The 230,686-nt window shown below is 27.5% G+C and carries 192 protein-coding genes and 2 tRNA genes (2 of these 194 running past the window's edge); 113 read left to right on the plus strand and 81 right to left on the minus strand.

Features of this window, described 5'->3' with window-relative positions; translation table 11 throughout:
- Window positions 1-366, minus strand: partial view of a leucine-rich repeat domain-containing protein gene (locus tag GQX97_RS06770; RefSeq protein WP_157151191.1) — the start only. It extends 789 nt beyond the left edge of the window; 366 of the gene's 1,155 nt are visible here — the first part of the coding sequence; the start codon lies at window positions 364-366; its stop codon lies off the left edge, out of view.
- A 297-nt stretch (window positions 367-663) separates the two neighbouring features.
- On the opposite strand from GQX97_RS06770, the gene GQX97_RS06775 reads away from it, so the two are divergent.
- Complete coding sequence (locus GQX97_RS06775) at window positions 664-1,761, plus strand: ankyrin repeat domain-containing protein (protein WP_157151192.1); 1,098 nt, start codon at window positions 664-666, stop codon at window positions 1,759-1,761.
- Between the two features lie 102 nt (window positions 1,762-1,863).
- On the opposite strand, the gene GQX97_RS06780 is transcribed toward GQX97_RS06775, so the two are convergent.
- Both GQX97_RS06780 and GQX97_RS06785 read right to left on the minus strand, forming a co-directional pair.
- Window positions 1,864-2,172: a hypothetical protein gene (locus GQX97_RS06780; protein ID WP_232473274.1), complete on the minus strand. Its 309-nt coding sequence runs from the start codon at window positions 2,170-2,172 to the stop codon at window positions 1,864-1,866.
- 79 nt (window positions 2,173-2,251) lie between these two features.
- Window positions 2,252-2,695: a hypothetical protein gene (locus GQX97_RS06785; protein WP_157151194.1), complete on the minus strand. Its 444-nt coding sequence runs from the start codon at window positions 2,693-2,695 to the stop codon at window positions 2,252-2,254.
- 119 nt (window positions 2,696-2,814) lie between these two features.
- On the opposite strand from GQX97_RS06785, the gene GQX97_RS06790 reads away from it, so the two are divergent.
- The 3 genes from GQX97_RS06790 to GQX97_RS06800 all read left to right on the plus strand — a co-directional run bounded on the left by GQX97_RS06790 (window position 2,815) and on the right by GQX97_RS06800 (window position 6,625).
- On the plus strand, window positions 2,815-3,285 hold the full coding sequence (locus GQX97_RS06790; RefSeq protein ID WP_157151195.1) for a hypothetical protein: 471 nt from the start codon (window positions 2,815-2,817) through the stop codon (window positions 3,283-3,285).
- A gap of 214 nt (window positions 3,286-3,499) precedes the next feature.
- A complete protein-coding gene (locus GQX97_RS06795; protein ID WP_157151196.1) occupies window positions 3,500-4,870 on the plus strand; it encodes a phage terminase large subunit in 1,371 nt (456 codons plus the stop codon).
- 645 nt (window positions 4,871-5,515) lie between these two features.
- On the plus strand, window positions 5,516-6,625 hold the full coding sequence (locus GQX97_RS06800; RefSeq protein ID WP_157151197.1) for a hypothetical protein: 1,110 nt from the start codon (window positions 5,516-5,518) through the stop codon (window positions 6,623-6,625).
- 50 nt (window positions 6,626-6,675) lie between these two features.
- Here GQX97_RS06800 and GQX97_RS06805 read toward each other — a convergent pair whose 3' ends face one another.
- The 6 genes from GQX97_RS06805 to aspS all read right to left on the minus strand — a co-directional run bounded on the left by GQX97_RS06805 (window position 6,676) and on the right by aspS (window position 13,891).
- Complete coding sequence (locus GQX97_RS06805; protein WP_157151198.1) at window positions 6,676-8,085, minus strand: sodium:alanine symporter family protein; 1,410 nt, start codon at window positions 8,083-8,085, stop codon at window positions 6,676-6,678.
- A gap of 389 nt (window positions 8,086-8,474) precedes the next feature.
- Window positions 8,475-9,551, minus strand: a complete 1,077-nt coding sequence (locus GQX97_RS14790; RefSeq protein WP_232473275.1) for a tetratricopeptide repeat protein — start codon at window positions 9,549-9,551, stop codon at window positions 8,475-8,477.
- A gap of 20 nt (window positions 9,552-9,571) precedes the next feature.
- Entirely contained in the window at window positions 9,572-10,033 is a 462-nt protein-coding gene (locus GQX97_RS14940; protein ID WP_157151199.1) for a hypothetical protein, read from the minus strand.
- Between the two features lie 352 nt (window positions 10,034-10,385).
- Window positions 10,386-11,066, minus strand: coding sequence for an HAD family phosphatase (locus GQX97_RS06820; protein ID WP_157151200.1), 681 nt, complete (start codon window positions 11,064-11,066; stop codon window positions 10,386-10,388).
- 605 nt (window positions 11,067-11,671) lie between these two features.
- Window positions 11,672-11,911 carry a hypothetical protein gene (locus GQX97_RS06825; protein ID WP_157151201.1) on the minus strand — a complete coding sequence of 80 codons (240 nt, stop codon included), beginning with the start codon at window positions 11,909-11,911 and terminating at the stop codon, window positions 11,672-11,674.
- A gap of 216 nt (window positions 11,912-12,127) precedes the next feature.
- A complete protein-coding gene (gene aspS / locus GQX97_RS06830) occupies window positions 12,128-13,891 on the minus strand; it encodes an aspartate--tRNA ligase (RefSeq protein WP_157151202.1) in 1,764 nt (587 codons plus the stop codon).
- Window positions 13,892-14,167: 276 nt separating this feature from the next.
- Here aspS and GQX97_RS06835 point away from each other — a divergent pair, with 276 nt between their 5' ends.
- From GQX97_RS06835 to GQX97_RS06855, 5 genes are all read left to right on the plus strand, one after another.
- Window positions 14,168-15,331: a DUF819 domain-containing protein gene (locus GQX97_RS06835; RefSeq protein ID WP_157151203.1), complete on the plus strand. Its 1,164-nt coding sequence runs from the start codon at window positions 14,168-14,170 to the stop codon at window positions 15,329-15,331.
- Window positions 15,332-15,398: 67 nt separating this feature from the next.
- Complete coding sequence (locus GQX97_RS06840) at window positions 15,399-15,947, plus strand: class IV adenylate cyclase (RefSeq protein ID WP_157151204.1); 549 nt, start codon at window positions 15,399-15,401, stop codon at window positions 15,945-15,947.
- Window positions 15,948-16,087: 140 nt separating this feature from the next.
- Window positions 16,088-16,160 (plus strand) — tRNA-Val (locus GQX97_RS06845).
- A gap of 36 nt (window positions 16,161-16,196) precedes the next feature.
- The gene (locus tag GQX97_RS06850; RefSeq protein WP_157151205.1) at window positions 16,197-17,291 is read left to right on the plus strand and encodes a M15 family metallopeptidase; all 1,095 of its coding nucleotides are present in this window, start codon (window positions 16,197-16,199) and stop codon (window positions 17,289-17,291) included.
- Window positions 17,292-18,254: 963 nt separating this feature from the next.
- A complete protein-coding gene (locus GQX97_RS06855; RefSeq protein WP_157151206.1) occupies window positions 18,255-19,403 on the plus strand; it encodes a VWA domain-containing protein in 1,149 nt (382 codons plus the stop codon).
- A 101-nt stretch (window positions 19,404-19,504) separates the two neighbouring features.
- On the opposite strand, the gene rseP is transcribed toward GQX97_RS06855, so the two are convergent.
- The 3 genes from rseP to GQX97_RS06870 form a co-directional block, all read right to left on the minus strand.
- Window positions 19,505-20,881, minus strand: a complete 1,377-nt coding sequence (gene rseP / locus GQX97_RS06860) for an RIP metalloprotease RseP (protein WP_157151207.1) — start codon at window positions 20,879-20,881, stop codon at window positions 19,505-19,507.
- Between the two features lie 207 nt (window positions 20,882-21,088).
- The gene (locus GQX97_RS06865) at window positions 21,089-21,679 is read right to left on the minus strand and encodes an L-threonylcarbamoyladenylate synthase (protein WP_157151208.1); all 591 of its coding nucleotides are present in this window, start codon (window positions 21,677-21,679) and stop codon (window positions 21,089-21,091) included.
- A 20-nt stretch (window positions 21,680-21,699) separates the two neighbouring features.
- Entirely contained in the window at window positions 21,700-22,722 is a 1,023-nt protein-coding gene (locus GQX97_RS06870) for a diguanylate cyclase domain-containing protein (RefSeq protein ID WP_157151209.1), read from the minus strand.
- Between the two features lie 191 nt (window positions 22,723-22,913).
- Between GQX97_RS06870 and GQX97_RS06875 the strand changes: the two genes are divergently transcribed.
- Window positions 22,914-23,555 carry a hypothetical protein gene (locus GQX97_RS06875; RefSeq protein ID WP_157151210.1) on the plus strand — a complete coding sequence of 214 codons (642 nt, stop codon included), beginning with the start codon at window positions 22,914-22,916 and terminating at the stop codon, window positions 23,553-23,555.
- Here the strand turns inward: GQX97_RS06875 and GQX97_RS06880 are convergent.
- The 8 genes from GQX97_RS06880 to GQX97_RS06915 all read right to left on the minus strand — a co-directional run bounded on the left by GQX97_RS06880 (window position 23,552) and on the right by GQX97_RS06915 (window position 37,654).
- On the minus strand, window positions 23,552-25,108 hold the full coding sequence (locus tag GQX97_RS06880; RefSeq protein WP_157151211.1) for an NAD(P)-dependent oxidoreductase: 1,557 nt from the start codon (window positions 25,106-25,108) through the stop codon (window positions 23,552-23,554). The genes GQX97_RS06875 and GQX97_RS06880 overlap by 4 nt on opposite strands.
- A gap of 499 nt (window positions 25,109-25,607) precedes the next feature.
- Window positions 25,608-28,145: a BspA family leucine-rich repeat surface protein gene (locus GQX97_RS06885; protein ID WP_157151212.1), complete on the minus strand. Its 2,538-nt coding sequence runs from the start codon at window positions 28,143-28,145 to the stop codon at window positions 25,608-25,610.
- 332 nt (window positions 28,146-28,477) lie between these two features.
- The gene (locus GQX97_RS15225; protein WP_157151213.1) at window positions 28,478-30,220 is read right to left on the minus strand and encodes a BspA family leucine-rich repeat surface protein; all 1,743 of its coding nucleotides are present in this window, start codon (window positions 30,218-30,220) and stop codon (window positions 28,478-28,480) included.
- Window positions 30,221-30,223: 3 nt separating this feature from the next.
- On the minus strand, window positions 30,224-31,702 hold the full coding sequence (locus GQX97_RS15230) for a BspA family leucine-rich repeat surface protein (RefSeq protein ID WP_157151214.1): 1,479 nt from the start codon (window positions 31,700-31,702) through the stop codon (window positions 30,224-30,226).
- A 531-nt stretch (window positions 31,703-32,233) separates the two neighbouring features.
- Window positions 32,234-33,622: an argininosuccinate lyase gene (argH, locus tag GQX97_RS06900; RefSeq protein WP_157151215.1), complete on the minus strand. Its 1,389-nt coding sequence runs from the start codon at window positions 33,620-33,622 to the stop codon at window positions 32,234-32,236.
- A gap of 6 nt (window positions 33,623-33,628) precedes the next feature.
- Window positions 33,629-34,849 carry an argininosuccinate synthase gene (locus tag GQX97_RS06905; RefSeq protein WP_157151216.1) on the minus strand — a complete coding sequence of 407 codons (1,221 nt, stop codon included), beginning with the start codon at window positions 34,847-34,849 and terminating at the stop codon, window positions 33,629-33,631.
- A 114-nt stretch (window positions 34,850-34,963) separates the two neighbouring features.
- Window positions 34,964-35,905: an ornithine carbamoyltransferase gene (gene argF / locus GQX97_RS06910; RefSeq protein WP_157151217.1), complete on the minus strand. Its 942-nt coding sequence runs from the start codon at window positions 35,903-35,905 to the stop codon at window positions 34,964-34,966.
- A gap of 168 nt (window positions 35,906-36,073) precedes the next feature.
- Window positions 36,074-37,654 carry a hypothetical protein gene (locus GQX97_RS06915; RefSeq protein ID WP_157151218.1) on the minus strand — a complete coding sequence of 527 codons (1,581 nt, stop codon included), beginning with the start codon at window positions 37,652-37,654 and terminating at the stop codon, window positions 36,074-36,076.
- Between the two features lie 230 nt (window positions 37,655-37,884).
- Here GQX97_RS06915 and clpX point away from each other — a divergent pair, with 230 nt between their 5' ends.
- Complete coding sequence (gene clpX, locus GQX97_RS06920; RefSeq protein ID WP_157151219.1) at window positions 37,885-39,093, plus strand: ATP-dependent Clp protease ATP-binding subunit ClpX; 1,209 nt, start codon at window positions 37,885-37,887, stop codon at window positions 39,091-39,093.
- 572 nt (window positions 39,094-39,665) lie between these two features.
- On the opposite strand, the gene GQX97_RS06925 is transcribed toward clpX, so the two are convergent.
- The 4 genes from GQX97_RS06925 to GQX97_RS06940 form a co-directional block, all read right to left on the minus strand.
- Window positions 39,666-41,972 (minus strand): DUF5682 family protein, encoded by a 2,307-nt coding sequence (locus tag GQX97_RS06925; RefSeq protein WP_157151220.1) that lies wholly within the window; start codon window positions 41,970-41,972, stop codon window positions 39,666-39,668.
- A gap of 657 nt (window positions 41,973-42,629) precedes the next feature.
- Window positions 42,630-43,484, minus strand: coding sequence for a carbohydrate ABC transporter permease (locus tag GQX97_RS06930; protein WP_232473276.1), 855 nt, complete (start codon window positions 43,482-43,484; stop codon window positions 42,630-42,632).
- Between the two features lies 1 nt (window position 43,485).
- Window positions 43,486-44,394: a carbohydrate ABC transporter permease gene (locus GQX97_RS06935; RefSeq protein WP_157151221.1), complete on the minus strand. Its 909-nt coding sequence runs from the start codon at window positions 44,392-44,394 to the stop codon at window positions 43,486-43,488.
- Between the two features lie 77 nt (window positions 44,395-44,471).
- On the minus strand, window positions 44,472-45,716 hold the full coding sequence (locus GQX97_RS06940; protein ID WP_157151222.1) for an ABC transporter substrate-binding protein: 1,245 nt from the start codon (window positions 45,714-45,716) through the stop codon (window positions 44,472-44,474).
- A 510-nt stretch (window positions 45,717-46,226) separates the two neighbouring features.
- Between GQX97_RS06940 and GQX97_RS06945 the strand changes: the two genes are divergently transcribed.
- Window positions 46,227-46,598: a DUF4234 domain-containing protein gene (locus GQX97_RS06945; RefSeq protein ID WP_157151223.1), complete on the plus strand. Its 372-nt coding sequence runs from the start codon at window positions 46,227-46,229 to the stop codon at window positions 46,596-46,598.
- 350 nt (window positions 46,599-46,948) lie between these two features.
- Here the strand turns inward: GQX97_RS06945 and GQX97_RS06950 are convergent, their stop codons facing one another.
- Entirely contained in the window at window positions 46,949-47,950 is a 1,002-nt protein-coding gene (locus GQX97_RS06950) for an NADP-dependent oxidoreductase (RefSeq protein ID WP_157151224.1), read from the minus strand.
- Window positions 47,951-48,362: 412 nt separating this feature from the next.
- On the opposite strand from GQX97_RS06950, the gene GQX97_RS06955 reads away from it, so the two are divergent.
- The 4 genes from GQX97_RS06955 (at window position 48,363) to GQX97_RS06970 (ending at window position 50,629) form a co-directional block, all read left to right on the plus strand.
- On the plus strand, window positions 48,363-48,938 hold the full coding sequence (locus tag GQX97_RS06955; protein ID WP_157151225.1) for a hypothetical protein: 576 nt from the start codon (window positions 48,363-48,365) through the stop codon (window positions 48,936-48,938).
- 280 nt (window positions 48,939-49,218) lie between these two features.
- A complete protein-coding gene (locus GQX97_RS06960; protein ID WP_157151226.1) occupies window positions 49,219-49,389 on the plus strand; it encodes a hypothetical protein in 171 nt (56 codons plus the stop codon).
- A gap of 47 nt (window positions 49,390-49,436) precedes the next feature.
- The gene (locus tag GQX97_RS06965; RefSeq protein WP_157151227.1) at window positions 49,437-49,970 is read left to right on the plus strand and encodes a hypothetical protein; all 534 of its coding nucleotides are present in this window, start codon (window positions 49,437-49,439) and stop codon (window positions 49,968-49,970) included.
- Between the two features lie 44 nt (window positions 49,971-50,014).
- Window positions 50,015-50,629, plus strand: coding sequence for a hypothetical protein (locus tag GQX97_RS06970; RefSeq protein WP_157151228.1), 615 nt, complete (start codon window positions 50,015-50,017; stop codon window positions 50,627-50,629).
- Window positions 50,630-50,766: 137 nt separating this feature from the next.
- On the opposite strand, the gene GQX97_RS06975 is transcribed toward GQX97_RS06970, so the two are convergent.
- Together GQX97_RS06975 and GQX97_RS06980 are read right to left on the minus strand one after the other, a co-directional pair.
- Entirely contained in the window at window positions 50,767-51,348 is a 582-nt protein-coding gene (locus tag GQX97_RS06975) for a hypothetical protein (protein WP_157151229.1), read from the minus strand.
- 350 nt (window positions 51,349-51,698) lie between these two features.
- On the minus strand, window positions 51,699-52,178 hold the full coding sequence (locus GQX97_RS06980) for a hypothetical protein (protein ID WP_157151230.1): 480 nt from the start codon (window positions 52,176-52,178) through the stop codon (window positions 51,699-51,701).
- Window positions 52,179-52,476: 298 nt separating this feature from the next.
- Between GQX97_RS06980 and GQX97_RS06985 the strand changes: the two genes are divergently transcribed.
- The 3 genes from GQX97_RS06985 to GQX97_RS06995 all read left to right on the plus strand — a co-directional run bounded on the left by GQX97_RS06985 (window position 52,477) and on the right by GQX97_RS06995 (window position 57,944).
- Window positions 52,477-56,214: a DUF2723 domain-containing protein gene (locus GQX97_RS06985; protein ID WP_157151231.1), complete on the plus strand. Its 3,738-nt coding sequence runs from the start codon at window positions 52,477-52,479 to the stop codon at window positions 56,212-56,214.
- Between the two features lie 331 nt (window positions 56,215-56,545).
- Window positions 56,546-57,196, plus strand: a complete 651-nt coding sequence (locus GQX97_RS06990) for an amino acid ABC transporter permease (RefSeq protein WP_157151232.1) — start codon at window positions 56,546-56,548, stop codon at window positions 57,194-57,196.
- The gene (locus tag GQX97_RS06995) at window positions 57,180-57,944 is read left to right on the plus strand and encodes an amino acid ABC transporter ATP-binding protein (protein WP_157151233.1); all 765 of its coding nucleotides are present in this window, start codon (window positions 57,180-57,182) and stop codon (window positions 57,942-57,944) included. Before GQX97_RS06990 ends, GQX97_RS06995 begins: the two co-directional genes overlap by 17 nt.
- 149 nt (window positions 57,945-58,093) lie before the next feature.
- Here GQX97_RS06995 and GQX97_RS07000 read toward each other — a convergent pair whose 3' ends face one another.
- Entirely contained in the window at window positions 58,094-60,547 is a 2,454-nt protein-coding gene (locus GQX97_RS07000; RefSeq protein ID WP_157151234.1) for a tetratricopeptide repeat protein, read from the minus strand.
- A 375-nt stretch (window positions 60,548-60,922) separates the two neighbouring features.
- Between GQX97_RS07000 and GQX97_RS07005 the strand changes: the two genes are divergently transcribed.
- Complete coding sequence (locus GQX97_RS07005; RefSeq protein WP_157151235.1) at window positions 60,923-62,662, plus strand: sulfatase; 1,740 nt, start codon at window positions 60,923-60,925, stop codon at window positions 62,660-62,662.
- A 422-nt stretch (window positions 62,663-63,084) separates the two neighbouring features.
- Here the strand turns inward: GQX97_RS07005 and GQX97_RS07010 are convergent, their stop codons facing one another.
- On the minus strand, window positions 63,085-65,394 hold the full coding sequence (locus GQX97_RS07010; RefSeq protein ID WP_157151236.1) for a tetratricopeptide repeat protein: 2,310 nt from the start codon (window positions 65,392-65,394) through the stop codon (window positions 63,085-63,087).
- 276 nt (window positions 65,395-65,670) lie between these two features.
- On the opposite strand from GQX97_RS07010, the gene GQX97_RS07015 reads away from it, so the two are divergent.
- The 5 genes from GQX97_RS07015 (at window position 65,671) to GQX97_RS07035 (ending at window position 69,095) form a co-directional block, all read left to right on the plus strand.
- The gene (locus GQX97_RS07015; RefSeq protein WP_013244455.1) at window positions 65,671-65,907 is read left to right on the plus strand and encodes a ferredoxin family protein; all 237 of its coding nucleotides are present in this window, start codon (window positions 65,671-65,673) and stop codon (window positions 65,905-65,907) included.
- Window positions 65,908-65,912: 5 nt separating this feature from the next.
- Complete coding sequence (gene vorB, locus GQX97_RS07020; RefSeq protein WP_157151237.1) at window positions 65,913-66,968, plus strand: 3-methyl-2-oxobutanoate dehydrogenase subunit VorB; 1,056 nt, start codon at window positions 65,913-65,915, stop codon at window positions 66,966-66,968.
- Entirely contained in the window at window positions 66,965-67,699 is a 735-nt protein-coding gene (locus GQX97_RS07025) for a thiamine pyrophosphate-dependent enzyme (protein ID WP_157151238.1), read from the plus strand. Before vorB ends, GQX97_RS07025 begins: the two co-directional genes overlap by 4 nt.
- 21 nt (window positions 67,700-67,720) lie before the next feature.
- Complete coding sequence (locus GQX97_RS07030; protein ID WP_157151239.1) at window positions 67,721-68,275, plus strand: 2-oxoacid:acceptor oxidoreductase family protein; 555 nt, start codon at window positions 67,721-67,723, stop codon at window positions 68,273-68,275.
- A 178-nt stretch (window positions 68,276-68,453) separates the two neighbouring features.
- Window positions 68,454-69,095, plus strand: a complete 642-nt coding sequence (locus GQX97_RS07035) for a hypothetical protein (protein WP_157151240.1) — start codon at window positions 68,454-68,456, stop codon at window positions 69,093-69,095.
- Window positions 69,096-69,175: 80 nt separating this feature from the next.
- Here the strand turns inward: GQX97_RS07035 and GQX97_RS07040 are convergent, their stop codons facing one another.
- Window positions 69,176-70,234 (minus strand): hypothetical protein, encoded by a 1,059-nt coding sequence (locus GQX97_RS07040; protein ID WP_157151241.1) that lies wholly within the window; start codon window positions 70,232-70,234, stop codon window positions 69,176-69,178.
- 225 nt (window positions 70,235-70,459) lie between these two features.
- Here GQX97_RS07040 and glyA point away from each other — a divergent pair, with 225 nt between their 5' ends.
- Window positions 70,460-71,884 carry a serine hydroxymethyltransferase gene (gene glyA, locus GQX97_RS07045; RefSeq protein ID WP_157151242.1) on the plus strand — a complete coding sequence of 475 codons (1,425 nt, stop codon included), beginning with the start codon at window positions 70,460-70,462 and terminating at the stop codon, window positions 71,882-71,884.
- A 58-nt stretch (window positions 71,885-71,942) separates the two neighbouring features.
- Here glyA and GQX97_RS07050 read toward each other — a convergent pair whose 3' ends face one another.
- A complete protein-coding gene (locus tag GQX97_RS07050) occupies window positions 71,943-72,599 on the minus strand; it encodes an HAD family phosphatase (protein ID WP_157151243.1) in 657 nt (218 codons plus the stop codon).
- 117 nt (window positions 72,600-72,716) lie between these two features.
- On the opposite strand from GQX97_RS07050, the gene GQX97_RS07055 reads away from it, so the two are divergent.
- The 3 genes from GQX97_RS07055 to GQX97_RS07065 all read left to right on the plus strand — a co-directional run bounded on the left by GQX97_RS07055 (window position 72,717) and on the right by GQX97_RS07065 (window position 76,176).
- On the plus strand, window positions 72,717-74,141 hold the full coding sequence (locus GQX97_RS07055) for a PTS mannitol transporter subunit IICB (protein ID WP_157151244.1): 1,425 nt from the start codon (window positions 72,717-72,719) through the stop codon (window positions 74,139-74,141).
- Window positions 74,142-74,157: 16 nt separating this feature from the next.
- Window positions 74,158-75,315 carry a mannitol-1-phosphate 5-dehydrogenase gene (locus GQX97_RS07060; RefSeq protein ID WP_157151245.1) on the plus strand — a complete coding sequence of 386 codons (1,158 nt, stop codon included), beginning with the start codon at window positions 74,158-74,160 and terminating at the stop codon, window positions 75,313-75,315.
- Between the two features lie 102 nt (window positions 75,316-75,417).
- Window positions 75,418-76,176 carry a glucosamine-6-phosphate deaminase gene (locus tag GQX97_RS07065; RefSeq protein WP_157151246.1) on the plus strand — a complete coding sequence of 253 codons (759 nt, stop codon included), beginning with the start codon at window positions 75,418-75,420 and terminating at the stop codon, window positions 76,174-76,176.
- Window positions 76,177-76,264: 88 nt separating this feature from the next.
- Here GQX97_RS07065 and GQX97_RS07070 read toward each other — a convergent pair whose 3' ends face one another.
- From GQX97_RS07070 to yajC, 4 genes are read right to left on the minus strand one after another with little or no spacing between them, the layout of a single operon-like run.
- On the minus strand, window positions 76,265-77,425 hold the full coding sequence (locus GQX97_RS07070; RefSeq protein ID WP_157151247.1) for a tetratricopeptide repeat protein: 1,161 nt from the start codon (window positions 77,423-77,425) through the stop codon (window positions 76,265-76,267).
- A 17-nt stretch (window positions 77,426-77,442) separates the two neighbouring features.
- Window positions 77,443-78,387 carry a protein translocase subunit SecF gene (gene secF, locus GQX97_RS07075; RefSeq protein ID WP_157151248.1) on the minus strand — a complete coding sequence of 315 codons (945 nt, stop codon included), beginning with the start codon at window positions 78,385-78,387 and terminating at the stop codon, window positions 77,443-77,445.
- Between the two features lie 20 nt (window positions 78,388-78,407).
- A complete protein-coding gene (gene secD, locus GQX97_RS07080) occupies window positions 78,408-79,919 on the minus strand; it encodes a protein translocase subunit SecD (RefSeq protein WP_157151249.1) in 1,512 nt (503 codons plus the stop codon).
- Window positions 79,920-79,955: 36 nt separating this feature from the next.
- Window positions 79,956-80,381, minus strand: coding sequence for a preprotein translocase subunit YajC (gene yajC, locus GQX97_RS07085; RefSeq protein ID WP_157151250.1), 426 nt, complete (start codon window positions 80,379-80,381; stop codon window positions 79,956-79,958).
- A 185-nt stretch (window positions 80,382-80,566) separates the two neighbouring features.
- Between yajC and GQX97_RS07090 the strand changes: the two genes are divergently transcribed.
- From GQX97_RS07090 to GQX97_RS07160, 15 genes are all read left to right on the plus strand, one after another.
- Window positions 80,567-80,836 (plus strand): hypothetical protein, encoded by a 270-nt coding sequence (locus tag GQX97_RS07090; protein ID WP_157151251.1) that lies wholly within the window; start codon window positions 80,567-80,569, stop codon window positions 80,834-80,836.
- Complete coding sequence (locus tag GQX97_RS07095) at window positions 80,826-84,917, plus strand: hypothetical protein (RefSeq protein ID WP_157151252.1); 4,092 nt, start codon at window positions 80,826-80,828, stop codon at window positions 84,915-84,917. Before GQX97_RS07090 ends, GQX97_RS07095 begins: the two co-directional genes overlap by 11 nt.
- Window positions 84,918-84,935: 18 nt before the next feature.
- Window positions 84,936-85,781 carry a radical SAM/SPASM domain-containing protein gene (locus tag GQX97_RS07100; protein ID WP_157151253.1) on the plus strand — a complete coding sequence of 282 codons (846 nt, stop codon included), beginning with the start codon at window positions 84,936-84,938 and terminating at the stop codon, window positions 85,779-85,781.
- 4 nt (window positions 85,782-85,785) lie between these two features.
- A complete protein-coding gene (locus GQX97_RS07105) occupies window positions 85,786-86,670 on the plus strand; it encodes a bifunctional 2-polyprenyl-6-hydroxyphenol methylase/3-demethylubiquinol 3-O-methyltransferase UbiG (RefSeq protein WP_157151254.1) in 885 nt (294 codons plus the stop codon).
- Entirely contained in the window at window positions 86,667-87,398 is a 732-nt protein-coding gene (locus GQX97_RS07110) for a sugar phosphate nucleotidyltransferase (RefSeq protein ID WP_157151255.1), read from the plus strand. The genes GQX97_RS07105 and GQX97_RS07110 overlap by 4 nt, the downstream gene beginning before the upstream one ends.
- Window positions 87,395-89,203, plus strand: a complete 1,809-nt coding sequence (locus GQX97_RS07115; protein ID WP_157151256.1) for a lysylphosphatidylglycerol synthase transmembrane domain-containing protein — start codon at window positions 87,395-87,397, stop codon at window positions 89,201-89,203. Before GQX97_RS07110 ends, GQX97_RS07115 begins: the two co-directional genes overlap by 4 nt.
- A 27-nt stretch (window positions 89,204-89,230) precedes the next feature.
- Window positions 89,231-90,016, plus strand: coding sequence for a glycosyltransferase family 2 protein (locus GQX97_RS07120; RefSeq protein WP_157151257.1), 786 nt, complete (start codon window positions 89,231-89,233; stop codon window positions 90,014-90,016).
- A gap of 2 nt (window positions 90,017-90,018) precedes the next feature.
- On the plus strand, window positions 90,019-91,155 hold the full coding sequence (locus GQX97_RS07125) for an NAD(P)-dependent oxidoreductase (RefSeq protein WP_157151258.1): 1,137 nt from the start codon (window positions 90,019-90,021) through the stop codon (window positions 91,153-91,155).
- 8 nt (window positions 91,156-91,163) lie between these two features.
- The gene (locus tag GQX97_RS07130; RefSeq protein ID WP_157151259.1) at window positions 91,164-91,943 is read left to right on the plus strand and encodes a glycosyltransferase family 2 protein; all 780 of its coding nucleotides are present in this window, start codon (window positions 91,164-91,166) and stop codon (window positions 91,941-91,943) included.
- Between the two features lie 281 nt (window positions 91,944-92,224).
- Window positions 92,225-92,443, plus strand: a complete 219-nt coding sequence (locus tag GQX97_RS07135; RefSeq protein WP_157151260.1) for a hypothetical protein — start codon at window positions 92,225-92,227, stop codon at window positions 92,441-92,443.
- 73 nt (window positions 92,444-92,516) lie between these two features.
- Window positions 92,517-93,449: a GDP-L-fucose synthase gene (locus GQX97_RS07140; protein WP_157151261.1), complete on the plus strand. Its 933-nt coding sequence runs from the start codon at window positions 92,517-92,519 to the stop codon at window positions 93,447-93,449.
- 10 nt (window positions 93,450-93,459) lie between these two features.
- Window positions 93,460-94,458 carry a GDP-mannose 4,6-dehydratase gene (gene gmd, locus GQX97_RS07145; protein ID WP_157151262.1) on the plus strand — a complete coding sequence of 333 codons (999 nt, stop codon included), beginning with the start codon at window positions 93,460-93,462 and terminating at the stop codon, window positions 94,456-94,458.
- Between the two features lie 170 nt (window positions 94,459-94,628).
- Window positions 94,629-95,930: an MATE family efflux transporter gene (locus GQX97_RS07150; RefSeq protein WP_157151263.1), complete on the plus strand. Its 1,302-nt coding sequence runs from the start codon at window positions 94,629-94,631 to the stop codon at window positions 95,928-95,930.
- Window positions 95,931-96,183: 253 nt separating this feature from the next.
- Window positions 96,184-96,879, plus strand: a complete 696-nt coding sequence (locus tag GQX97_RS07155; RefSeq protein WP_157151264.1) for a glycosyltransferase family 2 protein — start codon at window positions 96,184-96,186, stop codon at window positions 96,877-96,879.
- A 29-nt stretch (window positions 96,880-96,908) separates the two neighbouring features.
- Window positions 96,909-98,831, plus strand: a complete 1,923-nt coding sequence (locus tag GQX97_RS07160; RefSeq protein WP_157151265.1) for a hypothetical protein — start codon at window positions 96,909-96,911, stop codon at window positions 98,829-98,831.
- Window positions 98,832-98,892: 61 nt separating this feature from the next.
- On the opposite strand, the gene GQX97_RS07165 is transcribed toward GQX97_RS07160, so the two are convergent.
- Window positions 98,893-100,068, minus strand: a complete 1,176-nt coding sequence (locus GQX97_RS07165) for an acetyl-CoA C-acetyltransferase (protein WP_157151266.1) — start codon at window positions 100,066-100,068, stop codon at window positions 98,893-98,895.
- Window positions 100,069-100,177: 109 nt separating this feature from the next.
- On the opposite strand from GQX97_RS07165, the gene GQX97_RS07170 reads away from it, so the two are divergent.
- Window positions 100,178-100,918: a TRM11 family methyltransferase gene (locus GQX97_RS07170; protein ID WP_157151267.1), complete on the plus strand. Its 741-nt coding sequence runs from the start codon at window positions 100,178-100,180 to the stop codon at window positions 100,916-100,918.
- A gap of 111 nt (window positions 100,919-101,029) precedes the next feature.
- On the opposite strand, the gene grdF is transcribed toward GQX97_RS07170, so the two are convergent.
- The 7 genes from grdF to GQX97_RS07205 all read right to left on the minus strand — a co-directional run bounded on the left by grdF (window position 101,030) and on the right by GQX97_RS07205 (window position 107,666).
- Window positions 101,030-102,340: a sarcosine reductase complex component B subunit beta gene (gene grdF, locus GQX97_RS07175; RefSeq protein WP_157151268.1), complete on the minus strand. Its 1,311-nt coding sequence runs from the start codon at window positions 102,338-102,340 to the stop codon at window positions 101,030-101,032.
- A 35-nt stretch (window positions 102,341-102,375) separates the two neighbouring features.
- Complete coding sequence (gene grdG, locus GQX97_RS07180) at window positions 102,376-103,662, minus strand: sarcosine reductase complex component B subunit alpha (protein ID WP_157151269.1); 1,287 nt, start codon at window positions 103,660-103,662, stop codon at window positions 102,376-102,378.
- Between the two features lie 14 nt (window positions 103,663-103,676).
- Window positions 103,677-104,771 (minus strand): hypothetical protein, encoded by a 1,095-nt coding sequence (locus GQX97_RS07185; RefSeq protein WP_157151270.1) that lies wholly within the window; start codon window positions 104,769-104,771, stop codon window positions 103,677-103,679.
- Between the two features lie 33 nt (window positions 104,772-104,804).
- The gene (locus tag GQX97_RS07190) at window positions 104,805-105,203 is read right to left on the minus strand and encodes a GrdX family protein (protein ID WP_157151271.1); all 399 of its coding nucleotides are present in this window, start codon (window positions 105,201-105,203) and stop codon (window positions 104,805-104,807) included.
- Between the two features lie 102 nt (window positions 105,204-105,305).
- A complete protein-coding gene (locus GQX97_RS07195) occupies window positions 105,306-106,274 on the minus strand; it encodes a beta-ketoacyl-ACP synthase III (RefSeq protein WP_157151272.1) in 969 nt (322 codons plus the stop codon).
- Window positions 106,275-106,457: 183 nt separating this feature from the next.
- Window positions 106,458-107,267: a family 1 encapsulin nanocompartment shell protein gene (locus GQX97_RS07200; RefSeq protein WP_157151273.1), complete on the minus strand. Its 810-nt coding sequence runs from the start codon at window positions 107,265-107,267 to the stop codon at window positions 106,458-106,460.
- A 48-nt stretch (window positions 107,268-107,315) separates the two neighbouring features.
- Window positions 107,316-107,666 carry a demethoxyubiquinone hydroxylase family protein gene (locus GQX97_RS07205; protein ID WP_013244481.1) on the minus strand — a complete coding sequence of 117 codons (351 nt, stop codon included), beginning with the start codon at window positions 107,664-107,666 and terminating at the stop codon, window positions 107,316-107,318.
- 199 nt (window positions 107,667-107,865) lie between these two features.
- Here GQX97_RS07205 and GQX97_RS07210 point away from each other — a divergent pair, with 199 nt between their 5' ends.
- Window positions 107,866-108,495 carry a lactate utilization protein gene (locus GQX97_RS07210; protein ID WP_157151274.1) on the plus strand — a complete coding sequence of 210 codons (630 nt, stop codon included), beginning with the start codon at window positions 107,866-107,868 and terminating at the stop codon, window positions 108,493-108,495.
- A 45-nt stretch (window positions 108,496-108,540) separates the two neighbouring features.
- Here the strand turns inward: GQX97_RS07210 and GQX97_RS07215 are convergent, their stop codons facing one another.
- Together GQX97_RS07215 and GQX97_RS07220 are read right to left on the minus strand one after the other, a co-directional pair.
- Complete coding sequence (locus GQX97_RS07215; RefSeq protein ID WP_157151275.1) at window positions 108,541-109,056, minus strand: hypothetical protein; 516 nt, start codon at window positions 109,054-109,056, stop codon at window positions 108,541-108,543.
- 52 nt (window positions 109,057-109,108) lie between these two features.
- Window positions 109,109-110,083, minus strand: a complete 975-nt coding sequence (locus tag GQX97_RS07220) for a P1 family peptidase (protein WP_157151276.1) — start codon at window positions 110,081-110,083, stop codon at window positions 109,109-109,111.
- Window positions 110,084-110,226: 143 nt separating this feature from the next.
- On the opposite strand from GQX97_RS07220, the gene GQX97_RS07225 reads away from it, so the two are divergent.
- Window positions 110,227-110,937: a response regulator gene (locus tag GQX97_RS07225; protein WP_157151277.1), complete on the plus strand. Its 711-nt coding sequence runs from the start codon at window positions 110,227-110,229 to the stop codon at window positions 110,935-110,937.
- Window positions 110,938-110,955: 18 nt separating this feature from the next.
- A complete protein-coding gene (thiD, locus tag GQX97_RS07230; protein ID WP_157151278.1) occupies window positions 110,956-111,765 on the plus strand; it encodes a bifunctional hydroxymethylpyrimidine kinase/phosphomethylpyrimidine kinase in 810 nt (269 codons plus the stop codon).
- Here the strand turns inward: thiD and GQX97_RS07235 are convergent.
- Complete coding sequence (locus tag GQX97_RS07235; protein ID WP_157151279.1) at window positions 111,762-113,951, minus strand: hypothetical protein; 2,190 nt, start codon at window positions 113,949-113,951, stop codon at window positions 111,762-111,764. The genes thiD and GQX97_RS07235 overlap by 4 nt on opposite strands.
- Before the next feature lie 176 nt (window positions 113,952-114,127).
- Here GQX97_RS07235 and rpmG point away from each other — a divergent pair, with 176 nt between their 5' ends.
- From rpmG to rpoC, 10 genes are all read left to right on the plus strand, one after another.
- Entirely contained in the window at window positions 114,128-114,304 is a 177-nt protein-coding gene (gene rpmG / locus GQX97_RS07240) for a 50S ribosomal protein L33 (protein WP_013244490.1), read from the plus strand.
- 15 nt (window positions 114,305-114,319) lie between these two features.
- Window positions 114,320-114,392: transfer RNA gene (locus GQX97_RS07245), tRNA-Trp, on the plus strand.
- Between the two features lie 41 nt (window positions 114,393-114,433).
- A complete protein-coding gene (gene secE / locus GQX97_RS07250) occupies window positions 114,434-114,754 on the plus strand; it encodes a preprotein translocase subunit SecE (protein ID WP_157151280.1) in 321 nt (106 codons plus the stop codon).
- A 3-nt stretch (window positions 114,755-114,757) separates the two neighbouring features.
- Window positions 114,758-115,339, plus strand: coding sequence for a transcription termination/antitermination protein NusG (gene nusG, locus GQX97_RS07255; RefSeq protein WP_157151281.1), 582 nt, complete (start codon window positions 114,758-114,760; stop codon window positions 115,337-115,339).
- Window positions 115,340-115,357: 18 nt separating this feature from the next.
- On the plus strand, window positions 115,358-115,780 hold the full coding sequence (gene rplK / locus GQX97_RS07260; protein WP_013244493.1) for a 50S ribosomal protein L11: 423 nt from the start codon (window positions 115,358-115,360) through the stop codon (window positions 115,778-115,780).
- Between the two features lie 74 nt (window positions 115,781-115,854).
- Window positions 115,855-116,556 (plus strand): 50S ribosomal protein L1, encoded by a 702-nt coding sequence (rplA, locus tag GQX97_RS07265; RefSeq protein WP_157151282.1) that lies wholly within the window; start codon window positions 115,855-115,857, stop codon window positions 116,554-116,556.
- Window positions 116,557-116,657: 101 nt separating this feature from the next.
- Window positions 116,658-117,182, plus strand: a complete 525-nt coding sequence (gene rplJ / locus GQX97_RS07270; RefSeq protein ID WP_157151283.1) for a 50S ribosomal protein L10 — start codon at window positions 116,658-116,660, stop codon at window positions 117,180-117,182.
- A gap of 57 nt (window positions 117,183-117,239) precedes the next feature.
- Window positions 117,240-117,629, plus strand: coding sequence for a 50S ribosomal protein L7/L12 (gene rplL / locus GQX97_RS07275; protein ID WP_014932352.1), 390 nt, complete (start codon window positions 117,240-117,242; stop codon window positions 117,627-117,629).
- 132 nt (window positions 117,630-117,761) lie between these two features.
- Window positions 117,762-121,292 carry a DNA-directed RNA polymerase subunit beta gene (gene rpoB, locus GQX97_RS07280; protein ID WP_157151284.1) on the plus strand — a complete coding sequence of 1,177 codons (3,531 nt, stop codon included), beginning with the start codon at window positions 117,762-117,764 and terminating at the stop codon, window positions 121,290-121,292.
- A gap of 14 nt (window positions 121,293-121,306) precedes the next feature.
- Window positions 121,307-125,509, plus strand: coding sequence for a DNA-directed RNA polymerase subunit beta' (gene rpoC / locus GQX97_RS07285; RefSeq protein ID WP_157151285.1), 4,203 nt, complete (start codon window positions 121,307-121,309; stop codon window positions 125,507-125,509).
- A 641-nt stretch (window positions 125,510-126,150) separates the two neighbouring features.
- On the opposite strand, the gene aroF is transcribed toward rpoC, so the two are convergent.
- Window positions 126,151-127,194, minus strand: a complete 1,044-nt coding sequence (gene aroF, locus GQX97_RS07290; RefSeq protein ID WP_157151286.1) for a 3-deoxy-7-phosphoheptulonate synthase — start codon at window positions 127,192-127,194, stop codon at window positions 126,151-126,153.
- A 333-nt stretch (window positions 127,195-127,527) separates the two neighbouring features.
- Window positions 127,528-128,556 carry a low specificity L-threonine aldolase gene (locus tag GQX97_RS07295; protein ID WP_157151287.1) on the minus strand — a complete coding sequence of 343 codons (1,029 nt, stop codon included), beginning with the start codon at window positions 128,554-128,556 and terminating at the stop codon, window positions 127,528-127,530.
- 238 nt (window positions 128,557-128,794) lie between these two features.
- Here GQX97_RS07295 and GQX97_RS07300 point away from each other — a divergent pair, with 238 nt between their 5' ends.
- Together GQX97_RS07300 and GQX97_RS07305 are read left to right on the plus strand one after the other, a co-directional pair.
- Window positions 128,795-129,271 (plus strand): chemotaxis protein CheX, encoded by a 477-nt coding sequence (locus tag GQX97_RS07300; RefSeq protein ID WP_157151288.1) that lies wholly within the window; start codon window positions 128,795-128,797, stop codon window positions 129,269-129,271.
- Window positions 129,268-129,591, plus strand: coding sequence for a hypothetical protein (locus tag GQX97_RS07305; RefSeq protein WP_157151289.1), 324 nt, complete (start codon window positions 129,268-129,270; stop codon window positions 129,589-129,591). Before GQX97_RS07300 ends, GQX97_RS07305 begins: the two co-directional genes overlap by 4 nt.
- Before the next feature lie 646 nt (window positions 129,592-130,237).
- Here the strand turns inward: GQX97_RS07305 and GQX97_RS07310 are convergent.
- Entirely contained in the window at window positions 130,238-131,179 is a 942-nt protein-coding gene (locus tag GQX97_RS07310) for a TDT family transporter (protein ID WP_157151290.1), read from the minus strand.
- A gap of 142 nt (window positions 131,180-131,321) precedes the next feature.
- Between GQX97_RS07310 and GQX97_RS07315 the strand changes: the two genes are divergently transcribed.
- Both GQX97_RS07315 and GQX97_RS07320 read left to right on the plus strand, forming a co-directional pair.
- Window positions 131,322-131,660, plus strand: coding sequence for a hypothetical protein (locus GQX97_RS07315; protein WP_232473279.1), 339 nt, complete (start codon window positions 131,322-131,324; stop codon window positions 131,658-131,660).
- A gap of 46 nt (window positions 131,661-131,706) precedes the next feature.
- Window positions 131,707-132,453, plus strand: coding sequence for a class I SAM-dependent methyltransferase (locus tag GQX97_RS07320; protein ID WP_157151291.1), 747 nt, complete (start codon window positions 131,707-131,709; stop codon window positions 132,451-132,453).
- Between the two features lie 95 nt (window positions 132,454-132,548).
- Here the strand turns inward: GQX97_RS07320 and GQX97_RS07325 are convergent, their stop codons facing one another.
- The 4 genes from GQX97_RS07325 to GQX97_RS07340 all read right to left on the minus strand — a co-directional run bounded on the left by GQX97_RS07325 (window position 132,549) and on the right by GQX97_RS07340 (window position 136,787).
- Window positions 132,549-133,703: a cyclically-permuted mutarotase family protein gene (locus tag GQX97_RS07325; RefSeq protein WP_157151292.1), complete on the minus strand. Its 1,155-nt coding sequence runs from the start codon at window positions 133,701-133,703 to the stop codon at window positions 132,549-132,551.
- Between the two features lie 40 nt (window positions 133,704-133,743).
- Complete coding sequence (locus tag GQX97_RS07330; protein WP_157151293.1) at window positions 133,744-135,276, minus strand: sodium:solute symporter; 1,533 nt, start codon at window positions 135,274-135,276, stop codon at window positions 133,744-133,746.
- 70 nt (window positions 135,277-135,346) lie between these two features.
- The gene (locus GQX97_RS07335; protein WP_157151294.1) at window positions 135,347-135,811 is read right to left on the minus strand and encodes a YhcH/YjgK/YiaL family protein; all 465 of its coding nucleotides are present in this window, start codon (window positions 135,809-135,811) and stop codon (window positions 135,347-135,349) included.
- 79 nt (window positions 135,812-135,890) lie between these two features.
- Window positions 135,891-136,787 carry an N-acetylneuraminate lyase gene (locus GQX97_RS07340; protein ID WP_157151295.1) on the minus strand — a complete coding sequence of 299 codons (897 nt, stop codon included), beginning with the start codon at window positions 136,785-136,787 and terminating at the stop codon, window positions 135,891-135,893.
- A gap of 580 nt (window positions 136,788-137,367) precedes the next feature.
- Here GQX97_RS07340 and GQX97_RS07345 point away from each other — a divergent pair.
- Window positions 137,368-138,630 carry a sialidase family protein gene (locus GQX97_RS07345; RefSeq protein WP_157151296.1) on the plus strand — a complete coding sequence of 421 codons (1,263 nt, stop codon included), beginning with the start codon at window positions 137,368-137,370 and terminating at the stop codon, window positions 138,628-138,630.
- A gap of 75 nt (window positions 138,631-138,705) precedes the next feature.
- Here GQX97_RS07345 and GQX97_RS07350 read toward each other — a convergent pair whose 3' ends face one another.
- Complete coding sequence (locus GQX97_RS07350) at window positions 138,706-139,071, minus strand: DUF1232 domain-containing protein (protein WP_157151297.1); 366 nt, start codon at window positions 139,069-139,071, stop codon at window positions 138,706-138,708.
- Window positions 139,072-139,222: 151 nt separating this feature from the next.
- Here GQX97_RS07350 and GQX97_RS07355 point away from each other — a divergent pair, with 151 nt between their 5' ends.
- From GQX97_RS07355 to GQX97_RS07410, 12 genes are all read left to right on the plus strand, one after another.
- A complete protein-coding gene (locus GQX97_RS07355; RefSeq protein ID WP_157151298.1) occupies window positions 139,223-140,404 on the plus strand; it encodes an AGE family epimerase/isomerase in 1,182 nt (393 codons plus the stop codon).
- 516 nt (window positions 140,405-140,920) lie between these two features.
- Window positions 140,921-142,975 (plus strand): tetratricopeptide repeat protein, encoded by a 2,055-nt coding sequence (locus GQX97_RS07360; protein ID WP_157151299.1) that lies wholly within the window; start codon window positions 140,921-140,923, stop codon window positions 142,973-142,975.
- 136 nt (window positions 142,976-143,111) lie between these two features.
- Window positions 143,112-144,116: a SagB/ThcOx family dehydrogenase gene (locus GQX97_RS07365; RefSeq protein WP_157151300.1), complete on the plus strand. Its 1,005-nt coding sequence runs from the start codon at window positions 143,112-143,114 to the stop codon at window positions 144,114-144,116.
- A 31-nt stretch (window positions 144,117-144,147) separates the two neighbouring features.
- A complete protein-coding gene (locus GQX97_RS07370) occupies window positions 144,148-145,236 on the plus strand; it encodes a streptolysin associated protein SagC (RefSeq protein WP_157151301.1) in 1,089 nt (362 codons plus the stop codon).
- 348 nt (window positions 145,237-145,584) lie between these two features.
- Window positions 145,585-146,925, plus strand: a complete 1,341-nt coding sequence (locus tag GQX97_RS07375; RefSeq protein WP_157151302.1) for a YcaO-like family protein — start codon at window positions 145,585-145,587, stop codon at window positions 146,923-146,925.
- Window positions 146,900-147,562: a CPBP family intramembrane glutamic endopeptidase gene (locus tag GQX97_RS07380; RefSeq protein ID WP_157151303.1), complete on the plus strand. Its 663-nt coding sequence runs from the start codon at window positions 146,900-146,902 to the stop codon at window positions 147,560-147,562. The genes GQX97_RS07375 and GQX97_RS07380 overlap by 26 nt, the downstream gene beginning before the upstream one ends.
- Entirely contained in the window at window positions 147,559-148,299 is a 741-nt protein-coding gene (locus GQX97_RS07385) for a hypothetical protein (RefSeq protein ID WP_157151304.1), read from the plus strand. Before GQX97_RS07380 ends, GQX97_RS07385 begins: the two co-directional genes overlap by 4 nt.
- Window positions 148,300-148,636: 337 nt before the next feature.
- Window positions 148,637-149,332, plus strand: a complete 696-nt coding sequence (locus tag GQX97_RS07390) for an ABC transporter ATP-binding protein (RefSeq protein ID WP_157151305.1) — start codon at window positions 148,637-148,639, stop codon at window positions 149,330-149,332.
- Between the two features lie 45 nt (window positions 149,333-149,377).
- A complete protein-coding gene (locus GQX97_RS07395) occupies window positions 149,378-150,094 on the plus strand; it encodes an ABC transporter permease (protein WP_157151306.1) in 717 nt (238 codons plus the stop codon).
- 507 nt (window positions 150,095-150,601) lie between these two features.
- Window positions 150,602-151,606 (plus strand): hypothetical protein, encoded by a 1,005-nt coding sequence (locus GQX97_RS07400; protein ID WP_157151307.1) that lies wholly within the window; start codon window positions 150,602-150,604, stop codon window positions 151,604-151,606.
- A gap of 9 nt (window positions 151,607-151,615) precedes the next feature.
- A complete protein-coding gene (locus GQX97_RS07405; RefSeq protein ID WP_157151308.1) occupies window positions 151,616-152,332 on the plus strand; it encodes a hypothetical protein in 717 nt (238 codons plus the stop codon).
- Window positions 152,333-152,619: 287 nt separating this feature from the next.
- The gene (locus GQX97_RS07410) at window positions 152,620-153,396 is read left to right on the plus strand and encodes a hypothetical protein (RefSeq protein WP_157151309.1); all 777 of its coding nucleotides are present in this window, start codon (window positions 152,620-152,622) and stop codon (window positions 153,394-153,396) included.
- 146 nt (window positions 153,397-153,542) lie between these two features.
- On the opposite strand, the gene GQX97_RS15065 is transcribed toward GQX97_RS07410, so the two are convergent.
- The 3 genes from GQX97_RS15065 to mgtE all read right to left on the minus strand — a co-directional run bounded on the left by GQX97_RS15065 (window position 153,543) and on the right by mgtE (window position 155,740).
- Window positions 153,543-153,674 carry a hypothetical protein gene (locus GQX97_RS15065; protein ID WP_255447271.1) on the minus strand — a complete coding sequence of 44 codons (132 nt, stop codon included), beginning with the start codon at window positions 153,672-153,674 and terminating at the stop codon, window positions 153,543-153,545.
- A gap of 45 nt (window positions 153,675-153,719) precedes the next feature.
- Entirely contained in the window at window positions 153,720-154,286 is a 567-nt protein-coding gene (locus GQX97_RS07415; RefSeq protein WP_157151310.1) for a hypothetical protein, read from the minus strand.
- 92 nt (window positions 154,287-154,378) lie between these two features.
- Entirely contained in the window at window positions 154,379-155,740 is a 1,362-nt protein-coding gene (gene mgtE, locus GQX97_RS07420) for a magnesium transporter (protein ID WP_157151311.1), read from the minus strand.
- A gap of 121 nt (window positions 155,741-155,861) precedes the next feature.
- Between mgtE and pfkA the strand changes: the two genes are divergently transcribed.
- The 5 genes from pfkA to GQX97_RS07445 all read left to right on the plus strand — a co-directional run bounded on the left by pfkA (window position 155,862) and on the right by GQX97_RS07445 (window position 163,051).
- Window positions 155,862-156,842, plus strand: coding sequence for a 6-phosphofructokinase (pfkA, locus tag GQX97_RS07425; RefSeq protein ID WP_157151312.1), 981 nt, complete (start codon window positions 155,862-155,864; stop codon window positions 156,840-156,842).
- A 21-nt stretch (window positions 156,843-156,863) separates the two neighbouring features.
- Window positions 156,864-157,889: a WecB/TagA/CpsF family glycosyltransferase gene (locus GQX97_RS07430; RefSeq protein ID WP_157151313.1), complete on the plus strand. Its 1,026-nt coding sequence runs from the start codon at window positions 156,864-156,866 to the stop codon at window positions 157,887-157,889.
- A gap of 85 nt (window positions 157,890-157,974) precedes the next feature.
- Complete coding sequence (gene murJ, locus GQX97_RS07435; protein WP_157151314.1) at window positions 157,975-159,582, plus strand: murein biosynthesis integral membrane protein MurJ; 1,608 nt, start codon at window positions 157,975-157,977, stop codon at window positions 159,580-159,582.
- A gap of 128 nt (window positions 159,583-159,710) precedes the next feature.
- Window positions 159,711-162,605 carry a methyl-accepting chemotaxis protein gene (locus GQX97_RS07440; RefSeq protein ID WP_157151315.1) on the plus strand — a complete coding sequence of 965 codons (2,895 nt, stop codon included), beginning with the start codon at window positions 159,711-159,713 and terminating at the stop codon, window positions 162,603-162,605.
- A 77-nt stretch (window positions 162,606-162,682) separates the two neighbouring features.
- Entirely contained in the window at window positions 162,683-163,051 is a 369-nt protein-coding gene (locus GQX97_RS07445; protein ID WP_157151316.1) for a rod-binding protein, read from the plus strand.
- Here the strand turns inward: GQX97_RS07445 and GQX97_RS07450 are convergent, their stop codons facing one another.
- Both GQX97_RS07450 and ppdK read right to left on the minus strand, forming a co-directional pair.
- On the minus strand, window positions 163,052-163,861 hold the full coding sequence (locus GQX97_RS07450; RefSeq protein WP_157151317.1) for a histidinol-phosphatase: 810 nt from the start codon (window positions 163,859-163,861) through the stop codon (window positions 163,052-163,054).
- 591 nt (window positions 163,862-164,452) lie between these two features.
- Entirely contained in the window at window positions 164,453-167,518 is a 3,066-nt protein-coding gene (gene ppdK, locus GQX97_RS07455) for a pyruvate, phosphate dikinase (protein WP_157151318.1), read from the minus strand.
- A gap of 220 nt (window positions 167,519-167,738) precedes the next feature.
- On the opposite strand from ppdK, the gene GQX97_RS07460 reads away from it, so the two are divergent.
- The 5 genes from GQX97_RS07460 to GQX97_RS07480 all read left to right on the plus strand — a co-directional run bounded on the left by GQX97_RS07460 (window position 167,739) and on the right by GQX97_RS07480 (window position 172,433).
- Window positions 167,739-168,587, plus strand: coding sequence for an HAD-IIIA family hydrolase (locus GQX97_RS07460; RefSeq protein ID WP_157151319.1), 849 nt, complete (start codon window positions 167,739-167,741; stop codon window positions 168,585-168,587).
- Between the two features lie 157 nt (window positions 168,588-168,744).
- Window positions 168,745-169,197: a dual specificity protein phosphatase family protein gene (locus GQX97_RS07465; protein WP_157151320.1), complete on the plus strand. Its 453-nt coding sequence runs from the start codon at window positions 168,745-168,747 to the stop codon at window positions 169,195-169,197.
- A 55-nt stretch (window positions 169,198-169,252) separates the two neighbouring features.
- A complete protein-coding gene (locus tag GQX97_RS07470; protein ID WP_157151321.1) occupies window positions 169,253-169,909 on the plus strand; it encodes a hemolysin III family protein in 657 nt (218 codons plus the stop codon).
- Window positions 169,910-169,933: 24 nt separating this feature from the next.
- Window positions 169,934-171,562 carry an AMP-binding protein gene (locus GQX97_RS07475; protein WP_157151322.1) on the plus strand — a complete coding sequence of 543 codons (1,629 nt, stop codon included), beginning with the start codon at window positions 169,934-169,936 and terminating at the stop codon, window positions 171,560-171,562.
- Window positions 171,563-171,578: 16 nt separating this feature from the next.
- Window positions 171,579-172,433 carry an aldo/keto reductase gene (locus GQX97_RS07480; RefSeq protein ID WP_157151323.1) on the plus strand — a complete coding sequence of 285 codons (855 nt, stop codon included), beginning with the start codon at window positions 171,579-171,581 and terminating at the stop codon, window positions 172,431-172,433.
- A gap of 304 nt (window positions 172,434-172,737) precedes the next feature.
- Here the strand turns inward: GQX97_RS07480 and GQX97_RS07485 are convergent, their stop codons facing one another.
- Together GQX97_RS07485 and GQX97_RS07490 are read right to left on the minus strand one after the other, a co-directional pair.
- Window positions 172,738-174,378 carry a motility associated factor glycosyltransferase family protein gene (locus GQX97_RS07485; protein ID WP_157151324.1) on the minus strand — a complete coding sequence of 547 codons (1,641 nt, stop codon included), beginning with the start codon at window positions 174,376-174,378 and terminating at the stop codon, window positions 172,738-172,740.
- A complete protein-coding gene (locus GQX97_RS07490) occupies window positions 174,375-175,127 on the minus strand; it encodes a DUF3108 domain-containing protein (protein ID WP_157151325.1) in 753 nt (250 codons plus the stop codon). Before GQX97_RS07490 ends, GQX97_RS07485 begins: the two co-directional genes overlap by 4 nt.
- Window positions 175,128-175,261: 134 nt before the next feature.
- Between GQX97_RS07490 and fmt the strand changes: the two genes are divergently transcribed.
- From fmt to GQX97_RS07520, 6 genes are all read left to right on the plus strand, one after another.
- The gene (gene fmt / locus GQX97_RS07495) at window positions 175,262-176,200 is read left to right on the plus strand and encodes a methionyl-tRNA formyltransferase (protein WP_157151326.1); all 939 of its coding nucleotides are present in this window, start codon (window positions 175,262-175,264) and stop codon (window positions 176,198-176,200) included.
- 30 nt (window positions 176,201-176,230) lie between these two features.
- Window positions 176,231-176,878, plus strand: a complete 648-nt coding sequence (locus tag GQX97_RS07500) for a PASTA domain-containing protein (RefSeq protein WP_157151327.1) — start codon at window positions 176,231-176,233, stop codon at window positions 176,876-176,878.
- Between the two features lie 98 nt (window positions 176,879-176,976).
- On the plus strand, window positions 176,977-177,777 hold the full coding sequence (locus GQX97_RS07505) for a class I SAM-dependent methyltransferase (protein ID WP_157151328.1): 801 nt from the start codon (window positions 176,977-176,979) through the stop codon (window positions 177,775-177,777).
- A gap of 23 nt (window positions 177,778-177,800) precedes the next feature.
- Complete coding sequence (locus tag GQX97_RS07510; RefSeq protein WP_157151755.1) at window positions 177,801-179,516, plus strand: FapA family protein; 1,716 nt, start codon at window positions 177,801-177,803, stop codon at window positions 179,514-179,516.
- Between the two features lie 82 nt (window positions 179,517-179,598).
- Window positions 179,599-180,591, plus strand: coding sequence for a D-glycero-beta-D-manno-heptose-7-phosphate kinase (rfaE1, locus tag GQX97_RS07515; RefSeq protein ID WP_157151329.1), 993 nt, complete (start codon window positions 179,599-179,601; stop codon window positions 180,589-180,591).
- 15 nt (window positions 180,592-180,606) lie between these two features.
- Complete coding sequence (locus tag GQX97_RS07520) at window positions 180,607-181,737, plus strand: hypothetical protein (RefSeq protein ID WP_157151330.1); 1,131 nt, start codon at window positions 180,607-180,609, stop codon at window positions 181,735-181,737.
- Between the two features lie 3 nt (window positions 181,738-181,740).
- Here GQX97_RS07520 and GQX97_RS07525 read toward each other — a convergent pair whose 3' ends face one another.
- Entirely contained in the window at window positions 181,741-182,133 is a 393-nt protein-coding gene (locus GQX97_RS07525) for a hypothetical protein (protein ID WP_157151331.1), read from the minus strand.
- 127 nt (window positions 182,134-182,260) lie between these two features.
- Between GQX97_RS07525 and GQX97_RS07530 the strand changes: the two genes are divergently transcribed.
- The 3 genes from GQX97_RS07530 (at window position 182,261) to GQX97_RS07540 (ending at window position 185,532) form a co-directional block, all read left to right on the plus strand.
- Entirely contained in the window at window positions 182,261-183,445 is a 1,185-nt protein-coding gene (locus GQX97_RS07530; RefSeq protein ID WP_157151332.1) for an MFS transporter, read from the plus strand.
- 36 nt (window positions 183,446-183,481) lie between these two features.
- Window positions 183,482-183,856 (plus strand): hypothetical protein, encoded by a 375-nt coding sequence (locus GQX97_RS07535; RefSeq protein WP_157151333.1) that lies wholly within the window; start codon window positions 183,482-183,484, stop codon window positions 183,854-183,856.
- A gap of 86 nt (window positions 183,857-183,942) precedes the next feature.
- On the plus strand, window positions 183,943-185,532 hold the full coding sequence (locus tag GQX97_RS07540; protein WP_157151334.1) for a peptide ABC transporter substrate-binding protein: 1,590 nt from the start codon (window positions 183,943-183,945) through the stop codon (window positions 185,530-185,532).
- Between the two features lie 28 nt (window positions 185,533-185,560).
- Here GQX97_RS07540 and GQX97_RS07545 read toward each other — a convergent pair whose 3' ends face one another.
- Window positions 185,561-186,385 carry an SAVED domain-containing protein gene (locus GQX97_RS07545; protein WP_232473283.1) on the minus strand — a complete coding sequence of 275 codons (825 nt, stop codon included), beginning with the start codon at window positions 186,383-186,385 and terminating at the stop codon, window positions 185,561-185,563.
- Window positions 186,386-186,578: 193 nt separating this feature from the next.
- On the opposite strand from GQX97_RS07545, the gene GQX97_RS07550 reads away from it, so the two are divergent.
- The 3 genes from GQX97_RS07550 (at window position 186,579) to GQX97_RS07560 (ending at window position 190,904) form a co-directional block, all read left to right on the plus strand.
- Window positions 186,579-188,522 (plus strand): fructose-1,6-bisphosphatase, encoded by a 1,944-nt coding sequence (locus tag GQX97_RS07550; protein WP_157151336.1) that lies wholly within the window; start codon window positions 186,579-186,581, stop codon window positions 188,520-188,522.
- Window positions 188,523-188,716: 194 nt separating this feature from the next.
- Window positions 188,717-189,424: a 2,3,4,5-tetrahydropyridine-2,6-dicarboxylate N-acetyltransferase gene (dapD, locus tag GQX97_RS07555; RefSeq protein ID WP_157151337.1), complete on the plus strand. Its 708-nt coding sequence runs from the start codon at window positions 188,717-188,719 to the stop codon at window positions 189,422-189,424.
- A 307-nt stretch (window positions 189,425-189,731) separates the two neighbouring features.
- On the plus strand, window positions 189,732-190,904 hold the full coding sequence (locus tag GQX97_RS07560; protein ID WP_157151338.1) for an iron-containing alcohol dehydrogenase: 1,173 nt from the start codon (window positions 189,732-189,734) through the stop codon (window positions 190,902-190,904).
- 846 nt (window positions 190,905-191,750) lie between these two features.
- Here GQX97_RS07560 and mltG read toward each other — a convergent pair.
- Window positions 191,751-192,758, minus strand: a complete 1,008-nt coding sequence (gene mltG, locus GQX97_RS07565; RefSeq protein WP_157151339.1) for an endolytic transglycosylase MltG — start codon at window positions 192,756-192,758, stop codon at window positions 191,751-191,753.
- Window positions 192,759-192,940: 182 nt separating this feature from the next.
- Here mltG and GQX97_RS07570 point away from each other — a divergent pair, with 182 nt between their 5' ends.
- The 3 genes from GQX97_RS07570 to GQX97_RS07580 all read left to right on the plus strand — a co-directional run bounded on the left by GQX97_RS07570 (window position 192,941) and on the right by GQX97_RS07580 (window position 198,396).
- Window positions 192,941-195,328: a sodium-translocating pyrophosphatase gene (locus tag GQX97_RS07570; RefSeq protein WP_157151340.1), complete on the plus strand. Its 2,388-nt coding sequence runs from the start codon at window positions 192,941-192,943 to the stop codon at window positions 195,326-195,328.
- A gap of 245 nt (window positions 195,329-195,573) precedes the next feature.
- Entirely contained in the window at window positions 195,574-197,400 is a 1,827-nt protein-coding gene (locus tag GQX97_RS07575; protein ID WP_157151341.1) for a methyl-accepting chemotaxis protein, read from the plus strand.
- Between the two features lie 204 nt (window positions 197,401-197,604).
- Window positions 197,605-198,396 (plus strand): prohibitin family protein, encoded by a 792-nt coding sequence (locus GQX97_RS07580; protein ID WP_157151342.1) that lies wholly within the window; start codon window positions 197,605-197,607, stop codon window positions 198,394-198,396.
- 68 nt (window positions 198,397-198,464) lie between these two features.
- Here the strand turns inward: GQX97_RS07580 and GQX97_RS07585 are convergent, their stop codons facing one another.
- From GQX97_RS07585 to GQX97_RS07605, 5 genes are all read right to left on the minus strand, one after another.
- On the minus strand, window positions 198,465-199,493 hold the full coding sequence (locus GQX97_RS07585) for a M23 family metallopeptidase (RefSeq protein ID WP_407921881.1): 1,029 nt from the start codon (window positions 199,491-199,493) through the stop codon (window positions 198,465-198,467).
- 101 nt (window positions 199,494-199,594) lie between these two features.
- Complete coding sequence (gene ruvB, locus GQX97_RS07590; protein ID WP_157151343.1) at window positions 199,595-200,629, minus strand: Holliday junction branch migration DNA helicase RuvB; 1,035 nt, start codon at window positions 200,627-200,629, stop codon at window positions 199,595-199,597.
- Between the two features lie 157 nt (window positions 200,630-200,786).
- Window positions 200,787-203,234 carry an ankyrin repeat domain-containing protein gene (locus tag GQX97_RS07595; protein WP_157151344.1) on the minus strand — a complete coding sequence of 816 codons (2,448 nt, stop codon included), beginning with the start codon at window positions 203,232-203,234 and terminating at the stop codon, window positions 200,787-200,789.
- A gap of 82 nt (window positions 203,235-203,316) precedes the next feature.
- Window positions 203,317-205,296, minus strand: coding sequence for a ribonuclease R family protein (locus tag GQX97_RS07600; RefSeq protein ID WP_157151345.1), 1,980 nt, complete (start codon window positions 205,294-205,296; stop codon window positions 203,317-203,319).
- Between the two features lie 295 nt (window positions 205,297-205,591).
- Entirely contained in the window at window positions 205,592-206,446 is an 855-nt protein-coding gene (locus GQX97_RS07605; RefSeq protein ID WP_157151346.1) for a DUF4261 domain-containing protein, read from the minus strand.
- Between the two features lie 616 nt (window positions 206,447-207,062).
- Here GQX97_RS07605 and cls point away from each other — a divergent pair.
- Together cls and GQX97_RS07615 are read left to right on the plus strand one after the other, a co-directional pair.
- On the plus strand, window positions 207,063-208,532 hold the full coding sequence (cls, locus tag GQX97_RS07610) for a cardiolipin synthase (RefSeq protein ID WP_157151347.1): 1,470 nt from the start codon (window positions 207,063-207,065) through the stop codon (window positions 208,530-208,532).
- A gap of 20 nt (window positions 208,533-208,552) precedes the next feature.
- Entirely contained in the window at window positions 208,553-209,482 is a 930-nt protein-coding gene (locus GQX97_RS07615; RefSeq protein WP_157151348.1) for a hypothetical protein, read from the plus strand.
- On the opposite strand, the gene GQX97_RS07620 is transcribed toward GQX97_RS07615, so the two are convergent.
- The 8 genes from GQX97_RS07620 to GQX97_RS07650 are packed head-to-tail and all read right to left on the minus strand — an operon-like array spanning window position 209,479 to window position 216,319.
- A complete protein-coding gene (locus tag GQX97_RS07620; protein ID WP_157151349.1) occupies window positions 209,479-210,450 on the minus strand; it encodes an SIS domain-containing protein in 972 nt (323 codons plus the stop codon). The two genes, GQX97_RS07615 and GQX97_RS07620, sit on opposite strands and share 4 nt — an antisense overlap.
- 19 nt (window positions 210,451-210,469) lie before the next feature.
- Window positions 210,470-210,598, minus strand: coding sequence for a hypothetical protein (locus GQX97_RS15070; protein ID WP_013243798.1), 129 nt, complete (start codon window positions 210,596-210,598; stop codon window positions 210,470-210,472).
- Window positions 210,599-210,607: 9 nt separating this feature from the next.
- Window positions 210,608-210,973, minus strand: coding sequence for a YraN family protein (locus tag GQX97_RS07625; RefSeq protein WP_157151350.1), 366 nt, complete (start codon window positions 210,971-210,973; stop codon window positions 210,608-210,610).
- Complete coding sequence (locus GQX97_RS07630; RefSeq protein WP_157151351.1) at window positions 210,974-212,203, minus strand: HD-GYP domain-containing protein; 1,230 nt, start codon at window positions 212,201-212,203, stop codon at window positions 210,974-210,976.
- A gap of 10 nt (window positions 212,204-212,213) precedes the next feature.
- On the minus strand, window positions 212,214-212,474 hold the full coding sequence (locus GQX97_RS07635) for an EscU/YscU/HrcU family type III secretion system export apparatus switch protein (RefSeq protein WP_157151352.1): 261 nt from the start codon (window positions 212,472-212,474) through the stop codon (window positions 212,214-212,216).
- The gene (locus GQX97_RS07640; protein WP_157151353.1) at window positions 212,458-213,519 is read right to left on the minus strand and encodes a hypothetical protein; all 1,062 of its coding nucleotides are present in this window, start codon (window positions 213,517-213,519) and stop codon (window positions 212,458-212,460) included. Before GQX97_RS07640 ends, GQX97_RS07635 begins: the two co-directional genes overlap by 17 nt.
- Before the next feature lies 1 nt (window position 213,520).
- Window positions 213,521-214,177 carry a ribonuclease HII gene (locus tag GQX97_RS07645; protein WP_157151354.1) on the minus strand — a complete coding sequence of 219 codons (657 nt, stop codon included), beginning with the start codon at window positions 214,175-214,177 and terminating at the stop codon, window positions 213,521-213,523.
- Between the two features lie 3 nt (window positions 214,178-214,180).
- The gene (locus GQX97_RS07650) at window positions 214,181-216,319 is read right to left on the minus strand and encodes a viral A-type inclusion protein (protein WP_157151355.1); all 2,139 of its coding nucleotides are present in this window, start codon (window positions 216,317-216,319) and stop codon (window positions 214,181-214,183) included.
- A gap of 130 nt (window positions 216,320-216,449) precedes the next feature.
- On the opposite strand from GQX97_RS07650, the gene GQX97_RS07655 reads away from it, so the two are divergent.
- From GQX97_RS07655 to rarD, 5 genes are all read left to right on the plus strand, one after another.
- Window positions 216,450-217,832, plus strand: a complete 1,383-nt coding sequence (locus tag GQX97_RS07655) for a DNA polymerase III subunit delta' (protein WP_157151356.1) — start codon at window positions 216,450-216,452, stop codon at window positions 217,830-217,832.
- 19 nt (window positions 217,833-217,851) lie between these two features.
- The gene (locus tag GQX97_RS07660; protein ID WP_157151357.1) at window positions 217,852-218,880 is read left to right on the plus strand and encodes a hypothetical protein; all 1,029 of its coding nucleotides are present in this window, start codon (window positions 217,852-217,854) and stop codon (window positions 218,878-218,880) included.
- A gap of 158 nt (window positions 218,881-219,038) precedes the next feature.
- Window positions 219,039-219,635: a superoxide dismutase gene (locus GQX97_RS07665; RefSeq protein ID WP_157151358.1), complete on the plus strand. Its 597-nt coding sequence runs from the start codon at window positions 219,039-219,041 to the stop codon at window positions 219,633-219,635.
- Between the two features lie 36 nt (window positions 219,636-219,671).
- On the plus strand, window positions 219,672-220,208 hold the full coding sequence (gene rbr / locus GQX97_RS07670) for a rubrerythrin (protein WP_157151359.1): 537 nt from the start codon (window positions 219,672-219,674) through the stop codon (window positions 220,206-220,208).
- Window positions 220,209-220,359: 151 nt separating this feature from the next.
- Window positions 220,360-221,220, plus strand: a complete 861-nt coding sequence (rarD, locus tag GQX97_RS07675; RefSeq protein WP_157151360.1) for an EamA family transporter RarD — start codon at window positions 220,360-220,362, stop codon at window positions 221,218-221,220.
- 63 nt (window positions 221,221-221,283) lie between these two features.
- Here the strand turns inward: rarD and fabV (GQX97_RS07680) are convergent, their stop codons facing one another.
- Window positions 221,284-222,459 carry an enoyl-ACP reductase FabV gene (gene fabV / locus GQX97_RS07680; RefSeq protein ID WP_157151361.1) on the minus strand — a complete coding sequence of 392 codons (1,176 nt, stop codon included), beginning with the start codon at window positions 222,457-222,459 and terminating at the stop codon, window positions 221,284-221,286.
- Window positions 222,460-222,614: 155 nt separating this feature from the next.
- On the opposite strand from fabV (GQX97_RS07680), the gene GQX97_RS07685 reads away from it, so the two are divergent.
- Window positions 222,615-223,571 carry an FkbM family methyltransferase gene (locus GQX97_RS07685; protein WP_157151362.1) on the plus strand — a complete coding sequence of 319 codons (957 nt, stop codon included), beginning with the start codon at window positions 222,615-222,617 and terminating at the stop codon, window positions 223,569-223,571.
- Window positions 223,572-223,646: 75 nt separating this feature from the next.
- Here the strand turns inward: GQX97_RS07685 and fabV (GQX97_RS07690) are convergent, their stop codons facing one another.
- The 3 genes from fabV (GQX97_RS07690) to GQX97_RS07700 all read right to left on the minus strand — a co-directional run bounded on the left by fabV (GQX97_RS07690) (window position 223,647) and on the right by GQX97_RS07700 (window position 225,911).
- Entirely contained in the window at window positions 223,647-224,825 is a 1,179-nt protein-coding gene (gene fabV / locus GQX97_RS07690) for an enoyl-ACP reductase FabV (protein ID WP_157151363.1), read from the minus strand.
- A 130-nt stretch (window positions 224,826-224,955) separates the two neighbouring features.
- Window positions 224,956-225,165, minus strand: coding sequence for a DUF2905 domain-containing protein (locus GQX97_RS07695; protein ID WP_157151757.1), 210 nt, complete (start codon window positions 225,163-225,165; stop codon window positions 224,956-224,958).
- A gap of 59 nt (window positions 225,166-225,224) precedes the next feature.
- Window positions 225,225-225,911, minus strand: a complete 687-nt coding sequence (locus GQX97_RS07700) for a TrkA family potassium uptake protein (RefSeq protein ID WP_157151364.1) — start codon at window positions 225,909-225,911, stop codon at window positions 225,225-225,227.
- 217 nt (window positions 225,912-226,128) lie between these two features.
- On the opposite strand from GQX97_RS07700, the gene GQX97_RS07705 reads away from it, so the two are divergent.
- From GQX97_RS07705 to GQX97_RS07725, 5 genes are all read left to right on the plus strand, one after another.
- The gene (locus tag GQX97_RS07705) at window positions 226,129-226,632 is read left to right on the plus strand and encodes a hypothetical protein (protein ID WP_157151365.1); all 504 of its coding nucleotides are present in this window, start codon (window positions 226,129-226,131) and stop codon (window positions 226,630-226,632) included.
- Window positions 226,633-226,654: 22 nt separating this feature from the next.
- Entirely contained in the window at window positions 226,655-227,434 is a 780-nt protein-coding gene (locus tag GQX97_RS07710; protein WP_157151366.1) for an SDR family NAD(P)-dependent oxidoreductase, read from the plus strand.
- A gap of 29 nt (window positions 227,435-227,463) precedes the next feature.
- Entirely contained in the window at window positions 227,464-229,335 is a 1,872-nt protein-coding gene (locus tag GQX97_RS07715) for a hypothetical protein (protein WP_157151367.1), read from the plus strand.
- Window positions 229,336-229,338: 3 nt separating this feature from the next.
- A complete protein-coding gene (locus GQX97_RS07720; protein ID WP_157151368.1) occupies window positions 229,339-230,268 on the plus strand; it encodes a lysophospholipid acyltransferase family protein in 930 nt (309 codons plus the stop codon).
- 103 nt (window positions 230,269-230,371) lie between these two features.
- Window positions 230,372-230,686: the start of a Do family serine endopeptidase gene (locus GQX97_RS07725; protein ID WP_157151369.1), read on the plus strand. It continues 1,194 nt past the right edge of the window; the window shows 315 of its 1,509 coding nt (coding positions 1-315); the start codon lies at window positions 230,372-230,374; the stop codon falls past the right edge of the window.

A 230,686-nucleotide genomic window follows, 5' to 3' on the forward strand; every position in this document is an offset into this window, starting at 1 on the left:
CACATTTTCAAATGATACTGTTATATTATTAATGTCTTTAATCTCATTTATTATAGTACCAAGATTGGTATATTTATCATAACTCCTTGTAGAAGTATTTGTAAATATTATTTTATACTCTGTTTTATCATTATAATATTTATTTAATGCAGTTTTTATCGTTTCTGATGTGGCAGTATTTATATCTATACCATATTTTTTTGCCTCTTCACTTATTATAAAAGGAGGCGGCTCAGGAGTTTCAGTATTATTATCGCCTCCAGAAGATGCTCCTCCGTCTGATGTGTTATTGTCTGGAGATGTTGATTGACTTTTGCATGATAATAACAAAGATGCAATCAAAACTATAAATATTATTCTTTTCATTTTTTTATCCTTAATTATTATAATATATCTTACTTTAGTAATATAACAAAATATATTTTATTTCATTAAAAAATTTATTAAACCTCTTTATTATTTGAAACAAGTTCAACGCACGCAAAGTAAAATTTAAAATATAAAAATTATTAACAATTGAATTTAAATTATAAACAAAAATACGTCTACCGTGCGGTGAATAAATTGTTGGTTTAATCAAGTTTTTTACCGCAATCATTCAATATTATATATTCAAATTCCGAATTTATAATGAGGCTAAAACTATATTTGAGGAATGTTATTATGCGTTATCTTAGTTTGATTTTTATACTTATTTTTAATATATCTTTTTTATTTTCTCAAAATACTAACACTGGTAAACTAGACCAACTGTTAGATTATTCAAGTACAGGAAATATTAATGGAATAAGAAGATTAATTTCTGACGGTTCTATTTCTAGCTATATAGATTTTGGTGATATGCAGGGGCATAATGCTTTAATGACAGCCACTTTTAGAGGATATAAAGACATAGTTGTTTTGCTTTTATCTCAGAAAATAGATGTTAATGCCACTTGTATACATGGAAAAACTGCTTTAACTTATGCAGCAGAAAATGGATATGTTGATATAGCTTCTTATTTGCTTGCTAAGAATGCTAATCCAAATATAAAAGTTAATAACGGCACTACGGCTTTACTTCAGGCAGCTGGCAAGGGATATTATACTATAACAGAAATGATTATTAATGCTGGTGCTGATGTTAATATGGCTGGTCTTTATATTAATCCTGATGATGCAAATTATAATATGACTCCTCTTATGGTTGCTGCTTATAATAATCATGACGATATAATTAAACTATTGCTTGATAATGGAAGTGAGATAAATAAAGTTAATAATGTTGGAGCTAATGCTTTATTTTATGCTATAGCTAAGGGCAATGGAGAAGTAGCTAAAATGCTTCTTGAGAGAAATGCTGATGCTAATGTAGTATCTAGTTATGGGTATTATGGAAATATTACAACACTTGCTTTAGCTTCATCTTTGGGTTTGAATGATATAGTGTCATCACTTTTAATAGGTAAGGCTGACATTAATTATAGAATGGCAGATGGAAGAACTGCTTTAATATGGGCTAGCATATCTGGCAAGAAGGATATTGTTTTATCATTAATTAATGCTAATGCTGATATAAATATTAAAGATAATGACGGTAAAACTGCTTTGATGTTTGCCGCAGAAAATGGAGATTATGATTCTGTACAATATTTACTTGACGGCGGTGCAGATTTGACTATAGTAGATAACTTATCAAAAAATGCTTTAATGTATGCTATGGAAAATGGCAACACAGATATAGTTGATTTAATTACAAAAAGAAGCTTGGCAAAAAAATAAAGTTATTGAATAAATATAGAAAGTGTATGGGGTTTAGATATATAAAAAGGCTTTGAACTAAATGTTTAAAGCCTTTTCTATTTTTAAATCTTATATTTACTATTATTGTTTTTTCAATGTTCCACTACCGGCAGTAGATCCAGATAAAATGAAAATTCCAGCAGTATCGCTAGTAAATGTTAGAGTGAGAATAGATTCACCTTCATTTGCTGGAGTAAATTTTACTTCATAAGTTTCATTTCCTTTATCTGTTACATTTGTACTTTTATCGTTATTAAAAGTTACAGTTCCATCATTTGATATAGTTATAGTTGCATTTACTGTAGTAGGTGCAAGTTCCCAAGTTCCAGCATAATATCCTAAACCTTTGCTAGAGCCTGTTTTATCTGAATTGCTGCAGCTTATGGACAAAATACCAACTAAAAACAAAATCGAAGTTAAACTTAATAATTTTTTACTCATATTTTAATTTCCTATTTTTATTTATTCATTAATTATTTTTTGATATAGTCCCACTTCCAAAATCTTCATCCGTTATATTACCAGAATTATCAGATTCAAAAGTAATAGTAATATTAGAAGGATCGACAGTTGAACCATGTTGCACAGTCATAGTATATGTATTTTCAGAACCTTGTATATTTTCAGCTTTTGTTTCTCCAGCTTCATCTTTTATTTTTACACTGCTATCAGTACTTATAATAATATCATAAGTAGTTAGACCTCCGTCAAATGTGGCTGTCCAAGTGCCGGCATATTTTGCTATGCCTTGAGGAGTTGTTCCGCCATCACCAATACCGCCTGTTCCAGAACCGCTTCCATTATTACTACTATTATTATCACCGCTTCCTGTTTTATTTGTATTACTGCAGCTTAAAACAAGAATGCTGCTCAAAAATAATATACCAAACACACTTAAAAATTTTTTACTCATATTTTACTCTCCTTTTTACTTTTACTAAATATAACAAAAATACTGCTTTTTCAAATATATTTTTCATTATAATTACTTATATTTAACACTTATATTATATATTAAAAAAATGGAATATTATGAATAAATATACTAAAAAAATAGAAAATGAAATATATTATCTTATCAAAAAAAAGAATCCAACAATTGAAGAAATAAGTAAAGAACTAAATATAAGCTATGATAAATTAAAAAGCTATATTAACAAATCGAGCAAAAAATATAAAAAAAGTTTAATAAAAAAAATAAGAAAAGCAAAAGATGAATATTTTATTGATGCCAAAATAAAAATAGAAAATGCCTTAATAAAAAAGTCATTAGGGTATTATAGTAAAGATATTATAAAAGAGATAAAAACAGATAAAGAAGGCAATGAATCAAAAACTAAAAAAATAGTTTATAAATATAACCCACCAAATGAAAGAGCAATTATAGTATTTTTTGAATTATTAAAAAAGCGTTATGATAAAAGGCTAGAATATATAAGAAAAAAAAGAGAAGAGAGAGAAAACAATAATAAAATAAATATAAGAGTAGGGTTTGACAATTAATAAAAATGTATGCACATGTATTTTTTAAGTTACTAAAGAAAATAACATATATATTTTTATACTTAAAAAATTATCATTTATTAACGCATGATAAGTATACTCTATAAATAAAAATAATTTTGATTAGTAATTATTTTTATATTTTTATCTTCACACCGTGCGTGCGGAAAATTTTTTATAATTACTTATAATCTTTATACATTTGAGATAATTTATGAATATTAATATAAACATTTTAAAACCTTTTGAAAAATGGATTAATACTGAAAAACGACTAAAAATAGCATTCGGAGGACGAGGAGGCGGAAAAAGTGAATCTATTGCAAGGATACTAATAGCTAAAAGCTTTGAAATTAATGGAGTGATATTGTGTGCTAGAGAGATTCAAAAGTCTATTTCTTATTCAACTTATCCTCTTCTTATAAGCATTATAAAAGAACTTAATTTAAATGAGTTTTTTATGGTAAAAAGAAATGAGATAATAAACAAAATAACAAACTCTAAATTTATATTTTTAGGTATTAGAGAATGTTCTATAGAAGAAATTAAATCTATTTATAATGTAAGAATATGTTTTATAGAAGAAGCCCAAACTCTCACACAAAGAAGCTACGAAATATTAGAGCCTTCCATAAGGGCTGATAAAAGTGAGATATGGCTTGCATTTAATCCTCGCTTTGAAACTGATTTTATTTATAGGGTTGTAAGTCAATTTAGTTTATATAATAAAGTCTATAGAGATAAAACAAACAAAGAGTATTATTATAAAGAATATGAGGATGCTAATATATTAATTACTTTTATTAACTATGACGGCAATTATTATTTTAGCGACATACTAAATAAATCAAGATTATCCACATTAAAGCTTATGCCAAAAATGTATGAACATATATGGCTCGGCAAAATAAAAAATAAACAGGGAAAAGTTTTTTTGTATTCAAAATTAAAGTTCTATGATGAAAATAAAGAAAGAGAGAAAATATATTCTTATGAACATAAAGCGATAGTAGACCCTGCATTTGGGGAGTATAACTGTTTTACTGCTGTTATAGTGTATACACAAATCAATAATGATATTTATTTGATAGACAGCGGACTTATGCGTAATGATTCAAACTCAACAACTGATGAAAGCATAACAAATTTTTTAGCAAATAGAAACGTTAAAAAAATATTCTGCGAAAGTAATTTTGCTCAAAAAGAATTAGTTAAAAGACTTGAGAAACATTTTGAAGTAACGCCGTTTTTTGTGCATAAAAATAAAATAGAGAGAATAGTAAATGCAAGTTATGTGATATATGAAAGGGTGTATTTCCCTATGGGCTGGCAGGAAGTGCCTGAGGGCTCTGATACCGATAAATGGCTTCAAACTAATAATGGACGCGGATATATAGCTCTTCGTCAATTGCTTAATTTTGATGATTCTATAAGCAGTATTAAAGGAGATGTTTTTAGTTATTTGGATTTTCCAGATGCTTTATCAAGCTTAATAAACTTTGGAATGGAAGAGGCAGAAGATAATGGAAGAATTGAAGGAGAAGATAAAAATAATAGTTTGATGGATTTTATTTTTGGGAATTAATTTTTTTATTGTTCTTTTTCCCACGTACGAGCTGTACCACCTTGCCGCACGATAATGCTATGCTTCAATTATAGCTTCTTATACGTGCGGAGGAATACCTTTTAATATACAATTAAATTATAAAATTTATAATAAAATGCAGTTCTTTTGGTTCTTTTATACCAATACCGAGTAGGTGCCTATCGGCAAAAGAAGTGGGGCTCGGGGACTAGTCCCCGCAAATAAAAAACTAAAAAAATATCTTTGATAAAATTAAAGTTCTCAATATATATAATAAGTTTTTTATTCAACTTTTTTGTCGCTCTCGCTGTGAGGACTTCGTCAAAAAGTTGCAAAAAACGCAAATACTATAGCTTTATATGTTTTGAAATATGTATAAAGTGTAAGGTAATGCAAATATTTTAGCTAAAACAATGCAGTTCTTTTGCTTCTTTTATACCAATACCGAGTAGGTGCCTATCGGCAAAAGAAGTGGGGGTGCGGGGGCTAGTCCCCGCAAATAATAAAAAACTTAAAATTTTCTTGTTCTTTTTCCCGCAGCAAAAAGAACCAAAAAGTGCAAGTGTTATAGCTTTATATCTTTGAAATATATAAAGCTAAAATAATATCTATATCTTGTATAATATATATAAAAAAGGAGCATATATGGACAATAATTTAAACTATATAAAAGAAATGAATGAAGAACTTCTTAAAACTCAATCTTATATAGGGGGGATAAGTAATGTTATTGGCGTTGAACTAAAAGAAAGCTCTAATGTTGCTGCTGACTCCATTAACTTAATTAAAGAAAACATAAACCAAATAGATATTAAAACGCTTTCTTCTGATATTAATAGCGTTCTTTCAAGTACATCAACTTTGTATGGAAGCATATCATCAAGCTTCTTTTCGTTTTTTGATTATGACTTGAGTGTTTATGACAATGCTATTAATGAAGCTAAACAAAAGCTTGAAGACTTTAATAATTATCAAAATGAACTTAGAGAAAGCAATAAAGAAAAAGAAGATGGGTATTATAATGATTTTTTAGCTAGGTTAGATGAAGAGTTAGAACTTGCTATAGAAAATAATGATTTGATGAGTGCTGAGGCTATAAGAATAAAAAAAGAAGAAATAGCAAAAAAAAGAGAAGAAGAAAATAAATTATTGTTATTAGAAAAAGAGAGTAATGCTCAAAAAGAATTATTAGAGAGAAATTTAGCGGAAGCAGAATATAAGAAAGATTATGCAAAATGGGAAAATGAAGTTAAATTAGCAGAAATGGAAAAGAGTAAAGCTATTGCTGATGCTGTGTTAATACCTTCTCTTGCAATAGCAAAATCTGCATTAGGTGTTGCTACTTCTTTTGCTGAGGGGGGCTTAGTTGGATTTGCTGCAGGTTTAGCTGTTTCTGCTACAACTATTGCTTCTGCTGTTTCGGCGGCTTCTGGTATAGTATCTTCAACCAATGCTCTAGATACTTTGAAATCTAATCCTCCAACTCCTCCAAAGTTTGCTTTTGGTACTACAGGTTACACCATTCCAGAGGGAGGCTCTGCAATAGTTGGAGAAATGGGGGCTGAGATTGTTAGAAATAATGCGGGTAAAATAACAGTTCAAAGTAATGCTCAGTTAAATGATAATTATAATTCAAGAGATACTATGCATATAGAAAATGTAATTTTTAATGTTTCTCAAGTATTAACAGAAGAAGAAGTTTATAAGTATATGAATAATTATAAATATAGAAACTCACAAATGTATGTAAGATAAGTGATAAAAGTTATACCGCTTATCTTACATAATATTATTACAAAAATTAATTATTCGTTTCCATTCCATTGACTAATAGCATTATCATTAGATAAATCTGAAATAGAGCTTTTATTAAATTTAGGTTCTTTATGTTCTTTTAATTGTGATACATAATGTTTTGTAAGCAAGTATACTGGTTTATTAAGTATTATCATTATTATAATGTTTAATAAAGCCATAAAGCCCATAAACATATCACCTGCTCCCCAAATAGTTTTAAATTCTGCCAATGAACCAGCAAATACCATTACTATAGTCATAAGTCCTACTATGATATATGATGCAAAATTATCTTTTACAGCAGCAGCACCTGTTTTTATATAGAAAAAATTTCCAAGTATAGAACTATATGAGAAAAACAATATACATACAGTGATAAATATAGAACCAAAACTTCCTAAATGTGATTCCATAGCATATTGAAATAAATTAATACCTTCTATGTTTTTAACTTCTTTCATAGCTTCAGGAGATAATAAAAGTATAAAACCTGAAATAGAACATATTAACAAAGTATCTGTAAATACAGAGAACATTTGTATTAGTCCCTGTTTACAAGGGTGAGAAGTATGAGCAGCAGCAGCAGCGTGAGGAGCACCCCCCATACCAGCTTCGTTTGAGAATAATCCTCTTTTTAATCCGTTTGAAATTGTAACTCCTATAGCACCGCCAAAAATTGCACTAGGTTTGAATGCTTGCACAAATATATTTTGAAATACTGAAGGAACTGAAGGTAAATTAGTGAAGAATATAAAAAGCCCCATTAATATATAAGGTATTGCCATAATAGGAACTATAAATACGCATGCATGTGTTATAGTGTCTCTCTTTTTGCTGAATAATATTAATGCTGTGATGATTGTCAATATTGTAGCAGTAATTATTACAGATACATTATATTTTGATAAAGCATTTGATATAGTATTTGCTTGAACTCCGTTAAAAGTAGTGTAGGTAAATATCATACATAAAGCAAAGAGTATTGCAAGCACAGGTTTTTTTAATTTGCTTTTTATGTAGAAAGAAGCTCCACCTATAAACTTACCCATAGAATCTTTTTCTTTATATAATTGAGCAAGTGTACTTTCTGAAAAAGCTAAGCTTCCTCCCAAAAGAGCCATTATCCACATCCAAAATAAAGCACCCGGTCCGCCTGCAGAAACAGCTCCCATAACACCAGTAATGTTTCCTGTACCTACTCTTGAAGCAGTACTTATACAAAAACTTACAAATCCTGAAACTCCATCACCTTTTTCATGTTTTGAAAATAGAAGTTTTAGAGCATGTATAGAGTGGGAAATTTGTATTCCTTTGAGTCTAATAGTAAAAAATACAGCCACCACAAAAAATACTGCTAATAGCAAATATCCATACATAACATTATTTGTGTTTGTTATAATAGAATTAATAATATTCATAAGCATAACCTCTAAAAAAATAATAAATATTGTATTTTGAAAAATTACTAATCATAGAATTGAAAAATAATATATTATTTTTATGATTTTGTCAAAAAGTTTTTATATGAGTTTTGAATATATTTTATTGATGATTTTTCATTGTTCTTTTTCCCGCAGCAAAAAGAACCAAAAAGTGCAAATAAAATAATAGTAAAAAATAGTAGTACTTTTTAAAAAATAAAACAGCATATTTTATTTGAATTTATACCATATATATTTTAAAAATATCGACTACAGTATATGCGTTTTTTGCAACTTTTTTGAGCGACAAAAAAGTTGAATAAAAAAACTTATAAAAAATATAGTTATTTATGTATATCTAGTTTTATATTTAATTTATTATAAAATCAATATTCCCAACCCATTTCATCGCATATTTTTAAAATAGCTTTATTATTTGGATTAGCTAAATTTATAATTCTTTGTTTATATTCCTCTTTTAATTTATCATCTGCCAAATTATAACCTTTCATAAAATCATTATAAGCTTCTTCTATTAATTTATCTTTTTCTTTTTTGCTTTTTGTAGTATTTGCTAATAATTGTTTCGATAATGCTTTATTAAAATAATATTTTGAAACATTAGGATTTAATTCTATAACTTTATCAAAATCTTTAATAGCCTCTTTATATTGGTTTAAATTCTTTTTAGCAATTCCTCTGTTAAAATAAAAATTTGAATGGTTAGGATTTAATTCTATAGCTTTATTATAATCCTTAATAGCTTCTTCATATAATCCTAAATTTGCTTTAGCAGTGCCTCTATTATTATAAGCTTCTGAATCATTAGAATTTAATTCTATAGCTTTATCAAAATATTCTATACTCTCGATATAATTTTTTAATTTTATTTTTGTAGCTCCAATATTATTATAAGCCATAAAATCATTAGGGTTTAATTCTATAGCTTTATCATAATCTTTAATAGCTTCTTCATATAATCCTAAATTTGCTTTAGCAGTACCTCTATTATTATAAGCTTCTGAATCATTAGAATTTAATTCTATAGCTTTATCATAATCTTCAATAGCTTCTTCATATAATCTTAAATTTAGTTTAGCTATACCTCTATTATAATAAGCTATTATATAATTATTTTTATACTTAGAATATTCTTCAGAGTTTTCATTATATCCTTTCAATAAATCATCTGTCATTTCTATAATTTTATTATAATAATTTATAGATTTATTATATTCTTTATTATTAAATGTTTGATATGCTGAATTGAGTAAATTTGATATTTGTATGTTTATATTATTTTCTTCTATTAATTTTTTGGTTTCTTCTTTGGCTTGATTTTTTATATCTAATATCATTTGATTTGATTTTTCTTGAATTGAATTAATAGAGTTATTAAATTCTATTTTTAATTTATCTATTGAATTTAAAGCCTCACTATTTTTTTCATTTATTTCTTTCAAAAATTGGTTATAGTTTTTTTCTAATTCAGATATTTTTTTTGTGTTTCTGTATCAATTTTTAAATGTAAATTTTCAATATCGAGTTCATAATGTTGTATTTTTTCTTTATATGTTTCAATCTTTTCTTTTAGTTTTTCTATATCATTCAAATTATCCTTGCTCTCTGATAAAATATTATTATTGATAAAAATACCTGCAAATGTGAATACTATCATTATTACAGACAAAAATGCAAACCAGAAACTTAATAAATCATTTGAGTTTTTCATTATCTCTGCCATTGAAGACTCTAATATTTTTGTATCTAAATTAATTACTGTATTATTAGTTGTAATAGATTGTAAATGAGTAGTATAATTTTCTAATGCTTTATCAAATCTGTTTTCTATATTTTTGGTATGTATAAAATATATTAATGCAAATAAAAATATTGATAATAAAAATAAAACTATAATTGTAGATTTAATTTCTCTATCTTTCATAAATAATCCTCAAGCTATTTGCTATATTATACAGTATTATGAAAATTATTAAACAATATATAAAGGGGTTTTGGGTTATATATAGTTTTTTGATTATTTATGTTAGTAGTGTAGGGGAAAAACAATAAAAATTTATTTACACTCCCCACCCTTTATTCTTTATTGCCATATTTAAAATTGCAATTTCATTTATATTTAATATTTTATCTGTAAAATCACGCCCGCCCAAGTTTTAATTAAATTCAAAATCTATTTACCGCATGGTGAACGTATTTTTTAATGTAACAAAAATTGCATTGTTAATTTATTTATATTTTTTGTTTGGCTTAACGTGCGTTACAATGAATTATAATTAATTACATTGAAAATTATTCTCTATGTAATTCTTCACTTCTAGTAAATCATTGAATTTTTTATAAGCCAACTCTTTCTCATCTTCCTCTGATAATAAAAGTAAATCTGGAACATAAAACCTCTTTTCTATGTTAGCATTTTTAGCAGATAATAATCCATTTTTAGAATCTTCTAATATTATTACATTATTTTTATCAGCATTAAAATAATCACATGCATTGTTATATAAATCTGGATGAGGCTTTGGATGTTTTACTGCATCTCCACAAACTATATAATCAAATCTTTCTTTTAAATTTGTCTTTTCCAAATATAAATCAACTTTTCTTTTTATGCTTGATGTGGCTACTGCTTTTTTTATATTATGTTTATTTAAAAAGGTTATTAATTCTTCAGCACCTTTTTTTATATTAATGCCATTTTCTTTTACTATATTAAATGCTTCTTCTATTTGATTATTTATTATATCATAAAATATTTTTTCATTATTAGATATTTCCATTATGGTGTTTTTTATTGAACTTTCATTAGAGCCTAATATTTTACTAAAAAATAATTTTTCAACATCTATATTAATATTATAATTTTTAAAAGATTTTTTCCATGCGGCTAAACTTATTGTTTCAGTGTCAAGAAGTAAGCCGTCCATATCAAATATAACTAAACTTAATTTATTCATAATAATTTTACATACCTCAAATATTAAAATTTATTGGTTAATAATCATAATATAATAATATTTTTTTTCAATATTGTGTAGTATATAAAAAGTTTAAAATTTATTTAGAATACCCGCCCTTTATTGTTTATTGCTATGTTTAAAATTATAATTTCATTTATATTTAATATTTTATTTGTAAAAGCATGCCCACCCAAGTTTTAATTAGATTTTTAAATTTATTTACCGCACGGTGAAAGAATTTTTTAATATAACAAGAATTGCATTTTTTATTTGATTATATTTTTTGTTTGACTTAGCGTGCGTAGTGAGGAGTATAAATTTAAAATTAGGTATAATCAATGTTTTTTATTGGTACATGAAAGATAAAATAAAACATAGTAAGCGTTGACAAGTTTATATTATAGATATACAGTCAAATTATAGTATTGATATAAGTAAGAATGTAAAAAACTATAAAATTTGCTATAATATACTCAATAGCCATTTAAAAAAATAAAAACTAAATAAAGTATAAGTTTATATGTATTAGAAAATTATAAAAAGTTTTTATTGAATACTATGTATAGCAATGAAGATGAAAGAAAAAAATTAAATAATATATATTACCGTACAGTATTGATAATATCTTTTAATTCGTTAAAATCAATAATTACATTAGGATAATCACTATCTAAAACAAAATAAACCAATTCAATATTCTCTTTTTCAAAATTAAAATATAGCTCAACTTGATTTAAAATCATTTCTTTTTCTGTTTTTGACTTTATATTTAATAGAATTTTTTCTCTAAGTTTTAAAGAGCTATGTATATCGTCTTTAAATGCCTCAACAGTTTTATTCATTTTTCTATTTTCCTTTATTGATTATTATATACGAAAAGCGGTTCTTGCAAGCCTTTTCATCATTTTCTATTATTTATTCTTATATTTCTGCTTTATGTTTGTATTTACTTTAACATTTAATATAGAGGCGGGCTTCTTATTGAAACTTTATCCTTATAAAAAATAAAAGCCCCTTATAATTTTTAAGAGGCTTTTTATTTACAACTTTGTTTATAATTATTCTTCTATACTCAAATGAAGCTCTTCTAATTGGTCAGGATCAACAGTAGAAGGACAGCTGCTCATCAAACATTGACCCTTCTGAGTTTTAGGGAATGCTATAACTTCTCTTATGCTATCTTGTTTTTGGAGTAACATTATAACTCTGTCTATACCAAAAGCCATACCGCACATAGGAGGAGCACCATATTTTAAAGCATCAAGTAAGAAACCAAATCTTATTTTAGCTTTCTCTTCATCTATGCCTAAAAGTTTGAATATAGTAGCTTGTACTTTGCTGTCATATATACGCTGACCGCCTCCGCCTATCTCATTACCGTTTAATACCAAATCATAAGTATCACTTCTCACTTTTAAAGGTTCGCTTTCAAGTATAGCAACGTCTTCAGGTACAGGAGCAGTAAATGGGTGGTGAGTAGCTGATATTCTCTTTTCTTTGTGGTCATATTCAAATAATGGAAACTCTACTACCCATAAGAAGTTTAATTTGTCTTTATCTATTAAGTTTAATTTCTCAGCAACTCTTAATCTTAAATTGCCTAAAGCATCAAATGTAACTTTTGGAGTGTCAGCAACAAAGAATAGTAAATCACCTTTTTCTGCTTTTGTAACTTCTAATATTTTCTTTTGATTTTCTTCAGAGAAGAATTTAACAATGTTTGATTCAAGTCCGTTTTCAGTAACTCTCATCCAAGCAAGACCCTTAGCACCAAATATACCAACATATTTAGTAAAGTCGTCAATATCTTTTCTGCTTAATTTATCAACTCCGCCTTTAGCGTTTAAACATCTTACTATAAATTTATTATCTAAAGCATTTTTAAATACTGCAAAATCACAACCTCTAACAGCATCTTCAACATTTACAAGTTTTAATTCAAATCTAGTGTCAGGCTTATCGCTTCCATACATCTCCATAGCATCATAATAATTTAATCTAGGGAATGGAGTAGGTAAGTCAATGCCGTAAACATCTTTAACAATATTAGCAGTAACTTTTTCCATAATTGATAAAAACTCATCAGTATTAAGGAAAGAAGTTTCTATATCAACTTGAGTAAACTCAGGCTGCCTGTCTGCTCTTAAGTCCTCATCACGGAAACATTTAGCCACTTGATAATATCTGTCAAAACCGCCTATCATAAGTATTTGTTTAAATATTTGCGGAGATTGAGGCAATGCATAAAAATCTCCAGCATTTAATCTTGAAGGAACAAGAAAATCTCTAGCACCTTCAGGAGTACTTTTATTTAATATAGGAGTTTCAACATCTATAAAACCATTATCAGATAAATGTTTTCTAAAAGCATTAGTAATTTCAAATCTTTTATATAAATTGTTGAATACTTTTGGTCTTCTTAAATCTAAATATCTATATTTTAATCTTATATCTTCACCAGTATCAATATCATCTTCAAGTAAGAAAGGAGGAGTTTCAGAAGTATTAAGAAGTTCCATTTTCTCAACCATAACTTCTATTTCACCAGTAGGAATTTTAGGGTTAATCATTTCTTCGCTTCTAGCTCTTACTTTACCTTCTACACTTATAACATATTCGCTTCTTAAATCTTGAGCGTCATTATGTGCTTCTTTGCTTATTTCTGGATTAAATACTATTTGTACAAATCCAGTTCTGTCTCTTAAATCTACAAATATTACACCGCCATGGTCTCTTCTTCTTAAAACCCAACCAGCTAATTTTACTTCTTTACCAATATCATTTTTTGTTAATGTTCCATTATAGGCACTTTTAAAACGCATATTAATTCCTCTTAAAAAATTATTTATTTGATTATTAAAAATAAGTTATATTTCTTTTAGTTTGAATAAATATGATTATTATATTATATATAAGTATAAAAATCAATAATTAAAATAACTTAATTTAAAAGCATATTGATATTTAATAGTTCTAATATCAAAAATATATAATATTGTTATATTTTATTATGATAAAACTTGAATTCTGAAAAAATATGTTCTATATTAAAATTATAAATACATAATAAAAAAATATATTATAATAAGAGGATTTTTATGGAGTCATTTTTTAAGAGCGATGCTAGTATACTAGCTATTATTTTTATTATAACGTCATTGGCGTTATTAGGTCAGCAAGTAAAATTAGGTAAAATTTTAGGTCCTGCTTTAAGTGTTATATTATTGGGTATATTTTGTACCAATGTGGGTTTAACACCAGTTGATCATAATGTATATGGTGTATTTTTCACATATTGTGTACCTTTATCTATTTCTATAATACTTATGGGTGTAGACATTAAGGCTTTACTAAAATTATCAAGAGAGCCTTTTGTGGCTATGCTTGTTTCTGTTCTTAGTGTTTCTTTTTTAGCTTTTCTTTTTGGATTGATATTTGCTAAGGAAATAGATGATGGGTGGAAAATTGCTGGAATGTTTGTAGGAAGCTATACAGGAGGAAGTCCTAATTTAACTGCTATAGCTACTGCATTAGGAACGAGCAGAGAAGCAATAGCTGCTGCAAATGCTGCTGATTATGTAGTTGGTACACCTGCTGTTATTTTTTATATGTCACTTCCGCCTATATTAAAGGCATCAAAATTGTTTAATAAAGTTTGGCCTTATTCTTTTACAGAGGAAGAGCTTTCTAAAGATGATGGGCAGGGCGAGTTTTTGGGAAATAAGGAATGGAGCATTAAAGAGATTTCTTCATTAATAGCAATAGCAATGATAATAGTTGCTGTGGCTACTCTCATAAGTCAATATTTTCCTGATAGTTTTAGAGGTTCTGCAAGACTAATTTTAATAAGTACATTTTCTTTAATATTATCAAGAGTTCCTTTTATAAGAACACTTAGAGGCAATAATGATTTAGGTCTTTTCTTTTCACTGCTTTTTTTAACAGTTTTAGGTCTTACAATTAATTTAAAAGGTTTTTTAAGTTCAACATTATATATAACAATATATTGTGCTTTAATAATAATATTCTCTATGATTTTCCAATGGGTTGTTTCAAGAATATTAAAGATAAAATATCAGTATGTATTATTAGCTACAGTTGCGGCTGTTTGGGACGGACCAACTTCGGCTTTGGTTGCAGGAGGTGCAAAGTGGAAATCTTTGATGTCTATTGCAATTATAATGGGAATTATGGGTGGTGTTTGCGGTAACTATTTAGGAATAACCGTTGCTTTTTTAATTAAAAATGCATTAGGCTTATAAAAAATTAATAATATTTTTATTTTATTATTCTTTGACAATTTATTATACATTAAATATAATAGCAGTTATGGTAAATAATGAAATAGAAATAAAAGCATATGTTAGAGATTTTGAAAATACTTTAAGTTTTCTTTATAAGAATGCTAGATTTAAAAAGAAGTATTTTAAAAAAGATATTTATTATGCCAAGAGTGATGATATTTTAAATGATGATATAAAATTAAAAAACTGTATTAGGCTTAGGGTAGAACATGGAGGTTATACCTTTTGCTCTAAAGATAGAAAAATAGTAGACGGTGTTGAAGTTAATGATGAGATAGAAATAAAAGTAAGCAAGAAAAAGGCAAGATTCATAATTAATTTTTTATCATCACTTCAAGGCTATAGAGAGTATGTGAGAAAAGAGAAGAAGGGTTATGCTTTTGTATATAAAAACTCATTAGTGGAAGTGTCGAAGATAAAAGGTTTAGGTGATTTTATAGAGATAGAGTTTTTAAATAGTGCAGATAGCGTAGAAAATCAGGTTTATCAGTTAAAAGCTATATTAAAAGAAATAGGTATAGATGAAAAAGATATAGAAACAAAAGCATATATTGATATGCTTAAAAAAAGCTAAATAATTAGCTATTATTTACGATAATAAAACATAATTTTTTAAGTTTATAAGTTAGGCTTTGTTTTTATGTTTAAAAAGATTTAATATGTGCTTGACTTTTTTTAGAGTATATGTTAATATATTTAAGTCTTAAAACATAAGGGCGATTAGCTCAGCTGGGAGAGCGGGTGCCTTACAAGCACTAGGTCGGCGGTTCGAACCCGTCATCGCCCAAAGTCTTCTAAAATTGTTTACATTATTTTTTAGTATATGGCAGGTTTTGAATATCTTTTAATTATAGTAGCTATTCTTTTTCTATTAATTTTATTAACTTTTCTTATTAAAAAAATTACTAGACATATTTCTATATTATTTGCTGTTATTATTATAATGGTGCTTTCTGTTGCTTCACTTGTAGGAATATATTTTAATTATACAACTAATATATCTGCAAACATGGAAACTTTTTCTATGGAAAAGCAAAGGGCTGAAGAGAAAAAGAGACTCATTAGCAGCGTGAGCATGAAAGATGGTGTATTAGAGATTTTATCTTTACACTTGGCTTATTCAAATAGAATATCTAAACCTATAATAAGAAACGGTGAAATAGGTTTTTATTTGGATGAAATTTGGTTTAATTGGGCTGACGGTAAGCTTTTAACAGATGCAGATATATCTAATGCTGATAATTATATAAGTTTCGGTTTTTATCCATATCCTGTTGATGGGCTTCCTGTTATACAAGAGGCTACACCTGAGAGAACTTTGGAGCTTCAAGAATATTATAAAAGAAGAGTTAATAATAAAAAAATCATTAATAACACTTTTTTAAATACGCTTTATGATGCTTATTCCCCTAAGACTATGATGACACATATAAAAACTGTGAGTATATTAGGTTATAGAACTAGCATACACGATTATATAGTAGAGCCTCTTTCTAATGCCAGTGTAGAAATTAAATCTATGGCACAAACTAATGCTCAAGTAAAAAATTATTTAGCATCATTAAAAACAGTTAGTGGCTATGTATGGAAAATAATATCAAAAAGTGCAAGCAGAAGCTATCATAGTTATGGAGTTGCCATTGACACGCTTCCTAAAAGAAATAATGGCAAGCAAATATATTGGGCTTGGACTAGGGTTAATAATAAAGAGTGGTATGCTGTTCCTTTTAATGATAGATGGAATCCGCCTAAAGAGGTTATAAAAATTCTTGAGAAGTATGGATTTATTTGGGGCGGTAAGTGGCATAATTATGACACTGTGCATTTTGAATATAGACCAGAGCTTATAATATACAACAGAATAAAAGAAGATGAAGAAGAGCTTTATAGGCTTATAAAAGAATACGGTTTATATTAATTAATAGCATTAAAAAATATATTTCTCAAATTATCTTTATTATATTTTCAGAAAAACTAAATATTCTAAAATTTATAAAAAATTATTGTTTTAATACATTCTAAAATTTTTTAACTTTTTTATTTTAATTATTTGCAGGGCTTTGCCCCCACTCCCCCAGTTCTTTTATTGGTATAAAAGAACCAAAAGAACTGTATTTTTATTATAAATTTTATAATTTAATTGTACATTAAAAGGCACTCCCCCGCACGACTAAGAAGTTATAATTAAAGCATAGCATTACCGTGTGGCAAGGTGGTACAGCTCGTATGCGGGAAAAAGAACAATAAAAAAATTAATAAAATATAATTACTTTAATATATATAAAAAAATTTAAAGCCTATCAAAATATTTTTTAGTTTTTTTATTTGTGGTGGCTTTGCCCCCACGCCCCCACTTCTTTTGGCGACCAAAGGAAGTGCCTGTGGGTATGACCCAAAGAAGCAAAAGGACTGCATTTAATAAAATATAGCTTTTATGCATAGCCGAAAACATAGATATTATTTTATATATTCCAAAGCTATAAAGCTAAAACATTTGCACTTTTTGCAACTTTGACGAAGTCCACACCGCGACCGAAGGAAGTGCCTGCGACTGAAAGGAGTGCCTGTGGGTGCGACCGTAGGAAGTACCTTTAGGTATGGTATTGGTATAAAAGAACTGCATTTTTATTATAAATTTTATAATTTAATTGTACATTAAAAGGTATTCCCCCGCACGACTAAGAAGTTATAATTAAACCATAATATTACCGTGCGGCAAGGTGGTACAGCCCGTACGCGGGAAAAAGAACAATAAAAAAATTAATAAAATATAATTATTTTAATATATACTAAAAAAGTTTATAACATATTCATGAAAATTGACAAACTCAGTAATTTTTAGTATTATATAAAATAACTTCAATATAAAAAATAAATAAATATGACAAAATTAGATGATAATATAAATAACATTTTAAATAGATGGCGTCTTATACTCGGAGATTTCGCTGATAATAATATTGAATTGCAAGAAAGTTTATCAGACCTTAATGAGTCTTTAAATTTTTTGTATGACAGAGAATACTCAAAAGAAGATGGATATTATAATGATAATGACCATACAAAATTAAAAGGCGATAAGAGTAAAAGCAATTTAACTGTTCCAATGTGGGTTTCTAAGATAAGAAAACTCTTTCCAAAAGAAACTGTTCAGATAATGCAGACTCATGCTCTAAATAAATATAATCTAACTGAGATGATTACAGATGAGAATATTTTAAAGGAAATGGAGCCTAATATGGACCTTCTTAAAAATATTCTAACATTTAGAGATATGATGGGTTCTAATGTAAAAAAACTTGCTTACAGCATAGTAAGAGATATTGTAGAAAAGCTAAAAAGAAAAATGGAGCAAGATATTAAAAAAGTATTTTATGGAAAGAAGCTTCCTAATTCTTATACAATGCATAGAAAAATATTTAAAAATCTTGATATAAAAAAAACAATTAGGCATAATTTAAAAAACTATAATACTCAAAATAATACAATATTTGTAGATAAACTTTATTTTAATAATAATATAAAAAATTATAATCCTTGGCATATTATAATACTTATAGATGAAAGTGGTTCTATGCTTGATAGTGTTATATATTCATCTATAATGGCGTCAATATTTGCTAATTTGCCATATTTATCTGTAAAGCTTATTATATTTGACACTTCCATAGTTGATCTTACTGATTACATTAAAGACCCAGTGGATACTCTTTTAAAGGTTCAATTAGGAGGGGGTACTGATATTGTTAAAGCTTTGGAATATGCTAAAAAAATTACTGCATTTCCAGAAAAGACTATATATGTACTTATAAGCGATTTGGAAGATAGCAATGATTATAAATATATGCACAATAGTGTAAAAGGTATTATTGAGTCAAGAAGTAAGATTTTTATATTAACAGCATTAGATTATGACTGTAATGAATCTTATAATAAAAATGCTGCTCAAAAACTCTCTAAGCTTGGTGCTAAGGTAGCTGCAATCACACCAAATAAATTAGCAGAGTATATAAATGATATTATATCATAATGATGTTAGTATTTATTGATTGAATAAAGTTTAACAAATAAAAAAGAGACTCTATATATTAAATATAGAATCTCTTTTATTTATTATTTTAAAACCTTCATTTATTTAAATATTTGAGTGATGTCATTTATTGTTATAAATATAGCAAGCGTTATTAAGAATGCTGCCCCAAAGGCTTGTATTTTTGTAAGCACACTTCTATTAATTGGTCTTCTCATTATAAGCTCTATAAAAGAAAATACTATCATACCTCCGTCTACAACAGGAAGCGGCAAAAGATTCATTAAAAATAGTATTAAACTTATAGTAGCAGTAAAAGATAATATAGTTCTAATTCTATCAACACTAACAGATATTACCTGAGAAGAAAGCTGTATTATTCTCACAGGTCCTCCCAAATTCTCTCTTACTGAAAGCTTGCCAGTAAATAAAAGTTTTAATCCATTTACATAAGAAACAATGTATTTACCAGTTTCTTTAAAAGCTTCAGGTATAGATTTTGGAAAAGGTGTGCCTTCTATTTTTTCAACTTTTACAGGTGTACTCATAAACTCTATACCTAAACTTCCATAAGTACCGTTTTTTGATTCTACTTGTCTTGGTATAGCCTCTCTTGTTACTTCCTTACCATCTCTTAAAACAGTGATGGTAATTTTATTTAAAGCATTATCCATTATAAGAGGTCTGAAATCTGCTATGTTATCAGCACTTATATTGTTTACAGCTAATATCTTATCTCCAGCCTGAAGTCCAGCCTCTTCAGCAGCAGAATCTCTAACTACATTTTTTATAATCAAATCACCGCCAAAATAAAAACCTAATGCTCTCTCTCCGCTTAATGCTTTTAATATTTCTACTGAAGGTATAGATATATTTACTGTTTCAATGTTTCCATTTTCTGCAGATTTTCTATTTAATGTAAAGTTAATATTATCTGCATTTTTTTGTATTGCTTCTTCATTTATAAGCTTTAATACATCATTGTCATAATTAACTTTAGTGCCATTTACAGCTGTAATAGTATCTCCGCTTCTCATGCCGTATTCATATGCTAATGTGCTTCCAGATTTTGAATGCATATATCTAGCATCTTTAAATACGCTTATTGTTGGTGAATATAAATCTACTGTAGAAGGTATTGATACTAATATAACAAGAAGTAAAAAAGCAAATAAATAATTAAAAAATGGTCCTGCAAAATATACTATAATTCTTTTTAAAGGCGACATGCTTATAAAATCATCGTCTTCTACTTTTCCGTCTTCTGACATCTCTCCCTTAAACTTACAGTATCCTCCAAACGGTATGATTGACAATCTAAAATCTATTCCTTTTATAGTTCTTCTAAATATTATAGGTCCAAAGCCTATTGAAAAAGCTTCTGCCTTTATTCCAACAGCTAAACCAGCAAGTAAATGCCCCATTTCATGAACAAATACAAGTACACTTAATAATATAATAGCACCTATCCAACTCAATTTTGAGCCTCCTTTTAAATACTATCTTTATTGATAATTATTACTAATTAGTATATATTATATAATAAAATATTTCAATAGCAATGTATTAATATTTTTTAAATTTGAAAAATGATATATTATTTTTAATATATTTCAATAGGAATTATGTAAATTTATTTTTTATTTATATAAATTGATTTTTTTTATTAAATAATTTATAAATAATTATAGATAAACACTTCCCTGACGAAGCACTTTATTATTAATACAATCATATAAAGTAGAAGGAAGTTTTTTTTCAATAGTTCCGCAATTAACAATAAGATCAACTTTATCCTCATAAAGTTCTACAAGCTTATTGCCGTCATATATAACACCATAACCTGTAGGATTAGCAGAAGGAGCTACTAGAGGAGGGGTTAGTTGTAAAAGTTTTTCCATATAATTATCTTTAGGTATTCTAAGAGCTACAGTATCTTTTAGATATAGAAAATCTTTTTTGATAATTTCTTTTAGAGGCATAATAAAAGTAAGTTCACCCGGTATTTTTGCTTTTACTATATCAGGTATATTTTCTTGACAAAGTAGATTAATAAACTTAGAATCTTTTAAGAGTATAAGCAGAGGTTTTTCTCTTTCTCTCTCTTTTATTGAATATATTCTATTAATAGCATCAACATTAAAAGCATCAGCCAACATTCCATAAACGGTATCGGTTGGAGATATTACAACTCCTCCTTTATTTATAACTTTAGCAACCTCTTCTACAGCATATTCTATACTATCAGGATTATTTTTATCAAGTTTAATTACCATATAAGTATCCTCATTATTAATTACCTTCTAATAACTGTAGGGTGAATATATACTTTAGCAAAACCTCTTCTTTTAGCATTGTGTAAAGCAAGAAGTGAAGGGGCTATTTCTTTATCAAGATTATCATAATGATAGTTAGCCTTGTATGCAGTATATGCTATTCCAGCAGATACAGTATATTTTATAACTATTTCATTATACATTATTTCATTTTTATTTACCAATTCTTTTATTTGTTCTATTTTCTCTTCATAGAGTCTTATATCCATTCTCTTGAATGCAACCATAAATAAATTGGTGTCATATCTACATATAATGTCTTCTTCTCTAGTTGCATTGATTAATACTTTAGAAAATTGTAGTATTATCTCTTCTCCAGCCATTATACCAAATTCTTCTATAATGTCGTCTATGCCATCTATTGAAAAAGAAGCTAATATTATAGTCTCTTCATGTCTTACTGTTTCTGCTAATAATCTTTTAAATTGAACTAAGAATTCTTTTTTATTATAGAAACCTGTTTCCAAATCAATATTTAATATATCTTCATATTTCTTTTGCGATTCTTTATAAGACTGATAATTTTTGTTTGAAGTTTCAGTCATATTATTAAGAGCATTTTGTAAAGAATCTATTTGTTTTAGAGTTTTTTGATGTTCTATATACATTTTCTTTTCTTTCATTGCATTATGTACATTAACTATAAACTCCATTTCATCAAAAGGAGTAAATAAAAGCCCATCAATATCTAAAGCTATAGCTTCTTCTATAAACTCTATTTTTTTATATGGCGTACTTAATAATACTACAGGTATTCCTTTGGTATTTTCTTGGCTTTTAAAAGTATCCAAAAGCTGAAGCCCTTGAGAGTCACCTATATCTGCATCAATAATGATTAAGTCAAGTGATGTTTCGTTAGATATACTAATAGCTTGTGAACGTGATTTAGTTGATATTGGGTTATAATGTCTTTCTTTTAAAATATCAACTATTTTTTCTAATAGTTCTGCTCTATGTTCTATGACTAAAATATTTTCATTCATAAATAATACTTTATTAATTTTAGATATATATGTTTTAATATCGTAAATAAAACAAAATATATTAAATAAAAATATTGAAATTATATGTTTAAAATGTAATATATAATTCATAAAAAATTATATGAATATTGATTTTTTTAATAATTATCCGATAATAAAAATAAGTTTAAATAATAAGTAGATAAAAATTAATGAGAGTCTTGATATTATTATCGTTTTTATTTTTTATAGGCTGCCAAAGTGCCGTTATTATATCAAATGCTTCTGATGATAAAAATTTAATTAATATAAATAATACAAATGTTGTAAATAATGGACGATTTATATATGTTACAAATAATATAATATCCACTAATGATTTAAAAACTAATCTCTATTATCTACAATATACTAAAAGGGGAAAACTTTTAATATTAAAAAACCCTATATTATTTGATTCTAACAGCAGCATTGTAGATACAAATAAATATGCAGAAACTTTGAATTATGTATCTACAATATTAAATTTTACAAATGTTCTTGATGTATACATAGAAGGTCATATTGATTCTAGTGAAGTTAGATATATGGATAAGAACACAGTATATAATTTAAGCCCTACAAATAATATATTATATTTATATGATAGAAACAATGAGGCTGATTTGTCATATTTGCGTTCATTGGCAGTAAGTGATTTATTAACAGATAACGATAACAAATTAAAAGTAATAGGTCTTCAAAATTTAATAGACTATGGTACAAGAGAACAAAACAGAAGAGTTGAATTTGTTATAATAGAAAACTCTAATGATATGTATATGTATACCAACTATATATATAATTTATATTAAACTTTTTTATAATGAGCTTTAAAATTCTCATCAAAATAATAAATTATATCTTCGTCTTTTTCATGTGAATCATACCAAACCTGAGCAAAGTAAGGATTTTTCTTAGATAATATATCAAAGTTCCAAGTGTAGTCCGGCATGCATTCTTCGCACCAATGTCCAGCCTTTATTATAGTAAAGGGTGAAGCTTCAAATTCATGCCCTTCTGCACAAGACCATTTTAATTTTGTGTGTAAATCTCCTTTAGTCATGCTAGTGCTTAAAAGTTTACCGCCTCTAAACTCTGCAGCTTTTTTTAAATCCTCTAAATCTATTTCACTATCTTTTTTGCTCTCATCATAACCATGATTAAGAAGCTTAGCATTTTTTATATCAAGCAAAGACTTATAATCTATATAATTTCCTTCAGAGTCTTTATTTTCAAGAAGTAAATTAAAATCTTTCCATTTCTTAGGCAAATTATCAAAGTTTTCTAAACTTCCAAAATATGCAATTATTTTACAGTCTTCATTATTTCTACGCCAATATGTTGGAGAATTAGGGTGCGGCAAAAGTCTCTGTATAGCAAAGAATGATATTAAAGAAGGAGGTACTATTTTACCTAATGCATAATACCAATGAGTTCTCCCTATTTCATTCCAATAGTCAGCAACTGATTCTTTTTGATATGAGAATAATTCTTCAAGTTTATATCCATCGTAATACCAAAGACCGTGGAAATTTCTTGTTGCATTCCAATTAGGCTTCATATATTTTTTTGTAGAGCCTCCGATTAGCTTAAATCCGTCATTAAATGTATCATAACCAATGAGTCTGTTTTCTGCCTTGCTTCCCAAATTAAAACAGCCCTTCCAAAAATAATCATCTAAGCTGCCTTTAATATCTTCTTCAATTATTCTTTTCATTAAAAGTCCGCTGTCTCTTGCAGTTGCCCATTCAAGCGGTGCATTATAGCAAGTGTGGAACATTAGTCCGTCGCTCATGTTATCTGTAAGCATTCTATTATGAAGCATAGCTGTTTGTCTTATTATGGCTCTGTTTTCTAATGATGAATCAAGAACATATCTTTCGCCTTTTAGTTTAGAGAAAGAATAGGCATCATAAGGGCTTATAAGCAATGGGTCTCCAACTCTTCCCCAAGGGTGTTTTTCGTTTCTATTGCCATAAAGAGCTACTGTTGATATATGTACTAGTTTAGGTCGTTTATCTTTAGGCATTTCTTCTAGTATATCAACAATATTTTTAACCCCTACAAAATTAGTTAAATGTGCTAGTTTAGGGTATTTATCAGAATTGGGAGGAATAACTGCTGCAAGATTAAGCATATAATGGCTGTCTTTTATTAATTTCTCGCAGTCTTCTTTTTTGTGTAGATAACCTGTAACTATTTCTACTCTTTTGCCATACTCTTTTTTAAATTTTTCACCTGCTTTTTTACTTTCCTTTCTTACAAGCACTTTGACAAGTTCAATATCTTCTATTTCCATTAATTGTCTTAATGTTTCAAGTCCCATATTTCCTGTTGCACCTGTTAAAGCAATTATATATTTCATTTTATTATCCTTTTATTTCATTAAAAATTATATAAATATTTATAGACACTTTTTATTTTGTGTAGAATTATATACGAAAAAGTATTTTTTGTAAATAACTTGTAAAAATATGTAAAAATGAAATTATTTATAAATTATGATTATAAATATTGGAATTTTATTTAAAACCCCACCCTTTAAAATTTAAAGCCTATATTTCAATTAAAAAATTTATTTATATAAAATACTTAAATTATAAAAGCACACCCACCCAAGCTTTATTTAAATTTATAATGACTATACCGCACGGTGAATTCATTATAATATATTATTTAAATTAAATTGATAATTAAACTTATATTTTTAATATCATTTTGCGTGCGGTAATGAGATAAAAAATTTAAACAAGACTTGGGCGGGTACTAAAAATTCTAATAAAGTAATAAGTATCATAAAATTACAATTACAAATTTAAAACAAAAAAGCATAAAGGGCGGGACTTCAAAATAATTTTTTTTATTTAAGCAAATATATCAGTAAGCCTAAAATCACAAATCATCAAAATAAGTAATGTATAAATAAATCTTTCTGATACTTTTTCATTATTTTCGTTATAAAATTTAATGTTTATTTTTACTTTGTCTTTGTAATCAATTTTATTATTGGCATTTATTTTTATTTCAAAAGAATCTCCATTTTTTAAATTATAACTTTCAACTACACCAAAATCTAAATAATTAGGACTCATTAAATACCTAGCACCAAAAGCCTTAAAACTGCCATAAGATATTTCAATGTTTTGTAATTTGTTTATTTCATTTTCCAAATTATTTTTATCTAATTTTATTATAGTTAATTGATTTATTGGCTGACTAAGTTCATAATCTTCTAATTGATGCTTCCATTTATTTATAGTTTCATCGTCCATTTCTATAGGACTTGCTAAACTTATAAAGCTGTCATTATCAATTTTAACTTCTTCATCTTCGCAATTTGAATAGCTTCCGTCACCTGCATATCTGAATGTAGTTAAAAACAAATTATCTTTATCATATAAATTCCATATAAGTGAAGAAGAAAATTTATTCATTATAGGGTTGTTAATAAATACTTCTTTAAAAAAACTATAATTATATTTCTTTTCATACATTAATGATTTTGTTAACTTTAAATATAATTTCTTTATAATGTCAGGTATTTCTTTTTTTATATGCTTAATTTCTTCTTTTATACTTCCTTCTAAATTTTTAGGAGTAGTTTTTAATTCTTTATTATTTTTTATATCAAACAGCTTTACAGAATAATCATTATTTAAAATCAATTTATAATCATCATTAATAATTTTTTCACCTCTTGAATCGAGTCCAAAATTTGAACTAAACTTCAATTCTAAATCATCAATATCAAGTCCTATTTCTTTTGATATTTTATTATTTATTAAATAAAAAGCCTCTTCTTTCAATTCTGATTTTTTAGTTTTTGAATAAATATCATATAATAACTCAATACTATATTCTGTTGTTTTTACTGATGACAATATTATTAAGAAGAAATTAGAGTCTTTCTCTTTTTTGTATATTTCTCTTAAAGCTTCATCGCCTCCATACAAACTATAAACAATGGCAGAAGTTTCTTTATGTGTTCCTTTATAAATATTTTTAGCAAAAGTCAAAAAACTTTCTCTATCAAGTAAATTAATAATAGAGTCTATTTCAATAAAATTATAAATATCTCTTTTTAATTCTAAATATTTTAAGTATATATATTTTATAATTTTTTCATCAACTTCTCTTGATTTATCTTTTATTAATACATTACAATTTTTTATATAAGAAATTTTCTTCTCATCTTTTTTGCTTAACTTAATACTTTCTTCATATTTTTCAATAGTGTCAAATATTTCATAATTAACAGCTTCTTTCAAATCATCATAATAAATATTTTCTAATTTTCTTTTAGCTGATTGAACTTTTTTATTTTTTATTTCTGAAGCTATTTTATGAATCTCTTTTATATTTTCTTCTATTTTTTTTATTATAATTTTATTATCATTATCAAAAGCATATAAATATAAAATCCATTTCAAACTTAAATTATTAATAACCACATCATCAAAAATATTATCAATTATAACTTTATCATTAAGCTCCCAAGTATCAAGAGAAGCATATTCTTTGAAACTGCTATTATAAAACATAGCAACCATAGCATTAACGTTGCTTACATTCCATTTATCTAAAGGCCTATTAAAACTTTTAGCTTTCCAAAACATAGAATTCATACTTTTTACATTTGAAGTATCCCATTTATCTAAATCCTGATTGAAACTTTTGCAGCCTTCAAACATATTACTCATATTTTCAACCTTTGATATATCCCAATCATTTAAAGGCTGATTAAAGTTATGACAATCTTTAAACATAGCTGTTAAATGTCTTACCTTTGACATATTCCATTTATTTAAAGGCTGATTAAAATTGATACAATTTTCAAACATTTCTATTACTATTGCCAAACTAGATGTATTCCAATTATTTAAATTTTGATTAAAATTAGTACAACCCTTAAATATTCCATTCATATATTCAATATTAGAAGTATCCCATTTATCCAAAGGCTGATTAAATTCCTTACAGCCCTCAAACATATAAATTGCATTTTTTACTTTCGACATATTAAAATGATTTACATTCTGGTTAAATTTTTCAGCATATCTAAACATACATGATGAATTTTCTAAATTAGAAGTTTTCCATTTATCCAAAGGCTGATTAAAATTTATGCAGTTATAAAATAAAAGTTCCATATTCTTAACATTAGAAACATTCCATTTACTTATATCTTCATTAAAACTATAACAATTATAAAACATTCCTCTCATACTGGTAACGTTATTAACATTCCAATTTCCTATACCTGAAAAATCTTTCCTTAAACTTTCATGAAAAAGATTGCTCATATCTGTGATTAAACTTGTATCAATATCGCCTAAATAAATACTTTCATCTTCTACTAATTTTTGTAATTCTTCTTTAGTTTGAGGCTTGTATTTATGCATAATGTATTCCTAAATAAATATATAAGTGTTATTTTTTATAATATATAAACCTAAAATTTTCAATATAGACAATTTTTTATCTCAACTTTTCTCATAGCTATGTTCTGCGTATTTTATCAAAGAACCAAAAAGTGCAAATTAAAAAATTAGTATATACCTAAACAACTACATTTTGTCAATTTTTATATTTTGTAAATGTATTATCAACTTTTTTGTCGCTCAAAAAAGTTTTTACCCTACGGGTACGCTTCGCGAAAAACGCATATACTACGACTTAATATTTTAAGAATATATATTAAATGTAATATAATACCATAATTTTATATCAACTTTTAACTTTTATACCAAGAAGGAGGATTATTTTCCATAGGCGAATTTGAAAAAGCATATTCCATACTAACATTTTCTCCTAACTTCCAAGATTCTAAATCCTGATTAAAATTAATACAGTTATCAAATAAAAATGATATATCTTTAATATTAGACATATTCCATTTGTCTAAAGGCTGATTGAAACTTGAAGCCCCTTTAAACATTCCATGTATAGATTCAATATTACTCATATCCCAATCATTCAAAGGCTGATTAAAACTTTTAGCTTCCTCAAACATAGAATATAATTTTTTTACTTTGCTTATATTCCATTTGGAAATATCCTGATTAAATGAATATGCATTTTCAAACATCCTTTCCATATTTTCAACATTAGAAACATTCCAATTACTTAAATCACTATCAAAACTTGAACAATAAACAAACATAGAAGCCATATACTTTACATTAGAAACGTTCCAATTATTAAGAGGCTGATTGAATCTAGTACACCTGTAAAACATATATCTCATATTAATAACTTTAGATACATTCCAATTTTCTATATTATGATTAAAATATAAAGCATTATTAAACATATTATGCATATCTTCTACATTTGAAGTATCCCAAGTTTCTATGCCGTCAAATTTTTTAAGTTTTGAATTCTGAAATAATCCTGACATATCAGTTATTAAACTTGTATCTATTTTATTAAATTTTACTTTTTCTTTTATCAATTTTAATAATTCTACTTTGTTTCTAGGTTTATACTTTTCATTATATTTTAATTCTATTTTTTTAGATTTTTTATATTCTGTTATTATACTCTCTTTATTTTCAATTAGTTCTTTTAATTCTTTATAATAAATATTTTCTAATTTCTTTATAAAATCTTTAAGTTTATTATATTTAAGAACTTCTTCATACACTTCTTTTATATCACAGTTTTCAAGCATATTTAAAAGTTTTTTCCTATCATTTCCTTTAGAGATAAAATAAATATTTAATATAGATTTTATGTCTTTAAAAGAAGAAGCACCAGAAAAAAACTTCCAAGTAAAACAGCCTTCATTAATGATCCAATTTTCTATAGAATAATTAAAACTTTCAGCACCGCTAAACATAGATGCCATTCTTCTTACATTAGAAACATTCCAATTATTTATATCCTGATTGAAACTTTTAGCTCCCTCAAACATAGCAGTCATATCTTCTACTTTACTTACATTCCAATTATTAAGAGGCTGATTAAAATTATAGGCCTTTGAAAACATACTCCGCATATTTTCAACATTAGAAGTGTCCCAATTATTTAAAGGCTGATTGAAATTTATAGCTTTACAGAACATACATCCCATAGTAAATACTTTAGAAGTATTCCATTTATCAAGAGGCATATTAAAACTTTCAGCTTCAGAAAACATAAACTCCATATCTTTTACATTAGAAACGTCCCAGTCATTTAAAGGCTGATTAAATTTTTTAGCACTTGAAAACATGCCGAACATATTAGTAACTTTTGAAACATTCCAATTATTTATATTTGAATTAAAATTTATAGCCCCAGTAAACATATCAGACATATCTGTAACATTAGAAGTATCCCAAGTTTCTATGCCGTCAAAATTTAATCGATTGCTATTTGCAAATAAATATTTCATGTTGGTAATTAAATTTGTATCAATATCACCCAAATAAATATTTTCATCTTTCAATAATTCTTTTAATTCATCTTTTGTCTGAGGTTTATATTTTTTCATTGTTTAGTCCTTTTTATATTCCTTTAAAATATTTTCTTTATTTTCAATAAGTTCCTTTAATTCTTCATAATAAACATTTTCCAACTTTTTTATAAAATCTTTTAATTTATTATATTTCAAAACTTCTTTATACACTTCTTTTATATCGCAGTTTTCAAGCATAGAAAGCAATTGTTTTTTATAATTACCTTTAGCAATAAAATAAATTTTCAATATTGATTTCATATCATTATAAGAACTTGAAAAAATATCTTTAATATCACAAGATTTATTAATAGTCCAATTTTCTATTGACTGATTAAAACTTTCAGCACCGCTAAACATATATGACATACTAATTGCACTAAAAACATTCCATCTTCCAATATCTTGATTAAAATTCTTAGCATTAAAAAACATACGGATCATATATAAAACCTTAGAAGTATCCCATTTATCAAGCGGTTGATTAAAATTATAAGCATTTTCAAACATACTATACATTTTAATAACATTACCTACATTCCAAGTATTTATATTTTGATTAAAGTTTTTAGCGTTATAAAACATAAATTTCATATTTACTACATTTGAGGTATCCCATTTGTCTAATGGCTGATTAAAACTTTCAGCACCGCAAAACATACTACTCATATTTTTTACGTTTGAAACATTCCAATTATTGATATCCTGATTAAAACTTTTAGCTCCCTCAAACATACCAATCATTTTTTCTGTTTTACTTACATTCCAATTATTAAGAGGCTGATTAAAGTTATAAGCATTCTCAAACATAGTAGTCATATCTTCTGCTTTACTTACATTCCAATTATTTATATTTTGATTAAAGTTTTTAGCGTTATAAAACATACCTCGCATATTTACTACATTTGAGGTATCCCATTTGTCTAACGGCTGATTAAAACTTTCAGCTGCAAAAAATATAAACTCCATATCTTTTACATTAGAAATGTCCCAGTCATTTAAAGGATGATTAAATTTTGTGGCACTTAAAAACATACCTGACATATTGGTAACTTTAGAAACGTCCCAATTATTTAATGGCTGATTAAAAAGCTCACAGCAGCAAAACATACATTCCATATTAATGACTTTAGATACATTCCAACCATTCAAAGGCTGATTGAATTTTTTACAATGATCAAACATTCTAAACATATCCTCAACATTTGAAACATCCCATTTATCTAAAGGCTGATTAAATTTTTTAGCACTTGAAAACATACCTGACATATTAGTAACTTTTGAAACATTCCAATTATTTATATTACTATTGAAATTAACAGCATCAAAAAACATATATGACATATTCTCAACATTAGAAACGTCCCAACCTTCTATGCCTTCAAAATCTTTCCTTGAACTTTCATCAAAAAGATTGCTCATATCAGTGATTAAACTTGTATCGATATCTCCCAAATAAATACTTTCATCTTGTACTAACTTTTGTAGTTCTTCTCTTGTTTGAGGCTTGTATTTCATGACTATGTTTCCTTGCTGTTTTTTATGATTCTATATTATTTTATATATTTATCAATTTTAAAACTATATAACAAATAAATTTTGTATAAAGTTTTTAATACAATGACAAAGATTAATTATTGTATGACATTTCAATTATAACATTTGTCTTTTTTCAACTTTGGAGAAGCCAAAAAAGTTGATATAATTTTTTAATTTATCTAATAATATAACAATTTTGCTTTTTTGTTTTATTTTGAATCCCCGCCCTTTTAAATTTATAATATTAATTTCAATTAAAAATTTTATTTATATTAAAAGCCAAATTAGAAAAAGCACACCCGCCCAAACTTTATTTAGATTTATAACTCCAATACCGCACGGTAAATGCATTATAATATATTATTTAAATTGAATTAATAATTAAACTTATATTTTCAGATTCGCTCACCGTGCGGAAAATAATGCCTTAAAAATGTAATAAAAAAAACAAGAACACCATTTTTAAGCAGCATTCTTGTTTTATATCTTTTATTTACTTAAATAATAAATTTATTTTCTGTTAGATTTGAGCCACTCTTCGTTTATCTTTATCACTTCCATAACAGCACTCTCGCTAGGGCTTCCTATCATTGTCTTGTTAGAAACCTGAGCCTCTGGAGTTATACAAGCATAAATATCATCTTCAAACAAATTAGACTCTTTTTTGTATTCTTCTATTGAAAGAGTAGAGAGATTTTTGTTGTTATTAATTGAGTATACTACGAGACGTCCAGAAACTCCATGTGCATCTCTAAAAGGCATACCCTTTCTTACGAGATAATCGGCAACCTCAGTAGCATTCAAAAATCCTTCATTAACAGAATTAAGCATATTCTCTTTATTAACTTTCATTGTTTTTAATACATTAGGAAGTATAGATAAACAATTTTTTACATTCTCTAAAGAATCAAATATACCTTCTTTGTCTTCTTGCATATCTTTATTGTATGCTAAAGGCAGAGATTTCATCACTGTTAATATTGAAAATAAATTACCGTAAACCCTTCCTGTCTTTCCTCGAATAAGTTCAAGTATATCAGGATTTTTCTTTTGAGGCATTAAACTTGAACCTGTTGTAAACTCATCATCAAACTCTACAAACTTAAACTCAGAAGTAGAATATAATATTAGCTCTTCAGAAAAACGGCTTAAATGCATCATTATTATTGATAAAGCAGATTCCACCTCAATAACAAAATCTCTGTCAGATACAGCATCAAGAGAGTTTAGCATAACATTTTTGAAGTTTAGGGTTTCAGCAGTTTTTTTGTTGTCTATTTTGTAGGTGGAGCAAGCCAAAGCACCAGCACCCAAAGGCATAACATCTATTCTTTTGTAGGCATCAGTTAATCTGTCAAAATCTCTTTTAAACATCTCAACATAAGCACCTAAATAGTGAGCAAATGTTATAACCTGTGCCCTTTGAAGATGTGTGTAACCGCTCATGTAGGTTTTTGTATGATCTTTTTGAATGCTTATCAAAGTAGAAATTGAATCTAATATTAAAGATTTTATATTTTCTACTTTGTTTTTTAAATGCATTCTCAAATCAAGTGCCACCTGATCGTTTCTACTTCTTCCTGTATGAACTTTTTTTCCAACTTCTCCAATTCTATCAATAAGCCATCTTTCAACTTGAGTGTGAATATCTTCTAACTCAAAATCAAATTTAAGTTTATTATTTTCAATATCATCTAAAATTTGTTTTAGAGCATTTATTATAGTGACACTTTCATCAAAAGGAATTATTTCGCATTCACCAAGCATTTTTGCATGTGCTATGCTTCCTAATATGTCTTCCCTATACATCTTACAATCAAAAGATAATGATGAATTAAAATCATTAGCTTCTTTGTTAAGTTCTTTAGAAAAACGTCCGCCCCATAATTTTTCTTTCATAATTAATTATTTTAACCCCATTTTTTTAACTTGCTCTTTCATTAAAGCATTAACTTTTAAAGGAAGTCCGTAAAGAGTAATGAATCCTTGAGCATCATGGTGATTATATAATTCGCCTGTAGTAAAGCTAGCCAAACTTTGATTATAAAGTGAATAAGGAGAAGTAACCCCAGCAGGTATAATATTTCCTTTGTATAATTTTAATTTTACTTTTCCTGTTACAGTTTCTTGAGTGCTATCAACAAATGCACTTAAAGCCTCTCTTAAAGGTGTAAACCATCTTCCGCTATATACTAAATCAGTGAATTTATTAGCAACAACTTGTTTGAAATATAATGTTTCTCTATCTAAGCATAAATGTTCAAGTTCTCTATGAGCTGCATAAAGTATAGTTCCTCCCGGAGTTTCATATACACCGCGGCATTTAATTCCTACTACTCTGTTTTCTACTAAATCAACTATACCTACAGCATGCTTTCCGCCTATTTCATTTAAATATTTAACTAAATCAGAAGGTGAGAAAGTTTTTCCGTCTATTTTAGTTGGTACTCCTTTTTCAAATTCTAATTCTACAAACTGTCCTTCATTAGGAGCATTCTCTATAGTGTTTGATAGTTTAAGAAGTCTTTCATAATTAGGCATATTAGCAGGATCTTCAAGCTCTAAACCTTCATGTGATAAATGCCAAAGGTTCTTATCTCTTGAATAAGAATCATCTTTTTTCATAGGAACTTCTATATTTCTATCTTCCAAATATTTAATCTCTTCTTCTCTTGAAGATATATCCCATTCTCTCCAAGGAGCAATAATTTCAAAATTAGGAGCTAATGCTTTAACAGTTAATTCAAATCTTACTTGGTCATTACCTTTTCCAGTAGCTCCGTGTGCTATAGCAGTTGCACCTTCCTCTAAAGCAACCTCAACAAGTTTTTTTGCTATTAAAGGTCTAGCAGCAGAAGTACCAAGTAAATATTTACCTTCGTATGTAGCTTCAGCTTTAACTATAGGGTAAATATAATCTGTAACGAATTCATCTTCGCATTTTACTAATCTGTATTTTGCAGCCCCTGTTTTTAAAGCTTTTTCCTCTAAACCGTCAGTTTCTGTACCTTGACCCACATCCACACAAACAGCAATTACATCATAATCATAATTCTCTTTAAGCCATGGTATAATAACTGTAGTGTCTAATCCGCCTGAATAAGCTAATACTAACTTTTTTTTCATAATAAAATCCCTCGTATATTAAATATTTTTGTTATAAGCCTTAAAAATATTTTAACACAAAAATAAAAGACTTATAAATTGTTTATTGATGTATATTGTTTTTTATTATCTTAATTATTCTTTTACTATACTGCTCATTATAGCCATTTGAATATGCATCCTGTTTTCTGCCTCTTCATAAATATATTGAGAATTCATATTAAATACTTCTTCAGTTATCTCTTCACCTTTATGAGCAGGCAAACAATGAAGTGCTATAGCTCCTTTATTAGCAAGAGCAAATAATTCTTTAGTGAGAGTAAATCCTTTAAATGTATTAAGTCTTTTTTCTTTTTCACTTTCTTTTCCCATAGAAGCCCACACATCAGTGTACACTACATCGCTTCCGATTACAGCCTCTTTTACATCATTAACTATATCAACAGTACATCCAGTTTCTTTTGCTATGTTTTTAGCAGTCTCTATAGTTTTTGCATCTGGATTATAGCCTTTAGGAACTCCTACTTTAATATTAACTCCTAAAGAACTGCAGCCTGTTAAAAGACTATTACATACATTATTTCCGTCGCCTATATATGATAATGTTAAACCTTTTAACTTTCCAAAATGTTCTTTCATAGTAAATAAATCACCCATAACCTGACAAGGGTGTGAAAGATCTGTTAAAGCATTTATAACAGGCACTTTTGAATATTTAGCAAAATCTTCAACATCACTATGAGCAAAAGTTCTAATCATAATCAAATCACAGTATCTTGAAATAACATTAGAGCTATCTTCTATACTTTCTCTTTGTCCCAATATAATCTCATCTTGTTTTAATACAAAAGCATCTCCGCCTAATTTCTTCATTCCTATCTCAAAACTTAAACGAGTCCTTAAACTAGGTTTTGAAAAATACATAACCATAGTTCTATTTTTCATTATATCAATTTCTTCTCTGTTTCTTACTTTTGATTTTAACTCGAAAGTATAATCAATTAATGCCGATAATTCTTCACTTGTAAAATCTTCTAAATTAATAAAATGTCTTCCTGATAAATTAACTTTTTTCATATTTTTTACCATTTAAGTTTTTTATATTATTTTATTGAATAATACTATATACCGTTTATATAATATTGCAATATTTTTATTTTTATATTTTTAAAAAATAAAATACATAAAAAAACGTATAACATAAAACTATGTTATACGTTAATATTGTTTAAGATAACTTTATGTTTAATAATTATCTAATGTATCATTGATTATATTATTATTCATATCAATTATATCATTATTAGTATCCCCATTTGTATAAGAATATATAGGAGGGTCTTCTCTTTGTAAATAGTCAAACTTTGTAAATGCATAAGATAATTGTAGTCCAACACCATTAACCCATATAGATTCTTGTTTGCTTGTTACAGCCAAATCTAAGAATAAATCAAGAAATAATCTATCTTTCCAAGAAAATCCAAGCCCAGCATAAAGTCCTAATTTTGATACAAAATCAGTTTCAAGTGTTTCTATTATTTCTTTTTCAGCTGTTTCTCTATATAAAGAATATATATTCATATCTACGCCATATTTTATTCCAGCTCTAATTTCAAACCAATCTAAAGGTTTTATTGCAGTTCCAACGGGTATTTCTATATATGGAATAATACTTATTGCATTATGAACTAAATCACCTGTAGCTATTAAATTGCCTTGATCTATTGAATTATTAACATTATCATAAGCATTAGACATTACGTAAGTTGTACCTAGATTTGTTACATCTAATCTTAAACCTAATCTAGGTTCTGTTGTTAATTTTATTACTCTATCTATTATATCCCATTCTAAAGTTGGTGCAGCACTAATATCAAAACTCATATTAACATTATAAGTTTGATTGCTTTTAGCTAATCCGCCGCTTATTACTTTATCTATCTCATTAGCTGATATATTAGTTGCATTTAAAATAGAACTATTTTGATTATCTTTGTAAAGATCAAACTCTAACCCTAGATTAAAAGTTAATTTTTGCAAAGGTCCTGCTACTAAAGGCATAACAAACTCTGGATAAAATAATAATCTTACAGAAGTATCAGATAAATTTGTAGCTGTATTTATATATTGATTGTTAAATGTATCTTTTACACTATTATTTGTTATATAATTTTGTGAGTAATTATTTACTACTATACCTAATGGCAAATTTAATCTCATATCATTATTGAAATTAATTGCAACGGCTATTTCATTATACCACTGCGAGTTTGTAATATTATTTGTTAGATTTCCATAATTATTTGCATTAGTTTGATGATAATAAGTATATCCTTGATTAATATAATAGCCTCCAGATTTAGCTAATAAATAATGTATAGATATCATATCATTAATTTTAAATACAGGTCTAATAGCAAAAGAAGTATCTAAGTTCTTTTCTTCTCCAATTATTACTCTGTCAAGTACAGGTATATATTCCCTATTATAGTTCATATTTTGAGAATCTATAGAAAAAGCTCCTCCGATACCAAAATACATTTCATTATCTCTTATAGGTATTCCAAAATATAATTGTGCAGCATTTTGCATGCCATTTTTAAAACTAGGGGCATACATTCCTGAAAACAATGTTCTATCTAAATCAAAAACATCTTTTGACATTAATTTATCTGAATATGAAGACATTTGACCTGCTGTTGATCTTTGTACGGCTGAATTATCTAGATTAAATATTATGTCTTTAGTTGTATATAAGTTCTGGGAGAACAAATTTGAAAAAGAAAATATAATTATAAAAATTATAAATATTTTTGCATTATTCATTGATTTTTCCTAACTAATTATGTTGTATAATAAATATATAAAATTTTTGTTTAATTATATCAAAATTTTTTACAAATGTAAATTAATAAAAAAATAAATTTTAACACTAACATAATCGTAATTTCACACTATAATATTTATACTTTCTATTGAAATAGTTTTATTTTAGTATAGAATGTATTAACTTGATTAAAGTATTATATAATTTTAATAATAAAGTTGGAACATATATGTCTAAGAAAACTAATAAAGAAGCATGTGCTTTATGCGGAAGAGAATTAAAAGAATTAAGCAGATATATAGAAGGAAATGAAGGGTATTTATGCTCTGATTGTTCTGCTATAGCTAATGATTATTTTAATGCTCATAATAGTATAAAATCTAATAATAAAAAATATGATATACAAATACTTCCTCCAAAAGAGATTAAGGCTTTACTTGACCAATATGTTATAGGTCAGGATTATGCTAAAAAGATATTATCAGTTGCTGTGTATAATCATTATAAAAGAATAATGCAAGACAACACTAATAATGATGTTGAAATAGAGAAGTCTAATGTGCTTTTAATTGGGCCTACTGGAAGCGGCAAAACTTTACTTGCTCGTACTTTGGCTAAGGCTTTGAATGTGCCTTTTGCTATTGCTGATGCTACCACTGTTACAGAGGCTGGATATGTGGGGGATGATGTTGAAAATATACTTCTTCGACTTATACAAAATGCTGATGGGGATGTAAAATTAGCAGAAAAAGGAATAATATATATAGATGAAATAGACAAAATATCTCGCAAAAGTGAATCTCGTTCTATTACAAGAGATGTTTCCGGAGAAGGAGTTCAGCAGGCTTTATTAAAAATAATAGAAGGAACAATATCAAGCGTGCCTCCTTATGGCGGAAGAAAGCACCCTCATCAAAACAATATAGATATAAATACTTCTAATATACTTTTTATATGCGGCGGGGCTTTTATAGATATAGAAAAATCTATTGCAGAACGTACTTCTAAAAAGGGGCTTGGTTTTGCTGCTGAAGTTAATTCTATGGAAAACTTGGAATATGATGAGATAATGAATCATATTGCAACTGAGGACTTAGTAAAATTTGGACTTATACCAGAGCTTATAGGAAGGCTTCCTGTTGTTGCTACTTTACAAGAGCTAAAAGAAGAGGATTTGATTAGAATATTAAAAGAGCCTAAAAACTCACTCATTAAACAATATAAAAAATTATTTGAGTATGATAATGTTGATTTGAGTTTTGACGATGAGGCTTTAAAAGTGATAGTAAAAAAGGCAATGGAAGAGCATACAGGAGCAAGAGGTTTGAGGGCTTTATTTGAAAAGGTAATGCTTGATTCAATGTATGATTTGCCTTCTGATAAAAAGTCTATCAAAATAAAAAAAGAATACGTTGAAGAGAAACTAAATATACACTGAAAATTTTTAGTGTATATTAAAACAATTATTTTCTATCAACTTTTTCACGTAGCAAAAAGTTTTCGCCCTTCGGACACGTTTCACGAAAGTACAAATATTATAGTGTTGTATGTTTGGAATATATATAAACTATAAGATATTACCTTTATTTTAAGCTAAAAAATGCAGTTCTTTTGGTTCTTTTATACCAATACCGAGTAGGTGCCTATCGGCAAAAGAACTGGGGTGCGGGGCAAAGCCCTGCAAATAACTAAAATAAAAAAGTTAAAATTTTTCAATATATTCTGAACTAACTATATTTTGTTATATGATTTTTTTATTCAACTTTTTCCCGTAGCAAAAAGTTGCAAAAAGTACAAACGTTTTTACTCTATATGTTGGAATATGTATTAAGTATAAAATAATAGATGTATCTTTGTGTAAAAAATGCAGTCCTTTTGCTTCTTTGGGCCACGCCTTACCTAAAGGTACTCCTTTCAGTCGCAAAAGAAGTGGGGGTTCTACCCTACGGGTACACTTCGCAGGGGGCTAGTCCCCGAGAATAAAAAAACTTAAAAAATCTCTATATATTACTAATTAAATATTTCATATTCTTTCATCTTTTCAAATATTTTTTGGTCTAATAATATATCTGCTTCTGATTCTTTATTTATCTCTTCTTTTTTGTCTTTGTTATGCAGCTTTGATAAAAATAAAGATAGCCTGTCTATTTCATCTGGTGAGAGATTTGTAAAGGCATATCTTAAATTGGGGAGTATACTTAAAAAACTCTCTTCATCCTGCTTTTCTACAACAACATCTATTTTTTTTATTATATCATCATTGATAAACAAAATGTCTCTTGATATAAGAAATATTCCAGATAAAAAATAGCTTATGGCATTAGCGTCAGATGATTCTAAAAAATTGCATATAGTGTTAGAAAACTCTTCTGTTGTCATTCCTTTTAATTTATATTTTATTGCCAAACAAACTGCATATATATGTGAGCTTCCAAATGTGTTTGACAATATAGTGTTTATTTTTATTGTAAAGGCTTCTATCAAATCATCATTATTTAATATGTTTGTGTAAATATTTTTTATATGCTTTGAATATTTAATAGCTTCCTCTTCTTCTAAATCTTTTACATAATCCATATTATTTATGGCACAAATAAATGCGGTGTTTAAAAGTTTTTTTATTAAATCATTAGCAAAAGATTCTTTTTTTATCATGCTGTTGTATTCAACTATATTTAATAAATAATATAAATTATACAAGCATTCGCATAAACTTATAAAATCACTGTCTTTAAAAATAACATCTTCTATTTTTGAATAGTTGTTTACTAAAAAACCTTCTATTCCCATCATATTGGTTTCTATTATTAATTTTGATATCTCGCTTGAGTTTATATTACTATCTAATTTCTCTTTTATAACATTAATACAAACTTCATCTATAGTTACACCATAAACAGATTTATCTATTAATAAAGATTCTGCATTGGTTTTATATTTATATTTCCAAATCTCTCTTGCTAAGTTTTTATTAACTCTATTAATATAATCTGGCCCTTTTATTAGCCTACAAAAATCAATGTCCAAAAATCTTATCTTGTGAAAGAATCTGCTCTTTTGAAAATGTGTATCATCTTTAACAATATCAAGTATGGTTTCTACTTCGCTGCTGTTGTCTAATTTTATTTTAAACTTTTTACACAAATTTCTAAAATCAATTATTACAGGAGGCACTATACTTTTTGAAGATACTTTTCCGTTTTTTATTCCAGATAATAGTTTGATAATAAAATCTATATTTGATTTATTTTCAAAATTAATGTCTCCTTTTATAAATGATGTTCTTAAAGAATCTATAAGCTCATAAACTCCTGATGTACTTTTGGCTCTTAGTTTTGAAAGATTAACTGCCATATAGTATGCATTTATACAATCTGATATGCTTGAATTATTGTTATTATAATCCACATTTGAAGCTTTTATTATAAAATACATAACAGTATCTAAATAACTATTTAAATTATTTTTTTCTAAGTTCCTATAAACAAAATCATAGAATGCAGGAAACTCTATACCAGCCTGATAACCGTTTCTTCTGTCTGCATCTTCAAATGAATATGGTATTAAATAGCTGTTAGCATTTTTTTTATTATATTTTTTTAGCTTTTCTTCTATATCAACGTTTTCTTTTAATTTTGTTATTATGCCTTCCATGTGAAAGCTTCCTATAATAACTAAAACTCTATTATATTTTTTTATGGCTTTTTTAATGTTACTTGCCATAAAATATTCTCTGTTTCTTGTTTCTGTATCTTCTTTTTCTATTAAACGCATATAATAGCCTAATGTATATACGCTTTTAAAAAACTCTTCTGATGTTTTTACTATACCATTTATTTCAAACTCTCTTTCCCAAAGCTCTTGAAATGTTCTTAGTCCTGATTTTTGTGTAAGTTTTTTTGTGTAGTCATTTATATCAAATTTTAAATCATCTTTATCATATACAGAGCTTATTTTTTGATATTCGTCATCTGTATTTTCTATCATAGAAGCAAAAGGCATATCTATAAATTCACAATTAATATTTCTTTTAAATGCTTCTTTTATTGCCACAAACTCTGGAGAATAATCTAAAAATGGATAGTAGCTTCTATATTTAATATCGCTGTCATAGCTAGAATATACACAAAATGGTGCTTTGGTTTCTTCGTCTGTCATAAACTCCATTAAATTGTTAGAGTCTATTGGCCCTTCTATAAGTATACAATCTGGATTAAAGCTATTTATTACTTTTTTTAAGTGATATGAGCATGCTGGAGAATGATGCCTTATAGGTAATAGTAATTGTTGTTTTTCTAAGTTATTTTTTTTTGACATTATTATAATACAATATTTTTTTATGATGATACAATATATATTAAACATTGCAAGCATAAAAATTGATTATTTAATATATAGTTCTTAAGTTTATAATTTTTTCTTGTTCTTTTTCCCGCGTACGAGCTGTACTACCTTGCCGCACGGTAATGCTATACTTTAATTATAACTTCTTAGTCGTGCGGGGGAATGCATTTTAATGTACAATTAAATTATAAAATTTATAATAAAAATGCCGACTTTTTGCTTCTTTGCGGCTGCAAAAGAAGTATGGGTTTTACCCTACGGGCACGCTTCGCAGGGGGACTAGTCCCCAAAATATAAAAACAAAAATTGATAAACTTAAAGTTTTCAAATATATAATAAGTTTTTTTATTCAACTTTTTCCTGTAGCAAAAAGTTGCAAAAAGTACAAATGTCTTAACTCTATACGTTGGAATATGTATAAACTATATTGTAATACCAACATTTTAAGCTAAAACAATGCAGGCTTTTTGCTTCTTTGGGCCACTACCACAGGCACTTCCTTCGATCGCAAAAGAAGTGGTGGCGTGTACCCTAAGGGCACGCTTCGCAGGGGGCAAAGCCACCACAAACAAAAAATTAAAAAAATATTTTTGGTTATATTTTAGCATACATTTTTATATACAATATAAATTATTCGTTTATACCTCCTGCAGTAATATTTGATATAATCTTTTTAGAGAGTATTATATAAATGAAAATAGTAGGAAGAAGTACTATAATAACAGTAGCAAACATACCTGAAAAATCATTAGTATACTTCATAGATTGAATCATAGAAAAAAGACCTATTGATAATGGTCTTAAATTAGTTTTACTTGCAAATATCAATGCTGTAAAATATTCATTCCATATAGAAATAAAATTAAATATAGATACAGTTACTATACCCGGAGATGCCAATGGAAACATTATATTCCAAAAAGCCCTAAAAGGACTGCATCCATCTATAGTGGCTGCTTCTTCAAATGTATGCGGTATGTTTTTAAAAAACGATATAAGGAAAAAAATTGTAAAAGGTATATGCATAGCTATATAAACTAATATTAATATAAATCTATTATTGATTAATTTTAAAGTTGCTGCTATACCAAAAAGAGGAATTACTATCATTATTCCGGGCACCCCCATTGCTAATACAAAAATTCTTTTTAATATATCATTTAATTTAAAATCTATTCTTGCTATTGCATAAGCAGCAGGAGAACATAACAAAACTAAGCCTATAACAGATACAGATGAATAAATAATAGAGTTCAAAAAATATATCCCAACTCTATTATTAACAAATGCTTTATAATAATTTTTAAAGTTTACTCCAGAGTTCAATAGTTTTCCATCAAAAATATCTGATGTAGTAGATAATGAAGCTAAAAATATCCAACCTATACATATAAATATTAATAAACACCAAGTGCTCATTATAATGTATTTCATTATAAAAAAGAACTTATCAATTATTATTTTTTTTCCTAAACGATTTAACATATTATTTATTATTATCCCTAAAAAATAAATTTACAAGTAAAAAAGAAAATAATGCTATAACAGAAAGTATAACGCATATAGAAGCCCCCAATCCAGCATTTCTCTCTGAAACTATTAAATTCGAACCAAACAATTGAAAATACATATATATTTTTGGTGTAATAGTTCCCGGTTCAGGATCTAAAGGCGAAAATATTTGAGACCATACAAACATTCCAAAAGCCTCTATACTCCATATTACTATGGCACTTTTTATTGCATTTAATATTAAAGGTATTGTAATTTTAAAAAATTTATCAAAAGAATTAGCTCCGTCTATAGATGCTGAATCATATAATGCTGAAGGTATAGATTCCATAGAAGCACAAAACATTACCATAAAATATCCTACATTAGAAAAAGAATATGCAATAAGCATCGACATAAATATATAGTCTGGAGAAGCCCATTTTATATTAGCTAATTGCGGAAGACCAACTAAAGTAAAAAATGATTTTAAAAAACCATAATCAGGCTGATAAAAATAATAAATCCACATAGTGGCCAAAGCAACAGAAGATATTATATTTGGCAGATAAATTAATGTTTTAAAAAAAGATTTCAACTTCATGTTTGAAAATGTAAGTATAGATGCAAAAGAAAGAGAGATAGAAAAAACTATTAATCCCCCAATAAGCCATATAATAAATACATTTTTTAATGATTTTAAAAATAAATTGCTTTTAAATAAAAATACAAAATTATCTATACCAACAAATTTCCAATTAAATATACTATCTGATATTGTTTCAACATAAAATAAACTCATAATACCTGTTCTAAATACAGGATATAAAAACGCTATTAAAAACACAATAAGTGCTGGAAATACAAATATTATAGCAGTTATTTTTCTATATTTTTTATACATAATATAATACTCTACAATAATAGATATACCGTATTTATTATTTAACAAATACGGTATATCTTACTATATCTATTTTTTTATTTTTTCATTTCAGCAATAAACTCTTCTGCTGTTATCTGACCTGACATCAATTTAATAACATTAGCATTGATTATAGGAGTTTTTTCTGTATTAACATCTATTCCGCCATCTAAAGGATAATATTTGCCTAATCTTGGGAATATTTCTTTAGTATCTTCAAGCTGTTTTGTCCAATATGTAGTTGTACTTGAAACAGGAAGAGCATAAGAACGTTTTGCTATTTCCTCATCCCATTTTCCTGTAGTAAGATGTACTATTAAATCAAAAACTTCTTTTGGATATTTAGTATCTTTATTTATTTGAAATGACTGACTTCCATAATGCATATCATAAAGTCCATCTGTTCCGCCTTCTACAGTAGGATAAGGGAATTGTCCCCATTCAAAGTCTTCTCCTGCAGTTTCCATTACAAAGTTAGGAACCCAAGTACCATTTAAAAACATTGCTGCTTCTCCTCTTGCTAATTCATGCCTTCCTGCTGGGAATTTATTTCCTGCAACTTTAGGAGATACATATCCTAATTCTACCATCTCCTGCCAATCTTGAGCTGCTTTTAATACTATAGGGTCATCCCATAAACCTTCTGTAACTAATTGTTGAACAAACTCTGTTCCTTTATATTTGGCTATATGATATCCTAATAAAGCATTAATTTCAGCATCATCATCAGTAATAGGAGGTATTCCTAAAGCTTTTATTTTAGCACATGCATCTTTAAACTCCTGCCAAGTTTCAGGTACTTTTTCAATTCCTGCTTCTCTAAATATTTTTTTGTTATAATTGAATAAAAATACAAAAGGCTGATAAGGAACTGCATATAATGAACCATCTTCAGAAAAAGATCTTCCTAAATCAAGTAATGATTTTATAATAACATCTTCATAAGGTTTGCCATCTGTAGTATCATAAACATTAGTGATATAATCGTCTAATTTTAAAGCATATTTGCCCCAATTTTTAGTAGTTCTTTCTATATTTTCATCCCAGAAATCTATAGTCTGACCATTATCTAAAGCTGGCTGAAGCGTTTTTCTTATTTCACGTCCATTGAAATTTATCTCTACTTCTATATCAGGGTGCTTAGACATATAATCTTCAATAGCAGCTTTCACTGCCTGACCTTGAGATTCTGTTTCATTCCACATAGACCAATAAACAATTTTTTTCTTATTTGTATCACTGCCGCCTGAACAGGATAACAAAAAAATAAAAGCTGAGAAAATAATAAATATTTTTTTCATAGATAAATATATCCTCCGTAAAATTTATTTTTATGATATTATTAGTTATTAAAAAATAATTTAATTACAAAGTAAAAGTATAAATAAAATAGGTATTATAATTATAAAATTTGAATAGATGTCCCATCTATTATTGAATGATAAATTGAGGGAAATGGTATTTATAGATGAAATACATGAGATTTAATTTTAATATTATTTCCATGATAAATACCTTAATAATTAGGATGAATTATAATAGTAAATTATTATAATGAAAAAGTCAATAAATATTTTAATTTTGTTGAGTGCATAGGATAATAATATTAATTTTTTTATTTAATGTTTTTTTATAATTCCAAAAACAAGTATTTTGTTATTGATGCTGCTTTCTTAACCAGATAAAAATCCAATAATATATTTATAAAAATATATGAACTAACAAAATATAACTGTTTATACATAAAACTAATTATTGACTTATACGTTTTTTTATTTAAACTTAAAATAAAAAATATTTTAGAGATATTTATGAAAATAGAAAAGAAACCATTATTAAATGTTGCTTTGTTATCGTTAATTACTTGCAGGGTATATGTTATTTATTGGATTACTGTTACAACAAAAGATATTAATAGCTATATGGAAAATGAATATATGTCACCAACATTAGCTTGCATATTATCAATAATAACTTGTGGATTATTTGATATATATTGGTTTTATAAATATGGAAATATTGTTTTTAATGATATGTATAAAAAAGCTAATATTGATAGCTATGGAGAGAATGCTCTTGTATTGTCATTATTTTTTTTAGTTCCTTTTGGGTATATATATTCTGTTGTTACATTGCAGTCTAAGTTAAATATTATTTATGATAAGACTAATGAAAATTCTTAATTTAATTAAAGCTTGGGCGGGGGCTGAAAATTCTAATTAAATGAAATGGAAAATAAAATTTTAATTGCAAAATATATTATAAAAAATAAAGGGCGGGGTATGTAAATAAAGTTTTTAAATTTAAATTATATATGCCCACCCTTTAGACTTTTTATATTTATCAGTTATTTTTGTATCATTTTTCTTTATAATTTGTCACTGTTATTTTAATACCCACCCTAAATTTATTTAAATTTAAAAATATATTTACCGCACGAATAGTATAATTATAAATTTTTTATTTATTTTAAATTATAATTTTAATTATGTATAAAAATCTGCACACCGTGCGTAAAGCAATACAAGTTAAATTATATAGATATTATTATTTTTCCATCTGTATGTTTTTTTATAACAGTTCTTAAAGCTTCTGATGCATTATCCATATTAAATATAGTAGAATATATTTTTGGTTTTATGTTTTTATCTTCTACAATTTTTGTAATTTTACGAAGCTGTTCTCCGTCAGCACGTACAAACATAAAACGATATTCTTTTTGTTCTTTCATTGCTTTTTTATCATATTTATAACCAGCAAGAGAAAATAATAATTTTTTGATAAAAGGAAAATTATTGTCTTCAGCAAACTTTTTATTTGGGCTAGTTCTTAAACTTAAAAGACGTCCACCCTTTTTTAATACTGATAATTCTTTGTCAAATTCATTTGCTCCAAGCGTATCTATAACATGATCAATATTTGAAACTAATTCTGAATAATTTTCTTTATTGTAACTAATATATTTATCAGCCCCTAAATTGATAAAATGTTCTTTTAATCTTTCATTACCAGAAACTATAATATTTAAACCTAAATATTTTGCAATTGGAACGGCAAGCTCTCCAAAACTTCCAGAGCCTCCAGTTATTAAAACAGTTTCACCAGATTTTGCATCCAATTCTTCTGTAAATGCTTGATATGCTGTAAGAGCAGTTAAAGGTATTGCAGCAGATGTAATAAAATCATAATCTTTTGGCATGCAAGATACAAATTTACTATCTACTGCAACATATTCAGCAAAAGCCCCTATTTTTGATATAGGCAAACGAGTATAAACTTTATCTCCCGCTTTAAAATCGGTTACATTTTTTCCTACACTTTCAACTATTCCAGAACATTCATTACCTAATGTCAAAGGCATTTTATAATCTTGTATAAGTCTTACAGCACCTGTTAATATCAATATTTCAAGAGGATTTACTGCCGCAGCTTTTACTTTAATTAATACCTCATTGTCAGAAATATTAGGAATTGGAATATTTGCAATTTCTACATTTATATCTTTTGAATATTTTTTTATTTGTATAGCTTTCATATAATATCTCCATTTTTGTTTTTTATAAAAATAAATTTATGCAGTATATAAATCAATATAAAATTTAAAGAATTTATTGTTACTAACATAGTAACAATAAATTTTATATGTATAGTAATACATATAAAACATATATTGTAGTTCACAAAACAAATATATTTTAGAGTTTTAATTTGATATTATTATTTTAATGTCTGCTATGATTTTTTTAAAAATCACAATTCATACTACCGCACGCTAAACTAAATTATAAAAAGGAACTAATTTATAAATATTATTTTTATTTTATATATAAATACATTCACCGTGCGTTAAGAATTCTATAAACATATATTTACATTGACAAAAAGTGTCTATATATTAGAATTGAAAACTATATATGATAAAATAATTTTAATTAAAGAGTAGTTAAATGAAAATTAAAAATAAAAAAAATGATAGCAAAGACAATATCAATATAATAGGTTTAATAATATATCTCTTCTTATCTTTAATTATACCGTCTACTGCAATATCATTTTTTGCTATGGCTGATAAAAATATAAAAGAAAAAAAAGAAATAATATATAATGATAAAGAAATAATAGATAATAAAGAAACTAATGCAGCAAATTTTGACAAAGAAGAAATGCTTCAAAAAATAATAACATTATTATTAAAAGGAAGTTCATCATCTAAATATAGCAGCTCAAAAGTGGATTTGAGAATTCTTGGTATAAGAGTATTAATTGTATACGGACTGACTTATATATTATCGCTTGCAATTACCGCAATTATAGCCCAAAAATATTATCATGAAGAGATAAAAATAAAAGAAGATATTAGAGAGACTATAGGAACAATATTAGTAGAGTTGATTACTCTGGCATTAATTGCATTCATTTTAATAGTAGCAGTAATATATATGAAAAGTAATAGAGAATATTTAGCTTTCAGCGGAGTGATTTTCGGTTTTATAGCCTGTATTATCATTAGAAAAATAACATAAATTTATTAGTATTCTAAAAATATATACTTAATTTTTTAAGTTTATCAATTTTTGGTTTAATAGTTTTATTTTACGCTTACAATAAACTAAGTAAATTTATACAATATACCTAATTCAATAAACATCTATACCGTATTGACAAAAAAGGCATATATAATAAGATAACCATGAGGATTATAAAAAAAATAAAATTATACTAATGTAAATATTTATAGAGTCATAAATAAAAAAGTATTTTTCTGTATTTTTTTCTAATCATAACATCTATAAAGGCTTAAAAGTGAGTAAAAAAGAATCTGCAAAATCTACAATAATTTTTGCAATATTTTTGTTTTCACCTATTATAATACCTCCTGCTCTTATAATAATATTTTCTTACAGAGATACAAATATAGGATTTGCAAAAGAAATAGAAACAAATATGCAAACTTATCTAAAAACAACTTATTAAAAAAATATATCAAAAGAAGAAAAGAAAGTGAAAAGGATAAAACAGCTATGAGAAGAATAAAAAAAGATAGAGAAAAAAAATTTGATATAAAAGGTATTATTACTATTTTATTTGTTATTGTATTAACTATGGGAATGATATTGTTTATTATGAATGCTCCTGATATATTAAATAAGTATGATGTAGTAAATAATAAATCAGAAACAATGGATAAATATTCTAAAAATAATGATTTGCTTAGTAATAATAAAAAAGATAATTTAGTTAATTTAATAATAGACTTTCTAACTCCTAGCCGTCATCACAAAAGATTTCCATGGATACCGGAAAGTTTATTTTTTAGAGTTACAATTATGTTTTTTCTTAGCTTTTCATCGAGTATGTTTAGTGCTTTAGCAATTAATGAAATAAAAAAAGAAGGATTTAAAAAGAAAGATTTAAAAATGTATTTTATTTTATTGTTGTGGATTTCAATGAGTATATTTGTTTTTCTTATGTTAAAAGATAATATTATAACTGCCAAAGAATATTTGAGTATAGCAGCAGGAATTATATTAGGTTTATTGCTTGCAAAAAGTTAAAGCATGCATAATTATATATATTTAAGGAGATATGATAAATATTTATGAAAGATATTGTTTTTAATTTAATATACAAAATCAATATACCAGAAAATGATTTGTTTAGAATAGCAGCATTATTTTTATGTTCTTTCATAATCGTGTTTTTAATATTACTTTTAATTAAAGGAATTGGTGAAACAGTAGGAGATGGTGATAGTGTAATAGGTTTGGGAGTAGTTATAATATTAATAGCAGCATTTTTTGGAGTGTCAGGATTTTTTATAATCAAATACATTGAAAATACTTATGAATATATCTTTATAGCCATCGGTGTTATAACAGCATTATTTAATTTAAATGAAGATAACATAAAAAAAACATTACTTGTTGCTTTAATATTTTTTATTATTCTTTTATATGCATCATTTTTTAATGCTCCGCCAACTATAAATGATGCAAATATCATAAACCAAACAAATAATTATACTAATGATTTGAAATCAACTTTATTCATTCAAAAAGATATTATCGAAGCTATATTAGGACATTCAAATATTCTTACTATGGTTTTATTTGGAGAGATTACATTAAAAAAAGCAATAATTATAGTATTAAATTTAATTTTATTAATAATTATAGTTGCTTATGTATTTAAAAAAATTAGGAAGAGAAAATAAATATAATGACAAAAAATATAATTTATTAATTTTATATAGCTAATCAATTTTATTAATTCTATATTTTTATAATTTTTTATAAACATAAAAACAAATCTTATAAAAGTTTATGCATCAATTACACAAGCGTTAAATCCTTATAGTTGTTCATTATTTTTTTTATTATCCTTAGACCTAAGATGTTTACTAATTAATAATACTATAAAGGATAATATACCTCCAAAAAAGAAAGCTAATAATTCTAGTATACTCTCTGTACTTCCGCCAATATTAAAAATAGCCAAGTTTTTATGTATTTTATAAATAATAATAGAACTTATTAAAATAATTATGGAAGATACAATAATATAATATTTACAAGAGCCATTTTTAAAAAAAATCATCTCTATTAAAATACCTAGTATAGCACACCCTATCATAAATATTATTATTAATCTTGCAAGTAAATATTGTGAAACCTCTTCAAAATCTATATTGTAATTATCATCGCTTCTAAATTTAAAGTATCTTCGGTAAATTTCTTTAGTTTCCACATTATTATTAAAATCATAACTATTTTCTAAAATAATATCTTTATCATTTACTATATAGTTTGCATTGTAAATATTGTTTTTTTCATTTACTTCTATTATTATTTTATTGGGATAATGTTTTTTCATTTCATTATAAAATATAAGAGAAATAGTAATTATTATAATCGCTAAGACACTGAATTTCATTACAAAACCTTTTAAATAATACTACACATAGAAATATATTTATCATAAATTAATTTTTATTTCAAGTATATTAATTGATACCTACATAATGTATTAATAAAAAAATAATAAATTTAACGCACGCAGAGTAAAGCCAAAAAATAGAATGTTGTAATGATTTTAATTTAGCTATTTTTTATAAATTAGTTTACCGTGCGGTTATAAAAAATTCAATTTTAAATAAAACTTGGGCGGGGGCTAAAAATATAATATAAATTTCCATATCTAAATAAAGTTTAATAGAAAAATAGATTAACAATTCTTAAAGGGCTGGGATTAGAATAAGGTTTAATTAAGTAAATATATTATTTTTACTTAAATATTAATCTTGACAATACAAACCCTATTATAAAACCTATAGGTAAAGATAAATACTCCAATATGTTTTTTATATTCTCATAATTTATAAAAATAATTAGCCCTGTAATTATAACAAATACACCTAGTATTATTTTGGCAGCAATTAATTCTTTTTTAGGGGAGCTATTTTTTGATAATAATATAAAACTAAGTAAAAAACCTATAAAAATAGAACATGTAAACATAATAAACATTCTATCTTCTTCAAGGTCAAGATCAGTTTTGTATCTTCTTCTTATGTTTTGATACTTAATATCAGAGTCTGTATTATAATTATTCTCTATTATGTAGTCATCTTCTATGTAATTTAAATTATAAATATTAGTTTCTTTAATTGTATTATTAGGTTTTATCAAGTCATTATAAAATATATAAGAAATTATAATAAATATTAATATAATAGTTAATTTATTAAGTTTTAAGAAGTTCATTTTATTTCCTATAATATAACTGCTAAATATAATTTTACTATAATTTAAAATATATTTTATTTCAATATAAAATCCATTTTACATTATTGAATAATAAGCGATTTTATTATATAATAATTGATTATAATTGTAATATTTGAGGATTTGAAATATTATAAGAATTAAATAACTGTTTGCACTTTTTGGTACTTTTTGCGGCGGGAAAAAGTACAAAATAAATTCATTGCCGCATATAATCCAAAATAAAATATATAACAATCTGAAACTATTTAAAATTAGATTAAGAGGAAATAATTCAATGGCTAAACTTTCGCATCTTGAAAAAGAGTATATTAAAGCTAATTACAAAAATAAAAGCATTGATGAGCTTACAAAAAAATTAGAAAAAGACAGAGAGTTAATAGAAGAATATATTAACAACCTGCAAAACAATCAAAAAAATAAAGAAAAAAATAATAAAAAAGAAAAAGCTAATAAAGAAAAAAGTGAAAACATATTTTCTAAATTATTCTCAAAATCATCTAACAGCGAACCAATATTTAAAAAGTACGAAATAAAACCCTATCACCTTTCAAAGATAGATATAATATTTTCTGCTGCAGCATTTTTGTTTACATTTTTGCTTTATTTGTTTACATTAACGCCTTCGCTTTCGGCAGGTGATAATGGAGAGCTTACAACGGCAGCTTACTTCTTGGGAGTAGGGCATGCTCCGGGATATCCTTTTTATACTTTAATGTCTAAACTATTTACTTATATACCATTTGGAAACATTGCTTGGAGGACAAACCTATTTTCTGGTACTTGCGGTGCTATATCAATGATTTTCTTCTATCTTATTATGGTTAAAGTATTAGGACAAAACAGAATTGAGAGAGGTTTTTCTCCTGTAGTTCATATACCAGCACTTTTGGCAAGTATTGCTTTTGCTATATCTGATAATATGTGGGCACAGGCTACTATGGCTGAAGTTTATAGCTTAAATATTCTTCAAATAGCTTCTATGCTTTTAATACTTATTTATTGGTTTGAGGCAGTGTGGCAGCATGCTAATGATGATGTGCCTTACTATGGAAATAAATATTTAATGGCTTTTGGTTTTCTTTATGGGGTAGCACTTGCTAATCACCATGTTACTTTGCCATTTGCTTTTGCTCCGCTTTTGTTTATAGCTGTGGTATTATTCTTAGTTCATAAAGACAGATACATAGAAAATATTGAAACTCCTTTTATATCTATATTTGTGTTTTTAATATTACTCTTTATAGGCGGGTTTGGATACTATAGATTTATTATGAATTATGAGGCTTATTTATATTTCCCTCCGGGTGTAGCTTCTGATGATTCTATATTCTCTATACTCTTTAAGCCTTTCACAGATATGAATATTTTAAGCGACATATTTACAGCACTTGCTAATGGTTCTTATTTAAGACCAGATATGATACAAAACTTAAAAGCTCCTTTCTACCCAACACTTTATAAAGGAATGTTCTTAGTATTTTGGCCTTTATTTTTAGTTGTTGTTTGGGTGTTAGTTTATAGATATTTCTTGTGCAAGATAGATAAGTTTAATAATGATAATGATTTTATCACAGGCATATCATTTTCTTATTATAAAATGCTTTTAATGCTTGCAGTTGGCGTTATGATATATGCCTACATGCCTATAAGAGCAAGGGCTTTACCTCCTCTAAACTGGGGACAGTTGAATGAACCTAGCGGATGGGAGAATTTAAGCTATTTATTTAGTATGATACACAGAAAACAGTATGGTGCTTCTGGTAACGATATTGCAGCAGCATTCATTCTTCACCCAGAGCAAGTATCTGCTTTAATTAATATATTTAAAACTCAATTAACTGTTTTAGGTTTATTATTCTTAATACCGGGGTTATTCCAAATATTTAAGAAAAATAAGTTTATAGGAATATTCTCTGTATTTGGACTTTTAAGTTTTGCTGTATCACTTATGGCATATACTAACCCTCCTCCAAGTGTAAGAACTTTATCATTTGTTGAGGTATTTTTCTTGCCTGCTACTTTATATATGATTGTAATAGTTGGCTTTGGTATACAGTGGTATATGGAATATTTTAATACTAATATAAAAAATGTATTAAAAAAACCTTCTGAAGAGACTACAGATACAAAATTAAAGCCTTATCATGCAATATCACTTGCGGCAATATTTGCAATAATGATACCTATATTTGTAATGAATTTAAGCCGCAACAACAACTCAAAAGATTTTAGTAATCACGACTATTCATATAATATGATGAACTCACTTCCAGACAATGCAATATTTGCAACAGAGGGAGGAGATAACCAAGTATTCGGTCTTGTTTACTACACTATGGTTGAAAGAAGAAGGCCAGATTTAAAAATATATGACCAGAAGGGTAATGTATTTGAGAGAATATACGGTAACCTTATGAAAACAGACGGCAGATGGCTTGGAAGCATAAGCGATGCTGTTGATAAGGATTTTATAGACAGCGGCAGACCTTATTATATGGCTTGGAGAAGAGATGGGCTTGAAAGACTTGGAGATTATTACTTTAAGGCTTATGGGCTTGTATTTAAAGTTCAGCCTATAAAATATGCTTTAGTTGATGAATTAGAGTTTTTTAAGGTTCTTACTGTTAATGATTATAAGGCAATAGCAAAAGAGCATTTAAAAAGAAATTATGAGAATGATAAAGTTTCTTCAGATTTGAATGCTTTGCTTGATGAAGGTCTAATATCAGTAGAGAGAAAAAATAATTATAACGGCAATGAAGAGATAACTTTTGTAAAAATGTATGAGCTTCCTTTCCCAGAATTAAAAACAGAGGAAGATTATTGGGATAGCTACACTATGAAAGGAACTGCTGAAGAGATTTCTCATTATGACTTTTTAACTAGAGAGATTTTTGTAAGTTCTTATTCACTTGCTAAAATAGATATGTATAACAGAAGAATAAAAACATATCAAAAATTGCTTGGTTTTATGGGTAATGGAAACGTTGCTAAAAACGGTATTACAAGAGAAGAGGCTGATGCAAAAATAGAAGAGTATAAAAATCTTAAAAGACAAGAAGAAGAGAGAATGCTTACTATAGGCTTTGATATGTCTAATGTTTACTTTGCTATAGGTAATCAAGCTATATTAGATGGTGATTATGAAAGAGCTACTGTGATGTATGAAGAGCTTATAAAGCTTGAAAAACTTATTTATCCTGCTTATTTCAACTTGGCTGCTTCTTATGAATATTTAGCACGCTCTAAAGATACTCCTTATGAGAAAGAGGCTGAATATTTAAATAAAGCTAAAGATGTAATGGATAGAGCAGAGAAGACTTTCCATAGAGGTAAAGATATTGGAGATGCAGCAAGAGCACAAAACGCTACCTATCAGCAGATAATGCAGTTTAATAATAGATTAGATTTACAGCTTAGAACTACAAGACAGCAGGCAGATACTCTAAAACAACAGGCTATAGCTGAAAACACTTTTGATAGTTACACTGCTTATGCTAATTATATTTATCAAAATAGACAAGATTTAGATGAAACAATTTGGGCTAAAAACGAAGCTAAAAAGAGAGCAGTTAATAATACTCAATTAATAAATGTTAATAAAGAGCTTGCTATACTTTATGCTAATATTGGAGATGTTAATACTGGTATCAATATATTAAATGATACTTTAAATCTTCCTAATATTACAAGAGATGATAGAAGGGGCATAGATTTTGATTTGGCTAGTATTTATCTTAATCAAAAAAGATATAATGAAGCCCTAAATATATATTCAAAATATACCAATGATTTAACTCAGGACGGTGCTTTTGCTTTGTATGCTATAGGTCATATATATGTTGAGCAGAATATGATTGTTGAGGCACTTAATATTTATAATGATTTTAAGGCTAGAATGTCTCCGCTTGCTAAGGATAATCAGGTGATAGCTAATTTGGATAGAGATGTTGAAAGCAGAAGACTTCAGATAATGCAGTATTTAGGCACTGTTGGTGTTCCTAATCAATAATAAAAAAATTATATACTAAGGCTTGCTATTAATAGTGAGCCTTTTTTATATTATGCTTAGTTCACAATACATTATATATATTTTATTTTGATATAACAAAGTAGGTAGGAGAGAAGTAATAGAGTATAAAATTATTATTATAAATTTTATTATATTGTGTGTTGGTATATCTTCATAACCAAATTTTTATTCATAAAATGTAAATTTTTTTAAAAAAATAACATTTTTATTAATAGTATTTTAATAAATGTATTGATATTTTTATTAATAGTATTATAATATTATGAATAGTATTACTATAAAAATATTTTTTGTTATAAAGTTTTGAGATATGGAATACATAATAGCTACGACAATTTATTTATTAAAAGGTACATACGTTACAATAAGTCTTTATTTAATTACGGCATTATTCTCTGTGCCGTTATCTATAATTTTAGCGGCATTACAATTTAGTGCTCCAAAGTTTGTGAAATATCTTTTTGATGTTTATACTTGGCTTTTTAGAGGAACTCCTTTAATACTTCAATTAATATTTTTCTATTATGGTATTCCGCTTATTACTAATAATAAAATAGCTTTACCAGCATTTACTTCTGCAGCTATTACTTTTATTATTAATTATGCTTCTTATCTTATAGAAATATTTAGAGCTGGTATAGAAAGTATTGATAAGGGGCAGTATGAGGCAGCTTATGCACTTAATTTGAATTATAGACAAATAATGACTAGAATCATACTTCCGCAGGCTATAAGAAAAGTATTGCCGCCGCTTTCAAATGAAGCTATTAGCTTAATAAAAGATACATCATTAGTAATAGTTCTTGGAATAGGCGATTTAATGCTTTATGCAAGACAGATTTTAACTAGAGATTTTAAGCTTATACCTTTTGTAATAGCAGGAATAATATATTTAGTATTCACATTTATTGTAGTTGCTATCTTTAGAAAATTGGAGAAGAAATATGTCATTAGAAGCTAATTTACAATTACAAGTTATTGATTTAAAAAAGAAATATAAAGAATCTGCTGCAGTTAATGGTGTAAGTTTTACAGTAAATAAGGGGGATATAGTTTCTATTATAGGGCCTTCCGGTGCTGGAAAAAGTTCCCTTCTTAGAAATATTATACAAATAGATAAACCTGATTCTGGTGAAGTTTATATAGATAATGAACCTTTATTTTCAAATAATATTGCTATATCTAAAGAAGATTTTATAAAGAGAAAAGAAAAAATAGGAATGATATTTCAGCACTTTAATTTGTTTCACCACAAAACAGCTTTAGAAAATATCATAGAAGCACCAATCATTGTAAAGAAGCAAAATAAAGATGAAGCAATAGAAGAGGGATTAAAGTTGTTGGATATGGTTGGTCTTAAAGATAAAAGAGACAGTTATCCTAGTGAACTTTCTGGAGGGCAAAAACAGCGTGTTGCTATAGCCAGAGCTTTAGCAATGAAACCTGAGATACTTTTATGCGATGAGCCTACTTCTGCTTTGGACCCTGAACTTATAGGTGAGGTTTTAGCCGTACTTAAAGGTCTTGCTAAAGAAAAAATGACTATGATTATAGTAAGTCACGAGATTAGTTTTGTAAAAGAACTTTCTACAAATATAGCGTTTATGGATAGCGGTAAAATTATTGCTATGGATAATTCTGAAAACTTCTTTAATAATCAAAATAACGAAAGAATTAAAGATTTTTTAAGTAAAATATTCCACAATTAATTTATACTAAAAATTTTGTATTTTGTAATTATTGCAGAATTTTTCTACTGCTGTGGGCACTTATATATGCTTAGCAGTGGGAAAAGCTGATAACACATTTATAAAAATATATCAATTTACAAAATATAGCTGTTTAGATATTTATATACTTATTTAGCATAATCAATATTATTTTTAGTGCAGAACTCTATACCCACAGTATCATTTTCTTTTGCAAGTTTTATCAAGTAGTTTTCCATTTTTGGTTTTAATGAGTCATTAGCTATTTTATACGCTTTTTCAAAATTTTCTAAAGCTTTAGATTTTAATTTATTATATTCTTCTTCTGAAATACTTTCTTTTTGAATGTTGGCAAGTATATTTTTAATGTAGCCTATACTATTTAATGCATAATCATGTTCAGAGTCTAATTCTATAGTTTTATAAAAATCTTTTAAACAATCATTATATATTTCAATAGCTTTTTCTATATTTCCATTATCTCTCTCAATATTAGCTAGTTTAGTTTTAGCATATCCTCTAGTGTCATATATAGTTGAATCATAATTAATAATTTCAATTCCTTTACTACAATACGTTATAGATTCATTCAATAATTCTTTAGCTTTTAAGATATTATTATTTTTTAATTCAATATTTGCTAATTTAGTTTTATATAAACCTATTTGATTATAAGCATCTATATCACTTTCATCTATTTCTATACATTTATTGTAATCTTTTATAGCTTCTTCATACTTATATAAATTTGCTTTAGCATTTCCTCTATTATAGTAAGCTTCTAAATAATTATTATCTAATTCTATAGCTTTATCATAATCTTTAATTGCTTCTTCATACTGTTTCAAATCTGATTTAGTAAGTCCTCTAAAATAATAAACTAATAAATTATTATTATCTAATTCTATAGCTTTATTATAATCTTTTATAGCTTCTTCATATTGCTGTAAATCTGATTTAGCAGCTCCTCTGCCAATATAAAATGATGAGTTGTTATTATCTAATTCTATAGCTATGTTGTAATCTTTAATCGCTTCTTCATATTGCTTTAAATTATATTCAGCGAGTCCTCTATTATTATAAGCCAATGAATTATTGTTATCTAATTCTATAGCCTTGTTATAATCTCTTATAGATTCTTCATATTGCTGTAAATTATATTTAATAAGTCCTCTATTATTATAAGCCATTGAAAAATTATTATCTAATTCTATAGCTTTGTCAAAATCTTTAATCGCTTCTTCATATTGCTGTAAATTATATTCAATAAGTCCTCTATTATTATAAACCAATGAATTATTGTTATCTAATTCTATAGCTTTGTTATAATCTTTAATCGCTTCTTCATATTGCTGTAAATTATATTCAATAAGTCCTCTATTATTATAAGCCATTGAATAATTATTATCTAATTCTATAGCTTTGTCAAAATCTTTAATCGCTTCTTCATATTGCTGTAAATCTGATTTAATAAGTCCTCTATTGTTATAAGCTAGTGAGCAATTATTATCTAATTCTATAGCTATGTTGTAATCTTTAATCGCTTCTTCATATTGCTTTAAATTATATTCAGCAAGTCCTCTATTGTTATAAGCTAGTGAGCAATTATTATCTAATTCTATAGCTATGTTATAATCTTTAATCGCTTCTTCATATTGCTTTAAATTATATTCAGCAAGTCCTCTATTATTATAAGCCAATGAATTCTTATTATCTAATTCTATAGCTTTGTCAAAATCTTTAATCGCTTCTTCATACTGTTTCAACTCTGCTTTAGCGAGTCCTCTATTACTATAAGCCATTGAATCATTACTGTATAGTTCTATAACTCTATCATAATCTTTAATCGATTCTAAATATTGTTTTGATTCTTGTTTAGCTAATGCTCTGTTAAAATATCCATACACATTTTTATCATCAAGGTCTATAACTCTTGAGAAATAGTCTATAGCTTCTTTATATTTTTTATTTTGATATGCCTGATAGCCTAAATTCAACTCACTATTTATTTTTACATTTTTATTATTTTCTTCAATTATTTTATCAGTCTCTTCCTTTATCTGATTTAAAGATTTTTCTGCTTCTTTTTCTACAATATTTAACTGTTCTCTTGATTCATTTAAAATATTATTGTTTACGAATGCTCCTGCAAATGAGAACACTATCATTACTACTGATATAAAAGCGAACCAGAAATTTAATGTGTCTGATGAGGATTTTACTATTTCGCTAATAGATATTTGAAGGTTTTTTGTGTGGCTGTCTATAGCTTCAGAAAATGCGTTTTTCAGATCTTCTATTGATGAGCTTTTTAATATTATATTATTAGTGATAAATTTATTGCTTTCTATCTCTGTTATTATTACATTAGTATAAAACTCTTCTTTAGTTATAATAATATTTTCTAATGGACTTGAATATTTTTCCATAGCTTTATCAAGCCTATAAGAAACTAGCAAATTATGTGCAAAATAAAGTGCGGCAAAAACTATCATAGATAATATAAATAATTTAATCATTACATTATAATTATCCATTTGGTAATTTCTTTTTTCTTTTTTGGTTGGTTGTTTATTATTTTCTGTATTTTCTTTATTTTCCATAAATAATGCCTAAAGGATTTTTTACTATTATACTATAGTTTTTAAATATAAAAAGATATTGCCTAATACTTTCACGCACGGTAAAATATACTATGAATATAATTGAATTATATTACTAATTTAAACTATATTTTTTTAATTATTTTACGTGCGGTGAATAAAATTATAAATGAAAAGAATCTTGTATTTGTATAATAAAATAACATAATAAGTAAAAAAGAATAATAAGGCTGTTTAAAAAACACATAAATAACTATTTCCAACAAAATGCAATCATTTCACTATATATATCTATTGAATAAAAAATATTTTAATATATAATTCTCAAAATATAAATTTTAGATAATAGTGTTTAGATAGTAATGTGTAATCAATATGAAAAATAACTTTTATTTTATTTCTTTTTTTATAATATTAGTACTATATTTTTTATTAATAGATTTTTTATTTCCATTTATGTCTTTGGGAAACTTTGAGTTTCATGTAATTGATATAATATATGTTTATTGGTTTTCTGTAATAGCTTATAATATATGTGATTATATACCAACAAAAAAGAGGCTAATAATATCATATTCTTTTGTGATTGTTGCTATATTTTCTTTTTTTAGCATAGAGCCTTTAGGTATTTCTGTAGTTACAAAACCATTATTTTTTACGGATATGCCTGATTTATACCCTTCATTAATAGAGGTTGTACCTTTATATTTACAAATTATTACTATAGCTGCTACTGTACTTTATTTTTCTTTGCTTATAGCTTTTGCTTTATATTTTATATATAGATTATATAAGATGTATAAAATAAAAAGAATAAAATCTATTTCTTTAATAGTTATAGTGATATTAACAACATATTTATCATTTTTTAGGCCAGTAAATATTAATTCTATTTATGCTAATTATTTTGATATAGCAAACAGCAAAGGAATAATAAACACAATAAGCCATAGAATATCTTTTGATAAAAAATATAATAATATAGAGCATAGTATTGATGATGTAAGAGATGCCATTGATTTATTAAGTGAAAGAAATATAGATGTATCAAAATTAATAATGCCGTATAGTGATGATACAGTTACAAATAGAAGTGTATTTTTAATATATGTAGAATCTTTTTATGATTATAGCCATTTTGCAAGTTTATTTGACAAAGACCCTTTTCCAGAAGAGTATAGAGAATGGGCTAAAGTTTCACCTAAAGTTGGCCCTAATGATGGAAATGGAAGTTTGTTTGCAAGGTTATCTGGTTTAACAGGCAGCTCCCCTATATTTCCTAAAAAGCCTGATTCTACTATCATCACTAAAACTCTTCCATTCTTGCTTAGAGATAAGGGTTATAAAGTAATAGCTTTAGAAGAGTCTGGAGTTACCTATTATTTAGATAAATTATTTCCTGATATTGGTGTTGAAAAAACAGTATTTAATTTAGGGATAACAAATATAAAGAATTATATTAAAGAGAATATTTCAGAAGATAGAGTTTTTGTTATGGGTTTTACATTTTTAGGTCATGCAAATACTCATGTAAATAATGATTTAAATTTCGCTTCAAACAATCAAAGATTTATGAGAAAAATAGATAAAAAAAATAGAGCTGTTTTGGTAGAAACTCTTGAAAATGCTGCAATGACAGCAATAGATATAATAAAAACAAGAGATATAATATTAGAAAAATATCCAGATTCTATAATTATATTTAAGCATGACCATTTATATCCGTATTTAAAGAATATTATATACAACTCTTCCATAGATGAAAGTATCAAGGTATCGTTTTTAACTTCATATGCTGTAAACCCTCTTCTTATATGGAATGGAAAAGATGGTCCTTATAAATTGCCAGACGGTTTTCCTCCAGAGAATATACCTATGTTTATAGCAGTTAATACAAAACTTGATTATACAAATAGTTTGATAGAGCTTTTATATAAAGAAAATACTGATGATGTTATAAGGTTTTATAATAGTTTTTATACTAATAGTTACGGCAATATAAGACGTATAGAGGTTGATAGGGAGAGTTTATCATATAAGTATGACCATGCACAGAGAATTATATCAGAAGACATATTTAGAGGAAATAAATACTTTAATTCTTTAGTGGAGTAAGAAATTAGATATTTATTATTATAAATAATAACTATATGTTGTAATATGTATAAATTATAAAATAATACCAACATTTTAAGCTAAAAAAATGCAGTTCTTTTGGTTCTTTTATACCAATACCGAGTAGGTGCCTATCGGCAAAAGAACTGGGGTGCTACCCTACGAGCACGCTTCGCAGGGGGCAAATCCCTGCAAATATTTCAATTTTAAAAATTTTATTACATTCCCCGCCCTTTATTCTTTATTACTATAATATGCAATTTTTAATTTATTTATATTCAAAGCTAATTGATAAACTAAAGCACCCACCCAAGTGTAGATTAGATTTTTAATTTAATACACCTCACGGTTTATCTATTTTTTATATATAGCAAAATTTGAATACTAAATTAATTTATATTTTTTATTTAGTTTAGCGTGCGTTAATTAAAACTTATATTGTTTTTATTACAAAAATCCACAGCAGTTTTTATATTCTCTTTTGCAAGTGATGTAATGCATTTTATTATTAATTTTTTATCATCTTTTTTTGCAAATCTGTAAGCCTTATCAAAATAGCTGTATGCCTTTTCATTTAGCTTATCATATATATTGTTCATATTGTCTAATTGTATGTTTATATATGCTATGCTGTTATGTGCTAATGCATGTTTACTATTTAATTCTATAGATTTGTTGAAATATGATAAAGCCTCATTATAATATTTAATTGCTTTTTCTTTGTCATTAAGAGTAAAATGTATATTAGCCAACTTTGTAACAGTATATCCAATGCTATCATATACTGAGGCATTTATTAAATTATCATCTATATTTAATTCCAAACCTTTATTATAATAAACTAAAGCATCATTAAGAAGTTCAATAGCCCTCTGAGTGTTTCCATTTTTAAATTCATTGTTAGAATACTTTGTCTTTGAAAAACCTATGCCATTATAAGCATTTAAATAATTAGGGTTAATGTCTAATGCTTTTATATAATCTTCAAAAGCTTCATCATAAAGTTTTAATTCTACCTTGCTTAATCCCCTGTTGTAATAAGCGTCAATATAAGAATTATCAGCTTCAATAACTTTTGTGTAGCAGTCTATAGCCTTTTGATACTCTTTCAAAGAATCATAACATAGAGCTATATTAAAATAAGCATTAACATCATTATTATCAATCTCTATTACTTTATAAAAATCTTCTATAGCCTCGTTATATAAATCTATCTCCATTTCAGCTAAAGCTCTATTATAGTAAGCATATGAATATGATGGATTTATTTCTATAACTTTAGAATAGTATTTTATGGATTTTTCATATTCTTCTAAAGCATCATAAGATAAAGCCATATTGTAATAAGAATACATATTTTCATTATCAAGTTCTATTGATTTTTTAAAATCATTGATTGCATAATCATATTTTTGGAGTTGATTATATATTAATCCTCTATCATTATATGCAGCAGTATAATTGTTGTTTAACTCAATGGCTTTATCAAAATCTTTTAAAGCCTTTGAATGTTCATTTAAGCAACAATTAGTAAGTCCTCTATAATAATAGAATGCAGCATCTTCACTGTATAATGAAATGGCTCTGTTAAAATCTTCCAAAGCCTCCCGATATAATTGCATTCTCCATTTTAATAAAGCTCTGTTATTATATAAATAAGCATCGTTTTGCTCAAGTTCTATAGCCTTATTATAATCGGATAAAGCATCTTCATATAAATCCAACTTTTCCTCTGTTAAAGCCCTGTTATAATATGCATAAAATATATTTTCATCTATCTCTATTATATTTGTATAATATTTTATAGCCTCTTTATAATTTCCTAGCTTGTATTCAAGAAGCCCCATATCATTATAAATATTTACTATGTTTTCAGAACCTAATTCTAAAGCTTTTTTATAATCGTTCATAGCTTCCTGATACAATTCCAAATTATTTTTTGAAAGCCCTCTAAAATAATAAGCATTTGAAGAAGTGGAGTCTAATTTTATGGAAGTATCAAAATCTTTTATAGCTTCTTCATATAAGCCTAAATAAAACTCGCTTAAAGCTTTAGAATAATATGCTTCGCTGTCATCATCTTTAAGCTCTACAAGTTTGGTAAAATCTGATAAAGCTTCTTCATACATTTTTAAATAACACTTTGAATGTCCTCTATAATAATATAAATCATTAATTTCTGCTTCCCCCAACTTTTCCAACAAAGATAAAGACAAATCAAAATGCTTTATAGCTTCTTCATAGTTTAATAAATAAAAATACCCAAGTCCCACATAATACATTGCCTCATAATCATCTTCATTAAACTCTAATACCTTTTTGAAATCTTTAATTCCTTCTTCGTATTGTCCTAAATATGATTTTGAATGAGCTCTATTGTAGTATGCCTCTAATTTGTCTGGAGATAATTCAATAACTTTATCAAGATCTTTTATAGCTTCTTCATAGTTTCTCATATTATATTTTGATATGGCTCTATTATAGTAAGCATCTACTAAAGTATTATGAGTAGTGTTTATATCATCGTTATTTATATTTGTTTCTTCATCCTCATTATTATAAGAATCGCTATATATAATAAATTCGCCGTCAGAGTATGCTATAATATCTTTATTGTATATATCTATAATTTCATCTAAATATTCAATAGCCTTTTCATAATCTTTATTTACAAAAGCCTCATGTCCTAAATTAAATAATCTTTCTATGTTCTCTCTATCATCGATATTCATTAAAACCACTCCAATAAAATGTATTATTATTATATACAAAAATATAATAATTACTATATGAGAAAATAAATGCTTTAGTTCTTTAATAAACTAGACACTTATTACTATAAATAATAGTTATATATTATCATTCATAAATTTTGCTAATCACTTAAAATAATATCCAATATTTTGACAAACATTATTTTTTTAATATACTAGTTATAGGTAAGCAAATTTTGTTATTAGCATATATGTGATTATTATAAATTTTATCAAAAAATAAATGGAGGTAATATGGCTAAAGGTCGTGTTATTATTGATAGTGAACAATGTAAGGGTTGTTCCAATTGCGTATCTGTATGTCCTACCAAGATATTGTATTTAGATAAGGAAAATATGAATTCTTGGGGGTATTATCCTGCAGCGGTTACAGATATGGAGAAATGTATAGGCTGTGCTAACTGTGCCATGATGTGCCCAGATATATGTATAAAAGTAGAGAGACTTGATGAGAAGAAGGAGGGTAAATAAGAATTATGGCTAGAAGTTTGATGAAAGGAAACGAAGCTATGGCTACTGCGGCTATTGCTGCAGGATGCAAATGTTTTTTTGGCTATCCCATTACACCGCAAAATGAGATACCAGAGTTTATGTCTAAGGCTATGTATGAATCTGGAGGAAAGTTTGTGCAGGCAGAAAGTGAGGTTGCAGCTATCAATATGGTTTATGGTGCGGGAGGAGCTGGAGTGCGTGCTATGACATCATCATCATCACCGGGAATAGCTTTAAAACAAGAGGGTATATCATATTTAGCTGGTGCTGAGATTCCTGCCGTTATACTTAATGTTATGAGAGGCGGACCCGGTCTTGGAAGCATACAGCCTGCTCAGAGTGATTATAACATGATGACTAGAGGAGGCGGAGACGGTGATTATAATTGTCCTGTTTTAGCTCCTGCCAATTTACAGGAAGCTGCGGACATGATAATGGAAGCTTTTGATATTGCTGACCATTATAGAACACCTGTTTATGTGGCTGCTGATGGATTTATTGGGCAGATGATGGAGCCTGTAGATATTGTATATAAACCTAAATATGAATTAAAAGAGAAAACTTGGGCTGCTAATGGAACTAGGGGTAAAAGAGAGAAAAATATTATCAATTCACTTTATTTAGAGCCTGAATTACTTTATGAACATAACATACATCTTCAAGAGAAATATAATGAAATAAAAGAGAAAGAAGCAAGGGCAGAGAATTATAAAACAGATGATGCTGATGTTATACTTGTTTCATACGGCACTATGTCTAGGGTTGTAAGGGGAGTTGTTGACACATTTAGAGAAGAGGGCAAAAAGGTAGGTATGATTCGCCCGCAAACTTTATGGCCTTTTCCTGTACAAGCATTTAATAATCCGCATTGCAAAATGTATGTTTCTATAGAGATGAGTATGGGACAGATGATTGATGATATTAAGCTTGCTATTGAATGCAAAGCACCTGTTAAGTTTTTTGGTAAAGCTGGCGGATTAGTTCCTGCGGCTTATGAGATTATAGAGCATGTTAAAGAGTTTGCAGGAGGTATTTTATGATAGTATTTGAAAAATCTAAGGGGCTTACAGACAACAGGACTCATTATTGCCCCGGTTGTATGCATGGAACATCACAAAGAATAATTGCAGAATGTTTAGATGAACTAGGGGTATTAGACAGAGCAGTTGGTATAGCTTCTGTAGGGTGTTCTGTACTTGCTTATAAATATTTTTCTTGCGATATGCAGCAGGCGGCACATGGTAGGGCTCCTGCAGTTGCTACTGGAGTAAAGAGGGCAGTTCCTGACAGCGTGGTGTTTACGCTTCAAGGCGATGGAGATTTGGCTGCTATTGGTACTGCGGAGATAATTCATGCTGCAGCACGCGGTGAAAACATTACTGTTATTTTCTTAAACAATGCTATTTATGGTATGACTGGCGGTCAGATGGCTCCTACAACTCTTGAAGGCCAAAGAACTACAACTACTCAAGCTGGAAGAGATTTCCATAGAGCTGGTAAACCCATAAGAGTTTGTGAGATGCTTGCCACTTTGGAAGGTGCTACTTTTGTTGAGAGAGTTGCTTTGGATAGTCCTGCAAATATTAGAAAGGCTAAAATGGCTACCAAAAAGGCTTTTGAAAATCAGATTGCTGGAAAGGGTTTTTCTATAGTAGAAATGCTTACAAGCTGCACTACCAACTGGGGTATATCTCCAACAGAATCGCATAAATGGATAAGAGAATATTTAATTCCTCATTATCCGCTTGGCAATTTTAGAAATGATGGTTAATAACAAGGAGGGTAAGCATATATGAGTACAGAAAGATTAATTATTGCTGGTTTTGGCGGACAAGGTGTTATGTCTATGGGGCAGATGATTGCTTATGCGGGCATGATAGAAAACAAGCATGTTACTTGGTGTCCTTCTTATGGTCCTGAAATGCGTGGAGGTACTGCTAATTGCTCTGTGGTTGTGAGCGATGAACTAGTTGGCTCTCCTATCGTTTCGCATGATGCTACTGCTGCTGTTATAATGAACCTTCCTTCCTTAACTAAATTTGAAAAAGATATTCTTCCTAATGGTGTTCTTCTTATAAACTCTTCTCTAATAGAAAAAAAAGCTTCAAGAAATGATATTCGTGTGGCTTATGTGGAAGCTAACAAAATAGCAGGCGATATTGGTAACCCTAAGGCTGCTAATATGGTTATGCTTGGTGCTTTGCTCACACTTCAAAATATTGTTTCTTTTGATAGTATTCAGCAGGCTTTCTTAAAAGTATTTGGCGAGAGAAAAAAAGAATTCCTACCCGGAAATGAAAAAGCTTTGAATGCAGGCAGAGATTCAGTTAAAAATTTAGTTTCTTAAATAAAATATTCTAATTAATTATTTTAATTATTTAAAAAAGCCCTGTCATTATTTATGATGGGGCTTAAAATTTGTATTAAAAACTATGTTAAATATTTATATGTTTAATAATTGACTTTTTAACTATTTTATATACAATTTGTTGTTAAATATGAATTCAAATATGGAGAATAAAAAAATGAAAAAAGTTATATTAATAATTACATTATTTGTAATGACTATGAGTACAACACTTATGGCTAAAAGCGGTGCTGGTGTTGATATCACAGTGCCTCTTGGTGCAGGTGTTGGTTTTTTATTTGAAGATGGTAAAGAAAGTCAAATTTATAAACCAGATGCTGGTTTTGAGGGAGGAGTTTATTTAAGACCTAATTATTATTTTGATTTAGCTGTTCTTTCTTTAGGATTATCATTAGATTTAGGTTATCAGAGAGATGTTTTTGCTTATAAATATGATACAAGTGCTATGTCTTTAAGTTTTGATAGTTTGAGTATAGGTTTAATGCCAAAAATAGATGTATTATTTTTATCTATAGGTGTAGGTGCTGGTATTAAATTCCCTCTTGGCGGAAGCATGTATACAAAGTCAAATAGCGGCGGGGAAAATACTCAAAAATATAACTTAAAACAATTACAAGACCAATTTGATAATTTGTATATACCATATATTAGAGCAAGTTTAGATTTTCTTCTATTATATAACTTTACTTTAGGTATTTATATGTCTTATGATTTCCCTTCTATGCAATTTAAAAATACATCGCAAAAAATTACATTTGGGGCATTCGATGTTGGCGGACAAGTAGGTATAAGATTTTAATTAATATATAATAACTAATAAGAGGCTTTGATTATTTTTCAAGGCTTCTTATTTTTTTTAAATTCTTTTATATCTTTTTATTAATTTTCTTTTCTAAACCTCGATGAAGTAACATCAAATTTATTTAGTCTTACCATACAAACTGACAATATTATAGCAAGTAAAACAGCAAGCGATATAGAATAGTATGCAAGAGAAACTTTTTTGTCATTTTTTATAATGTTTATTTGTTCAGATTTTGAGTTAATATTTTCATCTATTGCACTAGCCTCTGCAATATTGCCGCTTTCCATTAAACTTCCCTTTTGAAGACGCAAATTATCAATATCTTTTATTATGCTTTCTATCATCTTTTCTTTTTTTATTTTATTATAAAAATCAAATCCCCATATACCTAAACTAATAAGAGAAAATATTGCTGTTATTATTATCAATACAAATATAGCAAATTTTCTTTTTTTAATGCTTACATTAGAAATATTAACAGATTTCATTTTTATATCATTTATATGATTAATCAAATCCTCAGAATCTGGATATAATAGTTTTGATTCTTCTATACAAGATAAAAGATTAAGCATAGCCTTGTATCTTTCTGTTCTTTGGAAGTTTAAATAATATTTATCTATATCTTTCATTTTTTCTTCAGGACTAGTTACATGCTTATTAGTTTTATTTGAATGAATATTTAAAAGATAAGTTTTATTTTTTTTCTTGTCGATATTTTTTTTTATATTTTCTTTATTTTTATCTTTTTTTACTTCTTTATTTTCTTCTTCTTCAATTTCATCATCATCTACCAAAGATATTTTTTTATGTCTTTCCTCTTCTTCAATATCGTCTTTTGATAATCTTCTTATTCCTCCTAAAGTGCTTGATTGGCTTACAGTATTTCCATCTCTATCTTTAACTTGTACTCTAATTCCAAATTTATCTCTAAACATAGCCTCTAAAGTTTCAACACTAGTATCTTTATCTATAACAATAGAAGCTTTTTGATTTTTTCTAGGATCTGCTATTTCAAATAATTTTATATCATTAGATTTTTTAGCTCCTTTATATATTCCTAAAGTAATTCCAAATTCTCTGTCAAAAGAATCTAGTAGAGTTGATACAGACATATCCAAAGTTATTTTCATAAAACCCTCTATGTAATAGTTATAAATTTATAATTAATATCGAAATTATAATAAATAAAACGCAAAAAATAATAAAAAGAAAAATAAATAATTCAAAATTAACAAACATTCTCATTGAAAAAAAAATGATGATAGTATATCATTAATATAAATTCAAAAATATCATTTAATAATTTTTTATTATCAAAGTTTATTAAATATAATAACTTTTCGTTGGAGGAGATTATGGCTGTATCTAAAAAAAATACTAAAAATTCTTTAAAGAAGGAATCGAAATCTGTTAAGAAGTTATCTTCTGGCAAAAAAGCTATTTCTAAAAAAGCTTCTGCTGCTGCAAAGAAAGATTCTAAAAAGATTGAGAAAAAAATTGCTGCTCCTAAATATTATGTATCAGAAGTTCCTCTTAAGAGTGCTGATAAAGAGATATTTGCTGCAATGAAAAACGAGTATAAAAGAGAGATAAGCGGACTTGAACTTATTGCTAGTGAGAATATAGTTTCACGTGCTGTAATGGAAGCACAGGGTTCTATATTTACAAATAAATATGCTGAGGGTTATCCTTCTAAGAGATATTATGGAGGATGCAGTGAAGTTGATGTTGTTGAGAACTTAGCAAGAGAAAGAGCAAAAAAATTATTTAAAGCTCCTTTTATAAATGTACAGCCTCACTCTGGTTCGCAGGCTAATATGGGTGTTTATATGGCAATACTTCAGCCGGGTGACACTTGTTTGGGTTTGTCTCTTGATTCCGGCGGACACTTAACTCATGGTAAAAATGTTAACTTCTCTGGTAAGATTTATAATTTTGAACATTATAATGTTAGAAAAGATACTATGCAAATAGATTATGATGAAGTAAGAGATATAGCTAAAAAAGTAAAACCTAAATTAATAGTAACAGGCGGAAGTGCTTATCCTAGACAAATAGATTTCAAAAAGTTTAGAGAGATTGCTGATGAGGTTGGTGCTTACTTAATGGTAGACATGGCTCATATATCTGGATTAGTTGCTGCGGGACTTCATCCAAGCCCTGTGCCATATTCTCATTTTGTTACAGGTACTACTCATAAAACTTTAAGAGGACCTCGCGGCGGATATATTATCTCTACTGAAGAAGAATTAGCTAAAAAAATAGATAAGAGCATATTCCCCGGAATACAAGGCGGACCTTTAATGCATGTTATTGCTGCTAAGGCTGTATGTTTTAAAGAGGCACTTGACCCTAAATTTGTTAAATATCAAGAGCAGGTTTTAAAAAATGCTGAAGCTATGGCTAATATGTTTATTTCTAAGGGTTATGAACTTATTTCAGGAGGTACTGACACTCATTTAATATTAGTTGATGTAAAAAAATCTAAAGGCATTACAGGTCAGCTTGCAGAAACAGTTTTAGATAAAGCACATATCACTATTAATAAAAACGGCATACCTTATGATACAGAATCTCCAATGGTTACTAGCGGTATTAGACTTGGTACTCCTGCTATTACTACTAGAGGATTTAAAGAAAAAGATGTTATGGAGCTTACTCAATATATTGATGAAGTATTAAGTAATGCTAATGATGAAAAAGTAGTTGCTTCTGTTGCTAAAAAAGTAGCAGCTTTATGCAAAAAATTCCCAATGTATAAGTTTATAGGCGATATGTAATTTAATGATAATAAATAAAAAGGGAGACTATTTTTTAGTTTCCCTTTTTTATTATGTTTTAAATATTTAAATAATTAATAGCTTCACTTATTTTATCTACAACAATATCAGCACCATGTTCTAACAATACTTCTCTTTTATAACTATTTGTAATTGCCACTATTTTTATTCCAGTTTTTTTAGCTCCATCAATACCTGCTAAACTGTCTTCAAATATAACAACATCATCTTTTGTTATATCCTTGTTTCTTTTTTTCAACATTTCAAAAGCATTCAAAAATAAATCTGGTTCAGGCTTAGCTTTTAATGTTTCATTATGACAAGAATATCCTTTAATATATTTAGATATACCTTTTATATCAGAATATTTTTGTACATATTCAATATTACTATTAGAGGCTATTACAATATCTAAATCTTTAAACCTTTCTAAAGTTTCAATAACACCCTCAAATAAATTTAAATTACTTCCTAATAATTTATAAAAATGTTTTTCTGTTTCATAAAAAAAGTTATCAGGAATATAATGCCCTTCCTTTTTCAAAATTTTACTTATATCATTTGTCTGCATACCAGTCATAGACTCGAAGTCTATATCTTTAAGTACATTCATTTTATTAGCAGTAACTATTAATGATTTTGTATACACACTTTCGCTATCTACTAATGTTCCATCAAAATCAAATATTATAGCTTTAGGTTTTATAATATCCATATAATATCCCTTAAAATATAAAAAAATTATTATAATCACTATTTAAAGTGTTAAATATTTTACAATATAAGAAAATATGATATAATAATCGTACTTAAATTTCAAGGAGATTTTATTATGAAATTGGATAAAGTTCAAAAATTTGGCAGATACTTAAGTAATATGGTGCAGCCAAACATATCCGCTTTTATCGCATGGGGATTGATAACAGCATTTTTTATTCCTACAGGTTGGTTTCCAAATGAAACTTTAAATGGTTTAGTTTCCCCAATTCTTACTTATCTGCTTCCTATATTAATAGCATATTCAGGTGGTAATATGGTTTATGGACATAGAGGAGGAGTTGTTGGAAGTATAATGGCAGCAGGTGTAATAGTAGGTTCAAATATACCTATGTTTTTAGGTGCTATGATTACAGGTCCATTGGGTGCTTTTTTAATAAAAAAAGTAGACGAAGTAATTACTCCTAAAATACCTACTGGTTTTGAAATGCTTGTTAATAATTTTTCTGCTGGAATATTAGGTATGATTTTGGCAATTATATCTTTATTTATAATAGGTCCTGTAGTAGAATCTATAAGCAGTGCATTATCATCTGGAGTACAAGTATTAGTTGATTTGAAATTATTACCTTTAGTTTCAATATTAGTAGAGCCTGCTAAAGTATTCTTTTTGAACAATGCTATAAACCATGGAGTTTTCTCTCCTATAGGAATACAACAGGTTGCAGAAGCTGGTAAATCAATATTCTTTACAATAGAAACTAACCCTGGACCTGGTTTAGGTGTATTATTAGCATATACTCTATTTGGTAAAGGACGTTCTAAAGCTACTGCTCCGGGTGCTGCCATAATACACTTCTTTGGTGGAATACATGAAATATATTTCCCTTATATATTAATGAATCCTATATTAATATTGGCATTAATTGTTGGAGGTATGAGCGGAGTTTTAACTACTTTAATACTTAAAGGCGGATTAATAGCTGTTCCTGCTCCTGGTTCTATAATAGCAATGTTAGCTGTAACACCTAAAGGCGGATTTTTAGCTACAATATCAAGTGTTGTAATTGCAACTGTTGTAACATTCTTAATTGCTTCAATATTTGTAAAAAGAGCTCCTGAAGAAGATTTAGAAGAGGCTATAGAAAAAAGCAAATCTAATAAAATAACAAATTCTGATAATGCTTCATCTAATAATGATGCTGTAGAAATAACAGAAATTAATTTTGAAGATGCAATAAAAAAATTAGAAATAAAAAAGATAGTTGTAGCATGCGATGCAGGAATGGGTTCAAGTGCTATGGGAGCTACAGTGCTTAAAAAAATTGCTAAAGAAAAAGGTTTAGATACTATAACTATAGTAAACTCCGCTATTTCTAATTTAGATGACACTGCTGATATAATAATAACACAAAAATCATTAACTAATTTAGCTAAAGCAAAAATGCCTAATAAGATACATTTAAGTATTAATAATTTTATGGATAAAAATTTCTATAACGAAATAGTAGATAAAATAAAAGAAAATAATAAAAATTAATTAAGGATATAATTTTATGAAAAAAATGATTCAAATAGGTGCAGGAAATATAGGAAGAGCATGCGTTGGAAGATTATTTCATGAAGCTGGATATAAGGTATATTTTTCTGATGTTCTTTTAGATCTTTTAGAAATGATTTCTAAAAGAGGTTCTTACAATGTTAGAATGCTTGGTAAAGATTTTGATAAAACTCTTGTTATAGATAATGTAGATGAAGTTCCAAGAGATGAGGAGAGTCTTTTAAAATTATTTGATGAAATAGAAATTATAACTACTGCTGTCGGAGTTAATATACTTCCTAAAATAGCACCTTTTGTAGCTAAAGCTATTAATAGAAGATTTGATTTAAAAAATGATAAGCCATTAAATGTTATAGCATGTGAAAATACCACAGGTGCTTCTTCTAAACTTAAAGAAAGTGTTTATGCTCTTCTAAAAGACGATGTTAAAAGATGTATGCATGATATAGTTGCTTTTCCTAATGTTGCTGTTGATTGTATTGTACCTACTATAAAAAATGAAGATCCTCTTACTGTTACTTGCGAAAATTTTGCTGATTTAATTATTGATAAAGATGTATTTATAGGAGATTTGCCTGAGGTTGAGGGACTTTCTTTAAAACAAAATTTAGATGCTTATGTTGAAAGGAAATTATTTACACTAAATACAGGTCATGCTATTACAGCATATTTAGGATGTCAGAATAATAAAGATACTATATATAATGCTATTAATGATGAAAATATAAAGAATGTAGTATTGGGAGCCATGAGAGAAAGCGGGGAAGTGTTAATAAAAAGACATGGTTTTAAAGAAGATGAACATGAGGCTTATATACAAAAGATATTAAGCAGATTTTTTAATCCTTACCTAGAAGATTCTGTTTTTAGAGTTGGAAGAGAACCTATGCGTAAATTATCTTATAATGACAGACTTATTAAACCAATAAGAGGAACATTAGAGTATAATCTTAAACATGATAATTTACTTAAAGGTGTTATAGCAGCATTTCAGTTTTATAGTGAAGATGATAATGAAAGTAAAGAACTTAAAAAAATGCTTGACAGTGAGAGTTTATCAGATGTAATTCTAAAAGTAACAGGTTTAAAAAATGAAAAGGCATTATTTGATGAAATATATAATGAGTTGAATGATGCGTTAAAAAATAAATAATAATTTTATTTTATTTGATAATAAATATTACATATGTTATAATTTTAAAAACAGGATAATATTTATGAAAAATAAATAAAAACAATAAAAGGAGCAATTATTATGGGATTAAAATTAGTTATTGCTAAAGATGCTAATGCTGTTGGTAAAAAAGTTGCATCTGAAATTATTAATCTTTTAAAAGAGAAAAAAGATGCTGTTTTAGGTCTTGCTACAGGGGGCACAGCTGAAGTTGTTTATCCTCATGTTATAAAATCTTATCAGAAAAAGGAAATAGATTTTAAAAATGTAAGAACTATAAACTTAGATGAATATAAAGGTTTAGATGGAAAAAATGAACAAAGCTATAGATATTTTATGGATACTAATTTATTTAACCATGTTAATATCGATAAAAAAAATACTTTTGTTCCTAAGGGTATAGGAGATAAAGAAAAGAATTTAAAAGAATTTAATGATAAATTAAATAAATATAGCAGAGATTTGCAACTTTTAGGAGTTGGTCCTAATGGTCATATAGCTTTTAATGAACCAGATGAATTCTTACATGCAGATGCTTTATGTGTAAAACTTGATGAAAAAACTATTAAAGCTAATTCAAGATATTTTGCATCAGAAAAAGATGTTCCAAAAGAAGCATTTAGTATGGGTATGGGCGGAATATTAAAGGCTAAAAAAATAGTTATAGCTGCTATAGGTAAAGCAAAAGCTGATGCCATGAAAGAGCTTCTTCAAGGTGATAAAATTACAACTAAATGTCCTGTAACTTTCCTTAAACTTCATAATGACGTCGTAGTTGTCATAGACGAAGAAATAGCAAATGCTATAGGCTGTCAAAAAAAAGGATGTAAGAAAAAATAATTTTTAATTGAATAAATTATTTATAGGCAATGGGATTTTTATTAATCTCATTGCTTTTTTTATATAATATTTTTTATATAATGAAAAATTAAAACTTATATATATAATATGGATTTCCATTAGACTCTAAAGATTCTTTTGAATCAATACTAAATGCATCATTACAATCTTTTATTGATTTTTCAAAATATTTTTTATCTTTAGTATATTTGTATTTATCAAAATAAAGCATGCTTCTATTATTTAATGCATATATATTGTGATGATCTATTTCTAATAATTCATTGTACTCTTTTAATGCTTCATCAAAAGATTCGGCATTTGCTGTAATTTTGTAATTTAATAAATTTAGAGTTGCTTTGTTGTGAATAATATCAAAATCATTATTATAAGAAATAGCATTATTAAAAATACTTAAAGCTGTATTATAATCATTATTATTATTATCTTTACCATATCTTGTTGAATATAATATTGCTTTATTGTTTAGAATATCTTTATTTTTATTATATATGGAAATTGCAGATTCATAAAACTTATCAGCCTTTACAAAATAAGTACTATTTCCATTTTTAGTATATATTTTTGTATAAAGTATTCCAGCACCATTTAAAGCTAAATAATTTCTAGCATCTATTTGAAATATCTTTTCAAGTATTTCCATAGCATTATCTTCTTTAGCATTTTTTATTTCTTCTACTAAAACTTTATACATATTATTTATTTCAATTGCTTTTTTATCTATTTCATTAGAAATAATAATATTAGGTTTTTCTTCTTTTTTTTCATTTTCTTCTTTTACAATCTTTTTTGTAGTTTGAATATTATTTTTTTCTTTATTGTTATTAGTAAGTAAATTAATTATTAAGCCTAATATAAATGTGAATATAGCTAAAAATAATAAAATATAAGTTGTGTTTCTGCTTCTTAATTGTATGATACTATTAATAGATGATTTTAAATTATTAAAGTTTGAAGATGATATTGATGATGTATTTTCTTTTATAAAATTATTTAATTCATTTATTATATTTTGATTAGTTTCATTTATTAGCTGTTCTTTAAAATATAAGGATAATATTTTTATATACTCATTTCTCATATCTTCTGCTAAAACATTGCTAGTACTATCTATTGCTTTTGTTATATTATTATTTGCCCCTATTGTGTATACATTGTATATCACAGTCAATGTTAAAAATATAAGAGAAAATATTATAAGTACAATAAAAATATTATTCTTTTTCATTTATATCATTCTTTAAATTATGCTTTTTTTCCTTTCATAAATAATATTAAAAGACCGCTTGCAATAAAGTTACTAGCATAAGTACCTATCACTACACCGCAGAAGAATGTAAATGCAAAATCATAAAGTATAAATCCGCCCCATATCATTATAGCAAGAGCAGCAAGCAATGTAGAAATACTTGTAATTACAGTTCTGCCGACAACATTATTAAGACTTATATTAACAATCTCTTTAAATGGTCTTTTAACATCAGCATTTTCTCTAATTCTATCAAATACAACTATTATGTCGTTTATTGTATAACCTATTAATGTAAGCATTGAAGATAAAACCAATACAGAAAACTCTTTATTCAAAAATAAAAGTATACCAAATACTATAACAACATTATGTATAAGAGTGATAATAGCAGGAAAAGCATATCTATAATTAAATCTTATAGTAATGTATATCATAATGATAATCCAAGACACTATTACAAGTATAAAAGCTAGTTTTAAATTATCAGAAGATACAACTCCGCTTATAATATTACTTCCTATGAGTGTTACTTTTTCTTGAGTATATTCATCATAAAGTACTTGCATAGCTCTGTCTGATTCTTCATTAGAGCCTCTAAATCTTAAAAGAAAAGCATTAATATTATCTTCTCCTTCAAGCTCTTGTATATTAACAGTTTCTGCTCCAAAGTTTCTATATAGATTTCTTATTTCAGCAATATTAATTACTTCTGGATTGTCAATCTTTACTTGTAATTCAACACCGCCTGCAAAATCTATACCCATATTAAAGCTATTAGTAGTTAATTTGTTTATAAAAAGCCCAATAGAAGCTATAAATAATATACCTGATATAACAGCAGCAATAGGCATAAATTTAACAAAAGGAATTTTATTTTTTGTTATATCATTATTTTCAGTTTTTTTAACATCATTATTTTTTTTAATATTTTCGCTCATACTATAAAATCCTTATTTTATTAAATAAAGAAGAATCCAGCTTTCTTCACAAGTTTTGTACGAATAATTTCTTCATATATATATCTAGTAATAAATACAGCAGTAAATAGGTTTATTAAAATACCAAAGAATAGTGTAACTGCAAAACCTTGTACAGGACCGCTTCCAAATATCCATAGTATTAAAGCTACTATTATTGTTGTAATGTTTGAGTCAAATATTGTAGCAAAAGCTCTGTCATAACCAGATATAATAGCATCAGAAATATTAGATTTTACTTTTAATTCATCTTTTATACGTTCAAATATAATAACGTTAGCATCAACTGCCATACCTATAGTAAGTATAAGACCAGCAATACCCGGCAAAGTAAGAGTAAATCTCAAAGGAGAAAGTATAGCAATAATTAATATAACGTTTATAAGCATAGCTATTGTAGATAAAACTCCAGATACTCTATATACAGCTATCATAAATACAGCAACTAAAATTGCCGCCATAAATAAAGCAGTAGTACCAGCCTTAACAGAGTCAGCACCTATAGATTGACCTACAACCTCTTCTTCTACAACACTTACTTTTAAAGGTAAAGCACCTTCTTTAAGTATTCTAGCCAAATCTTGAGCTTCTTCTATAGTAAATCCGCCTGTAATAACACCCCTTCCTCCTCTAATCTCTTGATTGATATTAGGGGCACTTATTACTTTATCGTCTAACACAATGGCAAGCATTCTATTAACATTAGCAGCAGTTACTAATGCAAATTGTTCAGCTCCTTCGTTATTAAGTTCAAACTCAACAGTAACCTCTCCAAATTGTCCCCCGCCTACATTAGCATTAATTAAAGCAGAACCATCTAAAGAAGCCTCTTTTTCTATAAATACAGGAGCTCCTCTTATTCTTCTTCCAAAGTCATCTTTTTCGCTATAAAAATAAACTTGCTTATCATTTTCTGGTATTTTAGCAGTATTAGTGAAAACACCTAAAAGCAAGTCATTGCTTGTAATTGTAGCAGAAGCTTCTTGATCTACCAAATTGAAAGTGAGAGCACCCTGACTAAGTACAACGCTTTTAATTCTATCTGGGTCTCTAGCACCCGGAAGTTCAACAACCACTCTATCATCGCCTTGCTTTCTTATGCCAACTTCACTAACTCCAAATTGGTCAATTCTTCCTCTTAATCTAGATATAAGTCTTTCCATAGCATCATTTTTCTCTTCAGCTGTCAAAGATAATGCAGTTCTATCTAATCTATTAGCATAATCTTCAAAGTCCGCCTGAAGTACTATCCTTATACCGCCTTGTAAGTCTAATCCCAAATTCACCGACTCACTTCTAAGACGTTTAAGTGACTGAATATCATCAATTTGCTCTTTTGTATAGCCTTTAGATATCATCTCATCTAATGACATATTACTTTCTTCTTTTTTATCTTCTGATGTAAAAAAATACCATCTCACTGTAGGAGTGATAAACCAACCCATGATAGCAAGACCTATAATTATGAATGCTAGCCTTAAATTATGACTCATGTTGTTTTCCTATTTTTCTTTATTATTGTTTTTCTATTATTCTTTTTTGTCTTCAGATTGTGCTTTTTCTAACTCTTCTTTTATTTGATTTTTTTCTTCTATAGCTTTTTTATCTTTCTTTTCTTCTTTCTTAGCATTAAGAACTTCATCGCTAACTACTGCTGATATAGAAGATTTTATTATTTCTATTTTTGTATTTTCTCCTAATTTCACTATAGCAACTCTTCCGCCTTCTTTATCAGAAATATATTCAGCTACTATACCGCCAGCTACAATTATTTTATCGCCTTTTTTAAGGTTAGCTATGCTTTGAGCTAATTTTTGTTGTTGTTTTTTTTGTGGTCTTATTAGTAAAAAGTAGAATATAGCAAAAATAGCTACCATCATACCTATTGATACTAATGGGCTTCCTCCTGCTTGAGCTCCTGCCTGACCTTGTGCATATAAAGTTGCTGTGAACATTTAATTACCTCTTTTTTAAAATTATTTTTAAATATTTTTAATGATATCAATAATTTATACTTATGTCAATATTTCAGTATTTCATTTTTTATATATAATACTTATTACTTAATAATTTATACTATTATATTTATTGACATTAGTGTTGATTATAGTATAATATTTTGAAAATTAGGTATAATCATATGAAACAAACAAACAAACAAACAAACAAACAAACAAACAAACAAACAAACAAACAAACAAACAAACAAACAAACAAACAAACAAACAAACAAACAAACAAACAAACAAACAAACAAACAAACAAACAAACAAACAAACATTTCTATACAATCTCAAGTTTTACTCAGCTAATACGCTCTATTTCTGTTGCAAAAATTTTTATTACAAAATTAGAACTCTTCTATCTAATAAACTTTGTATTTTTTCAAGGATCAGTATATGAAAAATAAAAAACTACTATTGAAAATTGCTGTTGTTGTAGCTTCCATATTAATTTTAGCAATTATTACATTGACATTATTAGGTAAAAAAGAAAGAGTAGGGTATTTATCAGAGTTTAAACTAAATGTTAATAAAACTTTAGAAATAAATGGATTGGATATAAATAAAACTAAACAATTATTTACTATAGATAATAAGTTAGATAATACTGCTTTTACTAATTATATTTTTACTAATGATTCTATAACAAATTATAGCTATGATTTCAGAATAGAATATTATAGCAAAGTATTTAGACATGGTGATATATATGGAGTTTATCCTAATTTAGCTAATTTACAAGAATATGTGCAATTAGCTAAAATGGGTGATAATAATGGTACTCCTTTTGGTAATTTAATTTCTAGTAAAATAATAAATACGGATAAAATTGATAATATTAACTATGTTTTAAAAATAAAATATAAATTTATATTTACATTTACTTTATTATTAATTTTATTGTTAATTTTATTGTTAATTTTATATGTTTGTTTTATCTATAGGAATAATATATATAAATTTTTTGTAAAAATAAATAATATTTTAATAAAAAATAATATACTTATATCAAAAATATGTTTTATTATTATTTCTGTACTGATTGTTTCAATAGTAGTATTAATATTATTAGGTAAAAAAGAAAGAGTAGGGTATTTATCAGAATTTAATATAAATATTAATAAAACTTTAGAAATAAATGGATTGGATATAAATAAAACTAAACAATTATTTACTATAGATAATAAGTTAGATAATACAGCTATTACTAATTATATTTTTACTAATGCTTCTATAAGAAATTATAGCTATGATTTTAGAATAAAATATTATAGCAGAGTATTTAGAAATAGTGATATATATGGAGTTTATCCTAATTCAAACAATTTGCCAGAATATATTAAATCAATTAAAATGTACGATAATAATGGTACTCCTTTTGGCTCTTTAATATCAATTGAAGAATTAAAATATGATTATAAAATAGATAATATTAATTACATTTTGGAGTTTAAAAGTAATGTTATCATATTTTCTATATTTGCAGTACTATTGTTTCTCATAATAATAATTTACCTTAATTATATATATCTAATTAAATTTATAAATCTATTTTTATTTGATGAGCAATATAAAAAAATAAGAAAAATATCTATATTGGCAGCTTCTACTTTAATAGTATTTTTATTTTTATTATTATATATTTTAGGTAAAAATGTTCATAAAGCTCATTTAGAAGATTTAGAATTAATAGCAGAAACTAAATCAGGATTTGTTTATAAATCAAAAGTAAATTTTAAATGGCTATTTTCTTCTAACTTTATATACAAAATAGATAAAATTAGTTTTGAAAAAAAGCCTGATTATATAAAAAATTATGGATTTAATTTGGAATTAACATCTGTTCCATGGAAAAGTTCACAAGATTTTGCAGCTTTTGCAGATAATAATTTTGAAGGATTTATAGTATCTAATTCTAGTTCTAACTATACTTCTGGTGGATATAGTTATAATATAGAGTTATCTAAAGGTGAAAAATATATTGTAACAATAGAAGCTAAAAAGATAAGTGAAAATATTAGCGGAGTTATTAAATATAGCTTGAACTCTAGTCCAAATATTACTATTTCAAATACCGATAAAATGACAGATAATTATCAAAAATATATTAGTGAATTAGAAATATCAGAAAATAATATCTCAGAAAGACCAGCTGTACGTTTTGCTTTTCCTGAAGGTATTATTAATATTAAGTCCATTAAAATAGAGCAAGTATCAGATAATTTATGTCTTAAGCAAGGAAATAATATAATATTTACTTCTTCTAAAAAAATTTATTATGATAATGTCGATATTAATTTTACTTTAGAAATTAGTAAATACTTTTCTATTTTGATGAAATTATCAATAATTGTTTTTATAATATTTAATATTATATTCAATATTATCGATTACTTATTTAATAAATATTTTAGTAAAATAAGGTTTTATTCATATATTCCAAAAATATATAATTCAGAAAATCAAATTCTACTATTATCACTTATTGCTTTTATTTTTGTATTTCCATTAATATATATTATTAATCAAACTATAAATCAAATATATCCATATTATTATAATACAGAAAATAATGTATTTACTTTACAGTATATATTAACATCAAGTAATTTAATGCAAAATACTTATCAGGCGCCATCTATTACACCAACATTGCTGTATAAACATATATTGATACCGATTGGTAAAATATTGGGTGTTATATCAGTATCATCATTAGAAGAATTAAGTAAAGCATTAAATCCATATTTATTGTATTCGGATTTTATGCAATATATTTCTATTACAAATTTATTAATATTATATATGTATTCTATTATAATGTATGCTAATGTAGTATATTTATTAAAAAATACATTAAAATATATTAATAAATATGTAGTATTTGTATTGTTAATTTTTATCAATTTATCTATTTTTATTATACCAAATTATACTATACATATAATTTATAGACCAGAACCAGTTGGGTTATTATTTTTAGCAATTTCTTTAAGTTTTATGATTGCTACATCAAAAACAAATAATCCAACAAAACATATTATATATATTATCTTATCTGGATTTAGTATGGGATTAGCATTTCTCTCAAAATTATCTTTTGCAAATGCTATTTTATTATTTCCATTATTATATTTTATTTTTAATAAAGAAAATAATTTTAACTTTTTTAATAAAATAAATATATCATTTAAATTATCTTTGTTTGTAACAATTATATTATTCACAATTGCTGTAATATTAAGTAAAGTTATATATGATGATAACCTTGTGAAGCAAGTTTTTTATAGATATACTAAATATAATATACCATTTTTATTTATATTACCTTCTATCTTTCTTGTGTACACTATATTTTTATATTTAATATCAAATAATATCATAAAAATTTTTAAAAAAAATAAGAATTTTATATTTAGTTTTAATATTTATATAATTTCATTTATTTTATCTATATTTACAACTTTATTGCTGCCAAATGGTATGCAGACTCTATATAATACATATATTTTTGCATATACTCCATTTGTTTTTATAATGACGGTTTCCAGCAGTGCTATAAAATTTTATACAGGATATATGGAGAGGTATATATTATTTATTTTGATTATTGTAAATATATTTGTTATATTGAAATATAATAAATATATTATAAATAAGATTAATTTATATTCATTATTGATAGCGATTTTTTCATTTGTATTAACATTACTTATGAATTCTATTTTATCTAGATCTGGAATATCACTTAATTTTCATTATTTTGATGGTCCTGTTACATATTCTACAATTTTTATAGCTTTTATAATATTATTTATTGAATTATTTAATTATGTAAAATATAAAAATATATTTGCGTTATTTTTTACAATCATATTAATATTTTACTCTTTTTTATGTTTTAGTAATGTTAGAAAATTTATATATCCTAATAATGTGGAAAGTACATATTTATACGATGATTATTATTTTAGATACGGAGTTTATGGTAGAACTGCTGTTGAGTATACAAAAATAATGGATAATATGTATCCCGATAACACTTCATTTAATTATGCATTTAAACTTAGTTCAGATGTAAAAAAGTTAAAAGTTTTATTAAAACAAATAAATAATAACTATGATATAGGTAATACTTCTATAGCATATACAGGAAATTATCTATCTCTATCTAAAGATAAAATAATAACAGAAGTTGATAATAGATTGTTAGGAAATTTAATTGTTAAATTAAATAATGCTACAAATGATGTATATTTAAGATCAGATTATAATTTTTATTTAATATCAGAAAAATATTATTTTATTGATGATAATAGAATAGAATATTTAAAAGATTATAAATTTGCTATTAATGGTAAAAATTATTTTGTATATAAATTGAATCAATTGCATTGGACTGAATTGAATTATGGTTATAATGGCTATTTCAAAATAGATTCTACTGATATTGGAGAAGCATATATTTTACTAGAACAAAAATTTTAATAAAAAAGGAGAATATAAATGAAAAAAATAAAAATATTATTGGATAAATATATTTTAACTCAAATAGAAAAGATATCTCCAAAAACATACAGACAATTTTTTGAAATTTATAAAAAGGTTTATTCTCCATTTATTAATAGAATCAAATATCATGATAAATATTTTTTTAATATAGTAGGGATAGAAACATCTACTTATTGTAATAGAAAATGTGATTATTGTCCAAATAAAGATAATGAAACACCAAAATATATTATTGATGATGTAATATTTAAAGAAGCAATAAAACAATTAAAACAAATTAAATTTAATGGTATATTACAATATAATTTATACAATGAACCATTATTTAATGATAAATTAATTGATGAAGTAAAATATGCAAGTAATGAATTAAAAAATGCCATTCATATACTTGTTACTAATGGTGATTTATTAACAATAGAAAAAGCTGAGAAATTAATTGATGCTGGAATAGATAAGTTTGTTGTAACTATACATGATAAAAATCCAGAAAGAGCTTATGAAAGATTAAGTAAAGTTAAAGATGTTATAAAAGATAAAATGCGATTACAAACAATATATGATTTACCAATACAAAACAGGGGAGGAGCTGTTGATATTGATAAATATGAACATCAAAAGCTCAAAGTTTGTCCTAATATATTATCATTAACTATTAGTATAAATGGAGATGTTTTATTATGTTGTAATGATTATTATAAGAAACATGTAATGGGTAATATAATGGAAAAAAATATAGTTGATATTTGGAAAAGCTATTCTAATTTAAGAGAAGAACTTTTAGATAAAAATATAGTAAGATTAGATATATGTAAAAAGTGTTTAGAAATAGAGGATTAAAAAAATGAAAAAGATTGATATTAAATGCCCTATATGTTCAAATGAAGATACTATCGAATATTTATATAAAAATTCTGTAGGCAATAAAAGTATAGTAAAATGTAAAAATTGTGAAATAGAATATTTATATCCATATCCAACACAAAAAGAACTTGAAGAAATATATTCTGATGATTATGCTGCTTGGGGAATAGGTGAAGAAGATTCTTTTTCAAAGATGAAGAAAGATAAATTTAAAAAGTTATTGAAAGATGTATTGAAATATAAAAAAAATGGAAAATTACTCGATATAGGATGCGGACCTGGATATTTAATGGAAGAAGCCAAAGAATTAGGTTTTGATGTTTATGGGGTAGAAGTTGGAGAAAAAGCAGCTGATATTGCTAAAAATAAATTTGGTAACGAAAAGATTTATAATGGTATTATTGAAAAGTCAAATTTTCAAAATAATAGTTTTGATATAATTATGATGAGCGATGTATTGGAACATGTAGAAAACCCTTTAGAGTTATTAAAAAAATCAAAAGAGTTATTAGTACATGATGGCAATGGGTATATTATTATTACAACTCCTAATACTAATTCATTTACTTGTAAAACTATGAAATCTAAATGGTCTCATTATAATATTGAACATATACATTATTTTAATAAAAAAAGTATAGAAACATTAGCAAGTTTAACTGGATTTGAAATCATTGAGATTAGACCATTTTGGAAAGTTTTAACTTTTAAATATATGAATAGTATTTTCAAATATACAAATAGAAAATTGTTGTCTGGAATATTTTCAATACTAGAGAAAATACCTGTTGTTGGAAATTTAGAAATACCAATATTGATAGGTGAGTTTTTTGTTGTATTTAAAAGTGTTAAGGAAAATAAATGATTAATATAGTAATACCTATGGCAGGTGCTGGAACTAGATTTTATAATTTAGGATATAAAGTTCCTAAACCTTTAATTGAAATGCAAGGATATCCATTTTTTTATTATTCTGCTAAAAGTTTAATAAAATATTATGAGTATTCAAATTTAATATTTGTAGGACTTAAAGAACATAATAAAGATAATATATTAATAGATAAAATATTATCTTTATTCCCAGATGCTAAAATTAAACTTTTAGATGAAACTCCTCCTGGAGCAGTATTAACATCAAGAGAAGCTATAGAATTAATAGACAATGATTATCCTGTAGTTTTTATAGACTGTGATCTTTGTTTTTATAGTGAAGAGTTTAGGTTAAATCAGAATGAGTTAAATAATTTAGATGGATTTTTATTAACATTTAAATCAGACAAACTTTGTTATAGTTATTGCATTAAAGATAATAATAATAAAATAATAGGAACTAAAGAAAAAGAAGTTGTTAGTAATGATGCTATAGCAGGTGTATATGGATTTAAAAATATTTCATTATTTGATGAAGTAAGCAAAAAATATTTAGAAAATTGTTCGTATTCAGAATTTTTTACAAGCGGAGTTTATAATATTGAACCATTAAAAAATGGAAATGTAAAAATTTTTGAATGCGATTTTAATATTTCATTTGGAACAGTAGATGAATTTTTGAAAGTAAAAGAAAATAAGGTTTTTGATTTATTTAAATTATGATAAATAAATATATTATATTAGCTATTATCCTATTTTTTATTGGAAATATAATAAAAGCATTTAGGACTTTATATATTTTAAATCCTTATTTAAATAAACCTATAAAGCCATATTTAAAAAGTACATTTATAGGTTTTTTAATAGATTTCTTTTTTCCTTTTAGGGTATCAGATATAGCAAGAACATTTGTTTTTTCAAGACTTACAAAAAGCTCTTGGAGAATGTCTTTAAGTTTAGCGTTTATTGAAAGAGTATTTGATTTAATAATAGTATTTTTTATATTGTTATTTTTTAATATAAAATCATTATCCATATTGATATTGTTTATTACAGCGACATTGATATTTGTATTTTGTAATTTTATAATATTAAAAAAAACATACTATTATTTATCTTCACTTTTTAATGACTTCATAAAATCTTTTTTACTGGGGTTATATTGGTCTTTATATAGGTTTAGAATTGATATTATTGACAATAAGAAAAAATTATTTGTATTTTCATTATCTAGTTTGTTAATGTGGATTTTCAATATATTATCTGTTATTATTGTAAGCAATGCAATTTTTAATGTAGATTTGAAAGATTTGATTTTGCATCAGTTTACAGATTTAACATCAGCAGGACTAATAAAATCTTTATCTATATTTAAAGAAAATGATTTTATAAATTATATTTCATATTTATTAATTCCAAATATATTACTCATTATAATAGCCTATATTCCATTTAAGGAAAAAGAAAAGACTTCATCATTAAAAATGATACCTTATGTATCTAATGATATATCATTGTCATTTTTCAAATATTATTTTAATAATAAATATTCAAAAAATGATGATACTTATTATAATATGACTAATAATGCCACTATTATAAAAGATTTAAGTGCTGCAAGTGAAGCGAAAACCTATTTAATGCAAGGAAAAGATAATTTGTTTGTAAGAAAAATAGCACTTTCAAATGCTGCTGATAAATTAAAAGCACAATATGAATGGCTTGAAAAGAATAATAATTTACCTTTGCCAAAAATATTGAACAAAGTTGAAGAAGAGAATTTATTTTCTTATGATATGGAATATTTTGCCAATGGGGAGACTTTTTTTACAACTATACATTACATAGATGTAATAGAAGCTTGGGATATAATAAAAAATATAATTGATAAATTAAATGATTGTTATTCAAATGCAAATTATATAGGGAATAAAAAAAATATAATAGATAATATATATAATGAGCATATATTAAATAATATTAATTATTTATTAGATTCTAAATATAAATATTTGACTAAATATAAATATTTGGTTGTAAATAATACAAAAGTACCAAATATAATGAATATGCTTAATGAATTAAAAGAGTTTCATTATTCTTTAGAACATAATATACAATATATACATGGCGATTTAACCATAGAAAATATACTTGTAGATAATAGTAAGAATTATATTCTAATAGATCCAGCCCCTAGATATAATAACGTATTTGCTGAATATGCTAAACTTTTTCAATCTCTTCACGGAAAATATGAGTATGTAAAAAATCTAAATACTTATTCTATTAATGAAAATATTATTACATATCCGGATTATTCCACTTTAAAATATGAAAGAATATTTAATTATTTGAAAGATTATATAAGAGATAAATTTGGAGATAAAGGGTTAAAAAGTATATATTTTTATGAATCAATTTGTTATATTAGAGCAATAGTTTATATGATAAAATTAAATAAGAGTAATGCTTTTTTAATGTTAGCCTTAGCAGGTTTAGCATTAAATGAATTTGATACATTATGAAAAATATATTAGTTATAAGGTTGTAGTATGAAAATATTAGTATTTATACCAATGTATAATTGTGAAAAACAGATACCTAGAGTAATATCACAATTTGACGAAGAAACTCAAAAACTATTTACAGAGATTTTAGTTGTTGATAATATAAGTAAAGATAATTCTTTATTAGCAGCTGAAGAAGCATTAAAAAAATTAAACAATATAAAGACTACTTTAATACAAAATGAAGAAAATGTTAGTTTAGGCGGTTCACACAAAGTAGCTTTTAATTATGCAATAGACAATGATTATGATTATGTAATAGTACTACATGGTGATGATCAAGGTAGTATTAAAGACATAGTACCATATTTAAAAGATGGAACAGCTTTTAAATATGATGCTTTTTTAGGTGCTAGATTTATGAAAGGGGCTAGTATTAAAGGATATTCAAATTTGAGAATATTTGGTAATAAAATATTGAATAGTATTTATTCTATTGTTGTAAAAAGAGCAGTATATGATATGGGATCTGGATTAAATATGTTTAAAATTGATATTTTAAAAGATAAATTTTATATTAAAATATTGCCTAATAGCTTGACTTTCAATAATCTAATGCTATTATATTTAGCATATAAAAAATACAATTATAATTTTTTCCCAATTAATTGGCGAGAAGATGATCAAATTAGTAATGCAAAAATGTTTAAGCAAGGTTTTGAAATATTAAAGTTTTGTTTTTTATATATTTTTAGTTCTCAAAAACTTTTTATTGATAGAGAATATCTAAAAAACTATTTTTATACTATCAAATATACAAATAAGGAATAAGAATGATGAATATTTTGATTACAGGTGGAGCAGGTTTTATAGGCTCAGAATTTGCTAAATTTTTATTATCAAAAGGAAATGAAGTTAAAATTTTAGATACATTAGAATATGGTTATAGAGATAATTTTGAAGATAATGAGTATTTAGTTAAGAATTTTATATTAGATGATATTAGATCTAAAGATTTTAATAAGTATCTAAAAAATATAGATATAGTTGTGCATTTAGCAGGAATTTCAGCATTGCCTGAATGCGAAGCAAATCCAACAAAAGCCATTGATATTAATATTACAGGATTAACCAATGTTTTGAATGCATGTAGATCGAGTAATGTTAAAAAAATTATTTTTTCATCTACTTCAGCAGTATATGAAAATAATAATCCAAATGATATTTATACAGAGGATATGATCGTATATCCTAATTTAATATATTCTACAACAAAATATATGGCAGAACAAATATGTAAATCATATTCACAAAATTATGATATGAATATTATAATTTGTAGATTTTTTAATATATATGGTCCGCATCAAGATTTTAAAAGAAAATATCCTCCATTTACAAGTTATTTAATAAGAGAAATAGTTAATGGCATAAAGCCCACTATTTTTAATACATCTGATGTTAAAAGAGATTACATATATGTTGATGATTTAATGGAATATATGTATAGAATGATTAATTCTGAAAAAAAATATAATTCAGAAATTTTCAATTTATGTTCTGGAGAAGGATATTCAGCTTTAGAAATTGCAGATATAATTTTTAGAACATTAAATAAAAATATTGAATATAATAGCGGTAATCCAAATAGTTTTTGGGATAAATATGAAGAATTATTTGATAAAAATTATAATTTAAGTAGAAAAAGAATAGAAAAAGAAGTATTTAAAAATGCTATAGGTTCAAATGTTAAAGCCAATAAAGAATTTAATTATATTCCTAAAACAAAAATTATTGATGGTATTAAACATATAATAGATTTTCAACTATCTAGTGTAAATAAATACAGTGGGGGGGGGGGGGTAAATAGTGCTTATAATTATATTGAAATATTAAAAATAATATCATATGTTTATATATTAATTATCATTTTTTTATATTTAAACTCTAGTAAAAAAATTAAGGTATAAATATTATTATGAGAATATTAGTATTTATACCAATATATAATTGTGAAAAACAGATACCTAGAGTAATATCTCAATTTGATGAAGAAACTCAAAAACTTTTTACAGAGATTTTAGTTGTTGATAATATAAGTAAAGACAATTCTTTATTAGCAGCTGAAGAAGCATTAAAAAAATTAAACAATATAAAGACTACTTTAATACAAAATGAAGAAAACGTTAGTTTAGGTGGATCACACAAAGTAGCTTTTAATTATGCAATAGATAATGGTTATGATTATATAATAGTACTACATGGAGATGATCAAGGCAGTATTAAAGACATAGTGCCATATGTAAAAGATGAAACAGCTTTTAAATATGATGCTTTTTTAGGTGCTAGATTTATGAAAGGCTCAAAAACACCAGGATATGATAAGATAAGAATATTTGGAAATTATGCTGTTAATATTTTTATTAGTATATTTCTAAGAAAAAATATTAAAGATATGGGCTCTGGATTAAATATGTTTAAAACAGAAATACTAAAAAATCAATTCTATTTACCTTTTAGAAACGATTTAACATTTAATGTATATTTATTATTTTATTTAATATATTCTAAAACTAATATTTTATTTTTTCCGTTAACTTGGCGTGAAGATGATCAAATTAGTAATGCTAAAGTATTTAAACAAGGTATACATATAATAAAAATGACTTTTCAATATGTATTAAATCCTAAAAAACTTCTTTTAAAAGGTGATGTAATTAATAATTTTAATTATAATATTATATATAAAAATTATTAAGTTAATAATTTTTATAATTTATAAAAAATTAATTATTCTCCTTTATTAATATTTTTGTATTATATAATTAGAGTTAAAAATACAATTAAGTATAATTAAATGAAATGTTAAAATATGATTTAATTTATCAATTATTTATTAATTATGAAAGTAGCGTATACACTATTTACATAAGCAGAGATTTTAGCATGTATTTTTTTGTTATTTATCAATAAAGATAAAGAATAGAATTGATAATTTTCATTATTATGATATAATAATTTACTAAATGGAATAAGAATATGAAAACAAACAAACAAACAAACAAACAAACAAACAAACAAACAAACAAACAAACAAACAAACAAACAAACAAACAAACAAACAAACATTTCTATATATTCTCAAGTTTTACTTTACTAATACGCTCTATTTCTGTTGCAAAAAAAATTATTACAAAATTAGAAATCTTCTTTCTAATAAACTTCACACTTTTTCAAGGAATAATATATGAAAAATAAAATATTTATCTCAAAAATATATTTTATAACTATTAGATATTTGTAAGATTAAACAATAATAAGGTTTTTTAGTATGAAAAAAATATATATAGCAGGACATAGAGGTTTAGTTGGCAGTGCAATAGACAGAATGCTTACAAAAAAAGGATGCTCTAATATAATAAGAAAAACACATTCAGAGTTAGATTTAAGAGATAGAGAAAAAGTATTTGAATTTTTTGAAAAAGAAAAACCTGAGTGGGTATTTTTATCAGCTGCTAAAGTAGGCGGGATATATGCTAATAATACCTACCCTGTAGATTTTTTGCTGTATAATTTGCAAATACAAAATAATATAATAGAAGCTTCTTATACTTATAATGTTGAAAAATTAATGTTTTTAGGTTCAAGCTGTATATATCCAAAAGAATGCTCTCAGCCAATAAAAGAGGAATATTTACTTTCAGGATATTTAGAAAGCACAAATCAGCCTTATGCTCTAGCAAAAATTACAGGTATAGAATTATGTGATGCATATAATAGGCAATATGGTACAAACTATATTGCTGTAATGCCATGTAATCTTTATGGTATAAATGATAATTATCACCCTGAGAATGCTCATGTTATACCTATGCTTATAAGACGTTTTCATGAAGCAAAAATAAATAATTTGAAAGAAACTGTTATTTGGGGGAGTGGCAATCCTTTAAGAGAGTTTATGTGTTCCGATGATTTAGCAGAGGCTTGTATTTATTTAATGGAAAATAAAGATGCTAAAGATATAGGTAAATTTATTAATATAGGTTCTGGAAAGGAAGTTACTATAAAAGAGTTAGCAGAGTTAATAAAAAAAGTTGTTGGTTTTAAAGGGGGGATAAAATTAGATAGCTCTAAACCAGATGGTACTATGAGAAAATTACTTGATGTATCTAAAATAAACTCTTTGGGTTGGAAATATAAAACTGAACTTGAAGATGGTTTAAAAATAGCTTATGAAGATTTTTTAAAAAACTACAATAAATAGGGTTAAAAACATGAAAAAAGCACTTATTACAGGAATCACAGGTCAAGACGGTTCTTATTTGGCTGAGCTTTTATTAGAGAAAGGTTATGAAGTACATGGTATCATTAGAAGAAGCTCATCTTTTAATACAGAGAGAATAGATCATTTATATAAAGACCCCCATATTAATGATGTAAAAATGTTTCTTCATTATGGAGATTTATCTGATAGCTCTAATTTATCAAGATTATTAGAAAAAATACAGCCAAATGAAATATACAACTTGGCAGCACAAAGCCATGTAAGAGTAAGTTTTGATATGCCTGAATATACTGCTGATGTTGTGGGACTAGGTACTATAAGAATACTTGATGCTATAAAAGATACTGAAATTAAAACAAAATTTTATCAAGCTTCAACAAGCGAATTATATGGAAAAGTTGTTGAAACTCCTCAAACAGAAAAAACCCCATTCTATCCAAGAAGTCCTTATGCTTGTGCCAAATTATATTCATATTGGATTACAGTTAATTATAGAGAAAGTTATGATATGTATGCTTGTAATGGTATATTGTTTAACCATGAAAGCCCAAGACGCGGAGAGACTTTTGTTACCAAAAAGATAACACATGCAGTTGCTAAGATTTTAAAGAAAGAACAAGATAAATTATATTTAGGCAATTTGGATGCAAAAAGAGACTGGGGATATGCGAAAGACTATGTTGAGGCTATGTGGCTTATGCTGCAGCAAGAAAAAGCTGATGATTATGTAATAGCTACAGGTGAAACACATTCTGTTCGTGAATTTCTTGATGAAGCTTTTGGTCTTGTAGGGCTTGATTGGAAAAAATATGTTGAAATAGACCCTAGATATTATAGACCCTCTGAAGTAGATTTACTTTTGGGTGATCCTACTAAAGCTAAAGAAAAATTAGGTTGGACGCCAAAAACCGCCTTTAAAGAGTTAGTAAAAATAATGTTGGAATATGATTTAAATAATATAGGATTAAGTTTAAAGGATTTTAATTAAAAATTAATTATACTCTTTCATTGATATTTTTGTATTATTAATTAGAATTAAAAATAAGTATTTAAAATAATTAAATTTGTCGCCGGATAAATTTATTTATAACGTTTGTATTCATACCGTAGGCCTTAGAAAGTATGAACGCAAACGTTTTTTATTATATAGGGTCTTTTATGAATAATATACTTTATCTATTTATTAAATATGTATCACTCAATGTGCTTGGTATGATTGGTTTATCTTGTTATATACTTGCAGATACTTTTTTTGTGGCGAGGGGAATAGGTTCTGATGGGCTTACTGCTTTAAATATTGCTATACCTATTTTTAATTTTGTTAATGGAATTGGTTTAATGCTTGGTATGGGTTCTGCTACTAAATATGCTATATTAAAAGCACAAAATAAAAATAATGAAGCAAATATTATATTTACTAATTCTTTAATTTATATATTAATAATATCTGTTTTGTTTATAGCTGTAAGTGTTTTCTTTACATCTAGTATAGCTTATATTTTGGGAGCTAGAGGAAATATACATGCAATGACTAATATTTATGTAAAGATGATACTTTTATTTTCTCCTATGTTTATGCTTAATAATGTACTTTTAGGTTTTGTTAGAAATGATAATCACCCGAGGCTTGCTATGATTGCTATGCTTATGGGAAGTTTGTTTAATATTGTTTTTGATTATATATTTATATTTCCTTTTAATATGGGCATATTTGGAGCGGTGCTTGCTACAGTATTTTCTCCTATTGTAAGTATATTAATATTGTCAATTTTATTTATTAAAAAGAAAAATACATTTTTTATTGTTAAACCTAATATTAGTTTTAAGAAATTTTTTGAAATATCTTCTCTTGGTATATCTTTTTTAATAACAGAGGTTTCATCAGCTTTTGTTATGATTGCTTTTAATATAATAATACTAAATATTGCTTGTAATGTTGGGGTTGCTGCTTACGGAATAACTGCTAATATAGCATTAGTAATTATAGCGATATTTACAGGAATGGGACAGGGCGTGCAGCCTATTATAAGTATTAACTATAATAATAAAGATAATATAAATAAGATATATAAATACGCTATAATTTTATCAACAAGTATTTCTGTTATAGTTTATATAATTACTTATTTATTTGCCAATGAAATAACTTCAGTTTTTAATAGAGATAATATAGAAGAGTTACAAAAAATATCGGTTAATGGACTTCGTATATATTTTACAGCATTTATATTTGTGGGCTATAATATTATCACCTGCGTATATTTTTCTTCTAGAGATAAAGCTAAGCCAGCATTTATAATATCTATATTAAGAGGCTTTATATTTATAATGCCATCAATATTTATTTTATCTAGTATTTTTAATATGATAGGAGTATGGCTATCTTTTCCAGCTGCAGAGATTTTAACAAGTGTTTTTTCTTTATTATTTTTTATTAATAAGAATAAATACTATGATTGACAATTTTATATATTATGTTATAATAATCTAATATCTGGAATAAGAATATGCAAACAAACAAACAAACAAACAAACAAACAAACAAACAAACAAACAAACAAACAAACAAACAAATAAACAAACAAATAAACATTTCTATATATTCTTAAGTTTTACTTTATTAAACAAATTTATATTTGTTGCAAAAAATATTTTAATCAATCTAAATACAATCTTTATGGTATTTTCTAAATAAAAATTGAGGATAATAAAAATGAAAATATCAGTAATAATACCTTGTTACAATGAAGAAAATACGATAGAAACAATAATAGATGCTGTTATAAATTCAAAGTGCTCTATAGAAAAAGAAATTATTATAGTAGATGATTTTTCAAAGGATAATACTAGAGAAAAATTGAAATTACTTGAAAATAAAGTTCATCTAATTTTATACCATGAAAAAAACATGGGTAAAGGTGCCGCACTTAGAACAGGCATTAAAGCTGCTACAGGAGATTTCGTAATTATACAGGATGCTGATTTAGAATATGATCCAAATGAATATGATAAATTATTAGAACCACTTATTAATAATAAAGCGGATGTAGTCTTTGGAAGCAGGTTTGCAGGAGGAGAATCTCACAGAGTTTTATATTTTTGGCATCAGATGGGCAACACTTTTTTAACTTTATGTTCTAATATGTTTACAAATTTAAATCTTACAGATATGGAAACTTGCTATAAAGTATTTAGAAGAGGAATTATACAATCTATAGAGATTAAAGAAAATCGATTTGGTTTTGAACCAGAAATTACAGCTAAAATATCAAAAATACCAAATATTAGAATATATGAAGTAGGAATATCATATTATGGTAGAACTTATAATGAAGGTAAAAAAATAGGCTGGAAAGATGGTTTTAGAGCCTTATGGTGTATTTTTAAATATAATATTTTAATTCATTAATTTTACAAATTTTATAAGGTGTATATATTATGTTCAATAGAAAATTATTTTTAGTGATAATTACATTAATAGTGATAATAATTTATATATTAGGTATCAAACCAAGGGAAGCTAGTTTATATGAATTTATATTGGATGATTATATCACTTTACAATTAAACAATATTAATATTGAAGAAGTTAAAAAATTATTTACTACTGATAATAGATTAAATAATGAAGATTTAGCCAATTATATATTTACAAATGAAAATATTACAAATTATTATTATAGTTTTAGAGTAAGATGTAATGATAAGGTTTTTAAAAATAATCATATTTATAAACTAAATATAGAAACAAATAAAATATTAGAAAATAATAATTTTATTAAAGAAATTAATTTTGATAAGAAAGAAAATCTTTATGGCAATCTTATATCTGATAAAAAAATAGAAGAAAATAAAATTGATAATATTAACTATACATTAAAACTAAGATTATATTTTTTTATAGGGATTATTTTATTAATAACTATATTTTTTATAATGCCAATAAACTATAAAAATCCTCCTATTTTTCTTATTGAAAATGGTAAGCAAAAAGTATCTGTTTTAATTTTTAAATATTTGTTTTTTATTTTTTATATAGTATTTATAATTGTAGGGATATATCATCATGAACCTTGGAGAGATGAGGGTCAGGCTTGGCTTATAGCAAGGGATTTATCTTTATTGGATATATTTTTACAAACAGGACCTGATGGTCATCCTTTTTTATTTTTCTTTATTATTAAATCTTTTACTTTTCTTCCATTTTATCCTACTTTACATATAATAAATGCTATATTTATGTTGATAAGTGTATATTTTTTATTATTTAAAAATATTAAATATGGCTGGCTTACACAGTTTTTTATGATTTTTAATATTATGGTTATGTATGAATATCCTGTAGTTGCTAGAAATTATGGACTTGCTTTTATGCTTTATATTTTTATTTTATATGTATATGAATATAAATATATAAAAACTACAAGATATGTTATTTTAATAGGTCTTCTCATGAATACTACTGTTGTTGGAACTTCAATAGCTTTTGTAGAATCATTTTTCTTTATATATAAAATACTTTCTAAAAAAAATAATATATTTTTAAAGAAAAAAATGAGAGATATAATAATATTATATTTCTTTTTATCTTTAATATTATATCAAGTATTAATAATGATGTATAATAGATCTGGTATATTCTCTTTTATAAAAAATATAGAACATTTCTATTATTTGGCATTATTTATAGTAGTTTTTTCAGCTTGTTTATTTGGTTTGATTATATATTTAAAGATTAATAATAAATTTGTACTTCCAAAAATTAGTTATAAAAAAGAATTTATATTTAAATTATTTTTAACATTAGTATTTTTATTTTCTATAAATGCATTTTATAAATTAGCAGATAGACATGTATTTTTGTTTATTATGTATTTGATATTTTTAGTAAATTACTATAATAAAAATCAATCTTCTTCATTTAGATTAAATTTAAGTATATTATTTGTATGTATAATATGCTATTTATATTATTTTGATATTAACAGATATATTTATGATATTAAAAATGATTTTTCTTTTTCTAATAAGGCAGTACAATATATAAGAGAGAATAACTATGATGATAAAGAAAAATATATTATCATAGTTAATAATTTACATTATTTATCAGGATCAATATCTCCATATTTTAAAGAAAAAATAATATATGATACAGGACTTGAAAGATATATGAGTTTTTCTGATTGGATAGTAAAAAGAAAACAAAATAAACATAACAATACAAATTTTATTACCAATATGTCTAGTAAAACTATAATATCGTTAGATTATGAAAATAACGGATTAAAATATATAAAATTAACTAATTTCAATGCATTAGAAGAATACATAACATTTTATCTTGTTACTAATAAATAATTAAAATAAAGGGTTAAAACTTTATAATAAGCTTTAACCCTATTCATTGTTTTTATTGTAATTACATCTCTACAACCAAAGCAGTACCCATACCGCCGCCTATACAAAGCGTAGCAAGCCCTTTTTTAGAACCGCGTTTTTTCATTTCGTATAAAAGTGTAGTAAGTATTCTAGCTCCTGATGCTCCTATTGGGTGACCTATAGCAATAGCTCCTCCATTAACATTAACTATATCCATATTGAATTTTAACTCTCTTGCAACTGCAATAGACTGAGCAGCAAAAGCTTCGTTGCTTTCTATTAGGTCTAAATCTTCAACAGTTAGATTAGCCATTTTTAAAGCCTTTCTGCTAGCTTCTATTGGGCCAATTCCCATTATCCTAGGCTCAACACCATGAGTAGCATAACCCAAAACTTTAGCCATAGGTTTAATTCCAAGTTCATCAGCCTTTTCTCTAGACATAAGCACAACTGCAGATGCAGCATCATTAATACCAGAAGCATTACCTGCAGTAACTGTACCATCTTTTTTGAATGCAGGCTTTAATCTGGATAAAGATTCCATTGTAGTACCGAATGTAGGGTGCTCATCAGTATCTACTACTATTTCTCCTTTTTTAGTTTTAATTGTAACAGGCACTATCTCATCTTTAAATCTTCCGCTTTTTATGGCAGCCTCGGCTCTGTTTTGGCTTCTGCAAGCAAACTCATCTTGTTCTTGTCTTGTTATTTTCCACTGTTCAGCGATGTTTTCTGCAGTAACACCCATATGATAATGCTCAAAAGCACATATAAGAGCATCATTAAGTAAAGTGTCTTGCATTTTTGTCTCGCCCATTCTTGCCCCCATTCTCATAGCACTAGAAGTATATGGAGCCATACTCATGTTTTCTGTACCACCTGCAACAACTATGTCAGCATCTCCCGCCTTAATCATTTGTGCTGCCATTGATACTGCCCTAAGTCCAGAACCGCATAATATATTTATGGTTAATGCCGGTTTTTCTACAGGTATTCCAGCATTAATAGAAACCTGCCTTGCAACATTTGGAAGAAGTGCTGATTGTATAACACAGCCAAAATAAGTTTCATCAACTTGTTCTGGTTTGATATTTGCTCTTTTTAAAGCCTCTTTTACTGCAATAGTGCCAAGCTCTACAGCTGAAGTGTTTGCAAATGAGCCTAAAAACTTTCCTACTGGTGTTCTAACGGCACTTGCTATTACTATTTCTCTCATAATATAATCTCCTAATAAAAAACATTATTATGCATAGTATAGTCAATAAAAATATGTTTTACAATAGTTTATACTTGTTAATATAGTTTTATAGTGTATAATGAGAAAAATGAAAAAGAAGCTAGAATTACAAACAACCACTCTTTGGGATTATCCTTCCCAGCAATATTTAAAAAGTGAAGAAGAAAAGCATAAACATTATATAGGAGCAACACCTTCGTATATAATATGGAATTTATTAAATAGATATACAAAAGAAAAAGATTTGGTAGTAGACCCAATGGCTGGAAGCGGCACAACTGTTGATGTTGCAAGAGAATTAGGCAGAAGAGCTTTAGGTTATGACATTAATCCAAAGGCATTAGAGAGAAAAGATATTTTTAGAGCCGATGCAAGAAAAATACCTATAGAAGATGAAAAGGTTGATTTTGTGTTTATAGACCCTCCTTATAGTACGCATATAAATTATTCTAATGAAAAAAATTGTATAGGCAAATTAACTGCCAAAACAGATGAATATTATAATGCTATGGAAAAAGTTATATCTGAAATATTTAGAATAATGAAAAAAGATAGATATATGGCTTTATATGTTTCAGATTCTTATGAAAAAGATTATCCTTTTATGCCTATAGGTTTTAAGCTTTTTGAGATTATGAGCAAATATTTTATGCCAATAGATATAGTTTCTGTTGTGAGGCATAATAAAAGTTTAAGTAAGGGTAATTATCATTTATCTGCTATAGAATATAATTATTATTTGAGGGGATTTAATTATCTTTTTATAATGTATAAAAAAGGAAACAAAACCATAGACAAAAACGGAAAGGTTCATTTAAGAAATTTATAAAAAACATTTCTATAAAATAAAAAATTAAATTTACAAATAAACAATATAAAAAAAAGCCACTCAAAATATATAAATATAATGAGTGACTTTTTTGTTTATAAATTAGAAAAATTAATCTTCAAATACAGTTTGTTCAGTAACTTCAGTTTGTAAAGCTTTCAAAGCTCTTTCAACCATTTTTCTTCTAATTTTTTTACTAGTTTCTTCACCCAAAGGAGGATTACCCAAAGGATATGGAATACCAACGCCAGGAATAATTCTGTTAGCTCCAATAGTTAATGATATAGGTACTACAGTAGCCATGTGAACAACAGGTATGCCTGCACGTTCGATTTCTTTTACCATCGTTGCACCGCAACGAGTACAAGTTCCTCAGGTTGAAGTAAGTATAACAGCTTGTACACCATCTTCAATTAGTTTAGGTACGAAGCTTTCACCAAAACGTTTAGCATTTCCAGTAGAAGTACCAGTACCAGTAGTAGCGATGAAATAATCAGCTAATTCGCCTATACCGCCTTCAGCTTCTATTTCTCTCATAACGTCCAAAGGTATAACCAAGTTAGGATTTTCCAAAACGAATTGTCTGTCATATCCACCGTGTATAGTCATAAATTCAGATTTATCCATAGCTTTTTTACCTTTAATGCTATATACACCGTATTTAGTAGCACTAGAGCTTTCTATTTTATCAGGGTTTCCAACAGGAACTATACCGCCAGAAGTAACAAAAGCAATTTTAGTTTTTGTTATATCTTTAATAGCTTTAGCAGGAGGCACTTTATCGAAAATAGGCATAGGATATTCAGTTTCAACTTTTTCACCTTTAATTTTTCTTACTAATAAATCAACAGCACGAGTAGAACCGCGTACATCGCTAAAGTAGTTAACTCTGATTCCTCTTTCAAAATATCCTTCAACTTCAGGACCTTGAACTTCTTGCCCAGAAGCTAATTTTTTAGCTAAAGCAGCAACTTTAGGTATAGAGTTTCTCATATCAGCAGCAGAATCTTTAGTTTCTATTATGTATAAATCTTTACGATACATATCAACCCCAGGGTTTTCTTTATACATAGCAGTAACAACAGGGATTTTAAAATGCTCTTCAACAGCAAGACATATACCGCCGCAAGCAACCCCATAACGTCCAGCATTGAATGCAGGTCCTGCTATAAATAATTCTGGTTTGTACTCTTCCATCATCTTGATGATAGTTTGTTTAGCTTCTTCAAGATGTTCACCAAAATAGTTATCACCGCATATAACAGTAGCAACTATTTCATAATCATCGCCTAATTCTTTAGCCAAAGCTCCGCCGGGACCTACAATTCCTTGTCTAATTTCTGGTTTAATACCAGCTTGTTCTTCACCGCCAATACCAGCAAAGAATTGGTTCATATAATGTATAACTCTTTTTTTACTCATCTTTTTATTTCTCCTTTATAGTTTATTAATAAAAATTAATAACCTTTAGCAGAAAGTTTATTAAATCCATTAGCAATAGTAGAAGCAATTATAATTTGTAATTCAGCTTCTATAGTACCATCTGGTTTTAAACTACCTTCGTATCCGCCAATCATAGTTTCAACATAATCTAATGTACCAATAACTTTATCCATTTTAGGGAAATTAATAATAACATTACCATTACCGCAAGAAACCAATGTGTCAGCTTCTGGAGTAGTATCAGCCAAAGATTGAGATTTACCATCTCTACCAGGGAATTCATCAGTAATAAGTACTACTTTAATTCCTTTTTGTGCTACTTTCTTACAATTCATCATAAGATCTGTATCTGGGTTACCGTATCCTTCTTCTGTAATAATAATACCGTCTAAGCATAAGAATTCAGCCAATTTAGCAACCATATCAGATGATCTTTCTTTGTCAGCTAAGAATACATTTTCATTTGTAAGTATAACACCTATAAAGTTTAAATCTTTACCATGTCTTTTGTATAAATCTTCAATTACAGGGTTATGGAAATGGTGATAAGTAGTAACTTTATCGCAAGGTGCAACGCAGTTTCCGCTTACTATAGCTCCATCCATTATTTCTGTAGGATACATAAAAGTAGGTAATATTTGTTTAGCATCAACACCATAATAATAAGTATCATGCAACAAACCTTGAGACTGAAGCATATGTATATATCCAATTTTAGGCAAATCAGGATACTGAGCAATTTGCTGAGCTAAAGGTTTAGTTTCATAGGTAACTACTTCATCAGGAGTTAGATTTCTAGCAGCTTCACCTATAAAAGTAGCTACTTTCAAACCTGCCAATCTTCCAGCCTCTTCATAACTATGAGTTTCTAATCCTTCTTTAGGCTCTATAACTACACATACATTATAAGTTTCAGAGAAAGGAGTATATTTAGCAGCCTCTCCAGACATATCAATAATACCTTCTTGGAAACCAACTATACGACCGCAAGTAACTACACAAGCACCTACTAAAGCATGAGTTCTTCCGCTTCCAACTTCTTTTACTTTATTGATAATTCCAGGGAATATTCCGCCGCCGCCGCTAACTTTAACACGAGGCTCTATAACATCTTTTACAGGTGCTATACGAACAGATTCGCCGGGTCTAGCTAGTTCAACTTTTACTGATATAATTCTGTCATCTTGAAGCACAAGTTCTTCTATGTCTTTAGCACAAACATAAAGAACTCCGTTTTCAACTTTCAGCTTATCAGCAAATTGAACATCTTTAATAAAAATTTTACCAAGTTCTAATTTCATGAACTATTCCTCCTTTAATTATTTTTATTTTTATTTTTAATCCTAATAATACTTTTACCTAGCATTATAAAGAACAATAAAAATCCAACATAACCATTGAGTACATAAACAACATTTACTAACTTATCAAAAGGTACTTTTAATCCTATAAAACATCCAACAGCAGCTAAAACAATAGTAGATATTTTAAACTTACTGCTGCTGTCATCACTAATAACTCTTGATGAAGCTGTCCATAATAAAGGAACTGCTGTAGTATATATACCAGCTATTACAATTATTGAGAATACTGTAGCGAATGTAGGATGTATTTTAGCAGCTAATATAAGAGAAGGAATTTGACTGTTAGCTAATTCTTTAACATGTGCTAATAAACCTAAAGAAACTATAACAACTGCTAAAGTAAAGCCTAATACTCCGCAAAATATACCTAATGCTCCTTCTTTTTTGCTGTTTGTCTGTTTACCTAAAGCGGCAACAAAAGCAGTAAGCCAAAGCATACAGAATCCTATATATGAAAGAGAAGAAAATAACCAGTTTGTAGATGCTTTAGTTTTTTGAAGGTCTCCAACTATCTGATTTCCCTCAGCAAGTCCGGAAGGATTAGAGAAAATGGCGTATAAGCCTAAAAATATAGATAAAATTACTACGACAGGACCAATTTTACCTAATACTTTTACAATATTTTTCAAACCAAAAGCAACAGTAACACCAGATAATACAGCCATTATAATAGCACCAACTACTTCAGATATGCCATATTGTTGTTTCATTGTTGCACCGGCACCTGCTATCATAACAAAATATGACATATATATGAATAAAGTTGAAAAATAATCAAAGAAGGTGCCGACATACTTTCCGCAATAATATTTGTAAACATCGTTTGGTTTTGCAAATGTATTGTCATATCCTACAAGTATGAAACTTACACATACATATAGGAATATAGCAAACATTACTAGAGCACCTGCCACGCCCCAAAAGCCATATGCCGTGAAGTATTGTAATACTTCCTGACCAGTGGCAAAACCAGAACCAATCAAAAATGCTATGTAAGTCCCCGCGAACATTATAACATTATTGATACTTACCTTGTGATTGTCCATATAAACTCCTTTGTTTTTTATTTATCTAAATATTTAATTTAGAGGCAAAGTTTTGGAGAAACAAGATTCTATTAAAGATAGATCGACTGTTTTAAAATCATTTTTTATATTTTCTGGCCAATCAGTTAATTTCCTATTTTTTATAAATTTATTATAATTTTCTATTGCATTTTCTATTAATTCTAAATCTTCAAAAATTAGACCGTCATTTTTTTTTAGCATTAAAATTGATTTATAAGGTGTTTGATTAGCTTTGAGACTGCTGCTCATGGGATGCGTTAAGAGTTTATATCCTTTATGTATCAAATCTCTTGCGGTAATAAAGACTTCATACATTGATTCACTATTAATATATTTTATATTATAGTTAGGATATTTATCTAATACCTTATCATTGTTTGTAACTATAAATAAGTTAGCTACATCTAACATTCTACATTCCTTACATTGTTATATTCTTTAGTATATTCAAAAATATTTAGAATTCAATATAATTTATAACAAAAAAATGCAGATTAGTATTTTGAGCTATTGTTACCAAATCATTAAAGTAGAGCCCCATGTAAATCCGCCGCCAAATCCTGTAAGAAGAACTAAATCTCCATCATTGATTTTGTTATCTTCTAAAGCATCGGTTAAAGCTAAACCTATACTTGCAGAAGAACAGTTGCCGAATTTATTCAATACAACACTAACCTTTTCCATAGGAAGACCTATTCTTTTAGCAACAGCCTGCATTATTCTCAAATTAGCTTGATGCGGTACAAAGTATTTTACATCGCTTAATTGTTTTCCAGTATCTTCTAAAACTTTATCTATACTATTAGAAAACTCAGTAACAGCTCTCTTAAAAGTTTCAGAACCATCCATATATATTTTATATTCAGGAGCCTCTATATCATCTGCTTTTATAGGGCAAACACTTCCGCCATTAAGTACAATACTCATATCAGGCTCACTTTGCATATGCATGCCTATTATTCCTTTGCCGTCTTCTCTTGTTGTAATTAATGAAGCTGTAGCAGCATCTCCAAAAAGAATTGCAGTGCCTCTATCTTTCCAGTTAATATCTTTTGTTAATTTTTCAGAAGACACTATAAGTACATTTTTACATTGTCCGCTTTCTATTAAAGAAGCAGCTGTGTTTAGAGAATATATATATCCAGAACAAGCAGCAGACAAATCTAAAGCAAAACAATGATTAAGTCCTAATGCTTTTTGTAATTGTCCTGCCATAGATGGAAAGGCATAATCTTTTGTTACAGTAGGAACTAATATCGCATCAACTTCTTTTAAATCTACACCTTTTTTCTCTAAGTTCTTAACGGCATTAATACCCATTTCAAAAATAGTTTCATCTGGTCTTGCCATATGTCTTGTTTCTATACCTGTACGAGTTACTATCCATTCGTTGTTTGTGTCTAATATGCTTTCAAAATATTTATTGTCTAATATTTTTTCTGGTACATAATAAGCTATGTTTTTAATATACGCTCTTTTCATTTTAGGCTCCAATTCAATATACTTTTCTAGTATACAATATATTTGCTTTCTACAAAAAATGATATAGTTATTAGTAACTATTTTTTTAGTGATGCTATTATTTTAGATATTTACATAAAAAAAGCAAAAATAAGCTATATTGCCTACTTTTGCTTTTGGACATTTAAAAAATTATCGGGGGTACTATTCTAAAACAACAATAGCCTCAGGTTCTTTGATTCTAGGTAAAACAGTTTCCATAATTCTGAAAGTATGATTAAGGTCTTTTTGCTCTAAATAAGCTGTAGACATATCAACACCAATAGCTAAATCTATATATTGAGGCTCTACACATATAATAGCAGCCTTCTTACCTTTTATTGTAGGTATATTAAATAGATTATGAATCATATTAGTTATTCTTTGAGCTTCAGTCATACCAGTACCTTGCTGTATTCTCTGTAAGTCAAAAAATAATCCCTGACTCAAAGCTAATACTATTCTTCCAACTATTCCTTTTTCTCTAATCATATTAATAGCTTTTACAATATCAATATAAGGATTTTCACCAGTAGACCAATCACTAATTTTTAGTTTTTGTACACCTTTAGTGTTGAGTATTCCAGTAACTCCAACAAACTCATTACCATAAAAAATTAATTCATCTTCTTTATTTGATAGAGTTTGTGCTGCAAATGATGTTACAGATAAATCTAAAGGCATTTTATTTTTTTCGTTGTTTTCTATATCTCTCCAAAGAAGAGTGAAGTCTTGATATAACTGTGGAAGTTCCACAGAATGCCTTCCAGAAGTTTTTACTATACCATCTTGAAAAACTTCTTCTCTATCATTTCTATCATATTGTACGCTTATACTGCCAGAACCTAAAGGTCCGTATATACTTAAAAATCTTCTTCCTATTAAAGTTCTGCTTGCAGTTTCTATTACTGTTCTATCTATTTTGCTCCAAAAGTCGCTGTCAAAAGGCGAACCATCTCTTGCTAAAAAGTCCATATATTCTCCTTTTTAAATTTTATTTTATACTATTTATTATAGTAATAATTATTCTTTTTTCAAACTTCCAACTGTAAGACCTGATAAATCTGGTTCTTTTATTCCTAACTCTTCCATCATTTCTTTCACTTCCATTTCTCCAGAAGCAAAATGTTCAGCCTCTTTAGGGTCTAGATGTCTTAAAAGAGCCATAAGTTCTCCAACATGGGCTTTCTCCTCATCTCTAATATCAGCTAAAACTGCCTTAGCAACAGGGTCATCAGTAGCCATACAATGAGCATCATACAAATATATAGCCTCTAATTCTCCAGCTATATCCAATCTCACAGCCTGTATTAATTCTTCTTTACTAATCTTTCTTTCAACATTCGCATTAAATGGATTTGCAAAACTAGGCATATTTTCCTCCTTTGAAATACCTAATTATATTAATACAATAAATTACTTATTGATATTAATTACTAATAATGAGAGTATAGTATAAAAAATTATAAAAGTCAACATATAAAACAAATATAAAAAGAAAAAATAATATATATTTACAAATATTTTTATATTAAGTATAATTTAAGTTAATCATTATATTATGGAGTTTTTTATGACTATTCAAGAAGAGTATTTTAATAATTTATCTGCTATATTAAAAACAAATTTCAATAAAAAAGGTTTTGCTTTTGATAGTTTTGCAAACAAGGAAGAGGCAAAAAAATTTTTATTAAGTCAAATAAAAAAAGATGATGTTATAACATTTGGCGGAAGTACTAGTGTTAATCAAATGGGTATATTAGAAGATTTAAAAGGTTATAAAAACTTTGTAGACAGAAACAATAAAGAGTTAAAAGCAGAGGCAGAGATTAAGGCTTTTACTGCTGATGTATATTTATGTTCTGCAAATGCTTTAAGTAAAAATGGTGATGTTATTGCTATAGACGGAAGTGGAAATAGGGTTGCTGCTATGATTTACGGACCAAAAAAAGTATATTTAGTTGTAGGAAGAAATAAAATTGCTAATACTCAATATGATGCATTAAAGAGAGCTAAAGATTTTGCTGCTTCACAAAACTCTATAAGATTTAAAGTTAATAATCCTTGTAGTGTAGGGGATATGGTTTGTAATGAGAATTGTGGTATAGAAGAGAGATTATGTTCTTATACTGTCATTATAAATAAATGCCATATAAAAAATAGAATACATATATTATTTATAGATGAAGAATTAGGTTTTTAATTTATTATAAATTATAGGGCTTTAAGTTTACTAAAAGTTTTTTATTTAATCATATACTTTTTCAGTGATATAAAAAGTTCCGTAAATATTTACTTTTGTAGATTTATTAGCCTCTATAATTGTTTTATCGAATGCTTCTATGTTAAAGCTTACGCTTCCTTCACAGATTCCCATTACTTCTAAAGTGTTTCCATTATCATAAAAATTAAGTATTATATCTCCATTTGCTGAAACTGTTGATATATTGGGTATAATGTATTTTGTAATATTATCTACAATTTTGTATTGATTGCTTGATTTTCTTATAATATTTTTTTTATTTACTTCTACGTCTGTGTCTGTATCTATTCCTATTATTAATGATGTTGGTATTACAGATATAATATTTCCAGATTTTAAAATTTCTATTTTAAAATTTTGTAGATGCACTTCTCCTGCTGCATCAGAATATGCAATCAATGTTCCATAATATATTCCTGCATAATCATCGATGTTTTTATATTGATTATTGCTGAAAGCTAAGGTTGCAAGTATTAATACAAAAATAAATATTTTTCTCATTAGTTTAAATATATCAATTAAATACAAATAGATACAAATTTAATAAAAATAATTAAAAAATATCATTATATGCTTTTAAACCATAACTTGACTTAGCATTTTTTACGGCATTATTAATTGCCCTTCCCATTACAATAGCAGCCAAACTTCCAACTGCATCAATACTCGCTTTGATATCTCCAACAGACATAGCATAAATACTATCACCGTCCAATGTAGTGTGTACAGGCTTTATGGTTCTTGCAAAACCATTATGAGCCATAGAAGCTATTTTGCCCATTTGTGTTTTTGTAAACTTAGCATTTGTTATAATAGCTCCTATTGTTGTATTTTCTACCAAATTGCTTGTAAATGATATTTCTTTATCTCTTGTTAATTTTATCAATTCTTCTTCAGAGCTTCTAAATTTTTTTTTGTCTTCACTTAAAAGCCCAGCTAATTTCTCTCCAGTGTCATAATCAAATATGTCCCCAAAAGCATTAACAGAAACAACAGCTCCCACTTTAACCCCATCAACTTCTAAAGCATAAAAACCTAATCCAGATTTCATAGCATAATCAGCCCCCAATATCTTACCAACAGAAGCACCCGTACCAGCTCCATAATTGCCCATCTTTGGATTATTATTCTGAGCATCAATACAAGCATTATAACCCATTTCTATATCAGGACGAACCTTATAATCTCCAACACGCAAATCAAATATACAAGACTCACAAACCAAAGGTACTTTAGTAACCCCCACATCAAAACCAATATCTCTCTCTTCAAGATACTTCATAACTCCACCCGAAGCATCAAGCCCAAAAGCACTTCCTCCGCTTAAAAGTACTGCATGTATAACTTCTGTAGTTGCAAAAGGTTTTGTAAGTTCGCTTTCCCTAGAAGCGGGTCCTCCTCCGCGTACATCAAGAGAAGTATTAGCACCACGTTCGCATATTATTACAGTACATCCTGTAGCAGCTTCTATATTTTGAGCATTTCCTATTTTTATATTTTCTATATCTGTGATTTTTATTTCTTTCATTATGTTACCCTTAATTTATTATTACTAATATTGTTAAATTAGCATTAAACATCTGTTTGATAATTATAGCATAATTTAGTTTTTTTTCTTGATTTTAATTTTAACTATCTTATAATTAATATATAGGCAAATGGAGGTGCTTTATGAGGGTATTAGTTTACGATTCTAATCGGATTATAAGAGATAATATTACAACAATACTTCTTATGCAAGGCTATGATGTTGTTGCTGTAAAAGATAAAAGACATATACTTTCAACTTGTTCAAAAATGCCTTTCTCTATTGCCATTATAGAAACCTCTCCTTATGATGAAGAAGTTAATAATATATTAGAAAAAATGCATGATAATGATATATATAAAAATGTTAAAGTTTTAATTTATGTATCAGAAATTATACCGGGTTTTGTTTCTAATATGTTTAAAATAGGTGTAGCTGGAATATTATTTAAGCCGTTTAATGAAAAAGATTTTTTTAATAGATTTTCAAGCTTATTATCTAAATCTAATTTGCTTCCTAAGAGAATAAAATATACTATCATTAACAATGTAAATCATGATATAGTTTTTAGACATGAAGAAAGCAAACAAATAGTGCATGCTATGGTATTAGGAGTATCTGCGAGGGGAATAAGATTTTTAATACCAAATGAGAATATTCATCTTAATGTAGGATATAATATACCGCTTACTTATATGTCTATAGGCTCTTATAAGATGACATTTTCTCTAAATATTATAGAAGTAGTAGGCAAAGAGTATATTGGATTATTTGAAAATATATCTTCTTTTGACCATAAAGTAATTTGTAAATTTATATATGATAAATATATAGAAAAAAATTTAATATCTTAAGTGTTAGGATTTTTTATTATGATTAAGACTTTAACAATAGCTGGTTTTGACGGTTCTGGAGGAGCTGGTATACAAGCCGATTTAAAAGTGTTTTCTGCTTTGGGATGTTATGGAATGTGCGTATTGACTGCATTGCCTGTACAGAATACTCAAGGGGTGAGAAGCTGTTATGAAATAGATATTAAGGCTATAGAAGAACAGTTATATTGCATATTTGACGATATAGTGCCTGATGCCATTAAAATAGGAATGCTATTTAATAATGATATAATAAAACTTGTTGCAAGCTTTTTAGAAAATAATGCAAAGAATATACCTATAATAGTTGATCCTGTTATGGTTGCTAAGAGCGGGGACAGGCTTCTTTTGGAGGATGCTGTTGAGAGCTTAAAGAAATATATTATACCTCTTTCTACAGTAATTACTCCTAATATACCAGAGGCAGAGGATATCACTAATAAAAAAATTGTTACAGATGAAGACATGATTAATGCTGCTAATTATATACTTAAAATGGGAGCAAAAAATGTGATGCTTAAAGGCGGACATTTAGACGGAGAGCTTTCAAGAGATTTATTCATAAACTCTAAAGAGAGTGAGTTTCTTGATGCTGTTAGAATAGACACTAAAAACACTCATGGCACAGGCTGCACATTATCTGCTGCTATTTGCAGTTATATTGCTCATGGAAAATCACCATTAGAGGCTTGTATTTTAGCTAAGAATTATTTATTTAATGCTTTAGAGTCTGCTAAAGTTGATAGTGTTGGTAAAGGTCATGGACCTGTTAATCATTTTTATGAACTTTGGAAACATTTAAAGTTTTAATTAGGTTTTTCTAAATCACTTATTAATTCATAATAATATTTCTTACCTTGAAATATATCTTGAGACAATATTTTTTGTGCGTTCTCATATTTAAAAATTTCTGAGTTTTCATCAATATTATTTTCTAATATTAAAGAATTGTTAGTAATTTTATAATATTTATGATATGTACTAATTAATCCATCAATTTCTTCTTTATAGAGTAGTGAAATAATAGAGTTCTTATAATTTGTTATTCCAGCGTTAATAGCTATAAACATTGGTATATTTTCTGGCACTAGATTTATAGATGGTTTACATGCTCTGTTAGTGCCATCCCATATAAGAAGCGGGCTTGGGGTATTGTCTTCTAAAAAACTTTTCTTTATATTTTCGTCTATAGTTGAACGTTGCACTATTGCTTTTAAGTATGGATATAAATGGTCATGCTTGAATATTATTAATGCATTTGGTGAGTGTTTTAATATTGTGTCTCTAATTTTTATTATCTCTACTGCTGCCATTACAGAGTTGTCCATAGTTTCTATAAGATGTAGTTTATCATTGGCATTAAAATAATTCATAAACTTTTTATTTTTTTCTGCTATATTAAAATCATTTTCTATATGAGAATCTGTGTGTCCTAAAATTGTAAAGCCAGATATAAATAGAGGTTTTTTAAGATTATTTATATTAGTTTTTAAGTATATATTTATATTTGTGATGTTTAAACCAAATATTGAATTACTAAAACCTATTGAAGGGTAGAATGTTTTAAGGTTGTATGTGTTTAGTGCTTCTTCTAATGCCAAAGTGTAGTATCCATTTTCATTTAAAAGGTCTATTAAAGTTTTATCTATTTTTTCTGATTGAGTTTTTGGGTATAGCGGGCTTGAAGCAGTGAGGCCTGAAAGCCTTGCATAAAAACTTCCGTTATTAACATTTGGTGATATTTTTTGAGATGCATTTGCCCATTTTCTATATTCTTTTGGAAATGGATCTTTATTAAATAACTTTACAAAATGTGAATAATCATAAAAAGATTCTAAAAATATTAAAAATATATCTCTATTATTTTCACTCTCTTGTAATAATAAATTTGATAAATCTCTTTTCTCTTCATAGGTTTTTAATAATTCTATAGAGCTTAATACTAATTCTTTGCTTGGCTTTATATTGTTTATTCTGTCATAATTTATTCTGTAATTGAGAGTATATATTATTCCTCTTCTGTTTGTATTTCTTAAAAAATCTATGCTCCATATGTCAACTTTATTTGGTCTTAAAAATAGAACATATGATATAGCTATGATTGATAACATCATAATTATTGCATTTAGTTTTTTTATTTTAAACATTCTGTATAGATTATGTATAAATAGAGATAATAAAAATATTATAGAAGAGAAATATATTATAGTAGATAATATTGTTATAATTTTCATGTATAGAGGGAGCACTGTTATAAGCGAAGAGTATAAATTAGGCATATCAGAAAATACTACAACCATATCTAATACGCTTAATGCTATAATTTCTATTACAAAAAAAGAGAAGTTCGTTATAATACAAAATAGTATTGTAAGAATTATTCTATGATTTTTTAAATGCATGAAATTGGGTATGTAATATAAAAGATTATATGCAATTATAATAAATAAATATGAATATAATATATCATAAACATTGGTTTGTAATTTTAACATCGAAAATGATGGCAGAATTAATTTAGTTATTGAGAAGTAGAGTAATGTATGTATTATTAAAAGAAGTATATATGTTTTATAGTTTTTTATTATATTTGGTATTATATATAAATATAGTATTGGTAATATTAATATTATAAAAATAAAAAATATAAAAACTTCTTTTTTTAATTTTAATTTATATTCTATATTTTCTATTTTGTCATCTTCATTTAATTTTTTATCTGTAATTAATGTGCCGAATGAACTTCCATTTTTAAACTTAATAGAGATTACATCTTTTATTGTTTGGTTTGTATTTGGTTGTATTTCATATATTTTATTATTTTTAAAAATTTTTGATTTATATTTAAATGCAAAAGAATATTTATTTTCTACAATATTTTTAAAATCTGAAATATATGCAGTTCTTTTAAAGTTACCTATAATCGATAGAGTAATTAGTATTAATATTGATATTATTATTGTTATTATAATATATTTATATAATTTATTTTTCATATTATTTGAGCATTATTTTTTATAATAAAACTGTAAAAATAAAATTATGTAAATATTTTTTATTATATATTAATATTGTAAAAATTTGCTTTAAAATCTATTGACATAAAAGAAAAATAGTTATATAATTGAATACCACTTAAAATATAAGTAGTCTAAATTTCGGAGATATAAAAATGGCAGGTAATAAAGTAAAAACCGAACAAATACATTTACAATGCACAGAATGCAAAAGAAAAAATTATATAACAACTAAAAATAAACAAAACGTTCAAGAAAAATTAGAATTAAAAAAATATTGTCCTCATGATAGAAAACATACTATTCATAGAGAGTTGAAAGTTTCAAGATAATTTTTTTATATATTTGGGTCAGTAGTTCAATTGGTAGAGCACCGGTCTCCAAAACCGGGTGTTGCAGGTTCGACTCCTGTCTGACCTGATTTTTTACTTAATTTAATATTAAAATTTAAGGTATTGTATATGGCAGAGAAGAAAAAGAACAAATTATTTAATTCTTTAGAAGAGATAAAGAAAGAGCTTTTTGAGAGAAGTGTATGGCCTACTCGTCAGGAGGTTCTTAATCAAACAGTTGTTGTTGTTATTTTGCTTATTTTGTCTGCTGCTTTTTTAGGTGCTGCAGATTATATAGTAACATTTTTAACTAGAGCATTATTGGATGGTTCTATATTATCTTCTATAGCTTCATCAAAAATAGCTTTAGCTTTAATACTTCTTGTTGTTGTATTATTTGTGGTTTATTTCGCTATACGATACATTAGAAAAAATAGATATAGTAGGTGATGTATGTCTGAAGAAATGACTAGAGATTATAGATGGTATATAGTTCACACTCAGCATGGTTATGAAAATAAAGTTCGTGAACGTTTAGAAAAAAGAATTAAAGAAAATGGTATGTCTGATTTAGTAGTAGATATATATATACCTTCTGAAACTGTACAAAAAAACAAAAATGGTAAAAAAGTAACTAAAGAAGAGTTTTTTTATCCGGGTTATGTATTAGTAAAGATGGTAATGAATGATGCTACACAGTCTATGGTAAGAAGAACTCCCGGTGTAGCAGGATTTATAGGAAGTCATGCTACAACTAAAGAAGAAGGTAATATAATTCCAACTCCATTAAGTGAAGCTGATGTTGCCCGCATATTTGAAGATAGAGAAGCTAAAAACAAAAACGACATTAATGAGCTTATAGGAATGGAATTTGAAATAGGGGAGAAGGTACAGGTTATAGATGGGCCTTTCAATGGTTTAAATGGTTTAATAGAGAATGTTAATGCTGATAAGGGTAAAGTTACAGTAAAAATAGAGATATTTGGAAGAAGTACCCCAACAGAATTAGACTTTAATAAAGTAAAGAAATTATAATAAAAAGAGGTAGTAAAAATGGCTAAAAGAGTAGTTGGTATTGTAAAGGTTAGAATACCCGGCGGAGAGGCAACACCTGCTCCACCACTTGGACCTGCATTAGGTCAGAAACAAATACAAATAGCTGCTTTCGTTAAAGATTTTAATGCTAAAACATCTAAAATGAAAGGTCAGTTATTAAACACTTATATAACAGTGTATGAAGATAAAACTTATACATTTGTTACTAAAGGTACATCAACTTCAACTTTAATTAAGAAGAAATTGGGTATTGAAAAAGGTTCTGGCGAGCCTAACAAAACAAAAGTTGCAACAATCAATCAAAAGCAGCTTGAAGAGATAGCTCAAGAGAAAATGGCTTATATGTCAGCTAATGATATAGAAGCAGCAAAGAAAATAGTTGCGGGTACAGCTCGTGCTATGGGTATTAAAGTAGAATAATTAAAAAAATTAAAATAGGCAACACCATTTATAAATAATAAATGGAAGTACGCGTTTGAAAAAGGAAAGAAAAGATGGCAACAAAAGAAAAGAAAATAGGTGGCAAACGTTACGACGCTATAAGAAAGACAGTAGAGAAATTAGCACTCTATTCTGTAGAAGATGCTATTGATTTAGCTAAAAAAAATGCTACCTGTAAATTTGATGAAACTATTGAGGTTACAATCAACCTTAATATCCTACCAAAACACACAATAAGAGATACATTATCATTCCCTAATGCTTTCGGTAAAGAGAAAAGAGTAGTAGTATTTGCTCAGGGAGAGAAAGCAGATGAGGCAAAAAATGCTGGTGCTATGGAAGTAGGTTTTGAAGACTTAATAAGCAAAATTAAAGGCGGATATACTGACTTTGATGTTGCAATATCTACACCAGACTTGATGAAAGAAGTAGGTAAATTAGGACAGATTCTTGGTAGAAAAGGACTTATGCCTAACCCTAAAACAGGAACAGTTACACTTGATATAGCTCAGGCAGTAAAAAGTTTTAAAGCTGGAAGAATGGAATACAGAGCAGATAAATTCGGTGTTGTAAGAATGGCTATAGGTAAAGCATCTATGGACGTTAGTAAATTAAACGAAAACTTCAAAGCTTTTTATGATGAGATATTAAGAAAGAAACCATCAGATTTAAAAGGTGATTATATAAAAAGCGTTGGTGTAACATCAACTATGGGTGTTGGTATAAAGATAGATCATAAGAAGATAAAATTATAATTAGCTGATAAACATTTTTATAAACGAAGTCGTATTTTGTGATCCCATTATATGAATAGCTTTATAGAGATTGTTTAATATAAATAGAAGAAGGTGGATATATGCCTAATAAGAAAAATATAGAAACAGTTGCAGCTCTTAAAGAAAGTATGGGCAGTTGTGCTGGTTTAGTATTCTTCGATTATAGAGGAGTAACAGTATCACAGCTAACAGATTTAAGACGCGAATTAGCAAAAACTTCTTCTTCAATGAAAATATGCAAAAACTCATTAGTAGACATTGCTTTGAAAGATTTAGGCAGAGAAGTAAAAGATGAGATGTTTATTAACCCAACAGCAGTTGTATTTGCAAAAGAAGATATGCCATCAGCTGCTAAGGTAATTAGTGAAGCCGCTAAAAAGAATGATAAAATCAAAATAAAAGGCGGTTACATGGGAGAGGATTTATTAGACCCTGCTAATGTACAGGTTGTAGCTAATATACCTCCAAGAGAAGTTCTACTTTCTCATCTTGTTACAGCACTCGAGTCTCCTATATCAAGTTTTGCAAACACTTTGCAAAGCGTTATATCAGAGCTTGCTTATGTGCTTGACAGCGTTGAAGAGGAAAAAAAGAAATCAGCATAATATGTTGATATTAAATTAAAACTAAGAAATTAAAGAAAACATTTAAGGAGAATAAAAATGGCTTTAAGTAAAGAAGAAATATTACAAGCAATAGAAGAAATGAAAGTTATCGAGCTTCATGAGTTAGTAGAAGCTATAAAAGAAAAATTTAACGTAACAGCAGCTATGCCGGTAGCAGCAGTAGCAGCAGCACCTGCAGCAGGCGGAGCAGCTCCAGCAGCTGATGAAGAAAAAAGCGATTTCGATGTTATTCTTACAGGTTTTGATGCAGCTCAAAAAATTGCTCTTATTAAAGAAGTTAGAGCAGTTAGCGGTTTAGGCTTAAAAGAAGCTAAAGACGCTGTAGAAAAAGGCGGCGAAACAATTAAATCTGGCGTTTCTAAAGATGAAGCAGCAGCTATCAAAAAACAATTAGAAGCAGCTGGTGGTAAAGTTGAAATTAAATAATATCATCAATATTTGATTATATTTTAAGAAGGGTACGATATATTTTCTACCCTTCTTATTAGCGTATCTTAAGAAAATAAAAAAAATAATAATATATAATAACTGTTATAAATATGGTGGAGATCCTTAAATATGTCTAATAACATTCAGATAGATAATAAAGTATATAAAGAACGCGGAGTAGAATTCGCAAAAAAATACAGAATGGAGAATGGCCGTGTAAACTTTTCACGTTCGGCTTCTGTGATAGAGCCTCCAGATCTCCTCGCTATACAGAAAGAATCTTATGAAAGCTTCCTTCAGAAAGATGTTCCTGAAAATAAAAGAAAAAATGAAGGTTTACAAGAGGTTTTAACTTCAATATTCCCTATAGTAGCAAGCAATGAAAAGATGCAAATAGAGTTTATATCTTATTCTATAGGCGAGCCTAAAATATCTGAAAAAGAAGCTAGAAGAAGAGATAAAACTTATGCTTATCAATTCAAAATAAAAGTACAATTAACTGTAAGAGACCCAGAAAGAATAATAGAACAAGAAATATTTGTTGGTGAGATACCTGCTATGACAGATAGGGGTACATTCATTATTAACGGTGCTGAGAGGGTAGTTGTTTCTCAGATCCATAGGTCTCCGGGTGTTGTATTTAACCGCAGTGATAGAGATGCTATGTTTGTAGCTAAGATTATTCCAGAGAAAGGTACTTGGCTTGAATTTGAACTTGATACCAAAAAAGATATAATGTATATAAGAATAGATAGAAAGAAAAAACTTCCTGTTACAGTATTTTTAAGAGCTATTGGTATCACAACTGATGAAGAAATTTTAAAATTATTCTATGAAATTGATAAAATATCTTTGTCTAAACTTTCTGATGAAGAGAAAAAAGCTCAGCTTATAGGAAGACACTCATATTCAACAGTATTTGATAAAGAAAACCCAGAAGAAATCATATTAAATCCAGGCGAACTTATTAACCAAAACTTAGCAGAAAGACTTTTAATGAGCGGTATAGATGAAATTGAAGTATTGAATATGGAAGCAATAAAAAATAATGTTACTATAATTCATACTTTAGATAAAGACACTACAAAAAATCAGAAAGACGCTTGTACAAAGATTTATAATGTTATAAGACCGGGTGAGCCTGCTTTAATTGAGAACGTTGTTAAAACTTGTAATGATTTAGTATTTGATCCTAAATTATATACTTTGGGAGATGTTGGCCGTTACAAAATAAACAAGAGATTAAACTTCCCAGAAAGCGAGCAGGATAAGGTTTTAAGACATAAAGATATAATAGAGACAATTCGCTTTTTAATAAAAGTTTTCATAAATGAAGAACAATTAGATGATATAGACCATTTAGGCAACAGACGTATAAGAAGCGTTGGTGAATTATTGGCTGCGCAAATAAAAACAGGCTTTTCAAGAATGGAGAGGGCAGCTAAAGAGAGAATGCAGATGCAGGATATGGAAGCTGTAACTCCTCAATCACTTGTAAGTATAAAAGTAATACAAGCAGTAATTAAAGAGTTTTATGGTTCAAGCCAATTATCTCAGTTCATGGATCAAAACAATCCATTATCAGAGATTACACATAAAAGGAGACTTAATGCTTTAGGTCCCGGAGGTCTTACAAGAGATAGGGCTGGTTTTGAGGTTCGCGACGTACACCATACTCACTATGGTAAGATATGTCCTATTGAAACTCCTGAAGGTCCAAACATCGGTCTTATAGTTTCACTTGCTACTTATGCTAAAATAAATAAACATGGATTCTTAGAGACTCCATATAGAAAAGTTGTTAATGGTAAAGTAACAGATGAGATAGAATATTTAACAGCACATGATGAAGAGCGTTATCATATTGCTGATGCTAATGCTCCTTTAAATGAAGATGGAACATTCAAAGAAAATCTTATTCCTACAAGATATAGAAGTGAATTCCCATATTCTACACCAGATCAAGTACAGTATATGGACGTTTCACCTCAGCAGATTGTTTCACTTTCAAGTTCACTTATTCCATTCTTAGAGCATGACGATGCTAACAGAGCTTTAATGGGTTCAAACATGCAGCGTCAAAGTGTACCTCTTTTATTCCCAGAATCACCTATAGTTGGTACTGGAGTAGAGGCAAAAATCTGTCAGCCGGGAACAGGAATAGCAGTTCATGCAAAAAGAGCTGGTAAGGTTATAAAAGTAGTTCATGATGAAATAGTTATCAAACCTACTAAACAAAACAGTGATGATGATTATGATGTTTATGAACTTATAAAATATCAAAGAACTAACCAAGATACTAACTATCATCAAAGACCTGTAGTTAATGTAGGAGACACTGTTAAAGCTGGCGGGCTTTTAGCTGATGGTCCTGCTACTGATCATGGTGAATTGGCACTTGGTAGAAACGTTTTAGCAGCATTTATGATTTTTGAAGGATACAACTTTGAGGATGCTATTCTATTAAGCAAAAGATTAGTACAAGAAGATGTATTTACTTCAATTCACATAGAAGAGTTTTCAGTTGAAGCTCGTGAGACAAAATTAGATAAAGAAAATATTACTAGAGATATACCAAATGTACCAGATTCTGCATTTAAAAATCTCGATGAAAGAGGTATTGTAAGAATAGGTGCTAAGGTAAAAGCTGGAGATATATTAGTTGGTAAAGTAACCCCTAAAGGTGAAACAGAGGTTACTCCAGAATACAAACTTCTTCATTCAATATTTGGTGAGAAGTCAAGAGATGTAAAAGATACTTCTTTAAGAGTTCCTCATGGTAAAGACGGTACCGTTATAGATGTAAGAGTTTACAGCAGAGAAAAGGGTGATGAATTAAAGCCGGGTGTTGAGGAAGTAGTAAAAGTATTTTTAGCTAAGAAACGTATAATACAAGAAGGCGATAAAATGGCAGGCCGTCATGGTAACAAAGGGGTTGTTGCTAGAATAATGCCTATAGAAGATATGCCTTATCTAGAGGACGGTACTCCTGTAGATATTTGTTTGAACCCTCTTGGTGTACCTTCTCGTATGAATATTGGTCAGGTAATTGAGATGTTGCTCGGTTGGACTGGTTATAAGATGGGTTTAAAATATGCTTGTCCTGTATTTGAAGGTCCTAAAGAAGATGCGTTAAAAGATGCTATGATAGCAGCTGGTTTAAATCCTACTGGTAAAGTAAAACTCTATGATGGCAGAACTGGAGAGCCTTTCAAAAATGATGTAGCTGTAGGTTATATGTATATGCTTAAGCTTAATCACTTGGTTGAAGATAAGGTTCATGCTAGAAGTACAGGTCCTTACTCACTTGTTACTCAGCAGCCTTTGGGCGGTAAATCACAATTCGGTGGTCAGCGTTTAGGAGAGATGGAAGTGTGGGCATTAGAGGCTTATGGAGCTGCTAATATGCTTCAAGAGTTCTTAACTGTTAAATCTGATGATATGACAGGTCGTGCTAAAATATATGAATCTATTGTTAAAGGTGAGGTTATATCTTCTCCGGGTATACCTGAAAGCTTTAACGTATTAGTTCAAGAGCTTAGAGGCTTAGGCCTTAACATCACTATTCACGATGAAGAGGGCAATCAGCTTCCTTCTACTGAAAAAGAAGAAAGAGAATTAAAGAAAAAAACTAAAAAACAAACTAAGATTTTTAAATAATTAGGAGAAGTTTAATGCAATTTACAAACTTTGACCAAATAAAAATAAGTATAGCAAGTCCTCAGGTTATGAGAGAATGGAGTTACGGCGAAGTTAAAAAACCAGAAACTATTAACTACAGAACTTTAAGACCTGAGAGAGATGGGCTTTTTTGTGAGAAGATATTTGGAACTACTAAAGAATATGAATGTTATTGCGGTAAGTTTAAAAGCAAGCGTTATAAGGGCGTTGTTTGTGATAAGTGCGGAGTTGAAGTTACACATTTCAAAGTAAGACGTGAGAGAATGGGGCATATAGAATTGGCTGCTCCTGTTGCCCATATTTGGTATTATAGAAACACTCCTTCTAGAATTGGACTTCTTCTAAATATGAATATATCTCATTTAAGAAGCGTACTTTATTTTGAGAGATATGTTGTTGTAGATGCGGGCGATAGTGATTATTCTAAGGGTGATTTGCTTACTGAAGATGAATATAATGAAGCTTTAGATAGATATGGGGACAATATTCGTATTGGTATAGGTGCTGAAGGTATACGTGATATGCTTAAAGACCTTGACATGGACGAAGAAATCAGAAAGCTTAGAGAAGAGATGATTAAAAAGGGTGAGAAATCTGATAGAAGACTTAGAAAACGTCTTGAAATTTTTGAAGATTTCAAATCATCAGGCAATGACCCTACTTGGATGATACTTGATGTTGTACCTGTTATTCCGCCGGAATTAAGACCTATGGTTCAGCTTGAAGGCGGACGTTTTGCTACTTCAGATTTAAATGATCTTTATAGAAGAGTTATAAACAGAAATATTCGTTTAAGGAGATTATTAGTTTTAAGAGCTCCTGATATCATTATAAGAAACGAAAAAAGAATGCTTCAAGAGGCAGTTGATGCTTTATTTGATAATAGTAAGAGAAAGAAGGTTGTAAAAGGACCCGGAAACAGAGCTTTGAAATCACTTTCAGATATGTTAAAGGGTAAGCAAGGACGTTTCCGTCAAAACCTTTTGGGTAAACGTGTTGACTATTCTGGCCGTTCCGTTATTGTTGCTGGTCCTAGACTTAAAATGCACCAATGCGGTCTTCCTAAAAAGATGGCTGTTGAATTATTCAAACCATTTATAATGAAAAAATTAGTTGAAAACAATTCAGCTCATAACATAAAATCTGCAAAAAGATTTGTAGAAGAGGGCAGAGAAGAAGTTTGGGGAGTATTAGAAGAGATTGCTAAAGAACATCCTGTACTTTTGAACCGTGCCCCTACACTTCACAGACTTGGTATACAGGCATTTGAACCAGTACTTGTTGAAGGAAAGGCAATTCAGCTTCACCCGCTTGTTTGTCACGCTTATAACGCTGACTTTGACGGTGACCAGATGGCAGTTCACACTCCGCTTTCTGCAGAATCACAAATTGAAGCTTGGACTTTAATGCTTGCTCCTCATAACATATTGAACCCTGCTAATGGTGAGCCTATTGTTAACCCTACTCAGGATATTGTACTTGGTATTAGTTATTTAACTAAATTAAGAAGCGGTATGAAGGGTGAAAATAAAGTGTTTTCTTCTCCTGAAGATGCTTTACTTGCTTATGACAGCAATTTAGTTGAGCTTGAAGCTAGGATTAAAGTTCTTATGAAAGATAAAGACGGAGAGGAAAAATTTGTTGAAACTTCTGTGGGAAGAATTAAGTTCAATCAAGTGATACCTGAAGACTTTAGATTCCAAAACAGAGATTTCAACAGCAAAGATTTAGCTAAATTTATTCATGAAGTATATTTAAAACATGGTACAGCAGTAACAGTTAATATGCTTGATGATATTAAAGAGCTTGGTTATCAAAGTGCTACAATATTTGCTTCTACTATATCTGTATCTGATATACTTATTCCTCCAATGAAAAAGCATGAAATTGAAGAGGCTACTAAACAGGTAGAACAACTTAGAGACCAATATATGAACGGTATTATTACAGATGATGAGAGAAGCCAGAAGGTAAAAGACTTATGGACTGCTGTAGAAGGTAGAATTACTGAAGCTATGATGGATAATTTAAGACAAGACCAAGACGGATTTAACCCTATAAATATAATGGCAGAGTCCGGAGCTAGAGGTTCTAAACAGCAGATAAGACAGCTTGCTAGTATGAGAGGTCTTATGGCTAAGCCTAATGGTGATATTATAGAGCTTCCTATTATTTCAAACTTTAAAGAGGGACTTACTGTACAAGAGTACTTTATCTCTACTCACGGTGCTAGAAAAGGTCTTGCCGATACTGCATTAAAAACTTCTAGTGCTGGTTATCTTACTAGAAAATTGGTTGATGTTGCTATTGGGGTTGTTGTTTCAGAGCATGACTGCGGTACTGTTAAGGGTATTGAGGTTGAGCCTATTAAAGAATATGATGAGATTAAAAAATCATTAAAAGAGAGAGTTGTTGGTTTCTTCAGTAATGAGTATATTTATCATCCTCAAACTAAAGAGCTTATATGTGAGGCTAATACTGAGATTACAGAAGAGATTGCTGATAAAATAGAACAGGCTGGTATAGAGAAAATTAGAATAAGACATCCTCTTACTTGTGAAAGCAGAATGGGCGTTTGTCAAAAATGTTATGGAAGAAGCTTATCTACTAACGCTCTTGCTTCTATTGGTGAGGCTGTGGGTGTGGTGGCAGCTCAAAGTATTGGTCAGCCGGGTACTCAGCTTACAATGAGAACATTCCACTTCGGTGGTGTTGCTAGTCAGTCTGTTGAAGAAAATGAAGTTAAGCTTAATTACCCTATATATATAGAACAGTTCTCCAATTATGTTGTACAGCCTAATGGTGTGAAAATTACAGCAAGAAATGGCGAACTTTTAATAAGACGTGTACTTAATAAATGGGAAAAAAGCTCTATAAAAGATATATTAAAAGAAAACGATGCAAAAGTGCTTATTAGTGATATTATCGCTACTACAAAAGATGGTGAGGATATAAAGGCTACACATAATGGTACTTTAAAAATCACTAGCGATAATAAATATTTAATGATTACAGGTGCTAAGCATAATATACCTATTAAAGTAGGTAGTGAATATAGAGTTAATGAAAATGTATTTATTGATGCTAATACAGTAATTGCTAGCTTCGATGGTTATAATGAACCTATCATATCTGAAAAAGCTGGTATAGTAAGGTATCAAGATATCATAGCTGGAAGAACTATGGTTGAGGCTATAGACGAGCAAACTGGTAACGTTACTAAGATTATTCAAGAGTTTAAAGATGCTAGCGTGCAGCCTAAAATACTCATTGTAGATGGTGATGAAACTTTTGAAACTGATATACCTAATGGTTCTCAGCTTATAGTTGAAAATAACCAAAGAGTTGAAGTGGGTGAGGTTATAGCTAAAACTACTCGTATACAACAGAAAAGTAATGATATTACAGGTGGTTTGCCTCGTGTACAAGAGTTGCTTGAGGCTCAAAAACCTAAAGATACTGCTATTATTGCTGGTATTGACGGTGAAGTTGAAATCGGCGGTTCTCATAAGGGTAAAAAAGTTGTTAAGATTAGAAACGAGTTTGATGAAACTAAACACTTAGTTCCTCATGGTAAAAAATTGTTGGTAAGAAATGGGGACTATGTTAAAACTGGTACTCAATTATGTGACGGTAAAATTAATCCTCATGATATATTAGAAACTCAGGGTGATTTGGCTTTACAAACTTATTTGCTTGAAGAGATACAGAGCGTTTATGATAAGCAAGGCGTAGTAATTAACGACAAACACTTCGCTTTAATTATTAGACAGATGCTTAGAAGACTTGAGATTATTGACCCGGGTGATACTAAATATATTGTTGGTCAGTATGTTGATAAGTATGAGTTTGAAGAAGAAAACAGACGCTATGAAGAGGCCGGCGGTTCTCCTGCAAGCGGTAAACCTGTACTTCTTGGTTTAACTAAAGCTGCTCTTAATACTGAAAGCTTTATATCTTCTGCTTCATTCCAAGAAACTACTAAAGTATTGACTAATGCTGCTATTAAAGGTAAAGTTGATAAGTTACTTGGATTAAAAGAAAATGTTATTATCGGACATCTCATACCTGCTGGTACTGGTGTTAAACTTTATAATAAATTACATGTTTATAACAAAGAAAGCGGTGATATGAATAATGCCAATGATATAGATTCTTCAGCTAAAGAAGAAGATGTAATGCAAATTACAGTTTGATAAAAAAATAATATTGATGATATAATAAGCGATAGTACGGATTGTATTATCGCTTTTTTATTTATACACAAGCAACTATATTTTTTATATAAGTTTTTATTTTATTCAACTTTTTCCCGCCGCAAAAAGTTGCAAAAAATGCAAATAATTTAGATTAATATGCTGGAATATCTATAGATGCAAGATAATATTTATATTTATCTAAAAATGCAGTTCTTTTGGTTCTTTTATACCAATACCGAGTAGGTGCATATCGGCAAAAGAACTGGGGGTGTGTACCTCTAGGGCACGCTTCGCAGGGGCAAAGCCACCACAAATAATAAAAAATAAATTTTGATAAATCAGAAAATTTTTTTAGTATATAGTAAAAATTTTATTGTTCTTTTTCCCGCAGCTCACGCTTTGCGGACTTCGTCAAAAGAACCAAAAAGTGCAAACCTTTTAAGCTCATGTGTTGGAATATATATAAATAAAATATGATATTTGTATTCTATATAAAAATGTAGTTTCTTTGCTAAACCTACCCAAATTGCAAAATTTCTTTGAGCAAGAAAAAAAGTTAATAAATAATAATTAAAAATTAAAAAAAATAAGCGATATACATATTGTATTATCGCTTATTATCATTCAATTAAAATATATTACTTTGTATAAACTCTTCCGTTGTGTTTTGCTTTTATTTTGGATACTGTTTCGCTAATCATATTAACTGCTTCCATTACTTGAGCAAATGTTTCTGGTTTTATAGATTGTGCTCCGTCACATAAAGCATGCTCTGGGTCATTATGTACTTCTATAATCATACCGTCAGCACCTGCAGAAATTGCTGCTAAAGTTAAAGGAAGTGCCATCCAAGCTTTTCCGCTTGCATGTGAAGGATCGCCTATAACTGGTAAATGGCTCATTCTTTTTATTACTGGTATAGCTGATACATCGAAAGTGTTTCTTGTGTATGTTTCAAATGTTCTTATGCCTCTCTCGCATAACACTACATTAGGATTGCCTTTATCTAATATATATTCTGCACTCATAAGCCACTCTTCCATAGTGTTAGCTAATCCTCTTTTTAAAAGTATTGGTTTTTTTAATTTACCAACCTCTTTTAAAAGTTCGAAGTTTTGCATGTTTCTAGCACCTATTTGAATCATATCAACAGTATTTTCAAAATCCTCTAAATGTCTTATAGATACAATTTCACTTACTATAGGAATGCCAACTTCTTCTTTTGCTAGCTTTAATATTTTAAGTCCGTCAAGTGCCAAACCTTGGAATGCATAAGGGGAAGTTCTAGGTTTGAAAGCTCCTCCTCTAAGAATTGAGCCTCCTGATGCTTTTACGCTTTTTGCTATATTTATTACCTGCTCTTCACTTTCTACAGAACAAGGTCCTGCTATTATTACAGGCTTCTCTCCGCCTATTTTTACTCTGCTTACATCTACTATAGTATCTTCTTTTTTGAATGCTCTGTTCGCTCTTTTGAATGGTTCTTGTACTTTTAATACTTTATCTACGCCCGGTAATGTTGCTATTAATTCTTTATCTACTTTTGAAGTGTCTCCTACAATACCTATAACTGTGCAATCCACCCCTACGATTTTATTTGTACCTAATCCTAAACTTGTTAATCTATCTGTTATATTATTAACTTGTTCTTCTTTGGCATTTGCCTTCATTACAATAATCATGATTGTTTTCTCCTTAAAATATATTTATTTTTAATAATAATTTTTAATAATAAGCATTATGTTTTATTATAATGTTTTTATTGTTTGATTAAATTATAAAATGTATATGTGTGTGGTGTTTTAAAAAGATACTCTGGCGCTTTAAACGCCAAAATAATAAAAAGACTTAAAGTAATAAGCTAGAAAATTATTTGTATTTAAAATAATATTACCTTTCATAGTAATATATTATATTAAAAATAATTAAAAAGTCAATAGATTGACAATTATTTTTTAATAATTTTGGTAATATTTTTTAAAAGTTTTTGTGATTATTTTTTATTTAATATTGTTTTAAATATTATTTTTAAAACTTTTTATTATATCACAAGCCTCTTCAACTTCTTTCATGCTAATATCTCTATGTGTTACAAATCTTAATTTATAATCACCAAAAGAACTTGCCTTTATTCCTTTTTCTAAAAGTTTATTTACTAACTCTATTGATTTCTTTTGTGTTTTAGCTATAACAATATTAGTTTCAACTTCATCTAAACTTAACTCTCCCAAATTTGATTCGATTACAGCAGCAGCAATTTTTTTAGCTTTTATATGATCTTCTTCTAATGAATCTATATTATTTTCTAAAGCATATATTCCAGCAGCAGCCATCAAACCAATCTGTCTTAATCCGCCTCCTATTAACTTTCTAATTTTGAAAGCCTCATCAATAAACTCTTTTTTTCCGCATAACATAGCTCCCATAGGGGCACCTAAACCTTTTGATAAACAAAATGTAATAGAGTCTGTATTAGAAGCTATTTCTTTTACTGAAGCTTTTGATGCAATTGAAGCATTAAATACTCTTGCTCCGTCCATATGCATATGCACATTCTTTGACTTTGTAAAACTATATAATTCTTTTAAAACTTCTATTGGATATACGCTTCCTCCATGTCTATTATGACTATTTTCAACTTCTACTATATTTATATTCGACATATAATAAGGCTGAGGAGAAAAATAATCTTCTATTATAGATTTTGTTAATATTCCTCTTTTAGCTTTTACTTCTAAAGGCATAACACCTGCTAAGGCAGCAACTCCTCCAAGTTCATAGTGTATAATATGTGATTCTTCTTCCAAAAGTATTTGTCTGGTTTTTGAAGATAATATTAATAAAGGTATTAAATTTCCCATTGTACCGCTTGAAAGAAATATTGCTTTTTCTTTTCCTGTAATTTCTGCGGCCATATCTTGAAGTTTATTTACTGTAGGGTCTTCCATATAAACATCATCACCGCATTCGGCATTATATATTGCCTTACGCATCTCTTCGCTTGGCTTTGTTATTGTGTCGGTTCTTAAATCATATACTCTCATATTGTTGCTCCTAATATATAATAAAAGCTAATTATTTTTGTTTTATATACCTATTTTGGTATATAAATATAATATTACAATTTTTATATAATGTCAAGAATTATAAAAAAAATTACTATACTTGATAAATCAAATATTATTAATATACTATTATTTATATATGAGTTTATTTGTATAAAAAAATATTAAATAATTTCCGATATTATTATATATAAATATTATTGTAGGTAAATAAAATATGTTTGATTTAGATGTTGTAAATGCTTTTAGTAAGGGTACAGTTGTTATATTAAAGAGCTATTTTAATTCTAATGTTGGTAAGGGAAGCATAAAGATACATAGAAATGCTAATCATGTTGGGGGAGTTATAGTTTTTATTGGAATTAATGGTGATTTAAGCGGAAGGCTTATGTTTAATATGAGTAAGGCTACTGCTTTTAAATTGGCTTCTGCTCTTAATATGGAATCTATTACAGCTGTAGACGATATTTTTATTTCAACTATAAAAGAGTTTGTTAATATGGTTGCTGGCTCTGCTATTAATGAACTTTCTACTAAACATATAGATTTGGATATGACACCGCCTGCAATATTAATGAGCGATCAATTATCTATGCTTGAAAGAGAAAATGATAAAATACTTTCTATATGCTACAAAACAGAGCTTGGTGAAATATTTATGAACTTAATAATATTTAATCAAACTCCATCATGATTCAATATTTATTAATATTATTTGCTTTTACTCTTTTTATAAAATATATAATCTCTAAGATAATAATATCAAAGAAAGCTAATATTTTTTTAAATAAACATTTTCAAGATAAAGATAAATTGTACACCATAGAAGAAGTTTCAAATAGTTTTAAATTAGATAAAGAACATTTCAAATCACTTATAAGCATATTAGAAAAGCACCAATATTTTAGTTTTTTTAATAAAAGAGGCGTGAGTATGGTAAAAGATTATTATTCAAGATATGAGCTTAAATATTTAGTAGAGCTTCTTTTAAAGAAAAAGAAATTGAGATTTTAACATAGTTTGTTATTTGTATGGACCAGCCCCCCTGCAAAGCGTGCCCTTAGGGTACACGTCCCCAGTTCTTTTGCCTATAGGCACCTACTTGGTATTGGTATAAAAGAACCAAAAAAACTGCATTTTTATTAAGTATATCCCAAAGTATATAGTATTATTTTACATATATTTATTTCTTAGATATAAAACTTAAATATTTGCACTTTTTGCAACTTTGACGAAGTCCGCACCGCGACCGAAGGAAGTGCCTGCGACCGTAGGAAGTACCTTTAGGTATGGGTACGAAGGCGGGAAAAAGTTGAATAAAATAAAAACCTACATAATATAAAAAAATTATTTGTTTAAATTAAGATATTTGCAGGGCTTTGCCCCCTGCGAAGCGTGCCCGTAGGGTAGCACCCCAGTTCTTTTGCCTATAGGCACCTACTTGGTATTGGTATAAAAGAACCAAAAGAACTGCATTTTTATTATAAATTTTATAATTTAATTGTACATTAAAATGCACTCCCCCGCACGACTAAGAAGTTATAATTAAAGCATAGCATTACCGTGCGGCAAGGTGGTACAGCTCGTACGTGGGAAAAAGTTGAATAAAACAAAAAATTATAAGAACTAAATATTATAACAAAACACAATCAATTATATTTTATTCATTATCCTTTATAACATTGAAATGTATAAAAGACATCATATTTAAAAATACATATAATATCATCAAACTAGCAATTACAAGCTCTATTATAGCAACATATCTCCATATATAATAATATTCTCCGCCCATAGATTTTGAATAGTTAGCAAATTTCAAAAGAGCCTGTGCCCCTATTGCAAGAGGGAAAGTGTATGCTGCAAATAACGGTATAAACTTTATTCTAAAAGCTTTTATTAAAGATAAATAAACTTTAAAAGTTGTAATTAAACCTAATGCTAAAAATAAATTAAGTATAGCAGTATTGTAAGTTTGAAATGCAGTTAAATATCCGCATAAACATAAATTAGCAGGTGCTCCCATTACAGCAAAAGCAGGAAACTTATCTTCAGCTAAAGGTTCATGGAAAATAATTCTATAAAAGATAAAAGGAAACATTATTATATATATAACCATTCCTATATAAACAATAGCTTGTGATAGAGTAGGAAAACCCATAGCACTTCCGCTAACAGAAGCTACAACTATACCAATAGGCGGAACAAACCAGCTAGGCACCATATTATGTCTGTCTCTTAAGTTTATTCTATGAGCTATAAAAGTAATTGCAAATATTGTATGTATCACTATGGCTATAAGCCACATAGCAACACCAAGCGGTCTTATAAATTGTACTACAGAGCTTGATATTACCATAATTGCCATATCTAAAGTAGGTATTGTACTTCCTGCTACTGGGTGCTCTAAGTCTTTAATAAATGCTTTGAAAGATGAAAATATTTTTGTGATTATTGTGAGTATTAATATAGATGATATTAAAGCTCCAATATATGCAAAATATTTTTTTCCTGTAAATATAGTCCAAGCGTTGAATATACCTCCTACCCCAAGTGCTAAACCTGTGAGGGCTGTAGGCATTTTGTTTATTTTATTTATCATGATATTAAAAAGAATTAATAATTCTTATCTCCTTATATTATTGTTGAAAACATTATATATTAAAAAATAAAAAAAATCTATTTCATAATTGCTATAAATATATTATTGTATTATATTAATGTTATAAAGGAGAGTTTATTTAATGATGAAAAAATTAGTTTTGTTATTATTATTTTTAAATATTGTTATAATAAGTTGTAAAGCTGATAATATATTGGGAATAAGTAAGAACTATGAAGGCACTTGGGTTTGTACTGATGGTGCTCTTTTAGGTAAAACAGTTACAATTAATTCTGATGGTTCATTAAAATATGATAATATTACTATTCCAGCAGCTTTTGTTAAAAAACATAATGACAGTCATTATTCTGCAAGTACAACAGTTGCTAATAAAACTTTCTCAGTTGATCTTGTGTTTACAAGTGATACTACAGCAACTGTTCAGGCAGACGGACAAAGCGGAGTTTTCACAAAGCAATAAATGCATAATAATAACATAGAGTAGTAATCTAATAGCAAGGTATTATATGGATTATACAGAAATTAATTCTTTAACTATAGACAAATGGGCTGAAGATGGTTGGGTATGGAGCGTTCCTATTACACATGAAAAGTTTTTAGAAGCTAAAAATGGGAAATGGGATATGCTTTTAACACCAACTAAAAATGTTCCTAAAGAATGGTTTGGAAATTTGGAAAATAAAAATGTGTTGGGGCTTGCTTCTGGAGGAGCTCAGCAGATGCCAATATTTGCAGCTTTAGGAGCTAAATGCACATTAATAGATTATTCTCAAAAACAGATAGATAATGACATATTTGTAGCAAATAGAGAGGGTTATAATATAAATGCTATAAAATATGATATGACAAAAAAGTTTCCATTTGAAGATGAAAGCTTTGATTTGATTTTTCACCCCGTTTCTAATTGTTATGTGGAGAATGTTTTTTATGTATGGAGTGAATGCTATAGGGTATTAAAAAAAGGCGGAAGGCTTATGTCTGGTCTTGATAATGGAATTAACTTTTTGTTTGATGAAAATAGTAAAGAGATTAAATATAAACTTCCATTTAATCCATTAAAAGATAAAAAATTATTAGATGAATTATTAAGTAAAAATGACGGCATTCAATTTTCTCACACCATAGAAGAGCAGATAAGAGGACAATTAAAGTGCGGATTTAAGCTAATTGATATTTATGAAGACACCAACGGAGAAGGAGTTCTTCATGAATATAATGTACCTACCTTTTGGGCTACATTGTGTTTTAAGTAAGTTTTAATGATTAATAAAAAAATAAGGGCTTTATCTTTTTTTAGATAAAACCCTTTATTAATTACACTAATTATCAATTACTAATTTAATAATTTTTATTTAGCGATTATAGTGCCTACATACATTTTGTCTGTTCTAATACCCGGCTTAATTTCACCATTAATAGAATATATCTTATTTCCTATTAATACTAAACCTTCACCGCAAGGAGCATCAAATGGAACATCTCCTATTGTTTTCCAAGTATTAGATTCACAGTTATAAATTAATATTTTACTGTTCCAATCAAACTCATAAGGGTCAGCACCAAAATAACCAGCTCTAAAATCAGCTAATGCTTGATCTTGAAGATTACCCAAATTATAAACAGCATCATCATAAACAGCTTTATWAAAACCGCCTATAACAAGCATTTCTTGTTCATTAAGCTTCACTGATACAGCACCAAGCAAAGATATTCCTTCATTGTTAAGAGCTACATCAGAAACTTGCTCCCAAGAGTTGTTAGTAAAATCATATTTGTAACCGTCAGTATAAGCAGTAGCATCTCCGCCGCTAAACACATATATATTGCCGTTTAATAATTGAGCCACTGCCTGAGTTCTGCTAGCTTGATTAGGTACAGAAGCTAATTCTTTAGTCTCTTTTGTAGCTAAATCATATTCATAAACTTTGTCGCTTCCTTTACCTGCTTGTTTACCAGTGATAATATATAATTTATTGTCTTTATAAACAGCAACACCATTTTGTAATGTGAAAGGTAAATCGCCTATTTTTTCAACATTTAATTTATTATTTTTTAATGTGATAAACAATATATCATCATCAGCCTCAGGGTTTGAAGAGCCGCCGATATAATATATTCCATTTGTAACAGTTACAGAAGCACCATATCCTAATTCATTTTCCCAATTGATATGCTCAACAACTTCTAATACGCCGTTATTATCTTCAAGCATATAAATATCCGAATAAGTTTTTTTAGCTCCGCCGTTAAGTACAGATTCTTCAGGGAAGTTAGCACCACCTCCAACAACAATATATTTGTTTTCTAAAGAACCATATAATAAACCAGCAGTACCAATATTTTTGTCCATTCCAGTTTGAGCGGGTAAACGTCCGCCCATCTCCCAAACTATTTTTTTATCAGTTTTAGAATCTAATACATTTACATTGCTGCTAGAAGAAGCAGTATTACTTGAACAGCTAACAGCAAATATAATAGTTAATATTAAATATAATTTTTTCATTTTGTTTCCTTATATATTATAAGCCTAAATAATATTACTATTATTTTTGATTTTTAATAACAGTAGAGTAAGTTAAACCTTTTATTTTCTCTTCGCTTGGTTTTCCAAAGAAGAAAGAAGCTATAAAAGATACTATTACGCTAGAACCTATAATTATAAATGACAACATAAACTCAAAGATTTTAGGTTTAACATAACCCGGTATAAATCTAGTAAGCATACCAGCAGGGTCGCTAACATAGAATGCAACTATTACAGAAACTATAAAACCAATCCATACAGCTTTAGATTCTACTTTATCAAAGAATATACCAATTAAGAATACTCCCGCTATAGGACCGCCCAAAAGCCCCGTGATAGCTTGGAAATATAAGAACATATCGCCTTGACCATTGTAAATAAAGTATATAGCTAGTAATGTACTAAATATACCAACTACCCAGCTTGATGCTCTTGCAAATTTAAGTTTGCTTTTATCTTCCATTCCAGATTTGAAATATTCTAAAATATCTGCAGTCATACAAGTAGAAACAGAGTTCAAACTAGATGATACAGTAGATTGAGCAGCAGCAAATATAGCAGCAATTACAAGACCAGATATACCAACAGGTAAAGCATTTACTACAAAGTAAGGAAGTATAGCATTTCCATTAACAGTTTCAGGTAAAGGAGTTTTGAAATGGAAATAAATATATAAAGCAGAACCCATACCTACAAAGATTATAATACTAGTACAAAGTAAAGGAATATTCATATATAAACTTTTTTTAGCTTCATGTTCATCTTTATTTGTAGCATATCTTTGAACAATATCTTGGCTTCCAATATAAGAATATATAGAATTAACGAAACCACCTATTATGATAGTCCATATACTAGTTTTCATTAAATCGAAAGTGAAGAAATCAGGACTAATAATTTTACCGTCATCAGCTAATAATTGGAAACCCTGACCTATACCTTCAGGAGCAGATGAGAAACCTACTATAATAATTAGGAAAGCACCCAAAAGAAGTACAACAGTCTGTATAGCATCAGACCATAATACAGCCTCAATACCTCCCATAGATGTATAAGCAACACAGAATATAGATACTATAACAGTTATTAAAACAGGATTAAGTGCAGGAAGTACTTGCTGTATAGCTAAAGTAGGAAGATAAATAACTATAGCCATTCTCACAACGTGGAAAAGTATGAATGTTAAACTACCAACAAGTCTGAAAGAATTATTAAATCTTTTTCCTAAATATTCATAAGCAGTAGTAACATTAATTCTTCTGAAAAATGGTACAAATGTAGGAGCAACCCATAATACTATTAAAATAATACCTAAAGGAGCCATACCTAAAAGCCAGCTGTTATTATAAACAGAAGCAGGTATAGCGATAAACGAAATAGATGATAAAGCAGTAGCATAAATACTCATTGCAGTTACCAAAGCAGGAACTCTTCCGCCAGCTTTGAAATAATCATCTGTAGATTTTGTCCTTTTGGCAAAGAACATACCAATTAAAAACATTACTACAAAATATAGTCCAATGACTATCCAGTCAAACCAGTGCCAAGCCATATAATTTTCTCCTATTATTAAAATATTATTTATAAAAAAGTTTTTTTGCTTTTAAGAAAGTATAGTTATTTTATTCTTTGTATGGAACTTTCACTATAGCTTTTCTCACATGATTTTTACCGCTTTTTGGCGGAAGTCCTACTCTATGAGCATCATATGGAAGAAGTATAAGCATATCTCCTTGAGATAAAGTTAAACGAATAGTTCCTTCTCCTTCCCAATCATGATAGTCTGTAGATTCATCATAAGTTTTTGGTTTTAATGTTGAAGTGTTTGCTATAATAAAATCTTCAGAGCCTTCAAAAATTATTTGAACATCTACATATTTTAGATGCGATTCCCAAGGAGGATTATCTTTATTATCATATTCCATAACATTTACAAAAGCGCCTTCACATATCTCTTTATCAAGCGGATGCTTTCCAGTAGACAATTTTTTTAATTCTTCATAATGCTCTCTAACATAATTTTTAGCTTTCCATATAACATCATGGAAATGTTGATTGAACTCACTTTTTATTGGTTTTAATATCATAATATAATGTCCTTTTTATAAAAAATTAATTAAAAATTAAGAGTGCTGCAGTAAATAAAAGCAGCACTCTTAAACTATGTTATAGTTTAGATAAATATTTATCAAACATATCTTTTAATGCTTTTTTCTCTGCTTTACCAAGCGGTTTTGAACCCATAGGAGCTCTGCAATAAGAAACAGCTGAAGAGTCATAGAAAGTAATGCATTCTTTAAGAGCTGGATATATTCCTACACTTAGTAAAGTTTTAATTATATCATTCATATCATGCTGTATTTTTAAAGCTTTAGATAAATCTTTATTTTCAACAGCATCTACTACTTTTCTTGCTAAAGGAGCTTGTATATTGTATGTAGAACCAATTCCTGATCTTAAGCCATAAGAAGCATATGCTATTAATAATTCATCAAAACCAGCCCACATCATTTTATCTGGGAACTTTTGTATTAATCTTTCTAATAAAAATAAATCTGATGAAGTATATTTTATACCCATAACTCTTTTATCTTCAAATAGTTTACCGAAATCATCTAATGATATGCTGTTGTTTGATAGGCTAGGCAAGAAATATATTACCAAAGGAATTTTATTTGTTGCCTTTAGAATAGTGTTGTAATATTTGCTGATATCACTAAATGAAAATGGATAATAATATGGAGTAACAGCTGATATTAAATCATATCCTAATTCTTCTGCTTTTTGTGCCATTTCACAAGCTTCGTTAAGGTTTAATGTACCTACATGTGCTATTAGAGGTATTTTTCCATTAACTTCTTCTTTTGTAATTTCAAGTACAGCTATTCTTTCATCTTTAGACATTAATAGCCCTTCTCCTGTAGAACCGCCAACATATAAGCCATTAACTTTCATACGGTCAATATTATGTCTTACATATTTCCTCAATACTTTTTCATCTAATTTTCCACTTTTGTTAAATGGAGTCATTAGAGCAGATAATATACCTTCACATTTGTTCATGCCGTCTCTCCTTATTATTTTTTATATTTATGTATATTCTTATATTATATATTGTATAAATTAAGTATAGTTTAATCAATACATATTATAAATATTTTTACAAATATATTTAAAAAATATACTTTTTCATATAATATATTTAATTATATAAGTTACAAATATGATATTTTCAATAATACAGAATTTATTTTAAATAATAATAGCTATCATATATATCATAACCATTATATAAATAGAGTGATAGTTATTGACAATATTATATTTTTTATAATCATATTACAAAAATAGTTTTATACAAAATTAGATTTTTTATATAAAATTAATTCTTTTAATAGAAATTTATTTGTGATATATACTAATATATTTTTATAAATAAAATTGCATTATATTTATAAAATAATATTTATTTGTGTAAAAATAAACACATATTATACCTATGAGTAATAAAGTAAAAGATATTGAAATATGAAATTATTTTTATATACTTAAAATTACATACTAAATATAAGATATTATTTTAATTTATTCTAAAATTAATATTATTGATTTTTTATAATAATAAATTTATAAGGTGTAAATTATGAATAAATCAAAATTATTTTTAATATTAGCATTTTTATTTATGGTATCATGTACTAATCCATCAAAACCTAGAATAAATATAAATACTGATCCTGCTTGGTTTCTAACTGATAAAGAACAGAAAACAGCGCAAATGATATATACTATAACTTTAGCTCATACAACTTCAGACCCTAAACAATATTATCGTATACCTGCTATTTTACTAACAAAGAAAAATACCATAATAGCAGTATTTGATAACAGAAAAACATCTAATGATGATATAGGATTTGCTAATTCTGACCTCATAGAACCCACTGTTAGAAGAAGTACAGACGGGGGTAAAACTTGGAGTGACAATATAAGAGTTGGAGAAGAACCAACAAGCAAAGTAAACTCTCATGGAGATTCTGTATTATTTGAGACTAAAAATGGTAACTTAGTGATATTAACTGCAAGCGGCGGGGCATTCAAATGGGAGACTGAAAAAAAATCTAGAATAGCTGTATCAATAAGTAAAGATGACGGTTTAACTTGGTCTGATTGGAAAGAAGTTCAAGGAGATATATTTACATCTGGAAAATTACAGCAAAATGGTTATGTAAAAGGTTTTGCCGGTTCTGGAAGAGGCACTACTCTTAGCGATGGTACATTAGTTTGTGCTTTATTAGTTACAAGTGAAAATGGAACTGGTAAAAAAGGGGTTGCTACTTATTATTCTAAAGATGGAGGCAATACTTGGCAAGTTGGCGGCTTAACACAATATCCTGAGAATGCATATGATGAACCAAAAGTGATAGCTGAAATTGTAAGCGGAGAGCATAAGGGTAAATTGCTATTAAGTGCTAGACCAAATACTAAAGGAAAAGATAGATATTGGGCGGTAGCTAATGGAGTTGATGACAATTGGACAGAAGTTAAATATGGAGTAGGTTTAACAGATGGAAGAGCTAATGCTGAAGGTATTAGATATACATTACAATCTGAAGGACATTCTAAAGACAGATTATTATTTATAAACTGTAATTCAGCAACTGAAAGAACTCAATTAACTTTGCATATGAGTGAAGATGAAGGAGAAACTTGGACTATTAAAAAAGTTATACAACCTGATATATCTTGTTATTCTTCTATATATGCACTTCCTGACGGAACTATAATGACTTTTGCTGAAGAGCCTTCAGATGCAGGCGGAAAAGATAATTATGATTTAGTATTTAGAAGATTTAATCTTGCTTGGTTTACAGACGAAAGTGAAGTATATTCTGATACTTGGTAATAAAAATAATAATTAATAAAAAGTATATTATCTTTGAAAACTTAAAATTAATATATATTATCCTTTAAAGGTTTTTTATACTAAGATAGCTACTGCATATATAAGTATCATTATAACAAATAGAGTAACAGTAGTTGATAATATTATATTTTTTATAATCATATTAAGAAAAGGGTTTTGTACAAAATTGCACTTTTTTATACCATAAAAAAATGTAATAGAAAGTAAAAATATATCGTCTAATTTACCTATTGGTATTCTATCTGGTACTACATCAATAGGCGACAATACATATATTAAAGCCAAAATAAATGGAATCCAATATACTATTTTTTTCTTTTCTTTTTTTTGTTTATATTCTGAATATTTTCTGTATATTCCATCTTTACCTAATATTTCTATATCTTCATCTGGTATTTCTTTATAATTATCTTTATCCATACAAAAAAGCCCTAAATTAATATAATGATTTTTTATAATAAATATATCATACTATATTTTAAAATAAAAAGAAAAATTTTTTATTGATTTAAAGTATTGATAGGTTAATATTAGCATATAAATTTATAAAAAATAGATATAAGGATTCTTTATGAGTAATTTAAGTGAAGTAAAAAATGAATATCTTCATATGTTGAAAGACAATATTATACCATTTTGGCTTAAAAACGGACTTGATAAGAAAAATGGCGGATACTATACTGCATTAGACAGAAAAGGGGCATTAATAGAAACTGATAAATCTGTATGGTTTCAAGGAAGATTTGCTTGGGTGCTTTCTACACTTTATGCTGATTTCGAGAAAAAACAGGAATATCTTGATGCTGCAAAATCTGGAATAGATTTTTTGGAGAAATATTGTTTTGATAAAGCTGGCGACGGAAGAATGTATTTCAGAGTTACAGAAGACGGAAAGCCTATCATAAAAAGATTAAGATATTACTATTCTGAAACATTTTGTTTGGTAGCTATGGCTGCATATTCAAGAGCTAGCGGAGATAAGAGCTATGCTAAAAAGGCAAGAGAGATACTTGATAATATAGACCGCTATCAAAAAGAAGGTCTTCTTATACCAAAATTTGATGCAGGCAACAGACCTACTATAGCTTTCGGACCTCCTATGATAATGCTTGCTACTGTTCAGGAATTAAGAAAAGCAGACCAAGAAAATAAAGATTATTATGATAAATATATTGATAATCTTTTATCTAATATTCAGTTATTCTTATACGAAGATAAAAAAGCAGTACTTGAACAATGTAATCCAGACGGCACTTTACAAGACCATTTTGAAGGTAGATTATTAAACCCCGGACATGCTATAGAATCATCTTGGTTTATATTAAGAGAATCTATAGAGAGAGGACATGATGAAAAATTAAAAGCATTAGGTCTTAAAATATTTGATTGGATGTGGGAATGGGGCTGGGATAAGGAGTACGGCGGCATTATTCAATATATGGACGTACTTGGAAAGCCTAAAAGCGAGTATCATCATGACATGAAATTCTGGTGGCCTCAGACAGAAGCTGCTATTGCTGCTTTATATTGTTATTATTTCACTAAAGACAATAAATATTTAGAAAAGCATGATATGGTTAAAGAATATACTAAAAAATTCATTGACACTGAATATGGTGAATGGTATGGATATCTTCACAGAGACGGAAGAATATCTACTGACTTAAAAGGAAATATGTATAAAGGTCCTTTCCATATTCCTAGAATGTATATGAAATGTGTAGAGATAATAGATGCTATTAATGCAAAATAATAATTAAAAATATAATTAATTAAGGCTAGGCTTTTTACTTAAGGTCTAGTCTTTTTATTTGGATAAACAAGATATTATTATATACACTAAAAATTTTTAAGTTTGTCAATTTTTTTATTGTTCTTTTTCCCGCCTTCGCACCCACAGGCACTTCCTTCGGTCGCGATGTGGACTTCGTCAAAGAACCCAAAAGTGCAAGTGTAGAAATTGGTACTAAATCATACTAAAATTATTTTACATGTAAGATAATTTATTAAATTAAATCTCAAATATAGCCTTTTTGCTTCTTTGTAGCAATACCGAAGTCCTTTCTACGCTCTCAAAAGAAGTGGGAGGTTAGCCTACAGCTATGCTTCGCAGTGGGGCTGGTCCCCACAAATAATAAAACTAAGAAAATAATTTTTGACAAAATATAGTTGTTTAGGTATATACTAAAAATTTTTAAAAGTAATATTTATATTGTTTTATAAAATAAGTTTGCAGTTTATAATATGTAAAAAATATTTGGATTATTTTATGACAGAAGAATTAAAATATAAAATAAAAGAATTAGTATATTTTAAAAAAGTAGAAGAAGCAATAAAACTGATTAATGAAGCTATAGAAAAAGATAATAATGATTCAGAGTTATATTTGAGTAGAGGAGCACTTTATTTAATAATTAATATACATACTAAAGCTATAGAAGATTTTAATAAAGCTATAGAATTAAATCCAAAGAATGAAAAAGCATATTTTAGTATAGGGTTCTTAAAAGCGAAATTAGAAAAGTATGAGGAATCTATAGAATATTTTAATAAGGCTATAGAATTAAATCCAAAGAATGAAAATGCATATTTTGGTATAGGAGTTTCAAAAGCAAAATTAGGAATGTATGAGGAATCTATAGAATATTTTAATAAAGCTATAGAATTAAATTCAAAGAATGAAAATATATATTTTGATAGAGGCATTATAAAATTACAATTAGGAAAATATGAGGAATCTATAGAAGATTTTAATAAAGTAATAGAATTAAATCCAAATAGTAAAGATGCATATTTTAATATGGGACTTGCAAAGTCAAGGTTAGAAAAATATGAGGAATCTATAGAAGATTTTAATAAAGTAATAGAATTAAATCCAAAGAATGAAAACGCCTATTTTATAAGAGGGGCGTTAAATTATGAGTTAGAAAAATATGAGGAATCTATAGAAGATTTTAATAAAGTAATAGAATTAAATCCAAATAATAAAGAGGCATATTTTAATAGAGGGGTATTAAAAATAAATTTAAAAAAATATAAGCAAGCTGTTAATGATTTTAAAATATTTGCTAAAAATAATAATGATGCCTTTGATATAACTATTATAAAAATTCTTCAAGATTTTAATAAATATAATGATATTAATAAATTTTTTAAACTATTAGTGATAGATGAAAACAAAGAATTATGGAAAAATGAGCCAATTACTAATTTAATTTTTCATTTTGAATATACTGAAAAATTAGACAATGAGATTATTGAAAATATTAAATATTTAATTTTATATGAATATTTTTTACTTAAAATATTAACTTTTAATACTAATGATAAAAATATAGAAATATCTCATTATACATCTTTGAATATTTTATTAATCTTATTAGAAGATGAAAATTCAGAAGAAGCAGGAAACATAAGAATAAATAATATAACAACTGCCAATGACCCTAAAGAAGGAGATATTTTAGAAAGTATTTTTAATAGAAATAATATAGATATAAAAATAGGAAGCGATGAAAAAGCTGTAACATTGCAAACATCATATTCAAGAAACAGAGATTCTCTTACTATGTTTAGATTATATGGTAAAAAAAACAATAAAGAAGCTACTGGTATATGTTTGGTTTTAGATAATAAATATTTTACTAATTTATATACTTCGCCTTTTTCTTATTATGATTTTGATGTAAATAATCTAAATAATAGTGAAGATAAAAATAATAAAAACAGTATAAAAAATAATGAAGATAATGAAAAAATAAAAAAAGAAGAAAATAAAAGAAATTTATATTGGGTGCTTTATTATAATGAAAAATTAAATAAACTTATTTTCAATAAAGAAGACTTAAAATATACAAGTAATGTTATTGATTTGAACGGCATAAATGATTATAAAGAAAAATTAAAAGAAGATGACACTATTGAAGATAAAATTAAATATGCATTTTCAAAGATATTTGAATATACTATAAAAATTAAAGAAAAAAATATTAACCCTAAACTATATAATTATTTATTTGAAAATATAAAATACATAATAAAACATGAAGCATTTTTTGAAGAACAAGAATTAAGAATGCTTGTAACTTCTGATTATAAATCTAAAGAGATACAAGCAGATAGAATTAATAATAAACTTTATATAGATTATTTAAAACTTTTTGATAAGAACACAAATTATATAAAAGAAATTATAATAGGTTCTAAAGTTGAAAATAATGAATCGCTTGCTGAATATATAAGAAAGATTTTACATGAAAAAAATACAGATAGAAATAAATTAGATAATATAAAAGTTCTTATATCAGAAGCTCCTTTAAGATAATAAAAAACTTATATAATATATATTAAAAAAGTTAATATGATATAAGTATAGTCTTTTTTATTTATATTTTAATTTTACAAAATAAATTTTTTTAGTATTATATATTAGATACGATTTACAAAAATAGGAATATTATGTGTCTATTATAAAGAAAAAAGATATTAAAAAAATAGAGATAAGCAAAGAAGAGTTAGAATCAAGAGAGATACCATTACTTTTTAGCGTTGTGAATTTTTCTTCAAATATACCTGTTTCTATGTATGCAGATACTATAGGAATAAAAACTTCAGAATCTTCTTATAGAGGAGTAATGCACTCTGAGGTAAATAGAAATATAAGTGAAGAATATTTATTAAACTCAAAGAAATCATCAATAGATTTATCTGCTATGTTTAATGTAACAAGCTATTCATCATTTCCAATAGATGCTGCTTTAAGCAATAGAGTGTTACTTGAAGAAGAGGTTCATAAAAAAGGAAATGCTATAAAACTTCCACCATATAAAAATATTAATGCTCCTATAGGTTCAGTTATAAGGTCAAGAAGAAGTAGGAGAGATTTTAAAGGCAAGCCATTAACATTAAGCGATTTGTCTACCTTGCTTTATTATGGCGATGGAATTTCTGGAGATTTTGATTTTAATTTAAACAAAGAAGAATATGGCACTATAACATTTGGAGATAAATATATATCAAAATTAAGAACTGCTCCTTCAGGCGGAGGGCTTTATCCTATTTATTTGTATATCGTGGCACTTAATATAAATAATCTTGAAAAGGGTATATACAAATATATGCCTTTTACTCATTCGCTTGAAAAGATAAAATTATTTAATGATGATGATTTAGAGAATTACTATAATAATAATGTTTTTGGAGGGGGAATAGATTTAAGAAAAGCTGCTTTATCTATTTACTATGTATATAGCATATATGAAAACACTAGAAAATATGGGGATATGGCTTTGCAGTTTGCTTTAATAGAGACAGGAGAGATTGCACAAAATATACAGCTTACTGCGGCTGCAAGTGGTATTTTAGCATGCGATATTGGAGGATTTAATAAAACTTTATCTGAAGAATTATTAAATCTAGATGGGCAGAGTGATCATGTTGTGCATTTAACTTTGCTTTCAAAATGATTATGAAATAAATATTAATAGGTTATTTAAGATGGCTAAGAAAAATATAAAACTTTATGATAATGTGTGTGTATTTTTTAATTCTGATGATGAGATTAGATTTAGAAAGGGGATATGGAATTTTGAAGAGGCTTCTTTAGAGCTTAATGATTTAAATAATAATGTAAAAGAAGCTTTAATATTTATTGCTAAAGAACTTTTTGATGATAAGTTAATTTCTTTTGATAATGTAGTTAAGAAATTTTCTCTTGATGAAAAAGAAAGTAATTTTTTGAATGAAATTATATCTTCTCTTATAGGCAATAGGTTTTTAGAGTATGATGAGAACAATATGCTTAATAGTGTTTATGAGCTTATAGGGGAGTATTTTTATGATATACCAGATGAAAGCAAGGTTCAAAAAAATAAAGTAATGTTTATAACGGATAGCGAGAGACTAAAAGATTATGCCAAATTAATGTCAGAAGATTTATATATGAATGTTGTTATGATGAATATTGATGATATAAAAAATATAGAAAAAGCAAATCTTACAGACACAACAGATGCTATTAAAAATATTGAAGAGCAAAAAGAATTATTAAAGTTATTTTGTGATATATCATGTGTGGTTGTAAGTGTAGAGAAACCGAGACTAAATTTACTTAGAAATATTAATAGGCTTTTACTTGAAAAATCAATTCCTATGATTATATCAATATTAGATGGACCATTTTTAAATATTACCACTATAAAGGCAAAAGAAACAGCTTGCTATGAATGTTTTGAAAATAGAGTGATAGCAAGAAATGAAAGCTTATCAGTTTATAATAAATTTGTTAAACAAACTATTAATTTAAAATCAAATAATAAAAAAACTTATATAACTCCTATTTTACAAACATTTACTTCTATTGCATTATATGAAGCATTTTTATTTGCTACTATAGGAAAATGCAAACTATCAGGACGCGTTATTAATGTTTATATACCTTCTATAGAGATTCAAATTCAGGATTTATTAAGAGTGCCTTTCTGTGCAGCATGCGGGCATATAAGCAAGGCTAAATATAATGAAATGTATACTTCTTCAAAAGAAATAATAGAAAAGTTTTCGAGTAAAGTTATATTAAAGTTATAGTAAAATTTTTTTAGTTTATAAATTTTTTGTTGTTCTTTTCAATTCTCACCTACATGTACTCCTTTCAGTCTCGGTGCGGACTTTATCAAATAACCAAAAAGTTAAAGCAAAAAATTATAACTAAATAATACTAATTTGTTTTTTATATATGATATAAACTATCAAATTAAATTTAAAATATAGCCTTTTTGCTTCTTTGTGGCAACAAAAGAAGTGGGGTATGGGGCAAAGCCCCATATATTAAAAATAAATATAATTTTATTTTTGACGAATTATAGTTGTTTAGGTATTTATTAAATAATTGAAAATATTATAATTTTTAATAAATTATATAGAAATGGAAAACTTATGATTAAATATTACCCAAGCCATAAAAATGTTTTAAATAAATATAATTCTATTTGCGGACATCAAACAGGTATTATGGATTCTATTATTGTAATGCAGGCTAATTCTGTTATTGCTCAAAATATGAATACTTGTACTTCTATGCTTCCAGATTATCATAAAATATTATTGGGAGATAATGCTGAGGTTAATTATCATCTTTCTGGTTATGGCATTTATAGAGATGAAGCTATTATAAGATTATTAGGAGAAGGTATTGAGAGATATGCTTTATTTACATCAAATTTATATTTTGAAGAAAAATTAAAATATGCTTCTTATAATCAATTAAAAGAAAAGTATCCTAATAATGTAATACCTTTTGAATATGTTAAAATATATAGCGATGAAGATTGCAATAAATTAAACAGTATAGGAATTTTAGAAAATATTACGGAAGATGATATATTATCTTGGGTGCTTCTACCTTCCTTATTTGATAAAGAGAAAGAGTATTATATTCCAGCACAGAATTTCTTTTTATCGCATATAATAAGAAAAGATAAAAATGAAAAAGTGTTTATAGGCGGATTTTCTAAAGGAAGTGCTAGTCATAAAAATATTAAATTAGCTTTAAAATCTGCTATATCTGAAATTATAGAATGTGATGCTTGTATGATAAAATGGTATACAGATAGCAAAGTTAAAGAAGTTGTTATTGATGATGATATTCAAACTATTAATACAATTTTAAAAGAGATTGATTATAATATAAGAGTTTTTGACTATACTGTTGATAAAAAATTAGGATATGTTTTTACTGTTATGCTTATAAACAAAAGTGAAAAAAGTCCATATATTGTTGTAGGAGCTTCTTCTGGGCTTAATCCTAAAAAAGTGATATATAGGGCTTTTATGGAGGCTTTGGCTATACTTACTTTAAATATTAATGGACCATTATCTATGCCTGCTGATTATTTGGAAACTAAGTATCAAAAAACTTATCTTAATCTTGACAGCAATGTTAATTATTGGGCTTCTTTAGACGATAAAGACAAAAAACTAAACTTTATAAACAGCAAAGTTACAGAAAAAATTGAATTAAAAAAATATAAAAACCTCGAAGAAAATACTGATAAAGATTTGGAGTATTTATTTAATGGTATTTATAATATTTCAAAATATGCAGTTTATTTAGATATTACGCCCTTAGAAATAGCTGATAAAGATTTGCATGTAATGCGTGTGTATGTTCCAGAGCTTCTTCAAATGTCTATGCCTGCTTTCCCATATAGTAAGCACCCTAGAATAATTAAAAATGGAGGAATTTCAAATAATGAATTTCCACACCCATTACCTTAGTGCTATTCTTGTGCTAATTGCTGTTTCTTTTCCTACTTCTTTGATTGGTATATTTTTTAAATTAAATCTTTACAAAATAAGCAGTATTTTGCCTAATGCTTTAAGCTATTTTTTATTTGTAGTGATGGCATTTTTTACAGGGTATATTGGAAGTATTAATTATAATGTTAATATTTATTTTATTGTTTTAGCTTTTATTATGTCTTTTGTATGCATTGCTATAGAAATAATTGAGGTTGCTGCTGTTCATTTTATTAAATATAAATTCTGGATTAAAAAAATATCGGTTCATGAAATTATAAATAAAAATAATATTTTTTTTGATATTATAATTATATTTATAGGTGCTATTTGCGAGGAGATTATTTTTAGGCAGGTATTTTTTAATATTTTATATAATATATTAGAAGTAAATATCTTTATTGTTATTATAATATCAGCATTTACATATTCTATTAATCATATATATTTTGGTGCTAATGCGGTGTTTCAAAAGTTTATAGTTGGTATAATATATTCTTTGTTATTTGTTTATTCTTCTTTTAGCATAATAATACCTGCTATTACTCATTTTTTGCAAAACCTTATTTTATATATTTTATCATTTAAAAGAAGTAATAGAGAGGCATTAAATTGATATTTTTAAAACTTATACCTTATATTGTAATATGCTTTATATTAGGAACTGTAATAAGATTCTTAAATTGTAAAAATATCATAAATAACTTATGTTTTAATATTATGAATTATTCTAAAAGGGATTATGATGATATTTATATTTACATAAGCACTTATATATATTGGTTTTTTATAATTGTATTTTCAATTATTATTAGTTTTTTGCAAAAACAAAATATTTTGTTATATTTATTCGTAGAAAGAAAATATATTGTTTATATTTTTATTAATATTTTTGCTGTTATTTCTGCTTTTGAAATAATATTAGCAATAATAAGTTTATTTAATAAAAATATAAAAACAAATGTTATATTTAGCAATATATTATTGTCTGCTCCTATTAGTTTGTTGTATTCTTCAAGAAATAATAAAAAGTGGACTTTAATATTATTGGCAAGTGTAATTAAATGTTTATTTTTTAATGGCGTAATATATTTAGCCATTAAAAATCAATTTCAGGAGTTTAATTTATTTTTTATAATTCTTGCAGTTGCTTTATTGTTTTCTTTTGAAGAAATGCTTAGGCTTAATAATTTTAAAGAAATTTTAATTTTTGTAGTTTCTTGTTTTATTATTACAGCTATTAATGCTATTTCTTTTGAATATACTAATAGTTTAATTGCAGCGATATTTGCTAATGCTGCTTTTACAATATATTATTTTGGTCAGTTTGAAAATATGGGAATATACTCATAAAAAAGGTATTACTCTCTTTAATTATTAAAGTTATTAAAGAGTTTAATATAATACATCTAAAGGAGTTATTTATATGATTAAATATTCTTCAAAAGTACGCACAACATGTTCTTTAAAGAGCCAATCTGCGGTATTGACTCCTGGAGGATGTTGCTGTTCTTGTTGTTGTTCTTGTTGTGTTAATATAACAACTACAACTAATCATTAATTTATTATAGTTTTATAATAAATTGTTATGTCTGCTGCATTGTTATGATGCAGCGGGCTTATATGTATTGACATTTTTAATATATGTTGCTTTAATAATTATAGTTTTTATCAAATAGAGTTGGTTTTAATGGAAGAAGTATTAATAAGTGCTAAAAATATAGAGAAAAAGTTTAATAAAAATATTATTCTAAAAAATGTAAGTTTAGATATAAATAAAGGTGAAGTAATAGCACTTGTTGGTCCGAATGGTTCAGGTAAAACTACATTAATCAATATATTATTAGGAATATTGAAGGCTGATAAGGGTGAATTAAAAATCTATATAGAAGATTATAAAAAACATATAGGTCTTCAATTGCAATCCACTCCTTTTTTTGAAGGCTACAATGTAAAAGATAATATATTAATGTTTTCAGCTCTTTATGACATTAAGATGAGTGATGAAGAAATAGAAGGTATTCTTAATAAATATAGTCTTAATCCAAAAACACCCGCTATAAAGCTTTCTGGGGGAGAGCAGAAAAAACTTGCTATAATGATAGCTACTATGCAAAACCATGATTTACTTATATTTGATGAGCCTACTGCGAGTTTAGACCCGAGAGAAAGATATAATATAAAGAATATGATATTAGAGCTTGCAAAAAATAATAAGACTATACTTTTTACTTCTCATGATTTAGAGGAGGTAGAAGATATAGCGAGTAAAATAGTATTTTTATATAAAGGAGAGATATTAGAAAAGGGCAGTAAAGAAGAACTTTTAAAGAAGTATAATTTTGATAGTTTGGAGAAAGTTTATCTGCATATTACTAATTATTAATATGTTTTTTAAATTTATTAAAAAATAGTTTTTAGTTTTGATTATATGAAAACGATATTTAAACTCACTATAAAAAAAGCTATAAGAGACCCTTTCCTTATATTCTGGTCTATCTTCTTCCCAATAGTTACAATAATAGCATTGGGTATATTATTTAATACTGAAGTCTATACTATTCATATACTTACTGCTATGACTTGTGTGAGTGTGCTTGCTTATTCTTTTATGACTACTAGTTTTAATGTATTAAGTCAAAGAAGAAGGGGTGTTTATAATTTGCTTAAAGTAACTCCGCTTCCTTTATATAAATATATTATAAGTTCTTCTTGTGCTTGGGTGATTATATCTATTATAAGCTCTTTGTTTGTATTTATTTCTTGTGCTTTGTTTTTTAAATTAGAGCTTTATTTTGTTTCTATACTTTTATTTTTACCTGTAATTATAGCGGCATCTTTAGTTTATATATTTATAAGTTTCTTTGTTTCTAGTTTGGTAAAAAATAATGAAACTGCTAGTATACTATATAATATTATTTTAATGGGTTCTATGTTTTTGAGTGATGGTTATTATTCTTTGTATAATGCTCCAAGTGTAGTGAAGTTTTTAAGCAGATTAAATATTTTTCAGTATTTTTTAAATGCTGTTAGGGGAGCTTATTATTTTGATTTTCAGTCATATTTTATTGGTTTAGCAGTACTTTTAGTTTGCTTGATAATTGCTTTAATTCTTGCAGTTAATACTTTCAGATATGTTGATAAGTAATAATAGGCTTGTTTTTATATTTAAACAACTATATTTTGTCAAAAATAATTTTTAAATTTAAAATATTTGCAGGGCTTTGCCCCCTGCGAAGCGTGCCCGTAGGGTAGCACCCCACTTCTTTTGGCGACCGAAGGAAGTACCTGTGGGTATGACCCAAAGAAGCAAAAGGACTGCATTTATAGCAAAAATATAGGGGTTATTTTATACATATTCCAAACATATAAAGCTCAAAAACTTGCACTTTTTGGTTCTTTGACGAAGTCCGCACAGCGAAGGCGGGAAAAAGAACAACAAAAAATTGATAAAACTTAAAATTTTTCAGTATATAAACTTTTTATATATCATTTCTAAATATAGTTAATTACTTAATATCTAGTTTACAGTTTATAAAATGATTTGTTTTTATATAGAAATTAAATTTTTTTAATATTTTACACAAAGTATATTGATAGACATAATAATTTTGTTACAATATTAATATAGTTAAATAAATACAAGTTGAGTTTTATGAAAAAATTACTGTTAATCTTTTTTATATTGTCAAGTTTCCTTTTTGCTCAAAATGATTTTGTAAACTCTGGCTTTCATTATAGTTATAATTATTATGGATTTCCATTTTCTGTTGATTTAGGATATGCATATAAAAAGAACTCACATTTTGTATATGTTCCTCGTGTGGGTGTAAGTTTTGATTATGGGGCAGAATCATCATTTGGAATGTTTGCTAATATTGGAATGGAATATAGATACAGAAAATTTTTTATAGATTTAAATTACAAACAAGGAATAACTCCTCCATTTGCTACTTTTAATTATAAAGATTTGGAATATTACGGACAATTAAAATTAGGTTATTCTTTTGATAATGTAAGTATTTATTATGGAATGAATATAGGTAAAATGATTGCTTCTGAAAGAGAGGTTTACAGATTAAGTTCTATATTTAAGATTAATCAGAGTATTAGTTTAAGTAGTACATTTGTTGATGACGGAGTTAATAAATTAAAGCTTAATGCTGGGGTTGGGGCAAGTATTATACCTAATGAAAAGCAGTATTCTTATAATGTTTATGCTAGTATTCCTTATTCGTTTTTTCACTACTTGGGAGAGCTTGGAATTATGCCTTATGTGGGTTACAGTGCTTATTTTGATAAAAGCGAGAAAAAATATTCTATTGGGTTTAAATATTTATATTCTCTTATGATGATGCCTTTAAGTAATTTGAAAGCTCATACAAAAAATATGGACTTTCTTACATTCGTTCATCTTGAATATAAGCTTTTTATGAGATTTCTTCCTTCGGGTTTTAATGATATATACTTGGTTGCTTTTGGAAATGCAGGGTACGGAAAATATTTTGAAAATAGCATTGATAAAGGAAATTTATTATATGTTGTGGGTGGAGGAATAGGCTATAACCTCTACGGCACAACACCTTTACAATTAACTTTCGGAGTTGATAATAATAATAGTTTGGTTATGAATTTGATAATTAGTACTATAGTATTTTAAGGAGGGTTTATGATTAGAAATATTTTTATAGTATTGCTTTTATCTTTTATTTTTACTATTTCGGCTTTCTCATACAGCAAAGATTTTAATGAGCTTTATAACATTTATTATATGTCTAATACAAATGAAGATTTATATAAGGCTATAGAAAAAATAAAAAATGGTAATTATGGCAAGACAGAAAAACAAACTTATGAGAATCTTATTTTGCTTATGGAAATATATATGAATCCAAAAAGTAAAAGAGAGTCTTACAAATTATTGAATGATAATATAAAAAAGAATACACCATTATTAACACAAAAAGATTCTGATTATATGGCTTCTGTTGCTGATGTGATGAGCAGTGCTATTAATTATTCTTCATTTAATGAGGTTGTAAAACTTTCAGGTAAGGCTGGAGAGATATATGATAATGCTTTAAAAATTAATGCTAATCATTTTCCTTCACTATTAGGTAAAGCAATACTTACAGCATATAGTCCTGATTTTGTAGGAGGCGGTATAGATAAATCGCTTCCAATATTTAAAAAGGCTGAAAACAACGCCAAAGAGAAATGGGAAAAGCATTTAGTATATTTATGGACTTCGCAGGCTTATTTTAAAAATAATGATAAAGTTAATTATGAGAAGTATATGAATATGGCAAAGGATATATTTCCAGACGGGGCTTTTATAGATAATGTTAGCAATATGAACTCTAAAGGAAAGGGGATGTTTAATTAAGATATAATTAAATATACTAAAAAATTTTTAAGTTTGTCAATTTTTTTGTTGTTCTTTTTCCTGCCTTACACGGTGTGGACTTCGTCAAAGAACCAAAAAGTGCAAGTTTTTGAGCTTTATATGTTTGGAATATGTATAAAATATAATATAACATCTTATATCTCAAGGTGATTTTATAAAATGCAGTTCTTTTGGTTCTTTTATACCAATAAAAGAACTGGGGTGCGGGGCAAAGCCCTGCAAATGTTAAAATAAAAAATTGTAATTGCTATAATAAGGAAATTAAAATGTTTAGAGTGATTGTTTTTATTTTTATTAATGCTTTATGCAGCTTATACGGAGAGATTTCAAGTGAGGCTAATGCTATATTAAAAGAAATAGATAATAAAAATAATGAATATCATTCAGGCTCTAGACTTGTGAGAACGAGTGAGGCTAAAGATATTTTAAATAGAGTTAATAACAGCAATTTAAGCGAAGAAGAGAAAATGCATCTAAGTATAGAATGCTACACTCTTTGGGCTAATGTGTCTATTGCAAGCGGAACTTTTGAAGAAGATTATAAAACTTTAGGAGAGATATATAAAAATATCAAAAAAGATAAAGTTTTCAAAAAAGGTTCTTCTGATATTTACGGAGCATTCGCTAATTTTGCAAACTCTTTTACTTCACTTGCTTTTTTTAATAATCAATATCCTTATAGTGTAATAGTTGATATGTATACTTATGCTCGTTTGGCACTATTAAAAGATAAAAACAATATAAGGGCAAAACAAGTATACGGAATGTGGCAAATAGCTACTTTGGGCTTTTATAACAATGCTGCTTTTTATTCTGTGATAACTTCATTAAATGATACAAGTAATTTACCAGATTATATGATTTACAGAGCTTATATTTACAAGTCTATGGCATATATGAAAGTAAATGAAACAGATAAGGCTTTTAGAGAATTAGACGAAGCTTTGAAAATGTATCCTAAAGGTTTTTACGGATATTTATTAAAGAGTTCTTATGATAAAGGCAAAGACGGATTTTTAAGTGCTGAAGGTGCTGAGTTTTAATTTGTAATTTTTTATAGCATTATTTTAAGCAATTATTAAATGTTTTAAAAATTTATTTAAAACATATAAAACTATTTTAATTATTTTATAAAAAGGCAATTATTTTCTACTAATAAAATAAATAATAATTTGCCTTTTTGTTTAATTTATATAGCTTTAATTTTTTTGCTTGTGATAGTTATAATATTTTGTTCTTTATATTTTGTAATGAGCGTTTTTACATCTTCTTTAGCTGTAATAGTCATTACATCTTCTCTTTCTTGAACTTGTGCTTCCATGATTTTTTATTCCTCCATGAATAATAATTTTTTAATATTTATTAATTAAAAATCTCCCTCTCTCCATACTTTAAAATCGGGATAATCTAGTTTTTTTGATTCATCTTCATACCATTTACAAACTGCAGCTGACATATTTATTACATAAAAGTTAAAATCTGTTTTCCAGCCGTCATTTTTAAATTGTGCAAATGATGGTATAAATCTATTATTAATTGATTCGTAAATACTTTTTTGCATTTCTTCTGTTGGTATGTTATTGTCTTTTATAGCTATTCTTAATATTAAAAGTATAGACATAGATGATAGAGTTGATGTTACTGTGCTGTATTTAGTGAATATTTCTTCTTTAGAGAAGTTTTGATTTATAGTATCAGTCCACATTTTTATAATATTTCCCAAAGCTTCTAATTGCTCTGGTGTGGCATTTTTATCAGTTACTATGCTTGCATAATACTCTGCTAATTGATTGAATGTAATAGTGGAATTTTCATCTGATATAGATAATTCTTCTATATTGTCTAATCTCATTGATTCTATCATACTCTCGTAATTACTTGCATATATAGTGCTTATAGCAAAAATAAATATTAAAACTATATATTTTTTCATAATTAAACTTCCCAAAAATAGTTTTAATTATTATCGGAATAGTTTTATATTACATTCGTTTTTTATTTAAAAAAATATGCTAATAGAAATTTTTATATATTAATTTTTGTGAGTATAATGCTTGCTAATAATAAATATATAGAAGTTCCTGTAATATCACATATAGAAGTTACTAAGGGCACACTGCTTGTAGTAGGATCTTTTTTCAGTTTAACAAATATAAAAGGCAAACATAAACCTATAAGACTTCCTATAATAACAACGCATATCATAGATAATGACACTACCAAAGCTATCATTAATCCGCCCCTATATACTGCAAGAAGCGAAACAGCTAAACTCATGGTAATGCCAAGTATGGAAGATATGGCAATTTCTTTAAAAAACATAAACAGCCAATCGCTTTTTTTTACATCTCCAAGCGATAAACTTCTTATTATGAGTGTAGAAGATTGCGCCCCCGCATTTCCTGCACAGTCTATTAGAAGAGGCAAAAAGAATATTAAAGAAACATATTTGCTTATAGTCTCTTCAAATATCCCTATAAAATAACCAGAAAATATATTTATAAATACTAATATAAAAAGCCAAGTAATTCTTTTTTTATATAAAGTTAGTACAGGGGCTTGTTTAATGTTTCCTGTAAAATCATCATCTATACTTATGGCACCGAGCTTGTGGAAGTCTTCTGTGTCTTCTTCTTCTGCTATATCGAATATATCATCAATAGTAACTATTCCTATTAAAGCGTTTTTGGCATCAACTACTGGTATGTATAGTAAATCATATTTCCTTCCCACAAGCACAGCCTCTTCTTGGTCTGAATATGCAGAGAGATATATAATGTCCGTATGCATAAGGTTTTCTATAATATCATCTTTTTTAGCAAATAATAAATCTTTTAATAAAATATATCCTAATAATATGTTTTTGTTATCAACTATATATATAACCTCAAAAGTTTCAGAATCTTTTCCGTATTTTCTAATATATTCTAAAGCTTCACTTACAGAGAAATTAGGAGATATAGATATATATTCCGTAGTCATTATACGGCCAACACTATATTCAGGATAAGCTAATAATTGTTTAGTGATATCCAAATCTTCTTTTTCCATCAAAGAAAATATTTTTTTATTAATTTCTTCCGGAAGTTCTTCAAAAAGAGAAGTTCTGTCATCAGGGCTCATCTCATGCATTAACTCTTCTATTTCTTTATCATTCATAGAAGATATTAATTCTTCTTGTTCATTAGAATCCAACTCTGCAAAAACTAAAGCAGATTTCTCTGTAGATAATAATCTAAAAAGAATAGTTTTATCTTTATTATTTTCTAATATACGTATTATATCCACTATTTCTATAGGGTGCATATCGTTTAGGATATATTTAAGTTTATCCCATCTTTTATTTTCTATGATGTTTATTATTTCAATGTACTGTGAATTTATCATGTTAATTTTTTTCTTTTTTTGTGTATCAATTCTTTTATTATTAATATATAATATACAATAAAAAATTAGATAAATAATAATATAATTAAATATTATATGTTTTATAAGGAGTTATTTCAATATGGCTGATATAAAGAAAATAGGAATATTAACAAGCGGCGGAGATGCTTCAGGAATGAACCCTGCTATAAGAAGCGTTGTTAGAACAGCTATAGCCAATGGATTAGAAGTTGTTGGTATAAGAGAAGGTTATCAGGGTTTAATGTATAATAATGTTTATAAAATGGATGCTGGTGCTGTTGGCGGCATTATTAATCATGGCGGTACAATTTTATTTTCTGCAAGATCTCCAGAATTTCAAACAGAAGATGGTATGAAAAAAGCAGCTGATAATATGAAATATAATGGAATAGATGCTTTAGTTGTTATAGGCGGTGATGGTACTTATAAGGGAGCTTTAGATTTTGCTACACACCATGAAGAGTTTCCTGTTATTGGTATACCGGGTACTATAGATAATGATATATTTGGTACTGATTATACTATAGGATATGATACAGCTGTAAACGTTGCAATGGAGGCTATAGACAAATTAAGAGATACTGCTACTAGCCATGGAAGATGTTTTGTTGTTGAGGTTATGGGAAGACATGCTGGTTATATTGCTTTAGAAGTTGGTATAGCTTCTGGAGCTGAAGACATACTTATTCCAGAAACTACTACTGATATTGATAAGATAGTAGAAAATCTACAAACTGCTAAAAAGAGAGGTAAAAAATCTTCTATAATAGTTGTTGCTGAGGGTGATGAGTCAGGCGGAGCTATGGAGGTAGCTAAACAGATAGAAGGTAAAACAGGTTTTGATACTCGTGTAACTATACTTGGACACATGCAAAGAGGCGGTTCTCCTACTTCTCGTGAACGTCTTATGGCTGCAAGATTTGGTTATATTGCAGTTAAGGCATTATTAGAAGGTAAGAGAAATGTTGCTGTTGGTATATGGAAAGGTGAATATACTTACACTCCTTTAGCGGATGCTGTTAAAAAGGTTCCTAAAGTTGATCCTATAGATTTGGAGTTATGCAGAACTCTTGCTATATGATTTATTAGGGCTTAATATTTTATGATAAATAAAAATTCTTTGTTGGGTATTAGAATAGATACTTTTAACAATGATTTATATGCTGCTTTAGATCAACTAAAAGATGGAAATGATGTTCTGATAGTAACATTGGATGTGCATCAATTATTGAGTGTGCGTTTTAATAAGAAATTAAAAAATATTATAGAAAATGCTTCTTTGGTAATTGCTGCTCATCCTTCCATATCTAAAGCATATAAGTTTATATATAAAGAAGATTTAGAATATATTAAAGATTTTAATTTATTTTCTAGTGTATTGTCTTATATAGAACAAAGAAAGATGACAATGTTTTTATTTGGTGATGAGGAGAAGTATTTTTTTACTATCACTGAAAAAATGAAAAAAATATATCCTGATATTAGCATACTTGGAACTTATCAAAATACAAAAAATAAATCAGAATTAGATAAAGCTTTTATTGGTTTTAAAAAGATGGATCCTGATGTATTTTTTATATATATGCCTTTTAAAAAGTCATTATATTGGTTTAATGAAAATAATGGCAAATTAGGTATGAAGTTATGTGTACCTATGTCTAGACCTTTGGACTGTTTTTGCGGAAAGAAAAAATCGCCTAGCATGAAACTAATTGAAGCAAATAAAGATGAAGCTTTTTATCTTAAAAGAAATATTTTTAGGATATTTTTATATTTTGATTATATAAGGTTTTGGATATTAGTATTTTTTGAGAAGGTTGCTGTAAATAGAGCTAAAAAGAGAATTATGAAAAATGCCAAGAGAGAAGCTAAAAGGGAAGCTAAGTTAGAAAAAATTAAGGCTAAGGAATTAAAAAAAGAAGAGAAAATGGCTTTAAAAGAATCTAAAAAAGAAGCTAAGATGGAAGCCAAGAGAGAAAAAATTAGGGCTAAAGAATTAAAAAAAGATGAGAAGCAGGCTTTGAAAGAAGCTAAAAAAGCTCTAAAAGAAGAAAATAAGGCTCTCAAAAAAGAGAAGAAAGCTCTAAAGAAAGAAACTTTGCCAAAAGAAGAAGATAAAAAAGAATAATTAATCAATAAAATTTCAGTATTTTTCTTATTTTAATTAACAATAGTTATATAATAATAGTAACAATAGTATAAGAGATAATTGCATGCAAGAGAAAAATGAGAAAGTAAATACAAAAGAAAACATAGTAAAGTCAAGTTTAAAAATGTCTGTGGTAACAACTATAAGCAGAGTTTTTGGCCTTGTACGCGACCAGATACAAGCTATTTTACTTGGTACAACATTTATAGCAGATGCTTTTGCTATAGGGTTTATACTTCCAAACCTATTGAGGAGGTTATTTGCTGAGGGCAATATGGTTGCTAGTTTTATACCTGTTTTTACTGACCTTGAAAAAAATAAAGGTATTGAAGCTTCTAAAGTTTTCTTTAGGGCTGTTTTTACATTATTATCATTAATACTAATATTTATAGTTTTTGTCGGTATAGTAATTTCACCTTTATTAGTAAAGCTGCTTTATAAATCGGCAAGCTATGAGGCTTATAGTTTGGCTGTAGATTTATCAAGAATAATGTTTCCTTATCTTTTGTTTATTTCACTTGCCGCTTTGATGCAGGGAGTTTTAAACATTAGAGGCTATTATTCTATATCTGCTGCTAGCCCTATACTTCTTAATATTGTTATCATATCTTTGGCATTAATATTTTATTTTTTGCTTCCTAATGTTTTTAATAATATGTCTTATGTTTTTGCTATAGCTGTACTTATTGGAGGAATGGTGCAATTTGCCTATCAGATTCCTTTTGTTAATAGGCTTGGCTTTAATTTTTTGCCTAATTTTAATTTTAGGGATAGTTATGTTATAAAGATGATTAAATTATTTGCTCCGGGTATATTTGGTGCTAGTATTTATCAGATTAATTTGCTAGTATCTACTGCTTTTGCTGGTGCTATTGGAGAGGGCAGGGTGTCTGCTGTTACTTTTGCTAATAGGATACATGAGTTTGTTTTGGGGGTTTTTGCTGTTAGTATAGCTACTGTTATGCTTCCTACTTTAAGTAAATTAATAGTTAATGAAAAGTATGATGAGGCAAAAGACACACTATCTTATTCTTTGAGGTTGGTGGCATTAATAACCATACCTGCAACTTTTGGGTTTATGATACTCGGAAAAGAAATTGTTGCTATGATTTTTCAATATGGTGCTTTTTCAGAAAAATCTACTTTGCTTGTATCTAATGCTTTAAGGTATTTATCTGTTTCGCTTTTTTTTGTTGCTAGTTATAGGATAGTTGTTCAGTCTTTTTATGCTATGAAAGATATGAAAACTCCTGTATATATAGCTTTTTTTGCTTTTATTATTAATGCTATTAGCAATTATTTATGCGTTTATATATTTCATTTTGATATCATAGGAATTTCTATTTCAAGTGTAATAGCAAATATTGTTTCTTTTATTATATTATATATACTTCTTATGAAAAAAATGAATATGTCTTTCTCTCTTAATAACGGCAAAATTAATACTATCAAAACTTTATTTTCAAGCATTATCATGGCTATGGCAGTTTATTCACTTAGATATTACATTTTAAGGGATAGTTTAAATACTACAAGAATAGTTTTTATAATAAAAGTATTTGTTGTTATAATTATAGGTGTTATAATTTACAGTATAGTTAATGTTGTTTTAAAGAATGAAGATTTTGTTGCTATTTTTAATTTATTTAAAAAGAAAATAGTAAAAAAATAAAAATTTTTATAAATTATATAATGTTTAGATTGATAAAAAATAAATATTTAAGGCTCTCAAAAATATGCTTGCAATATCCGACAATTTAAGTAATAATTTTGTAAGTAAAAAAAATAAGGTTTCTATATATGAGTTTAAAAAATAAGGTACTTTTTTCTGTTATTTTGGTAGTTGCATTGTCATTATCTCCTACTATTTTTATTAATAGTACAACCAATAGAAAAGCATTGTACGATAACGCTATGACAGTTACTCAAAATTATTTTTATGATATAGTATCAGCATTTAATAATATTTATACTACTACTTCTGTTGGTACCGTTTCATTATCAGATATAGCTACAGTAGCTTATGAATTATACGATGTAGGTAATATAGAAAACCCTCAAAGAAACCTTAGAGATATTATTTATAGATTTCATAAATCACAGCTTAATTTGCATCATGTTATAGCAAATGGTATATATTTTGAACCTAGTGTTATATCAGATAATGCTAATTTAAGAAATTTATACTCTTTATATTTATATGATGTTCCTGATGCAGGTACAATGGAGCCAAGATTTGGAACTATTATGGATAATTATATAGATGAAGAGTTTTATTCATTGGCCCTTCCTAATAACTGGAATAGAGAAGCTAAGAGACCAGAAGATATTTATTATTCTTCTCCATATCTAAAAAATTTGGATAAACCTCAAAAAGTAATATCATTTTCTTCGCCTATATATTCAACAGATAATACTAGACTTATAGGGGTTTCTTTATCTGATGTTTCATTAGATATAGCACATGAAGTATTAACTAATATAGTAAAAACAGGTCCGTTTAATACAATAATATATGATACAAGAAATAATAAAATAGTATATCATGATAATCCTAAATATATATTAAGCAATGTAAATGATTTCACATGGTTTAATGGTGCTATAAATAATTTAGATATATCTACAAATATTATTGTAAAAAATAATGTAATGATTGATGAGGTTCCATATCATATATTTGTCAGACAGTTTAGCAGCGGTTTATATAATTTATTTATGTATGTACCTAGTTCATATTTCTCAAGTGTTTTGGATCAAACTAATAATACCATATTTGTTATTTTGATATCTGCTATTATAATAATAATTATTATATTAAGCATTACTATACCAATATCATTAAAACCTTTAGATAGAATATCGCATGAACTTGAAGAGGGTGTATTTAATAATAATATGTTTATTAATATCACCAAGATAAACTCCAAAGACTCTTTAGGATATTTGAGCAATTGGATAATAATATTCTTTGATATGGTTCAGCATGTATTTTCTACTGTATCAAAGACTTTATCAGTATTTAAAGAGCAAATTACATCATTAAAAAATAAAATGTCAGATATTTCTAAGGTTGCTGATTCTATGACTGAGTCTGTAAACTTAATTGTAAATAATATATCTTCTCAGCAAAATGAGTTTAAAGCTGTAGAAAGCAGTAATTTAGAAATTTATAAAATAATAGCTTCCAACCTTGCTGAGCTTATTTCTATAGATCAGATGACTAATGATTTGCAAATAAAAATTGATGAGCAGGCTATAAGTTTAAATCAAATAAACTCTTTAACATTATCAATACAAAAAGATATGGAAGAGGTATCAGAGTCTGTTGCTAAGGCTAAAGATGAGTCAGAGACAATGTTATCATTATCAAATGATAGTAAAGATAAAATATTAAAGACAGAAAATATTACTAGAAATCTTGTATCTTCAATTAGAGGAATATCAGAGTTTGTTAATTCTACAATAGATGTTTCTCAGCAGACTAATATGCTTGCGATGAATGCTGCTATTGAGGCTGCACATGCTGGTGAACAGGGAAAGGGTTTTGCTGTTGTTGCTGAAGAGATAAGAAAATTGGCTACTACTACAAATGTTCAATCTGAAAAAGCTCATAGAATACTTAGAGAGATAGAAAAAGAGATGAACTTGATGATAGAAAAAATGACAGAGAGAATGAATGTTATAGAAAATATGATATCTAAAGTAAATAACTTTGTAGATACTATGACTAAAGTAAAAAAGGTTGTGGATGATAAATATATAAGCACAAAGGATATGAATATTTCTATAGAACATCTTACTAGTGCTATTAAAGATATTAAAGATCAATATACATCTTTACATGGCAGAATATCTGTTGCAAAAGATGATTTGGTTCATTTATCAGATTTTGCTAAGAAAAATGATGAGGCTGTAAAATTAGTATCTAAAAATACAGATGATATAGTTAGCAAAACACAAGATATGAGTGAACGTATTAATGATGTATTTAATTTGATTAAAGAGATAGAGGTTCTTTCAAATATTTCTGGAGATTCTATTGATACATTAGATAAAGAGATGTCTTCATATGTGGTTAAGGATTTTGAAGAAGTTATTGCCGGAAAGATTAAGAGTATTAATGATGGGGACAGGGCTTATGCTAAATATACACTAGTAAAAAGATTTTATAAGTTTATGATAGAAACTTTTGGCAAAGAAAAAACTATTGCTTTAATTGCTAAAATGCCTGAAGATGCTAAAATTATATATAGTGATATAAAGAAAGTGAAGTTTAAAAAGAAATTTGTATTATCTAGTTCATTTTTTATGCCTATTAATATAATTATGAATGAATTTTATGATGGAAGCGAAGAGGCTATAAGAGATGTTGCTAAATATGGTTTTAGAAAATGTAGTTTTTTAAATAAATTAAAAATAAAATTTTATAGAGGCCGTAATTTAGCTGATTTGCTTATTAAATTCAGTAATAAAAGATTTAAAAATATTAATATAGAAGTTGTAAAATCTGAGAAGAGAAAGCTTATTTATCATCTATACTATTTCCCTAATTATGATTCTATGATGGAAATATATTTTGATGAGTTAATTAATAATATATTTAGATATAGATATCCTAATTCTACTAAAGTAACTATTTCTAAATCTATTAATAATGGGTATATTTATACTGAATATATTGTTACTTGGTAATAGAAAATTGTATTAATAAGATTTTTATACTTTCCGATAGTAATAATATAGTATATGTTTTTATGAGGTATTAATATATGAATATTACTGATAAATATAGTTTAAGTATTGGAACAGCTAATTTAAATAAACTTAACAACACTAAAAGAGAGTATCAAAATTATGGTACAAAGTTTAGTATAGAAAATACTTCTGAAAATGTTACTGATAAAGAGTTTCAAAAAAAACGTTTAAGAGAAGTTTCTGAAGATTTTGAATCTTTAATGATTAATCAAATGCTTAAAGAGATGAGAAAGACTGTAAATAAAAGCGGACTTATAGACGGTGGTATGGCAGAAGAGATATTTGAAGATATGCTATATGATGAGTATGCTAAAGAGTTCTCTAAAACTAAAACATTTGGTTTAGCAGAAATTATTTACAATCAAATGGAAAAATACGTTTAATTAATTTAGACTTATATCTTTAAATGAGTTGTCTATAAGCATTTTTATTTTAGTGCAGCCTAGAGTTTTTAATTTTTCTGCCATTTCATAATAAAAATAATCTAAAGCATTTGCAGAGTGTGCGTCTGTATTTATTGTAATGTGTATATTTAATTTTAATAATTTTTTTATAGTGTAAGTACTTGGATAGTGCGCGTTTAAATTATCTTTATTCATTTTTCTGGTATTTATTTCTACTATAGAGTTTGAGTTTTTTATTGCTTCTATTACTTCGTTAATTTTTTCTATATACCAATCTTCTTCTTCTGTAAAATATTCTTTATTGAAATTATATTTTCTAATTAAATCTAAATGTCCTATGATATCTGGTTTTTGATTGTTTATCATATCTATTACATTATTATAATATCTCAATATTACTTCTTTAATATTTCCAAAATGTTTTAATGTGTTTTCAAAGTTTTGTTTTGAGGCATCTATAGGAAAGTAATTATTGTTATCATCTTTTATAAAATGCACAGAGCCTATTCTATAATCTAGATTTGCATTTATATTTGAATAGTAGTCTGCTTCTATTCCTGAATATATTTGAATTTTATCTTTATATATTTCTTTAAATTTTTTTATATCTTCAAAATATTTAATTGTATTTTCTATAGACATAGATGAATTATCAAACTGCAAATAAGAATGCCCAGAGAAACCTAAGCTTATAAAGTTTTTTTCTATTGCATATAATATATTTTCTTCTATAGTGTTTTTTCCATCGCAGTAGGTGGTATGTGTGTGTAGGTTTGATATATATTTCATGCTTTTATTATATTTTATATTTTTCGTTTGTAAATAACATTTTTAAGTTTAATTGAGTTTTTATGTTTTGAATGTCTAATGCCATATATTCTTTGGATATGCTTTACGAGATTCTATATTTTATACATATTCCAAATATACAAAGCTATAGTACTTGCGTTTTTTGCAACTTTTTTGAGCGACAAAAAAGTTGATAAAAAATTATTGTTTCAATATACACTGAAAAGTTCTAAACTGAAATATATTTTAAATTTTTATTTGTGGTGGCTTTGCCCCCACACCCCCAGTTCTTTTATTGGTATAAAAGAACCAAAAGAACTGCATTGTTTAGCTTAAAATGTTGGTATTACAATATAGTTTATACATATTCAAAAATATACAAAGCTATAGTATTTGCACTTTTTGGTTCTTTTGACGAAGTACGCACCGCGACCGAAGGAAGTGCCTGCGACCGTAGGAAGTACCTTTAGGTATGGGTGCGAGCTGCGGGAAAAAGAACAATAATAAAAATTGATAAACTTTTTAGTATACAAAATAAAAAAGCCTGCATGCTAATATCGCACACAGGCTACAAATTATAAAGATAAAAGATTATTTTTTAGAGTTTGTTTTCTTTGATACTGCTTTTTTCACTTCTTTTTTTACAGTGTTTTTTACAGCCTTAGCAACTTTCTCTATTTTTTTAGTTGCATTTTTAACATCTTTAGAAGCTTTTTTTACTGTAGAAGCTGCCTTTTTAGCATCTTTTTTAATCTCTTTCTTTACTTCTTTTTTAACAGTTTTAGCTACTTTTTTTACTTCTTTTTTAACGCTTGTTTTTTTGTTTTTTGAAGAAGCATTAATTACACCTTGAGCAGCAGCAAGTCTAGCAATAGGTACTCTATAAGGAGAACAGCTTACATAGTTAAGACCTATATCATAACAGAACATAACAGTAGCAGGATCACCTCCATGCTCACCGCATATACCAACAACAAGTTTTTTGTTAGCAGCTCTTCCTTTAGTAACACCTATTCTTAAAAGCTCTCCAATACCTTCTTGGTCTAATGATTGGAAAGGATCTTTTTCGTATATCTCTTTATCAACATAATCTTTCAAGAACTTACCTGCATCATCTCTTGAGAAACCGCCTCCCATTTGAGTTAAGTCATTAGTACCGAATGAGAAGAACTCAGCTTCTGTAGCAATCTTGTCAGCAACCAAAGCAGCTCTTGGAACTTCTATCATAGTACCAACTTTATAAGCAACTTTATCTCCCACTTTAGAGAATACTTCATCAGCTATTTTAATAATTCTATCTTTTATCATTTTAAGCTCTTTTAGAGTACCAACAAGAGGAATCATTATTTCAGGATGAACATCTACTCCATTTTTCTTAACTTTAACAGCAGCTTCAATTATTGCTCTAGCCTGCATGTCATAGATTTCTGGATAAGTGATACCAAGACGGCAGCCTCTGTGTCCAAGCATTGGGTTAAACTCATGTAAAGAATCTCTAATAGCTCTTAGTTTTTCAAAAGGAACATTCATTTCGTTTGATAATTCTTGTAATTGAGAATCTTCATGAGGAATAAACTCATGCAAAGGCGGATCAAGAAGTCTTACTGTTACAGGATAACCGCTCATTGCAGTAAATATACCCACAAAGTCTTCCATTTGCATAGGGAATAAACTATCTAAAGCATCATCATAAAGTTTTCTTGGTTCTTTATAAAGTCTTTCTAATTCTTCAACCAAATCAGCTTTACCTACTTTTTTAGCTTCTTCTAATTTTTCTCTTAATTGTTTCACTTCTTCAGCAACAAGTATAAGCTGTCTTACGCTTTTGATTCTGTCAGCATTGAAGAACATGTGCTCAGTACGGCACAAACCAATACCTTCAGCACCGAATTTTCTAGCGATTTGTGCATCATTAGGAGTGTCAGCATTAGTATGAACTTCAAATTTATTTTTTAATCTAATCTCATCAGCCCACTGCATAAGTTTTCTAAAGTCTTCAGACATATCGGCCTCTTTAGTAGTAACTTGTCCAAGCATTACTTCACCAGTGGAACCATCTATAGAGATGTAATCACCTTCACGAACTACAGTGTCATTAACTTTCATAAGTTTTTGACTGTAATCAATATCTAATTCACTACATCCAGCAACACAGCATTTACCCATACCGCGAGCAACAACCGCAGCGTGAGAAGTAGCTCCGCCCCTTGCAGTTAATATACCTTCAGCAGCATTCATACCCTTAATGTCTTCAGGGCTAGTCTCTATACGAACAAGTACAACGGATTCTCCAGCTTCTTTCATAGCCTCAGCTCTCTCAGCAGCAAATACAGCTTTACCAACAGCAGCACCTGGAGAAGCATTTAAACCTTTAGCAAGCACTTTAGCAGTTTTTTTAGCATTAGGGTCAAACATAGGGTGAAGTAACTGATCCAAATCAGCAGGATTAACTCTCATTAAAGCTTCTTCTTTAGAAATTATCTTAGCCTCAGCAAGTTCAACAGCAATCCTTACAGCAGCAGCAGCAGTTCTCTTACCATTACGAGTTTGAAGCATATAAAGTTTGCCTTCCTGAATTGTAAACTCCATATCCTGCATGTCTTTATAATATTTTTCTAATTGATTTTTATAGCTTACTAATTGTTTATAAACATCAGGCATAACCTCTTCAAGAGAAGGATATTTAGCTTTTCTTTCTTCTTCGCTTTTACCATTATTTTTAGCCCATTCTTTACTTCCTTCTAATGTAATTTCTTGAGGAGTTCTAATACCAGCAACAACATCTTCACCTTGTGCATTAATTAAAAACTCTCCATAGAATTTATTTTCACCAGTAGCAGGGTTACGAGAGAAACATACACCTGTAGCAGAAGTCTCTCCCATATTACCAAATACCATAGCCTGAACGTTTACAGCTGTACCCAAAAGTCCTCTTATATCATTTAATTTTCTATAAGCTTCAGCCCTAGGGTTGTTCCAGCTTCTAAATACAGCATTAATAGCATGCCATAATTGTACTTTAGGGTCATCTGGGAAAGCTTCACCCATCTCTTGTTTATACATAGCTTTATATTTTTCTACTACGATTTTTAATTCTTCTACATCTAAATCAGTATCTTTAACTTCTTTTTCAGCTTTACCAATTTTTGGTGCTATAGCTTTTTTTCTTTCGTCAAGGATTTCTTCAAATTTATCATGATCAACGCCCATAGCTACATCGCCAAACATTTGTATAAATCTTCTATAAGCGTCCCAAGCAAACCTTGGATTATTAGTTTTCTTAATAATTCCATTAACTACGTTTTCGTTTATTCCAAGATTAAGTATAGTGTCCATCATACCGGGCATAGATATAGCAGCACCAGAACGTACAGATACGAGAAGAGGTTTATCAACATTACCAAACTCCATTCCCATAGCCTTTTCTAGCTTTTTAATATTCTCATCAACTACCTTTTCTAGACCCTTAGGGTATGATTTGTTTTTTGAGTAATAATCACAAACTTCTGTTGTAATTGTAAATCCTGCTGGAACAGGTACTTTACTTTCTGTCATTTGGGCAAGACCTAAACCTTTACCGCCTAATAATGCTTTTGTCTCTTTAGCTCCTTCAGATTTACCATTACCAAAGAAGTAAACCATCTTTTTTGTTGCCATGATAATCTCCTACTATTATTATTTTGATAGATTTTTTTACTTAGATTTAAAAAAAATAAATTTTTTTCTTATAATATAGTATAGTTTTATTTTTATGCTTGTCAATTTTATTAAAAGAAATTACTAAAAAAAGTAATATTAAAAAAACAAATTTTTTAATTTTAAATGTTTAATTCATAAAAATTTGAAATATTGATGAAACTATAATATATTATTAGCTATGAATAATTTTGATAAAATAGTATATGATAAAATAAAAAGTTTCTTTCTTTTGTTTTATAATAATTTAAATAATAGCAATGCAGTAGTTGTTGGATTAACATTTGATTTTAATAATAAAAATAAATTATATACGATAGATGATAACTATAAAATAATAAAAGATAATATTCAAAATCCATTGTCTGGATATTCTATATCAGATTTAATTGTGTATGATAATAAAGTTTTTGAGTATAATGAAAGTTTTAATTTAATCATAAGCGAAGCATTTAATAATTGCAATCTATATGGCATACCTTTATATATTCCCGATACAAATAAAAAAATTAATAAGGCTTTATTTTTGGATAGAGATGGGGTGCTTATGGAAGATGTTGGATATATTGGAGAGGTTGATAGAGTAAAAATAAAAAATGATTTTTTAGGTATAGTAAAACATGCCAATGAAAAAAATTATATTACAATAGTAACCACAAATCAGGCAGGAGTTTCTTACAATTATTATACTAATGATGATGTGAAGAATGTTCATAACTATCTTTATGAAGAGTATAAAAAACATGATGCTATTATAGATGATTTTTATTATTGCCCGTATCATATAAAAGGAAATGTTGAAGAGTATAAACTTCTTTCGGTATTGAGAAAACCTGAAGCTGCTATGCATTTAACAGCATGCAAAAAATATAATATAGATTTAACTTCTTCTTTTATGATAGGGGATAGAGACAGCGACATTATAAAAATACCTTTTTTAAAAACATTGCTAATAAAGACTGATGTATATGATATAGTTAATACTGATAACATAGTAGAAGTTAATGACATATATTCATTTTTGGTATAGCGTATACCTAAGTGATTATAATATATCTTTAGGATATAAAGTTCTAATAATTGCACTTTCGCGAAGCGTACCCGAAGGGTAAAGACTTTTTGCGGCGGGAAAAAGTTGAATAAAAAAGCTTATATGACAAAATATAGTATAACAATTGGAGATTTTTATGTTTGAGCTTTGTCATAATTTATATGTGGGAAATGACCATGATTGCAGCGTTTTTGAGGGGGCTATAGTGCATGCTTGTCAAAGTTGTTTTGTACGAGGTGTTAATGGGGCTGTTGGAAACAAAACTTTTTATGAGAATAATGATGATTTGTATTTAAACTTGCTTGACATATCTAGTCTTTCCTATGATTATGCTTCACCTATGATTAAAAGGGCTATAGATTTTATAGATAGAAAAATTAAAGATAAAAAAGTGTTAGTTCATTGCAATTTTGGTATGTCGCGTTCGCCTTCTATATGTTTGCTTTATATGGCTAAGAAAGGTTATATTAATAATTCTTCTTTTAAAGAGGCTTCAAAAGATTTTCACAAGATTTATAATTATTTTTCTGCTGGATTAGGCATGCATAGATATTTTGAGAGGTATTGGAATGATATTATGCAATTTTAGTAAATAGTTAAAAATGACCATTTACTTTATATAAAATAAAATATAAGATAAAATTATGAGTGTTTTAATTAAAAAAAATGTTTCAATAATATGTGCTATTATATGCATAATATGTGCAAGTTCAGCTATTGCTGTTTTAGTTGTTTTAATAGTAAACTCTAAAAACGGTTTAGAAGCCACTTCTTTTTCGCTTTATTCTAGTTTTTTAATAATCTTTTATATAATTAATGCTATATATCATTTTTTTCCTTTCAACAATAAAGCAAAAAAAGTATTCTATATACTTTCGCATGCTTTTTTTATTATGATGATATGGGGAGTTTATATACCTCCTTGTTTGATATTACTTCAAAATGGTTGGGGTTGGAGCTTTTTTGGCGTTATTACTGGGCTTTGCGTACTTGGTATTACTTTAAGAAGTGTATTTAGCTATAGGTGGAGAGGATTTACAGAAACTATATATTACTTTCTTCTAAATTGGGTTTGGCTTATTGCTATACCAAAAATTGCTTTATCGGTTGGAGAATATGGTACTATACTTTATTTAAATGCTTTTTTACTTTTAAATATTGCTATGGTGTTTTATAGGCTTGCTATGTATGAAGTTAATAAAAGATATACTTTATTTCTTCCTCTATTTTATTCTCTTTTAATTTTGTCTAATGTATGTCATGCTGTTTTTATGTTTAGATATGTTGCTCATATAGTGTAATAATTTTTAAGGAGGTTTTATTTTATGATTAATGAAAAATTGTCTGAGTATATTTTCAACTCTATTAAAGAAAATTGGGATATTAATGCTTTTTGTGATTATGGTAAGGATAATTTTATAAAATATTCTGATGTAGCTAAGCATATATTAAAAATGCATACTATATTTAAAAGAATGGAGATATATAAGGGAGATAAAATTGCATTATGCGGGGTTAACTCTGCAAATTGGGCTTTAACTTATTTATCTATAGTAAGTTATGGGGCTGTGGTTGTGCCTATATTAGTTGATTTTGCTAAAGATGATATTATTTCTATATTAAATGATTCTGGCTCTAAGTATCTATTTATGGATAAGTATATATTAGAAAAAATTGATAAAGAAAAGTTGAGCTTTTTAAATAGAATATTTTATTTGGATAATTTAACTATATTCGACCACAAAAATGATTTAACAGAAGAGTATAATGATATTCTTGATGTGCAATTAGAAAATTTCAGCAGAGAAACTTTTTCATTAAATATATTTGAAAATGATACTTTAGCTACTATAATATATACTTCTGGAACTACTGGTTTTAGTAAAGGTGTTATGCTTAATCATAATTCGCTTGCTGCCAATGTAAGATTTGCAATAGACAATATGCCTATAAAATCTAATGACCATATACTTTCATTTTTGCCTTTAGCACATGTATTTGGATGTTTGTTTGATTTTTTATTTCCTTTCTCTAAAGGTGCTTGTATATATATGCTAAGTGCAATACCTAGCCCTAATATTTTGCTTAAGGCTTTTGATGAGGTAAAACCCAATTTAATACTTATGGTGCCTTTAGTTTTGGAGAAGATTTATTTCAAAAAATTAAAGCCTACAATAGATAAGCCTATAATGAAAAAATTATTAAATTTCCCTTTTATATCTAAAATATTAAAAAATAAAATTAGAGATAAATTAACAGAATCATTTGGCGGTAACTTTCATGAGGTAATAGTTGGAGGGAGTGCTTTAAATGAAGAAGTTGAAAGATTTTTAATGGATATAGGTTTTAAGTTTACAGTGGGTTATGGCATGACAGAATGCGGACCTTTAATTAGTTATTCTCCATGGGATAAGCATGTGGCTAGAAGCTGCGGATGCATAATAGACACATTAGAAGTGAAGATTGATTCTAACAGCAGTGATGAAGTTGGGGACATTATGGTTAAGGGTGAAAATGTTATGCTTGGGTACTACAAAAACCCTAAAGCTACTGCAGAAGTTTTATCTCGTGATGGCTGGCTTAGAACTAATGATTTGGGCGTACTTGGAGAGGGAAATAGAATATTTATAAGAGGAAGAAGTAAAAATATGCTTCTTGGACCTAGCGGACAGAATATTTATCCTGAGGAGATTGAAAGTAAATTAAACAGTATGCCTTATATATTAGAATCTTTAATTGTTCAAAGAGAAAACAAACTTCATGCTTTGGTATATTTGGATGCTGAGCAAATAAAAGATTTAAACGAAGAAGAGATAAACAGGGAATTAGAAAAAATCAAAGAGAATATTAATAAATTGATTCCAGATTTTGCTAGAATTTCTAGTTTTGAAATACAAAAAGAAGAGTTTGAAAAGAATCCTACTAAAAAAATTAAAAGATTTTTATATAAATAAATATTAGGTTTTGATTATGAGTTATATTTTAAAATCTTCAAACAAAATGCCTAAATTTGGAATAGGCACTTGGAGAATGGGAGAGAATGCTAAAAAGAGCGGCATAGAAATTAAAGCTATAGAATGTGCTTTAAAAAATGGTGTAAAACTAATAGATACTGCAGAGATGTATGGAGAGGGCGGAGCTGAGATAATAGTTGGAGAAGCTTTAAAAAAAGCAAATATAGATAGAAAAGAGTTTTTTATAGTTTCTAAAGTTTATCCTCATAATGCTGGCAGAGATAATTTATTTACTAGTTTAAAAAATTCTCTAAGTCGTTTGGGGCTTGATTATTTGGATATGTATTTACTTCATTGGAGGGGACGTATTCCTTTGAGAGAAACTGTTGAATGTATGGAAGAGGCTAAAAAAGAGGGACTTATAAGAGATTGGGGAGTTTCTAATTTTGATGTAGATGATATGAGAGAGCTTGAGAGTATAAAAAATGGAGATAAATGTGCTGTTAATCAGGTGTTATATCATTTAGCTTCTCGTGGTATTGATTTTGATTTGGCTTCTTATATGCTTGAGAGAAATATTGTATTAATGGCTTATTGTCCTTTAGCACAGGCTGGAGATTTGGGCAAAGATTTATTAAACAATAGTGTCGTTAAAAATATAGCAAAAAAACATAATGCTTTACCAAGTCAAATAGCATTAGCTTTTATAATGTCTTTTGATAAGAGAGTTCCCATACCAAAAAGCTCAAGTGAAAAACATATATTAGAAAATATTAATTCTCAAAAGATTGTATTAGATAAAGAAGATATAGAGCTTTTAAATAAAGAGTTTCCTAAGCCTAACAGAAAAATGCCTTTAGATATAGTTTAAAAAAATTAGACTTATATCAAAAGTAATTTGAAAAATGCATTGTATAATTTTGTGTATAAAAATATTTTGTAATTTATAGATTTAATACATCAAATTGCAGTCTTTTTGCTTCTTTGTGCCAATACCACAGGCACTTCCTTCGGTCGCCCTGAATGACTCCCTACGGTCACAAAAGAAGTGAGGTGCTGCACGGTGTGTACTTCGTTAAGGGCAAAGCCCTGCAAAAAATAACTATAGTGAAATATTATATAATAAAATCGCTTATTATTAAATAATGTAAAAAAGATATTTATCTAAATTATATTTAATCTATTAAATCATATACATCATCATACCATTTATTTATATAATCTTTTAATTCATCATATTTTATTTTTCCTTCTATAAAAGCATCTCTATGCCATGGGGATATCATATTTAATATTGTATTTATATCATCAGAAAAATTATTAGAATTAATATTTGTTATTAATAATGATAATTTATTTTTTAATAGTTCTTTATTTTGTTTTTCTTCTATATAGTTAAAATCTTTTAATTGTTTATTATTAGAGTTTTTTATATTATCATATATATTTACATTTTTTATTTTTGCTGATTCTTTTGTAAGTGTGAAAAAATCTATATTCTTTGATAAATATGCAATCAAACTTTCAAAATGAGCTTTGTAGCTTAAAAGCGAAGAGGAAGTATTTCTTAAACAATCATCAAAGCATTTTATTTTATTATCATCATTTAATCTTTTATATTTTTTTGTCTCAAATGTGTTTATCTTATTGCTTGTAATAAAATCTAAAGCTATTGCATTTGAATATTCTGAATGGCTTTTATCATCAACATGACAGAAATCGCATCCTGCAAGAAGAATATATTTAGGGTTCAAAAACTCTGCTATTCTTAAAGCAGGCATTATAACGCTTCCTTCCATAGGAAAATAAATATTGTCTTGTGTGTTATATAATATTTTTTCAAGGCTTTCATTGTGCGAGAAAAAAAACTTCCTTTCTTTTTTTATGCTATTTACTGGGTATGATGTATGCGTTGTAAATAGCAATATACTCTCTTCTTTAAAAAGGTTTAATATATGTATTAAAGAATAAAAACCTCCGTCTGTGGATACTACTGCATTTGGTTTTATGTTGTTATTAAGAAGAGTATTTAATGAATGAGATACTGCCAAAACAAAATGGCTTTCTGATAACTCTTTTATTTTTTCTATATAATTATCTATGGAAGCACCAGCAGATACTAAAAGAAGAGGAGTTTCTTTATTTAAATAATTTTTAAAGCTTTCTATAGAATAATTATTAGAAGAATAATTAGAATGCATATTATAAATAATGTTTCTTGCCCATATAGGAGCAAAATAATAATTTGATGTAAGAGACATTAATCTCTCTTTTATGATATTTGATAATTGTATTGTAATATTGTCATAATAGTTTTTATTTTCTTCGCTAATATTAGAAACTCTTATATGTCTTATAACCACAAGTTTTTTAACATTATCCTCTTTAATAAAATTATTAAAAAATAATAAAATATCTTTTTCTTCTGATAATATAATTATTCTATCAGCATTTTTTATATCTATATTTGAAAGTATAAGCTTTAATAACTCTATATCTTTTTCTATTATTATAGCTTTATTTTTAGTATTTAATGACAAAAAATAATCTATATGATAAAAAGAAGCTACAGACAAAAATATAGCTATATAATCTGCATCATTATTTTTTATATACTGCTCTATCAATCTTTTAGCTTCTTCTATTGGTGCATAAAGAGAGGTGAGAGCTTTATTTTTGTATGATACATTTATAAAATTATTTTTATTAAACTTTATTTCATAGCTATCATTACTATCAACATTTTCAATTTTTTTTATAGCATTTATATTATATTTATTTAGTTTTAAAACTTCTATATTTTTTTTTAATATCATTTTCCGTCTTTATACTCTCTTATAATACCTCTTACTCTAATAGTGAGCCCATATAATTTTTGCTCTGCTATTATAACATCTAAAGGTATCTGATTATATTTATCTTTTGCTATTAAAGCGTCTGTTCCATATTTTCCATTTTCATATATTCTTACAGTTTTTAATTTTCCTCTTTCTAATTTTGTTTTTATTTCCGGACCATCTTCTATTATAAATCTAATACCTTTTTTTACATTTCTAGCCTCAAGCCAATCAATAGAAAATGTTCCAATATTTTTATCAACAAATCTCATGAAAAATACTAATGATAAACCATCAAAAGCTAAACCCTCATAAGTTATTTTTTCATTAGTTGCTCTTTTATCATTATAAATAAAATATCTTTCTTTATGATTAAATTTAGAAGTTTCATAATTAGTCCATTCTCCTTCTTGAGCATCTTTAACTATTAGTAAAGGAGTAAAATCATTTGTAGATACCCAAGCTTCAAATACATCACTTATTCTGTATATTAGGTTAGCAGCTCTAGTTCCATAAACATGAGCATATAAATGATAAGCAGGAACTCCATCTACATTGCTAATTGCAAGTACTTTAGCTTCAAGTGTTCCAACCTTTCCGCTTATATTAAACTCTGGTACTTGCGCCAAAACATCATATTTAATATATTCTCCAACCTTAAAAGTTTGATTATAGGCAAAAACCATATTTGATATTAGTATTGTTATTGTTAAAACATATTTCATCATAAACATTCCCCTTATAATAGTTTATAAACTTATTATAATATATAAAGAGTAAAATAAAAATACAATTATAAAAATATTTTTATTAGTTTTTATTATAATTGACTTTTAAGCATATTACAGATATAATAAAATGCATGTATAATGTAATAATAGCAGGTTCTACAGATTTCACTTCTGATTGTATTTTGCAATTAATGAAAATGAATAATGTAAATATATCAGCAGTAATCTCTACAATAGACACAAAAAAAGACAGAAAAGGAAATATTATACCAAATCCTGTAACAGTTACAGCATTAGAAAATAATCTTAATTTACTAAAGCCAGAAAATATTAACAGCGATGATTTTTATAATACATTAGTTGATTTTAATGCTGATTTTTTTATAGTTGTGGCATATGGTAAAATACTTTCAAAAAGAACATTGTCTATACCAAAAATAATGCCTATGAATATTCACGGCTCGCTTTTGCCTATACTAAGAGGAGCAAGCCCAGTTGAACATGCTTTGCTTTATGGATTTGACAAAACAGGCACTACATTACAGAAGATGGATTATAAACTTGATGAGGGCGATGTTATATTGCAAGATGAGTTTGATATAGACAATAGTTGGCAATTTAATGAACTTTATGAACAAATCAAAAAAAGCGGAGTTTGCATTTTAAAAGAGTTTTTTGATAATGCTGATAAATATATACATAATCTAAAAAAACAAGATGACAGTAAAGCTACTTATTGTACTAAAATAAAAAAAGAAGATGGAAGGCTATATTTTAATAAAAGTGCATTAGAACTTTATAATATGACTAAAGCCTTTGTACGCTGGCCTGTTGCTTATTGTTATTATAATGATATTTCTATAAAGGTTTTTAAAAGCGAATATAAAGAAAGCAAAAATAACAGCAATGATTTTGGTAAAATAGTTCATGTTGATAATGAAGGTATACATGTTCAGGCATTAGATGGAATATATATTATAAAAGAGCTTCAGAGAGAGGGCAAAAAAAGACAAAGCGTAAAAGAGTTTTTATGCGGCAATAAATTAAATATAAATGAATATTTTAATTGATATAAAATAAATGGAGTAATAATTATATTTATGAAAGAGTTATTTAAAAAAATTAAGTCTAAGGTTAATAATTTTTATAATGCTTATATAAAGAAGTTTATGAATAAAATACTTCCTAAGGGAATATTGACAGAAGATAAATCTCTTTTAGTGATAAAAAGGCTAATAATTTTTGCTATATTTTTATTTGTTTTACAGGGAATAATAGTTTCAGTTGTTGTTTTTATAGTGGTAAAAGCAGGAGGAGAGTCTTTTGTACTTCCAGATGTACAGGGAGTAGAAGCATTTGAAGCTTTTAATGTACTAGCAAAAGAAGATATGAATTTAAATATACAATCACACTATTTTAAAGATTATCCATTAGGTACAATAGTAAGTCAGGAGCCTAAAGGCGGAATGAGAGTAAAAAGAGGAAGAACAGTTTATTTGGTTGTAAATGTACCAGAGCAAATTTTAGTAAAAATGCCAGACCTTATAGGAAAATCTTACGATGAAGCTGTTAGTATAATATCTAATGACATTATTTCACAAATGCCTAATGTTAAAATACTTCCAAAAGTTGATGACAATAATCCAGATTATGATAATAATGTGGTATTGTCGCAAGTACCTAATGCTAATGAAGTAATAACAATAAACACAGAAATAGTATTAACTGTTAACAATAAAACCGAGTAATATTTGTATTTTTTATTATTTTTATTATATTAAATAAAATTATTAATTGCTAAAGAAATGTTGTTTATTTCCGACTTTACGAATAGACGAGGTATATTGTGGAAAAACGAAAATGTGAATTTTGCGGCAGCAATGAATATCAACCCTATATAAAAACAGATTTAGTAAGTTATAGTAAATGTTCAAATTGCGGACTTATATTTCAAGACCCTATTATCACTCAAGAAGAAATTGATGCCATATATGATGATAACTATTTTGAATATGAAGTAGCTAATCATGATAATTTTTTTGCATTAATACGTCTTGCTTTAAAAGATATAGGTTTTGAAAGAATAGAAAATGAACTTCCAAATAAAAATGTTTTAGATATAGGCTGTGCTACAGGTATGACTCTTAATTATCTAAAGAGTAAGGGTTATAATACTACTGGTATAGAAATTTGCTCGGCTTCTGCAGAATATGCAAGAAAACATTATAATTTAAATATTTATGAGAAGCCTCTTATAGATGTTGCTTTTCCTGATGATTATTTTTCTTTTATACATTTTTCTCATGTTATAGAACATGTGCCAAATCCTGCTTATACTTTAAAAGAGATTTATAGAATACTTGCCAAAGGAGGATATTTAGCTATTACTACTCCAAATGCTGATGGAATGTTTGCTAAAAAATATGGTGCTAATTGGAGGGCTGTTATGCCTCAGCATTTATGGCTATTTTCAAAACCTGTGCTTTCTAACTATTTAAAACAGGTTGGATTTAATATAATAAGTGATTTCTCTTGGGGAAGTATACCTATAGAGAAAAAACCTAATAAGATAGTAAAAAAGTTTTTTGACAAATTTGTGAAAAAATTCAATAAAGGCGATGTTATGCTTTTCTTATGCAAAAAGTAATTTAATAAAAGGAGATAAAAATGATGACTAGCGGTAATCTTAATATTGATAAAAGTAATTATGAATTTGCTTTTGATGATTCTATTGACATAAGAGAAGTATATGACAAAGTTGTTGATTCTGATAGTGAGGATCAAAGTTTGTATGATGAACTTTTAAGATATTATGTTGTACCCGGAGTGCAAGTGTTAAAATCTATATCAAAAAGAGAGGGTATAAAAGCAGGCAAGAATGTAAAGTTTGATAAGATGACAGGCATATATAGGAGTACTACTTATGGTTATGTTTCTTATAATGATTTAAAATCTGTATCAGTTATTCCTGTTATTAATGTTTCTTATAAATGGAGAGGCGTATTAGTACTTCCTCCTCAGAAAGATGCAAAAAGGCAGCTTACTCTTGAAGAGATACAAATGATGATTTCTGAGATACCTATAAAACTTATGGTAGATTATGATAAGATTGCTGAGCTTGTAGAGCGTAATTTAAAAGATAATGAAGGTATTTGCTGTGTATTTGTTGAGGGAAGAAAGCCTGTTGATGGCAATGTTCAGAAGGTTGTTTTAGATTATGATTTATCAATAGGCACTGGAAAAAAATCTGAAGATGGTTCTATTGATTTTAAAGAGAGGAGTTTTGTACACAATATAGATGCTAATGTTCAAATAGCACATTTTATTCCAGAGAAGCCTGCTGTTGATGGACTTGATATATATAATGAGATTATAGATGCTAATTTTGATGAGGATACTTGTTATAAGATAGGCAATAATCTTAAAGTTGATGATGACGGTATCACTATACGAAGTGCTATTAGGGGAATACTTGTAAATAGCAGTAATAATACTTTATCGGTTAGTGATACTGTTGAAATAGATAAGGTTGATTTATCTACTGGAAATATAGAAGTTGATGGATCTGTTATTATTAAAGAAAATGTTACTCCGGGCTTTAGTATAAAAACAGAAGGTAATATAGAAGTTTATGGCAATATAGAGGATGCTAAAATAGATTGCGGAGGAAATTTAATTGTTTCTGGGGGTATTATTGGAGGGCCTGACAGCGATATCAATATAAAAGGAAAGGTTTATTCTTCTTTTATTAGAAATGCTAAGATTATGTGTAAAGATGATGTTATAAGTCAGCAGATAGTTAATTCAGATATATCAAGCAGCAACAGAGTAATAGTATTAGAAGGCAAGGGCGTTATAATTGGCGGCTCTATTAAGGCACTAAATGGAGTTTGGGCTAAGAGTATTGGTGCTATAAGTGAATCAAAAACTACTATAATGGTTGGAAGAGACCCCGAAGCTGATGCCTTATTTAAAGAAATTACAAACACACTAAAAACTAATAAAGAAGAAATTAATAAAATTAAATCTTTATTAGGTTCTGAATATTTTAGAGACCCAAGAGCATTTATAGCAAGAATCGCTCCAGAGAAGCGAGATGCTATAAAGGGAATATTAAAAAGAATCACTGATATAATAAAAGAAACCAAAGATTTAGAGCAAAAAAGAAATGAAATGGCCGAGGAGTTTGAAAGATTATCAGGAAGCAGTATTACTTCTATGGAAGGTTTTTTCCCTGGTGTTACAATATATATATCTAATATAAGAAAATATATTTCAAAAAAAATATCTGGTACAGAATATTTTTATTCTAAAGAAAAAAGAGATATTTCTGAGAAAGCTCCAAAACATTTAGATGAATCAGAATATGTAAGAGAAAGCAATTAATAAGTTTTAATATTTTTCATCATTTACAAATTTATTTATTTTGTTTATAATATTTAATTATAATTATTAGGAATAGTATTGTATGAAAATAAAAGATATTATAAAAGCTAGAGTATTGGTAATTGGTGATTTGATGTTAGATAGATTTACTTATGGTGATGTTATTAGAATATCTCCAGAAGCTCCTGTACCTGTTTTGCATGTTAATCATGAAGAAAATTATTTAGGCGGTGCTGGAAATGTGGCTAGAAATATTGCTTCACTACTAAACATGGAAGGAAGAGGCGATATAGGCATTATTGGTGTTATAGGAAATGATAAATCGTCAGAAACTATTATAGAAAGCATGCATAATTGGAATATATCTAATGCAGGTATAATAGTAGATGAAACTAGACCCACTATAACAAAAACTAGAATTGTTGCGGGTACTCAGCAGATAGTGAGAATAGATGAAGAAAATGTTGAGCCGTATTCTAAAGATATTTATAAAAAAATAGAGAATGTTTTTTTAGATAAATTAAAAGAATATAATGTTGTTATTATAAGTGATTATGCTAAAGGAGTTATCACTAAAGAAATAGCAAAAAAAATAATAGACGCTTGCAACAAAAATAATATACAAGTATTAGTTGATCCTGCCATAAAACATTTTTCTTATTATAAAAAGGCTACTTTAATGACTCCGAATTTAAAAGAAGCTGTAGAAGGCTCTGACAGTAAAATGCCTTTTTATAATTTCAATACAGATTCTATAAATAAATTAGGCAATGATATAGTAAAAAAATTAAGTTTATCAAAGCTTATGATTACACTTGGTGCTAATGGTATGGCATTATTTGATAAAGATATACAAACATTTAAAGATGAAGTTTATATAATACCTACTAAGGCTAAGAGTGTATTTGATGTTTCTGGTGCTGGGGACACAGTAATATCAGTTCTTGGTATGTGTCTTTCTGTTGGTTTTTCTTTTAAAGAGGCATCTGAAATTGCTAATACTGCTGCGGGAGTTGTTGTTGGTAAAAGGGGCACTTCCACTTTAACTTTAGATGAGCTTATCAAAGCTTTATAAGGATTATATTTGATTATGAGGAAATTATTATTTTTAGTTATTATCTTATCTATATCAATATTTGCATGCTTGCCTAAGCCTCCTATTGCTCCTGCAAAAACTGTTACAGAACTTGAGCTTGGTAAAGATATTTATGTGTATAAAGATGAGATAGTGGATTTAAATAGCCCCAAAATATATGAAGTGAATGGAGAGTATTATTTTGGAGATTTTTATTATATTAAAGATAATACCGTTTATGCTATAGACGTTTCTAATTCTAGAATGGTCATAGCTAGTGGAAGTAATATTAGTTCTTTTAATTTGGAATATAATAGTCTCGAAACTTCTAAAATATCTTTTATAGATAATAGCAGTAATGTATATATAACAGGATATAATTTGGCATATATTGGAGATATTACAATTACAAATGTATTAATGTCTCTTCCTTCAGAAGGCCCTTCTGTTGAAGGAAATGATGTTCCTGATATAAAAACTTACATCATACAGGTGACTAATACTAATTATACAAAAGTTGGACTTGTATCTTTAAATAAGATATCTCCTGAAGGCAAAACATTATACAGTATATCTTCTATAATTGATAATGAATATGAAAAGGTTATAAAACTAATTTATTTAAAAGATGATAAGTTTGCTGTATTAAAAAGAGATGATAAAAGAGTACCTATATTGGATGTATACAATATTAATACGGGGGCAAAAGAAGATAGATATATTTTAGATAATATAGAAACCACAGATGAAGCTACTATGTCTTACAGAGAGATAGTAGATTGTAAATATATAACAGAAAAAAATGTTTTAGCTATTCTTACTATGAGTATAGAAAATGGTAAGCATAAAGAAGATATAATATTTACAACAGCTCTGGATAATTTTTCTTTAAAAGAGACATATAAGATTGCAGCTAGAGATAATGCTCTTGCTGTTGGTATGTCTGCTAATGGCAGGGTGATATATACTGGTATGGATAATGGACTTTATTTTATAATAAAAACTAATCCATTTGTATCGCAGAACTTCAGCAAAGAATATTTGGGTACTGATGATTTTAATAAATTAAGAGGAATTAATATGTTTAATGACTCTATTTACGGTTTTTTATTTGAAGAAGGAAAAATAAAATTCAACAATTTTTAAATGTTATTGAACTTTTGGAAGCTGACCATCTGTTATACTGTTATCTGTATTATGTATGTTTAAGTTCATATAATCATTATAGAAAGTAAAAGTGTAGCTATTACCATCTTTTTGTGCACTGTATGAATTGTCATTTACTTTAGTTAATTCTTCTTTTGCTATATCCACATTTTTATCATAAGCGTTTCCTGCTTCCATTAACACATTAATTGAGCTATTTTCATCTACTTTTACTGTGGCAGTATTAACAATTAATTGTCTTTCTGATGCAGGTGTCGTATTAACACTTGCTCTATATGTACCTTGATATTTTGCTATATTTTCAACAGAGTTTCTATTAGTACATGAGAATAAAAAAATAGATAATACGATTGAGAGTTTTATTATATTTTTCATAAATGGATTATCCCCTTAAAATAAATATTTTTTATAATTTAATAATTTTTTATAAATTTACGAAAAGTAAATTGTTTTTTTGATATTTATCATATATCATAGTAGGAAATTTTTAAAGAGTGAAAATATGATTGAGAATAATAAAAATAATATATTAGCTATTGTAGCTTTAGTTTTATTAAGTTTTGCTTTGGGTACTTGTGAGTTTATAGTGATAGGTGTTTTAACAGATATTGCTGAAAGCTTTAAGGTTAGTGAGGTTATTGCTGGAGGATTAGTTTCTATGTTTGCTTTATTCTATTCTGTATGCACACCTTTTTCTGCTGCTATTGCGGGTAAGTTTAATAGATTTCATTTTATAATATTTACTAGCATACTTTTTATTGTTGGAAACTTTTTATGTTCTTTAGCTTTTAATTACAATTTATTAATGATAATAAGAATATTTTTAGCAATTATTTCTGGAGCATTAATTTCTGTTTCAATATCATTTACTCCTTATGTTTCAACTAAAGAAAAAAGACCTATGGTTGTAGCTTGGATTTATTCTGGTTTTAGTATAGCTTCTATTTTTGGTGTTCCAATAGGCACTACTATAAGTTACAATTTTGGCTGGAGAGCTTCTTTTATTTTTATATCTATTTTTAGTATATTGATGCTTATAATGATGTTTATTTCTTTACCAAAAAATACTCCTCAATATAAAATAAAGTTATTACATCAATTTGTTATTTTTAAAGATGTTAGATTCATATTAAGTACATTAACAATTCTTTTTGGAGCGGCTTCTTCTTATGTACTTTATACTTATTTAAAGCCTATATTTTTAAATTATGTTCATATAGATAATAAATATATTAGTATTGCATTACTAATTTTTGGAGTAGCAGTTCTTTTTAGTAATTTGCTTTCTGGAAAATTGGCAGAGCATAATGGTGTTTATAATTTAAGATTTATATTTGTGCTTCAATTTATATGTATGATTATTTTGCCATTTGCTTTTAATAATTATATAACTTCTGCTGTAGTAATATTATGCATAGGATTTTTAATGTATTTAATGAACTCTCCTGTACAATTAAATATTTTAGATTTTACAGAGAGAGATTATCCTTCTTGTATTACTTTAGCTTCTTCAAATAATTCTTTTTCATTTAATTTTGGTATAGCTTTAGGTTCATTTGTTGGAAGTAATATATTTGATAGCTTTGGTCTTAAATGGGTTGGTTTTGGAGGAGCTGTATTATCCATATTAGCTTTTTTAAGTGTTATTATGCTTTATAATTTTAATATAAAAAATATTGATAATTAATTTATTTGTAAATTATTATATCAAGGAAATTAAGTTATGATAAACTTATTAAAAATATTTTTTATAATTTTACTTTTGATGTCATGCAGAAGAAATAATACTTATTTTTTAAGTGAACTTATTAATTATAAAGGAAGATATTTTGGAGATGGAGTTATATCTAATGGTTTCTATGTAAATGCTGTTGTTAGTTTAAATATTAATGATAATGGAGATGTTGCAATTGATATTACATTAAATAGTGAAAATATTTATTTTTTTACTGATTCTAATTATATGACAAAGTTATCAGATTCAAAATATAAAATTCAAAGAGGAGATTATTATATTCTTTTAGATTTTTCAAAGGGGCTTTATTTTATATATAGAGAGATTGGCAAAGAAATTTCTGGAAATTTAACTAAACAATAATTTAATTTTATTATATAAATAACAAATATTGACAATTTATCATTTTTATCTTAATGTTAACATAACTAAAAAAATAGGATTAACAAATGAAAAAACTATTTGCAATATTATCTTGTATTTTTATTTTATCTTGTTCTAATGATGTAAAAAATAATGAAGTAATAAAGGTGAGTGTTGGAGCAGAGCCTCAAAGTATAGACCCATCATATTTATCTGCAATTGATAGTATGATTTACGCTGTACATATATTCGAGGGTTTAGTTACAAAAGATAAAGAAGGCAATATTATAGGAGGTGTTGCAGAAAGTTGGGAAGTTTCTCCTGATGGATTAAATATTATATTTCATTTGAGAGATAATGCTAAATGGTCTGACGGCAAAAAGGTTACAGCAGATGAGTTTGTATATTCTTTTAGAAGATTGGTTGATCCTACTACAGCATCTTCTTATAGTTTTTTAGCTTCGCCTATTAAGAATGCTGATAAAATAATGTCGGGCAAGCTTAGAAAAGAAGAGTTGGGAGTTGAGGCAATAGATGAAAAAACTTTGTTAATAAAATTTGAAGCTCCAACTGCATATTTTTTGGAATTGTTTTGCATACCTATATTTTCTCCATTAAGAGCAGACTATATTGAAGATAATGAGAAATGGACTTTTTATCCAAACACATATATAGGAAATGGTCCTTATAAGATGATAGATAGAAAAATAGATGAATTAATATCATTAGAGTTAAATACAAATTATTGGAATAAAGATAATATAGTAGCAAACAGAATAGATTTTATAATGCTTTCAGATATATCAACAGCATACCCAGCATTAAAGGAAGGCTCATTGCATTACTCTTCAAGAATACAAAATAATGATATAGAGCTTTTAAGAAAAGAAGGATATTTAGTTATAACACCGTCTTTGGGTACTGCGTATTATGCTGTAAATAATACAAATGAAGTATTGAAAGATAAAAGGGTTCGCAAAGCCTTAGCATTAGCAATAGACAGAAACTATATAGTAGAAAATATCACAAAAGGCGGAGAGGTTCCTGCTGGAGCATTTATTCCATTTGGGCTTAAAGATGTAAATGGAGATTTTAGAGAAAATGGCGGCAATTATTTTAGCGTATCAAAAGAGGATTATAAAGCAAATGTTGAAGAGGCAAAAAGGTTGCTCGCTGAAGCTGGATACAGCAATGGGGCTAATTTCCCTGTGTTAGAGTTTAAAACTAATCCCGGTGCTGGAGTAACAATAGCTGAAGCGGTGCAGCAGATGTGGAAAGAAAATTTAAATGTAGATATGTCTATCACTCAAGAAGAATGGTCAGTTTTTCAAAAGAATAGACAAACAAGAAATTATACAGTATGCCGTGCCGATTGGATTGGTGATTATTTGGACCCTATGACTTTTGCTCAATTATTTACTTCAACAAGTGCAGGCAATAGAGTAGGCTACAGCAATATTAATTATGACAATCTCATAAAAGAAGCACAGTCTACAATAGACAATAATAAAAGAATGAGTAATATGCACATGGCAGAAGATATGCTTATAGGCGATGATATGGCTTTGATACCTTTATATTATTATACAGCACCTTCTATGAAAAGCCCTAAATTAAAAGATGTTGTAGTTGATACTTTGGAAATAAGAAGATTTTTTTACTCTTATTTGCAATAAATAATAATATTTTTATAAAGCTAGTTTTTTAATATTCATCTATTAAATTACTATTTAGTATTGCACCTAATTCATATCTGTTATTATTGCTGCTGTAATTATAAATATAGAATGTTAGATAATTATTTTTATAACTAGCCATTTTCTTTCCCAAATATAAAAGCCCATTCGCTGGTATGGAGCTTAATATATGAACTTCTTTAATATTTTCATATGATGCTATATCATTAAAAATAGAGTTTATTTCACTTACAAATATATCATAACATTTTTTATTTACTAAGCTTCTATCAGAGTTTTCTTGCAGTCTTATTTGATGTGTTATAGTTATAATATTTGTATATGAATAATCAAAACCCTTATTTATAATTAGGTTTTCATTATCTTTATAAACTTCTTCTATATTATCAACATTAGACCTTCCTGATAATATTATACCTATTGGCTGATTTATGTTTGATATTCTTAATTTGGTTGATTTACTGTCTATAAAATTGGTTAATTCTGGGTCGGTAATATCAATATCGCTATATCCCCAAGTAAGAGAATCTTTAGGTTTTGGAAGAAAATCAAAATTATATTTATACTTTTCTAATATATATGCTATAGACACTAGTATACTATTTGGTGCTATTGCATACAGAATAATTTTATCTTGTTTTGTAATATTTGCCTCTTCTAATTTGGATACTATAATATTTTTTAGTTTTCTTATAATATTATCATCTTTATATTTATATATATTATATTCATTGTCTAAATCAATTTCTAAATCAATTTGCGGCATTTCTCCAAAGTTTTGAGATACACCTCTTATAGAATGAAATATTTTAACATTTTTATTTTCAGCCATAAACATTACTCTTTTTTATATAATTATATATCAATATTATAAAAATTACTCGAATTTATTATTATATTTTTCATAAAAATAGATTAATATTATTTTTTGTATATACTTATATATTATATCGGAGTTATTCTACAATAAAAAAATATTTTCATATATATTTTTGTATTTTAAATAATATTTTGGAGTTTTTATCATGAGAGATAAGGATTATTTAGAATTATTATCAAAAAAATATCCAACTATAGATGATGCTTCTGTTGAAATTATTAATTTAAAAGCTATATGTAAATTACCTAAAGGTACCGAATATTTTTTAAGTGATATACATGGAGAATCTGACGGATTTGAATATTTAATAGGCACTTCATCTGGGGTTATAAAAGAGAAAATAGAAATATTATTTAGAAACACTTTAACAGAAAATGAAAGAATAGAGCTTCAAATACTTATAGTAGATACAAAGAATATGATTAATAAAAAGTCTGTAAGAGAAGATTTTAATGATTGGAGCAGAATAACTATATATAGGCTCATAAAAATATGCCAGCTTGTTACAAGTAAATATACAAGGTCAAAGATTAGAAAGAAGATGCCTCAAAACTTCGCTTATATACTTGATGAGCTTTTACAAACATCGGTTGAGGACAATAAAGAGAATTATTATTTTTCTATAATAGATTCTATAATAGATGTATCAGCATCAGAAAAGTTTATTATATCATTATGTGCTTTAATAAGAAAATGCAGTATAGACAGGCTTCATATTGTGGGAGATATTTATGATAGAGGACCTCACCCAGATAAGGTAATAGAGAGCATAATGAATTTTAATGAAGTTGATATGGCTTGGGGCAATCATGATATACATTGGCTTGGGGCTGCTAATGGAAGTTTAATTTGCGTTGCCAATGCTGTTCGTTTGGCTGTGAGGTATAATAATTTTGATTTGCTTGAATATAGTTATGGTATCAATTTAAGGGGATTATCATCATTTGCTAATGAGGTTTATAAAGATGACCCTTGTGAAGTGTTTAAACCTAATACTCTAGATAAAAATATATATGATGAGGTTGATAAAGATTTAGCTTCAAAGATGCATAAGGCAATATCAATAATACAGTTTAAGTTAGAATGTCAGCTTATAAAAAGACATCCAAATTATGCTATGGATGACCGTATACTTCTTGATAGGATTGATTATAAAAATGGAAATATTAATATTGACGGTAAAACTTATGAGCTTAAAGATAAAAACTTCCCAACAATAGATCCTAAAAATCCATTTGAACTTACAGAAGGTGAAAACACTTTAATACAGAGTTTAGCATTTTCTTTTATTAATAGCCCAACACTTCAAAAGCATACTAATTATATTTATGCAAAAGGCGGAATATATAAAATATTTAATGGTAATTTGCTCTATCATGGATGCATACCCACAAAAGAAGATGGAAGTTTTGATGATGTATATATAGACGGACAATATTTATCTGGAAAGAAGTATTTAAAACAAGTTGAAGATAAGGTGCGTAAGGCATTTTACTGTGAAGTAGGAAGCGAAGAGCAGCTTAATGCTTTAGATTATTGTTGGTATTTATGGTGCGGACCAAAATCTCCATTATTTGGCAAAAATAAAATGACAACTTTTGAGAGATATTTTATAGAAGATAAAGAAATTCACAAAGAAAGTTATAATCCATATTATTATCATATAGATAAAAAAGATTATTGCGAGAGTATATTAAAAGAGTTTGATTTGGATATACATAAATCACATATAGTTAATGGACATGTTCCAGTAAAGACTCATAAAGGAGAAAGCCCAATCAAAGGCGGAGGAATACTTTTAGTGATAGATGGAGGACTTTCTAAGGCTTATCATAAAAGTACAGGTATAGGAGGCTATACTTTAATATCAAATTCTAATGCAATGTTTATAGCAGAGCATAGACCTTTTGCTGAAGTGGTAGAATCTGGTTTTAGAATATCTCCAAAAACAACTATAGTAGATAGATTTGTAACGAGAATTACTGTAGGAGAGACTGATATAGGTATTGAATTAAATAAAAGAATAACTGATTTAGAAGAATTGCTTAATGCTTATAGAAGCGGTATAGTAAAAGAAAAGGTAAATTGATTTTATTTATTTTTTGGATTTAATTTTATCTTTTGAAATTTGCATTTAATTTAAATAGTTAATTAAAAATCTATAATAACAATAAATATTTTTTATATATAATTAATCATGATATTATTTTATAAATTCCTTTTGACAAATTTTAATTAATTGTGTATTATCTTAATCTAAAAAATTAATAATTGGAGTAAAAAATGGATATGTTAGAAAAATCTGAAGATATAATTGCTTATATAAAAAACTCTACTAAAAAAACACCTGTTAAAGCATATATAAAAGGAACTTTATCAAAAAATATAAATACTAATGCTAAAATTTTTTCTTATGGTGATTTTAATTTTATAGTTGGTGATTATGATGAAGTAAAAAGAATATTAGAAGAACATAAAGAGTTGATAATGGATTATTATTTAGAAAATGACAGAAGAAACTCTGGAGTGCCTACATTAAGTTATTTTAATGTTAATGCTAGAATTGAGCCCGGTGCTATTATAAGAGATAAAGTAAAAATAGGGGATAATGCTGTTATAATGATGGGGGCTATTATTAATATTGGTGCTGAAGTAGGAGATGGCACTATGATAGATATGGGTGCTGTATTAGGCGGACGTGCTATTGTTGGAAAGAATTGTCATATTGGTGCGGGAGCAGTATTAGCTGGAGTAATAGAGCCTCCTTCTGCTAAACCTGTTATAGTTGAGGACAATGTTGTAATAGGGGCTAATGCTGTTGTATTAGAGGGTGTTCATATTGGAAAGAATGCTGTAATAGGTGCAGGTGCTATTGTTATAGAAGATGTAGCAGAGAATCAGGTTGTTGCTGGTAACCCTGCTAAAGTTATTAAAGAAAAAGACAGTAAAACAATTGATAAGACAAAATTAGTTGATGATTTAAGAAAATAATTTTAGTTTATTATATATTTAAATATATATTTTGTTATATAAGTTTTTATTTTATTCAACTTTTTCTTGTTCTTTTTCCCGCAGCAAAAAGAACCAAAAAGTGCAAGTACTATAACTTTGTATGTTTGGAGTATGTATAAACTATAAGATAGTACCTTTATTTTAAGCATAAAAAATGCAGTCCTTTTGCTTCTTTGGGTCACCAAAAGAAGTGGGGTGCGGGGCAAAGCCCTGCAATAATTTGAATTAAAAAATTAAAATTTTACAAAGTGCAATCATTTTTATTATTTTATAAGGAGTTAAAAATATGCAAAGTTTTAATTTACAGCTTCCTACTAAAGTAATATTTGGAAAAAATGCTCAAGAGAATACTGTTTCAGAAATAAAAAAATTAAATGCTAAAAAAGTATTTATAGTTTATGGTTCTAATAGAATAAAAGAAAATGGATTATTAGATAATATAGAAAATATGTTAAAAAAAGAGAATATTTATTATACTCTTTTTAATAATGTAAAAGCTAATCCTCTACTTTCGCATGCAAGAGAAGGAGTAAAAAAAGCTATAGAATTTAATGCTGATTTAATTTTAGCTATAGGCGGAGGAAGTGTAATAGACACTGCAAAAGCGATAGCGATAGGGGTTGCAAATCCCGATGTTGATATTTGGGATTTTTGGACTAACAAAAAAACTTTAGAGAAAACTACTAATGTAGGAGCTATACTTACAATTTCTGCAGCAGGGAGTGAAACTAGCACATCGGCAGTATTAACAAATGATGAAACTTTAGAAAAGAGAGGGCTTAATACAGAGTTTAATCGCCCTAAATTTGCTATAATGAATCCTTGTTATACTTTTACTTTGCCTTATTATCAAGTAGCTTGCGGAATAGTGGATATTATGATGCATACTTTAGATAGATACTTTGCTGATAATTGCTATAATGAAACTACAGATGCTTTTGCTGAGGCATTATTAAAAGTTGTAATAAAAAATGGTCTTATAGCTATGAAAGATAAAACTAATTATGATGCAATGAGTGAGCTTATGTGGTGCGGAAGTTTGTCGCATAATACTTTAACAGGCTTAGGAAATGAGTTTGATTTTATAGCTCATAAATTCGGACATGAACTTAGTGCTAAGTTTGATGTAGCACATGGAGCTAGCCTTTCTACTGTTTGGGGGCATTGGGCTAAATATTGTTATGATTATTCTGATCATACAAGAGATAGATTTAGAAAATATGCAAAGAATGTATGGAATGTAGATGATGCTCTTGAAGGAATAAATAAAACTATAGAATATTTCAAACAAATTAATATGCCTACCAATTTTACAGAATTAGGAATAGGTATTCAAAATGACAATATGCTTAATGTGCTTACTGATGGCACTACAAGAAATGGCAGTTTAACTTTTAAACATTTTAGAACTTTGAATAAAGACGATGTATTTAATATATTTAGAAGCTGTAATGTTTGATATGAACTAAAAATTTTAATAAAAAAGACTGCATTTTTTAGCCTAAAATAAAGGTATTGTATTATAGTTTATACACATTCAAAAAATACAAAGCTATAGCAATTGCACTTTTTGCAACTTTTTGCTGCGGGAAAAAGTTGATAAAAAATAATTATTTTAATATATATCAAAATTTTTAACTTTATTTATTTTTATTATTTGCAGGGCTTTGCCCCCTGCGAAGCGTGCCCGAAGGGCGAAAACTTTTTGACGAAGTCCGCACCGCGAGAGCGACAAAAAAGTTGATAAAAAATTATTATTTAATACCCAAAAATATTTTTTAAGTTTTTTGTTTGTGGTGGCGTTGCTCCCTGCGAAGCGTGCCCTTAGGGTACACGCCCCCAGTTCTTTTGCCGATAGGCACCTACTCGGTACGACCGAAGGAAGTGCCTATGGTATTGGTATAAAAGAAGCAAAAGAACTGCATTTTTTAGCTAAAATATTTGTATTATTATTATACTTTATATATACTCAACATATAAAATAAAAACGTTTGCATTTTTTGCAACTTTTGCGGCAGGAAAAAGTTGATATAAAATAATAGTTTTAATATATACTAAAAAATTTTAAACTCTTTTATTTTAATTATTTGCAGGGGCTAGCCCCCGCACCCCCAGTTCTTTTGTCGCCACAAAGAACCAAAAAGGCTGCATTTTTATTATAAATTTTATAATTTAATTGTACATTAAAATGCACTCATCCGCACGACTAAGAAGTTATAATTAAAGCATAGCATTACCGTGCGGCAAGGTGGTACAGCTCGTACGCGGGAAAAAGTTTAATAAAAAATCATATAACAAAATATAGTTATTTTTTTAAAATATATTTATCAATGTTTCTTAAATGCTCTTCATAGGTTACAGAGAAAGCATGTTTGCCTGTACCGTCTGCTACAAAAAATATATAGTCTGTTTTAGCAGGGTTTAGAGAAGCTTCTATGGCTTTAGCACCGCTTGAACATATTGGTCCCGGAGGAAGTCCTGTATTTTTATAGGTGTTATAAGGGTGTACCATACGCAAGTCATCATATCTTAAATTTGGTTTTTCTATATAATCACCTTTCACTAAAGTCATAGCATAAATTGTTGTAGGGTCTGCCTCTAGTCTTTTATCTATATTTAATCGGTTATAGTATACAGAAGCTATTAATTTAGGGTCATCATTAGGTCCCATTTCTTTTTCTACAATAGAAGCCATAGTTAATACTTCATGTACAGTTCTTCCAATTTGTTTTGCTCTTTCTTCTAAATCAGGAAACTCTTTAAAAAGTGAATCTATCATATGTGTAACCAATACTTCTGCAGAATTGCCTTTTACTATATAATATGTAGAAGGGAATATATATCCTTCCACGCTATCAGAAGGAATATTATATTTTTCTAATATTTTTTTATCATGACATGCTTTTAAAAACTCTTCTTTTGTTGTGAATCCTTGGTTGTCTAAATAGTTGGCTATTTCGTATATGTTTTTTCCTTCTGCAATGGTGAGTCTTACCATAGCTTGTTTGCCGCTATTTAAATGCTTCATTATATCTATCATACTCATATTTTTATCAAGCTCATAATATCCGCTTAAGAGTTTTCTGTCGTATTTGAGATGTTTAGCTAATACAACGAATAGTCTTGAATTTCTAATGAGTCCTTGCTCTTGTAATTTTTTAGATATATTGTAAGCACCTTCGCCTTGTTTAATTTCAAAGTATACTTTTTGAGAGTCTTTTGATATAGGTGAACTTGTATATATTATTAAACTGCCTATTGATATAGTGAATATTACAGCTATAGAAACTATTATAATTAAAGCTCTTTTCATAATTTTGCTTAAACCTTTATATGATTAATTATTAATTATAACCAAATAAATAGAAATTGTCAAAAAAATATATATAATACTATATACAATAATTTTATAAAAAACATTGACAATTTATATATTTTATGTTATATTGCATAACTGTATAATTTCTAACAAAATTCAAAAAATAGGGTAAGTATATGAAATACGAAATTTTAGCTCAAAATGCCCGCTTTTTCACAATATCAGCGGCAATTCTAACCTTAGCTTTTGCATTCTATTTCTATAAATGGATGCGTAAGCAAGATGAAGGTACAGACAAAATGAAAGAAATTGCTTCACATGTTCGCTCTGGTGCTATAGCTTATCTTAAACAACAATATAGAGTTATAGCTTTCTTTTTTGCTGGAGCTTTCATAATTTTTGCTATTCTTTCTTATGCTTTAAAAGTACAAAATCCTTTCATTCCTATAGGTTTCTTAACAGGAGGTTTCTTCTCAACACTTTCTGGTTTCTTAGGCATGAAAACTGCTACTTATGCATCAGCAAGAACTGCTAATGCTGCTAGCAAATCACTAAACCAAGGCTTAACTATAGCTTTCCGTTCTGGTGCTGTTATGGGTCTTACAGTTGTTGGTTTAGCTTTATTTGATATATCTATGTGGTTTATAATACTTAATGCTTGGCTTGATAATAGTTGGTTTAACACTGACTTTTTAGCTTTAGGTAATATTGCTCGTGATTCTTCAGAGTTCATATCTGCTAAGATGCACTTTGTAACTACTACAATGCTTAGCTTTGGTGTAGGTGCTTCTTTCCAAGCTTTATTTGCTCGTGTTGGCGGCGGTATATTTACAAAAGCTGCTGACGTTGGTGCTGACTTGGTAGGTAAAGTTGAAGCTGGAATACCTGAAGATGATCCTAGAAACCCTGCTGTTATAGCTGACAACGTTGGTGATAACGTGGGTGACGTTGCTGGTATGGGTGCTGACCTTTATGAATCTTATGCAGGTTCTATACTAGCTGCTATGAGTTTAGGTTCTGCTGCTTTTGGTTATATTAATCCTGATATTAGCCCTATATATGCTGTATCTCTTCCTATGATACTTGCAGCTATTGGTACTCTTTCTTCTATAATAGGTGTATTCTTCGTTAAAACTAAAGAAGGTGCTACTATGGGAGAATTATTAAAATCTTTAAGAGTTGGTGTTTACGTGAGCAGTGCTATAATAATAGTAGTTGCTTTCATATTAGTAAAAATGCTTCTTCCAAACAACTTAGGCTTATTTGTTTCTATAATTGTAGGACTTATAGCTGGTAACGTTGTTGGTTTCTTTACAGAATATTACACTGCTGCTGAATACAGACCTACTCAATGGGTTGCTGAACAATCTAAGACTGGTCCTGCTACTGTTATAATCGGCGGACTTGCTGTTGGTATGCAATCTACTTTAATACCTGTTGTTACAGTAGTTGTTTCTATTATATTAGCATTTGGTTTTGCTGGCGGTTTTGGTTCGGGTGCTTCTGCATTTTCTCAAGGTTTATATGGTATTGCTTTAGCTTCTGTTGGTATGTTATCTACTTTAGGTATCACATTAGCTACAGACGCTTATGGTCCTATAGCTGACAATGCTGGCGGTAACGCTGAGATGTCTGGTCTTCCTGAGAGTGTTAGAGAGAGAACTGATGCTTTAGACTCTTTAGGTAATACTACTGCTGCTACTGGTAAAGGTTTTGCTATATGTTCTGCTGCTTTAACTGCTATGGCTTTGATTGCTGCTTATATAGAAGAGATTAAAGTTTCTTTAGGCAGAATGATTAATTCTGGTAATTTAACTTCTATTAATATAGGTACTATAGAGTATACTGCTAACACACCTTCAGAATTATACCAAAAAATAGTTTATAGCTTACATATGAATGAGTTTATGAATGCTTTCAATATTCACTTGATGAACCCTAAAGTATTAGTTGGTATATTTATCGGTGCTATGTTAGTATTCTTCTTCTGTGCTTTAACTATGAAAGCTGTTGGTCGTGCTGCTGCTGGAGTTGTTGAGGAAGTTAGAAGACAGTTCAGAGAGATTAAAGGTTTATTAGCTGGAGAGGCTGGAGTTAAAGCTGATTATGAAAAAGCTGTTCAAATCTGTACTAAATCTGCTCAAAAAGAGATGATTGTTCCTTCTGTACTTGCTATAGTTGTACCTGTTGTTGTTGGTTTTATATTTGGTGTACCTGCTGTTATAGGTATGTTAGTGGGTGGTTTAACTTCTGGTTTTGCTATGGCTGTTATGATGTCTAATGCTGGTGGTGCTTGGGACAATGCTAAAAAATATATTGAAGCTGGTAATTTAGGCGGTAAGAAGATAGTTGATGAAAATGGTAACAAAATCACTAACCCTAATCATGCTGCTGCTGTTATAGGTGATACTGTTGGTGACCCATTCAAAGATACTTCTGGACCAAGCTTAAACATTCTTATTAAACTTATGAGCTTAATAAGTGTTGTATTTGCTGGTGCGGTTGTTGCTTTCTCACCAAAAATTCAAGCTTTACTTGGTATAGCTGACCAAATTATTAAGTAATAAATTTTATTTAATATAAATATATAAGCTGCTTGACTATAAAAGTTGGGCAGCTTTTTTTGTATAAAGTTCAATATTTATAATAATTAGAATAAATGTTCTATATGTACTATTTTTATTTAATCTAATTAAATCATAATATTATATTTACATAATCTAAATATAAAAATTACATATTGTGTTGACATTAAACAAATTTTAATATAAACTCGCACTCTATACAACAACAATATAAGGAATACATTATGAAAAATAGACACTCTATTAGGGTTAAGATGCCTATAGTAATCAGCTTGCTTAGTACATTTTTTTTAGTTTTGATAGTTGTTATATTGTCCATTAGATCCAATAAAATAATAAAAGAATCCACTTTATCTGGATTTGATAATACAGTTACTGGTTATAAAGAAATGTTGGATACTTGGTTAGATGATCAGAGAAATTTAATAAGAACTTATTCAGTATCTCCTACTGTAATATCGTATCTTTTGAATAGAGATGCTGTTGATATAAGGCCTGTGCTTGCTGAGTTCGAGGCAATTAATGATTTGGTTTTAGATATAGGTTTAACTGATACAAATGGTATAATATTAGATAACGTAAATGGAGTAAAAATAGGTGAGAATATTATTACCATTAGAACAAATATTTTAAATATATTAAAAGCTAACAATAATCAAGCTTCTTTTGATGATCAATTACAAAAATCTGTTGCGGATAATAAATGGTCTTTGGCAGCTCTTTCTGGAGTATTTTATAATGGGGAGCATATAGGAAATGTATATATTATAATGGATTGGGAAGATTTATCTATAAGGCTTCAAGATTTAAAACTTCCTGAAAGAACAAGGATATTTGCTGTAGATGATGATAGGAATATAGTTTTAGATACTAAAAATGAGCTTAATACTAAAGCTAATGAGGCTTATGAACAAATTATTACTTCTAATAAATTATCTGGATATATGACTTACATATCTTCTGTTAGTCATGATTCAAGAACAGCTGTTTATACAAGAATAGATAATGTGCCTTGGTATTTAATTATGGCAATGGATGATAGAATTATTTATCAGGCTAATAATGATTCTATAAAGATATCAATAGTTATTTGTATATTATCTATTATTTTTATAAATATTTTTGCTTTTCTATATATTAAAAGAGTTACATATCCATTAAAGAATTTAATGATTCATGCTACAAATATATCTAACGGAAATATAAAAAAGAGCAATATAACAAATTATAGAAAAGATGAGTTTGGAGAATTAGAGAGAGTTTTTGATTTGATGAGTAGTAGATTATCTGAGGTAGTTTCTAATGTTAATAATGCTTCTAATGAAATAATAGAGGCGGCAGAAAATATGATGGAAAGCAGCAATGAATTATCTCAGAGAACAGATTTACAATCATCAAGTTTAGAGGAGACAGCTGCTAGTATAGAAGAGATGGTTTCTAGTATTAAAATATCAGCAGAAAAATCCGTAGCTGGTAAAAATATGATGTCTGAGTCTATTGTATTTATTGAAAATGCTGCCGATATAATATCAAAAACAGCTTCTAATGTGGAAGAAGTTTATCATTCTAGTGAAAAAATTAAAGATATTACTAAAATAATAGAAGATATTGCTTTTCAGACTAATATACTTGCTCTTAATGCTTCAGTTGAGGCAGCACGTGCAGGAGATCAGGGTAAGGGTTTTGCAGTTGTTGCTTCTGAGGTGAGAAATCTTGCTCAAACTACTCAGGCTTCTGTAAAGGATATTACTGATTTAGTAGATAATACCACACAAAAAGTTGCTGTAGCTACAGAAACTGCTAAAGAATCTCAAAAAATATTTGTTGATTTACAGAAAAAAGTAACTGAAACTTCTGAACTTATGGAGACTATTACATCAAATACTCTGGAACAAGAATCTGGTACTAACCAAATAAGTATAGAAGTTAATAATATGGAAAGTGCTACATCTCAAAATGCAAGTTTAGCAGAGAGTTCTTATGAGGTGTCAAAATCTTTATTAGAAAAGGCTAAGTTTTTAGAAAAGAGTATAGAATTTTTTAAAATTTAAATTATTAATTAACTTTATATAAAGCTATCTCATTTTTTATAATAATAATAATGAAGATAGCTTTTTTATTATAATAATCAATTAGACATATTTTAAAAATAATATTTTATTAAATTTATAAACATTATTTAATATATTATACTATTGCAAAAATATAGTATATATTTTAGTATATAAAAAATATTTTTTAGGAGATTAAAGTTTATGAGAATTATTGATATCAATACTAGTAAATTACATTCTATACTTTTTATACTGCTTCCTATTGTTTTAATAGTAGGATTTTTAATTTTTTCTAGCGTTACAATAGTATCAACTGGTGAGGTTGGAATAAGAAGCAGATTAGGTAAAGCAATATCAGAAGAGGAGCCGGGACTTCATTTTAGAATACCTTTTATAGATAAAATTAGACCTATGGAAGTGAGGGAGCAAACTGTTGAAAAAACTTATGCTGTATCTTCTAAGGACATGCAAACTATATCAATGACTTTGAATGTTCAATATTCTATAACTGGTGATGCTTTAGATTTATATAGAAAATTTGGTACAGATTATAAAAACAAATTAGTTAATCCAAGAATATCAGAGAGTCTTAATGCTGTTTCTGCAAGATACACAATAGAAGAGTTTATAACAAAAAGAAATGAGATGGCAGGAGAATTATTAAAAGAAGTTATGGCAGATTTTCAGGATTACGGCATTACAGTTGCGGCTTGTTCTATTATAGAGCATGATTTTTCTGATGAGTTTGACCAAGCAATAGAGAGAAAATTAATAGCTTCTCAAGATGCTCTAACAGCACAAAATGCATTAGAAAAAGTAAGATATGAAGCTGAAGCTGAAATTACAAAAGCTAAAGGTATAGCTGAAGCAAACAGAATAATGCAGGAATCTTTAACACCTCTTCTTATACAAAGAATGTATATAGAAAAATGGGACGGTAAAATGCCTCAAGTTTCTGGTTCTGGCGTTACTCCTATGATACAAGTTAAATAAAAAATAAAGAGGTAATTTAATATAATTAAAATTACCTCTTTTTATTATTCTCATATATAATTTATTTATTAAAATCTTGCATTCAAATAAGGCATAGGGTTTTTATGGTCGCCTGCTATTCTCACTTCAAAGTGGCAGTGTATACCAGTTGTTCTTCCAGTATTTCCAATCATAGCAATTTTTTGTCCTCTTTTTACTTGTTGACCACCATGCACCAAAAGCTCTGAATTGTGACCATAACCAGTTTGATAACCATTAGCATGCTCTATAAGTACAAACCAACCATAACCATTTTTCCAACCTGCAAATGTAACTTTTCCATCTGCAGCTGCTAGTATTGGTGTGCCATAAGGACCTGCAATATCAACACCATAATGATAACTTTTTTCTTGTGTAAATGGTGAAAGTCTTGCCCCAAATCCACTTGATATTCTTCCGCCTCCTGCAACAGGCCAGCCTACTGGTATTTCTTTATGTATTACTGAAGGAACATTCATAAATGTTAAAATGTTCTTTTGATATCTATCTATTTCATTCAAAGTTTTATTTATATCATTATCATTATTGCTATTATTATTGAAAGAAGAGTTGTTATTATAGTCTATTAAATAAGAAATATTTTTTATAGTATCATTATATTCTTTTAGAGATTTTGAATATCTATTAAGTGAATCTTTATATTCTGTAATTAAACTATATGTTTTAGCTTCTGTAGCAGATAATGTATTATAAAAATCTCTTGCTTCTTTTTGTTTATAATAAGCATCAAAACCTGTATAGATTAAAGATGCAAAGATTAATACAAAAAATAGTATCATAAAATTATTGATAGGTAAGCTTAAACCTTTTTCTTCATTATTATAAAATATTAATATGCTTCTTTCATGATTACCTTTTTTCATGATAGCTGATATTATTTTATTAAAGAAATTTCTTATGGGTAAAGTTGAATCATATATTTTAGAAATAGATATTTTTAAATGATAGAGTTTATTATGATTTTTTTTGTAGTTTGCTTTTTTATTATAATATTTTGGATATTTTGCAGCTTGCTTTTTATTATTAGATTTAAAATTATTTACAAATTTACTAGCCACTTTACTTTTATCTTTAGACGTTTCTTGTATATAATATTCATCTAATTTGATATTAGATTTTGTTTCAAAAGTGTTTCTCGTTTGAATAATAAACCTCCAACTTATAAATCAAATAAAGTATTCTCTTTATAATTATCGTTATTTTTTACATTAATATTTAAATAGCTATAAGCTTTTATTGTAGCAACTCTTCCTTTTGGTGTTCTTTTAATAAAGCCAGATTGTATTAAATATGGCTCTATTACATCTTCTATAGTTTCTATCTGTTCGGATAATGAAACAGATATAGTATCTACACCAACAGGTCCTCCATTATAATTTTTTATTATAGTATTTAGGTACTGTTTGTCAAGGGCTTCAAAACCATTTTTGTCAACCCCCAATTTCTCTAAAGAATCAGAGGCAAACTTTTCATCTATTTTTAAAACATCAGAAACTGTTGCAAAGTCAAACACTCTTCTAAGAAGTCTATTAACTATTCTAGGGGTTCCTCTGGATCTTGATGCTATAGAAATTGCAGCTGAGTCTGTTATATCAATATTAAGAAACTTTGAGCTTCTTTTTACTATATCTGCTAAATCTTCATTAGTATAAAACTCAAGCCTCTCTACTATTCCAAATCTGTCGTATAATGGAGTGCTTAATAATCCGCTTCTTGTTGTAGCTCCTATTAAAGTAAATTTTGGAAGTTTTACTCTAAAGCTTTTAGCACTTGTCCCTTCACCTACCTTTATATCAACAAAAAAATCTTCCATTGCAGAATAAAGCACTTCTTCAACAACGGTTCTAAGTCTATGTATTTCATCTATAAACAATATATCTTTTTCACCTAATGTTGTTAGTATTGATGCTAAATCTCCGGGGCGTTCTATAACTGGTGCAGATGTTGCCTTGATATTGCTTCCTAACTCTTCTGCAATAATTTGTGCAAGAGTTGTTTTTCCTAAACCGGGAGGGCCGTAAAATAATATATGATCCAAAGAAACATCTCTTTTTTTAGCACTGTCTATAAAAACTTTTAATTTAGATTTTATATTTTCTTGCCCTATAAAATCATTGAATCCTTTTGGTCTTATAGAAGAAGTATTAACATCATAAGAGTTTTCATTGGAGTTAGTTATACTTTCTTTATCCAATATTTAAAATCCATATTATTTAATTGTGCATATATTATATTATAAAAAATGATTAATAACAAATTTATTTTTTATATAAATATTATTATTTTTTATGTAAATAAATATAGTTTTATTAAATTATATATTAGTTTTTTAAGTACTCTATTATAAAAATTTACTTTCCATTTCTTTGAGCTTTTTTTAGAATATCTGCAATTTCTCTAAGTTTAAGATTCTCTGCCATATCTAAAGCAGTATCTCCATCGTCATCTTCTATATTTACATCGGCTCCTTTTTCTACTAGAAATTTAACAAATGATTCATTAGATTTTCTTGTACAAGCCCACATTAAAGAAGTGTATCCATTATAATCTTGAGCATTAATATCTGCACCTTTTTCTAATAAAACTTCAGCTAATTTTATACGATTTTCCTGAAAACTTATATTATAAAAACTACCTTCAAGCATACCAAGATATATCAAAGGAGTATATTGGTTTTTATTCTTTATGTTTACATCAGCACCTTGCTCTATTAAAAAATGAGCTATTTCAAAGTCTGGCATAGTAGTAAGAGTTTTGTTTAAAGCTGTGTATCCTTCATTATCTTGGGCATTTATATCAGCATTTTTTGAAACTAAATATTTTATTACGTCTATATTTATTTCCAAACGAGGCTTACATGCTAATATTAAAGCAGTACTTCCTCCTTTCTGAGAGTTTACATCAGCACCGTTTTCAACTAATAATTTTACTGTTTCTAAATTATTTACACCATACATTAAGGCTGTATTTCCATAATCATCGAAAGCATTTATATTTGCACCTTTTTGTATTAGAAGTTCTACCACTTTTGTATTATGAACTCTAGAAGCATACATTAAAGGTGTCTCTCCATGATTATTTTTTACATTTATATCAGCACCTTTTTGTATTAGAAGTTCTACCACTTTTGTATTATGAATTCTGGAAGCATACATTAAAGGTGTCTCTCCATGATTATTTTTTACATTTATATCAGCACCTTTTTGTATTAGAAGTTCTACCACTTTTGTATTATGAATTCTGGAAGCATACATTAAAGGTGTCTCTCCATGATTATTTTTTACATTTATATCTGCACCATTATTTATTAAAAATTCTGCAGCAGATGAATTTTCATTTTTATAATAATAATATCTAGAGTCAGGATGTTCATTATCTAATGAGAGTAATAGGGGAGTTTCTACTGAGCTATATTCAGAATGTGTTTTGGCATTTACATCAGCACCTTTTTCAACTAAAAATTTAACCATATCATAGTCATTTCTTAAAGCTGCTATCATTAAAGGAGTATAATCATAATCATAATGCTCCTCACCCTTTATTCTTGATTCTAAGTCAAAACCATTTTCTACTAATACTTTAAACATTTCTCTATTTAGTGCCAATTCTGTTGTATAAGCTGTATCAAGAAGTGATGCTCCATAATTGTCTTTAGTATTTACATCAGCACCATATTTTATTAATAAATTAAATATTTTTTTAGCATTTTCTAGCATTTCTTCTTTTTCGTAATGATCATAGCGAATATTATAATATAATACAGTGTTTCCATCATTATCTTTAGTATTTATATTGGCACCATTTTCTAATAAAAATTTAACCATTTCATAGTCTCCTATCATAGCAGCGTTCATTAATGCTGTAAGACCGTGTTCATCTTGTGTGTTTATATTTGCACCTTGTTGTATAAGTAATTTTGAAATATCAAATTTTCCATAATCATTAGCAATCGTTAAAGCAGTTTTCTTTTCATTATTTGCTGTATTAGGATTGGCACCTTTATCAAGCAAATATTTAACCATATCATAATCATTTCTTAAAGCTGCTATCATTAAAGGAGTATAATCATAATCAGATATACCCGTCTTTATTCTTGACTCTAAATCAAAACCATTTTCAACTAATATTTTAAACATTTCTTTATTTTTATCAAAAGATTCTGAAATTCTATAGGATACATCAAGGAGAGATGCTCCATCATTGTCTTTAGTATTTACATCAACACCGTATTTTATTAATAAATTAAGTATTTTTATAGCATTTTCTTGTCCGAAACTATCATGCTGAATACTATAATATAATGCAGTTTCTCCTTCTGTATTTCTAATATTTACATCAGCACCATTTTTTAATAAAAATTCAACCATTTCATAATTTGTATTTCTAGCAGTATACATTAATGCTGTAGCACCTGCATTATCTTTAATATTGACATCAGTACCTTCTTCTATAAGTAATTTTGCTATATCATCATATCCCATTAAAGCAGCGTACATTAATGCTGTAAAACCGTATTCATCTTGAGCATTTGGATTTGCTCCTTTAGCTAAATATGATTTAACTCCTTCTATGTTATTATATCTTACAGCTGAAAAGAAAGTCTGAGAATACATAGGATACATTTTTGTAACTTGAACATATTCATTAGTATTTGTAGTTGTTGGATTAATATATACTTGTTCATTTGTTTGAGTTTGATTAGTTTGAGTATTTTCTGTTTGTTTAGTATTGCCGCTGTTACCGCCGCTGCAGGAAATTATCGAAACTATTAAAACAAAAATAGAAATAATATTTTTCATATATACCCCATATATCTTAAAACCAATTTGATTGTATATTGAAAAATATTCATTGTCAATAATTATAAATAGCAATCAAGTGTTATCTTTTCTTTTTAGATTTCTTTTTTTCTTTTCTGCTTTTGTTTTTTAAAGATTTAGATTTTCTTGAGTATATTTCTTTTTTATTATTACTGCTTTTCTTCTTCTTTAAAAAATCTCTGCTATCTATTATATCTCTGTCGTCTAATGCATTATCAAATTCACTCGCAGGCAAAAAGTCTATAAATAACTCTTCTATATTTACCCTATGAACAACTATTCTTATTTTATCTCCAAGAGTATACCATTTAGCTTCTTCATTGCTGTAGGCTGCTTGTTCATTTTCATCATAATGATAATGATGTCTTAAATCTGCATATCTTATTAAACCCTCTATTCCTCTCTCTTCTATTTCAACAAATATACCAAATTTAGTGACGCCGCTTATAATGCCGTTATACTCTTTGCCTATTTTATCTTTCATAAACCTTGCAGCTTTTACTTTATATAAACTTCTCTCGCATTCCACAGCAACACGTTCTGTCTTAGAACACCATTTAGCACAATTATCAAACATCTTTTGCATAGAAGGTTTCATATTTTGAGCACCTTCTAATGATAGTTTTAAAAGTCTATGAGTAAGTAAGTCAGTATATCTTCTTATTGGAGAAGTGAAGTGTGTGTAATATTCAAAACCAAGACCGAAGTGTCCTATATTATTAACATCATATATAGCCTGTTTCATAGAACGAAGCAGAAGAGTTAAAAGCAGTTTTTCATCAGGCTTTCCAATAATTGATTCTATAAATGAATGAAAATCCAAATTGCCTTCATTGTCGCTTGTAAGTCTATAGCCTCTGTTGAATGCTATTCTTCTAAACGTGTCTAGCTTTTCAGAATCTGGACTGTCATGCACTCTATAAATAGCACCCTTTATATTTTTTAATCTCTTAGCAACTTCGCAGTTAGCAAGAAGCATAAACTCTTCTATTATTTTATGAGTTTCTCGCCTCTCACCTATAAAAAAGTCTTTTGGGTTTCCGCCTTTATCTAATATTATTTGTGTTTCATTGAGATTAAACTCTATACTGCCGTTGTCTATTCTTTTTTGAAGAAGTATTTTTTTTATGTCATCAGCATTTCTTAAAAGTTCCAAAAGCCAATCTTCATCTTGTTCTATACCGTCCAAAACATCTTGTGCATAATCATAAGTTAATCTTCTGCTTGATTTTATAACGCTTTTATGAAAAGTGCTTTCTTTTATATTTCCTTTATTATCTATTGTGATAAACACTGTCATTGTGAATCTGCTCACTCCTTCATTAAGTGAACATATTCCGTTTGAAAGCTCATGCGGAAACATTGGGTATACTGTATCAATCAAATAAACACTATTTCCTCTCTTTCTTGCTTCCCTGTCTAATGCAGAACCCTCAGCTACAAAAAAACTTACATCAGCAATATGCACGCCTATCTTGTATCCGTCATTTAATTTATCTACACTTATAGCATCATCAAAATCTTTAGAATCAGCTCCGTCTATTGTTACGGTTCTTATATTTCTTAAATCTATTCTGTCAAACTCAAGCCCTACATTTTCCATACTGTCTGGAAGAATCTTTGCTTCTTCAAGGCATTTCTTTGGAAAATCAGTAGGCACATTATATGCATTAGCTACTATCTCAGCATCTTTTTTAGCATTGTTTATTTCTACTTTTATGTCAGGTTTTTCTATAACATTTGTTTTAGTGCTGTTTTCTTTTTTGGATGTTTTTTTTGGATAGCCTTTTTTTAACTCTTGTTTTTTTGAACTTTGTCTTGAATCTCTTTCATTACTGCTTGAATCTAAATAGTATTTTCCCTCTTTTGTGAGTTTTAATACATCGCCCTTTTTTATGATAAGCCCCATAGAACTAGCTTTATGAAGCATTTTATCAAATCTTAATTTATCTTTTTTGCTTTCAACATATTCAGCTTTATAGTCTTTTATACTTACTTGACCTTTTTTATCTATTCTTCTTAACAATTTAATCACTTTCATAATATTTTTATTATAGCAGTAAAAGAGATAATGTCAAATAGATGTTTTGCCCTAGTGTTGTTTGATGTTAATAAAAAATCAGCACCCCTACTATTGTAAAGGTGCCAAAACAGTTTAATTAAATGAAGGTTATAAAATATATTGTATCAATTTAAGGATACAAAAGAATTTGCTTAAAACAACTAACATATCTAACTAATTGTTAGTTTATTCTAACATAATTTTAGAATATGTCAATACTTTACTTCGAATTTATTTAAAAAAATTATTGTTTTTTGTTGATTTTTTTATATATTTAATTTCTTTTTCCAGAAGCATATTCAAGAGTATTAATATCTAATATCTCTCTATATGGCTTAGTTAAAGAGTTTTCGTATCTGCCTAACCATTTAACTCCACTAAATATGCTTTCTATTTCATCATTACTTTTTATGATGTTTCCATTTTCAAATATATAAGCAGCAATATTCATGGCATGCTGTACTATATCATTTGGGTTTAGATCATGGAAATGGTACTGAATATCAGAAAGCCCTATAGAATAAAGCCCAAAAGTATCAACTATCATATCATTAGTGTTTTGCACTTTAAAAAATCTAATATTTAATCCTGAATATAAGAATCTTAAATTTTTAGGATATTGATTTTTTAATAATTGTTCTCTAAGTAAAATTTTACCGCTTTGTTCGTTATATACGGCAACAGCATCAGGAAAAAGATTTAATGCTATATTAAGCCAATTATTGAGTAGGGTAGTTCTTTCTTTGTAATCTAATCCGCCAGCTAAAAAATCGCTTAGCATCACTTGATATTTACAGTCTTTTAATAATTCTTTAGCATCTTTTATATCCCAAGCCTGATTATAAACTTCATCGCTTATAGTGTTATAATCAAACTCTATAGCTTCATACATAAAAACTTGAACACCTAATTCTTTATCATCTTGAAATTTTACTTTAAGGTCATTAATCATTATGCTATATAGATTTTTATCTTCAGAGATTGCCTCTATGTTATTATATACGCCTCTTAATTTTTGTTTTACCAATTCTATATTTGGAAGCTCTGGTTTATCTTTAAATAAAATTTTATAAAAATATACGTGAGAAAAAAGAGCTTCTTCAGTGTTTTCTAATTTTTTATTATCCATTTTTATTCCTATTTTTTTAATATAAAATTAAATACAAAAATCATTATATTGAAACATATTGGTTTTGTCAATTTATATATTTTATAGATGTATTATTGAGTTTTTTGTTGACATATTATTTGGTAATATATTTAGATTTTGTTAATGCCGCCTTTTGATTCTTTGTATTGTTCTTTTTCCCGCCTTCGCTGTGCGGACTTCGTCAAAGAACCAAAAGTGCAAGTACTATAGCTTTGTATGTTTGGAATATAAATAAAATGTAAGATAATACCTGTATTTTAAGTAAAAAAATGCAAATAAAAATAATACTAAATCATAGTAATTATGTTTGATATGTAAGTATAAATTATTAAATTAAACTTAAATATAGCCTTTTTGCTTCTTTGGGTCACGCCACAAGGGCACTTCCTTCGGTCGCAAAAGAAGTGGGGTGTGGGGCAAAGCCCCACAAATATTTAAAATTAAAAATATAAAATTTTTAGTATGTACTAAAGTTTATCACAAAATAAAAATATTTTAAATACAAAATTATAATATGGCATTCATTGACTTTTTGTATTTGTCTTATATACTATAAATAATAATATATAATATTTAAATTAGAGATTTTAATTAAATGTTTATTTATATATTGACTATTATATTTTTTCTATATGTCATATTAATAGCAATAAAAATGCTTCTTGAAAATAGACCGCCTTATTCTTTTATAGCTTGGCTTACTGTGTTGGTATTTTTGCCATATGTGGGTGCTATTTTTTATTTATTCTTGGGTGTAAATTGGAAAAAATCTAGAAGAAAACTTTCTGCAAGACTTCCTGAAGATATGATAAAAAAACATTTCTCTTCTTTGCTTGAAGAGCAGATGAATATCATAGACAACATGGGCGGTAATTATGCCAAACATACTAATTTAGTAAAGCTTGCAATAAAAAGCGGATACTCTCCAATTACTGTTCAAAATCAAGTTTATGTTTTTGATGAGGGTAAAGATTTATTTGATGATTTAATTAGCAATTTAAAACTCGCTGAAAAAACAATACATATGGAATATTTTATATGGAGAAGCGATGAATTAGGAAATAAAATAAAAGATATACTGATAAAAAAGTCCAAAGAGGGAGTTAAGGTTAGGCTTATATTTGACGGACTTGGCTCTATGCTTAGAATAAGCAGAAAATATAAAAAAGAGCTTAGAGAAAATGGCATAGAGTTTTTATATTATCATGACCCATTTTCTATATTTTGGACTAGATATGTTAATTACCGCAATCACAGAAAGATAGTAGTTATAGATGGTATAATTTCCTATATGGGCGGAATGAATTTAGGACAGGAATATATTGACGGCGGAAAGAGATTTGCTTCTTGGAAAGACACTCATATGCGTATAGTGGGTGATGCTTGTAATCTTATACAGAATGTTTTTGTATGCGATTGGCATAATGCTGGCGGAAGAGATTTAGATAATTTGATGGATAATGTGGAAGGTTCTTCACTTATGAAGGAATTATTTCCTCCTTCAAAAATAGATAAATACCTACCTATGCAGATAATATCTTCTGGGCCTGATTCTAAATGGGATTCTATACAAAAAATTTATTCAAAAATGATAGATGATGCTAAGGAGAGTGTTTATATAGAAAGTCCTTATTTTGTTCCTGATGATGGTTTTTTGCATGATTTGGAGAATGCCGCTTTATCTGGAATAAATGTCAATTTAATGATTACGGGTAAGCCTGATAAATTAATAGCTTGGTGGGTTGCTCAAACTTATTTTGAGACACTTCTTAATGCGGGTGTTAATATTTATTTATATGAGAGCGGTTTTTTGCATAGTAAGTTTTGTGTTATAGACGGAAGAATTGTATCTTGTGGAACTTGCAATATGGATATAAGAAGTTTTTATTTGCATTATGAGATGAATGCGGTTATATATGATATAGATACTGCTTTGGAATTTGAAAGTATTTTTAAAGATGATATTTCAAGGTCTCATAAAATAACTATGGAGGAATATCAAAAACAACCTATTTTAATTAGGCTTAGAAATTCAGCTTGTAGAATTATTGCCCCTGTGCTTTAGTTTTTATAAATGGAGGAATTATGAAAAACGTAAAAATCTCATCATTAAATGAAAATGATTTATTAGAATTAAAAACTTCCGAAGAGAGAATATCTTTATTTATAGATAATAGCGGCATATCAAAAGATATGATACCTTTTTTAAATGATATATTAAAAGAAAGACCTGATTTCTTTTTAAATATCTCTTCAGAAAAAGATAGTAGTTCTAATTTATCTGGAGAAGATATAATAAAGTTTATACCAGAAGTGAGAAACTTAACATTTTATGCTTCTCTTAAAAACCCTATAAGTAATTTAAATGTTTTTTCAAGACTTGGCAATTTGATAAGTTTGCATATTAATGGAAATGTTGATAAAGATATTGCTTTAAGCCCTCTTGACAGCATTGAAACACTTAGCAGTTTTTATTTAGAGAATGGTTTTAGCTTAAAGCATTCTGTTTATATAGAAAATAGAAAAAGTTTTTGCGATATAGGGGCTTCAAATATTAGAGTAGAGCATTTCACTAAAATTAGCCAATTAAAAAAATTATCCATACTTTCATCTGCCACTCATATTGAAGAGATTCCAAAAAGAATGCCGAATTTAGAAGAGATATATATTGAAAAGGGTAAGGGTATAAACACTTTAGATTTTTTAAATGATTTAAAAAACTTAAGAATAATAGAATTAAACTCTATATCAGAATTAAAATATATACCAGATTTATCAAAATTAGAAAACTTAGAAAAAGTGATATTAAGAAATTTAAGAAGTTTGGAAGATTTAGAGCCAATATTTAATAATAAAAAAATTAAAATACTTATATTAGATAATGTTAAAGGTTTTAATATAGAAAAATTATCCGCTATGGAGAGTTTAAAATATATCACGGTTACAACTGATGATAAATTAGAGACGAATAGAATTAAAAAATCTTTGTTAGATAAAGGTTATTTAGAAGCTTAAAAGGCCTTTATTTTTAGAATGTCATGTATATGAACTATACCTATAGGTTTTTTGCCTTCTTTAGTGTCTTCAACAACTACAAGGTTTGTAATTTTTCCTTCCATTAAATGTAAAGCTTCACCTATAAGTGTATCTTGATATATTACTTTAGGGTTGTTATTCATTATATCTTTTACTTTTGTTTCTAGAATATTTTCTATTTGTTTATCTTTTACCAATAATCTTTTTAAATCACCATCTACAATAATGCCTTTAAGAATATTGTTATTGTCCGTAATTATTGCAATACCAAGTTTACATTCTATGATTTTAAATAAAGCATCATATAAAGAGGTTTCTAAATTTATAATTGGCAAGTTATCAGTATGCATTATGGTTTTTACTTTAGCTAATTGTCTTCCCAAACTTCCGCCCGGGTGAAATATTGCAAAGTCTTCAGCTCTAAATCCTCTAATCTCCATTAAAGCAGTAGCCAAAGCATCAGATAAAGCTAAAGAAGCAGTTGTACTAACAGTAGGCGCTAATTTTAAAGGGCAAGCCTCTTCTTTTACATGCGTAAGCAAAGTGATTTTTGCATTTTTTGATAGAGTAGAGGATTCATCATTAGTAATGGCTATGTATGGTATATTTTGCCTGCAAGACCAGTTTACTAATTCTATTATCTCTCTAGACTCTCCGCCTTTGGAATATAATACTAAATAATCATCTTTAGTTATCATACCAAAGTCGCCATGCAAACATTCATTAGGGTCAACAAAAAAACTAGGCGTTCCAGTTGAAGCAAAAGTTGCAGCAGCTTTCCTTGCAATATGTCCGCTCTTACCAACTCCAGAGGTTATTACTCTTCCTTTAATATTAAATAATTCATTAACCGCTTTTTCAAAATTATTGTCTAATTTTTCAGATAATAATTTTAAGTTTTCACTTTCTAATAATAAAGTTAATTTACCTCTGTCTATTATATTCATTTTATGCCCTTAATTGTATTTAATCTATAACAGCACTAATTAAGTGTCCAGCAAGCCTTTCTATAGCTTTATCTACATACTTTTTATCTTTTAATTTCTTTTTATAAATTTCTATTTTTTCATAATTGATTTTAACAGCCGTTTTCATACAATACCCCTATATAAAAATGTCTTCTACAAAAGAAATTTCTCTACTATAGTTGGTATCGTCTATTAAAACTGCCCCAAAGGAACATTTTTGACTTAAACTTAATCCTTTTTTAATTAAGTATTCCTCAGCTGTCTCATAGAGCTTTTGTTTTTTACGCTCTGTTATAGCATCAGCTGCATATCCAAAACTTCCCTGTCTTCGATATTTTACTTCTACAAACACAATAACAACTCCTTTTGTCATTATTAAATCTATCTCGCCTCTTGTTATGCTGCTTTTATAATTTCGCTCTAATAATTCATACCCAAGACTCTCGAGATAATTTAAGGCAATATCTTCTCCAAAATTGCCTATTTCTTTTTTACTTTTCATTTAATTGCCATCATTATTATCTTTTTTATTCAATAGTCTTGACTTTACCTCCTCTAAAATATTACTATCTTTATCTACCCCGCTTATTAGCAATTTATTAGTTTCTATCAAATTAATTACTTCTCCGTCTTCAATAAAATTGTCATTTTCATCGGATACTATTTTTATTATTGGTCTAATAGGATAACTTACATTAGTAGCAAATACTAAGCCCTTTCTATTATCATTTAAAATTACAACTGTTCCTACAGGATAAACACTAAAAGTGCCTACAACAAGTTTTGCTATTATAGGGTCAAATTTAATATTAGCTCCCTTTATTATTTCTCTTACAGCATCAGATAATGTTTTGTTTTCAATAGTTTTAGAACCATTAACAATCTTAGAATATGTAGGAGTTTTTGTATTATCTTTTGATATTCTTATAGGTTTTAATATTTTTTCTAAAGAATGAGCAACGGCAACTATTTTTGGATATAAGTGTATTTGATTGCCGCTAATGCCTCTTGGATATCCTTTGCCGTTATAATGTTCATGATGCTCTAAAGGGATAACTGCTATTTCTTCTTCTAATCTAAAATTTGTTTTTACTATTTTATAACCAAATACTGTATGTTTTTTTATTTCAATATATTCTTCGGGTGTAAACTGTTCATGTTTATTTAAAACTTTATCTTGTATTCTAATAAGACCTATATCATATAATATAGCACCTAAACCTAATTTTTGTAATTTATCTTCAGGAAATTTCATTACTTTGCCAAGCATTAAGGATATCATAGCAACATTTAATGATCTTATATAATAATAGTCATTTCTATTTAAATCTTCTATATTTAATAATTCTATAGCAGCATTCATATTTTTATTAATTAGGTCTAATACGCTATCTATTATTGATTTTAAATTGGATATATTAACTATATTATTATATCTAAAATCCCCCAAGCTTGTTTTTACTTTTTCTAATATACTAAAATATATATTTTTGTATACAAGGCATTCTCTAGAAAACTTCTCAAAATCTTCAGGAGTTTGATATCCTTCCGCATTAGCATCAGAGTCTTTTATAAATACTTCTTCTATATCCCATTTTTTTAATCTTTTAATATCTTCATCTATAGATTTTATATATTTGCTAATAGCCATAAAACCATTATAGATATAAATATCCTGCTTATCAACTTTGGTTTTGATATCATCTACTTTAACACTAGTAATTTTTTCCATAATTGTCTTTTTACTCTGCCTTTAATTTATATACATATTTTAATATTATACTAACTGCTTCATAAACTGAATATGGTATCTCTTCTCCTATTCCTAAATGCATAAGCTCTTTTACAGTCTCCTCATCTGACACTATAGGTACTTTATTTTTTTTGGCTATCTCTATCATTCTTTTAGCTAAGAGTTTCTCACCTTTTGATATTACTATTGGAGCATTATGTATTTCTCTCTCATAAAGTAAAGCAACAGCATTTTCAATCTCTTTTTTCATAACTTATCTCCAATTCTATATTATCAAACTTTTCTAACTCTTTATCTATATTTGTTTTTATATTCTTACATTTTAAGAATAATTTTTTATCAAATAAAAATAAATTAATAATATATTTATTTTCTTTTACAATTTCTATTTTGCAAAGTTCTTTATTATTATCATAAGCTATAAATTCTAAACTTTTAGCTTTATTATCTTTTCTATTTACATAAAGAAGTACCTCTTTTAATTCATTATTAACCATAAAAGGTATTGGTATTAAAAAAGAACCTTCTCTAAAAGTTTTATTTTCCCTATTTGAGGATAATATCTTTAAAAGAAGATTAAGCATATTAGAACTATCAGAAGATAATTCATCTTGAAGCATATCAAAGAGCATAAACCATACACTCAAATTTCCATTTGAAGATATGTAATTTTTTAAGCTTTTGTTAGTATCATTAATTTCTTTTAAAAGCGTTAGTAATATTTCGGTTTTTTCAATATTTTTGTTAGATTTTTTTATGATAGAGTATAAATTATTGAATTTTGAAAAAATATTTTCAAACATTTCGAGTTCATCTATAGTAAAATATATTTTATTAGACATAGAATGCAGTATAAACTTCATTTTTTTATCATCTAATTGAGGTATATATTTTAAAACCCTCTCCAAATAAGCGATATTTTCTGGGCTTTGCTTTATTGAGTTCTTTAATAAAATGGAAGATGCTTCGCTATTATTTTCTTTATTGCTGTTTAAAACTAAAGTATCTTTCATAGCATTATTATTAATAGTCTCTCTTGCTTCTTTGATACTGTTTACATCTTTAAGCAATTTTAATACTATATTACCATTTTCTCTGTTAATAACGGCAAAACCTTTATCTTGTATTCCATCTTTAAATAATGCCACAACTTTATTGCCCATTATATTAATAATAGCCTTATCATTATCCAATTTACGCATAAGAGAATATCTTACAATATCTCCCTCTTTTATGTTTTGAGAGTTTTTGCTATTTATGATGATGTTTGAGTATTTGTTATTAATGTTTAGCATTTTATATAAAAAAACTATTTTCTTCTTTTATAGATTTTATAGGTTCAAAAGATAATCTATGTAAATCGCTCGCACCATATTTTTTTATAGCTTCAATATGCTCTTTTGTGCCGTAGCCTTTATTTTTTGATATTTTGTATTTATCATATTCTTTGTTTTTTTCTGATAATGTGTTCATTGCTTTATCTCTGCTTACTTTAGCAACTATACTTGCACATGCTATAGAGTATGATTTTAAATCACCTTTTATTATGGACTCTTGTTTTATTTCAGTGTCAATTTTCATTGCATCTATTAACAATATATCAGGCTTTACTTTTAAACCTTCAACTGCTTTAAGCATAGCTAATTTTGTGGCATTATATATATTAATTTTATCTATAATATTTGCAGGCACAGAATATAGTGAATATGATAATGCTTTTTGAGTGATAATTGTATAAAGTTCTTCTCTTTTTTTGGCGGTAAGTTTTTTGGAATCGTTTGCCTCTTCTATTATATCATCATCTAAAGGCATTATAACAGCACAGGCAGTCACCTCTCCAAAAAGCGAACCGCGTCCAACTTCATCTATACCGCAAATATATTTATAGCCCAAGTCTAAATAATATTTTTCATAATGCAGCTTATCTATTTCTTTATTATCAAAAAGGTACATAATTTATAGTATCTGTAAAGCTATAACAACTACTATAACTACAGCAGCCAAAGAACCCATAATTATAGCAAAGTTATTAGCTTTATTTTTTTCTGATAATTCTGACTCTTTTTGTTTTATGAGCATAGCATCAGCTGTCTTAAACATACTATCGTATTGTCTAGCCATATCATCTCTAAACTCTTTGTTTTTTTGCTCTTGTTTTTCTATTTGTCTGTCTGTATATTCTTTTAATTTTTCTTTATCACTATTAAACTCATTTATAATAGTTTTAGCATTGTTTAGAGTTGCTATATAATCAGTGTTTTTTATGCTGTTTTCTTCTATTTTTTTATTTGTATATTCCATTAATGCATCATAATTTCTGTCATATTTTTTTAGCATATCATTCATTCTTGTTTCCATATGATTGCCAAAATCTCTGTTTTTTCTATCCTGCTCTTCCATTTTCAAGTTAACGCTATGATTAATATTTTTTATAAGCTCATCATTTTTGTTATTTTGCTCTTCTATCTTTTTATTTGTATATTCCATCAATGTTTCATAGTTTTTATCATATTTCTCAAGCATATTATTTGTTTTAGATAATATTTCACTATGATTTTTATTCATCAAGTCATTAAACTCTTTATTTTTCTTGTCTTGCTCTTCAAGTTTTTCATTTATAGATTTATTCATTGCATTGAAGAAGTCTTTATTTTTAGAGTCTTGTTCTTCTAATTTTTTGTTAGTATAATCAATTAATACTTCATGACTCTTATCATATTTCTCAAGCATATTATTTGCTTTAGAGAGTATTTCGTCATAATTCTTATTAATTAATTGATTAAACTCACTATTTTTTCTATCCTGCTCTTGCAATTTATCATTCATTGCATTGTTTACAGTTTTTAAAAACTCTCTATTTTTAATATCTTGTTCTTCAAGTTTTCTATTTGTATAATCTATAACAGCTTCATGACTCTTATCATATTTTTCAATCATACTATTTGTTTTTGCTATTATTTCATTATGATTTTTGTTTATTAAATCATTAAACTCTTTATTTTTCTTGTCTTGCTCTTCAAGTTTGATATTTACAGAATTATTAATAGTCTTGAGAAACTCATCATTCTTTTTAGCTTGTTCTTCCAATTTTTTATTAGTATAGTCAATCAATACATCATGACTCTTGTCGTATTTCTCAAGCATCTCATTTGTTGTTTTGATTATTTCATTATGATTTTTATTTATTAAATCATTAAACTCTTTATTTTTCTTGTCTTGTTCTTCAAATCTTACATTTATAGAGTTGTTGATAGTTTTGAGAAACTCATTATTATTTTTAACTTGTTCTTCTAATTTTTTATTAGTATAGTCAATCAATACCTCATGGCTCTTGTCATATTTCTCAAGCATCTCATTTGTTGTTTTTATGATGTTTTCATTAATGTCTTTATTTTTCTTATTGCTCTCTTCTAATTTGACATCATTTCTTTTATCTTGTTCTTCAAGTTTTGTATTCATAATCTCATTAAGAGTTTTTATGAACTGTTCATTTTTAATATTTTGTTCTTTTAATTTTTCTTTAATTTCATCATTGATATTATTTATAAGTTCGCTGCCTTGTTCTTCTAGCTTTTTATTTGCATTTTGTATTAATATTTCATTTTTCTTAGTGTTTTCTTCTAATAGTTCTGCTGTTTTCTTTAATAGCTCTTCATTTAATTTAGTATTTTTTAAATTATTATCTTCTAATTTTAGATTTATTACTTCATTAATATTTTTTACAATGTCATGATTTTTAATATTTTGTTCTTCTAGTTTTTCTTTAAACTTTTCATTTATAGATTTTTCAAATTCACTATTTTGCTCTTCTAATTTTTTATTTGCATTTTGTATTAATATTTCATTTTTTTGAATATTCTCTTCTATTAATTCATTTGCTTTTTCTAATAGAATTTCTATTTTTAAGTCTATGTCATTTATAGAATCTAGATTTCTATTTAAAGCTTCTATATGATATTGCAAATTATTTATTCCTTCTTCTGCATTATCTAATCTTTCAGAGTTTAACAATATTTTTTTGAATAATCTTTTATTCTTTTTCTCCATTTCTTCTAAATCTTCTCTTGATATATTATTGTTATTTTCTAATGACATAATAAAATCCTTAAAAATTTATTTCTTATACTATATAATATATAATATATATGTAAAATATCAAATTTATATTGCTATAAATTTTGTTATAATTTATAAATTAAATATAAAAAAATGGAGAGATAAATAATTGGCTAAAGTATTAGGGCAAACAACGCCACTTAAAATAATGTCTGGTATATATAAAAGCGGCAGGCTTCATCATGCTTATTTGTTTTATGGGGAAGAGGGAGTTGGCAAATATGAGAGTGCTTTAAATTATGCTAAAGTTTTATTATGTGAAAGAAATAACGGTACTTATTGCGATGAATGCTCTTCTTGCAAAATGATAGATAATTATAAGCACCCTGATGTTGTAGTGGCTGGAACTGATGAGAGATTTAGAAATGCTGAAATATATTTTAATCAGTATTTAGAATATAAGCTTCCGCACTTGTTTAATAATTTTTACACAGAATGCCGTTCTATACTTTATAAAGTGGAATCTATGCTTTTTGACAGTTATGATAACTATCCTTCAAGTGAGCCAAAAGAGTATATGCTTGGAAACAAAAAAGAAAGCTCAAGATATGCTTTAATAGAGCCTTATTATTTGGCTGTTAATTACACATTAAATGAACTTAATGAAGATAATGTTGAGTTTATAGATTCTATTTTTAGGACCAAATCCAAAGATGCTATTAATATAGTAAAAGCTAAAGGCGGTAAAAAGAAATATTCTATAGATGGTGATTTTTTCACAGCATTAAAGAAAATACATTATAATATAATTCATACAGTTATACCATTAGACACAATTAGAAACATAATAGAGATGACATATAGAAAGCCAAGACTAGGAAGAAAGAGGGTAGTGATAATTGAAGGCATAGAATTAATGGATAAAAGAGCCCCCAACATTTTTTTGCGTACTTTAGAAGAGCCATCTGATAATAATATATTTATTTTGATAACTTCAGATACAAATAAATTAGTTCAAGATGGAATGAAGCCTTTAATATCTCGTATGATGGAGCTTAAATTTTCAGCACTTTCAGAGAAAACTTTAAGGTCTATATTAATGAAAAGATTAAGACTAAATGAAGAAAAAACAGCCCTAGCACTTCAATATTCTTCAGGAAGTATGTCTAAAGCTATAAAATATTTGCTTGACAAAAAATCAAATACAAGCGATAATATTAGGGAAGTATTATTGTCTTTCATAGATGCAAGTTTAAAGAATAATGCCTCAAAAGTGTCTTCTATCATTACACTCCTTTCAGAAGGTGAGTATGATATTTTGGATACTATAAGAGAATTAATTAATATTCTTAAAAAATCTTTGGAAGATAAATATTTGGAAATAGAAGAAAGAAGCTATATACTTCCTAATTCCGTTTCCGATATAAGTATTATATGGGCTATAGATGAATTAGATTCTTTAATTAATACTTTATTAAATACTAATAGTCAGCCAAAAATGATACTTTATAAGGCTTTAAGCAACATTTATATATGGCTAAATAATTATTAAAAACCTATAGGAGTTATACATGAAAAAGCTATTTCTTGTATTAAGTGTAATGATCTTATCATTAAATCTTGTTTATGCTCAGGATGAAGCACAACAAACTACTGAACAGCAGACAACAACTCAAGAACAAACTACTACCGATACTGCTGCAACAGAAAATACAAATACTGTAGAAGGTATAGTGCCTTTCTCACCTAATTTTGCAGATTTGAGAAATGTAGACGATGCTAATTTAGATAGAGAATATAATCTTCTTCAAACTAATTTAAATATTATAAAAGATGATTATCTTTTTAGAGTATTATATAAAGCTAATAAAATATTACAAAATTATACTAATGTTAATTTTACAGATACTAATGAAATGTTTTATAATGCTATCAATTATTATGATTTAGTAGCTAGACCTATAGCTAATGATAATAATGTTGATTTAGGACTTAAAGAAATTTATAAAGCTATTGATTTATATGAGCAAGTTAGACCTACTTATGAAATTTTAGGCAAAACTAATGAACTTGCTAAAACTGATTATGAATTAAATCTTTATGCTGGTATACTTAATTTATTTAAAGGTTCTCCTAGTTATTATTCAGTAAGCAGATATCACTTCAATAAAGCTTTATCAAATGAAATAAATAATCAAAATTCTACTACTAATTTAATAATGCTTAATACTTATTTAGCTGGTGTTAATTATTTATTAGCTAACAATGTAAATACTGGTGATATTAGAAGAGTTTATTATCTTAATGAGATGTTTAATAACTTATGGGATTTAACTACTTTGAAAAATGAAGATGAAAATATTAAATCTGCTAAATATAAACTTCTTATCACTAAATATCATAAAATATTATATACAACTTCTGACAGATTTAGAGCTATATATTCTAAATATTATGATGAGTTAGGTTTTGTATATGCTAATACAGAAGATGAGGTATTATCTAGAGAGGTAGCTCCTGTTTATAAAGAAGGAGAAGCAAACGAAGCTAATACAGCAGATACAACTACTACTACAGAAAATACAGAAACAGCACAATAATTAAGAATAAAAAATAACTTAAGGCATGTCAATTTTAATTGGCATGCCTTATTAATATATATTACTAATAAGTTAATTGTATTATTTAATAAATACACTTGACATAAATGAAAAATAGTTTAATATTTTTAATGTTTAATAAATAAAGGAGATAAAATATGTTTGAATTAATGAAATTGCCTTATGGTAAAGAGGATTTATCACCATATATGTCTTCAAATACTTTAGACTTCCATCATGGCAAACACTTAAATGCTTATGTAACAACAGTTAATGATTTGGTATCTAAGGATAAGTCATTAGAAGGAAAAAGTATAGAAGAGTTAATACTTCTTTCTCATAACAATAGCGAAAAGCAAGCATTATTTAACAATGCTGGTCAGGTTTATAACCATGAAGAGTTTTTCAAAATGTTGAAGAAAGACGTTGCTATACCTGCTGAAGTAAAAAGCAAAATAGAAGCAGATTTTGGCAGCTTTGATGCTTTTAAAGAAGCATTTACTACAGGCGGTAAAACACAATTTGGTTCTGGCTGGGTATGGTTGGTATTAAATAACGGTAAATTAGAAGTTAGAAAATATGCTAATGCTATGAACCCTGTTGCTGATAAAGTACATGGTGTTTTAACTTGCGATGTTTGGGAGCATGCTTATTATTTAGATTATCAAAATAGAAGACCTGATTTCCTTACTACTTTTGTAGAACATTTAGTAAATTGGGATTATGTTGCAGAGAGATTAAATAAGGCAAAATAAGTTAATTTTTAATAATACAATTTAAGGAGAAATAAAATGAAAGATTTGAAAGGAACAAAAACAGAAAAGAACTTACAAGATGCTTTTGCTGGCGAATCTATGGCTAGGAATAAGTATACATATTTTGCAAGCGTTGCTAGAAATGAAGGTTATGAGCAAATAGCTGCAATATTCCTTGAAACAGCAGAAAACGAAAGAGAACATGCTAAAGTACATTTTAAATATCTTAACGGTATAGGTGATACTCTTCAAAACTTACAATCTGCTTGGGAAGGCGAGAACTATGAGTATGAAGAAATGTATCCTACTATGTCTAAAGAAGCTGCTGCTGAAGGTTTCGATGAGATAGCTAATTCTATGAGATTAATCGGCGATGTTGAAAAAGAACATAGAGAGCGTTATGCTAAATTAAGAGAAGCTGTAAAAAACGGTACAGTTTTCAAAAGAAATACTAAAGTTCAATGGAAATGCAGAAACTGCGGATATATATATGAAGGTGAGGCTGCTCCTGAAATTTGTCCTGCTTGTAAACATGCTAAAAAATTCTTTGAAGTTAGAGTTGAGAATTATTAATTTGTAATAACTAATTAGAAATAATAGGGGGCTTGAATAAGGCCTCCTTTTTTTGTGTGTTTTTTATTTTTATTTAAAAATATAATATTGAAAATATTTAAATTGAGTTTATTATATTTCAAAAATTTAAAATGGAATAATAAATTAATTTATGTCAAACAATAATAACAAATCTATTTTTATAGCAGCTAGTGCTTATATAATGTGGGGGCTTCTTCCTATATATTGGAAGGCTGTTCAGAATTTTGATTCTGCTTTTGTGCTTGGGGTGAGAGTTATCACTACTTTTATATTTACTCTTATTATAATAATATTTAAAAAAGCTAATCTATACAGAGGCATGAAGCCTTTAATTTTAATTTTTATAGCTGGTATTTTTCTTGGAGTTAATTGGTTTTTATATATTTACACTGTAAACTCTGGTCATGTATTGGAAGCAGGACTTGCTTATTATATTGCTCCTATTTTAAGTATATTAATAGGCATAATATTTTTTAGAGAGAAAAAAACTCTATTAGAATATTTAGCTATTGTTTTAATGTTTATTGGAATGATATATCAAACTATTACATTAGGCAAACCTCCTGTAATGGCGTTTTTTATAGGTTTAACTTTTTCTATATATGGAATATTAAAAAAGATGACTATATACTCAGGCTGGGAGAGTTTATTTTTGGAGACTTTATCTATACTAATACCTTCAATTATTTTATCTAAACTTTATTTTCCAACAACACCTCAGCCTACTAGTACTTGGATAACTTTAATGTTTGCAGGAATTGCAACAGGCATACCATTATATTTATATGCAAAGGCTGCTAAATCTTTAGAGGTTTCTACTTTAGGCTTTTTACAGTTTTTTGTTCCTTTGCTTGCAACATTGCTTGCTATATTTGTTTATAAAGAGGAGTTGAATTTAAATAGAGCTATTACATTGGCTATTATTATATTGGCAGCTATTCTTTATGCTGTGTCAATATTTAGAAAATCTAAGACTAACAAGAAAATATAAATTAAAAAATAAAAGGGCTATACATAAAGTAAAGCCCTTAAATAATTTTTTATTAATTAAAAATTATATTTCTACATCCTTAGAATAATCTATTCCTTCAACTTCAAATCCATGCATATTCATATAATCTTTTCTAAACATAGACATATCAGCTAACTCTTTTAAATTATCCTGATTAAGTATTTTCCACACATTTAATACTTCTTCTTGAACATCTTTTTTAAGTTCCCAATCATCAAGCCTAATTCTATTAACAGAGTCTAAAGGTATATCGCCTCCATTATATAATTTATCACTTAATAATCTATACATCTGCTCAATACAGCCTTCATGTAATCCTTTAGCCTTCATTATTTTAAATAATATTCCAATATAAAGAGGCACTGTAGGTATAACAGAAGAAGCCCTTGTTACAACAGCTTTATTAACAGATATATAAGCATGTCCGTTTATCTTTTTTTGCATCTCTTTATCAAGTCTATGAGCTGTGTTTTCTATATCGTCTTTAGCTCTTCCAATAGTTCCGTCTCTGTAAACTGCTTTAGTGATTTCTGGTCCTATATAAGAATAAGCTATATTAATTGCATTTTCTGCAAGTAAATCTGCTTCAAGTAAAGCATTAGTCCAAAGCTCCCAGTCTTCTCCTCCCATAACCTTTACAGTGTTTTTTATATCTTCATCGTTAGCAGGCTCTATAGAAACATTTAATAACTCTTCAGTCATAAAATCTATTCCCATACCTTCATATTTTTTTCCTATAGGCTTTAATGTAGAACGATGCAAAATACCAGTTTTTTCATCTGTTCTCACAGGAGCAGCTAAACTATATATAAATAAATCTATCTTTCCATCAAAAAATTTTTTAGCTTCTTTTATAACTTCTTCTTTTGAAGCATTTAAAAAAGCGTCCAAATTAAGACTTACTTCTTCTATACCATCTCTTTTAGCAAACTCACTGAAAGCCATATTATTATACCAGCCCGGTGTAGCTGTTCTTCTCTCTGTAGCTGCTTTTTCTAATGAAACTCCCATAGTTTTAGCTCCAAGTCCATAAGCTATAGCAATTCTGCTAGCAAGGCCGTATCCTCCAGAGCTTCCTAATATAAGAGCATTTTTTACATTTGATTTTATTTTTCCTTTTGATTTTACATAATTAATTTGATTTTCTACTTCCTTTCTGCATCCTAATGGGTGAGCTGTAGTACATATATTATTCAATATTTTAGGCGCTACTATCATTTATGTATCTCCTTTAATAAAATTATTATCTTAAAATATATCTATACTTTATAATAGAATTGTATTTTTTTCAATAAAATAAAATTATATCAAAATAATAATTACATAATATTCTTTTATATGTTATACTATATAAAAAAAATTATGGTGTTTTTATGAGTATATCAAATGATTTATTAAATGACTGCAGAAAAAAATTAGGAAACAAGTTTACAAAAGAATTTATAAAAGAAAAAGAGAATAGCGATAATTTTATAAATGCATTAATTAATACAGATAATTTTGATATTTTTTATAATATGCTTGAAGAAGATTATTCTAAGAATATTTTTAGGAAAGTAGTATTATATAGGTATATGCTTGCTTTTAATCCTAAGGTGCATAAAAATTTATTAAAGGAAATATTATTTAGTTTTAAATACGGCATCATATCAACATTTAAATGGATTATAAAAATGATATCTTTTTTAATTACTAAGAGATTTAAACTTCCTAAAGAAATAGGAGCTTGGGCATTATATTATATATTTTATTTAGAGCAGTATAATGTAAGAGATGTGTTTGAAGTGAATGGGGATAATGTATTATTTGATGTTGGTGCTTGGAAGGGAGACAGCAGCTACTTTTTTTCTAAGAGAAGCTCTAATAATGCAAAAATATATGCTTTTGAGCCAGATAATAATGCATACAATGTTCTTAAAAATATTAAAGATAAATATAATCTCAATAATGTAATACTTCAAAATGAGATTCTTTTAGATTGTGAAAAGGATATAGATTTTGTTTCTATGATACCAAATACTCCTACAGTAAAAAAGCATGCTATTACTTTAGATATGTTTGTAGAGAAAAACAACATAGAAAATATTGATTATATAAAAATGGATGTTGAAGGGGCGGAACAAAAAATTTTGGAAGGTGCCGTAAACACAATAAAAAAATATAGGCCGAGTTTAGCTATAGCGATTTATCATGGCGGAGAGCTTTTTATGGAAGATTTTTTTAAGATACCAGTATTTATAAAAAGCATTGCAGATGATTATGAGTACTACATAAGAAGCTATTCACCTCGGGGTGGGGAGACTATTCTTTTTTGTAAGCCAAAAGAGTAATTAAAAATAAAGGCATATCTAAAAAATAGACATGCCTTATTAATATTTCCTTATTATATATATTATATTTTATTATTATATTTGAACGTCAGCGTTATAATCAATGCCGTCTAAACCAAAGCCGTGAAGATGTAAATACTCATCTCTAAATTGATTTAAATCTGCATTTTCTTTTAATGTAGTATTATCTTTAATTTTATCCCAAGCAAGAGCAACCTCTTTTTGTACGTCTTCTCTAAGCTCCCAGTCATCTAATCTTAATCTTTGTTTTTCATCAAGTATAAAGCCTTTGTCAGAATAGATTTTTTCTGCGAATTGTCTATACATTTGCTCTATACAGCCTTCATGAATATTTTTATCTTTCATTACTTTAAACAATATGCTTATATACAAAGGCATAGCAGGTATAACAGCAGAAGCTCTAGTAACAACCGCCTTAGCAACACTTACATAAGCATGACCATGAAGTTTTTCTTGCATCATCTTATCAATATTTATAGCAGTCTCTTCTAAATCATCTTTAGCCCTTCCAATAGTGCCGTCTCTATATATAGCCTTAGTCATCTCTGGTCCTATATAAGAATAAGCCAAAGTTAAAGCATTCTCAGAGAGCATATCTTCTTTTATTAGAGCCTCAATCCATAATCTCCAATCATCTCCGCCCATTACTTTTACAGTAGCTTTAATCTCTTCTTCACTAGCAGCAGGCATGTTTACCTGTATAAGCTCTTCAGTCATAAAATCAACACCAAATCCGCTATAATCTTTTCCTATAGGTTTTAAAGTAGAACGATATGTAATGCCCTCTTTTTCATCTTTTCTAATACCAGTAGCCAAACTATATATAACACAGTCTATTTTGCCATCAAAAAAGTTTTTAGCTTCTTTAATAATATTTTCTTTTGAAGATTCTAAAAAAGCATCTCCTACTATAGTTTTTTCTTTAATGCCGTCTCTTTTAGCAAACTCACTAAAAGCCATATTGTTATACCAGCCCGGTGTAGCAGTTTTTTCTTCTGATGCTGCTCTTTCAAATGATACGCTTAAAGTATTTGCATTCATACCATATGCTAACACTATTCTGCTTGCAAGACCATATCCGCCAGACCCTCCAAGTATTAAAGCGTTTTTTATGTTTGACTTTATCTTTCCTTTTGATTTAACATAGTTAATCTGATTTTCTACTTCTTTTTTGCATCCTAATGGATGAGAAGTTCTGCATACATTATTTGCTATTTGAGGTTTTACTACCATAATCATTAATCCTCTCTTTAATTTTTAATTAATTTTTTATTTTACATTAAGGATATATCATATTATATATTTTTCAATAGCAAATATATGATAATTAGTCTTTTTATTGTTACAAAATACACTTTTTTTATTAAAATTTGGAAATTATCCACATTATAAGAGACAATATTATACTAGCTATTATAGAAGTTACTATTGGAAATGCAAAAGTGAAATTTTCTTTTTTTATAACAATATCTCCCGGAAGTTTTCCGATTGGGATTTTTAATAATATTAATATGCCTATTATTATAGCAATGATTCCTACAACAATAAGCATTTTTGCAAAGTAGTTATTCATCATATTCTCTTATTAAATTATATTACTTTTTATTTATTTAAAAAATGTTTTATAAAAAATTATTCAGAGAGTTTTCTATTTAATTTTTCTATGTCTTTATCGTGCCCAGCTATTACAAGTATGTCCCCCTCAACCATAGACTCTTCAGGGTCAGGAGTACAATCAACTATAATCTTTTTCTCTCCCAATATACTAGTTGTTTCTTTTTTTATAGCTACAACATTAATTTTATATTTCTTTCTCAAATCAAGTTCTTTTAAGTTTTTGCCAGCAAGCCCAGCATGCACAGGAAACTCTACTATTGAGTGGTATTCTGTTAAGTCGTATAAAAGCAGAGAATCTCCAACTTCAAGCTGTTCAGCTATATGTATTCCCATTGACTCTTCCGGACTTACAAGGTGGGTAATTCCTATTTTGCTTAATATAGCTTTATGTCTTTCATCAGAATATCTTGCTATTATATTTTTTACGTTGAGTTCTTTTAATATTAGTGAAGTTAATATGCTTGTCATAATATCTTCACCTATAGTAACTATAACAGCATCAAATTTATTAATTTCTATAGCCTCTAATGCTTCTCTTTGAGTAGAGTCTAATTTCAAAGCCTGAGTAACATTATTTTTTATAGCTTCTATTTCATTAATGTCATTATCTATTGCCAATACTTCTATTGAAGGTTTATTCATTAATCTATTTATTAGAGCCTTACCTAAAGTACCAACTCCTATAACTGCATATTGTAGCATCTGTGAATACCTCTATAAAAATAATTTTTTTTAATTGTTATTTAATTTAGTTCAATTATGTTTTTATTATAGTTTAATATAAAAAATTGTCAAAAACAAAATTAAAATATAGGTGTTATATGTATTATAATATAATATTAAATTTTGATTTAAGCTATTGCAATCATATTATTAATATATATAATATTAAATATATTAATAAACGGAGGTACGCTATATGAAAAATAACAAATTGTACTTACTTATAACTATTATGATGATGATAGTATTAACTTCTTGCGGAACAGGTGTGAGCAGAAACAATCCTGAAGGTTGGATAAATGATGATACTTTTAGAGTAATGGGGATGGGTTCGCCTAGTGATGATATAGATGTTGATGATAAGTTTAGAAGAGAAGTTGTATCAAGACAGGCTGCAGAGTTAGATGCTAAAAATAAAATAGTAGCTAAGATAGTTGGTTCTTATGTAGAATCTTTAAGCTCTACAGAAAAGGGAATGATAGATGAATATGTAATACAAGAGAGAGTTGCAGGAAGAGTGAGGGGAGTATCTATAATTGAGAGCAAATGGGACTCTAAACAAAATTGTACAGTTGTAGCAGAATTATATTCAAAGGGCTTAAAAAAACAAATGGATACTTTAATTTCAAAATATCTTCAAGAGGTTGGTATGCAATACACTGCAGAAGATGTTGCTGGCAGAGTAAGAACTGCTGAATAAATAATTATAAAGGCAAGTTTTTATGTATAAAGAAGATATTAAAGGCAGATTGGCTTTTATTTCTGGAGCTAGTGCTGGTATTGGTGAAGCTGTTGCGAAGATGCTTGCTTCTAATGGTGTTAATCTTATTCTAACAGCTAGGAGAATTGAAAAATTAGAGTCTCTTAAAAGTATGTTAGAGAAAGATTATAATATAAAAGTAAAAGTTATCAAAGTAGATTATGCCGATGTTAATAGCATAAAAAATGCTGTATCTTCATTAGAAAATGAATGGAAGAATATAGATATACTTATCAATAATGCAGGGCTTGCTTTGGGTAAGGATTATTTTTATAACAATGATATAGAAGACAGCTTGCAGATGATAAGAGTAAACTGCGAAGGTTTGATAGTATTAACTAGAATGATAATACCTCTAATGCTTAATAGTAAAAATGCTGATATCATTAATTTAGCTTCTACTGCTGCAGACGAGGCTTATTTTGGAGGAGCCATTTATTGTTCTAGTAAATCTTTTGTAGAGATGTTTGGAGATGTTTTAAGAGTTGAGTTAATAGACAAGCCTATAAGAGTAACAAATATAAAACCGGGTGCTGTAAACACAGAGTTTTCTACTGTTAGATTTAAAGGAGATAAAGAGAAGGCTGATAATGTTTACAAGGGTTTTGATCCTTTATATGCAGAAGATATAGCCGATAATATAGAATACGTTATCACTAGAAAAAGACATGTTCAAGTATCTAGTATGACTATTTTAGCAGGTAATCAGGCTACAGCCACTATGATACATAGGGGTAAATAATTATATAATATTTTTAGGAGTTATTTTCTATGGGTGATATAGATAATACTAGAAATAGATTAAAGCTAGATAATCTTAAAGAAGATGATAGAAGAAATTTATTTAATAAGTTTGTAGATGCAGGCGGTGAGGTAATAACCAACAGAAAAAAGCAATCTACACTTGACTATTCATCTAAAAAAACTACTTCTAGTTATAATAAACCTAAAAATAATAATTATTCTAATAGCACTCCAAGAGGAAATTATGTTTATACTAATGCCTCTCAAGCTCCAAAAAAGGAAAAGCCAACTAGTACATTAATTGTAAAAAAAAGAAAAAGTGTATTTTTAAGCTTAAAATTATGGCTTGATGCTTTATCTAATAAAACAATAACAACCTTTGGAGGAAATGTACATAATAAGTTTTTGGGCTTTATAGATAAGAATGTTATATCAGCATTTTTGGAGATGGATACTTTTATATTTAATGCTCTAAATCCAATGGATGATAATTCTCTAGAGCCTAAAAGTAAAAAAGAAAAAATATTAGCTCAATTTGCTAATGATTTGGAAGATGTTGAACTTTTAGAGCGTATAAAAGATCAATATGATGAAAATATTTATAAGACTTTTTTAAGACAGTATAAAGATTTACATTCCCCTACAAAAGCAAGCAGTTATGTGAATGAACTTAAGGCTATGTTTAAGCCTTTATATATTTTGCATGCTTATTCTTCAAAATTAAAATTGGCAGGAGAAAAAGCTTTGCTTGCATATTCTATAGTAGATAATATTAGTAAGGGAGTTATTAATCCTAGAATATCTAATTTTAAAAAAGATGTAGATTTAATATATTCAAAATATTATCCTAGATTATTCTCTTTGCTTCAATATGCTTCTAAAGAAAAACTTGAAACATTGTCTGATATTAATAATTTTCTAGGTATCACAGAAACAGATGTAGTTGGATATTATACTAAAATCAAAAAAGAAAAAGAATTAAAGCAAAAAGAAGAAATTACAAAACAGCAGCAAGAAGAAACAAAAGAGACTCAAACAGCTGAAGACAATGAAGAAGAAAAATTAATGAAAATAGAATCTATAGGCGTAAAACTTATAGAGAAAGTGGTTTCATTTAGAAAAGCAGATAATAATATAGAAATAGAAAGTGATCCTTTTTTTAAAGTATCAGATGATGATAAAATATATAGAATAAAAGTATTATTAGATTTTTTAGATAGAGAGTATTCTGTATTATTTGTTTCTAATAAAGTAAAATATAATTTGCTTTATGATAATTTGGTGAGAACAGATTATAAGAGTGATTTTAATAACATATTTTTATCGCTATCAGATTCTAATTCTAGATTTTTAGAGTACAGTGATATGTGCAAAAATGCTTTAAAAATAGAACAAGATACTACTATGAGATTTGAGCAAAGAGTATCTATGTTGGCTGAAAAAAATGGGCAAATATCTTACACTGCTAAAAACCTAAAATCACATATAGTTTCTATTATATCATCTCTAAAAAAGAAATTAGATAAACTATTATTAGATAGAGAAGAGAGAGAAAGGATAATAGCAAATCCTAATGAGATATTAACATTCTTTTCTGATGTTAGCGGCAGTAAAAAAAGAATACAGGGATATAATGTATTAAAAGCTTTAACAGAGGCTTATTATTTTGTATCTGGTTTTTATTATTTAATTACAGCAGGAGAATTATCTGGAGCTGGAATATTAATAGAAGGTGCTAAAAAATCAGAAGAAAATGTTGCTAAACAAAAAGAAGAAAATAGTGTTAAAGATGAAAAAAAAGATGATTTAGACGATAATTTAAAAAATATTGAAGAAGAATTAACAAATGAATCTGATGAATCTGAGTTGAAGAAAGATGATGATAATGTTCAGGAGTAGGAATTGGCTTACAAATCAAATAAAATTATTATGCTTGAGTATATTCCATTAAGAATATTAATGGAAGTTATATCGTTTTTTCCTTATATTTTTGTGATATTTTTTGCAAAGATTATAGGGATTTTGATGTTTTATGTAGCTCCAAAGACAAGGAAAATTGCTTTAATTAATTTGAAGCAGGCTTTTCCAGAGAAATCTTATTTGGAGAGAAGGCTTATTGCTAGACGTTCTATGAAATCTATGATGATGACTTTTGCCGAGTTTATAAAGGCTTCAAGGATGTCAGATGAACAAATATTAAAACGTATAAAGATAGAAGGCAGAGAGATATTCGATAAGGCTTTAGAAGAAAATAAGGGAGCTGTAGTTATTACAGGGCATATTGGTAATTGGGAGTTTATAGCTTCATATTTTGGCATTCATGGATATAATCCTAGTGTTATAGTGAGGCCTTTAGATAATCCTAAACTAGATGCTTATATGAAGTCTTGGAGAGAAAAAAGAGGGGCTAAATGTATTGCTAGGAAGGGCAATTTAAAAGATATATTTTATGCTTTGAGAGAAAATAAGCCTGTTGCTTTTTTATGCGATCAGAATTACATAGATGGAATTTATGTTGATTTTTTTGGTGAGAAATGTGCTACTGCTGTTGGACCTGTTGCAGTTGCCATGAAGACCAAAGCTCCTATAGTTATAATGTATGATGTGCCTGATAGGTATGGTCATCATAAAATAATTGTTTCTGAGATGATGTATATAGAAGAGAAAGAGACTAAAGAGGAGACTTTATATTATAATACTCAAAAATATACTAAGAAATTAGAAGATATTATAAGAAAGTATCCTGAAAATTGGCTTTGGGTGCATCCAAGATGGAATACTCGTCCTAATGGAGAGCCTGAAGTATTTTATAAGCATAATAATTACAGATAATTTTTACTTTACTTTTTTATAACAGGTTTATATAGTGAAATCATCATTCAATCAATATAATAAAATTAAAAATAAACTACAATTATAGGAGGTAGTTATATATATGAATCAAAATAAAAAATCGTTTATGTTTTTTCTAAATCTTGGTCTTACATTCACTTTATTAGGAATAATAATATCATTTTTTATATTTTCTTATGAGAAGAACTCTAAAGACGGAGATTTTATTGTACATGCACAGGCTGCACCAGAAAAGGCTGCTTTTAATGGTTCTTTAGATGGGGCTTTAGAGGTTGAGAGTGCTATTAGAGAAGTTGTTAATAAGAATATGCCTGCTGTTGTTAATATATCTACAGAGATTGAGTCTGGTCAGACTTATGAAGATAGATATGCTGATGAGTTTTTTAGATTTTTCTTT

The organism is Brachyspira sp. SAP_772 (assembly GCF_009755885.1).
In the GTDB taxonomy this organism is placed as follows: Bacteria; Spirochaetota; Brachyspiria; order Brachyspirales; family Brachyspiraceae; genus Brachyspira.

Excerpts from the sequence above, each read along its gene's own strand:
- GQX97_RS06775 (WP_157151192.1), top strand. The coding sequence starts at position 664 with ATGCGTTATCTTAGTTTGATTTTTATACTTATTTTTAATATATCTTTT.
- GQX97_RS06785 (WP_157151194.1), bottom strand. The coding sequence starts at position 2,695 with ATGAGTAAAAAATTTTTAAGTGTGTTTGGTATATTATTTTTGAGCAGC.
- GQX97_RS06790 (WP_157151195.1), top strand. The coding sequence starts at position 2,815 with ATGAATAAATATACTAAAAAAATAGAAAATGAAATATATTATCTTATC.
- GQX97_RS06795 (WP_157151196.1), top strand. The coding sequence starts at position 3,500 with ATGAATATTAATATAAACATTTTAAAACCTTTTGAAAAATGGATTAAT.
- GQX97_RS06800 (WP_157151197.1), top strand. The coding sequence starts at position 5,516 with ATGGACAATAATTTAAACTATATAAAAGAAATGAATGAAGAACTTCTT.
- GQX97_RS06805 (WP_157151198.1), bottom strand. The coding sequence starts at position 8,085 with ATGAATATTATTAATTCTATTATAACAAACACAAATAATGTTATGTAT.
- GQX97_RS14940 (WP_157151199.1), bottom strand. The coding sequence starts at position 10,033 with ATGAAAGATAGAGAAATTAAATCTACAATTATAGTTTTATTTTTATTA.
- GQX97_RS06820 (WP_157151200.1), bottom strand. The coding sequence starts at position 11,066 with ATGAATAAATTAAGTTTAGTTATATTTGATATGGACGGCTTACTTCTT.
- GQX97_RS06825 (WP_157151201.1), bottom strand. The coding sequence starts at position 11,911 with ATGAATAAAACTGTTGAGGCATTTAAAGACGATATACATAGCTCTTTA.
- aspS (WP_157151202.1), bottom strand. The coding sequence starts at position 13,891 with ATGCGTTTTAAAAGTGCCTATAATGGAACATTAACAAAAAATGATATT.
- GQX97_RS06835 (WP_157151203.1), top strand. The coding sequence starts at position 14,168 with ATGGAGTCATTTTTTAAGAGCGATGCTAGTATACTAGCTATTATTTTT.
- GQX97_RS06840 (WP_157151204.1), top strand. The coding sequence starts at position 15,399 with ATGGTAAATAATGAAATAGAAATAAAAGCATATGTTAGAGATTTTGAA.
- GQX97_RS06850 (WP_157151205.1), top strand. The coding sequence starts at position 16,197 with ATGGCAGGTTTTGAATATCTTTTAATTATAGTAGCTATTCTTTTTCTA.
- GQX97_RS06855 (WP_157151206.1), top strand. The coding sequence starts at position 18,255 with ATGACAAAATTAGATGATAATATAAATAACATTTTAAATAGATGGCGT.
- GQX97_RS06865 (WP_157151208.1), bottom strand. The coding sequence starts at position 21,679 with ATGGTAATTAAACTTGATAAAAATAATCCTGATAGTATAGAATATGCT.
- GQX97_RS06870 (WP_157151209.1), bottom strand. The coding sequence starts at position 22,722 with ATGAATGAAAATATTTTAGTCATAGAACATAGAGCAGAACTATTAGAA.
- GQX97_RS06875 (WP_157151210.1), top strand. The coding sequence starts at position 22,914 with ATGAGAGTCTTGATATTATTATCGTTTTTATTTTTTATAGGCTGCCAA.
- GQX97_RS06880 (WP_157151211.1), bottom strand. The coding sequence starts at position 25,108 with ATGAAATATATAATTGCTTTAACAGGTGCAACAGGAAATATGGGACTT.
- GQX97_RS06885 (WP_157151212.1), bottom strand. The coding sequence starts at position 28,145 with ATGCATAAATACAAGCCTCAAACTAAAGAAGAATTACAAAAATTAGTA.
- GQX97_RS15225 (WP_157151213.1), bottom strand. The coding sequence starts at position 30,220 with ATGAAAAAATATAAACCTCAGACAAAAGATGAATTAAAAGAATTATTG.
- GQX97_RS15230 (WP_157151214.1), bottom strand. The coding sequence starts at position 31,702 with ATGAAATACAAGCCTCAAACAAGAGAAGAACTACAAAAGTTAGTACAA.
- argH (WP_157151215.1), bottom strand. The coding sequence starts at position 33,622 with ATGAAAGAAAAATTATGGGGCGGACGTTTTTCTAAAGAACTTAACAAA.
- GQX97_RS06905 (WP_157151216.1), bottom strand. The coding sequence starts at position 34,849 with ATGAAAAAAAAGTTAGTATTAGCTTATTCAGGCGGATTAGACACTACA.
- argF (WP_157151217.1), bottom strand. The coding sequence starts at position 35,905 with ATGAAAAAAGTTAATTTATCAGGAAGACATTTTATTAATTTAGAAGAT.
- GQX97_RS06915 (WP_157151218.1), bottom strand. The coding sequence starts at position 37,654 with ATGAATAATGCAAAAATATTTATAATTTTTATAATTATATTTTCTTTT.
- clpX (WP_157151219.1), top strand. The coding sequence starts at position 37,885 with ATGTCTAAGAAAACTAATAAAGAAGCATGTGCTTTATGCGGAAGAGAA.
- GQX97_RS06925 (WP_157151220.1), bottom strand. The coding sequence starts at position 41,972 with ATGTCAAAAAAAAATAACTTAGAAAAACAACAATTACTATTACCTATA.
- GQX97_RS06930 (WP_232473276.1), bottom strand. The coding sequence starts at position 43,484 with ATGTTAAATCGTTTAGGAAAAAAAATAATAATTGATAAGTTCTTTTTT.
- GQX97_RS06935 (WP_157151221.1), bottom strand. The coding sequence starts at position 44,394 with ATGTATAAAAAATATAGAAAAATAACTGCTATAATATTTGTATTTCCA.
- GQX97_RS06940 (WP_157151222.1), bottom strand. The coding sequence starts at position 45,716 with ATGAAAAAAATATTTATTATTTTCTCAGCTTTTATTTTTTTGTTATCC.
- GQX97_RS06945 (WP_157151223.1), top strand. The coding sequence starts at position 46,227 with ATGAAAATAGAAAAGAAACCATTATTAAATGTTGCTTTGTTATCGTTA.
- GQX97_RS06950 (WP_157151224.1), bottom strand. The coding sequence starts at position 47,950 with ATGAAAGCTATACAAATAAAAAAATATTCAAAAGATATAAATGTAGAA.
- GQX97_RS06955 (WP_157151225.1), top strand. The coding sequence starts at position 48,363 with ATGAAAATTAAAAATAAAAAAAATGATAGCAAAGACAATATCAATATA.
- GQX97_RS06965 (WP_157151227.1), top strand. The coding sequence starts at position 49,437 with ATGAGAAGAATAAAAAAAGATAGAGAAAAAAAATTTGATATAAAAGGT.
- GQX97_RS06970 (WP_157151228.1), top strand. The coding sequence starts at position 50,015 with ATGAAAGATATTGTTTTTAATTTAATATACAAAATCAATATACCAGAA.
- GQX97_RS06975 (WP_157151229.1), bottom strand. The coding sequence starts at position 51,348 with ATGAAATTCAGTGTCTTAGCGATTATAATAATTACTATTTCTCTTATA.
- GQX97_RS06980 (WP_157151230.1), bottom strand. The coding sequence starts at position 52,178 with ATGAACTTCTTAAAACTTAATAAATTAACTATTATATTAATATTTATT.
- GQX97_RS06985 (WP_157151231.1), top strand. The coding sequence starts at position 52,477 with ATGGCTAAACTTTCGCATCTTGAAAAAGAGTATATTAAAGCTAATTAC.
- GQX97_RS06990 (WP_157151232.1), top strand. The coding sequence starts at position 56,546 with ATGGAATACATAATAGCTACGACAATTTATTTATTAAAAGGTACATAC.
- GQX97_RS06995 (WP_157151233.1), top strand. The coding sequence starts at position 57,180 with ATGTCATTAGAAGCTAATTTACAATTACAAGTTATTGATTTAAAAAAG.
- GQX97_RS07000 (WP_157151234.1), bottom strand. The coding sequence starts at position 60,547 with ATGGAAAATAAAGAAAATACAGAAAATAATAAACAACCAACCAAAAAA.
- GQX97_RS07005 (WP_157151235.1), top strand. The coding sequence starts at position 60,923 with ATGAAAAATAACTTTTATTTTATTTCTTTTTTTATAATATTAGTACTA.
- GQX97_RS07010 (WP_157151236.1), bottom strand. The coding sequence starts at position 65,394 with ATGAATATCGATGATAGAGAGAACATAGAAAGATTATTTAATTTAGGA.
- GQX97_RS07015 (WP_013244455.1), top strand. The coding sequence starts at position 65,671 with ATGGCTAAAGGTCGTGTTATTATTGATAGTGAACAATGTAAGGGTTGT.
- vorB (WP_157151237.1), top strand. The coding sequence starts at position 65,913 with ATGGCTAGAAGTTTGATGAAAGGAAACGAAGCTATGGCTACTGCGGCT.
- GQX97_RS07025 (WP_157151238.1), top strand. The coding sequence starts at position 66,965 with ATGATAGTATTTGAAAAATCTAAGGGGCTTACAGACAACAGGACTCAT.
- GQX97_RS07030 (WP_157151239.1), top strand. The coding sequence starts at position 67,721 with ATGAGTACAGAAAGATTAATTATTGCTGGTTTTGGCGGACAAGGTGTT.
- GQX97_RS07035 (WP_157151240.1), top strand. The coding sequence starts at position 68,454 with ATGAAAAAAGTTATATTAATAATTACATTATTTGTAATGACTATGAGT.
- GQX97_RS07040 (WP_157151241.1), bottom strand. The coding sequence starts at position 70,234 with ATGAAAATAACTTTGGATATGTCTGTATCAACTCTACTAGATTCTTTT.
- glyA (WP_157151242.1), top strand. The coding sequence starts at position 70,460 with ATGGCTGTATCTAAAAAAAATACTAAAAATTCTTTAAAGAAGGAATCG.
- GQX97_RS07050 (WP_157151243.1), bottom strand. The coding sequence starts at position 72,599 with ATGGATATTATAAAACCTAAAGCTATAATATTTGATTTTGATGGAACA.
- GQX97_RS07055 (WP_157151244.1), top strand. The coding sequence starts at position 72,717 with ATGAAATTGGATAAAGTTCAAAAATTTGGCAGATACTTAAGTAATATG.
- GQX97_RS07060 (WP_157151245.1), top strand. The coding sequence starts at position 74,158 with ATGAAAAAAATGATTCAAATAGGTGCAGGAAATATAGGAAGAGCATGC.
- GQX97_RS07065 (WP_157151246.1), top strand. The coding sequence starts at position 75,418 with ATGGGATTAAAATTAGTTATTGCTAAAGATGCTAATGCTGTTGGTAAA.
- GQX97_RS07070 (WP_157151247.1), bottom strand. The coding sequence starts at position 77,425 with ATGAAAAAGAATAATATTTTTATTGTACTTATAATATTTTCTCTTATA.
- secF (WP_157151248.1), bottom strand. The coding sequence starts at position 78,387 with ATGAGCGAAAATATTAAAAAAAATAATGATGTTAAAAAAACTGAAAAT.
- secD (WP_157151249.1), bottom strand. The coding sequence starts at position 79,919 with ATGAGTCATAATTTAAGGCTAGCATTCATAATTATAGGTCTTGCTATC.
- yajC (WP_157151250.1), bottom strand. The coding sequence starts at position 80,381 with ATGTTCACAGCAACTTTATATGCACAAGGTCAGGCAGGAGCTCAAGCA.
- GQX97_RS07090 (WP_157151251.1), top strand. The coding sequence starts at position 80,567 with ATGAAACAAACAAACAAACAAACAAACAAACAAACAAACAAACAAACA.
- GQX97_RS07095 (WP_157151252.1), top strand. The coding sequence starts at position 80,826 with ATGAAAAATAAAAAACTACTATTGAAAATTGCTGTTGTTGTAGCTTCC.
- GQX97_RS07100 (WP_157151253.1), top strand. The coding sequence starts at position 84,936 with ATGAAAAAAATAAAAATATTATTGGATAAATATATTTTAACTCAAATA.
- GQX97_RS07105 (WP_157151254.1), top strand. The coding sequence starts at position 85,786 with ATGAAAAAGATTGATATTAAATGCCCTATATGTTCAAATGAAGATACT.
- GQX97_RS07110 (WP_157151255.1), top strand. The coding sequence starts at position 86,667 with ATGATTAATATAGTAATACCTATGGCAGGTGCTGGAACTAGATTTTAT.
- GQX97_RS07115 (WP_157151256.1), top strand. The coding sequence starts at position 87,395 with ATGATAAATAAATATATTATATTAGCTATTATCCTATTTTTTATTGGA.
- GQX97_RS07120 (WP_157151257.1), top strand. The coding sequence starts at position 89,231 with ATGAAAATATTAGTATTTATACCAATGTATAATTGTGAAAAACAGATA.
- GQX97_RS07125 (WP_157151258.1), top strand. The coding sequence starts at position 90,019 with ATGATGAATATTTTGATTACAGGTGGAGCAGGTTTTATAGGCTCAGAA.
- GQX97_RS07130 (WP_157151259.1), top strand. The coding sequence starts at position 91,164 with ATGAGAATATTAGTATTTATACCAATATATAATTGTGAAAAACAGATA.
- GQX97_RS07135 (WP_157151260.1), top strand. The coding sequence starts at position 92,225 with ATGAAAACAAACAAACAAACAAACAAACAAACAAACAAACAAACAAAC.
- GQX97_RS07140 (WP_157151261.1), top strand. The coding sequence starts at position 92,517 with ATGAAAAAAATATATATAGCAGGACATAGAGGTTTAGTTGGCAGTGCA.
- gmd (WP_157151262.1), top strand. The coding sequence starts at position 93,460 with ATGAAAAAAGCACTTATTACAGGAATCACAGGTCAAGACGGTTCTTAT.
- GQX97_RS07150 (WP_157151263.1), top strand. The coding sequence starts at position 94,629 with ATGAATAATATACTTTATCTATTTATTAAATATGTATCACTCAATGTG.
- GQX97_RS07155 (WP_157151264.1), top strand. The coding sequence starts at position 96,184 with ATGAAAATATCAGTAATAATACCTTGTTACAATGAAGAAAATACGATA.
- GQX97_RS07160 (WP_157151265.1), top strand. The coding sequence starts at position 96,909 with ATGTTCAATAGAAAATTATTTTTAGTGATAATTACATTAATAGTGATA.
- GQX97_RS07165 (WP_157151266.1), bottom strand. The coding sequence starts at position 100,068 with ATGAGAGAAATAGTAATAGCAAGTGCCGTTAGAACACCAGTAGGAAAG.
- GQX97_RS07170 (WP_157151267.1), top strand. The coding sequence starts at position 100,178 with ATGAAAAAGAAGCTAGAATTACAAACAACCACTCTTTGGGATTATCCT.
- grdG (WP_157151269.1), bottom strand. The coding sequence starts at position 103,662 with ATGAAATTAGAACTTGGTAAAATTTTTATTAAAGATGTTCAATTTGCT.
- GQX97_RS07185 (WP_157151270.1), bottom strand. The coding sequence starts at position 104,771 with ATGGACAATCACAAGGTAAGTATCAATAATGTTATAATGTTCGCGGGG.
- GQX97_RS07190 (WP_157151271.1), bottom strand. The coding sequence starts at position 105,203 with ATGTTAGATGTAGCTAACTTATTTATAGTTACAAACAATGATAAGGTA.
- GQX97_RS07195 (WP_157151272.1), bottom strand. The coding sequence starts at position 106,274 with ATGAAAAGAGCGTATATTAAAAACATAGCTTATTATGTACCAGAAAAA.
- GQX97_RS07200 (WP_157151273.1), bottom strand. The coding sequence starts at position 107,267 with ATGGACTTTTTAGCAAGAGATGGTTCGCCTTTTGACAGCGACTTTTGG.
- GQX97_RS07205 (WP_013244481.1), bottom strand. The coding sequence starts at position 107,666 with ATGCCTAGTTTTGCAAATCCATTTAATGCGAATGTTGAAAGAAAGATT.
- GQX97_RS07210 (WP_157151274.1), top strand. The coding sequence starts at position 107,866 with ATGACTATTCAAGAAGAGTATTTTAATAATTTATCTGCTATATTAAAA.
- GQX97_RS07215 (WP_157151275.1), bottom strand. The coding sequence starts at position 109,056 with ATGAGAAAAATATTTATTTTTGTATTAATACTTGCAACCTTAGCTTTC.
- GQX97_RS07220 (WP_157151276.1), bottom strand. The coding sequence starts at position 110,083 with ATGAAAGAAATAAAAATCACAGATATAGAAAATATAAAAATAGGAAAT.
- GQX97_RS07225 (WP_157151277.1), top strand. The coding sequence starts at position 110,227 with ATGAGGGTATTAGTTTACGATTCTAATCGGATTATAAGAGATAATATT.
- thiD (WP_157151278.1), top strand. The coding sequence starts at position 110,956 with ATGATTAAGACTTTAACAATAGCTGGTTTTGACGGTTCTGGAGGAGCT.
- GQX97_RS07235 (WP_157151279.1), bottom strand. The coding sequence starts at position 113,951 with ATGAAAAATAAATTATATAAATATATTATAATAACAATAATAATATCA.
- rpmG (WP_013244490.1), top strand. The coding sequence starts at position 114,128 with ATGGCAGGTAATAAAGTAAAAACCGAACAAATACATTTACAATGCACA.
- secE (WP_157151280.1), top strand. The coding sequence starts at position 114,434 with ATGGCAGAGAAGAAAAAGAACAAATTATTTAATTCTTTAGAAGAGATA.
- nusG (WP_157151281.1), top strand. The coding sequence starts at position 114,758 with ATGTCTGAAGAAATGACTAGAGATTATAGATGGTATATAGTTCACACT.
- rplK (WP_013244493.1), top strand. The coding sequence starts at position 115,358 with ATGGCTAAAAGAGTAGTTGGTATTGTAAAGGTTAGAATACCCGGCGGA.
- rplA (WP_157151282.1), top strand. The coding sequence starts at position 115,855 with ATGGCAACAAAAGAAAAGAAAATAGGTGGCAAACGTTACGACGCTATA.
- rplJ (WP_157151283.1), top strand. The coding sequence starts at position 116,658 with ATGCCTAATAAGAAAAATATAGAAACAGTTGCAGCTCTTAAAGAAAGT.
- rplL (WP_014932352.1), top strand. The coding sequence starts at position 117,240 with ATGGCTTTAAGTAAAGAAGAAATATTACAAGCAATAGAAGAAATGAAA.
- rpoB (WP_157151284.1), top strand. The coding sequence starts at position 117,762 with ATGTCTAATAACATTCAGATAGATAATAAAGTATATAAAGAACGCGGA.
- rpoC (WP_157151285.1), top strand. The coding sequence starts at position 121,307 with ATGCAATTTACAAACTTTGACCAAATAAAAATAAGTATAGCAAGTCCT.
- aroF (WP_157151286.1), bottom strand. The coding sequence starts at position 127,194 with ATGATTATTGTAATGAAGGCAAATGCCAAAGAAGAACAAGTTAATAAT.
- GQX97_RS07295 (WP_157151287.1), bottom strand. The coding sequence starts at position 128,556 with ATGAGAGTATATGATTTAAGAACCGACACAATAACAAAGCCAAGCGAA.
- GQX97_RS07300 (WP_157151288.1), top strand. The coding sequence starts at position 128,795 with ATGTTTGATTTAGATGTTGTAAATGCTTTTAGTAAGGGTACAGTTGTT.
- GQX97_RS07305 (WP_157151289.1), top strand. The coding sequence starts at position 129,268 with ATGATTCAATATTTATTAATATTATTTGCTTTTACTCTTTTTATAAAA.
- GQX97_RS07310 (WP_157151290.1), bottom strand. The coding sequence starts at position 131,179 with ATGATAAATAAAATAAACAAAATGCCTACAGCCCTCACAGGTTTAGCA.
- GQX97_RS07315 (WP_232473279.1), top strand. The coding sequence starts at position 131,322 with ATGATGAAAAAATTAGTTTTGTTATTATTATTTTTAAATATTGTTATA.
- GQX97_RS07320 (WP_157151291.1), top strand. The coding sequence starts at position 131,707 with ATGGATTATACAGAAATTAATTCTTTAACTATAGACAAATGGGCTGAA.
- GQX97_RS07330 (WP_157151293.1), bottom strand. The coding sequence starts at position 135,276 with ATGGCTTGGCACTGGTTTGACTGGATAGTCATTGGACTATATTTTGTA.
- GQX97_RS07335 (WP_157151294.1), bottom strand. The coding sequence starts at position 135,811 with ATGATATTAAAACCAATAAAAAGTGAGTTCAATCAACATTTCCATGAT.
- GQX97_RS07340 (WP_157151295.1), bottom strand. The coding sequence starts at position 136,787 with ATGAACAAATGTGAAGGTATATTATCTGCTCTAATGACTCCATTTAAC.
- GQX97_RS07345 (WP_157151296.1), top strand. The coding sequence starts at position 137,368 with ATGAATAAATCAAAATTATTTTTAATATTAGCATTTTTATTTATGGTA.
- GQX97_RS07350 (WP_157151297.1), bottom strand. The coding sequence starts at position 139,071 with ATGGATAAAGATAATTATAAAGAAATACCAGATGAAGATATAGAAATA.
- GQX97_RS07355 (WP_157151298.1), top strand. The coding sequence starts at position 139,223 with ATGAGTAATTTAAGTGAAGTAAAAAATGAATATCTTCATATGTTGAAA.
- GQX97_RS07360 (WP_157151299.1), top strand. The coding sequence starts at position 140,921 with ATGACAGAAGAATTAAAATATAAAATAAAAGAATTAGTATATTTTAAA.
- GQX97_RS07370 (WP_157151301.1), top strand. The coding sequence starts at position 144,148 with ATGGCTAAGAAAAATATAAAACTTTATGATAATGTGTGTGTATTTTTT.
- GQX97_RS07375 (WP_157151302.1), top strand. The coding sequence starts at position 145,585 with ATGATTAAATATTACCCAAGCCATAAAAATGTTTTAAATAAATATAAT.
- GQX97_RS07380 (WP_157151303.1), top strand. The coding sequence starts at position 146,900 with ATGAATTTCCACACCCATTACCTTAGTGCTATTCTTGTGCTAATTGCT.
- GQX97_RS07390 (WP_157151305.1), top strand. The coding sequence starts at position 148,637 with ATGGAAGAAGTATTAATAAGTGCTAAAAATATAGAGAAAAAGTTTAAT.
- GQX97_RS07395 (WP_157151306.1), top strand. The coding sequence starts at position 149,378 with ATGAAAACGATATTTAAACTCACTATAAAAAAAGCTATAAGAGACCCT.
- GQX97_RS07400 (WP_157151307.1), top strand. The coding sequence starts at position 150,602 with ATGAAAAAATTACTGTTAATCTTTTTTATATTGTCAAGTTTCCTTTTT.
- GQX97_RS07405 (WP_157151308.1), top strand. The coding sequence starts at position 151,616 with ATGATTAGAAATATTTTTATAGTATTGCTTTTATCTTTTATTTTTACT.
- GQX97_RS07410 (WP_157151309.1), top strand. The coding sequence starts at position 152,620 with ATGTTTAGAGTGATTGTTTTTATTTTTATTAATGCTTTATGCAGCTTA.
- GQX97_RS15065 (WP_255447271.1), bottom strand. The coding sequence starts at position 153,674 with ATGGAAGCACAAGTTCAAGAAAGAGAAGATGTAATGACTATTACAGCT.
- GQX97_RS07415 (WP_157151310.1), bottom strand. The coding sequence starts at position 154,286 with ATGAAAAAATATATAGTTTTAATATTTATTTTTGCTATAAGCACTATA.
- mgtE (WP_157151311.1), bottom strand. The coding sequence starts at position 155,740 with ATGATAAATTCACAGTACATTGAAATAATAAACATCATAGAAAATAAA.
- pfkA (WP_157151312.1), top strand. The coding sequence starts at position 155,862 with ATGGCTGATATAAAGAAAATAGGAATATTAACAAGCGGCGGAGATGCT.
- GQX97_RS07430 (WP_157151313.1), top strand. The coding sequence starts at position 156,864 with ATGATAAATAAAAATTCTTTGTTGGGTATTAGAATAGATACTTTTAAC.
- murJ (WP_157151314.1), top strand. The coding sequence starts at position 157,975 with ATGCAAGAGAAAAATGAGAAAGTAAATACAAAAGAAAACATAGTAAAG.
- GQX97_RS07440 (WP_157151315.1), top strand. The coding sequence starts at position 159,711 with ATGAGTTTAAAAAATAAGGTACTTTTTTCTGTTATTTTGGTAGTTGCA.
- GQX97_RS07445 (WP_157151316.1), top strand. The coding sequence starts at position 162,683 with ATGAATATTACTGATAAATATAGTTTAAGTATTGGAACAGCTAATTTA.
- GQX97_RS07450 (WP_157151317.1), bottom strand. The coding sequence starts at position 163,861 with ATGAAATATATATCAAACCTACACACACATACCACCTACTGCGATGGA.
- ppdK (WP_157151318.1), bottom strand. The coding sequence starts at position 167,518 with ATGGCAACAAAAAAGATGGTTTACTTCTTTGGTAATGGTAAATCTGAA.
- GQX97_RS07460 (WP_157151319.1), top strand. The coding sequence starts at position 167,739 with ATGAATAATTTTGATAAAATAGTATATGATAAAATAAAAAGTTTCTTT.
- GQX97_RS07465 (WP_157151320.1), top strand. The coding sequence starts at position 168,745 with ATGTTTGAGCTTTGTCATAATTTATATGTGGGAAATGACCATGATTGC.
- GQX97_RS07470 (WP_157151321.1), top strand. The coding sequence starts at position 169,253 with ATGAGTGTTTTAATTAAAAAAAATGTTTCAATAATATGTGCTATTATA.
- GQX97_RS07475 (WP_157151322.1), top strand. The coding sequence starts at position 169,934 with ATGATTAATGAAAAATTGTCTGAGTATATTTTCAACTCTATTAAAGAA.
- GQX97_RS07480 (WP_157151323.1), top strand. The coding sequence starts at position 171,579 with ATGAGTTATATTTTAAAATCTTCAAACAAAATGCCTAAATTTGGAATA.
- GQX97_RS07485 (WP_157151324.1), bottom strand. The coding sequence starts at position 174,378 with ATGATATTAAAAAAAAATATAGAAGTTTTAAAACTAAATAAATATAAT.
- GQX97_RS07490 (WP_157151325.1), bottom strand. The coding sequence starts at position 175,127 with ATGATGAAATATGTTTTAACAATAACAATACTAATATCAAATATGGTT.
- fmt (WP_157151326.1), top strand. The coding sequence starts at position 175,262 with ATGTATAATGTAATAATAGCAGGTTCTACAGATTTCACTTCTGATTGT.
- GQX97_RS07500 (WP_157151327.1), top strand. The coding sequence starts at position 176,231 with ATGAAAGAGTTATTTAAAAAAATTAAGTCTAAGGTTAATAATTTTTAT.
- GQX97_RS07510 (WP_157151755.1), top strand. The coding sequence starts at position 177,801 with ATGACTAGCGGTAATCTTAATATTGATAAAAGTAATTATGAATTTGCT.
- rfaE1 (WP_157151329.1), top strand. The coding sequence starts at position 179,599 with ATGAAAATAAAAGATATTATAAAAGCTAGAGTATTGGTAATTGGTGAT.
- GQX97_RS07520 (WP_157151330.1), top strand. The coding sequence starts at position 180,607 with ATGAGGAAATTATTATTTTTAGTTATTATCTTATCTATATCAATATTT.
- GQX97_RS07525 (WP_157151331.1), bottom strand. The coding sequence starts at position 182,133 with ATGAAAAATATAATAAAACTCTCAATCGTATTATCTATTTTTTTATTC.
- GQX97_RS07530 (WP_157151332.1), top strand. The coding sequence starts at position 182,261 with ATGATTGAGAATAATAAAAATAATATATTAGCTATTGTAGCTTTAGTT.
- GQX97_RS07535 (WP_157151333.1), top strand. The coding sequence starts at position 183,482 with ATGATAAACTTATTAAAAATATTTTTTATAATTTTACTTTTGATGTCA.
- GQX97_RS07540 (WP_157151334.1), top strand. The coding sequence starts at position 183,943 with ATGAAAAAACTATTTGCAATATTATCTTGTATTTTTATTTTATCTTGT.
- GQX97_RS07545 (WP_232473283.1), bottom strand. The coding sequence starts at position 186,385 with ATGGCTGAAAATAAAAATGTTAAAATATTTCATTCTATAAGAGGTGTA.
- GQX97_RS07550 (WP_157151336.1), top strand. The coding sequence starts at position 186,579 with ATGAGAGATAAGGATTATTTAGAATTATTATCAAAAAAATATCCAACT.
- dapD (WP_157151337.1), top strand. The coding sequence starts at position 188,717 with ATGGATATGTTAGAAAAATCTGAAGATATAATTGCTTATATAAAAAAC.
- GQX97_RS07560 (WP_157151338.1), top strand. The coding sequence starts at position 189,732 with ATGCAAAGTTTTAATTTACAGCTTCCTACTAAAGTAATATTTGGAAAA.
- mltG (WP_157151339.1), bottom strand. The coding sequence starts at position 192,758 with ATGAAAAGAGCTTTAATTATAATAGTTTCTATAGCTGTAATATTCACT.
- GQX97_RS07570 (WP_157151340.1), top strand. The coding sequence starts at position 192,941 with ATGAAATACGAAATTTTAGCTCAAAATGCCCGCTTTTTCACAATATCA.
- GQX97_RS07575 (WP_157151341.1), top strand. The coding sequence starts at position 195,574 with ATGAAAAATAGACACTCTATTAGGGTTAAGATGCCTATAGTAATCAGC.
- GQX97_RS07580 (WP_157151342.1), top strand. The coding sequence starts at position 197,605 with ATGAGAATTATTGATATCAATACTAGTAAATTACATTCTATACTTTTT.
- GQX97_RS07595 (WP_157151344.1), bottom strand. The coding sequence starts at position 203,234 with ATGAAAAATATTATTTCTATTTTTGTTTTAATAGTTTCGATAATTTCC.
- GQX97_RS07600 (WP_157151345.1), bottom strand. The coding sequence starts at position 205,296 with ATGAAAGTGATTAAATTGTTAAGAAGAATAGATAAAAAAGGTCAAGTA.
- GQX97_RS07605 (WP_157151346.1), bottom strand. The coding sequence starts at position 206,446 with ATGGATAATAAAAAATTAGAAAACACTGAAGAAGCTCTTTTTTCTCAC.
- cls (WP_157151347.1), top strand. The coding sequence starts at position 207,063 with ATGTTTATTTATATATTGACTATTATATTTTTTCTATATGTCATATTA.
- GQX97_RS07615 (WP_157151348.1), top strand. The coding sequence starts at position 208,553 with ATGAAAAACGTAAAAATCTCATCATTAAATGAAAATGATTTATTAGAA.
- GQX97_RS07620 (WP_157151349.1), bottom strand. The coding sequence starts at position 210,450 with ATGAATATAATAGACAGAGGTAAATTAACTTTATTATTAGAAAGTGAA.
- GQX97_RS15070 (WP_013243798.1), bottom strand. The coding sequence starts at position 210,598 with ATGAAAACGGCTGTTAAAATCAATTATGAAAAAATAGAAATTTATAAA.
- GQX97_RS07625 (WP_157151350.1), bottom strand. The coding sequence starts at position 210,973 with ATGAAAAGTAAAAAAGAAATAGGCAATTTTGGAGAAGATATTGCCTTA.
- GQX97_RS07630 (WP_157151351.1), bottom strand. The coding sequence starts at position 212,203 with ATGGAAAAAATTACTAGTGTTAAAGTAGATGATATCAAAACCAAAGTT.
- GQX97_RS07635 (WP_157151352.1), bottom strand. The coding sequence starts at position 212,474 with ATGAAAAAAGAGATTGAAAATGCTGTTGCTTTACTTTATGAGAGAGAA.
- GQX97_RS07640 (WP_157151353.1), bottom strand. The coding sequence starts at position 213,519 with ATGCTAAACATTAATAACAAATACTCAAACATCATCATAAATAGCAAA.
- GQX97_RS07645 (WP_157151354.1), bottom strand. The coding sequence starts at position 214,177 with ATGTACCTTTTTGATAATAAAGAAATAGATAAGCTGCATTATGAAAAA.
- GQX97_RS07650 (WP_157151355.1), bottom strand. The coding sequence starts at position 216,319 with ATGTCATTAGAAAATAACAATAATATATCAAGAGAAGATTTAGAAGAA.
- GQX97_RS07660 (WP_157151357.1), top strand. The coding sequence starts at position 217,852 with ATGAAAAAGCTATTTCTTGTATTAAGTGTAATGATCTTATCATTAAAT.
- GQX97_RS07665 (WP_157151358.1), top strand. The coding sequence starts at position 219,039 with ATGTTTGAATTAATGAAATTGCCTTATGGTAAAGAGGATTTATCACCA.
- rbr (WP_157151359.1), top strand. The coding sequence starts at position 219,672 with ATGAAAGATTTGAAAGGAACAAAAACAGAAAAGAACTTACAAGATGCT.
- rarD (WP_157151360.1), top strand. The coding sequence starts at position 220,360 with ATGTCAAACAATAATAACAAATCTATTTTTATAGCAGCTAGTGCTTAT.
- fabV (WP_157151361.1), bottom strand. The coding sequence starts at position 222,459 with ATGATAGTAGCGCCTAAAATATTGAATAATATATGTACTACAGCTCAC.
- GQX97_RS07685 (WP_157151362.1), top strand. The coding sequence starts at position 222,615 with ATGAGTATATCAAATGATTTATTAAATGACTGCAGAAAAAAATTAGGA.
- fabV (WP_157151363.1), bottom strand. The coding sequence starts at position 224,825 with ATGGTAGTAAAACCTCAAATAGCAAATAATGTATGCAGAACTTCTCAT.
- GQX97_RS07695 (WP_157151757.1), bottom strand. The coding sequence starts at position 225,165 with ATGAATAACTACTTTGCAAAAATGCTTATTGTTGTAGGAATCATTGCT.
- GQX97_RS07700 (WP_157151364.1), bottom strand. The coding sequence starts at position 225,911 with ATGCTACAATATGCAGTTATAGGAGTTGGTACTTTAGGTAAGGCTCTA.
- GQX97_RS07705 (WP_157151365.1), top strand. The coding sequence starts at position 226,129 with ATGAAAAATAACAAATTGTACTTACTTATAACTATTATGATGATGATA.
- GQX97_RS07710 (WP_157151366.1), top strand. The coding sequence starts at position 226,655 with ATGTATAAAGAAGATATTAAAGGCAGATTGGCTTTTATTTCTGGAGCT.
- GQX97_RS07715 (WP_157151367.1), top strand. The coding sequence starts at position 227,464 with ATGGGTGATATAGATAATACTAGAAATAGATTAAAGCTAGATAATCTT.